Genomic DNA, 230,686 nt, shown 5'->3' on the forward strand with positions numbered 1-230,686 from the left:
ACATCGCAGCAGGGATCTCCGGCGCCATTCAGCACCTTGCGGGCATGAAAGACTCCAAGATCATCGTTGCGATCAACAAAGACGAAGAAGCGCCCATCTTCCAGGTGGCCGACTACGGTCTGGTGGCAGACCTCTTTGAAGCCGTCCCTGCCCTGACCGAGAAACTCGGCTGAGCCACAGCGCTTGCTTCAAACCACAAAAAACAAAAGGCCCGCCACATCGGCGGGCCTTTTTGCATGACTTAAGCAGTGTAGAGCGACCTTCAGGCGCCGCTCACCACAGCCTCAAGACTTTTGGACAGGGCCTGCGCCGCCTCGACATGGGCCTGCACCCCGAGCATCCGTTGCGCCGCCACCCGCTCCAGATCCGTAAACTGCATGCCCTCCACCCCTTGGGAAAGCGCCGTCTGACTGGCCACCACTTCCACCACATCGGCCACCAACGGGCGCAGCTCTTCGATCATCAACCGATCCACAAACAGCGGATCCGGGCCAAGGCCGCTGGTCCCCAAAGCCGTGTCTGGCGCATGATCCGCCACCCAGAGCAGCACAATCTTGCCACCAATTGTGTTCAACAACAGCTTCATGCGCGCACTCCACGCCATGCGCAGCTCGTCACGTACCATCGCATAACGATCCGGTGTGCGCGCGCATAACGTGCCCAGCATATGGCGTGTAAAATGGAATTCGCTAAAGTCGACCTCATTGAAAACCATCTGCATCATATTGGACGCCCCGATGAAGCGGTCATTGCGCCGAGGATGCACTTTGTAATAGCGATTGGACATATTCTGCGCGCCCATGATCTGAACGACCGTCACCTCAGCCTGCTGCGCAATTTCCAATATCGCCGGCTCAGACAGAAACGCGTCGATCCCGGCATTCAGATACCCCAGGTTAACACAGGTTTGTTCCATTGCCTCATCGAGAATTTCCACAAACGGTTGCGGGACAAATTTCCCGTAAGTTTCCGTGCCACCCAGAAACGCGATATATGGCGCCTCGAGACTTTTCTGAGGGCCGCGGAATGTCAGCCGCGACTCTCCGTATTGGCAGGGCTCGTAATTGAGCTCCTCGCCAACCATCTTTTCGTAAGACATTTTCTCACCCTAATTTTCTCACCCACTAGAGAGAGTCGCGCAAAGCCGTTGCGAAAAGGCTAATGCGGGCTTTTGAGCTAATTTTTAGCCTCTCCCCCCTCTTGCAGCTCAACCACCCCCGGGCATAAGGTCACCTCAAACGTCTGAGAGGGTTATAAAGATGGACATCAACACAATTGGCGTCGTCGGCGCGGGCCAGATGGGAAATGGCATTGCCCATGTGATGGCACTGGCCGGATATGATGTGCTTTTGAATGATATCAACCAAGACGCCCTTGATGCCGCTGTTGGCCGAATCGACAAAAACTTGGAACGCCAGGTGAGCCGTGAAAAGATTTCTGCTGAGGCGAAGGCAGAGGCAATGGCCCGCATCAACACCACGTTGAAACTCCCGGATCTGGGAACCACAGATTTGGTGATCGAGGCCGCAACCGAGCGCGAAGAAATCAAACATCAGATCTTTGACACGCTCAAACCCCATCTCGGCCCAGACACGATCCTCACGTCCAATACATCTTCCATCTCCATCACCCGTCTGGCAAGCCGCACCGACCGTCCCGAGCGCTTCATGGGCTTTCACTTCATGAACCCGGTGCCCATGATGAAACTGGTTGAACTGATCCGCGGCATTGCCACGGATGAACCAACCTATCAGACCTGCCTGAACATTGTGGAACGCCTCGGTAAAACCGCGGCCAGCGCCGAGGACTTCCCAGCCTTTATCGTGAACCGCATTCTGATCCCGATGATCAACGAAGCTTGCTACACGCTCTATGAAGGGGTCGGTAACGTGGCCTCCATCGACAACGCCATGAAACTGGGTGCGAACCATCCGATGGGGCCGCTGGAACTGGCAGATTTCATCGGGCTGGACACCTGTCTGGCAATCATGAACGTCCTGCATGACGGTCTGGCAGATACCAAATATCGCCCTTGCCCGCTGTTGACCAAATATGTCGAGGCTGGCTGGCTGGGCCGCAAAACCAAACGTGGTTTCTATGACTATCGCGGCGAGGAGCCTGTTCCGACCCGCTAAACATACATGGCGAAGGCGGGGGCTTACTCCGCCTTTCACCTCTCAAAATCCGCGAAACACACTCAAAAAAGCAAGCTCCATTAAGGTGTGTGAAGCTTAATTCTCTTTGCCCAGATCCAGCGTATGCTGGCGCAGCCAAGCCATAAAGCCTCGTGGATCGGTCTGCAGACGCGCCATCTGCTCATCCGTCAAAGGAGCGCCCACCACAGGTTTCTGAGGCTTGTGACAAGAGCGCACGATTTCATGCAGCAAAAGCCCCTGACGCAGAATAGGGGACAGCTTATTGGCAATCTGATAGGCACGGCTGTTCTGTCCGGGATAGAAGATCGGCACCACGCGCGCACCAGACCGGCGGATCATCTGTGCAGTAAACACATTCCACTCCTGCTCAATGGCAGGGCCGAACCATGTTTCAGAGCTCATCACAACACCTGACGGGAACAGTGCAACAACGCCCCCCTCTTTCAGATGAGCCATCGCCTTGCCACGCATCTCGACCATTTTACGCTGTGCATCCGGGTCATGTGGGAAGGGCACCGGGATCATGAAACTGGAAGCAGCTTCATCCAACCCGGTCAAAACAGAGCGTGTCAGAATACGATAATCCTGACGACGGCGGCCAATGAGATCGGCAAAGATCATGCCGTCCACCATGCCATGTGGGTGGTTTGCCACCACCACAACTGGCCCTTCGGTCGGAATGTTCTTCAGTTGTTCAACCGGGGTCTGCAACTCGATCCCCATGACATTGAGCGCCCCACGCCAGAACTTCTGACCACGGTATTGCTCATTGTCGCGCTCAAACTTGTTGACCATACGCAGCACGGTCAACTTACCAGTGCACCATTCGATTGCGCGAATTGCCAACGCGGTCCAGCGGTCGTCAAAGGAGTTGGCATAGGTCAGCGTACGGCGGTCATAGATCTGACCATCCGTCTCATTTGCAGGCTCTGCCACCTGCGCCTCTGGCACCGTATCTACCAACTGTTCTTTCCTGTCCCGCTCAAGCCGAACTCAAAAGCCTTCGCCGAACTTGTCTGAAACAAGTGCCTCAATGGCATCGGCCAAGGCTGGCGCATCCGGCCCGCTGGTTGCAACGTCAATGCTGGTGCCTTTGGAAGCGGCCAACATCAGCAAACCCATAATACTGTCACCGCCCGCACTCAAGCCATCCTTTGACACTTCTGCAGAGGCGTCAAAACCCTCAACCACTTCAACCAGCTTGGCAGAAGCTCTTGCGTGCAGTCCCTTTTCATTCACGATCTGCAGCGTACGGTGGACGATGTCGCTCATATGTCTACCCTGTTTGAATATTTTGACTGTCAATGTATTTGCGCCCAGCGTCCAGCGCAGCGCTCACCGCATCGGCCACCGGCAAATGCCGGCTCTTGGCCAATTTGATCAACATCGGCAAATTGGCGCCATACAGAATACGGCGGTTGACCGGCGCACAGGCCCGCAGGCTTAAATTCGAGGGAGATCCACCAAACATATCTGTCACGATGACAACGCCATCACCCTGATCCACCTGATCGGCGGCCTCACAAATCTCGCGTTGTTTCTGAGGACGGTCATGTTCGGCCTCAATCGTGATGGCCTGTACGCTGCCCTGCGCCCCCACAACATGCTCCATGGCGGCCAGGTATTCCTTGGCCAACCCGCCATGTGCCACGATCACTATCCCGATCAAGCTGACTGTTCCCCATCCTCTGCGCTGGCCGGCCGTTGCCCCGACAAAGAGGCAAACCGGTTGAGCTCGCGGTGTCTTATAGACACCTGCCAGCCCCTATTTGCAAGGGATTCGGCCAAGGTCTCAGTCACAAAGACAGAGCGATGCTTGCCCCCGGTACAACCAAAAGCAATCAAAAGGTGGCTACGCCCTTCCCGGATATAGCCCGGCAAAAGATGCGTCAGCATGGTTTCCAGCCCCGAGATAAAAGGCGCATAGCCCGGATCCCGCGCCACATAGGCGCCTACCGGCGCATCCCCACCGTCCATATCCCGCAACTCCGGCTGCCAGTGCGGATTATGCAAAAAGCGGCAATCCATCACAATATCCGCCCCCTGCGGCAGCCCCCGCTTGTAGCTGAAAGACTGCACCGTCAGCCCAATCGCCTGATCCTGCGACGGAGCAAATCGGGTGGACACCGCCTGACGCAGCTCATGCGGGCTCAATTCAGAGGTATCAATCAGCACATCCGCATGCCCACGCACCCCCTGCAACAGGGACAGCTCGCGCTGGATGCCTTCGGTGGGATCCTCCTGACGCGCCATCGGGTGGTTGCGCCGCGTCTCATTGTAGCGCCGACGCAGCACATCCGCACGACAATCCAGATACAGCAACTCCGCTGCGGTATCCGGCAACGCATTGGCCAGTTTCATCGCCGCCAAAAGCGCCTGAGGAGAAAAGTCCCGGTTCCGCACATCCAGTCCAAGAGCCATGGGCTGCTTGAGCGGCTGGCCAGACAATAACCGCTGCAATAGTCCCAGCGGAAGATTGTCTATGGTCTCATACCCAACATCTTCGAGCGCCTTGATCGCCGTGGTACGCCCTGCGCCGGATGGGCCGGTCAGGAGAACCAGAGGGGTCTTTGGGGAGGCGGATGTAGACGTAGACATCTATGCATTCCTTCCATGGCGCAGAAACTGCAATATCGCTGCTGCGAAATATGCGGCATCCACGCCCAGAAGCAAAGGCACGACACAGCCCAAAATGCGGGTTTCACGCGGATGTGGCAGGCGATCCTCTTCGCGCCCATCCAAATCCACCACCAGATGCAGCTGCGCCTCACCCACCGGACTGGCTTTCAGAATGCCCACACCGCGCGCTTCGATCAATCCGCGCGTGGTGTCTGGCGCACGCACATAAAGCGCTGCGCCCTTGCGGCGCACGATGGTTTGATCATCCGCAACCAGATCCGCACCATATCCCATCATCTGAAGCGCCAGCGAAGACTTGCCCCGCCCCGAAGCCCCCCGGATCAGAACCGCGCGCCCGTTTTCTGCCACACAGGAGGCATGCAGAAACAGCGCATCGTCATCAGCGGGCACCGCGTTAGCGGCAGGCGCAGAGGAGAAAAGATCCCTTGCGCCTGTCATAGGTCACACCGGCAAGCCAACAACGAAGCGGGCACCCAACGGCTCAGACGTAACATCCGCATCCGTCGGGCGGATATTCTCGGCCCAGATCACGCCACCATGCGCCTCGACAATCTGCTTGGAAATCGCCAGCCCCAGACCGGAGTTATTGCCGAACTGAGATTCAGGCCGGTGTGAATAGAAACGATTGAAGATCTTGTTAAGCGACTGCTCCGGAATACCGGGGCCCGTATCTTCAACAACAACCAACACCCGGTTTTCCCGCTTGCGCGCCCAAACCCGGATCGCATCCCCTTCTTCACAGAAGCTGATCGCATTGGTGATCAGATTGACAAACACCTGCGCCAGCCGCGCTTCCAGCCCACTGATTTCGATGGGATCATCCGGAAGGTCAGAAATGAAATCAATGCCTTTGCCCTGTGCATCCTCGCCCAGATACTGCGCCAGATTACCAATCATGGACAACAGATCGAAGTTCTCTTCTTCTTCCTTCACCAACTCACTGTCGAGCCGCGACGCATTGGAAATGTCACTCACCAAACGATCCAACCGCCGCACGTCATGCTCGATCACATCCAGCAGCTTGGTGCGATGCTCTTCCTTTTTGACCATCCGCAAAGAGCCCACCGCAGAGCGCAGCGACGCCAATGGGTTCTTGATCTCATGAGCCACATCTGCAGCGAATTGCTCGTTGCTGTCGATGCGCTCATAAAGTGCGGACACCATGCCGCGTAACGCCCCTGACAGCCGCCCAATCTCATCTGGCCGCGCCGTCAGATCAGGAATGCGCACGCGCCCCGGGTTTACCTTGCGGCTGTCGCTGTCCCGGCCCAGTTCTGCCGCTGCGGCCAAATCAGACAGTGGATTGGAAATCGTCGAGGCCAGCACCATGGACAGGCCAACAGAAACCACAGTGGCAATCAGGAACATCTGCAAGACCCGCTCCCGCTCAGATCGGACCATCTGATCAAGTTCGCCCGCCGCGCTAGTCAACACCACTGCCCCAATCACCCGCGCGCCCTGCTGAATCGGCACTGCCATGGCGAAAACCCGATCCCCGGAGGCATCGGTCAGCGTATCGAGCGTCTCCATGCCTGATACGGCATCTGCGGCCAGATCCGCCAGTTGGTCCGCCAAATCGGGGACCGCCAATTGCGCGTCCCCTCCAGAACCGGCAATGGCATCCCAGACCCGGTTGAGACTAGAGGTCAAGGGCGTGCCTTCCGGCCTCTCTGCTAGAATTTCAGCCGCTTCCGCAGAAGCCACACCTTCTTTTGCGCCCACCACAGTGGGGGAGCCGTCAAAAACCGAAACGCTGGTGCCAATCTGAAGCGGCAGTTTTTCCAACGTGGCAGCCACATCAATGCCGTCACCAGTTGCCAGATTGACAGGCGCCCCAGCAGGCAACTGCGCTTCAAACGCCCCGGCGATCAGCCGAGCCTCGGTCACGAGCCCTGCGGCGCGCTGCACCGCAAAACTGTCGCGGGCGCTGTTGAGAAACAGAATACCCGTGACCAGCACGAGAAGCGCGATCAAATTGAAAGTGATGATTTTTCGGGTCAGCGGGGACTTCGAAAGCGGCAAAAGCCGGCGTCGTTCACGCCGGCCCCTGAGCTCTTTCTGGACGTTGGCTTCCGGTGCGACCCAATCATCGCCCAAAACAACGTCCCCATCCCTCCCTTGGGCCATGTCCTGCACGTTGGTCCTTCCGGCCTGATGTGACTATGCGTCGTTATTCTTCGTTGTATCTATAGCCGATGCCATAGAGCGTCTCAATCGCAGAGAACTCCGGGTCTGCACTACGCATCTTTTTCCGCAGGCGTTTGATATGGCTGTCAATGGTGCGATCATCGACATAGACCTGATCATCATAAGCCACGTCCATCAACTGATCGCGCGATTTCACGAATCCGGGGCGCTGCGCAAGTGCCTGCAACAGAAGGAACTCTGTGACGGTCAGCGTCACATCCTGCCCCTTCCAGCTCACCGAATGGCGCAGCGGATCCATGGTCAGCTCACCGCGTTCCATGATCTTCGTATCTTCGGTTTCTCCAACGATATCACTGTCCACCGCCTCTTGACGGCGCAGGAGCGCACGAATGCGTTCTACCAGAAGACGTTGGGAAAACGGTTTCTTAACATAATCATCGGCCCCCATGCGCAGGCCGAGCACTTCGTCGATCTCATCGTCCTTGGAGGTCAGGAAGATCACAGGCATGCTGGTTTTCTGGCGCAGACGCTGCAACAAGTCCATGCCATCCATGCGGGGCATCTTGATGTCCAGCACAGCCATATCCGGGAGTTTCTTATTAAATGCGTCCAGCGCTTGCTGGCCGTCGTTGTAGGTCTCGACTTCAAACCCTTCAGCCTCAAGGGTAATGGAAACCGACGTCAGGATATTCCTGTCGTCATCCACGAGGGCGATTTTCGACATCGGACGGTTCCTTATTCTGCTCTTATTATGTGCCTGTTTTTTTGAAGCATTATGCGCATTCAAAACCCAGGCAATCAATGTAAAAGTGCGATTCGGGTCTCAAACCGGACATATTTAGCCACAATTTCACTAAGCAATGGCTAAATTGCCTCACTTTCGCCTGCACAATCGGCAAGATCTTTCCCATCGGAAAACTTGATTGCGCTAACCTGCATTTGGTTGCGCTAACTGATGGAAACCCTCCTGTTCTTCTTAATAATCGGCATGTTAAGACCGCCCTGTCACCTCTCGGAATATGCCCAGGCGCAAGAAAATTTCGTTCCGAGGACAATCAAAGACCGCCGCCACAGCACACGCGGCTACAGGAGTAAGATAATGACATTTGGACGGGTCAACCCGCAGTTCCGCCTCGAAGATCAAGGGATCGAAGGTCTGGGCAATGTCTATTACAACTTTATGGAGCCCGCCCTCATTGAGTCTGCGCTGAAGCGCAACGAAGGCACGCTGGGCAACGGTGGGACTTTCCTGGTCAGCACCGGTGAATTCACCGGCCGCTCTCCCAAAGACAAGTTCACAGTCCGCACGCCGATGACCGAAGACACCATCTGGTGGGAAAACAACCATGAGATGGCCAGCGACGCTTTTGACCGCCTGCATGCCGACATGCTGGAGCATATGAAAGGTCGCGACTACTTCGTTCAGGATCTCACCGCAGGTGCCGATCCGACTCACGCCATCAACGTGCGCGTCGTGAACGAGCTTGCGTGGCACAACCTCTTCATCCGTCACCTGCTGCGCCGCCCTGACCGCGATGCGCTGGATCAGTTCGTGGCTGACTACACCATCATCAACTGCCCAAGCTTCAAGGCCGACCCGGCCAAGCACGGCTGCCGCTCTGAGACCGTGATCGCGGTCAACATCGAGAAAAAGATGATCCTGATCGGCAACACCGAATATGCCGGTGAGAACAAGAAATCCGTCTTTGGCCTGCTGAACTATCTGCTGCCGGAAAAAGGCATCATGCCAATGCACTGCTCCGCCAACCACGCCAAAGACAACCCTGTGGATGCGGCGATCTTCTTTGGCCTGTCTGGCACCGGCAAGACCACGCTCTCCGCCGACCCGAACCGCACGTTGATTGGCGATGACGAGCATGGTTGGTCTGACCGTGGCACCTTCAACTTTGAAGGCGGCTGCTACGCCAAAACCATCGGCCTGAACCCAGAAGCCGAGCCTGAGATCTACGCCACCACCAAGATGTTTGGCACCGTGATCGAAAACATGGTCTATGACGAAGAGACCAAAGAGCTCGACTTTGAGGACAAGAGCCTCACCGAAAACATGCGTTGCGCCTACCCGCTGGAGTCGATCCCGAACGCATCCGACAACGGTCTTGGCGGTCACCCCAAAAACGTGATCATGCTGACCTGCGACGCCTTCGGCATCCTGCCTCCCATCGCACGTCTGACCCCGGCGCAGGCAGAATACCACTTCCTGTCTGGCTTCACCGCCAAAATGGCAGGCACCGAGCGTGGCCTGACCGAGCCAACCCCGGCCTTCTCCACCTGCTATGGCGCGCCTTTCATGCCTCGCCGTCCAGAAGTCTACGGCGCCCTGCTGCGCAAAAAGATCGCAGAATTCGGCACCACCTGCTGGCTGGTCAACACCGGCTGGACTGGCGGCGCCTACGGCACCGGCAACCGCATGCCAATCAAAGCCACCCGCGGCCTGCTGACCGCAGCCCTCGACGGCTCCCTGAACAACGTCGAATTCCGCAAGGATCCAAACTTCGGCTTCGAAGTGCCGGTCTCTGTACCCGGCGTGGATGACAGCCTGCTCGACCCACGCGGCACCTGGGCGGACAAAGACGCCTATGACGCCCAAGCCGCCAAGCTGGTGGGCATGTTTGCCGACAACTTCGAGCAATACCTGCCTTACATCGACGCAGACGTGAAAGCCGCCGCCATCGGCTAAGCGCTTCACCCGTTTTATTGAAAAGCCCCGTGCCACCCGCGCGGGGCTTTTTTGTTGGCCGACATGCCCCTGTATCTAGAATGTCGTCCCTATAGTCTGCCCCCCGCTGAAGACGCCATCTCGCAGGAGGCAAAGCCGACCAGCCCCCGACCCTCCCCAAGGGAGGGGGCTTTACCCCCACCCAGTGTAGAGGGCTGGTCTACGTGACCGGTTCTGGCGTTGCAGATTTGTTGGATGATGCACTAGTGTGACCTGAATTGGCCCCAATCTAATCGCTTCATTCACACAAAGACGCATTTGAAAGTTTTCACATAGGGAGTTTTGCATGGCCGAGCATCACCTTGCGGCCTATACTTTCAATCAATTTGTTGCGCCTTATTTGTCTGAGACGATCTCAGGTTTCAGAAATGCTGAGCCAGATGTCTTTCAAACCATGGAAGCCGCTGCCGGATTCATTGCACGCGCGGGCTACGACGGCGAAGAACGTTTCACAACGTGGGGAGAGCAGGTCTTCCCAAGCTGCTGGGACAACTGCAATGGAGACGGCTGGGCCCCGTCAACCCTCTCCCTTTGGGACTCCCCAGAAGCCTTGATGGCAGCAACATATCGCGGCCCTCATGGTAAAATTCTGCGGTATGGAAAAGATTGGCACATAAAAGCCGATCAAATCCCGGAATATGTGCTGTGGTGGGTCGCCAAAGATCATACACCAAACTGGGCGGAAGCAGTTCTGCGCTTTGAGACGTTGATGCAACAAGGTGCCACTCCAAAGGCTTTCACCTTTAAAGCCCTATTTGATCAAAACGGCAAATCGGCCAAACCGGATCTCTCAAAGGTCAAAGCTCTTGCGCAGGCCAACGCACAAAACACATCTCCCAATGAGCTGTCCCCAGAGCGTTAATTTTATGCCAATGTAACCCCTATGTTTCCCAACCCAAAGGCCCGCACATGATCGCCTATATCACCGTCGGCGCAGACGACATCCACACCGCAGAGCGGTTCTACTCGACTTTCCTGCCCGCGCTTGGCTATCGGCTGGAGCACTATCACGGCGATCTCAGCTACATCCCACCCGACAGCCCGCCAATCTCTCCAGATTTCTACGTCAAAGCCCCGTTTAACGGCGCATCGGCTTCTGCGGGCAACGGCACCATGGTGGCCTTTCAGGCCGAGAGCCAACAACAGGTGCGCGATCTGCACGCCGCGGCCCTCTCCGCAGGCGGCACAGACGCGGGCGCCCCGGGCTTTCGCGATGCCTACAGCGACAATTTCTTCGTCGCCTATCTACGCGATCCCCAAGGCAACAAGCTCGCCCTCTTCACAACCACCCCGTAGGGTGCGCAGTCCCTGCGCACCATTGCGTCACCAACAGATTTCAGGGCGGCCAAAGCCACCACAGCCAGCTGCCCACCTAAGCAGACCGCACCCCCTTGTGCCACGCCGCCCGCAGCGACGGCACGCCCTCGGTCAGCCGGAAGCGGATCATATCCGCCTGCAACCCCACCTCGAGTCGCCCGCGATCCTGCAGGTTGGTGTAACGCGCCGGCGCGGCGGTCACCGTGTGCAGCCCCCTGGCCATATCCCCCCAGACAGTGCCCAGCATGACTGCCCCCAAAAGCAGCGATGACGGCACATAATCAGAGGAAATGATGTCCAGCAGGCCTTGGTCCGCCAGCTCCATCGCTGCCACATTACCGGAATGGCTACCGCCCCGCACAAGGTTCGGCCCGCCCATGATATTGGCGATGCCGTGCTTATGGTTGGCGCGCGCCGCCTCAACCGTGGTCGGAAACTCCGCCAGATGAATGCCATAGCCCGCCGAGGTCACCACCTGTGCCGCCGTGCTGTCATCATGGCTCGCCAGAACCGCACCAAACCTCTTGGCAGCAGCCACCGTGGCCTCTTCATGGCGCTTGCCAAATTTGTCATGCAGACCATAGAGAAACTGCACATAGGCCTCAAACGCCGCCGGATCCATCGCGTATTTTCCGCGCAGATAGCCTTCGAATTTGGAGATATCCGTGAACTGACGCTGCCCGGGTGTGTGATCCATCAGGCTCACAATGCCAATGCGATCTTCTGGCCCGAACTCAGCCAGCTCATCCACCAACGTTTCAGAACAGGTCTCCGCCCGCAGATGGATATGGTGGCTGATCCGCAGCCCTCCGCTGTCGCGCATCGACAGGATCTCATCGGCCACGGCACGGGCATATTTGCCGTAATCACGCCGCCCATCCGTCAGGATCGACCCCACCCGCAGCGCATCAAACACCGTGGTGATCCCCACACTTGCCAGTTCCGCATCATGGGCCACAATCGCCGCCTGATGCGGCCAGTTGACCTTGGGCCGTGGGCTCATATGCCGCTCTAGATTGTCGGTATGCAGCTCAATCAGCCCAGGTGCGATAAAATCACCCGCGCAATCTACCGCCCCATGAGGCACGGATCTTCCCTGATCCATCTCTGCAATCACCCCGTCGCGCACCACCACAGAGCCGGTCACGGTCTCCGTCGGCAAAACAAGGGTGGCATTTGCAAGGATCATCTCTTGTGTCATCTGTGTGTCACGCATTTTTGGCATTCGCTGTCAAAAGGTTGAAAGAGGCATCATGCAGTTCAGAAGATACGGCATTTATTACACGCCAGAGCCCGGCGCTCTGGCCGATTTTGGCGCCCAATGGCTGGGCTGGGATCCTGTGGCGGGCAAACACTGCCCCCATGCGGAGATCGCAGATCTTCCGCGCCCTGTGGAAGAGATCACCGCCATGCCGCGCAAATACGGGTTGCACGGCACCATCAAACCACCGTTTTTTCTGGCAGATGGCCATAGCCCAGAGGCTCTGCAAAAGGCGCTGGCCGGGCTCTGCGCCACGCTGCCCCCCGTCACACTGCCCAGCCTGACGCTGTCCCGCCTCGGCAGTTTTCTGGCACTGAAAATTGACGGCGACCAAACCCCGCTGGCCGCACTGGCCGCGCGCGCGGTCATCGAGCTTGATCGGTTCCGCCGCCCGCCCTCTGAGGCCGAGCTGGCACGCCGCCGTCAGGCGAATCTCTCTCCCCAACAGGAAGCGTTGCTCGCGCAATGGGGCTATCCCTATGTGATGGAAGAATTTCGCTTCCACATCACCCTCACCGGCCGCCTTGGCAAAGACGCAGAGCAAACCCAAGCCGCGCTCCAGCCCCACATCGCGCCGCTTTTGCCACAGCCCTTTGTGGTGGGCAGCCTGACCCTGATGGGCGAAGACGACAATCAGATGTTTCATGAAATCCAACGCTACGCCCTCACCGGCTGAAGCGCTTCCAGCGCGGTGGCCACCGTGGCCGCCAGCGCACCATCATTGGTCACCTCCACCACATCAGCCCCCGCGGGGCGCGATACACCGGCACGGGCCAGACGCGCGGCAATCTCCGCCTCCGTCTCTCGCCCCCGCGCCGCCAACCGCTGCGCCAGCGTCTGCACATCTGCGGTCAACGAAAGTACGGCAAAATCCTCAAACGCCGCCCGCGCCTGATCCAGCACGCCGCGCGACAGGTTCACCAGCACAATCCGCGCACCAGCCTGCTGCAACGCCTTGCGCGGCACACCATAGCGCAGCCCATGGGCCGCCCACCACAGCGCAAAAGAGCCTTCGGCCACCAGCGCATCAAACTCTGCATCCGTGGCCCCGATGGAGTTTTCCCCACCAGCGCCCGCTGCCCGCGTAATCACCCGTCGTGCCAAAACCACATCGGCGCGCGCCGCCGCCATGGCCTCCATCACCGTGTCCTTGCCGACGCCGGAAGGCCCCACGACCCCCACAACCCGCACAGGCAACGCCGTGTGTCCCATCACGCTGCTCCCTGCAGGCCAGGAGTAAAGACAGAGACATCAATCTCGCGGTCACAGACCTGATCACGCGCCGCCTCATCGTGGAAAATCCCGACAATCGCCGCCCCACGTGCCTTGGCCTCCTCAATCAGCCCCAGCACCGTGGCGCGGTTCGTGGCATCCAGTGAGGCTGTCGGCTCATCCAAAAGCATCGCCGGGTAAGTATGGGCAAAGCCGCGCGCAATGTTCACCCGCTGCTGCTCCCCACCAGAGAAGGACGTCGGGCTCAGCTGCCACAACCGCTCCGGGATGCGCAGCTGGGTCAGCAATTCCCGCGCACGCTCCCGCGCTGCTTCAGCATCCACGCCAACAGCCAGCAAAGGCTCTGCCACCACATCCAGCGTCGGCACCCGGGGCACCACCCGCAGAAACTGGCTTACATAGCCCAGCACATCACGCCGCAGCGCTAGGATCTCGCGCGGCTCAGCCTGCACCACATCCACGCCATCCACCAGGATAGAGCCGCCAGCGGCCAGGTAGTTGCCATAAATCATTCGCATCAGGGTGGATTTCCCCGCACCAGATGCCCCGGTCAGCGCCACACATTCCCCGCGCGCCACGCTCAGATTGGCCCCGTCCATCACCGGGATCACCGCGCTGCCCTGATTGTGCAGCGTGAAGGTCTTGCTCAGATCTCTAATCTCAATCATCTGATTTCTCATTCCCAAAATATCGTCGGGGGGAGTCGCTTTGCGACGGGGGGCACAGCCCCCCCTGCTCCCTATCAAACTTGCAGAACCGAACTCACCAGGAGCTGCGTATAGGCATGCTGCGGATCATCCAGCACCTGATCGGTCAGGCCGGTTTCCACCACATGGCCATCTTTCATCACCATCAGCCGATCCGCGAGCAAGCGCACCACTGCCAGATCATGGGTCACAATGATGGCGCTCAACCCCATTTCGCGCACCAACCCCCGCAACAGATCCAGAAGACGCGCCTGCACCGACACATCCAACCCACCGGTGGGTTCATCCATGAACACCAACCGCGGCCCGGTCACCAGATTGCGCGCAATCTGCAAACGCTGCTGCATGCCACCGGAAAACTGCGTCGGGCGGTCATCCACCCGGTTTTCCTGAATCTCCACCCGGCCCAGCCAGTCAATCGCCTCTGCGCGGATGTTGCCGTAATGGCGCGCGCCCACGGCCATCAGCCGCTCGCCCACATTGCCGCCCGCACTCACATTCATACGCAGACCATCACGGGCGTGCTGATGCACAAAGGCCCAGTCCGTCCGGCTCAACATGCGGCGCTCCGGCTCACTCATGGTGACCGTGTCTCGCATCGCGCCGTCGCGCATTTCAAACAGCACCTCGCCGGTTTCTGGAGACAGATGACCGGCGAGGCAGTTGAGCAGAGTCGACTTGCCTGACCCACTCTCCCCAACAATCCCCATGACCTCTCCGGGATAGAGATCAAAATTCACGTCTTTGCAGCCAATTCTCTGGCCATAGTATTTGCTGATATTCTCAACTTTCAGAAGCGGCGTCATGCGGCGGTCTCCTCAAGGGCTGCGGCCTGCGCGCCCACATGCCCGGCGGCACGGCGGCTGGCGCAATAGTCGGTGTCAGAACAGACAAACATCCGGTTGCCCGCATCATCCATGATGACCTCATCCAGATAGCTGTCCTCGGCACCACACATGTCACAGGGGTGATCGGCCTTGCTGGCCTCAAACGGGAAGTCCTCAAAATCAAGGCTCACCACCTGACAGTAAGGCGGCAGCGCGTAGATCCGCTGTTCACGCCCAGCGCCAAACAGCTGGATCGCCGCCATTTCCATCTTCGGATTGTCAAACTTCGGGATCGGGCTTGGGTCCATCACATAGCGCCCCTCCACCTTCACCGGATAGGCATAAGAGGTGGCAATCGCCCCGTGTTTGGCAATGTCCTCATAGAGTTTCACATGCATGAGGCCATATTCCTCAAGGCTGTGCATCTTGCGGGTTTCCACCTCTGAGGGCTCCAGAAAGCGCAACGGCTCCGGGATCGGCACCTGATAGACAAGGATCTGATCCTCGCGCAGCGACTCTTCGGGAATGCGGTGGCGGGTCTGAATGACACTGGCCTGCGCGGTTTCCTCTGTGGTATCCACACCGGCGGTCTTCTCAAAGAACTTTCGGATCGACACGGCATTTGTCGTGTCATCCGCGCCCTGGTCGATCACCTTCAGCGTATCCTCGGGCGTCAGCGTGGCGGCAGAGACCTGCACGCCCCCCGTGCCCCAACCATAAGGCATCGGCATTTCGCGGCTGGCAAAAGGCACCTGATAGCCCGGAATGGCAAGCCCCTTCAGGATAGCACGGCGGATCATCCGCTTGGTCTGCTCATCCAGATAGGCGAAATTATAGTCAGACATGTTCTGGCCCTCTCAAGGTAAGCCCTAAATTGCGCGCATGTGGTTTGCCGAGAATAGGATAGTGCACCCGGAGTACGTGCCGCAGGCACGGACCGCGCCCGACCCTCCCCACGGGAGGGCGCATTGCGCCGTTTTGCACGTCACCTGCTTTGGCGCGCATGGCGGCTGAAGTGTCACCAGCACAACGTGTCAATGCGCCCACCCAGGCTCGGGCGCGGTCCTCTCGGTTTACGCCTCGAAGCTTCATTCCGCCGCCTCCTGCACCGGTGCCACATTTTCCATCGCCTCGCGGCGCAGCTTACGGATCAGCTCCAGCTCAGACTGGAAATCCACGTAATGCGGCAGTTTGATGTGCTCAAGGAACCCCGTCGCCTGAATGTTGTCAGAATGATAGAGCACAAACTCCTCATCCTGCGCCGGCGCGCCGAGGTTGTCTTCGCCCAGCTCCTGCCAACGCAATGCGCGGTCCACCAGCGCCATGGAAATCGCCTTGCGCTCGGACTGGCCAAACACCAACCCATAGCCGCGTGTGAACTGCGGCGGCTCGGTTTTGGAGCCCTGAAACTGGTTCACCGTCTCACATTCGGTCAGCTCGATCTCGCCGATCTCAATGGCAAAGCCCAGCTCCGGGATTTCCATCTCCACCGCGACCTTGCCAATGCGCAGCTCCCCCACAAAGGCGTGGTTGCGCGCATAACCCCGTTGCGTGGAGTAAGCCATCGACAGCACAAACCCCTCATCGCCCCGCGTCAGCGCCTGCAGGCGCAGCGGGCGATTTGCGGGCAACTCCAGCGGTTCACGCGTCAAATCACCGGGTGTTTCCTCCGAGCTGACCTCTGTCTGGATCAGCCCCTCTTTGTTAAGAAACTCGGTGATATGCGGCGTCGGTTCCGCCCGTGCTTCGCCACGCTCAACCACAGGCGTCTCGCCCTCTGCGGCCAGCGCAAAATCCAGCAGACGGTGGGTATAATCAAACGTCGGCCCCAAGACCTGTCCACCGGGCGCATCCTTGAAGGTGGCCGAAATCCGGCGGTCACAGGCCATCTCTTCGGTCAACACCGGCTCCGACGCTCCAAAGCGCGGCAATGTGGTGCGATAGGCGCGAATGAGGAAAATCGCCTCAATCATATCGCCGCGCGCCTGCTTGATCGCCAGCGCCGCCAGATCCGGATCATAAAGCGAGCCCTCCGCCATCACCCGGTTCACCGCCAATGCCAACTGCTCGCGGATCTGCGCCACCGACAGCTCCGCCACAGTCTGATCGCCCCGACGTTCTTCGGCCAGCCACGCATGCGCATTGTCAATCGCGCGCTCGCCGCCTTTCACTGCAACATACATCAGGCCGCCTCCACTTTCGTTGTTCTCGGCAAGGCGGAAACCTGATCCCCGCAGGTGAAGAAGAAATCGAGCCCCAGAGGGAACAACAGTGCATTCCTCTGAAACGCCTCTGTTTCCGGCAGTGCCATCTCAGCCGTTTCCTTGATGCCCGGGCCACGCAGGGTTACACCCTCTTGCCCAAGCGCCACGCGCTCCACAATCAATGTGGCGGAACGGTCCGGGTATTCCGGCGTGCCAATGGCAAATTGGCTGAGCGGCGCAAGCGCCTCCCAAGTGCCCACCGCAAACATCGCCTCAGACGCCGCCACAATCGGCGCGCCCACATGAAACGCCACCCAGTCGCGCACCTCTTTGCAGTCCCAGTCACCCGCCAGATGCAGCGGCGTGTCCGGATCACACAGCGTCAGGATCAATGTACCCGCCGCCGTGGACATCGGTGCTGGCGGCACTGCACCCGCCAAAGTCTCTATAGTGCCCGGTCGCGCCATCACAGTCAGAAGCCCGCGAAACGCCCGCGCTGCCTCAACAGGCGCATTGGCAAACCCACCTTTCAGAACATCTGCGTTCATCAATCCTCTCCCCGCACCATGGTGAAGAAATCCACCTTTGTGGCCGCAGCCTTTTCCGCCCGCGCGGCTTTGGCCTCCGCAAGCTCATCACCCAGCGGCGTCAGGATGGCGGCGTCCACCGCCGCCGCCTCCGGCCCCTGCATCAGCGCATCCACCAACGCGGCAATCTCTGCCTTCTGCTTGTCACGCCCCTGCACATAGCCATGGCCCACCGCTCCACTCTCCAGCTGCAAGGCACAACGGGTCAGCGTCATTTCTCCGAGGTTGAAGGGCGCACCGGTGCCGCCAAGGCGCCCACGCACCATGGTTGCGCCAATTTCTGGCGCGCGCAGCCAGTGAAATGCGGGATCCGCGCCATACGCCTGCCAAAGCGCTTTAAGCCGCTCTGCCGGCGCCTTGGCCAACAGCGACATCCATGCGCGCCTGTTATTCTCTGCGGTCATCTAGACACCTTGTCGATTTGTCTATTATCCTATACAACTAGACAAATGTTAGCTTTGCGACGCGAGTCGCGCAATCCATCACCTCATGAAGTTTTCATGACACAGGCCCATCCATGACCCGCAAACGCACTCCGATCTGGCACTCCATCGCTAGCACCCTGACCGAAGACATTGCCGAAGGCCGCTATGGCCCGGGGGACAAGCTCCCTACAGAGGCCGAGCTCTCCGCACGCTTTGGCGTCAATCGTCACACAGTGCGCCATGCCCTGAAGTCTCTCGCCGAGAACGGCCTCGTGCATGCGCGCCGCGGTGCCGGCGTGTTTGTGGCACAGGTGCCCACCGACTACGCCATCGGCAAACGTGTCCGCTTTCATCGCAACATCACACAGGCGGGCCGCCTGCCCGGCAAAGCCGTCCTGCATTTAGAAACCCGCAGCGCTGATGCGGAAGAATGCCGTGCGCTCGACCTGCCTCCCGGTTCACAGGTGCATGTTTACGACGGGCTTTCGCTGGTGGATGACAACCCCATTGCCCTGTTTCGCAGCACCTTCCCCGCTCTGCGCTTTCCCAGTCTGCTTCAAGACCTCGATCGGCTGCGCTCTGTCACCGAAGCGCTCAAGGAACACGGCGTTGCAGACTACACCCGCGCTTCCACCCGCATGAGCGCAAAAAGGGCCAGCGCAACACAGGCTCTGCATTTAAAAATTGCCGAAGGTGATCCCATCCTGCGCACTGTTGCCGTGAATGTGGACACAGAACAGACACCCGTGGAATTTGGCACCACATGGTTTGCCGGCGATCGCGTCACCCTGACCATGGCCGAATAGTCCAACCTCCGGTTTTCCAGAGCAAGGACCGTCACGCAGACGACATAAAACACCCCTAGAAGAGGCTCAAAATCAGATTGAGCATCCCTATGTCCAGCTTCGAACTCTCCCTGCGCCTGACCGGTGCAAAAGTCTTGTGTGACGGCGCATTGCAAGAGCGTCCACTGGCCTTTCACGCCGGAAAAATCACAGATGCGGCCCTGCCGGAGGTGGATCTCTCTGGATATCTATTGCTGCCGGGCATCATCGATCTGCATGGGGACGCGTTTGAAAGACATATTGCTCCACGCCCCTCCGCCCCGTTCCCCATGGAAATGGGGTTGCGGGCCACAGATCGCGACGCTGCTGCCAATGGTGTGACAACCGCCTGGCTGGCCCAAAGCTGGAGCTGGGAAGGCGGCCATCGCGGGCCAGAGGCCGCCGAAAGCCTGATGGCAGCATTGGATCACTACCGCACGCACGCCCATACGGACCTGCGCATTCAAATTCGCTGTGAAACCCACACAACAGAAACCCATGACCGGCTTTTGACTGCCATTAAAGCGTATGAGATCGACTATGTGGTTTTCAACAACCACCTCGAAGAAGCTCTGATGCTGGCGCGCGAAAAACCCGAAGAAATCGCGCTCTGGGCCAAAAAGGCCGGGCGCACAGCAGAGGAACATATGGCACTGGTCCGGGCTGCCTTTGATGAAAGCCCACGGGTGCCGCGCTATCTCTGCTCGCTGGCAGAACAGTTTGACCGGATCGGCGTGCACTATGGCAGCCATGATGACCCGGATGGAGATACGCGTGAGCGCTATTCGGTGCTGGGGGCCCGGATTTGCGAATTTCCCACGACCCGCGGTCCGGCCGCCGTTGCTAAGGCCGTGGGCGATCACGTGATCATGGGCGCCCCCAACATCGTGCGCGGCGGCAGTCAGGCTGGCAATATCCAGGCCGCACGCCTGGTGGCCGATGGCCTCTGTGATGCTCTTGTGTCAGACTACCACTACCCAGCGCTGTCAAAAGCCGCGTTTCGTCTGGTGGAAGACGGGCTCTGTGATCTGCCACAGGCATGGGCGATGATCTCATCCAATCCTGCGGCCATCATGGATTTGGAGGATCGGGGGACGCTGGACCTTGGTAAACGCGCAGATATTGCCATCGTGCACCCTGTCACCCACGCCATCGAAGGCACCATCGTCGCCGGCCATATCACACATCTGACAGGCACGGCGGCACGGCGGTTTTTCTCAGCCCTGCAAGGCGCGCAACTCGCTGCGGAGTGATCCGCCGCGAGCTTTGCTCCCTCAAGATCCATATGGTCTTCAACAGGCCTCGACTGTCAAAGCGGATCACCCGTTGTATTTTTCCAGAAAGGCTTCGGCAGATAGCGCACGAAAATCCGTCAGCGCTGCGTGCAAATCCTCATGGGGCCAGTCCCACCAAGCCAGTGCCATAAGACGATCCGCCACTTCCGGGCTAAATCTGGCACGCAACGGTGTCGCAGGCATGCCCGCCACAATCATATAAGGCGGTACATCTTTGGTCACCACGGCCCCACTCGCCACGATGCTGCCATGGCCCAAAGTGACCTCGGGCTTGATCATAGCCCCATGACCAACCCAGGTATCATGGCCAATTGTGGCCACGCGTTGTCTGCGCTGCTCAAAGAAGGCGTGATCCGGTTCTGCCCCCTCAAAATAATCATCAGATCGGTATAGAAAATGGTGCAGCGAGGCCGTCTCCATCGGATGATCCGTGGCACCAATCCGTGTGAAGGCCGCGATATTGGCAAATTTGCCAATCTTGGCATTGGCCACTTCGGCCATGCGGTCACAATAGGAATAGTCGTCAAAATGCGCTGAAATGATCCGGCTGCCCTGCCCGATCTCCACATACCGCCCAAACGTCGCCTCATGCAGAATACAATCTGCGTGGATGGTGGGGTGCTCTGCCGAAAGTCTGGGCATAGGCGGCTCCTGTTGTCTTTGAACTTTTTGCCTCCGGCGGGAGTATTTTTAGGTCAGAAGAAGCACGCCGGCGCCCGCTTCTTCTGACTGGAAATACTCTCGCCGAAGGCGTCTTTAAAAACCGGGCAGATCAATGTCCGCTCTCGTCTCCTGTGATGAGCTTGCGGCGCAACCAGCCAGAGAACCAATCCATCACCATAACCATCAGGATGATCAGCACGATGTAATAGGTCACCTCTTCCCAGTCCTTCTGGGTGATCATCGCCTGTGTCAGCATCAGGCCAATGCCGCCGCCGGTGATCGCGCCAATGATGGTCGCGCTGCGGGTGTTGGATTCCAGGAAATACAGCACCTGGCTCATCAAAACCGGCGTCACCTGAGGGATCACCCCAAAGCGATAGCGCTGGACCGGTTTTGCCCCGGTAGACTGCACCCCTTCGATCTGTTTCTGATCCACATTCTCCAGAGCTTCAGAGAACATTTTGCCAAAGGAGCCCGTATCCGTGATCAGGATGGCCAAAGCGCCTGTCAGAGGGCCGGGGCCAAAAGCACGCGCCAGAACAATGGTCCAGATCAGAGCATCCACACCGCGGAAAAAGTCAAAAAAGCGGCGGGTGATTTGGCGTACAACCACAAATGGCGTGAAGTTTTTGGCCGCCAGAAAGGCCAGCGGCAGCGCGACGATGGCCGCGCCCATCGTGCCAAGGAAGGCCATCAGAATGGTCTCAAAGATCGCCCAAGCCACATCCTGATGGCGCCACATCTTATTGGTCCAGAAATCCTGCCAGATCGCAGAGGCCTCACCGCCCAGCGCGCGCGCCATCACCTCTCCCACAGGCAGGCCGTGATAGGGGCTATCGAGCGTGAAGAAGAAGAGTTCCCAACCGGTGAAATACCGGAACACCTCGGTGCGGTTGCGAGTGATGGTCAGCCGCCCGGCTTCGGTGGTGATGGTCATGCGGTTCTTGGAGGCATTGATCCATTCCGGCGTCTCGCCTTCCGGCAAAACCGCCTGTACCCCTTTGGCGCGGCTTGGCTGCGCCGTGATCACGCCATACTCCGGCACATCATAGCTGACGAAATTATCCGCCCCAAATGTCACCACATGGCCATCACCCAGATCAATCACCGTATCGGTGTCCCCAAGCGTGACCCACTCAGGAGAGGTGCCCTGCGGATAGGTGCCCTTGCGCTCCCCCTCGATGGCCACGGAGACATCCCCTGACCGGTTGTCGCGTGTCACATGGGTTTTGTAGCTGTAGCTGTCTGCTACCAGCGCGCGGGCATTGTCAGCATCAAAGCGCTGCGCCAACCCCAAAATATCGAACGCAAAGAAGATATAGGCCAGATAGGCCACCACCAACACAGGCAGCCCAAAACTCATCAGCTTTTTCTTGGCAAAGTGACGATCCGCCTGGATCTTCAGAAAGTCGGTTTCATTGGCTGTGATACTCATGCCGAGGCCTTCTCAAGTTTGCGCTCAGTTTTGCCGTGTGTCAGGCGCTCGCGCACCAGAGAGGAGAGCTGATCCACCACCACAATGGTGGCAAACAGCAGAATGAAGATCGCCGCAGCCTCATCATATTGGCCTTTGCCCCAGCTCATTGCGTTGCGCAGCTCATAGCCGATGCCGCCTGCGCCCACGAAGCCAAGGATGGCAGAGGCGCGAATGTTCACCTCAAAGCGCAGCAGGGCGTAGCTGAAGTAGTTTGGTGCCACCTGTGGGATTACCCCCAGCCACATACGCTGGGTCCAGCTTGCACCGACGGATTGCAACCCCTCCACGGGCTTGAGAGACGCGTTTTCATTGACCTCCGAGAACAGCTTGCCCATCGCGCCCGCGGTGTGGAAAGCAATCGCCACCATGGCCGGCACCGGCCCGCCCCCCATCACAAAGATCAGAACCAGCGCAATCACGATTTCCGGCATGGCACGCATGATGTCCATGATCCGGCGGAACAGCGGAATGAGCCGCGGCCATTTGGCCATGCCCCGTGTGGACAGCAGTGACAGCACCATACCCAGCATCGTGCCAATCAGCGTGGAGGCCGCCGCGATATTGATCGTTTCAATCAGAGAAGGCAGGAATTTCCAGAGATGCGCTGGCAGCTCTCCCGCTTTCTCAAAAGCCTCCCCAAGAACTTCCTTGGGGAAATCAAACAACCTGTGCAGACCCTCCCAGAATCCACCGGCATTGCGGTCATCCGCAACCATAAACCCCGTCACCATCAAAGTGACAAAGACAATCAGGATGATGCCATCCATCATGCGTTTGCGTCGCACCTGCGCCATGTAGTCTGCACGAATGCCGCCCGCATCGCGGGACATGCCGGTCATATCTGTCATGAGAGCCCCTCAGTCAGGAAACAGGCCCTGCGGATACGCAGGGCCTGCTCAAAATGGTGAAGTCGCTTTAGTTGGACTTCAGTTTACGTGCTTCGATGATCACTTCGTAAGCATCGTGACCAATCGGCTGAACACCTTTGGCCTCACCGGACAGCACGCCATAGGCGCAGTCTGGGTCGATGGATGGCAGGGAGGCCATCAGCGCGGTGAACTTCACTTTTACGTCTTCAGGAAGCGCTTTACGCAGAACGATTGGACCTTCTGGGATCGGTTTGGACTGCCAGATTTTGACCAGTTCGTTCATGTCCACGAGACCCGCGTCAACCGCACGACGCAGCGCGCCGGAGTTGTAGCCGTCTTCCCACTCGCCCAGACCGTCGGCCCAGGTCACACCGCCGTCAAAGTCGCCGTTGTTCACGCCAACGATGGTCTGCTCGTGGCCACCGGAGAATTTCACTTCGCCGAAGTAGTCACCAGAGGTCATGGTGGAGCCGGTCACTTCTGGGATTTCGATGGATGGGATCAGGAAGCCGGAGGTGGAGTTCGGATCGCCAAAGCCAAAGGTCTTGCCCTTCATGTCTTCCAGAGAGGTAATGCCGCTGTCCTTGCGAGCAAAACCGATGGAGTAGTAGCCATAGCCGCCATCCACGTTCACTTTCACGAGGATCGGCTCAACCGCTTCCGGGTCAGACAGATAGGTCTTTGCGTAGCCGGATGCGCCCAGCCAAGCCATGTCGATGGTGCCGCCCAGCAGGCCCTGGATCACACCGTTGTAGTCGGCAGGAGCGAAGAGTTTGGTGGGCACGCCCAGCACTTCTTCGGTTTTGGCGCGCAGGCACTCGTTGTTGTTCAGACGGTCCTGAGCGTTTTCGCCACCGAGTAGACCAATGCGGAATTCGCTAATCTCTTCAGCGAAAATAGGTGTGGTCAGAGCGGTGGTCGCCAGAACGGCAGCAAGCAGTTTTTTCATCGTTTTCTCTCCAGTTGGTAAAAACCCCACGCATCCGTCGCGTGGGGTGTGATGAAAGTCAGGCAAGTTCGGGGGAAGCGGCGGCGGCAGGCTTAAAGCCTTCCGGACGGTCCAGCGTCTCGATCTCGGTCGAGGTGGCCGCTTCGCTAAAGGAGGCATCGGCACCATAGATGTCGCGCGCCACACCGGTGGTCAGCTGCGCGGGGGTGCCGTCAAACACGATGCGCCCATCGCGCATGCCGATCACACGGTCACAATAGCGCCGTGCGGTGTCCAAAGTGTGCAGGTTGGCAATGACCATACGGCCATCTTCTTCGTGGATCTGACGCAGGGATTGCATCACCACCTGTGCGTTCATCGGATCCAGCGAGGCAATCGGCTCATCCGCGAGAATGATCTTGGGGTCTTGCATCAGCGCACGGGCAATCGCCACACGCTGCTGTTGCCCACCGGAAAGCGCTTCGGCGCGTTTGGCGGCATGTTCGGCAATGCCCAGACGGTCCAGAATGTCGATCGCGCAATGGATATCCGCATTGGGATAAAGATTGAACATCGTTGCCAGCGTATTGCGGCGGTTCAACGTGCCATGCAGCACATTGGACACCACATCCAGACGCGGCACGAGGTTGAACTGCTGAAAGATCATCGCGCATTCGCTTTGCCAACGGCGCTTGGCAGCGCCTTGTAGCGCGGTCACATCACTGCCCTCAAAAGCAATGCGGCCACTGGTGGCATCGGACAGGCGATTGAGCATCCGCAACAATGTGGACTTCCCTGCGCCGGAGCGCCCGATGATCCCAATCATGGCTGGCTTGTCCACGGTGATGTTGGCTGCATCCACCGCCACATTCGGGCCAAAGGCCTTGGTCAGATTCTCGATATTCAGCACGGTTTGTCCCCACGTCTAATGCGGGGCGAGAGCTACAGGCCGAATCCAAACGTTAAATGTCGGTTCAATGAAGGTTGTGTAACGAAGTAAGACTCCCTCAATCGCTTTGCCAAAAACCTGTCATGCCTCGATTTGGGCCAAATACCGCACCCCCAAGAATCTCTGTCCACCATATAGGCTGGCGCAAACCGCCCAGCGCATCACGCAGGGCTTCTTGGCGACGTCCGCATCCGCCCAATATACGGATAAAATCAAGCAATCGAAAAAACCCGCCCCATGATGTCGATTTCTCTCTTGACCCTGCTGCGCGAACACCCTAAATCGCACCCCACTTACGGCGGTATAGCTCAGTTGGTTAGAGCAGCGGAATCATAATCCGCGTGTCCGGGGTTCAAGTCCCTGTACCGCCACCAAGAATTCCAAAAGCCCGGATGGATCGCCATCCGGGCTTCGCTTTTTAAGATCCTTCAGGGATCTTCAGACTCAATTTATGCTGCTGTTTGCTCTGCAACGACCTCCGCAAACTGCGTGAAGAACTTTGCTGAAAGTTTCTTCGCCGTCCCTTGAATGAGACGACTGCCCAGCTGCGCAATTTTGCCACCAACCTCGGCTTTCGCTTCATAGGTCAGCACCGTCTCTGCGCCATCCTCGAGCAAAGTGACTTCCGCACCACCTTTGGCAAATCCAGCCGCGCCGCCTTTGCCTTCTCCTGTCAACGTGAACCCATCCGGCGCGCCGCTGGTGTCCAGAAAGACTTCTCCGGCAAACTTTGCCTTTACCGGGCCGATTTTAAGCACCACCTTGGCCTCCAGATGCTCAGGCGCATGCTGCTCCAGCTCTTCACATCCGGGAATGCACTGTTTCAGCACCTCCGGATCATTGAGCGCCCGGTACACCACGTCGCGCGGTGCCGAAATACGAATTTCGTCTTTTAGTTCCATCTGGTCTCTGCCTTTCTTGGTCTCAACAACACTTCGGGAACACCCGCAGCGCCTCTTCCGCCGCCTCCCCAGGTGTCATTCCCTCTCGCGGCGCCCAAAACGCCCGCCATTTTTCACGCAGTTTTTTCATCGCGGTCCTCCCGTTCTGCTGTACGCGCATCCTGATGACGCCACTGTATGATCTCAGCCAATATCGAGAGCGCGATCTCATGCGGATCCACCCCGCCAATATCGAGCCCAGCCGGGCTCTTCAGGCGCGCCACCTGCGCCTCCGCCATGCCCGCAGCCACCAGCTTGTCACAAAGCACCCGCGCTTTCTTGCGGCTGGCCACCATGGAGACCCGCCGCGCAGACGTTTCCAAAGCAGATCGCAGCGCCGCACTGTCCCCCTGCCCCTGACTGGCAACCAGCACAAAATCACGCGCTTCAACCTGCCCGATGCCTTCGCCGCCATGACACACCCGAAACCCCGCGAGGGTCGCATGCGCCGCCACGGCCTGCGCAATTGGCGTGTCACCAAAAATCACAAGCCTCTGCGGCTGCCGGTAAGGCTCCAGCAAAAGATCCACCGTGCCGCCTGAGGGACAGCCGCTCTTGAAAGTTTGCACCCCATCCGGATCAAGCAAGGTAACCACCTTATCAGACGGCTTCACGCGGATCATGCGGGGGGTGCCCTGTGTCAGCGCCTCTTCCGCCGCCGCCTTAACCGCCCGCTTGACACAGGCCCCTCCCAGATGGCCGATGATCTCGCCCTCACTGCTCACAGCCGCCTTGGCACCGGCTTTGGCAGAGGTCACATCCGCCGTGCGCACCACTGTCGCGACACAAAACGGCGCCCCCTGCGCCCGCAACTGCGCCACCGTGTCAAAAATATCAAATTCCGCCATGCGGCCCTCCCTCACAGTTTCGCAAATTCCTGCTCCAGCGCGCCCAGCGCCTCCAACGTGTTTGCCGGCAGATGCGCATCCAGATAGGGCAGCGCCGCCTGCATGCTTGCCGCCACTGGCGCATAATCCCGCCAGCCTTTTAGCGGGTTCAACCAGACAATCCGCCGCGCCTTTTTCCTCAGTTTGGCCAAAGCCGCGCCCAGCGCCTCCGGATCAGAGGTGCAATAGCCATCCGACAGAATGATCACGACCGTCCGCCCATTCAGAGCCCGCGCGCCATAACCATTCAGGAAACGCTCCAGCGATCCGGAAATATCCGTGCCCCCGCCAAAGCCTTCCGCCATCAGCGACAGCCGCGAGGCCGCCCGCAGCGTGTCATGATCGCGCATCGCATCCGTCACCCGCATCAGCCGGGTGTGAAACAGATAGGCATCGGTGCGCGTCTCACTGCTCACCAGTCCTTTGAGAAAGGCCAGAAACACCCGTGCATAAACCGTCATCGAGCCACTCACATCACAGAGCGCTACAATCTGCATCGGTCTTGGTGGCCGCGCCCGCCGGTGAAGCTCCAACGCCTCACCACCACGTGCCAGCGAAGCCCTCTGAATACGGCGCATGTCGAGCTGCTGGCCGCGCAGCGCCTGCTTGCGCCGCCGTGAGCGCCGATCCCGTATCACGCGCGCAATCCGCACCGCCGCCGCTTCGGCGCGACGCAGGCTGTCCTCATCCATCAACTCCCGCAGATTCCGCTGGGTCAGGTTATCCGTCCGGGTCGCAATCAGCCGCCCATCGGTGCCTTCTGCCTCACCGTCCCCGCCATCCGGGGCCAAGGCCTCTTCAGCACTCTCTACGCCACCTTCAGCACTCTCGCCAAAATGCATCTGCCACAACAAGGGCCGCGCCGCCTGCACCTTCACATGATCGCTTTTTGCCGCCCCTTGCTTCTGTTTGCCTGCGTTGAACCAATAGGCATCAAACAGGTCATCAAACTTGCGCCAGCTCTCAGCGTCCCCAGACAACAGAACACAAAGCGCTTCACGCGCCTGCGCCACATCCGTCGCCTCCACCGCCGCCAAAGCCGCCAGCGCATCACCGGTTTCTGCCACGCCCACAGACAGGCCATTCATACGCAAATGTGCCATGAACCCCGCCATGCGGTCGGCCAAACCTTCGGCACGGGAGGGAAACCGCGTCACCTGCATCAGGCGACCTTTCCAATCAGCCGGTCCATCACCTCACGTGGGGCCGCATCATAATCTGCCGCAGTCTTCAGCAGACACACCAGTGTCGCTTGCACCGCCTCCGGGTTCTGCGCCAAATCATTGACCCCCAGCCCAGCCAACGCCGCCGCCCAGTCCAGCATCTCCGCCACCCCCGGCGCCTTCTCAAGCTCCTCGCGACGCAGATCCTGCACCACGCCCACAATCTGACGCGCCAACAAGCCTTCCATCTCCGGCATCCGCGTGCGCAGGATCGCCAGCTCGGTCTCCAGATCCGGATACTCCACATAGGCATAAAGACAGCGCCGCCGCAGCGCGTCTGATAATTCCCGCGTGCCATTGGCGGTCAAAATCACCATCGGGCGTGTCACCGCCTCAACGGTTCCCACCTCCGGAATGGTGATCTGAAAATCAGACAGCACCTCCAAGAGGTAAGCTTCGAATTCCTCATCAGCCCGGTCGATCTCATCAATCAGCAGCACGGGGGGCTGCTCCTGTGTGATCGCTTCTAGCAGCGGACGTTTTAACAGATAATCTTCCCCAAACAGCGCCGCCTCCGCCATTCCGCCCTGCGCCTCAGACGCGCGGATCGCCAGCAGCTGGCGCTGATAGTTCCACTCATAGATCGCGTGGCTTGCGTCTAACCCCTCATAACACTGCAACCGGATCAGCTTGGTCTCATGCACCGCCGCCATCGCCTTGGCGACCTCGGTTTTGCCAACCCCCGCAGGCCCCTCCAGCAGCAGGGGCCGCCCCAGGGTTTCCGCCAGATGCAACGCCATCGCAAGGCGCGTATCCGCCACATAGCCCTCTTCTGCCAGCGCAGATTGCACATCGTTCACGCTCATCGCGCGCCCCTCACCTTCTCATTCTCAAAATATCCCCGCCGGAGGTCCCCGCCCGCAACGCGGGCGAGGGCATAAGCGGATCAGCCATGCAGGCCCAGATCGTTGGCGGTCTTCCAGATCCGCCAGTGATCATGCGGCATATTGGTCTGGGTCAGACCAAAGGCGCGGAAGGCATCATGCACCGCATTGGAAAAACAGGGCACACCGCCCACATGCGGGCTCTCGCCTACGCCTTTGGCACCAATCGGATGATGCGGGCTTGGGGTTACGGTGTAGTCTGTCTCATAGTTAGGCACTTCCCAGGAGGTCGGCAGGAAGAAATCCATCAGCGTGCCGGTCTTCACATTGCCCATCTCATCATAAGCAATCTCCTGCCCCAGCGCCACGGCCAGCGCCTCGGTCAGACCACCATGAATCTGCCCTTCGATGATCATCGGGTTGATCCGCGTGCCACAGTCATCCAGCGCATAGAAACGGCGGATCTCCGGCACACCGGTGTCCACATCAATGTCCATGACACAGACATAAGCGCCAAACGGATAGGTCATATTGGGCGGATCATAATAGCTCACCGCCTCAAGCCCCGGCTCAATCCCCGGAATGGCCTGATTATAGGCGGCAAAGGCGATCTCTTTCATCGTCTTGAACCGCTCCGGCGCGCCTTTGACCACAAACCGATCCACGTCAAATTCGACGTCATCGTCATGCACCTCAAGCAAATAGGCCGCAATCATCTGCGCCTTCGCACGGATCTTGCGCCCAGCCATCGCTGTCGCGGCCCCCGCCACCGGGGTAGAGCGTGACCCATAGGTGCCAAGCCCATAGGGTGCCGTGTCCGTGTCGCCTTCCTCAATGGTGATGCTGTCCGCAGGCAGGCCTATCTCGGTTGCAAGGATCTGCGCAAATGTGGTCGCATGCCCCTGCCCCTGACTGATCGTGCCCAGCCGCGCAATCGCAGAGCCTGTCGGGTGAATGCGGATCTCACAGCTGTCAAACATGCCCAGCCCAAGGATATCGCAATTCTTCACAGGCCCCGCGCCGACAATCTCGGTAAAGAAGGTCAAGCCAATGCCCATCAAGCTGCGGGTCTTGCCGGCTTTGAAATCCTCAATCCGCTGCGCCTGCTCGGCGCGTAGCCCTTGGTAATCCACAGCCTCCATCGCCTTGTCCCAGGCGGTGTGGTAATCGCCGCTGTCATATTCCCAGCCAAGGGCCGACTGATAGGGGAACTGCTCTTTCTTGATGAAGTTGATCCGGCGCAGCTCTGCTGCATCCATATTGAGCTTGATCGCCAGAACCTCAATCATCCGCTCGATGAAGTAGACCGCCTCCGTCACGCGGAAGGAACAGCGATAGCTCACCCCACCCGGCGCTTTGTTGGTATAAACCCCATCCACAGCCAGATAGGCTGTCGGAATGTCATAAGAGCCGGTGCAGATGTTCATGAACCCAGCCGGGAACTTGGTCGGGTCGGCGCAGGCGTCAAAACCACCGTGATCAGCGGTCACATGACAATGCAGCCCGGTGATCTTGCCCTCTTTGGTGGCCGAAATCTTGCCGCTCATCCAATAGTCCCGCGCGAAAGCCGTGGTCATCAGATTTTCCATGCGGTCTTCGACCCATTTCACCGGCCGCCCGGTGACAATGGAGGCAACAACCGAACAGACATAGCCCGAATACGCGCCCACTTTGTTGCCAAAGCCGCCGCCGATATCGGGGCTGATCACCCGGATATTGTGCTCCTCAATGCCCGAAATCAGTGACACAACGGTGCGGATCGCATGGGGCGCCTGAAACGTGCCCCAAAGTGTGAGCTTGCCTGTGACTTTGTCCATCGAGGCCACAGAGCCGCAGGTTTCCAGCGGGCACGGATGCGTGCGGTGGTAGTACATGGTCTCTTCCGCGACCACCTCGGCCTCCGCCATCACCGCGTCTGTTGCCGCCTCATCGCCCTGTTCCCAGGTGAAGATGTGGTTGGGGTGATTGCGCGGCCCATGCGCGCCGTCGGTGGCTTTGCCGTTTTCATCCACGGTGTCTTCGCGCAACACCACGTCGGATTTCAGCGCCTCAAACGGATCCACGATGACAGGAAGCTCTTCGTACTCGACTTCCACCAGTTCCACCGCATCAGCCGCCGCATAGCGATCTTCGGCCACCACAAAGGCCACCTCTTGGCCCTGAAACAGCACTTTGCCATCCGCCAGCACCATCTGCTTGTCACCGGCCAAAGTTGGCATCCAGTGCAAACCAAGCGGTTCCAGATCCGCCGCAGTGATCACAGCCACCACGCCGGGCACCTTCATGGCCTCTTCCGCGTTGATGCTCACCACCCGCGCATGGGCATAGGGCGAGCGCACAAAGTCGCCAAACAGCATGCCATCAAGCTTGATGTCATCCACATAGTTGCCGCGCCCTTGGGTAAAGCGCACATCTTCCACGCGTTTGCGGGCACAGCCCATGCCTTTGAGATTGGCGGCGCGTTCTTCGGGGGTCGGTGTCATGTCATTCATTCTGCCGCCTCCTTCTGAGCGTTCAGCGTGTCCGCCGCAGCGGCAATCGACTTCACAATGTTCTGATATCCGGTGCAGCGGCAGATATTGCCCGCCATACCAAAGCGGATCTCTTCTTCGGTTGGGTTCGGATTTTCCTGCAACAGGCGGTGCGCGCGGGTAATCATCCCCGGCGTGCAGAAGCCGCATTGCAGCCCGTGATGCTCACGGAACATCTCCTGCAGCACCCCAAGGCTGCCGTCCTCATTCACCAGACCTTCCACAGTGGTCAGCTTTTTGCCCTGCGCCTGAGCCACAAACACGGTGCAGCTTTTGACCGATTTGCCGTCCAGATCCACCGTGCAGGCCCCACAATGAGAGGTCTCACAGCCGATATGCGGCCCGGTGATGTTCAGGTTTTCACGCAGAAAATGGATCAAAAGCGTGCGCGGCTCCGCAAGCCCTTCCACCTCTTTGCCATTCACGGTCATCTTTACATGCATCTTAGACATGATTTCCCCCCCTCAGCTCGCACGGCTCTGCGCGCGGTCAATCGCGCGGCGCAGGATCACACCCGCCACATGTTTCTTGAATTCCACCGGCCCGCGGTTGTCCGCAACCGGATCAATCGCGCCAATCATCGCGCTGACACAGCCGTCAACGTCCCCCGCCACCAGCGCCGCGCCAGCCGCGTCAGACCAGATCGGCGTGTCCGCGAGGTTGGTCATCGCCACCGACGCCGTGCCGCCGCCAATCATCACAGCCGCTGCCGCCGTGGCATAATCGCCAATCTTGCGCTTCTGCTTTTCATAGGCATAGCCGGTACCGCTTGCCGGTACAGGAATGGTGATCCGCGTGAGAATCTCTTCGTCGTCGCGCGCCGTAAAATAGGCCGCCTCGTAAAACTCACGGGCCGCGACCGTCCGCGTGCCATCTGGCCCACTGAGCTCATAGCTGGCATTCAGACATTGCATCAGCCCGGGCATATCATTGCCCGGATCACCATTGGCCACATTGCCGCCCACGGTGCCCACATACCGGACCTGCGGATCGGCAATCAGCAGCGCCGCCTCTTTGATCAGCGGCACAGTCTGTGACAACCCCTCATGGGTGATCAACTCATGCTGTGTCACCATCGCCCCGATGGCCACCGCATCGCTACCGATCTCAATACCCTTGAGCACCTCAATATCCTGCAGATCGATCAAATGGCCCATCTCGGCCATACGCAACTTCATCATCGGGATCAGGCTGTGCCCACCCGCGATCACCCGCGCCTCATCTCCGTGTTTCTCTAATATCGACACTGCACCGGCAATGTCAGACGGCCGGTGGTATTCGAACCCCGCTGGTATCATCTGGCTTGTCCTCCCTCGCCCGCACAGTGCAGGCCTCAGCCACAACTTCGCCCGCGATCCGGCACCTGAAGCGAGCCTTTAAAAACAGACCGCGCGGTTCGTTGCACGAAATGCGAATGAGCTGCACGAGTTGCGAAAATGCCCTCAGCAAGGTGTTTCTGCTGCAGTCGGGCATAGGTCGTCGTGCCTGCTGTGGCCGTGCCGCTATGTCTCGCGTCCTTCATTCACATGAAAACCAAAACGCCTCCGGCTTTGAACAGGTTGCACGACGACTTACCTGCTCATAAGTGAACCAGACAATCTCTGTTCCCGGTTCATGAGACATAGGCATATGGCTTGGCACATGCTCACGGCGGAAAACGCCCCCTATCTGGCAAACGCTCGTCTGGATTTCAGTACATGGCTTGAAACCACAGGCGCGCCACCGCCCGTCGCCTTCACCTCACAGGCTGATCTTGAAACCTGGGCCAGCACAATCGGCACCATGCAGCTTGTGCCGCATGGGCGCAGTGGTAGGGCATTCCGTATACATGGCATGTTAAAGGCGGGTTGGTACTATGATCAGATCTGGGCCGCCAAAGGGTATCGCGGGTATCGAAATCTCATGCTGCGACAGGCCAGAGACGGATTTGGTGTTGCCCCGGAAGCGCTCCGCGGCATCGACGCAGATCACGTCATTGCCCGCACGATACTCAGAAAACTCCCACACGCATGGGTGGCCATCTTTCCGGTGCCTGCCATTTCCAACCGGCCTTTTGGCAGAATCGAAAAACGCCTGCCCAAAGCCTATCCAAACACAAGCGCCATTGAACTCTCTCCAATTGCGGCACTCAAATTATATTGTGGCTGCTACCCTAAAACACTGGCAGAATTGGATGCCGCCATGACAGACATCCGTGGCCAGATCATGCCAGATACGTCCAGTATGCACCACTTTCTGGACGACATGCAGCGTGGCTTTGCGCCCTTTATTTCACCTTCATAGGTCCACACACGCTCCACTGTCCCTCTCCCAGACAGAAGGCGGCAGTCTCAAAGCCCCAACGCCTCGCGCAAAGCCCCCATGCGCGAGCGGCTGACCGGCACTTTGGGCAGGCTGTTCACCTCCTCAAAATACAGCGTGCCATTGTCTTTCTTGCGCTCAAAACTGCTCACATGCGCCGGGTTGACCAAATAGCTGCGATGCGCCCGCAAGAACCCGGCGCCCTCCAGTCGGTTGTCTGCCTCGGTGATGGACCACGGGCAGAAGAGTTTCTCCGCCTCAAGGTAGAGCACACAGTAGTGCCCCTCCGCCCGGATCGCGGCAATCTGACCGGGATCTGCGAAAAACGTCTGCCCCTCGCGCTCAAACGGCACCCCCGCCGCGCCGCCGACGGGTGGCGTTGACGCGACCATCGCCTCATGCGCAGGCGCGTCAGATTCAGATACAGGGGCTTCAGAAATCGCGCCGTTTTCCTCAGCGGTGCCAACAAAAGTGATCCCGGTCAGGAGAAATGCGCCGCAAATCAGGAACACGGCCACGGTCACGCCCATTGCCAAAACCTGATTGTCCAGCGCCGGCCCCGCCACATTGGCCACATCACTGACGGTAAAACCCGTCAGGGCAATGGCCACAAAATGCATGGAAAACACCGCTAGACCAAAACACACGGTACCCAGCAAAATATTGCGCTGAGTGCGCGCGCCATAAGCCACCCAGATCGCAAGCACCGACAACAGCAGAGAGGCCAGCGTCGACAGAGCAATGTCAGCCACGCCGTTGATGGGTCGACACAGCTGCATGCCCGCCATGCCCACAAAGTGCATCACCACAATGCCCAGCCCCACGATTCCGCCCGCGCCGACGACCACCTGCGGCGTACGCGGTCGAAAATGCAGCAGCAAAAGCGCCAGCCCCACCATCAAGATGGCCACAAGCGCAGAAATCAGCGTGATCAAAGCATCATAGAAAAACAGAATCGGCAGCTGAAGCCCAAGCATGGCCACAAAATGCATCGACCATATGCCGCCACCCAGCACCACAGCGGCCAGCGCCACCACCACTTTACGTCGCCCATCGGGCAACGCATTGGCCCCGCGCGTCAGCGTCAGCCCAGTAAAGCCAGCCATCAAAGCCACAGCCAGAGATGTGGCCACAAGCCACGGGTTGTGCGAAAAGTCCAACACCCGCTGCAATCCTCCCCAATCGCTGCCGTTTTGGTCGCTGCCGCAACGCTAGCAAACCCTCGGGGAGCACGCAATTTATGCCTGCACTTTTATACTGTTACCTTAGCCAAACTGCAGTGACCTCCACCGTACAGCTGCGACAACTTCGGCACAGGGCCATCAGATCACATGTACTCACACCCGCCAAACCTTGCTCCTGTCCCGCTTTTGCGGCTACGTGAAGGCACGCAGCAAAGACGAGCGCCAGCAATGAGCACCACGATCTATATCCTGAATGGACCCAACCTGAACCTTCTGGGTAAGCGGGAGCCGGAGATTTACGGCCATGACACGCTGGCCGATGTTGAGGCGCAATGCGCAGAGGTCGGCGCGAAACTTGGCCTGTCAGTCAAGCTGCTGCAATCCAATCATGAAGGCGAACTGGTCGACTGGATACATGAGGCGCGCACGCAAGGCGCCGGGATCATCATCAATCCGGCCGCCTACAGCCATACCTCAGTGGCCATTCTCGATGCGCTCAACACATTTGAGGGCCCGGTTCTGGAGGTGCATATCTCCAACATCCACAAACGTGAGGCCTTCCGGCACCACTCCTATATATCGGCCCGCGCCGAGGGCGTGATTGCAGGTTTCGGCGTGGAAGGCTACGCGCTGGCCATGCGCCGCATGGGCACGCTACTGGGCTGAACCTGCTCTCCCGCATGCCATGCAAGGTCTCGGCGCACGTCCCAAAGATCACGTGCGACTCTCTGACCTACCCTCATCACTTCTTCCGCATCGCATCCATCAGCGCAGCGCCCAATGCGCCATTGCCGCTGTCCTGCTGCTTGGGCTTGGCACTGTAGTTGCCTCCGCCGCCGCCACCGCGCGGTCCTTTCCCACGCGGTCCGCCAGCAGGCCCACCGCGCCCTTTGCCGCCAAACCCAGCGCGTGCATTGCGGTCTTCCTTGGCTGAGGCCCCGCCATCTTTGCGCATGGAAAGTCCAATGCGTTTGCGCGGCACATCCACTTCGGTCACAGTCACCTTCACCACATCCCCGGCTTTCACCACCTCATGCGGGTCTTTCACAAAACGATCCGCCAACTGGCTCACATGCACCAGACCATCCTGATGCACGCCCACATCCACAAAAGCCCCAAAAGCCGCCACATTGGTCACGGTCCCTTCCAGTACCATGCCGGGCTTGAGATCTGAAATCTCCTCAACCCCATCCGCAAAGGTCGCGGTCTTAAACGTCGGGCGCGGGTCACGCCCAGGCTTTTCCAACTCGCTCAGAATATCGCGCACCGTTGGCAGACCAAACTTCTCGGAGACAAACTCCTCCGCCCGCAGGCGTTTCAGCGCCGCACCATCGCCCATCAGGCTACGCACATCCCGCCCACAGGCCGAGACAATTTTGCGCGCCACATCATAGGCTTCCGGATGCACCGCGCTGGCATCAAGCGGTTCATCACCTTCGGTGATCCGCAAAAAACCCGCGCATTGCTCAAAGGCCACAGGCCCCAAGCGCGCCACTTTCAACAGCTCTTTGCGCGAGCCAAAGGCGCCGTTCTCATCCCGATGCGCCACAATCGCCTCTGCCAGCCCGGGTCCAAGGCCCGACACATGCGCCAGCAAGGGGGCCGACGCCATGTTCAGATCCACACCTACCGCGTTCACCGCATCTTCCACCACCGCTTCCAGAGATTTGCCCAGACGATGCTGATCCACATCATGCTGATACTGGCCAACCCCGATGGACTTCGGCTCAATCTTCACCAGCTCCGCCAGCGGGTCCTGCAAACGCCGCGCAATCGACACAGCCCCGCGCAAGGATACATCCAGCCCCGGGAACTCCCGCGCTGCCAGCTCACTTGCGGAATAGACCGAGGCACCCGCTTCGCTCACCACCACTTTGGTCGGCGCTTTCACATCTTTGGGCAAAAGCTTCAGAACCTCGCCCACCAGCTTCTCACTCTCCCGGCTCGCCGTGCCGTTGCCAATCGCAATCAGCTCCACGCCGTGTTTGGCAATCAACGCCAGCAAGGTCGCCTCAGCACCCCGTACATCGTTCTTAGGCTGAAACGGATAAATCGTGGCCGTATCCAGCAGCTTGCCGGTGGCATCCACCACCGCCACTTTACATCCCGTGCGAATGCCCGGATCCAGCCCCAAGGTGGCCTTTGCCCCCGCCGGTGCCGCCAGCAGCAGATCTTTCAGGTTGCGTGCAAACACGGCAATCGCCTCTTCCTGCGCCCGCGCGCGCAACTCCCCCATCAAATCCACTGTCATGCTCAGGCTCAGCTTCACCCGCCAGGTCCAGCCCGCCACTTTGCGCAGCCACAGATCACCGGGCGCCTCACTGCGGGTGTCGAGATAGCTCGCCACCATCGCCTCGGCGCGCTCTTTACCGCCTTCCGCATCCGGACCGATGTCCAGCGTGATCACGCCTTCCTTGGAGGCCCGCATCATTGCCAGCGCCCGGTGGCTTGGCACTTTGGACCACGGCTCGGAATGCGCGAAGTAATCCGAAAACTTCGCCCCCGCCTGTTCCTGACCGGGGATCACCTTGGCGGCCACAATCGCTTCTTTCTGCAAGAAGCTGCGCAGCTCGCCCAATAGCGTGGCGTTCTCTGTCAGCCCTTCGGCGACGATATCGCGCGCGCCATCCAGCGCCGCTTTCACATCGGCCACGTTTTCGGTGAGGTATCCTGCCGCCAGCGCCTCCGGATCCGCCGCGCGATCCGCCAAAATCGCCTCTGCCAATGGGGCCAGCCCGTTCTCGCGTGCGATCATCGCCTTGGTGCGGCGCTTGGGTTTGTAAGGCAGATAAATATCTTCCAGCGCGGCTTTGGTCTCAGCCCCCACAATGGCTTTGGCCAGCGCATCGGTCATCTTGCCCTGCTCGGTGATCGAAGCCGCCACGGTCTCGCGCCGCGCTTCCAGCTCCCGCAGATAGGCCAGCCGATCCGCCAATGTCCGCAGTTGACTGTCGTCCAAGCCCCCGGTCACCTCTTTGCGGTAGCGCGCCACGAAAGGCACCGTCGCGCCTTCATCCAAAAGCTTCACAGCCGCGCCAACCTGATCTTGTTTGGCAGCGATCTCGCCTGCAATGGTGCGGAAAATGCGGGTGCTTGTGTCCACGGGTGGGGTCTCCTCAAAACCTTGGGAGACCCTTCTTAGCATTGCCCGCGTCAGGGCCAAGTGCGGATTGCCGTGCTGAGAAGAAATGCGCCGAAAACACCGCCGCAAAACCGCCCCACCCATCATCGACTGAGGCTCTTAGGGTTCAGAGGCTCAGTCGTCCAGACCAAGCTTGACCAGAAGCCCGGCCATCACCTTGCGTTCCTCGTCATCCATGGCCGTCTTGCGGCTTCTGAACAATGTGGCCTGCGATTTCAGAACCAAAGCGTCATCCAGAATTTTCAGATGGTTGGCCCGCAGCGTATCCCCCGTTGAGGTGATGTCGGCCACGCCCTCCGCCGTCATATTCTTAATCGTGCCTTCGGTGGCGCCTTGGCTGTCCACAAGCTGATAATCCGCCACACCATTGTCGCGCAGGAACTCCCGCACCAACCGATGGTATTTCGTGGCAATCCGCATGCGGAACCCATGTGTGGCCCGAAAGGCCGCCGCCGCTGCATCCAGATCTTCCAGCGTGTTCACATCCACCCAGCAACCCGGCACAGCAATGATCAGATCCGCATGGCCAAAGCCAAGCTCCGCCATCTCCTGCACCTGCTGCTCCCATTGGCCCAGCTTTTCGCGCACCAGATCGGTGCCCGTCACGCCAAGGTGGATCCGTCCAGCCGCCAGCTCACGGGGGATTTCTCCTGCGGAGAGCAACACCAGTTCAACACCCTCCACGCCCTCAACCGCTCCGGCATATTCCCGGTCCGACCCCGTCCGGCTCAATTGCACGCCGCGCGCACCAAACCAGTCAAAGGTTTTCTCCATCAGACGCCCTTTGGAGGGCACACCCAATTTGATGGTCATGCCGCCTCCTCCAGATCCACCAGAATGCCGGGGCGGATCACGCCGCCCACCGCTGGAATTTCACGTCCCTGTCCCAACACTTGGGTAAGCGCATCATAGCGTCCGCCCGTGGCCACTGGCGGCAGATCGGCCCGACCGGGCACATAGAAGCCAAAGACAAACCCGTCGTAATATTCCATCGAGGTGCGGCCATAGCTGGCTTCAAACTCAAGGTTCTCCACATCCACGCCCCGCGCCGCAAGCGCATCAATCCGGTCGCGCAACCGAAACGCCGCTTCTGTGATCGCCGGCAGATCCACCGCCAGATCCCGCACCTGCTCCAACGCATTGGGCAGGGTTTCACGAATGTTCAGAAGCGCCTCAATCAGCTCCACCTGCAAAGGCGAAATCGGTGCAGCCTCTGCATCTTCGCGCAGAGCTGCAACCCGCGCAGCCACCTCAGCTTGAGAGCGCAGACCAATATCAGGAAAACCATGCGCCATCGGATCTTCTTGCGCCAGCAAAGCCGCGCGCCGCGCAGGCATCTCGCTGCGCCCTGCAAACCGATCCAGCAACGCCTTGAATTTACGAGGTCGCCAAATGTGACGTGCCAGCGCCGCTTTGCGCGCCTCAGTGGTATCCAGCCCCGCCACTGCGGCTGCCAGAATGCCCATATCCCCGGTGGCCGCACGCAGCTCGACACCCTTGAGAGCACGTTCAATCACCGCAAACACCTCGGCATCGCTCGCCGCTGGATTCTCTCGGTCAAACACCTCATAACCGACCTGCATATATTCATTGGCCCGCGCAGGATCATCTTCCTGCCGCCGGAACACCTCGCCCGCATAGGTATAGCGCGCCGGTTCCGCCCCATGCGCCATATGCATCTGCACCACAGGGACGGTGAAGTCAGGGCGCAGCATCTGCTCACCGCGCAGCGCATCAGAGGTCACATAGGCGCGGCCCCGAATGTCTTCGCCGTAAAGGTCAAGCAAAGCCTCTGCGGGCAAAAGCACAGGTGTCTCCACCGGCACTGCTCCCGCCGCTTCAAAGCCTGCGGCCAGCGCCGCCGCCCGCGCGCGGATTTTGGATTTCTGTGCCATCAGCCTACCTGCTCTTCGCTCTGGGATGCGAGGATCTCGCGCACTTTCGCCACCAGATCGCCCCGTGGCACTTCAAACTGGCTCGGGCGCTCTTTCCACTCTTCCAATGTGGCGCTTTCAGCGATTTTGGCGCCCAAAATCAGGTCTTTGAGCTGCACCACACCATTGGCTTTCTCATCGCCACCTTCGATCACCGCGACGGGGCTGTTGCGCTTATCCGCGTATTTCAGCTGGTTGCCGAAGTTCTTCGGATTGCCAAGGTAAACCTCGGCGCGAATGCCCGCATTGCGCAGCTCCGCCACCATGGCCTGATAATCCGACATCCGGTCGCGATCCATCACAGTCACCACCACCGGCCCCGTGGCCACGCCACCCATCCGGCCCTTCTCACGCAGCGCGGCAAGCAGGCGATCCACCCCGATAGAAACCCCAACCGCAGGCACTTCCTGCCCGGTGAACCGCTTTACCAAACCATCATAACGCCCGCCGCCAGAGACAGAGCCAAACTGCCGTTTGCGGCCTTTCTCATCGAGAATTTCAAAGGTCAGTTCCGCCTCAAACACCGGCCCGGTGTAATAGCCCAAACCGCGCACAATGGAGGGGTCGATCTCAATCCGGTCACTGCCATAGCCACCAGCGGCCAAAAGCTCACCAATCTGTTCCAGCTCGGCAATGCCCTCAGCCCCCACTTTGGAGGTGCCAACCGCCCCGCGCAGGTTGTCAAAGGTCTTGGCGACATCATCCGCTTTGGAGGTCAGGAAGGCAATCACCGGCTCGATCTGGTCGTCAGACAGGCCCACACCGTCGATATAGGCGCCAGAGGCGTCCAGACGGCCTTTGCCGAGCAACTCGCGCACGCCGCTTTCGCCCACCTTGTCGAATTTGTCGATGGTGCGCAGCACGTTGTCACGAGCAACCGGGTCTTCACCAAGCCCCATCACTTCCAGCACACCGTTCATGACCTTGCGGTTGTTCACCCGCACAAGGAAATCCCCGCGCGGAATGCCCACGGTCTCCAGCGTGTCAGACAGCATCGCGCAGATTTCCGCATCTGCCGCCATGCTCGCCGTGCCCACAGTGTCCGCATCACATTGATAAAACTGACGATAGCGCCCCGGCCCCGGCTTTTCATTGCGCCACACAGGCCCCATCGCATAGCGGCGATAAGGGTTGGGCAGATCATTGCGGTGCTGTGCATAGACCCGCGCCAGCGGCGCGGTCAGATCATAGCGCAACGCCATCCAGTCACCCTGATCTTTCTCGTCAAATTCCTGCCAGGCGAACACACCTTCGTTGGGGCGGTCCACATCCGGCAGAAACTTCCCAAGCGCCTCCACGGTTTCCACTGCGCTGCTTTCCAGCGCCTCAAACCCATAGCGATGATAGACCCCGGCGATCTGATGCAGCATCTCGGTGCGCTCGGTCACCTCCACACCAAAATAGTCGCGGAAGCCCTTTGGCGTGACTGCCTTGGGGCGGGGGGCTTTCTTCTGCTTGGCCATCGCTATGGTCCCTGTGAAATAATTACGCCTGTGCCTTTACCGAAAGGGGTGCAAAGGAGCAAGGAAAGGCTTTGTAACAGCCAGACGCCGTAGGGTGCGCAGTGCCTGCGCACCGCCCCAAACGCCGGCAACCGCCCGCAAACAAAAACCCCCGGCCAAAGACCGGGGGCAATAGGTTTCTTTCAGAGAGCCGCTTACTGAAGCGCTTCGGGTTCCGCTGCCTCCGCGCCGCCTTCCGCGGGCCCCTCCACCGCAGGTTGGCTGGCTTTGGGCGCAACCAAACCATTGGTCACCCCGGCAAGGCCGTCTTCCAAACTGATGCCCAGCTCCTTGCCCAGCGCTTGCATGGCCGGCATCTGCAACGCCATGCCCAACACGGAGTCGAGCGCCTGATTGACGGGCGTGCCCGCCTCACCGGTGCCACCGCCCTGCGCGCCATTCATGCCTGTGACCTGATGAATCTTAATGCTGTCGATCTTCTCGGCAGGTTTCACCATCTGCTCCACAATCTGTGGCATCGCTTCCAGCATCGCCAGACGCAGCTTCATCTCAATGATGTCGCGGCTCAGTTCGTTTTCTGAGTTGGCAATCGCGGTCTGACCTTCGGCTGTTGCCAGCAGATCCGCCTTCTTCGCCGCTGCCCGGATGGTCAGCGCATCCGCATCCGCCTGCGCTTCTTCCATACGTGCTGCGGCCCGGTCGCTTGCCGCGTCTTTCTCAGCTTCTGCCGCCAGACGGATCGCGGTGGCCTGACGCTCCGCCTCTTTCTTGGCTTCGATGATGGCAATCTGCTTCTGACGCTCTGCCTCGGCCACCGCACGGGCCGTTTCAATGGCCTCGCTGGCTTTCTTGGCTTCTGCCCGCGCCGCATCCGCCGATGCACGCGCCTGGCTCTCTTCCTCAGATTTGCGCGCCACGATGATCTGACGCTCCTGATCGGCCACTTCAAGCTCACGCTCTTTGGCGATCTCGCTTTCGCGGATGGTCCGCTCCCGCTCAATCTCCGCCGCACGCACCGCGCGCTCACGCTCAATCCGCGCTTCTTCTTTGGAGCGATCCGCCTCTTCCTGTTTGCGCGCAATCTCTGCTTCCTGCGCCGCCTGCATCATCTGAATTTCCCGCTCCTGATTGATCGAGGCTTCTTTCTGCTCCCGCTCAATCTCATATTTGCGCTTCTCCGCCTCCATCTCAGAGCGCGCCACAGAGACATCCGCCTCTGCCACGATCTCCGCACGGGTCTTGCGCGAGGTGGCAATCACCGCCGCCAGCTTCTGCATCCCCACCGCATTAAAGGCATTGTTCTCATCCAGACTTTCAAACGGCGTCTGATCCAGCGCGGTCAAAGACACAGCTTCCAGCTCCAGACCGTTTTTGAGCAGATCCTCAGAAATGGCGTTTTGCACTTCCTGCACAAAACTTGCGCGGTTTTCATGCAGCTCATCCATGGTCATCTGCGCCGCGACCGCCCGCAGACCATCAACCAGCTTCCCTTCGATCATCTCACGCAGCTGCTCCACATTGAACGTACGATCCCCAAGCGTCTGCGCCGCGCGCGAAATCCCATCTTCGGTGGCATTCACCGACACATAGAATTCGACGCCAACATCCACACGCATGCGGTCTTTGGTGATCAGGGACTGATCATTCACACGGCTCACTTCCAGCCGCAGGGTCTTCATATTAACCTCGGAAATCTCATGCAGGAATGGCACAACCACCGTGCCCCCATCCATCACAACCTTGCGCCCACCGGATCCGGTTTTCACAAGCGAGGTCTCGCGTGTGGCGCGCTTATAAAGCCGCGCCATGATCAGGCCAATAAACAGCAGCAGACAGACAATAATCACAGCAATGGTCAAAATGGGCATAATCGCTGAAGGCATATTTCAACTCCTAAAAGTGTTTGTTTTTTGATTGGCACGGCGCTCAGATCACAAAGAACTTGTCGCCGCGCTTACGAATGATGGTGACGTCACTGCCTTGGGCAAAGCTTGCGTCCTCCTCCAGAGGCTCCACGCGCAGGTAATGCGTGTTGCCATGGCGATCTTTGATCTTGGCCTCCGCCGGGCGCCCCCGCGCTGCCACCCCTTGGGTGATCACACCGCTATAGCCCCCCAGATGTCGCGCCCGCAGCGCCGTGGTTTCCGTCTTGGGCATCAACAAAGCCACCCAGTTAGAGAGAACACGCGTGCCTGCCAACGCAGGAAGCAGCGCCAAGGCCGAGGCCGCAAGCGGAGACACACCCTTGCCAAACAGCGCTGCAAGTGTGCCCTGCAAGATCAATCCGCTCAGGCCAAACAGGGTCAGCAGAGAGACAAACCAGATCAGAAATGGCACGCCACGCATGCCCAGCCACCCAAGCATAGCCGAAGGCCCAACCTCTGCGGCATCCCCCGCTTCAAGATCGGCCGCCATATCTACATCCGGCGCATCCAGATCAATATCGACCCCGGTGGTCAGATCAAAATCTGCATCCACATCGAAGTCCATATCCGCCCCCTCTGCGCCCGCCCCCATAAAGGACAAACCGATCAAAGAGCTGATCAACTCCAAAGCAAACAGAGCTGCAACAACCGTCAACGCCACCGAGAAGGGCAAAGATCCGGGATCCAAAAACACGCTAAACATGTTTATCTCTCACTAAGATTCCCTCATTTCTTTATTTTTGTTAATTTATATATGTGCATATATCACAGGATTTTCAATGTTAAGATGTGATATTTTTATGAAACCCATATTGAAAATTTGGCTTTCCAGTCCCATCATGGGGCAACCATGATCATGAGGTCCTACGCATGGGCGATTTCATACGCCGCCGCAAACTGTCTCGCCTATTGGATCAGGCCGCCGCGCAGACGGAAGACTGGCCTATGCCGGAAGGCGGCTGGATTGCTACGATGCGCCACGCGCTTGGCATGTCCGCAGATCAGGTGGCCCAACGCAAAGGCGTGAGCCGCAACGCGGTCTATCAGGCGGAACGCAACGAAGTGGACGGCGCGGTCTCACTTAAGCAGATGCAGCGCCTTGCAGAGGCCATGGGCGGCCGCTTTGTCTATGCCATTGTCCCCAAGGAACCGGTGGAACGCCTGAAGTATCATCAGGCCTGCGCCACGGCACAGATGCTGGCCTTGCAGGAGCCCGATTTTGCCACATGGCCTGCCGATGAACAGCAAGACTGGGTGGATGACAAAACCGCAGAGCTTTTGCACGACATGCCCTCCGACTTCTGGAAACACCGCCCCCAAGACCCAAACCAAGCCCCAGCCTCGGCAAAACCAACCAAGGAGTGAGCGGCGCGGAGCGCTTGACCTCACGCCCCCTTCACGCCTATGCCGCCTTATGGAACAGCTTGAAGAACAGATTGCCCATTTGACCCGCACCGTGGAAGAGCTCAGCGATGTGGTGGCCCGTCAGGACAGTGAAATCGCCCTACTGACCCGCCGCGTACAAATGCTCATGGAGCGCGAAGCCAGCCGTGAAAGCGACGGTGGGGGCGGTGTGGTTTTGGGCGATGAGCGCCCACCGCACTACTGAGAGAGGCCGCGCCTTTCGGTGGCTCAGCTGCGCTGAGCCTGAAGGGGCGCTGCCCCTGCCACATCTGTGATGTGGCCAGCGCGGGATATTTTTGGCCAAATGAAGCCTCTGCGGTTTCCTCGCCCTGCGCGCTAAGATAGCTTGGCGCAATGACCACAGATCCTCGATTCATTCACCTGCGCGTGCACACTGAATACTCCCTGCTGGAAGGGGCCGTGCGCGCTAAGAAGCTGCCCGGTCTTTGCACCGATATGGGCATGCCAGCGGTGGCCATCACTGACACCAACAGTCTTTTTGCGGCACTGGAATTCTCGGTGACCGCCCAAGGCGCGGGCATTCAGCCCATCGTGGGCTGTCAGGTGGATCTGCATATGCCCCATGACGACCCGAGCGGGCGCACACAAGCGCCAAAACCGGCGCCCATCGTGCTGCTGAGTCAGACTGAGCAGGGCTATGAAAACCTCATGAAGCTCTCCTCCTGTCTCTATGTGGACAAAGGAGGCCAGCTGCCGCAAGTCACGCTTGAGGAGCTGGCGGAGCGCTCAGAGGGGTTGATCTGTCTCACTGGTGGGCCGGATGGCCCCATGGGACGGATGATGCGCGACGGGCAACGCGCCGCAGCAGAAACCATGATGGCGCGCTTCAAGGAGATCTTTGCCGACCGGCTGTATGTGGAGTTGCAACGCCACCCCGGTGAGGATGGCAAACCCGAAGCTGAGCGGCTGACAGAGCGGGGCTTTGTGGAGATGGCCTATGCCATGGGGATCCCACTGGTGGCCACCAATGATGTCTACTTCCCCACCACCAATATGTATGAGGCGCATGATGCGCTGATCTGTATTTCAGAAGGCGCCTATGTGGATCAACAGGACGGCCGCCGCCGCCTGACTCCACAGCATTATTTCAAGTCTCAGGAAGAGATGATCACGCTTTTTGCCGATCTCCCTGAGGCGATTGAAAACACGGTGGAAATCGCCAAACGCTGTGCCTTTGCCACTTATCGCCGTGATCCGATTCTGCCGAAATTTGCCGATGACGAGGTGGCAGAGCTTCGCCGCATCGCCAACGAAGGCCTGCAGAAACGGCTGGCGGTGATCCCCCATGCGGTCAGCGTGGAGGAATATCAGGAACGGCTCGACTTTGAGCTGGGTATCATCGAAGGCATGGGCTTTCCCGGCTACTTCCTGATTGTTGCAGATTTTATTCAATGGGGCAAAGACCACAATATTCCGGTGGGGCCCGGGCGGGGCTCTGGTGCGGGATCCCTTGTGGCCTATGCGCTGACCATCACCGACCTTGACCCGCTGCGTTATTCCCTGCTGTTTGAGCGCTTCCTCAACCCGGAACGGGTGTCGATGCCCGACTTTGACATCGACTTCTGCATGGACCGCCGCGAGGAGGTCATCAAATATGTGCAACAAAAATACGGCCGCGACAAAGTGGGGCAAATCATCACCTTTGGTGCGCTCCTGTCCAAAGCCGCTGTGCGCGACATCGGGCGCGTGCTGCAAATGCCCTATGGGCAGGTGGATCGCCTCTCCAAACTGATACCGGTGGAAGGCGTGAAGCCCATGTCCATCGCCGACAGCCTGAAAGAAGAGCCGCGTCTGCGTGAAGAGGCGCAGAAAGAAGAGGTGGTGAACCGGCTTTTGACCTATGGTCAGCAGGTTGAAGGGCTGTTGCGCAACGCCTCAACCCACGCCGCCGGTGTGGTGATTGGCGACCGACCACTGGACGCGCTGGTGCCGCTCTATCAGGATCCGCGTTCTGACATGCCCGCCACCCAGTTCAATATGAAATGGGTCGAACAGGCCGGACTGGTGAAATTCGACTTTCTGGGCCTGAAAACCCTGACCGTCATTCAAAACGCCATTGAGCAGATCCACAGCTCAAACCGCCCGCTGCATGTGGCCGCCGATGGCACCCAGCTTTATGAGCCTGCCGAGGGTGCCGAAAACCAGATCAACGCCATCCCGCTGGATGACAAACCCACCTATGCTCTTTATTCCGCCGCCAAAACCGTGGCCGTGTTTCAGGTAGAATCCACCGGCATGATGGATGCGCTCAAGCGCATGAAACCCACCTGTATCGAGGACATCGTTGCGCTTGTGGCGCTCTACCGCCCTGGCCCGATGGAAAACATTCCGGTCTATTGTGAAGTCAAAAACGGGCTGCGCGAGATTCAATCGGTCCACCCGCTGATCGACCACATCCTTGAGGAAACACAGGGTATCATCGTTTATCAGGAACAGGTGATGCAGATCGCGCAGGTCATGGCCGGCTACTCTCTTGGCGGAGCGGACCTGTTGCGCCGCGCCATGGGTAAAAAGATCAAAGAGGCGATGGACGCCGAGCGGCCCAAGTTCGAAAAAGGCGCGGCCGAAAACGGGGTTCCCGCCAAGAAAGCCTCTGAGGTTTTCGACCTTCTGGAAAAATTCGCCAACTACGGCTTTAACAAATCCCACGCCGCCGCCTATGCGGTGGTGAGCTATCAGACTGCCTGGCTGAAGGCCAACCACCCGGTGGAATTTATGGCCGGGGTGATGAACTGCGATATCCACCTCACAGACAAACTTGCCATCTATTTTGAAGAAGTCAAAAAGGCGCTGAAACTGCCCTATGTGCCGCCCTGCGTGAACCGCTCTGATGCGACATTCAAGGTGGTCGATGGTGCGCTGGTCTATGCGCTTGGGGCACTGAAGAACGTCGGTTTGGAAGCCATGAAATTGGTGACCGAGGGGCGCAAGGTTGATGGCATCGACAAGCCTTTTGCCACGCTGTTTGATTTTGCCCGCCGGGTGGATCTCAAGAAAGTGGGCAAGCGCCCTCTGGAAATGCTAGCACGCTCCGGCGCCTTTGATCAGCTCGATGGCAACCGCCGCCGGGTGATGGAAAGCCTCGACGGGCTGGTGAACTACTCCGCCGCCATCCATGAGCAGAAAAGTTCCAATCAGGTCTCGCTCTTCGGGGAAGCGGGCGACGACCTGCCAGAACCCCGGCTCTCCCCTGCCGGCGACTGGCTGCAGGCAGAGCGGCTGGATGAGGAGGCCAAAGCGATTGGCTTCTTCCTGTCAGGCCATCCGCTCGAAGATTATATGGCCCCACTGAAGCGCAAACAGGTGATGACGCTGGACGAGCTCACCGATAAAGCGCGCGGCGGCCCCTGTATTGCTAAACTGGCCGGACGGGTTTCTGGCCGCCAAGAACGCAAATCTGCACGCGGCAACCGATTTGCCTTTGCGCAGCTGTCTGATCCCACAGGGGCCTACGAGGTCACCATCTTCTCTGACACCTTGGAGAAGTGCCGCGAATATCTGGAAGTGGGCTCTAAAGTTGTTGTGACGGTGAAAGCGGAAATGGAGAGCGATCAGCTCAAGCTGCTGGCGCAATCCATGACCCCCGTGGAAACCATTGTGGCAGATGCAGGTAATTCTGGTCTCAAGATCTATCTGGATGACGCCAGCGCCGTGGGACCGGTGGCCAATATTCTGGAAGGCGCCAAGGAGACCATGCAAAATATGCCAAAGGGACCGATCTGGTTCTGCCTCACCAATATGGAGCTGCCCGGTGAAGTGGAAATTGACGCGGGCGCGGGCTTCCCGGTGAACCCTCAAATCAAAAGCGCGCTGAAATCCGTGGAAGGGGTGATGGCCGTCGAGGAGGTCTGAGCGGCGGAGGCTCTCCCGCCCCCAATCCTGAGCGGCCATGGCCGCTTGTTTGGCCTTGGGCCGGGCTCAAGGCTGCGCCTTGAGCCTGACGGGCGCGCAAGCCCCCATGGCCTCCGCTTGGCAACACGGCGCGCGCGCCGCCCCAAGGTTTTTGCACGGCCAGAAAATCCACCTCCACGATACCGACGCACTACAGACGCGATACCGACGGGTCATTTTGTGGTTAACGCCCCCTTCAAAGGCGCAACGCCCCCGGATACTCCTCAACGGTCTGACGCGGCGTCGGGGGGTGACAGCAGCCCCGCTTTACGTTTTGGTCAAGCGCAAATATGAGGAGGCACCCTGGAGGCACCTATGACAACTTACCCGCATATGCTCGCCCCGTTGGATCTGGGCTTTACCACTTTGAAAAACCGCGTCCTGATGGGCTCCATGCACACGGGTCTTGAAGAAACCAAGGACTGGAACCGCGTAGCGGAGTTCTACGCCGAACGCGCCCGTGGCGGCGTGGCGCTGATCGTGACAGGCGGCATGGCCCCCTCGATAGAAGGCGGCGTTTTCCCCGGTGCTGCGGGCCTGTTTACAGAGCAGGACATCGCCAATCACAAAGTCGTCACAGGCCGCGTGCATGAAGCTGGCGGCAAGATCGCAATGCAGATCCTGCACGCGGGCCGCTATGCCTACGGACCCAACTGCGTATCCGCCTCTGCCATCAAATCCCCGATCTCTCCCTTCCCACCCAAGGAGCTGGATGAAGAGGGTATTGAGAAGCAAATTCAAGACTTTGTCACCGCAACAGTGCGCGCCCGAGAAGCCGGATATGACGGTGTGGAGATCATGGGCAGCGAGGGCTACTTCCTCAATCAGTTCATTGTCAGCCATGTGAATAAGCGCACCGACCGCTGGGGCGGCTCTTATGAAAACCGCATCCGCCTGCCCATCGAAGTGGTGCGCCGTTGTCGTGAGGCTGTGGGCGAAGATTTCATCATCATCTACCGCCTGTCGATGATTGATCTGGTGCCCAATGGCTCCACCCATGAAGAAGTGGTGCAGCTGGCGCAAGAGATTGAAAAAGCAGGTGCCACCATCATCAACACCGGCATCGGCTGGCACGAAGCACGCATTCCAACCATCGCCACCTCCGTGCCCCGCCGCGCCTTTGCCTGGGTCACCAAAAAGCTGATGGGCAAGGTCGGCATCCCTGTGATCACGTCCAACCGCATCAACACGCCCGAGGTGGCCGAGGAAGTGCTGGCCGAAGGCTGCGCCGACATGATTTCCATGGCCCGTCCTTTCCTTGCAGATGCGGATTTCGTGAACAAAGCCGCCGACGGCAAAGCCGCCCATATCGCTCCCTGTATCGGTTGCAATCAGGCCTGCCTGGATCACACGTTTGGTGGAAAACTCACATCTTGTCTCGTGAATCCAAGAGCTTGCCATGAGACTGAGCTGCCCATTCTCGCGACCTCTGATATAAAGTCGATTGCCATCGTCGGCGCAGGCCCAGCTGGCCTTGCAACCGCAATGACCGCAGCGCAGCGCGGCCACAAGGTCACATTGATCGACCGGTCAGACAAGTTGGGCGGCCAACTGAATGTGGCCAAGCAGATCCCCGGCAAGGAAGAGTTCTGGGGGCTTGTGGACTGGTATGAAGCCATGATTGCCGAGCTCGAAATTGACGTCAAACTCGACACGGAAGCAACCGCAGACCTACTAGCAGGCTACGATGAAGTGGTGATCGCGACCGGTATCGTCCCACGTGATCCAGGCATTCCAGGGCAGGATCGCCCCGAAGTCCTGTCCTATCTGGATGTGCTACGCGATAAAAAGCCAGTTGGTAAACGGGTTGCCGTAATCGGTGCAGGCGGCATCGGCTTTGATGTTTCCGAGTTTCTTGTGCACGAAGGTGAGAGCCTCACAGAGAACCTGCCCGAATGGATGGTAGAATGGGGTGTCTCTGACCCTGCAGAGCACCGCGGCGGTCTTGCCCCAGAAGGCCCACAACCCCACGCGCCAGCCCGACAAGTCACCCTGATGCAGCGCAAAGCCAAAGCACTTGGAAAAGGCCTCGGAAAAACAACAGGATGGATTCACCGCGCCGCATTGAAAATGAAGAACGTCGAAATGATCGGAGGCGTCAACTACGAGCGCATCGACGATAACGGCCTGCACATTTCCTTTGGCGAAGCGCGAGAAAATCCACGCGTGATCGAGGTCGACAATGTGGTGATCTGCGCAGGCCAACTGCCTGATCGCACGCTTGCTGACGCGCTGGAAGCGGAAGGCGTGCCCTGCCATGTGATCGGAGGTGCCGATGTGGCCGCAGAGCTTGATGCGAAGCGTGCCATCAATCAGGGCACACGTCTGGCCGCCACGTTCTGAGCGGTAAAATATGGAATGAGAAAAGGAGCGTCTTGGCGCTCCTTTTTTTGTTGTGTTCACCGAGGCAAAAAAGAGACCCGGACACTTCCATGCCGGGTCAAGGTGCTTTCAAGGAAAGCTAGGGAAAATTCAGGAATCCATCACCAGTTGGTAGGGCCTTTCTCAGCAAAGGCATGTACGAGAAAATCTATAAATGCCCGCACCTTAGGTTGCGTAAACCGTCCAGGAGGATAAACCGCATAGATGCCCTGCGTCTCAACTGGAAGATCAGGAATCGCTTCTTCCACCAGACCCTCTTCCAACGCATCCGCATAAAGAAAACTTGGCAGGTAAGCGATGCCAAGGCCAGCTTGCGCCGCGTTCAAAAGCGACTGCCCATCGTTTACAGAAAGCCATCCCGCAGTGCGCACCTGCCGCTTTTCACCGGAAGGGGCGGTCAGCTTCCACACGGCGCCGTTGGACTGGCTGGAGTAATGTAAGAGCTTGTGATGATTGAGATCATCAATCTTCTCAGGGCGACCGTATTTTTCAAAGTAGGCCGGACTGGCAATCATACGTCGCGTTGTCGCTGTCAGCTTGCGAGCGCGCAATGTACTGTCTTCAAGCTCTCCGATCCGAATGGCCATGTCAAAGCCTTCGGAAATCAGCTCCACATAGCGATTATTCAGCTCCATATTCACTGTGATTTCAGGGAACTCACTGAGAAACTCTCCCAATACGGGTGAGAGGTGATTCACACCAAAATCCGTCGCCACCGAAATACGCAGAAGGCCAGAGGGCGCGGATTGCATGGATGTGACCAGCGCATCGGCTTCGCCGGCATCGTTCAGCACACGCCGCGCCCGATCATAATAAGCCAGCCCAATTTCAGTAGGCGAAACTCGGCGCGTTGTCCGGTTGAGAAGTCGCGCACCAAGACGCGCTTCAAGAGAGGATACATGCTTGGATACCGCCGACTTGGAGATGCCCATCTTCTTAGCGGCATCCGTAAATCCGCCCTGATCCACGACGGTGGCAAAAGCTTCCATTTCGGTCAGGCGATCCATCTTGATGTCCTCTAATGTCTTCCTTGGACACAAGAGATGCCCCCGAAATCGGGCAGGATATGGGCAGAGGCCGGACAATATCGGGGTTTTGCTTAGATCGTTTGCGACGCGGAAACACAGAAACGATCGGTTTCCAAAGGCAAAGGAAGCCCACCATCTCTTAAATCGGGCACGTAACGAAGAGGCCCCGGCTGCGACGCTTTGGAAGTGCAGCGCCCCAAAAGAGTGCGCCGTTAATCTCCCAGCTTTGCGTGCACCTCATCCAAATCGATCTCTCCCACGGGCATTTTGTTCCCCGGGTTCTCAAAATCGTATTTGAAAAGCTGGAAGTCGCGTTTGTAGATTTCATAGACGAGATGCATGGACAGATCGTCGAAGTAGTCCTCTACAGGGTGTGCACGCTTAGGGCCATGCCCCTCCGATTCGTTAAAACGGGGAATCGCATTCAGGTCGACGCAGTGTGGCGTTTGAATACTATCAAGCACTTGCTGCATGCCATCATTGAACTGTTCAGTCCAAAAGATCTTGTTGTAGGTACCACCGTTCACAATAAACGTAGAAATGTGTCCAGACATCGCAGACCAGTGAATGTCGGGATCCATCGGCCGGCGCCAACGGATGGTGTCACGTGCAAACAACAAAAACCGTCTGAAACTCTGAATCTGGTCGAACTCCTGCTTGCCGTCGTCGCCGCCGACCTCAATGCCGTACTTCTGAATCAGCATCGGCACAAGGTTTCCGCGATAGCGCTTCCCATTGCGCTGAATGCCGCAGATTTTATCGAAGAAGGAAGAAAGGATACGCGTGTAGGGGTTTCTCACACATGTGAAAGCATAAGAGCGGTGTTCTCGCACGTTATCGGTAATCGGCTGATGGCTGCCCTCCAGCGCCCACTTGTGCATACCCCCTTGTGCATCATGGATATCCCCATCGAAAAATTCACCATGATCCGAATAGAACATGATTTGCCCAATGGTCGAACAGGCGCATTTCGGAACAACCCGATACACAACGCTTTCGCTTTCAGTCATCCAAGTGCCGGGAAAACCCATAGTCTGCCTCCGTAGTCACCATGGCTCGTTTCTCTGCCACAGTCTTGATGCGTATCGAAAATTTCCGAACAAAGCCTGTTTATTCAATGCCGTTTCCTCTTTAAATGGATAACGTCAAAACGTCAAAGTGGGGATCAAGGACACCAGATGGCAAGAATTGCGTATATTCTTCTGTGCCACAAAGATCCCGAAGCGATCATTATGCAGGCAGAGCGCCTGACAGCGACTGGCGACTATATTTCCATTCACTTTGACGCACGCGCAAAGCCGGAACATTTTCGCATGCTTCGAGAGGCTTTGGATAGCAACCCAAACGTTGCCTTTGCGGAAAAGCGAATCAAATGTGGCTGGGGCGAGTGGTCTCTCGTAGAAGCGACACTGTATGCCGTTGAGACAGCCGTAAAACGCTTCCCGCGCGCGTCACACTTCTACATGCTCTCCGGCGACTGTATGGTGATCAAATCGTCAGAGTACATCCATAACTTTCTGGATGACAACGATGTGGACTTCATCGAAAGCTTCGACTTTTTTGAAAGCGACTGGATCAAAACCGGCATGAAAGCCGAGCGCCTGATCTATCGGCACTGGTTCAACGAGCGCACGCAAAAACGCCGCTTCTACGCGACTTTTAATCTTCAAAAGAAGCTCGGCTTCACCCGTGAAATTCCTGCTGACATCCAAGTGATGATTGGTAGCCAATGGTGGTGCCTGCGTCGCCAAACCATTGAGGCTGTTCTGGACTTCACAAGAACGCGGCGCGATGTGATGAGGTTTTTCCGCACCACATGGATTCCAGACGAGACATTTTTTCAAACCTTGGTGAGACATCTTGTACCCACGCCGGAAATCCGTTCGCGCACTCTGACATTCCTTATGTTTACAGACTATGGAATGCCGCTCACATTCTACAACGATCACTATGACCTGCTATTGAGTCAGGACTTTCTCTTCGCGCGAAAAATCAGCCCGGACGCAATCGAGCTAAAAGAACGCCTCGGTCAGCTTTACGCTGAAAAGGGAGTTTCATTTCAGATCTCCGCAGAGGGGCCAAGCCTTTTCAAATTCCTCACAGGTCGTGGGCGCATCGGCAAACGTTTTGCAAGTCGCTTCTGGGAAGCAGAAAGTACCTTGGGGCGGGACCGTGAATTGATGCTGCTTGTCTGTAAGAAATGGCATGTTGCCAAACGCCTATTGGACAAGATTGGCGAGGTCACTGACATTCCCACCATCGCTTACCTCTTCAATGAAGAAGGCACGGCATTGCCTGATTTGGGCGGCATTCAGTCGACGCTTGGCAAACGTACCCGCCACCGCAGGGCGTTGATGCGTATGTTGTTTGACTATTACAACACGGATCGGCTGGTGATCTGTCTGGACCCGAGCGCGCTGGAGTTTATGCAGGACTTCTTCAGTGATCGATCCATGACTCGCATGTTGGAAATTCAATGCGACTTCACTGACGAATACCTGACCGGACATGCCATTCGCATCGGTCTTGCAGGAGATCAAACGCCCAAGGACACATTGGAGCGCCTGCTGCCTACCATTCGGCGCGATATATTCAATGAAAGTGATCGCATCAGAGACGCTGGATTTGAAAACCTTGGCCGAATGAGCCAAAGCGCTCCAGAAGCTGAGCATGTAGCTTCGATCATGACCTTTTTGAGCATCAATGAAGAAAAAGCCCGTGAAATCGCACAGACCAACTATCTCTTCAGCGATTAAAGCCTTTAGCGGTCTACTTAATGCCTCACAGTTGCCTCGAAACGCTTTGAAACCAACTGGCGCGACTTAGCGCGCCTTGGTCAGTTCGAGGAATACGTCTTCGAGATCAGCTTGCTCGGTTTTAACATCTTGTATTGTGATGCCCGCAGCGCGGACTGCATTAAGAACATCTTCTGCAGAGGTGGTCTTGGTCTGATATGATATGGCCAGAGCCCCATCCGCACGGTGCTCCACAGAGAGCCCTTCTGCCGCAGGCAGCGCCTGCACATCGCCAGCAGACTGTATCACCATGCATTTTCCATCAATTTGGCCCAGCAAATTTGCAGTGCTGTCCTGCGCTACAAGACTGCCTTGATTGATGATCGCGATCTCGTCACACATTTCCTCGGCCTCCTCGAGGTAATGTGTCGTCAGAATGATAGTCGTGCCATGCTCTTCATTCAATCGACGCACATTGCGCCACAGCATCTGACGCAACTCAATATCCACACCTGCAGTCGGCTCATCCAGAACCAAGACCTGCGGGCTATGAACAAGGGCCTTGCCGAGCAAGAGCCGGCGCCGCATGCCGCCTGACAGCGTACGCGCATAGGCCTCCGCTTTATCCTCCAGCCCAATGAGTTCAAGGATTTCATCGCTGCGTCTTTGCGCTTTGGGAACACCGTAAAGCCCTGCCTGCACCTCCAATGCCCCACGTGGCGTGAAAAAAGGATCTAGGTTCAACTCTTGGGGCATAACACCAATTGCCGCGCGCGACTGTCTGGGGTTCTCGTCTTGATCAAATCCCCAAATTTTTACAGAACCCGCCGATTTGGTCACAAGCCCCGCCATAATATTGATCATAGTGGATTTTCCGGCCCCATTAGGACCCAGCAGCCCAAATATGCGCCCGGCTGGGATCGCGAGATCAACCCCTTTCAGCGCCTTTTTCTGTGGTTCACCACGGCCGCCCTTGTAGGTCTTCTGCAACCCTCGGATTTCGATCGCATTCTGGGTCATGGCCACTCTTGCTCCCTGCTGCGCAATGCCTATTATTTGGCCCTAACCAATATGGACGCGTACTACAACCGCGCCCTACTATAGCCAACCGTCAGATACCGCCTGACTAAGCCGAAGGAACATCGCGCATGACCATCGCAGCGCCTGAAACCAAAGTTGTCGACAGCTACCGCGTCTCTTGTGACGGCGGTGAAGGTCCCCTTGGTCACCCGCGTGTTTGGCTACAGATTCCCAATGAACTTGGCTGGGTAGAATGCCCCTATTGTGACTGTAAGTTTGTCCATAAGGATTTCGAAACGGCGCAAGCCTAAAGCTGCCATCGAGACACAAAACAGCAAGCTCCGCTATTAGCGGCGCTTTTTCATCCTGCGTTCAAAGATGTGTTTGGGCGTGGTGTCGCTCAGGTGCTTCTAGGTGCGCGACCGAGTTGAACTGCACCAAAAGCGGTTTGCCCAGCACCATCTGCCACCGATGCACAGAAGTGTTTTGAATTGCCAGACACATCTGCGCCCAACCGGCGACATCGAGATTGAGTGTTTGCCGCAACACGGCGCCAATCAATCCCCCAGATGTGACGACCAGCGCACGCCCCTCGCCGGCGGCAATGTCTTCCATCGCAGCCCTGACTCGCGCCTCAAAAGTGTCAAATGTCTCCGGAGCCCCTTGAATGGCTCCGTTTTTCCAAGCGTCTAGAACCTGCGGCATGTGGCGCACAAATCCTTCGCGATCCGTCGGAACCTCCAGCCCAAATTGCGTCTCCATCAACCGAGATAGATCAAAGTAAGCAAACTCATTCAGCCTTGGGTCTTCCACGATATCTGCAAAGCGATCGGCTCTCATGCTGATGGCGGTTTCTCGATGCCGCCGCATACTGCCTGTGAAGACACGTTGAAAGTGTTCGCCACTATCGCGCATGTGATCTCCAAGCCATGCGGCCTGTTGGTGTCCGAGATCGGAAAGCCTATCATAGCTGACTTCATCTCTGGCCTCGGTATTGGCCTGCCCGTGGCGTACAAGAGAAATATGCGGCATTGGGGTTCGCTCACTCAAATATTCATAAGATGCCTAACCAAGCTTGCATCACAGGAAAAGCAAAAATGCTAAGGGGTACGCAACGCTATAGGTCGCCCCTCTTGTGACGTGGAAACAGGCTACTCAACCGCGCGCATATCCACGGCGCAACGCCCGCCTGCGGTACCCATCAGCAGCCAAGGAGGCTTCGCGCAAATTGCCGAAAATACGGATCATGGTGCGCCCTTTTCCGCCAGAGACCCCCCATTCACGCATAACCGACACTTCCTCAAAGAGATTCATCGCAAGCTCGACACGATAGTAGCGCGGGCCCGTGGTGCGCGAAGGTTTATATAAAATGCAGGTCGCCATGCATTGATTCTATTGCAGGGTGATTCGGGGTGCAACAGTCCTATGAATTGAAGGGGACTTGAGGCAACGACGCCACGAGCGGAACATTTGTATGCTACTAACTGCCGCCACCTAGCAAAACAGCCTCAACACGGCGATTTTCCATCCGTCCGGCTTCAGTAGCATTAGACGCTATCGGAGAAAGATAGCCTGCGCCATGCGCCTCCAGCTGCGTTGCCGCAACGCCATAAGTTTCAATCAACACGCGCCTCACGGCAGAGGCACGACGCAGCGAAACACTTACGTTGGCCGACAAGCTGCCTTCTGTATCGGTGTGCCCAACCAATGCAACACGCCTTCCAGCGTCCCCATTCAAGAATGAGGCCAGAGCCTTCAAGGACGCGACGGATGTATCCGATAATCTAGAGGCTCCTGTGGCAAAGGCCAAATCATCAAGCACCACATGGCCATATTCGTCTAAGTGCGAGACGTATCCAACACGAGGCATAGTTTGATCCGTTGAATTTGGAGTGTGATCCTGCGCGCGTTTAGAAGAAACAATAGCTGCATCCGATGCTGCTGCCGCCTGGTCTTGCAGCACGCTTTGGGAAACAGTGTCAATTTGAACCATTCCGGCCTGTACCGTGCGACTTACAAGAATCGTTACACCTTCTGGGCCCTTATTTGTTTCCCGCTTCGCAGAAACAAAATAGTAGTCAGAGAGATCCACAAACATGTTGGGCGGCAACAAGACATCAAGACTGAATCTGAAGTCAAATCCTCCGCAACCCACATCATCGCAGGACAAAAGAACTTCATAGCCCTGCGCCGTCGCCTGTTTCGCCAATGTCTCCGCGAGCGCAGCGGTGCCGACAAAGCCGCTCGACACACGCCACGTCTGCTGCTTCACGAGCCCCGTGACCGGCATCGTCGGAACACCGCCTTCTTCAAATCTCCCTGTGGGTAGCGCAAGGACTGTTTGTGGCTTGCTCGCACCATAAACCATCTGAGCAGCATCACTCAAATCAGGCTCAAAGGCCCAAGCTGCCCCGGGCAATACCGCGACAAAGCCTATGATGCGCGCAAAGTTCATCTGTGGAGCGCGTGATACTCTTCATTGGGCGCCATCTTTGTCGCCGAAGCTACGCGGTTGGACATGTTGTAAAAGCCTGCCACATTGGCAATATCCCAAATATCGCGATCTGAGAAGCCGACATCGCGCAAAGCCTGTCTATCCTGCTCCTCAATGGTGCTGGAGGCCACAGTCATCTTCTCAGAGAACGCAAGCATCGCATACTGTCGCTCATCCAGATCTGCGACACGCCAGTTCATGACCATTTTCTCACCAAGTGCAGGATCACCTGAAAGCTCCCGCACTGCAGCACCATGTGCGACGAGGCAATAGAAGCATTTGTTGATCGAACTGACCGTAACTGCAATCATTTCGCGTTCCAGTTTGGACAGGCCGCTCTCCGCCAGCATCAAATCATTGTAGAGGGCAGTAAAGGCATTCAGTTTGGCGGCATCAATCGCGTAGGCCTTCAGCACATTGGGCACCAAGCCCAATTTGTCCTGACAGATTTCAAAATAGCGCTGGGTTTCAGCTGGCAGAGGATCCATCATAGGAATATCCAGAGCCGTAGGTTCTTTAACTGTCGTCATACTTACCTCCCTCAAGTCTTGATTTTTTGCCTGTAATGATAGGCGCCCACCGCGGTCATTCCGAAACCTGAATATAGCGCATTCGCGGCCTCGTTAGCGCGGGTACAAACAACGGCCAGATGGGTACCACCCTGCTGAGCAGTCCATATTGCAGCCCTCTGAATCAAAAACCGAGCAACGCCCTGGCGGCGTTGAAACGGTAGGATTTCCAAAGCGTGCACCATGCCCACACCTTTATGCAGCCCAAGAAAAGCAGCGCCGGCGGGTTTATCCTGCCATCGCGAAATCAGCCCTGTTTTAGGGCCAAGAACACGTTTCATCACCTCGACACGTTCAGGACCGATGCCACCATGTGCCCAAATTTCTTCCATGATGCGCAGTGGCTCCCATGCAGGGATCGCAGCCGTGCGCGGAGGAATAGGTTCAAGCAAATCTGTGACGGGAATCGCGTACATCACCACTGGATCGACAATAGTGTATCCCCGTGCCTCAAGCGCTTGATCGAGTTGGTCTTCCTCATCACGCAGTTGGAAAAGAGGCGTTTGTCCCAGCCGCACCATCGCAGCTTCCGCCAGATCAACCTTAGAGACGCAATTGCGTGTCTTACTAGTCGCTGCGGATGCTCTTTTTCCACCGCCCTGACCATCCCGAATAACAAATTCCGCCACTTCAAACTTTTCGGCGGCAGGCCATGTTGCATCAAGAACATCAAACAACTCTGAGGAGCTAGGCAACGCCATCACGCAAATAACTCAGCCAGACGCGCCATGGCTTCATCAACCCGTTGCCCATCCGTGCCCCGAATGACCACATTGGCACCATAGGCCCCATTCCTTTGATAGGGATAGGATCCAATAGAAAGATCCGAGTAGCTCGCTGCAATTTCAGCGAGCGGTCCGGCGATCTCACCTTCCCCCCGTTCAATCCGAAGAGTTTGGCTCAAAACCGGGTCACCGCCTGTCAGCGTCGGCATGATGCTGGCAACCATGGCTTGAAACACCGAAGGGACGCCCGCCATCACATAGACGTTTTCCAAAACGAAACCCGGAGCAACGGACACAGGGTTCTCGATCAGTGTAGCGCCCTCTGGAATGCGCGCCATGCGTTGACGGGCTTCGTTAAATTCTTGTCCGGATTTATCATAATGGGCCTGCAGCAAAGCTCTTGCATCATCACGCACGCCGATGGTCTTATCAAAGGCCTCTGCAATGCAGTCCGCGGTAATATCATCATGTGTTGGGCCAATACCGCCAGAGGTAAAAACACTGCCATATTCGCGAGAAAGACTTTGTATGGTCTCGACAATTTTTGAAGCGACATCAGGAACAATACGGACCTCTGCCAGTGAGATCCCATGTTTGGTCAATTCACCGGCCAAATAGTGCATATTCGCATCACGCGTTCTGCCAGATAGGATTTCATCGCCAATCACGAGCATTGCAGCGGTTGGATTTGCCATAAGTGCTTTCCTTGTCAGACGTCTACCGCAGGTATAGGGGTGAGGGATGCGCTTTCAAACCCCTCTTATCCCCGCTGAGCTCAAACGTCGCTACAAACGTTTTCTGGCCGATGCCATCCTAACAGACGGCACCGAAATCACCGCCCATTGTGCCAACCCTGGCTCCATGATGGGATTGGCCATTCCCGGGAACCGCATATGGCTTGAGCCCAACGATGATCCAAAGAAAAAGCTCAAGTTCGGCTGGCGGCTTGTTGAACATACTGGAGGCCATTTCACAGGCGTGGACACATCCGTGCCAAATCGCGCGCTGAAAGCCGCTCTTCAAAACAAAGAGATTGCGGAGTTTTCTGCATATGACGGCATCCGCCCTGAGGTGAAGTACGGCACCAATAGCCGGATCGACTTTCTACTGACCGCGCCGGACAAACCGGATCACTACGTTGAGGTGAAATCTGTCACTCTGTCGCGCAAGAATGGTTTGGCGGAGTTTCCCGACAGTGTGACCGCAAGAGGTGCCAAACATCTAGCCGAACTCTCGGAAATGAAAGCACAGGGGCATGATGCCACCATGTTTTATCTTGTTCAGCGCACCGATGCAGAGCGCGTATCTCTGGCTGCGGACATAGACCCGACCTATGTGGCCGCCTTTCATGCAGCGCGCAAAGCCGGAGTAGAGGTGCTTGCCTACAGTTGCGTGATATCTCCTCAAGCCATCACAATTGGCGCACGTCTACCATTCGAAGAATAGTCGCAACACACACCGGCACTGAGGTGCCTCTAGTACTTCGATGCAAATTCTCCTACATAGCTTCGGACACAATGCGATGGAGCAGTTCTCATGATCGGCAGAGGCCGCAAAACACGCGATGACATTCGCATCTATTCTCCGGAAGATCACGCTGGCATGCACAAAGCTGGTGCACTTGCGGCGCAGATTCTGGATGAGATTGCTGAACATGTGTTTCCTGGGCAGACCACAGCAGAGCTCGATCGACTGATTGAGGGCAAAGTGCGGGCCGCAGGCGCAGAATCTGCAACGATCGGGTATCGCGGCTATCAGCATGCGAGCTGTATCAGCGTGAACCACGTGGTGTGCCATGGCATTCCTGGGAGTCCTATTCCGAAATGGAAGAAGGAAACCAGCGCACAAAAAGAAGATCCAATGCGCGCAAATGATACGCTTCAGGACGGTGATATTCTCAATATTGATGTGACTGTCATCGTAGATGGCTGGTTTGGGGATACAAGCCGGATGTATGTGGCAGGCAAACCCAAAGCCTTTGCAAAGAAGCTCATTCAGGTCACACATGACGCCCTGATGATCGGGATTGAAACCGTAAAGCCAGGCAACACCTTTGGCGATATCGGCAATGCCATCCAGACCTATGTTGAGCGCCAACGAATGTCCGTGGTGCGCGATTTTTGTGGCCACGGTCTTGGACTGGTGTTTCACGCGCCTCCCAACGTGTTGCACTACGGGCGCGCAGGCAGCGGCCCCGTTCTTGAAGAAGGAATGTTCTTCACCATCGAGCCGATGGTGAACCTTGGCAGACCTGAGACAAAAGTTCTTGCCGATGATTGGACGGCCGTCACGCGAGATAAGTCACTCTCTGCTCAGTTTGAGCACTCTGTGGGGGTCACCTCAAATGGGGTGGACATCTTCACCTTATCGGAAAAGGGCCTCTTCCACCCGACATGGGGCTAACTTAGGGTAAAGACACAAGGCGCAGGAAAGTGACATGCGTGTCACCATATCTGCGCGCATCCAGCTGCTGAAACCCTGGCGGCGCCAATTGGGGCGCTGCTTCTTCCCATATGATGAGTGCATCTGGAGCCAACCATCCTTTGGCCTGCGCACTTTGCAATGCGCGCGCACCTAGAGTCTTGCCATAGGGCGGATCCAGAAACACCAGATCACATGCCACGCCCGGATTATCCCGCAAACGGGTGGCATCGCACTTTACCAAGCTGGCGTCAGATTTTGCACCCAAGCGCTTGATGTTGTCGCCAATCAATCGGCCAGCAACGCGCCCCTCATCGACAAATGTGACGGATTGAGCCCCCCGAGAGAGAGCCTCCAACCCGAGTGCGCCGGTACCAGCAAACAGGTCAAGCACATGCGCGCCTGTGATTGGATTGCCAAATTTGCCCCCAACCAAAACATTAAAAAGGCTTTCACGTACACGATCCGTGGTGGGCCGCAGGTGCATACCAGCGTCCCCATTGCCCACGGCGGTGAGCGCCGTACCACGCCATTTGCCTGCAATAATCCTCACGCGCGCAACAGATCTTTGATGTCTACAGTCAGATCCTGAACCAAATCAGAACTTGGGGATTTGCCGCTTTCAATCAAGCGCTTACCCACCATGTAATCGCGTGGAGCATTGGCCGCATCCACCGCCACTAGGGTTTCTCCCTGATAGTACCAAAAAGACTTTACGTTATCTGACGTGCTCCGCGTTACAACGCGATCATAACCCGCGTTCCAGCCCGCAATCTGCAATTTCACATCGTATTGATCCGACCAAAACCACGGCTTGGCGATATAGGATATTTCAGCCCCAAGAATATTTTCGGCAACCACTTCCGATTGTTCAATCGCATTTGGCACGCTTTCCAAGCGGATTTGCATGCCTTTGTAAGGAAAGGAGGCGCAGTCGCCAGCAGACCAAACATGTGCAACGGAGGTTCGACCGAAGGCGTCAGTTTGAATGCCATTTTCCAATTCAGCACCAATCGCACTCGCCAGCCCCACGTTCGGCTGCACCCCTACGCCAACAATTACAAAGTCCACTGCCAGTGTTTCGCCGTTGGTCAGTCTGGCGGCTTCCACGCGGCCAGTTCCGTCAAGCTGTTGCAAGCCAACGCTCTCAACAATCCTCACTCCGTGCTTGCGATGCAAATCCCGGAAAAAATCACTGGTCTCAGGCGCTGCAACCCTCTGCAAAATGCGATCGGACATTTCCACAAGTGTCACCTCCAGACCTTTCGAAGCAGCCACCGCTGCGGCTTCGAGCCCGATGTAACCACCTCCGACAATCAGCACACGCTTGCCTTCAGAAAATTCCGGGGCCATCGCATCTACATCGTCTAGGTCCCGCACCACATAGACGCCCGCTAGATTGCCGCCGATGCTGTCAGGCAAGCGGTTGGGAGAAGCACCAGTTGCAAGCACCAGTTCGTCATACGCCAACACATCCTCGCCAATCGACAGGGACTTTGCCGCGGGATCAATTGAGGTGACTTCAGAATTCAGTCTCAGATCAATGTTCTGTTCTGCGTAGAAACTCTCCGGACGCAGGAACAAGCGCTCCACATCCATCTCACCAAGAAGATATTTCTTGGACAACGGTGGGCGCTGATATGGCGGCACAGCCTCGGCACCAACCAAAGTGATCTGGCCTTCAAAACCAAGGGCCCGAAGTTTCGCCACACAGGCGGCTCCGGCCTGACCTGCACCAACCACGACGACATGTGTCATCTTCATTCCCCCAACTGCCATTGCCTCAATCGCCGCGGAGCCTATATCGTCAATTCAGGGAAACGCAATGAAGAGAATAGAACAATGACAATTTCTGTTGGAGATACACTGCCCGCTGGCACTTTGATGAAGGTCGGCGCAAACGGCCCCGAACCGGTTAGCCTCGAGAGCCTGTCAAAAGGGAAAAAAATCGTGCTGTTCGGCTTGCCGGGCGCGTTTACGTCCACATGTTCGAGCGCCCATTTACCAAGTTTTATGCGCACGGCCGCAGCCTTCAAAGAAAAAGGTGTGGAAGAAATTATCTGCCTGTCCGTCAATGACCCATTTGTGATGGATGCTTGGGATAAAGACACCAAAGCCTCTGAGGCCGGTGTATCTCTGCTGGCGGATCCAAATGGCGACGTGACTGTTGCAATGGGGTTGGCGTTCAATGTGCCAGAAATCGGCTTCAACAATCGCTCTCAACGGTACTCGGCGCTGATCGAAGATGGTGTCGTCAAAGTGCTGAACCTGGAAGAGTCTCCTGGCGCCTGCGAAATCAGCGCGGGCGAGACACTTCTCAACGCCATGTAACACCTCGGGTCGCACACTGGGTTTTCGCCGATGTGCGGCCTGTCTTTCAAGTTTCGCGCTTTAAAGCGTGTCCAATTTGCGGGCCAGTTTCGCATCAAGCGCTGAAAGCCCTCCGACGTCATGCGTGGTTAAGACCACATCTACGCGGTTGTAGATATTGAACCATTCAGGGTGATGGTTCCACTTTTCTGCCCAGATTGCAGCGCGGGTCATCCAGCCAAAAGCCTCCACGAAGCTTTCAAAGTGAAATGTCTTCACCAAGGCATCTCGACTAGCATCCAAGTGCCAATCGCTTTCCAACAAAGGCGTAAGCACAGCATCCCGCGCAGCAGCGCTAAGTTTTTCGGTCATTCATGATCCTCCCCCTGTGACTGTTTGAACGGGCCCCAGGATGTCAGAACTTCGATGTCTTGCGACACCGCCTCACGCTCTGACTGCAAATAGGTTCCCACAGCCTCTCTAAAACCCGCATCCCGGATCCAATGCAGCGAATAAGTTGTGACAGGTAGATAGCCGCGCGCGAGCTTATGCTCCCCTTGTGCCCCCGCTTCGACCGCCAGCAAACCATGTGCAATGGCCCAGTCCATAGCCTGATAATAGCACAACTCGAAATGCAAACACGGGTGATCCTCTACACATCCCCAATAGCGGCCAAACAAAACATCTTGACCGATGAAATTCATCGCGCCAGCAATCGGCTCCCCGTTGCGCAATGCGAACGCCAGCAGAACATCCTCCCGCATCGTCTCATGCATGAGATCAAAGAAGCGGCGTGTCAGGTAAGGTGTCCCCCATTTGCGCGCGCCCGTGTCCTGATAAAAGCGCCACATGGCGTCCCAGTGAGAGGGCTCTATTTCTCGTCCAGTCAACAGCACAATATCGCCGCCAAAGGACTGCGCTTTCGCGCGCTCCTTCTTGATGTTTTTTCGCTTTCGGGAAGACAGACGTGACAGGAACCCCTCAAAATCCTGATAGGCTTCGTTGGTCCAATGAAACTGTTGTCCGGTGCGCTGAAGTAAGCCCATTTGGGCACCAGCCTCGGCCTCCTCCGGCGTACAAAATGTAATGTGGAGACTGCTCAGTTCATTGTCAGAAGCGATTTGCACCATAGCCTGCGTCAACGCCTGAACCCCGGTCTGTTGCCACCCCGGCTTTGCCAAAAACCGCGGACCTGTGACTGGTGTAAAAGGAACCGCCACCTGAAGCTTGGGATAATACTCACCACCGGCGCGCTCATAGGCATGCGCCCAGTTGTGATCAAAGACGTATTCTCCCTGACTGTGCTCTTTGACATAGGTCGGCGCGACAGCCACCAGCTCCCCTTCTGAATAGACGGCGAGATAGCGAGGGTGCCACCCTGTCCCATATCCAACAGAACCACTTTTTTCAAGCGCCGACAAAAAGCGGTGAGTGACAAATGGATTGACGCTTCTACCTGATACAGTGCCCCCCGCGCAGGCATCCCATTCTTTTTCTGACAGCACATCCAACGTGCTGTGCACTTCGACTGTCAGCTGACTTCCGTCCATTCACATCCCTCCTGAAGGGGTTCATGTATGGTACGTTAAAAAGATAATCGAGGATCAAAAGCGCAATTCATCACCGGCGCCATCACCTTTCTGTGCAGATTGCCAATACGATCAACAGCTTGGCAATCTGCTTATTCTGCGGTGCTTAAGCGATCTGGAAAATCGCCTCGATCTCAACCGCTACACCCAGCGGCAGCGCACCGGCAGAGACCGCCGAGCGCGCATGACGCCCTTTGTCTCCCAAGGCCTCAACGAAGAAATCAGAGGCCCCATTAATCACCTTCGGCTGCTCTGTGTACTCCGGTGTAGAATTCACAAAGCCCACCAGTTTGACCACACGGACAAGGCGATCAATGTCCCCTCCGCAGGCGGATTTCAAGGCCGCCAACAGGCTGATCGCGCAGGTCTTGGCCGCGGCAGCTCCCTCTTCGGTGGACAGGTCTTGGCCAACTTTACCCAGAATGAGGCCATCCTCGTTCATGGATATCTGCCCAGACACATAAACCATGTCCCCAACCACAACATAGGGGACATAGTTTGCCGCTGGCGTGGCAACGTCTGGCAGGGTGACGCCAAGCTCTTTCAAACGGGTTTCAATTGCACTCATTCTTTTGCTCCCATGAGAGATGTGTCGCGCGACGCTAGCCCCGCACGAAACATTTGAAAAGTCCCCCAAGGCCGCTTTGATGTCAGCTTTCGCGGAAGGCTTTGACAAAATAATCGGTCAAAGGACGCGTCAAGTAAGCAAGAGGGCTTTGATCCTGCGTGCGCAGATACGCATCAACTGGCATCCCGGGTAGCAACGATACGTTGGAAGGCAGCTTTTCAACCTCCCCCTCTGCCAGCTCGATCTCTGCTTTATAAAACGTCTCACCGGTCTGGTCGTTCTGGAACGCATCCGCCGACAGATGCACCACATGCCCCCGTAATTCTGGCGTCACGCGTTGGTCAAAAGCGGAGAACCGTAGCGAAACATCCTGCCCCGGGAAAACCTGATCAACGTGAATTGTCGGCACCTGAACCGCAGCCACCAAAGGCCGATCCTGAGGCACAATAAACAAGAGCGGCTCAGCAGGGCGAATAACGGACTGCAACGTATAAACACTCAGCCCATAAACAACGCCAGAAACCGGAGCACGGATCGTGAGCCGATCCAGTTTCTGAAGCAGTTGTCTGCGCCGCTCGGCAAGCTCCAACTCTCGATAACGTAGATCGCGCAGGGTGGTGATCGCTTCTTCGCGGCGCGTTGTTTCCAGTTTCAGAAGCTCAATTTCTATTTCGGTAATACGGCCCTCAGCCTGCGCGCGACTGGCCAAAAGTTCGCCGACCTGCCCCGACAACGAGGCTTCTTCGCGCTGCAAACCAAGCACGCGCGCCGCTTGCGCAAGCCCTTTCTCCAGAAGCTGTTGTTGATCGGCCAGTTCATCTTGGATGAGTTCAAGCTGACGCTGCAACGCCGCGCTCTGTGCGTCGACCCCTTCCACCTGGCTCTCGATCTGAGCAATGCGCTTGCGCAGCTGATCGACATTCTTTTCGAGACTGTCATTGCGAGCATGGAACAAGCGCACCTGCCCATCCATGAACCCCACAACACTTTCGTTTTCTTCGGAGATGGCGACCAGTTCAGGATCAAATACAACGCCATTCGCACCGTCACGCTCAGCCTCCAAGCGACCCCTACGCGCCATCAGCTCCCAGAGTTGCCCTTCAGTGACAATCAGCTCAGATAGGAGATCAGAGTCGTCCAGCCGCAAAAGCAACTGCCCCTGAGAAACGCTATCTCCTTCATCCACAGAAATTTCGGTAACAACACCGCCATCAATGTGCTGCACAACTTGACGATTGCGATCCACTTCGACCCGACCACTCGCCACAATCGCACCAGCAATTTGTGTACCAACGGCCCAAATTCCAAAGCCAAGCACCAAAATCAATAGCGCCCCAAGTCCGACACCCAGCGCGGTACCTGCGCCCCAACGTTGTTTCTCACTCATTGCACACCTCCCGGAGCATTGGAGCCTTTCACTTCGGAATAGTTCTGCAACACTTCTTTCAAAACCGCGTCACGCGGGCCAAAGGCGCGACGAGCCCCTTGGTCCAGCACCAAGAGTTTATCGCATTCTTGAATAGCTGCTGGCCGATGGGCCATGATCAACACACTGCGCCCTTTGGACTTCATAACACGGATCGCAGAATTGAGAGCCATTGACCCTTCATTGTCGAGGTTAGAATTCGGTTCATCCAACACCAGAATTACAGGATCACCATACATGGCCCGTGCCAAACCAATCCTTTGAATTTGGCCACCGGACAAACGCCCGCCTTGCGATGTAACCCGTGTGTCATAGCCTTCCGGCAGCTTCAGGATCATATCATGAGCATCTGCGGCCTGAGCAGCTGCGACGACTTTTTCCGCATCCGGCGTCGCCGCCAATCGCGAGATATTCTCCGCAATGGTCCCGTCGAAGAGCTCCACGCGCTGTGGTAGATACCCGATATAATTTCCCAGATCTGTCGGATCATATTGCTCCAATGCGGCGCCATCCAAACGGACCTTGCCACCAGCCGTGCGCCACACCCCTGTGATCGCCTTCGCCAGCGTCGACTTTCCGGCCCCGGAAGACCCGATGACACCCACAGCCTCTCCCGGTTCGACTTCAAATGAAATCATACGCAAAGAGGCTTGAGATTCGCCCGGAGGAACAATCGTGGCCTGCTGAACCTGCAAACGCGCGGCAGGCTCTGGCAACTTTGTCCGGCGTCCCTCGGGCGGCACCTCACCGAGAAGTTCCGCCAAACTGTGCCAACCGCGCCGCGCGCGCTGCACAACCGCCCATTGGTTCACTGCCATTTCCACCGGGGCCAGCGCACGTCCGAGCAAAATGGACCCTGCGATCATGGCACCGGGCGTAATCTCTCCTTTGAGAGCAAGATAGGCCCCTAAACCCAGCATGGCCGATTGCAAGAACAAGCGGAACGTCTTTGTACCCGTCGTGAATATCCCCCCGACATCGGAAGCCGTCACGGTTGCCTCTAGCGATTTCCCGCGCGCCTGCCGCCAACGCAAAAAGGCCGCTTCACGCATACCAAGCGCACTTACCATTTCGGCCTCCGCCTGCAGCTGTGATGACAACTGATTGGCCGAGTACGACGCCAGAGTCATTTGCTCCAAAGGTTTCTTGGAAACAACTTGGTTGAGTACAGCCGCGATGATCAGAATACCGCCACCGACAATCGCCAGAAGCCCCAACCATGGGTGAAACAACGCAATGCCCATCAGAAAAAGCGGTGTCCAAGGAGCGTCAAAAAAAGCGGTCAACACAGGTGACGTCATAAATCTCTGAACAGACTCCAAATCAGACAAAGCCGTCTGTGTCGTGGACGTGCGCCCAACCGTTGCACGTCTCAAAGCCGCTTCAAAGACGCGATAGTCGAGACCGTCCTGAAACCGAGCCCCTACCCGCGCCATCACGCGACCGCGGGTAAAATCGAGAATGCCCATCAAGGTAAACAGAAAAACAACCAACAAAGACAGAGCGACAAGAGTTTCTTCGGACCCGCTCCCCAACACACGATCATAGACTTGAAGCATATAAAGAGGGCCTGTGAGCATCAGGAGGTTCACAAACACACTGAACAGACCGACCGCCCAATAAAGACCTCTGCTCGCGCGTCGCGCGCGTCTCAGTTCTTCGTAACCCTTGTCTGTCGCAGTTTGCGGCATGGAACCATCTCTTCTGTTACTATTGTGATCCCACTGGATCATTTACCGGTATACACTTAAGTATCGAAAATGCCTTAATCGCGCACTTCAAGGTCTTATAGTATCTATGGCTGGCATTGGGCCAGCTTATCTATCAATCCAAATGCGCCAAAGTTGCTGAGTATAAAGAGAAACACCACGTGCCCCCACCGCTTAACCTTTTCCACCGTCTAAAAGCCGTACTCCTGTTGAGCTTGGCTGTAGCTGCATTGGCGGCATGCACAGGCAAAGCTCCAAACCCTGCCTCAGGCATCAATGACCCCAACGAGGCAGCAAACCGCCGAATTCATGCCTTCAACAAATCTGTTGATAAAGCACTTTTGTCACCTGCATCGACCGGTTACGGCACCGTTATCCCAAAGAGCGTACGGGGAGGTGTCTCAAACTTTGCAGATCATCTGTCTCTGCCAAACGACATCATTAACAACACACTTCAGGGGAACTTCCATGAAGCATCCTCAACTATCGCCCGCTTCATGATCAACACCTTCTTTGGTGTCGCCGGTATCTTTGATGTTGCAGGCAATACCGGCATGGAACGTTTTGATACTGATTTTGGAGAGACACTCCATGTTTGGGGGGCAGGCGAAGGGGCGTATACTGAAATTCCCTTCTTTGGCCCATCCACCACCCGAGATGCCTATGGGCTGGCCGTCGACATTGTCCTAGACCCGTTTTTCGTCGTGACACGCGAACCCACAAAATACATCGGCGGTGTGGCCTATGTGATCAACGCCATGGGGAATCGCTACGACTTTGATGAAACCATCGATTCCATTTTGTACGACAGCGCCGACAGCTACGCTCAAGCGCGACTTATTTACCTACAGAACCGCCGGTTCGACCTTGGAATGACCGACGGCAACGCCTATGTCGATCCAGAATTTGACCCCTATGAGGATCCTTATGCCGATTTCTAATGTGAACAGACGGAAATTTATCTCTCTGACTGCTGCGACCTCGCTGGCCGCGATCCTGGCGGCTCCTGGACTCGCGCTCAATGATGCACAAGCAAAAAGCCTCATCGACAAAGCCGTTGCGGACATCAACAAGGTGATCTCATCGGGCAAATCTCTAGATGCGATGATCAAAGATTTTGAGCGCATCTTCGTCAAGTATGGCGACGTCGAAATCATCGCACGCTCTGCCCTTGGCCCTGACGCGCGCGCCTTGTCCAAAAGCCAGCTGAAAGCCTACACCAAGGCTTTCCAAGGGTATATTTCTCGCAAATACGGCAAGAGGTTCAACGAGTTTGAGGGAGGTAAAGTTGAAGTGGTTGGCGCACGTCCAGTCAAAAGCTTCTATGAAGTGAACTCGACAGTGACCTTGCGCGGCCAAGCGCCATTTCAAGTAAACTTCTTGGTGTCCGATAAATCAGGAAGGGACAAATTTTTCGACATGATCATCGAAGGCATCAGCCTGCGCCTGTCTGAAAAGGCAGAAATCGGTGCCATGCTTGATCGGCGCAAAGGCGACATCAACTTGCTCATCCAAGATCTAAAATCAGCAGGCTAAGCCAAGAGATCTCAAAGTCCTTGGGGGGCGGCGCATATCGCGCCGCCATTTTTAGATGTCATCGCTCTAATTTCGACCAAAGATATCATTCAGAATACCATTCACAACGTCATCAATCCCCTTACCTCTCTGCCGCTGTGGTCTTGGGGCTGGTTTGCTTTTTGGTGGGGGAACAAAGGCTGGCAATGGCTTGGGATTTAGCCCTTCATGCACACGCACCATGGTTTCGCGCCAGATCTCCGCGGGCAGCCCGCCGCCGGTGACACCTGTCAAAGGCGTGTTATCATCATATCCCATCCAGACACCGGCCACATAGTCACTTGTGAAACCGATGAACCAAGCGTCGCGTGCCGCCTGTGTCGTGCCTGTCTTTCCCGCCACCTGCCATCCGGGCAACTGCGCCCGCGCACCAGTCCCTTCACTGACCACTTTCTCCATCATCCAGATGAGCTCCCGGGCAGCGGCATCAGAAATGACACGTTCACCAATACCACCGCCAGTGCCCATAAGAGGGGCATCATCCCCAAGCAAACGCAACTCGATCAGCCCATAAGGCGTTACGGACGAGCCGCCATTCAGAATACCCGCATAGGCGCCGGTCATTTCCAAAAGGCTGCTCTCTGAGGCTCCAAGCGCCAGGGCAGGCCCTGCCGCCAAATCACTTTCAATTCCAAACATACCGGCAACCGTGCGCACATTTTCACGCCCTGCCTTCTCAGAAACTTTAACGGCGGGCACATTCAGCGAATTCTGTAAGGCAAAGGTGAGAGACACATTGCCGTAGTGTTTGCCAGTGTAATTCTTAGGGCACCAGTTTCCGGACCCCGGCACATTCAAACAGTAGGGCTCATCCAAAACCATATCGTCATAGTGCCCGCCACGCTCCAACGCCGTTGCATAAACAAAAGGTTTGAACGCACTGCCTGTTTGCCGCTTTGCTTGGGTTGCTCGGTTAAATGCGCCCGACACTTTGGTTTGACGCCCCCCAACCATGGCCCGCACAGCACCATCAGCTGACATGACAACGATAGCCGCCTGCGCTTTTGAACCTTCACGCACCTTGTTTTCGAACACCCACCGAAGCCCCTCCTCAGCTGCACTTTGGATGCGAGGGTCGAGGGTTGTTTTGAGGATCACATCTTCTGTGGTGTTGCGCGTAAAAAACTCTGGACCTGACGACATAACCCAATCGGCAAAATACCCGCCGGACTTAGCTTCTGCCGCCTCAGACAACGTGGCCGGGTTATTCTGATAAAAGCGCGTATCTTCATCTGACAAATACCCCTGCTCATTCATCAACCGCAGAACCGTTGCCGCTCGGTCCTGAGACCGTTGCAAATTGGCTGTTGGGGCCATTGAGGAAGGCGCTGTGAGCAGCCCCGCAATCATTGCACCTTCGGCAGGCGACAAATTGGCGGAGGGCTTGGAAAAATATCTTTGCGCGGCAGCTTCTGCGCCATACGCACCGCCTCCCATGTAGGCTCGATTCAAATAGACGGATAGGATCTCATCCTTGCTGTATTTGACCTCCATCGCCATGGCATAGACGGCTTCTTTAACCTTCCGGCCCAGCGACCCACGCCTACAATCTTGCACATAAGCGCTTTCACTTTCCCAATCCTCCGGCACATATTCAACGCCGAGGCAAAGCAGTTTTGCCGTCTGCTGGGTCAGCGTGGAGCCGCCGTGCCCGGACAGCGGACCGCGCCCTTCGCTCAAATTGATGCGTATGGCACTGGCGACACCACGCGGGCTCACCCCAAAGTGCCGGTAAAACCTTTTGTCTTCCGTGGCGATCACTGCATTTTTGAGATGTTTGGAGACCGTTTCAGCTGTGACCACGCCACCGAACTGATCTCCACGCCAGGCAAATACCTGATCACCACGATCCAAAAGCGTGACAGAGCCACGCGCCCGACCGTCCAGCAACTCATCCACGTCTGGCAGTGTTAGATACACATAGCCAACGGCGAGCCCGACCAGCAACCCCACAACGACAGATGTGCGCCAAACAATCGACCAGATGAGGCGCAACACCCAACTGAGTATCGATAGGAAGAAAGCAGAAATAGGATTACGCTTGGCTGCAGCCTTTTTTCTTGGCCGCTGTGCAGAGGCCTTGCGAGGCTTTGGCTTTTTGGAAACGGGCTTTCGCGTTGGCTTGGACGTCGCCCGCCCATAGCGCTTGTCTGCCACAAGCGGCGGCTTTCTCCGACCTGAATCACTCATCTCTGCTCAACTGCCTTGGATTTCTTTTCGGCCATTTTAGCGCGCCTCAGCGCGCTTGTTGAGCCATCGCCCCCTCAGATTTAGTTCTTATTAAGCTGAAATAATACGCATACGCGATTTTTTGCACATATTTTAGACGCGCCACCTTGAAAGATGCCGCTTTCACAGGCTCCAGCCTTCGTTTTCGGCGCTCTGCTGCGTTTTTCTGCAGACGCAAATTAGCGGGCAGACCCCGCACCGCCAAAAGGGGAACAAGGTGAAACTCATTATTGCAACGATCAAACCGTTCAAGCTGGAGGAGGTCCGCGAGGCGCTGACCGATATTGGCGTGCGCGGCATGATGGTCACAGAAATCAAAGGCTTCGGTTCTCAGTCTGGGCACACAGAAATCTATCGCGGCGCAGAGTACGCCGTGAACTTCGTACCCAAAGTTAAGCTGGAACTCGTGGTTGCTGCCAATATGGCAGATCAGGTTGTGGAGACCATCACCAAGACAGCCCAGACCGGAAAAATCGGCGACGGCAAAATCTTTGTGCTGGACGTGCAGCAAGCCATTCGCGTGCGCACTGGCGAAACAGACGCAGACGCCATCTAAGGCGCACAAGGGAAGGAATACACTTATGAAAACCATGACGAAAATTGCCCTAGCTGGTGCGCTGACTGCGTTGCCAACACTGGGCTTTGCCGAGGATGCTGTTCCCGGTGTCGATGCGTCTTCCGACGCGATCTTCATCTTTAACTCGCTGCTTTTCCTGATTGGCGGCTTCCTTGTCTTCTGGATGGCAGCTGGTTTTGCCATGCTGGAAGCCGGCTTGGTGCGTTCCAAGAACGTGACCATGCAGCTCATCAAGAACATCTCTTTGTTCTCACTCGCGGCGATCTTCTACTATCTGATCGGCTACAACTTGATGTACCCGCTGGGCACATGGTCCGTTGACGGCATCCTGTCAGGCGTTTGGGGCCCAGGTGTTCTGGAAGCTGTGGGCGTTGGCCGTGATGGTGCAGATGACTACGGTTATGCTTCTACTGGTTCCGATTTCTTCTTCCAGCTGATGTTCTGTGCGACCACCGCGTCTATTGTCTCCGGCACACTGGCTGAGCGCATCAAACTGTGGCCCTTCCTGATCTTCACGATCGTTCTGACCGCAGTGATTTATCCGCTGCAAGCCTCCTGGAAATGGGGTGGTGGTTTCTTGGATGCAGCTGGCTTCCTAGACTTCGCCGGTTCGACAGTTGTGCACTCCGTAGGTGGCTGGGCCGCTCTGACGGGCGCTATCATCCTTGGCCCACGTATCGGCAAATACAACAAAGACGGAAAAACCGTTCCAATCCCGGGCTCCAACCTGACCCTCGCCACTTTGGGGACATTCATCCTGTGGCTCGGCTGGTTCGGCTTCAACGGCGGCTCTCAGCTGGCGATGGGCACCGTGGGTGACGTGGCCGATGTGTCCCGCATCTTTGCCAACACCAACACCGCAGCCGCTGGTGGCGCCATTGCAGCACTGATCCTGACCCAGATCATGTATAAAAAGCCAGACCTGACAATGGTTCTGAATGGTGCGCTTGCTGGCCTCGTTTCGATCACTGCGGAGCCACTGACCCCAACACTGGGCGCAGCAACTCTCATTGGCGCCGTGGGCGGTGTGATTGTCGTCTTCGCGGTTCCATTCCTGGACAAGCTGAAAATCGACGACGTGGTTGGTGCCATCCCTGTTCACCTGATCGCAGGCATCTGGGGCACAATCGCAGTGGTCTTCACCAACAGCGATGCAAGCTTTGGTACACAGCTTTATGCAATCGCAGTGGTGGGCATCTTCACAGTGGTTGTGTCGGCAGTCGTGTGGTTTGTTCTGAAAGTTACAATGGGCCTGCGTGTCGACGAAGAAACTGAGATCAACGGTCTGGACATGTCCGAATTGGGCATGGAAGCCTATCCAGAGTTCTCCAAGGGCTAATCGGAATACGCATCAAACAAAAGTTAAGCCCGGACCTATTGGTCCGGGCTTTTTTGCATTCGATATTCTCGCGACAAATGCCTGACATGTTGCTAGTCTCGCGTCATGAAAAACTATGTCTTCGCACTCGCCCTGATCTGTTCTGCAGCCAACGCAGACCCGGCAGACATCCTGCGTGTCTCAACAACCCAAAGCGCAGACGGATGGCGCTTTGATGTCACCTTGTCTCATCCTGACACCGGCTGGGACCACTATGCTGATGGATGGCGCGTTGAAACTGAGGATGGGCAAGTGCTCGCCACACGCGTACTGGCACACCCACATGTCCATGAACAGCCCTTCACCAGAAGCCTATCACGCATCTGGATCCCGCCTGAAATCACCCGTGTGTTTGTTAGAAGCAAATGCAGTGTCGACAGCTGGTCAGAAGACACAATCAAAGTCGATTTGAAACAATAAAGGCGCCACTGGCGCCTTCTGCGAGGTCAATGCCTCAAAATTCAATGCACAGTGACGGGCGCATAATTGTTCTGTCTTGCCAAGACAAACGCCAGCTTGCGCTCTTTCACCAAAGCCAAACGCTCGCCATCTACCGCGTGCACAGCAAAGAGTGTTTCTGCACCTTCCGCTTGATCTTGAACTTCTTCTGGCAAATCCGAAACAGCGACCTCGCGCACGTATACGGTGCGCTCATCAATTGGATGTGCATCAAAGTCGGTCTGCATGACGTTATCCTTTCTTGATCTGAATGGTCTGAACAATGGCTTCTGGCTTGGCTTGCGTCAGATCCACATGAAGAAGGCCATTCTCCATTATCGCTTCACCCACTTCGACGCCGTCAGCCAGAACAAAGCTTCTCTGGAATTGGCGAGCGGCGATACCGCGATGCAAAAAGACGCGCTCCCCCAAGTCATCGGCTTGACGCCCACGGATCACAAGCTGTCTATCCTCAACCGTGATACTCAGATCACCGTCACGGAAGCCTGCAACTGCCAGTGTTATCCGATATGAATAATCCGAAGTCTGCTCGATATTAAATGGAGGGTAGCCTTCAGCACCAGTTTTGGCAGTGCGTTCCAGCAGACGCTCCAGCTGCTCAAAGCCGAGAAGATGGGGATATGACCCCAAGGTAAGTTTGGTCATCGACACGTCCTTCAGTAAGCGACAGTCCAGCGGCTGGCCCCTTTCTGGCGACCAGCTCTGATTTCAATATGGTGAAGGTATTGACCCTGCGCAAGGGTTCTGACCGCTCTCATATACGTGGAATTCACCTTGTATCGACGCAGACGCTTTCCACTACGCAACAATGACTGTATTGTAAGTTCTCGCAGCTAACCGAGGATGCAGCGATGAATGCCACCACCGACCTGTCAATGAAAACTGACGACGTTTTGCGGGTTGAGCTAGCCGTTTTCAAACAAGAGCACAGGGACCTAGATCAGGCAATCACTGCGCTTGTACAGAGCGGCACCGGAGATCAGTTGACCATTCAGCGTTTGAAAAAGCAAAAGCTGCGCCTCAAAGACACAATTGCACGCATCGAAGATCGTCTCACCCCCGACATCATCGCTTAGATCTACGCCTCTGAAAACCTTCAGCGCGATCGCTTACCGACTTCGGTGTCGATATCAAAGAGTGTACGTGGAAAACTCATACCCGTTTCCACATCCTTCAAGCGGATAGTCGTTTGCGCACCTGTTGCGTCCTGAATCACCCACTCTTTGAGCATAACGGGGTTTGCCGAGAACTTCATTTGCAACTGGCCAGTATCCGGCTCTTTCGGGTCCTGAGCCGTGACGATTGTATGCTTACCATCAAAGCTGTGCCTCACAACCATATTGGCAGCGCCCAAGTTAACCTTCCTAGCCAAGATCAAAGACAGAGGCGTGCGGCGCAGGGGATATGTTTCAGGTCGCCCAATGGTACGCCCATCAAAAATGGCCACGGCATTATTGCTTGCCAGAACTAGCGCTTTTTGCGGTGGGTCATATTCAAATCGCATCTTGCCCGGGCGCTGAATGAAAAGCGTACCGGTTTGCACCGAGCCATCATCAGACACCTGAACAAACTCAGCCTCCACTGTTTTGAGACTGTTTAAATAGTCGCTCAAAGCCTCAAGGGAGGATTTCTGCGCGGAAGCGGGAAAAGCGACCACAAGGGCGGCTACGGTAGCGAGGAAGATAGATCTAAAACTGGTCATGCACTTGATATAGGTGTGAATGGTTAAATTGCGGCAGCGCGCACAAAAACTTTATGCATTGGCACCTAAACCTATTGCTCAGGTACCAAAATTTCGCGCTTACCAACGTGGTTGGCCGGGCTCACCAGCCCTTCCTCTTCCATTTGCTCAACCAAACGCGCGGCCTTGTTGTACCCAATCGCCAGCTTACGCTGAATGTAGGATGTTGAGCACTTGCGATCCTGAATGACAATCGCAACGGCAGAGTCATAGAGCGCATCCTCACCATTGGTGTTGCCGCCGGTACTCAAGCCCAAAACAGCGTCAATACCCTCAGATTTGCCCTCATCTGGCCCTTCCACGACACCTCCTATGTATTCAGGTGGCCCATAGCTCTTGAGATGGTTCACAATCTCTTCGACCTCTTCGTCGCTGACAAAGGGGCCGTGGCAACGGGTAATTTTTGCACCCCCAGCCATATAGAGCATATCCCCCATCCCCAAAAGTTGTTCCGCCCCCATTTCACCAAGAATGGTGCGGCTGTCGACTTTGGAGGTTACCTGAAATGAGATGCGCGTCGGGAAGTTGGCTTTGATTGTACCTGTGATCACATCCACAGAAGGCCGTTGTGTGGCCATGATAAGGTGGATACCCGAAGCACGTGCCATTTGCGCAAGGCGTTGAATGCAGGCTTCGATTTCTTTACCTGCCACCATCATAAGGTCTGCCATTTCGTCGACGATCACGACGATATAGGGCATTTTCTCAGGCAAAATTTCTTCGGTTTCGAAAACGGGCTCGCCCGTCTCCTCATCAAAACCGGTCTGCACTGTCCGACTGAAAGTCTCCCCTTTAGAAAGCGCATCCGTCACGCGGCTATTATAGCCGTCGATGTTACGTACGCCCATCTTGGACATTTTACGATAGCGATCCTCCATCTCGCCCACGACCCACTTGAGCGCAACAACCGCCTTCTTCGGGTCTGTCACTACGGGCGAAAGCAGATGCGGGATGCCGTCATAGACCGACAGTTCCAACATCTTGGGGTCGATCATGATCAAGCGGCAGTCTTCTGGCGTAAGGCGATACAGCAGCGACAAGATCATGGTGTTGATCGCAACGGATTTGCCCGACCCTGTCGTACCGGCGATCAACAAATGCGGCATCTTTGCCAGATTGGCCACAATGGGATCGCCACCGATATCTTTGCCCAACGCAAGTGGGAGCTTCATGTTGCTGTCGCCAAAATCACGGGCAGCAAGAATTTCACGCAACACCACTTTTTCACGATGCTCATTGGGCAATTCGATACCAATCACGCTCCGCCCCGGCACCGTCGAAACGCGAGCAGACAAAGCAGACATGGAGCGGGCGATGTCATCGGCCAAACCAATCACACGGCTGGCTTTGAGACCCGGTGCTGGCTCGAGTTCATACATGGTCACCACGGGGCCCGGACGAACGCTGACAATCTCTCCCTTGACGCCATAATCATCCAGAACAGTCTCTAGCATTCTGGCGTTTTCTTCCAACGCTTCATCACTGAGGTGATGGCGGCTGATATCAAGTGGATTTTCCAAGAGACCAAGAGGTGGCAGCTCATACTCCGTGCCGCTCTCCTCAAACGCCAATGAAGGCTGTGCTTCAGCCTTTGCTCGCGCGGAGGGTGCCACAGCTTTGTGCACCCGTGGTTGGACAACTTTTTTGGGCGCAGCAACTGGAATTGGTGCTGAAACGTAGGCATCACTTGGAATTGCTTGCATAGGAACGGATTCGTTCACAGGTGCATGCTGATCCACCACCGGCGTCCCCACCTCAATTTCCTGAGGTTGCCCAAAGGTTTCGACCTCTGGCAGCTCACTAACCATCATTGGATCAGCCGACAACGGCGGCTCCTGACGAGCGCCAACCACCACTGGCATAGCACTGGCTGGAGCATGGGTAGCTTCTTGCGGTCCGGTCATGTCGAGCAGAAGAGGATCAGGGCCTCGCCCCCGCCCCTTCGTCAAAGGTTTGTCCGGGTGGAGCTCTGGTGGCGAAACCGCTTCGCCCCTACGCGCTCGTGTGCGCATCACATCTGCAATTTTAGCGCTAATACGGTCCGCTTCCGGGGCATCATTCCACTCGCTCGTAAAGAGATTATCGACCAGTTCCGGCTCGGGAAGTGTCTCAGGTTCCGGCTCCGCGCGCTTGATAAGCGCAGGCATTCTCAAACGCGGCTTGGGTTTCTCAATCGTCTCGGGCGCTGGGTAGCTGTCTTCTTCGTCAAAAACATTCTCATCCCAATGCTCTTCAGTAACATAGGCGTAGGCCGCCTCATCATGGGACACCGCGCGCCGTTCAACACGACGCTCTTGCGCAGCCTTTGCCGCCTGCACCGCTCCCGTCGCCCCTTTTCCCAAAAGCCTCATCAAGAAATCATAGCTGAGCACCAACCCAACAACGAATGTACGCGCCAAACGCGAGAGCTCCAATTTCGTGAAGCCCAGCACAAAAGCTGAGATCCCAATAAATGCGATGCCAGCAAACAGTGACATGACCTTTACCCCGGATTGAGCACCGATCGGCAAAATGGTCAGCAAAGCCCCTGTCACAGTGTCACCGAAAAGCCCACCCATACCAAAAGCATGGCTCCAATCGGTACTCGGCGTCAGAGTTGAGGCATAGATTGCCCCCATAGCCAGCATTATCGGCGCGAAAATCACCCGACTTTGCGCCCGCTCTTCTCCAATGTGGAACGCAAAACGCCCCCCCCAGATGCCCAGCAACAGCGCCACACCAAGACTGCCCCACCCAATGATGATGAACAGCGGCGCAGCAATAGAAGCACCAAACCGACCCAAAACGTTTTGCACTGGCGCATCCGTTACGGAAATCCAGCTCGGGTCATTCGGTGAGTAGGACAAAATCATGGCCGCAGACATGACAGCCAAAACAATCAGCACTATGCCGATGAGTTCCTTGCCACGCTTTTCTACAGCCGCCTGTGTGCTGCTGTCCAACAATGGTCCACGTCCTCGTGCTTGATACGCCATGTTTACCTCAACCCGATTGTCCGTAGATACAGTCGCGCAGCTTCACCAACGCGCCTGCGACCTCATCCGCAGGAGCCACCAACGCGACCCGGATGTATCCTTTGCCAGGGTTACTGCCATCTGCATCACGGCTGAGATACGCGCCCGGCAAAACCCGCACTCCCGTTTCCGTCCAAAGCTTTACTGCGGCCTCTTCACCATCTGGGACAGGCAACCAAAGAAAGAACCCTGCATCCGGGCTTTTATACCCCGGCACATCTGCGAAAATTTCATCCGCCACGTCGAATTTCTCACTATAGAGGCGTCGGTTCTCAATCACGTGCTCTTCGTCTTGCCACACTTTGATCGCAGCCCTCTGCAAAGGCAGTGGCAAAGGCGCACCTGAATAGGCGCGCAGCTGTTTTATGCGACGCAGGTTCTCCGGACCACTGGCAACGAAACCAGACCGAAGCCCCGCGAGATTGCTGCGCTTACTCAAGGAATGGAAAATCAAAACCCGTTCAGGGTCCACTCCCATTTCCTTTGCAACCTGCAAAGCTCCGACTGGCGGATCCTTCCGATAGATTTCGGAATAACACTCGTCGGCAAAAATCTTGAAATCATACGTCTCAGCCAACTGGATCAGACGCTGCCAATAGTCGCGATCAGCGATCGCACCCTGTGGATTGGCCGGAGAGCAAACATAGGCAATAGCAACACGTGCCAGATCTTGCTCAGACAGCGCCTCAAAGTCCGGAAGATGGCCCGATTCCGCCGTCGCCGGGACAAAGCGGGCTTCTGCGCCAACCGATGCAGCGGCAACCGCATAGACTTGGTAAAATGGGTTTGGCGTGAGGATCAGAGGCTGCTCGCCATTTTTTTCCTCAGGGCAAAGCGCCATAGCGGCGTTGTAAAGCCCCTCGCGTGTGCCATTCAAGGCCATAACCTGCGTCGCGGCATCCACCTCGACGCCGTAGCGCGTAGATATCCACCCTGCGATTGCCTCTTGCAATTCAGGCGCACCATCATTGGGAGGATAGCTTTTAAAGCCGTCCGCATGCGCGACGATCTCGTCGGTCACCCAACTTGGAAATGCATGCTTTGGCTCACCAATGGTCATATGCACCACTGGGCCACCCGGCTCCAAATGATCCAAAAGGGTGCGAAGACGCGGAAATGCGTACGCCGGTAGGTTCGAGAACCGCTCGGGAAAATTCATATTCAACTGCCTCAGGTTCGGGATCATTGCGCCCCGTTTGAAACCAAACTAGCCAAAGGCACGAAGGGCGTCCACTAAAATGCCGCGCTTCTATGGGCTTGTGTCCTTCGCGCCACCCTGCCAATGCCCACCAGCATCAGGCAGGATGGACACTTTGACATCCGCACGCTATCCACTGCCACTATGGCCAAAAAACAAAAAAATGCAGACCCAAATTACAAAGTGATCGCCGAAAATCGGCGCGCGCGCTTTGACTATGCCATCGAGGAAGAAATCGAGGTTGGCATTGTTCTGCACGGCTCAGAGGTCAAATCTCTGCGCGAAAAATCGGCCAATATTGCTGAGAGCTATGCTGCGGTTGAAGAGGGAGAGCTCTGGCTCGTCAACTCCTATATCGCACCATACGAGCGTGCCATGTTCAAGCATTTGGAACGCCGCAAACGTAAACTGCTGGTCAGTAAAAAGCAGCTATCAGACTTCTGGTCCGCAACACAGCGCAAAGGCATGACCCTTGTTCCTATGGTGATGTATTTCAACCATAAAGGCTTGGTGAAAATGAAAATTGGCGTCGCTAAAGGTAAAAAGCTACACGACAAGCGGGCCAGTGATGCCAAGAGAGACTGGGGGCGCCAGAAACAACGCCTGCTGCGTCACGGCGAATAAGTCTGCTCCCACAACGCAAGCCACTGCGCGTCAATCGCAGCCAATTTGCTTGACTCGATACGATCAACAATCTCCCAATAACGTCCACTCGGGGCATCATAACCCAAAGCGTTTTCTGCCCTGCGCAAAGCGTACACCTCCTCCACCGGACAAGGAGCGCGCGGCGCGGCAGCTTCGATTGTATCAATTGTTGCTCTGGGGAACACAAGGCGGCTCTCTTCGACCGAGAGGTTGACAACACGACAGTCACTTTGGGCGGCAATCAGCCCTAACCGTGCCGCTTTACCTTCCAAGCTTTGCAACGAGACATCCGCCCGCAAAGGGTCTGCTACGCCATTTCCATAAAAATGGGTTTGCCCGGATTTCGGGTAGACCATATCACAGCCAATAAAAGCCATGACCTTGGGCTTTAGCGCGCCAAGAGCCCAATATCCTGCCGTAAAGGCCATTGTCCCTCCAGCAAAAAGCACCCCTCCAAACGCGTTGTTTTGAGGTACGTATTCAGTATGTTGCACACGCTTCTGCGTGGGTTGCAAATCATTGGGCTGGCGATCTTCGGGAAAGTCCTCCGGGTGAATGAGATGTGTCCAATCCTTCCGTATGCGCCATGCGTTGTTGATTGAGACGACCGCGTCAAAAACGCTCCGTGGCCAGTCTTTTGCGCTCACAGCATTTGGGCCGCTGCCCAATATTAAAACCACATCTGCCACATTACCCCCTTCAACACGATTGTGCTTACCTGCCTCAATACGCCAACAGTGTCCTTTCAGATCTTTCAGGATAGACGCTTTATACAACCCACAGCGCTTGCCTCTTTTAAGTACGGGATGTAGGCAGTATTTCGAGCTTTCTAAGTGAGGGTTACATGGCTGACGATCCGAAGACACTGGTTTCCACTGATTGGCTGGCAGCTCATCTTAAAGATCCGGATCTACGCATTCTGGATGCTTCCATGTCCCCTGCGGGCACGGAAAACACCGCTGGTCTCGAATACCAAGAACGCCACATACCCGGTGCGCGTTACTTTGACATCGATGATGTGTCAGACGGTCGAAGCGATCTTCCTCACATGGTGCCCCCTGTCGAGAAATTTATGTCGCGCCTGCGCGCAATGGGTGTCGGTGACGGCCATCAAGTCGTGATATACGACAGCGCTGGATTGTTCTCGGCGGCGCGTGTGTGGTGGCTCTTCAAATTGATGGGCCAGAACAATGTCGCCGTTTTGGATGGTGGGTTGCCCAAATGGATACAGGATGGCCATCCAACCGACGACCTTTCGCCGATCATTCGTGACCGGCATATGACCGTGCGCCGGCAAAATCAGATGGTGCGTGATGTGACGCAGGTTTCGCATGCGGCAAAGCTTGGAGATCATGAAATCATCGACGCCCGCGCCGCCGCCCGTTTTCGTGGCGAAGCAGATGAACCGCGCGCCGGGCTACGCGCAGGACATATTCCAGGGTCCAAGAACGTGCCCTATACCAGCGCGCTGAATAAAGACGGCACCATGAAATCACCCGACGCCTTGCGCCAAGTTTTTGAGGCCGCCGGCGTGGATCTCTCCAAGCCAGCCATCACCTCCTGCGGATCCGGTGTGACCGCAGCAGTGCTGTGCCTCGCCATGGAACGGTTCGGCAAGACCGACCACTCCCTTTATGATGGATCATGGGCAGAATGGGGGGCCTTTCCCACATTGCCCGTAGCAACCGGAGAAGCTTGATGCTCACCAATCTCAAAGAGCAGCCTAAAGACAAAATCCTCGGCCTCATGGCCATGTATCGCGAGGATCCCCGCCAGACCAAAGTGGACCTTGGCGTGGGCGTATACAAGAATGCGGAAGGCGTTACCCCCGTGATGCGGGCTGTGAAAGCTGCGGAACGCAAGATTGTCGAAGAGCAAATCAGCAAGGCCTATACAGGGCTGGCCGGTGATCCGGTTTATTCTGAAGCCATGATCGACATGCTTTTGGCTCAAAGCGTGGACAAGGCACGCCTCGCAGCTGTGGCAACTCCGGGCGGCACTGGGGCCATTCGGCAAGCATTTGAGCTGATCAAAACAGCCAATCCCAAAGCCCGTGTGTTTGTCTCTGATCCAACCTGGCCCAACCACGTCAGCATCCTGAACCACCTCGGAATTGAAATGGTGAAATACCGCTATTTTGATGCAGAAACCCGTGGCGTGAACTTTGACGGCATGATGGAAGATCTTGCCGAAGTGACCAGCGACGACGTGGTGTTGCTGCACGGCTGCTGTCACAACCCCACCGGTGCCAACCTGAACTTGACCCAGTGGCAGAGCGTGATTGACCTGATCAACGATAAAGCCTGCCTGCCTATGATCGACATCGCCTACCAAGGCTTTGGTGACGGTCTTGAAGAAGATGCCGCGGCAACCCGCCTCGTCGCATCCTCCGTTCCTGAACTCCTGATCGCGGCGTCTTGCTCCAAGAACTTTGGCATCTACCGGGAGCGCACAGGGCTGCTGATTGCGATGAGCGAAAAAGCGGAAAACACCGCCATCGCGCAGGGCAACCTGAACCACCTGAACCGTCAGAACTTTTCTTTCCCGCCTGATCATGGCGCACGTGTTGTCGCCACGATCCTGACAGATGACACGCTGAAAGCGGATTGGATGGCAGAACTGGAAGAAACCCGTTTGGGCATGCTCGCCCTGCGTGAGCAGCTCGCAAGCGAACTTCAACGGCTTTCTGGATCAGATCGGTTTGGATTCCTTGCACAGCACCGCGGCATGTTCAGCCAGCTCGGCACCACGCCAGACATGGTTGAAAAACTGCGCGTGGACAATGCGATCTACATGGTAGGTGACAGCCGCATGAACATTGCAGGCCTCAACAAAAACTCGGTTCCAGTACTGGCACAAGCCATCGTTGACGCTGGTATCTGATCAACAACCAAAGCCGCGCCTTACCTCGGTACAGGCGCGGTTTCTCTTTTAGGATCCCCGATGTCTTTGGACTATAAAACGCTCGCAACCACCGTCGCCTCCCTGACAAAAGGTGAGACGGATACGGTCTCACTTATGGCAACACTCGCCTGCGAGGTTCACCATGCTGACGCGCGCTTCGATTGGACAGGTTTCTACCGGGTGGTCGGCCCGGAGCTTTTGAAAATCGGCCCGTACCAGGGAGGGCATGGATGCCTTGTGATCCCATTTGCGCGCGGTGTATGCGGTGCAGCTGCCCGCACTGGTGAAACACAACTCGTCGCCGATGTGGATGCTTTCCCCGGCCACATCGCCTGTGCCAGCAGCACACGTTCAGAGCTCGTCCTGCCTGTCTGGAACGGCAAAGGGGAGCTGCTTGGCGTTTTTGACATCGATAGCGACCAACCCAATGCCTTCACCCAAGAGGACGCTGATCAACTGGGCGCTATTCTGGCCGTGACCTTCAAAGACGCGGCCTGACCTTCAGAAAGGGGCTTTGGCCCGAAAAGCCATGCCTTTACCGCTTTCCGGATGGCTGATGCGCAATTCCTCTGAATGCAGCATCAGCCGAGGGAATGCTAAGGCTGCGCCTTCTGCATATAACGGATCCCCCAAAATCACGTGACCCAGCGCCAGCATATGCACGCGCAATTGGTGACTTCGGCCCGTTTTGGGAAAGAGCCGGACCCGTGTTTCATTCTCCCCAACCTTCAAAGCGCGCCAATCCGTAACCGCCGGTTTGCCATTTTCATGATCTACCATCTGGCGTGGGCGATTGGGCCAATCTACCATCAAGGGAAGATCCACAGTCCCTGTTTTCTCAGATACTTTCCCCCAAACCCGCGCGACATAGGTCTTTTTGGTTTTCCGCTTTTCAAACTGCATGGAAAGGTTGCGCTGCGCATGGGGGGTCAATGCAAACACCATCACCCCTGAAGTATCCCGATCCAGACGGTGCACAAGAAGTGCCGTAGGAAAAGCAGCCTGCACCCGATACAGCAAGCAGTCTGCAAGATGGGCGCCACGTCCGGGAACAGAGAGAAGCCCCGAAGGCTTATCCACCACGACAATATCACTGTCCTCATGCAGAATTACGAGAGGATCATTGGGCGGGTCATAGGGCGTGATTTCTGTCATGCCTCGCACATAAGCCCTCTGTGCCTGCCGAGCAACCCAACGTCAGCCTTGAGTCAGGCGCTCAAATGCGCAGGCTACACACCAATTTTGAGGGAGGACACACCACATGCACGCAACCATTGAGAGAATGCAGGAAGTCGTTGCCAAGGGCAATGAAGACGATATCAAATCCCTTCTGGCAGAAGACGTTACCTTTCAGCCGCCGACGTATTGGGCCACATGGACCGGGCGTGAACCCGTGGCAGCCGTGCTGGGGCATGTTGGTCAAATCTTCACGGATTTTCGCTACCGCCGCATCATGGGTGACGGCAAGGACTGGGCTCTGGAATTTCAATGCAAGATCGGAGATCTCGATTGCGTCGGCGTTGATTTGATCACCTTGAACGACGCGGATGAAATTCAGCATTTCGAAGTGGTCATGCGCCCCTATAAAACCGTGGGAGCGCTGCGCGATGCCATTATGCAGCGCGTGATGACCGATGCACGCTTCCTCAAATTCAAAGACGCCATGAGCTGACACGCCTATGCCCTACGGAATTGATCAGCTCTTACGTATCCCGCTTGCACCATTGCTCTTGGTGCAAGCTCTTGGAGTGCGCAAAAGGGCCAATCAACTCCCGGAACCTCCAGGAAACCGCTCCGGGACTTGTGGTACAGGGCCAAAGCTCAACCTTCTGATTATCGGTGACAGCTCTGCAGCTGGCGTCGGAGCGGGCACACAATCACAGGCGCTATCAGGCCAGTTGACTGCAAGACTTTCTGAACACTTTCAAGTGCACTGGCGTCTGATTGCGGAAACTGGGGCAACCACCAAAACCATCCTACAAAAGCTGGAACACATCGACACACAGCCTGCAGACATCGTCGTGTCTGCGCTTGGTGTGAATGATGTCACGCGTGGGTTCAGCCGCGTGAGATGGATGCACAATCAAAACCGCCTAGCACAGGCGCTTGTAAGCCGCTTCAATGCCCATCTGATTGTTGCCTCCGGCCTTCCGCCTATGGGCATGTACCCGAAGTTACCACAGCCCCTGCGCTGGATCCTGGGACAACAGGCCAACCGCCTGGATCAGGGGCTTGCCGTACTTTGCGCCGACCACCCTATTTTGACGCATATGCCGCTCGATGTCCCGTTTGAGCCCCGCTATCAGGCCTCCGATGGCTATCACCCATCAGAAGAAGCTTACGCTCTTTGGGCAACTCTGCTTACAGAGCACATACGCAAACATCTATAAAATACGCTTATTTCCGCGCATTTCGAACGTCTTGGATCATGGGAATTGAATAGACAATCAAGGCCGACCAAATCATCGGGAAGGCGATCATACGCGCCTTGCCGAAAGGTTCATCAAACACCAACACCGCCATAAGGAAAATCAAAGTTGGCGCAATGTATTGCATGATACCGATTGTCGACAGACGCATAAGCTTGGCGCCATTGGCATAAAACAGCAAAGGCACGGCTGTCACGATCCCACATCCCAACAGAAGCAGGGTATCACTCACCTCACCTCCAAAGTGAGATCCTCCGTTGGCGGTTTGCCAGATCAGAAAGCCGGTGGCGGGGATGGTCAGGATCAGCACTTCAAGGAGAAACCCCTGATTGGGCCCAACCGGCAGGGATTTCTTGAAGAACGCATAAAACCCCCAAGAGATCGTAAGCGTCAACGCGGGCCATGGTAGTGCCCCAGTATCAAACCAGAGAACCCCAACCGCAGCGGCAGCGAGACCGACAGCAACCCATTGTAGCTTTGACAGCTTTTCGCCCAACAAAACAGCGGCCAAGGCAATGCTAAACAGCGGATTGATATAGTACCCCAAAGCCGCATCAAGTGCACGGTCTGCGGCAATCGACCAGACATAGACACCCCAGTTTATAGTGATCAGCGCCGCCGTAAGACATCCCATCAACAGTGTACGCGGGCTGCGCAATGCGGCAAACAGGTCGCCCGTGCGACCGAGGTACATCAAAACCACTCCCGCAACCGGCACAGACCAGATCACGCGATGCGCAACCACCTCAAGTGCTGGCATATGAGACACAGCTTTCATGTAAAGCGGCAAAAACCCCCACAGGAGATAGGCGGTCATTGCGAAGGCAAGCCCCTTTGGCGTGTCTACATTTTCTGCTGTGCGTGCCGCATCTGCCATCTGTCTCTCCTCCACCACGACGCTTCTTGTTAGCGGTGGGACCCATGGAAGGAAACACAGTAAATCGTGCGGTCAGCCATCAAAATTTGTGATGGCTGACCGCATTGAATGGATCACACTTTAACGCGTTCCGACTTAGGGTCGTACAGGGGACGCAAAGATGCTTCTGCGAGAACGCGTGTTCCCATCACATCAATCTCATAGGTTGAGTTTAGCACATCCGCCGCGCTCTCATTGGCACAGGGTACATAGCCCATGCCGATGGCAGCCCCCAGAGTGTGCCCATAGTTTCCTGAACACAGATACCCGACATACTCACCGTCTCGCAGGATCGGTTCATTGTGAAACAAAAGCGGCTCTGGATCTGTCAGCTTGAATTGCAGCAACCGACTTTGCGGGCCTGTTTCTTTCCGCTTCAAAACCGCTTCTTTGCCGATGAAGTCGTCCTTCTGGGTTTTCACAGCAAAGCCAAGCCCTGCATCCACAACGTGATCTTCGCTGGTAATGTCATGCCCGAAGTGGCGGAAGCCTTTTTCAATCCGGCAACTGTCCATCATATGCATGCCACAAAGCTTCAGCCCCATGTCCTGACCTGCATCCCAGAGAGTTTCAAAGGCATGCCCTGCCATGTCCGAGGACACATAGATTTCCCAGCCAAGCTCCCCCACATAGGTCACACGATGTGCCCGCGCGAGGCCCATGCCCAACTCAATCTCCTGCGCCGTACCAAACGGGTTGACCGCATTGGAGAAATCCGCCGGAGACACTTTTTCAAGAAGCTTGCGCGCGTTTGGCCCCATGATGGCCAGAACACCCTCACCCGCGGTGACATCGGTGATCACCACATTGAAATCACCTTTATGGCGCTGCATCCACGTCTGATCCGCAAGCCGCGTCGCAGCAGGGGTAACCACGAGATATGCGGTTTCTGTCAGCCGCGTCACGGTCACATCAGCCTCAATCCCACCATTGCGGTTAAGGAATTGCGTGTAGACGATCTTGCCATTTGGCACCGAATAATCGCCGCCGCCCACATAGTTCATAAAGGCTTCGGCATCCGGCCCTTCCACACGGATTTTGCCGAAAGACGACATGTCATACATGCCAACATTTTCGCGCACGGCCCGGTGCTCGGCGGCGGAATTCTCAAACCAGTTCTGACGTTTCCAAGTGTACTGGTACTCGCGCTCTTGGCCTTCATTGGCAAACCAGTTGGCCCGCTCCCAGCCTGCAAGTTCCCCAAAGACTGCGCCTTGTTCTTTCAGGTGATGATGGAACGGTGTGCGACGAACGCCGCGCGCGGTTGCCTTCTGACGATAAGGGAAGTGATCCGCATAAAGCAGGCCCAGCGTTTCCTTGGAGCGCTCAAACAGATAGGTTTTGTTACCCTGAAAAGGTTGCATGCGGCTGATGTCCACATCGCCCAGATCAAACGGTCTTTCCCCATCCGTCATCCATTGCGCCAGCGCCATACCGGCCCCGCCCGCGGACTGAATACCAATCGAGTTGAAGCCTGCCGCCACCCAGACATTGTCCATCTCTGGGGCCAATCCCAGATGGTAGGCGTCGTCCGGAGTGAAACTTTCCGGCCCGTTGAAGAAGGTATGAATGCCCGCCTCCGCGAGCATAGGCACGCGGTTGCACGCCGCCTCCAAAATCGGCTCAAAGTGATCAAAATCCTCAGGCAGCTGATCAAACTCAAAGCTGTCCGGAATGCCGTTCATCGCCCATGGCTTGGCGTTGGGCTCAAAGGCGCCCAGCAGGATTTTTCCTGCGTCTTCCTTATAGTAGGCGCATTCGTCCGGCACGCGCAGCACCGGCATCTGTGTCAGGCCCTGAATGCCCTCTGTTACGATGTAGAAGTGCTCGCAGGCATGCAGCGGCACATTCACGCCCGCCATGCGCCCCACTTCATGGCCCCACATCCCCGCACAGTTGACGATCATATCACAGGCAATGTGACCTTGTGAGTTGCCATCATCAGAGACCCAATCCACCCCCGTCACCTTGCGGCCGGATTTGGCGATATTGGTGACTTTGATCCGCTCTTTAACGATCGCACCGCCCTGTCGCGCGCCTTTGGCCAAGGCCAGCGCGATATTGGCCGGATCGCCCTGACCATCCAGCGGCAACCAGACGCCCGCTTTCACGTCTTCGATGTTGAGGTGCTCATAGCGCGCTTTTACCTCGGAAGGCGAAATCTCTTCGACCTCAACCCCAAAGGCCCGTGCCATGGCCGCCTGACGATAGATCTCTTCTTTGCGCTCTTCGGTCAAAGCCACCGTGATTGAGCCGCACCGCTTAAAGCCTGTGGCCACACCGGTTTCCGCTTCAAGATTGCCATAAAGCTCTTGGGAATATTTGGCGAGCTTAGTCATGTTTGCGGTTGCGCGTAGCTGTGCAATCAGGCCAGCGGCGTGCCATGTGGTGCCTGATGTGAGCTGTTTGCGCTCCAGCAGAACAACGTCTTTCCAGCCAAGTTTGGTCAGGTGATAAGCAACAGAGCATCCCACCACGCCGCCGCCAATGATCACCACGCGTGCTTTGTTTGGAAGATCAGCCATCATGATGTCCTTTCAGGTGTTGCGCAGACACAGCCTGCGACCGTCAGGAGGGCTTGTCTCTGCCCCCAAAGAATAGTGAAACGCAGGCCTCAGGCCCCCACCAGGCTGTGACCAGCCTCTTTCAGACGCGCTGCAAGTTCGGCGATATGGGCAGGGCCAACCTCACAGCAGCCGCCAACAAAACTTGCCCCATCCGCAACCCATTGCATTGCAAAATCAGCGTAATTTCTGGGTGTGACATCGGTGCGTGCCCGCAGCCCATCAACGGTGCCGCCAATATCCAACGCATCAATACCCTCAAACCCGTTTGCATAGGCTCCGGTCGGGCGGCCCGTTGACTGAAGCATCGGGAAACAGCGGGACACAATTTCTGGTTTGGAACAATTCAATCCGATACCTGCAACCTCAAAATCTGCAAGCGCTTCAAGCGCAGCGGAGAGAGGCTCCCCAGAACGCAGCTCTGCGCTGTTGTCATCCTTCAACGTGACAAACACCCAAGTTGGCTTGCCCGTTTCAATGCCTGCCTGAGCTGCGGCTGTGACTTCTGCCACACTGGAGAGTGTCTCACACAGGATCACATCACAGGCCGCAGCCTGCGCCTGCGCAATCTCCTGATAGGCTGACAACAGATCCGCATGGCTACGCGACATGTCCGGGCGATAAGAGCCGTGCAGCGGCGGCAGGCAGGCGGCCAGCTTGACGCCCTCTTCACCCACCTCATCCCGCGCAGCATTAGCAAGATCAATCGCCCGCTGCTGGAGGGGTTGAAACATGTCTCCGACACCTTCTCGCGCAAGCCGCTCTGGCGTGGCGGAATAGGTATTGAGGGTGATCAGACGCGCGCCAGCCAGAATAAAATCCGCATGCACTGCCTGCACAATTTCAGGCTCCTCCATCATCACTTTGGCGGACCAAAGCGGATGCGCAGGCATGGACGACCGGGCCAGCAATTCCTGCCCCGATCCACCGTCTTTCAAGATAATCTTCGTCATGCGCGCAGACGTTCGTTGGCTGGATCCCAGAGAGGCTGATCCTCTTGCACCACGGCGCGGTATTTCTCGCCGTAGATCTCAACCTCAAGCTCCGTGCCGGGTTTCGCGAGATCCGCCTGCACCATGCCCAGCGCGATAGAAGCATTCACCCGATGCCCCCAGCCGCCAGATGTGGTTTCGCCCACGATCTGATCGCCGTGCCAGATGCAAGACATGTAAGGCGCATCTGCCTCAGCTGCCTCTACAACCAAGGTAACAAAGGATTTTTTGACACCCTGCTGCAACTCGCTCTGGATCGCGGCCTTACCGGGGAACGCCTGCGGTTTGTCGAGTTTCACAAAGCGGCCAAGGCCACCTTCTAGCAAAGAGTAGTCCGTGGAGAGATCACCTTTCCACGCGCGGTAGCCTTTTTCCAGACGCAGGGAATTCAGCGCATACATGCCAAATGGCGTCGCGCCAGCGGCGATAATCGCGTCATAAATGGGTGGCATATCCGCATTCAGCGCGTGCACTTCCCAACCCAGTTCACCCGCAAAGGACACCCGGATCAGATGCGCCGGTTGCCCTGCGACGGTAGCACTCTGGTGGGTGAGCCAACCGCTCTCCAGATCCGCCTCTGTCAGGCCAGACAGGATCTCACGCGATTTCGGCCCTGTGACAATCAACGTGTCGCAGGTGGTGGTGACATCTTCAACGGTCACACCTGTTGGCATGACTTGCATCAGAATATCGCGATCATGCCATTGTGCGGTGGCCGCGGTGATCATCACAAATTCATCCTCACCCAAACGGATACAGGACATCTCTGTCAGGATGCGGCCCCGGTCATCAGACACATAAACAAGGTTCATTCTGCCAACTTTTGGAAGGCCACCTGTTACGAGACCGCGCAGCGCCTCTGCCGCGCCCGTGCCTTTGACCATGAAGCGAGAAAAGCCAGGCAAATCCAGCACACCACAGTGATCACGCACAGCTTCGCACTCTTCTTTGATGCGCTGCTCCCAAGGGCCGGAGCGCCCCCAGGTGTGGGTGGCCTCCAGCGAGGTGTCATCGCCGTCTTTGGCGAACCAGTTGGCGCGTTCCCAGCCGTTGTAGGCCCCCATAACACCGCCTTGTGCGACCACCCGGTCATGGACGGGGGAGAGCTTTTTGTCGCGCGCGGCGGGCCATTCGTGATGCGGAAAATGCATGGCGTATTCGTTGCCGTAGACTTCCATGCCTTTCTTCACGCAGTAATCATGATCAGTGTAATCAGTGTAGCGACGAGGATCGACGGCCCACATATCCCACTCGGTGTGGCCGTCCACAATCCATTCTGCGAGCACCTTGCCTGCGCCGCCGCCCTGGGCGATGCCGAAGGTGAACACACAGTTTTCAAAGGCATTTTCCACACCCGGCATCGGGCCGATCAGCGGCAAACCGTCTGGTGCATAGGGGATTGGGCCGTTGATCACGCGGCTGATGCCGGAGGTGGCCATCAGAGGCACCCGCTCCATGGCGTCGGTCACGATGTCCTCGATCCGGTCCAGATCGTCAGACCAGAGCTGGAAGGAGAAATCATCGGGCATCGGGTCGGCGTCTGTGTCCCAATGGGCCTTACAGTTGGGCTCATAAGGGCCGAGGTTGTAGCCGTGTTTCTCTTGGCGCAGGTAGTAGGAGATATCCACGTCGCGCAGCAGCGGCAGCTTCACACCACCGTTGGCTTTGGACCATTCTTCCACCTCTGGGATTTCTTCCGTCAGCAGATACTGGTGACTCATCACCATCATCGGCACGGAACGACCGCCATATGGCTTGAACCATTCGCCCACACGCTGGGCGTAGTAACCCGCTGCATTCACGACATAATCACAGGCGATGTCGCCTTTGTCCGTGTGTACAATCCAGCTTTTGTCTTCCAGCTGAGTCACGCCAGTGGCTGGGCAGAAGCGGATGATTTTCTGGCCCATGTCCCGTGCGCCTTTGGCCAAAGCCTGGGTGAGCTGGGCCGGGTCGATGTCGCCATCGGTGGGGTCATAGAGCACGCCCATGAGTTCATGGGTCTCTAGGAAAGGATAGCGCTCCTTGGCCTCCTCCGGGGTCCACATCTCCATGGGGATGCCCTGATAGCGGGCCATGGACATGGCGCGTTCAAACTCCTGAACGCGCTCCTTGGTGTGCGCCAGCCGGATTGAACCAGACTGGTGATAGTTCATCGGATAATCTACCTCTTCACCCAAACGGGCGTACAGCTCGGTGGAGTAGCGCTGCATATTCATGATTGCCCAAGAGTTTGAAAATGTGGGAACATTTCCGGCCGCGTGCCAAGTGGATCCTGCGGTCAACTCATTCTTTTCCAGCAGAACGCAGTCGGTCCAGCCCTTCTTGGCAAGGTGGTACAGGCTGGAGGCGCCAACAACACCGCCGCCGATAATGACCACGCGGGCCTTGGTTGGAAAGTCAGACATCAGCGTCTCCCTCAGTCGAGTACAAGTTTGGCTGCCAGTCCCCCAAAGAGTATAGCAGCGATTTTGTTGAGAATACCCGTGGCCTGTGCCAGCTTTGCGCCAACGACGCCGGCTGAAATGCCGATCACTGAAACCACCACAAATCCGCCGGAAGCAAACATCGCTCCCAATATGGCAATCTGCTGCCAAATCGGGCCGACCTCCGGGGTGGTGAATTGTGGCAAGAAGGCCAGGATAAACAGAATAATTTTGGGGTTGAGCATATTGGTGAGAAACCCCCGTCGAACCGCACGCAGCACGTCGGAACGCCCCTCAGCATTCTCTGACATCGGTTTGGCTGTCCAAGCTTGATAAGCAAGCACAGCAAGATAGGCTGCCCCTGCATATCGGATCACCATAAGCGCTGTGGGCGACGCGGCGACCAAAACAGCCAGCCCTGCAGCTGCCAAGGTTATGTGAACTACCAGTCCAAGCGTTACGCCCACAGTCGCCGCGAATCCTGCTTTAGGACCTCCGGAAATACCACTGGCGATCGTGAACATCATGTCCGCACCAGGCGTGAGGTACATCACCAATGATGCAGCCATAAAAGCCCAGAGCGTGACGCTGTCCATCTGAATAAAAGTCTCCAACATCATCAGTCCCTCTGCGGCAAACCGTCGGCGATAGCGTAATAATCACCTTTGTCCGCTACGAAGATGTGCTTTTCGATCATGAGGTCCGTAGGACCATCCAAAGCACCTAATGCAAAGCTCGTGGAGGACTCATCATGGGCTTTCCAAAAAAGGAATGAGCCACATGTGGCACATATCCCGCGCTTGGCCACTGGGCTGGCTTCAAACCAGTGAACAGCCCCTGAGATGTGAAGCGCATGATCGTCGACATAGGCAGAGGCCCATATTCCACCAGATTGCTTGCGGCATTGAGTGCAATGGCACATCGAAGCTCCTTGAGGTGCTGCCGACGTTTGAAATGTAATATCTCCGCAGAGACATGATCCTTCAAGCATGTCCATCTCCTCAATAAACCGGCGGGGCAATCACCCAGATTGCCACACAAGGTTCATCATAAGGGTTGGCCCAATAATGCGCCTCTCCGCGAATACGAAAGCTGTCACCTGGTCCTACAGAAAACGCCTGCTCTCCAATCCGCAGATCCAATCGCCCCGACACAATATAAGCGACCTCTTGTGTTGGTCGCGTGGTGATTTCTTGGATAGTTGCGCCGGGCGCGAAGGTAGAATGCACGACCTCAAAATCATCTGTGAGATCTGGAGACAGCAGCTCTTCAATCAATCCCCCTTCGCTCGCACCGATCTGGCGGCGGGCGCCTGCGCGCACGATGTACCCCTGCTCATCCTCCGGCGCCGCAGAATGCCCAAACAGCATCGACATGGGCACTTCCAACACTTTGGCGATCCGGCGCAGATCAGAAATCGTGGGCTCTGATTTGTCGCGTTCCACTTGGCTCAACCACCCGACAGAACGTTCCAGTGCTTCGGCCATATCTGTCAACGTCAACCCGCGCGCCTTACGCAAAGCGCGCAGATCCGCACCAAGCGTCTGAGGGTTCTGGGGCACGTCGTGCAGCATAAAGCGTGATTCCTGTCGTGAAATTTTTCTTTCTAATTTCACGCTGCCTCAAGTTCGTGAAATTTCAAAGGACTTTTTCACGCGATCTTCATTTTTGTTGCCGCTGCGTCAGCGGAAATTAACCATAAAACCCAACGTCGGTATCGCATCTGTATTGCGGCAATATCGCGTAGGTGCAGAATTTTGCTCCGCCAAAAGGTTACTCAAGCGGGCGTTGCGTGGATCTCACAGGACAAAATCCGCGCAAGCCCTCCGCGAGGAGGCGGGCATCTTCGGCCCACTGCGACCAGCAAAAAGCCAGAACACATTCCCGCCTGTGCGCTGAGTGGACCTGAGCCTAGGGCACCTCACAGGTGTAAAGCTGCACCTTCAGCCCGCCGTGCGCCACGGTGGCAAAGGGGGTTTCCAGCGGCAAGCCCGTGGCGCGGGCGAGCCCTGTGTCGGTCGTGACAATCCCCACGGTCCAGCCGGAGAAATGCTGCGAGAGCGCTTTGCCAAAACTTGCATAGAGCGCAAACAACCCCTTTTTGTCACCTATCCGCGCGCCGTACGGTGGATTGACCACCACGATGCCCGGTACGTCAGAAGGCGGGATGATCTCACCTGCGCTTTTCTGGCTGAAGCTGGCCCAATCCGCCACCCCTGCGCGGCTGGCGTTTTCACCTGCCATGCGAATCGCACCGGCGTCTTTGTCAGAACCATAATAAAGCGCGCTGGGAGCTGTTGCCTCCGCAGCGCGCAGCGCATCAAACGCGGCGGCATCAAAATTGGCGAACTGCTCAAACGCAAAGCTGCGCGAGCGCCCCGGCAAAAGCCCAGCGCCGATCTCGGCCGCTTCGATCACAAAGGTGCCGGAGCCACACATGGGATCATAAACCGGTTGACTGCCATCAAAACCAAGCTGGCGCAGGAACATGGCAGCCATGTTTTCGCGCATGGGGGCCTTGGCGACGGCGGATTTGTGGCCCCGCTTGTGCAGGCTTTCTCCCGAAGTGTCGAGCGACAGCGTCACCATGTTGTTGTCGATCCGCGCCTTCACCACCACATAGGCCTCTGCCGAAATGGGCGCACCGACAGCGGTGCTCAAACCACGTTCAATACGCTCTTTGGCGGCCCCAGCGTGGTAGATCTTGGATTTTTGGGTGGTCACATCCACCTTCAGCGGCACATCCGTGCGCAGATACCCCCGCCATGGCATATCGGCGATCAGACGTTCCAGTTGATCGAGATGCATGGCCTGAAAACTGTCGACCCGCGCCAACACACGCACCGCGCCCCGCAGGCTTAGGTTGGCACGCCAGACATCCTGCCAATTGCCGCGAAAGCGCACGCCGCCTGGCATCATCTTAGGCTTTTTGAAGCCCGCCTCTGTCATTTCAGCGGCCAGAGGCTTTTCCAGCCCCGGCGCGGTGACCACGAAGATCTCAAACTTTTTTGCGCTGTGTTCCATGTGGGCTGTTTAGACTGTCTGATCAACAGCGACGAGAGGCAATCGCACGCCAACAATGCCCGGGGCACACAACGCGCCCCGGATTGTGCATATGGGCACAACGCAGATCAGGGCAGAAGAAACTCTGCCGCCGCTGCCAGACGCAACAGGCGCTCTTCACTGCCCGCCTGCCCCAACATCATCAACCCACAGGACGGCACCCCGGTGGGCAGGGTGATCGCAGCGCTGCCCATGAGGTTGCCAATACGCGTGTTGCGCAAACCCAGAAGGTTTTCGGTGACGTAATACTCCTGATCCGTCATCAAACGCTCCAGATTGGGCGGCAGGATTGGGGTTGTGGGCATCAGCACCGCATCATAGCCCGCAATCCGAGCCTCCCAGGTTGCGCGCAGCGCGTGCAATTTGGTCCAGGCCTGTGTAAACTGCGGGCCCGTGACGCCTGCACCTGCGCGGAAACGCTCCAGAATCTGATCAAACATTTTGTCAGGCGCGGCCTCAATCGTGGCCTCCCATTCTCCATAAGCTTCGACCGTGTAAAGCGGCCCGGCGAGGTCCATTGCCTCCACCACCTCATCCGCGCGCAGAAACTCCAGCGTGGCCCCCGCATCCTGCAAACGGTGCAACGCACGCTCAAATGCCGCCATGGGCGCTTCACGCACCTGATCCAGCGCCATTGTTTCCAGCACCGCAAACCGCGCCCCCTTGAGAGACGCGCCGCGCAAATCCACCGGGCGCCCCCCTTCCAGAACCGCCAGAAACAGCGCCGCATCCTCCACCGTTCGGGTCAGCGGACCGACCGTATCAAAACTGCGGCACAGCGGCACCACACCTTTGGTGGAGATGCGCCCCGCGGTGGTTTTCAAACCTACAAGGTCATTCCACGCGGCTGGGATGCGCACGGACCCGCCGGTGTCAGAGCCAATCCCTGCGGCCGCAAGGCCGAAGGCCACCGAAGCGCCTGCGCCCGACGACGACCCGCCCGGCACGGCATCCGGGTCATTGACACAGGGCGGCGTGGCCGTGATCGGGTTTAGCCCCAACCCAGAAAACGCCAGCTCGCTCATGTGGGTCTTGCCCAGACAGACCAGCCCCAGCGCAGTTGCATTGGACAGCACCTCTGCATCCTGAGTGGGCACACGCCCCTTCAAAAGTTCTGAGCCCGCTTCAGTGGCCACATGCGCGCTGTCAAACAGGTCTTTCCAGCTGATTGGCACCCCATCCAACAACGACAGGCGCTGATCAGCTCGGGCACGCTCTGCTGCAGCCTGCGCCTCTGCAAGGGCACGCTCTTTGGTGACCGCCGAATAGATACGATCTTTGGCGTCGTGGCTCTCAATCGCCCCCAGATAGGCCTGCGTCAGCGCCACGGGATCAATTTCCCCACGCTCGATGCCCCGCCCCAGCGCCGCCGCGCTCATTTCCTGCCAATTCAGCATCTTGGTCTCCGCTTTTACTTTCGCCAGACGGTAGCGGCGCAATCGCGCATGGACAATCCCGAAGCACACCCCATATTGGCGCTATGACCTATGACACCGATATTCTGATTGCAGGCGGCGGGCTCAACGGGCCTGCTCTGGCCTTGGCACTGGCACATTCCGGCTTTTCCGTGACCGTGGTGGATGCCCGCCCCGCCCCTGCACGCGCCGCAGGCAACTTCGACGGGCGTGGCTATGCGCTTGCGCTGGCTTCCAAACGGCTGCTGGACAATATCGGCATCTGGGAGAGCGTGGCCGAACATGCCGAACCCATGCGGGAAATCAAAGTGTCCGATGGGCGCGTAGGCGAAGGGCCTGCGCCATTTTTCCTGCATTTTGATCATCGTGAGATCGAAGAAGGCCCGATGGGCTTCATGCTTGAAGATCGTTTTTTGTACCGTGCCTTTTTGTCTGCGATGGAAGACGCGCCCAATGTCACATTGATCTCAGGCACTGAAGTACGTGATCAGACCATCTATGGCGGCGGTGTCACAGCCACGCTCAGCACCGGTGACACCTGCCGCGCACGGCTTTTGGTGGGCTGTGACGGGCGCCAAAGTGGGGTGGCCAAACGGGCTGGTATTTCACGTACAGGCTGGGGTTATGGGCAAACTGCGCTGGTCTGCGCGATTGCACATGAACATCCCCACAATGGCATTGCCCATCAGTTTTTCATGCCTCCGGGTCCGCTGGCCATCCTACCGCTGCCCGGCAATATGTGTTCGATTGTCTGGTCAGAAAAAGACGATACAGCGGCAGCCATTCAGGCGCTTTCTGATGAGGATTACATGGCTGTGTTGCGCCCACGCTTCGGGGACTTCCTTGGCGAGATCCGCCTTGCAGGCAACCGCTTCACCTATCCGCTGAGCCTCTCGGTAGCCAATGATTTTGTCGCGGAGCGCGTGGCGCTGGTGGGGGATGCCGCCCATGGCATGCACCCAATTGCAGGTCAGGGGCTGAACGCCGGGCTGCGCGATGTTGCCGCCCTCACGCAGGTGCTACAGAATGCGCGGCAACGTGGCGAAGACATTGCCTCCCCTCTGGTGCTCGGGCGCTATCAAGAGTGGCGGCGCTTTGACACGGCCACGCTGGTGGCGGCGACAGACCTGACAAACAAGCTCTTTTCCAACGACAACCCTCTGCTGCGCGCCGCGCGCGATCTGGGCATGGGGCTGGTGGGCAGCATGCCGGCCCTGCGCCGGGGCTTCATGCGCGAAGCGGCTGGCCTCAACGGGGAATTGCCGCAGTTGATGAAATAGCGCTAGAGCACGCGCGCCGAAGCTTTAACAGCGCGCAGCTCCGCTTCATTTGACTGAAAATTTCCCAGCGTGAATTGGCCGACAGGCCAAGAGGGGCTGGCCCCTCCCCTTCGATTTCCGAACCAGAGGTCAGTCCAGACTGCGTGCCTCGTCAATCAGCATCACAGGGATCCCGGCGCGGATTGGAAAGGCCAGATTGGCCGCGCGTGAAATCAGCTCCTGCGCCGCGGCGTCATACTCCAAACGCCCGCGGGTCTGTGGACAAATCAGCGCTTCCAACATGCGCCGATCAAACACCGGGCCCGCTGCGCCCGTTTCTGGTGTGGCTTGCGTCATTGAATCAAATCCTCTCCTGTGCCGCCGCGCAGCGCAAATTCCAGCAATGTGATCAAGGTCTCCCGGCGTGTGCTGAGCGACGGGGCCTCCAGCAGGGCTTGCTTGTCTTCGGCGGTAAAGTCCAGCAGCATCGACAGAGAATTGATCAACAGCTCATCATCCGCTTCTTTCAGCGTCTCCCAATCGGTGGAGAGTTCCAGCTGTTCAAAGTAGCGGCGCAGCAGATCCATAAATGCCGGGCGCTGGAAGGCGCTGTCTTTTTCTCCGCGCCCCAGATCCCGGTCAAACCCGTCCCAGCTCACATGACAGCGCCGGTAGGGGGTAAACCCCTCCACTTCGCTCAGGATGCGAAAGCGCGACACGCCGGACAAGGTGATCAGATAGCGGTTGTCATCGGTTTCAGAAAACTGCGTGATCCGCCCCGCGCAGCCAATCATATGCAGCCCCGGCCCCTCGCGGCCGGGCACCTCATTGGGCGCCACCATGCCAATCAATCGCTCCGGTGTCTTGAGCGCATCATCCAGCATCGCCAGATAGCGCGGCTCAAAAATATGCAGAGGCAGGCGCGCACGGGGCAGCAAGAGCGCCCCGGGCAAAGGAAACACCGAAAGGGTCTCCGGCAAGTCAGCAGCTTTGATCATGGCCACCAGCCTACTCTGCTTTCCATGTCGGGCAAAGCCAGATCAGGCCCCAATCAGGCAAAGATCATCGAGCTGAGCTTGCGCCGCCCATTGAGCACCACCGGATCATTGGGCTTGAGGGCCTCAAAGATGGTGAAGAGCTGGGTTTTGGCCGCGCCCTCGTTCCATTCGCGATCGCGACGGAACAGCTCCAACAGCTCATTGACCGCCTCTTCAAGCTGATCCGCCCCATGCAGGGCCTGCGCCAGATCAAGACGCGCCTGATGATTGTCAGGGTCTGCCTCAACGGCGGCGCGCAGCTCCGCCACCGGCCCGGCGTTTTCGGCCTGACGCGCCAGTTCAATCTGCGCGCGCACGGCCTCAATCTCTGCCGCTGCCGAAATCGCCTCCGGCACGCCATTGATCACCGCTTCAGCCTGATCCACCTGCGCCAGTGCCAGATAAGAGCGTGCCAGCCCACCAAAGGCTTCGGCATTCTCTGGATCCTGCTCTGCGATGGCGGCAAAAGTCTCAACAGCGGAGGCCGCATCCCCTTCCGCCAGCATCTCTTCCGCAGCAATCAGCGCATCGGCGAGCCCACCATCGGGCATGACACCGCCCCCGGCTTCCACCACACGGGCCACAAAAGCCTCGATTTCACTTGGCGGCAGCGCGCCCTGGAAGCCATCCACTGGCTGCCCCTGCCAGAAGGCATAGACCGTCGGGATGGATTGCACACGCATCTGGCCGGCAATCATCTGGTTTTCATCAACATTGACCTTGGCCATTTTCACGGCACCGCCAGCGGCGGTCACTGCCGCCTCAAGCGCCGGGCCCAGAGTTTTGCAGGGGCCACACCAGGGGGCCCAGAAATCCACAATCACCGGCACAGTCATGGAAGCATCCACAACATCGGCCATGAAAGTGGCTTCTGACACGTCTTTGATCACATCATCTGCTGTCGGCGCAGAGGTGGCGCCTTGGCCAAGAATATCCATCATTTTGGTCTCCGTCTGGACGTTGCCCTCTATATGGCGGGGCCGGGCTCAGAAACCAAGGGGTATCGCACAGCGCCTGCGTGATCCGCCACCGCGCCGCGCATCGCGCGGCGCCGGGCCCAACCGCAAAGCCGCATCTTTGATGGGGTCTTTGGGGACGGGAGCCTTTGTTTTTGCTCAGAGATCGAAACTGGCAAAAACAGGGGCGTGATCTGACGGCTTCTCCCAGCCCCGCGCCGCGCGCAACACCCGGCTGGAATGGCCCGCATTGGAAATATCTGCGGTGGCCCAGATATGATCCAGCCGGCGCCCTTTGTCCGCCGCGTCCCAATCGCGGGCGCGATAAGACCACCAGCTGTAGAGATTGCCTTCGGGAATGTCCTGACGGGTGATATCCACCCAGTTGCCTGCATCCTGCGTTTCGGCCAGTTTTTCCACTTCAATCGGTGTGTGGCTCACCACTTTCAGAAGTTTCTTGTGATCCCAGACGTCATCTTCGCGTGGCGCAATGTTGAGATCCCCCACCATGATGGATTTCGTGAGCGCCTCGCGGCGGAAGAAATCCCGCATATCAGCCAGATAGTCGAGTTTCTGACCGAATTTTTCGTTTTTCTCACGATCCGGCACATCCCCCCCGGCGGGCACATAGAAATTGTGAATGGTCACGCCATTTTCCAATCTGCCTGCGATATGGCGGGCATGGCCGAGATCGGCAAAATCTTCACTGCCCGCTTCGACCATCGGTATTTTGGAGAAAATCGCGACACCGTTGTAGCCCTTCTGACCGCGCGCCACCATGTGGGTATAGCCAAGCGCAGCAAACCCCTCGGTTGGGATTTTATCCACAGGGCTTTTACATTCCTGCAGGCACAGTACATCGGGGGCTTCTTCCTGCATGAGCTGTTGCACAATCGGCTCACGCAAACGCACGGAGTTGATATTCCAGGTGGCGAGGGTGAAGGACATGAGATGCTCCCGATTTGGCCCAAAGTGGTCTGGGGGCGACCCTACCTTTGGGCTCCGCCCCTGCCAATGCGAAAACCCGCGATTTGGCCAAAGAGGCAGCTTGAGCAGCAACGCCAGAACTGAGGCGGTCATGAAAGGGCATGAAAAAAGGCCCGAGCCGAAGCCCGGGCCAGTCCAACAGGGAGGTTCATGTCATAACCCGGACATGCACGGGAACACTTAGATCTTTGCAAATGGTGTGTGTCTGAAAGACTTTCAATCACACAGCCTTATCACATTTCTTATCCACAATCTGTTTCAGAAGTGTTTCTGCGACAGATCGGCGAAATCATGCCACCAGCCGATAGCCGCCACTTTCGGTGATCAGCAGGCGCGCATTGGAAGGATCAGGCTCAATTTTCTGCCGCAGACGGTAGATATGCGTCTCCAGCGTATGGGTGGTGACGCCCGCGTTGTACCCCCAGACCTCGTGGAGCAGCACATCGCGCGCCACAACACCTTCGGTGGCGCGATAGAGGAACTTCAGAATGTTGGTTTCTTTCTCCGTCAGGCGGATCTTGCGGTCATCTTCCGTGGTCAGAAGTTTCATCGAGGGTTTGAACGTATATGGCCCAAGCTGGAACACTGCGTCCTCAGACTGCTCATGCTGGCGCAGCTGCGCACGAATCCGCGCAAGCAGCACCGGGAACTTAAACGGCTTGGTCACATAGTCATTTGCGCCCGAATCAAGGCCCAGAATGGTGTCCGCGTCGCTGTCATGACCGGTCAGCATCAGGATCGGGCTCTTCACCCCCTGTTTGCGCATCAATCGGCACAGCTCGCGGCCATCCGTGTCTGGCAGGCCCACATCAAGGATGATGATGTCGTAGAGCCCCTCTTTGACCCGTGCCATGGCCTCAGAGCCGTTACCCGCCTCAAAGACGTCGAAGTCTTCGGTCATGACCAATTGTTCAGACAAAGCCTCACGCAGGTCTTCGTCGTCATCTACCAGCAAGATTTTCTTCAATTGTGCCATTCGTCCTCTCCGCGTCTTGGTTGCTTGTCACCCATTTGAGGTGGTCTCGCGTCTGCGACAAGATTTGCTGCAAAAGTCTCACGCCCTCGTGTTTCAGCATGGTCAAATGTTTCATATTGCTGCAATCGAGGCTACATGTGAGCAGCCCAATGGTTGAGGATCGACTAAAATCTCATGAGTTTTGCGCCAGATATCCTGGAACGTCTTGCCCGCGCCCGTGCCGATCTGCGCATGGGGGTGCCAATTGTGCTGACCGCAGAGGGTATGGCACCGCTGTTGGTGCTGGCCGTGGAGACCCTCACTCAGAGCCGGTTGAGCGCGCTGCGCAAGCAACAGGACACGCCGATTCTGGTGATCACCGGGCGGCGGGCGGAAACGCTGAAGGCGCGGGCCTATGATGGCGATGTCGCTCGTGTACGCCTGCCCCAAGACGCTGGGCTGCGCTGGATCCATGGCATTGCCGCCCCCGAGGACGATCTGCGCAATCCGATGAAAGGTCCCCTGTCCACGGAACGTGATGGCGATGCCCGCCTGCACCGTATGGCCACGCAGATTGTGAAATCTGCGCAACTGCTGCCCGCTGCGCTCATAGCCACCCCCACGGACGCAGCGGCATTTGCGCTGGAGCATGGGTTGACTGTTATTCCCGCAGAGCTGGCTGCGCCGCATCTGAGCGCCACAAGCCCGCTGCATTCCGTGGTGCATGCCCGCCTGCCCATGGCGGCAGCGGATGCTGGTCGCCTGCATATCTTCCGCCCCGAAGATGGCGGCGCGGAACATTACGCGATCGAAATCGGCCGCCCGTCGCGCGATGTGCCGGTGCTGACACGTCTGCATTCCGCCTGTTTCACCGGGGATGTGCTGGGCAGCCTGAAATGTGACTGCGGCCCGCAGCTACACGCGGCTTTGGGGCAGATGGGTACAGAGGGCGAAGGCATCCTGCTCTATCTCAATCAGGAAGGGCGGGGCATCGGACTGGCCAATAAAATGCGCGCCTATGCGCTTCAGGATCAGGGCTTTGACACGGTGGAGGCCAATCACCGGCTGGGCTTTGAGGATGATGAGCGGGATTTCCGCATCGGTGCCAAGATCCTTCAGGAAATGGGATTCTCGCAGGTGCGCCTGCTAACAAATAATCCCCGCAAGATTGACATGATGGAAAACGCAGGGATTTCTGTGTCTGAACGGGTTGCCCTGAAAGTTGGGGAAAACGCCCACAATCAGGCCTATCTGGCAACCAAGGCCCGCAAATCCGGCCATATGCTATGAGTGCGGCAACGCCTTTTGATCTTGTGCTGACACCGCGGGGCCTGCGCTTTGGGGGGCGCTGCCTGCCCTGCAGTATCGGCAAGGGCGGCCTCATCCATGACAAACACGAAGGGGATGGCGCTACACCTTATGGGGTGCATCACATCGTTGGCACGCTTTATCGCGCAGACCGCATGGCACAGCCTGCGCCATGGGCCGTGCCTATCGGCAAAGATGATCTATGGTCTGATGACAGTGCAGATGCAGACTATAATCAATGGGTCAAAGCGCCCTATGCGCCCAGCCATGAAAAGCTGCGCCGCGCGGATCCGCTTTATGATCTGATTCTGCTGACCGACTGGAATTGGCCAAAGGCACAGGCCGGCGCCGGATCTGCCATTTTTCTGCATCAATGGCGTCGACGCGGCTACCCGACAGAGGGCTGCATCGCTTTTGCACGGCAAGACCTGCTTTGGCTCGCCGCACGTGCCACTCCGGGCACACGGCTGATTGTCAGGTAGGCTTTTCAGACAGCTGCTATAGCGTTTTGGGCTTAAATTGAGACACGAATACTCTGCCATGCCTACGGCATTCTCGGGACATTCGTGTCACGTGATGTCTCAGGTAAAACCCGAAACGCTTTAGCTGGCGCGCGCGCCAAAGATGGCGGAGCCGACGCGCACATGGGTCGCGCCCAAAGCCACGGCACGCTCATAATCGCCACTCATTCCCATGGAGAGACCTTCCAGCCCATTACGTGCGGCGATTTTGGCCAGCAATGCAAAATGCAGGCTGGGCTCTTCATCAACAGGGGGAATGCACATCAGCCCCACAATTGGCAGATCAAGCGCGCGGCACTCCGCCACAAAAGCATCGGCGTCTGTAGGCAAGATGCCGGATTTCTGCTCTTCTTCGCCGGTGTTCACTTGCACAAAGAGATCGGGGCAATGGCCCTCTTCCTGTGCCAGACGGGCCAGTGTTTTGGCAAGCTTTGGGCGATCCAGCGAATGAATGGCGTCAAACAGGCCCATGGCTTGCCGGGCTTTGTTAGTTTGGAGTGGTCCTAGGAGGTGGACCTTGGCCTCTGGATAGCGCGCGCGAAACGCAGGCCATTTACCCGCAGCTTCCTGTACCTGATTCTCCCCAAAAAGCAGATGTCCCTGCTCCAAAACCTCCAGAACACGATCATCTGGTTGGCGCTTGCTGACGGCGATCAACTGCGTGGCCCCGGCAGGGCGGCCTGCGGCGGCTTCAGCTTTGGCGATGCGGCTTTGAATCTCGGAGAGCGACATGTGCAGACCTTCTTTTGGAACTGCCCCGCAGAAACCATGGATTTGCACAAAAAGAAAGGGGCAGGCTTTTGCAAGCCCGCCCCAAAAGACATGATGTCTTTCAACTATTAGAAGCTGAAGGATACACCCAAGTCAGCAACAGTGTTGCCTGCGTTGTTGGAGCCAACACCGGCACCCAGAGTCACGCCGCCACCCAGAGAGTGGTTTACACCAAGACCATAGGAAGTGTCGTTATCAGCGTCACCACCGGTGGACACAACGGCAACCAGAGTGGTCGCTGCGGAGATTGCATAGGTGCCGGAAGCACCGAACAGCAGGTCGTCCTGAGCGTCGTTGTCACCAATGATCGCGCTGTAGCCGAAGTCACCGAAGGAACCGCCAGCACCGATCACCCACTGATCGTTGTCGTCTGCGCTACCGTAGGTCGCACCGATTTTGTGGGCGCCGAGGTTGTAGCTTGCACCGATCTGGTAGTTGTCGCCGGCTGCATCGACAGCGCCGCCGTCAATCTGATCGTTTTCTTCAGTGTAAGATGCGCTTACCGCGAAATCACCTGCAGTGTAGAGCACTTTAACAGTGTTGGCGTCTTCGTCATCAGCACCGGCGAAGCCGTTAGCAATGAAGCCTTCATTGTTGCTGTTCTGCTCCAGGAAACCGGTGAAACCGATGCCTGTGCCACCCCAGCTGAAGTGATCGCCGGAGTCCAGAACGTCGGATACGGAACCTACGTCAACACGCAGACCGCCAGTGGATACTGCGAAGCCAACGCCGCCTGGGCCTTTACCGGAGGAACCGTTCACGGTGGTGGTATCGTCTTCGTCATCTGTGAAGCCTTCGTTGGCTTCAAGACGGATACGTGCTTCGAACTTAACACCTGCGTCGGTTTCTGCGATGCCGGTGAAATTGATACGGATACGCTGTTCCAGACGTGTCTCTTGGTCGTTACCTTCGTCGTATACAACACCAAAACGCGCGGAGCCGGAAGTTGCCAGTTCAGCTGCTGCGATGGAGGAGGTTGCCACCAGTGCAGTTGTCGCGATGAGAATCTTTTTCATGATTTTTCCCTCGGATTTCCAATTCATGCGCCCAATCCGGAGAATCCGAAATTGGGTATGCCGTAGTCTCTCGCTCTTTTGGGGGTGTTTTGGCAAGCGCAGCGAAAAGCTTTAAGAGAAAGTGACCCGGACGTGGTGCAGACATGCCACAGTTTGATTTCGGCGGCAGATTACTGCCGATCCGCTGGGCACAAAGCGCCTTTTATTGCAACGGAGGCAGCGTTCACCTTTCATCACGCAGCTTTGCAAGGGCCTTGCTCAACAGGCCCGGCTTGGCTAGGACGGTTACAAACCACGTCTTGAGGCAGTTTTTATGGAACTTGTACGTCGCCCTGTCATGCTGGCCGCTCTCTTGGCTGCGCTCACGCTAACAGCCTGCAGTAACCGGGATAAAAATCCGACCGGATTGCTGCTGGACGGACGCACAACGGAATACAGTCAGGAAAGAGAGACGATCTGGGATGCGTTCGGCCCTGACAATTCCGATGAGACCGTGCGAGTGAACAAATATCTTTGGGCCGCATCTCTTGAAGTTCTCGACTTCCTACCTGTTCAGACCGTGGATCCGTTCAGCGGGGTGATTTCAACTGGATATGGCACACCGCCGGGCGGTGGCCGATCTTATCGCGCAACGATTTACATCCGTGACACGGCACTGGACGCGCGCTCTTTGAATGTGGCGCTGCAATCAAATGGCGGACGCGCCGTCCCGGAGGGCACAGCCCGTGCTGTGGAAGACGCCATTATGACACGCGCGCGTCAATTGCGGATTGAAGACCGCAAATTCTGATCTAAACAGGTTTTGACTTTGCTTAAGCCGCGCCAGAAATGTCGCGGCTTTTCTTTTGCGCTGTCTCTGCATGCTGGCGAAAGTGGACCTAACTGCGCAGGGCCCCCGGTGCAATGTCAAACAGCCGGTCAATCCATTCGAGTTGTTTGGGCAGGCAGACGGTTTCCAGATCATAATGCGTGATCGCAAAATTACGGGAGGCGGTGGCCATGTCTTCACGCATCTTTGGCGACTCAAGCACGGTGCAGATTTCCTCCACCATGCGCGCGCCATCAAAGAAGGGAAACAGACGGCCGGTCTCGCCATGCGTGATCACCTCTTTTACAGGGGCGGTATCGCTGGCGATGATCGGCGCGCCAATGGCCATGGCTTCAAGCAGGGACCAGCTGAGCACGAAGGGATAGGTCAGATAGACATGAGCGCGACTGATCTGCAGCATTGAGAGGAACTGATCATACGGCACTTTGCCGAGGAAATGCACACGCTCCCAGTTGGGGGTCGGGATTTTGCCGCGCACTTCGTCGATGTATATCTGTTTCCAGGTTTTGCCCTGTGGCGGCGGCGCGCCATAGCTCACGTCATCGCCGCCGACCATGAGCACACGTGCATTGGGCCGCGCCTTTAACAAATCCGGCAGCGCGCGCATGAACACATGATAGCCGCGATAGGGCTCCAGATTGCGATTCACAAATGTGATGACTTCATCCTCACGTGTAAGAATCGTACCGTCAGGCAGTGTCAGGTTGGCGTCTGCATTGGGCGCGACCTGCGCGGTATCGATACCATCGTGAATCACGCTGATGATGTCTTGATAATCATCGGGAAACGTCTCCGCCTGAAAGCGGGTCGGGCTGATCGCCAGATCCGCGCTCTGCCGGTGCATCATATTGTTGATGTTCTTCAGGCGCAGCCGGATGGATTCGGTATCTGCGTTGGGCTTGGGAAACTCCGGATCAAAACCGGTATCCGTGTCATTGAGCGTGTAATAAAGTTCCGCATAAAGGCCGATGCGCGCCGTTGGCCAGAGATCGCGCAGGAACATCGACTCACCCCAGCCCGGATGCGCGACAATCACATCTGGCGTGTAGTCTTCTTGATCACGTAGCTGGCGCGCCGCCGCATAACAGGATTCGGCCCGCAGCATCTTGGTCTCAAAATCCACCAGCCAAGGATGCAGCCCCTGCGCCGGCTTGCGCTTGATCGCATAGGGGTAGAGCTTCACTCCCTTCCAGTCACCAGCCTCTTTGACGCGCAGCGTGATGGAGCGCACATCATGGCCACGCGCGACCAAAGCGGGGGCAAGATGTTTGAACTGACCGGGGAAATTCTGGTGTATGAATAGGATCTTCACGCCAATGCACCTGTAAAAACTGCTCTTTTGATCTGTATAGCGCAGAAATTGGCCGTGTTAAGCCAGTGCATAGGTCAAATTGAGACGCTTCTCACTGGACCACAGGGGCCTGTCGGCCTATCACCTTGCGCAAACTGCGCCACGCATTGGGTGGCCGAGACCAGCAACAAAAAGGTGCCAGAGCATGTCGCGCTATAGCCCCGCAGAGATTGAAGCCCGCTGGCAGGATGCCTGGGCCAAGACCGAAACCTTCAAGGCCGTTCGGGACACCAGCAAGCCCAAGTACTATGTGCTTGAGATGTTCCCCTACCCGTCGGGCAAGCTGCATATGGGGCATGTGCGCAACTACACCATGGGGGATGTGATCGCACGCTACAAAATCTCCACCGGGCACAATGTGTTGCACCCGATGGGATTTGACGCCTTTGGCATGCCTGCAGAAAACGCGGCGATGGCGAGTGGTGGCCACCCCAAGGACTGGACCTATGCCAACATCGACACGATGGTCGAGCAGATGAAGCCACTGGGCCTGTCGCTGGATTGGTCGCGCATGTTTGCCACCTGTGATGAGGATTATTACGGCCAGCAACAGGCGCTGTTCTTGGATTTCCTTGAGAAAGGTCTCGTCTACCGTAAGAACGCTGTGGTGAACTGGGATCCGGTCGACATGACCGTTCTGGCCAATGAACAGGTTGAAAACGGCCGTGGCTGGCGCTCTGGTGCGCTGGTGGAGCGGCGTGAGCTGACCCAGTGGTTCTTCAAGATTTCGGACTATTCCGATGAGCTGCTGACCGCGCTGGACGATCTGGAGAACTGGCCTGCGAAAGTGCGCCTGATGCAGGAAAACTGGATCGGCAAGTCACGCGGTCTGGAATTTGGTTTTGAGCGTGTGGATGGCGGCGAGGCGATCACCGTATACACCACCCGCCCCGACACGCTGATGGGCGCGTCTTTTGTTGGCATTTCCCCGGATCACCCGATTGCCAAAGAGCTGGAAGCCTCAAACCCCGAGGTTGCAGCCTTTGTGGCGGAGTGCCGTAAGGGCGGCACTACCGAAGAAGCGATTGAAACCGGCGAAAAGCTTGGCTTTGACACTGGTATCAAGGTGAAACATCCGCTTAACCCGGAGTGGGAGCTGCCGGTCTGGATCGCGAACTTCATTCTGATGGATTACGGCACCGGCGCGATTTTTGCCTGCCCGGCGCATGACCAGCGTGATCTGGATTTCTGCCGCAAGTACGACCTGCCAGTCACGGATACCTTCTTTGCGATTGGCAATGAGGTGCCGGTGGAAAACACCGCCTTTGTGCCCGGCAAAGAGGAAAAGGTGAAATGGGTGAACCATTTTGCCGGTCTGGATGAGGCCACCGGCCAAGAAGCCATCGACGTGACCATCGACTTTGCCGAAAAGGCGGGCTGGGGCAAAGGCGTGACCAACTTCCGTCTGCGTGACTGGGGCCTGTCCCGTCAGCGCTATTGGGGTTGCCCGATCCCGGTTGTGCATTGCGAAAGCTGTGGCGTGGTGCCGGAGAAGAAAGAGAACCTGCCAATTGCCCTGCCTTATGATGAGGACGGCAAGGCAATTGATTTCTCTGTGCCCGGCAACCCACTGGACCGTCACCCAAGCTGGCGCGACTGTGCTTGCCCGAATTGCGGAGCACCTGCGCAGCGGGAAACAGACACCATGGACACCTTTGTGGACAGTTCGTGGTATTTTGCACGCTTCACCGCACCTCAGGCGGAGACGCCGACCTCCATGGAGGATGCGGCCTATTGGATGAACGTCGATCAGTATATCGGCGGCATTGAGCACGCGATTCTGCACCTGCTCTATTCCCGCTTCTTTGCGCGTGCGATGCACATCTGTGGCCATCTGCCAGAAAGCGCCAAAGAGCCGTTTGATGCCCTGTTCACCCAAGGCATGGTGACCCACGCGATCTATAAGAACGCCGAGCGCACCGATGACAATGGCCGCACGATCTACCACTACCCTGCGGAAGTGGAAGAGCGCGACGGTGGCACATTTGTGAAAGAGACCGGCGAAGCGGTGGAGGTGATCCCCTCCGCCAAGATGTCGAAATCCAAAAACAACGTGGTGGATCCGGTGGATATCATCACGTCCTTTGGCGCCGACACAGCGCGTTGGTTTGTGCTGTCAGACAGCCCACCCGAGCGCGATGTAGAATGGACAGCGTCGGGCGCGGAAGCGGCTTATAAGCACCTGAGCCGCGTGCACCGTATTGCGAGCGAAGTGGCAGAGATGCCTGCGGGCGCGGGCAAGGATGATGAGACCCTGCTGCGCGAGATGCACAAGGCAATCCGTGATGTGACATTGGGTGTGGAAAGCTTTGGCTTTAACGCCTCCATCGCAAAACTCTATGCTTTCACCAACACATTGGCGAAATCCAAAGCCGGTGGCGATGCCAAACGTGAAGCCACCAAAGCGCTGGCACAGTTGATGTCCCCAATGACACCACACCTCGCAGAAGACATCTGGCAGATGCTGGGCGGCGAGGGCATGATTGTGGACGCCGCCTGGCCGCAAGCGGATGAGGCGATGCTGGTTGAGGCCAATGTGACCCTGCCGATCCAGATCAACGGCAAACGGCGTGGCGAAATCACCGTGGCCAAAGACCTCGCGAAAGAAGAGGTTGAAAAACTGGCGCTGGCCCACGAAGCTGTGGAGCGTGCGCTGGATGGGGCCCAGCCCAAGAAACTGATTGTTGTCCCCGGTCGGATCGTGAATGTCGTCGTATAACCGCCGCTTGTTTCTCTTGTCTGCTGCGGCCCTCGGGGTTCCCCTGAGTGGCTGCGGCTTTGAGCCTGTCTATGGCCCCACTGGCGCGGCCAGCGGCCTGCTCAACAAGGTTTTGGTCGATGAACCCAAGGCCCGCGAGAGCTTTCTTCTGGTGCGTGAACTCGAAGATCGTCTAGGACGGCCCACAGCGGGCGCAGACTACGGCCTCTCGCTGGCTCTGCAGCTGAACGAGCGCAGCATTGGGCGAACGGTTGCGCAGGTGACCAACCGCTTTGATGTGATCGGCTCGGCGACCTATGCGCTGCGCGATCTTGACACCAAAGAGGTGCGCAGTTCCGGCAAAGTCTCCAGCTTCACCAGCTATTCCGCCAGTGGCAGCACTGTGTCTGAGCTGGCAGCCCAACAGGACGCCTATGAGCGGCTGATGGTGATTCTGGCAGATCGCATCGTGGCTGAGCTGCAGGCGGCAGAGGTCGCCCAGGCGTCATGAAACTGAGCGCGCGAGACGCCAATCGCTACTTTGGCCATCCGGAAGCAGATCGCACTGGCATGTTGATCTATGGGCCAGATGCCATGCGGGTGGCCCTTAAACGTCAGGAGCTGATTGCGGCCCTGATCGGGCCACAGGGCGAAGAGGAAATGCGCCTGACCCGTATTCCCGGCGCTGAGCTGCGCAAAGACAAAGCCCGACTGCACGATGCAATCAAAGAGGTGAGTTTCTTTCCCGGACCGCGTGTCGCCTTTGTGGAAGACGCCAATGACACGGCCGCCCCTGCGGTGCTCGCCGCGCTGGAGGATTGGGCTCCCGGAGATGCGCAGATTGTGGTCACCGCCGGACAGCTCAAGGCCAGTTCCAAGATTCGCAAAGTCTTTGAAACCCACAACAATGCCTATGCCGTGGGGATCTACAATGATCCGCCCAGCCGCGAAGAGATTGAGGCGGATCTGAAGGCCGCCGGTCTGAAAGAGATTGAGCATGAGGCCATGACCGACCTTGCCAATCTGGCGCGCGAACTGGATCCGGGCGATTTCCGTCAAACCTGTGAAAAGCTGGCACTCTACAAATTCAAAGATGATCTGCCGGTGACCTCTGGGGATGTGACCGCCTGTGCGCCGGCCTCCACCGAGGCGGCGCTGGATGATGTGCTCAATATTGTAGCAGAAGGGCGCGCGCAGGAGCTGGGACCAGTCTTGCGCAAACTTGAGGCACAGGGGGTCAACCCGGTGCTGCTCCTGATCTCGGCGACCCGCCATTTCCGCGCGCTTTATGCGGCGGCGGCGGATCCCGGCGGGGCCTCTGCCGGGATTGCACGCATGCGCCCGCCGATCTTTGGCCCAAGACGTGACCGGATGGTGCGGCAGGCCTCTGGCTGGGGGGCGGCCAAACTGGAACAAGCCCTGAGCGGGCTAACGGATACCGATCTGCAACTACGCTCTGCCGGGCAGCGCGCGCCGGAAATGGCGCTGGTGGAGCGGTTGTTTCTGCGTCTGGCCATGCTGGCGCGACGCGGCGGCTAGCCCCTCAGGCTCAGCTTCGCTGAGCCGGGCCCAAGGGTCTGTGTGGCAGCTTGCTGCGCTACAGAAGCGCGGGAGCCCTTGGTGGGAGTCCTGCGACGGCGCGTCATGACCTGCACGGATCTGTTGTTTATCGTTTCAACTGCAGGCAGGCTTGGCCAAAGCCTCCTTACCCCCGCATCAAAGAGCGCATCATGTATGAAATCATCGGAAACCCCAGCACCCGCGCGTTTCGCGTGTTATGGGCCTTAGAAGAACTGGGACAGCCCTACAAACTGCACGCGGACATGCCGCAATCCGAAAAAGCGCGTGCGCTAAATCCCACCGGCAAAGTGCCGATTCTGCTGGAGGGGAAACAGACGATCACCGATAGCGTTGCGATCATGACCTATCTGGCGGACAAACACGGTGCGCTCAGCTTTGCCCCCGGCACGTTGGAGCGCGCAGAACAGGACAGTTTCACCCAGCAAATACTGGATGAGGTCGAAGCCCCACTCTGGAGCGCAAATCGCCATACATTTGTGCTACCGCAAGAGCTGCGCGTCCCGGCGCTGAAAGACACGCTGATCTGGGAGTATAATCGCGGCATTCACAACGTCATGTCCCGGCGCAAGGGTCCCTATCTGATGGGAGAGCGGTTCACCCTTCCTGATATCCTCTTGACCCATTGTGCCGCCTGGGCGCGGTTTATCAGCTTTGACAGCGACAACACGGAGCTGGTGCCCTACATCAAGATCACCCGCGCCAGAGAGGCTTTTCAACGTCTTGCGCCCAAGAAGGGCTGACCTATCTGCCTCTCAAGACCCGCGATGATCTGAGAGCCACTGGGCTGCATGCTGACCTGCCCAGCGTCCGGTGGCCAGACATCCGGTCAGCAGATAGCCCCCTGTGGGTGCTTCCCAATCCAGCATTTCGCCAGCGGCAAACACCCCCGGCTGGCCGCGCAGCATCAGCCCCGGAGTCATCGCCGCAAAAGGGATGCCCCCCGCGGTGCTGATCGCTTCGTCCATGGGGCGTGGCCCCAGATGTGTCACAGGCAAGGCCTTCAGCAGGGGGGCAATATCCTCTGGCAGCGGGGCTGCGAACTCCATAAGAAGCGCCTGTTTCTGCGGGCTCAGCTTCAAGGTTTTGCGCAAAAAATTGGCGCGGCTCATTTTGCCACGTGGGCGCGCAAGACGGCGACGCAGCTCTTCCAAAGGCACATCCGGCAGCAGATCCAGCTTCAACCCATGACCTTCGCGCATGGCACGGGAGACCGCATAAATACCGCCGCCCTCCAGCCCTCTCTCAGAGACAACAAATTCCGCCCGCACGGTCTGATCGCCAGCGTTCAGAGTGACATTCTTGATCGGGGTGCCAAAGTGGCGCGTCATATGGGGAGACCAATCCACAACAAACCCCATATTGGCCGGTTGAAACGGCACCACGGGTGCGTCTAGCCAATCCGCCCAGGCACCATCAGATCCAAGACGCGCCCAGCTTGCGCCGCCACAGGCCAAGACGCAGACCTTGGGCGCAAGGTTTTGCCGCCCCTCTGGCGTCTCAAAGTCAAAAGCTCCGCCTGTCCAGCGCCAGCGCGTTTGGATCTCCACTCCCTGAGCGGACAGGCGCTGCAGCCAGACCCGTAACAGCGGGGACGCCTTCATGACTTTGGGAAAGACACGCCCGGAAGATCCGGTGAAGACATCCTGCCCAAGGTCTTGCGCCCAAGCGATGGCCTCTTGCGGGCCAAAGGCTTCCAGCATTGGGCGCAACATCGGACCGGCGGTGCCATATTGGCTCAGGAAGGGCTCAAAGGGCTCGTTCTTTGTCAGGTTCAGGCCGGATTTTCCGGCCATCAGAAATTTGCGTGCTACCGAAGGTTTCGCCTCCGCCACCACCACACTGTGCCCAAGGGCAGATAGCACCTCTGCCGCCATCAGCCCCGCAGGGCCGGCGCCTATGATCAATGCATCGCTCATGTGACGGGCAGCGGGGTTTTAAGCTCCACAACACGCTGCGGGTAGGGAATGGTGATGCCTTCGGCTTTCAACGCGTTCCAGATCAGGAAAAGCACATCAGACGTGAATTTATTTTTGCCATCATCAATGCCTTCGACCCAGAATTCCACGGCAAACTCCACGCCGCTGTCGCCAAAGCCACGCAATTCGCAATCAGGCGGAAACGGGGTGGTGAGCACGCCCGGATGTTTGGACACGGCGGCCTCGATGATATCGGGGACTTTGTTGATATCGGTGTCGTAGCTGACAGAAAAGGGGGCCTCATAGCGGTTCGCTGAGCCGCTGTCGGAATAGTTGACGACGCGGGTTGTGATGAAATCCTCATTGGGCACCACAATCCAGCGGCCATCATAGGTTTCCAGAATCGTGGCGCGCGCAGTCATCTTGATGATGGTGCCCGCCTCGCCTCCGTCCAGCTCCACGTAGTCACCCACAGTGGCCTGCCCTTCCAAAAGCAGGATCACACCTGAGATGAAGTTGGAGGCAATTTTTTGCAGGCCAAAGCCGAGCCCCACACCAATCACACCGGTCAGCACCGCCAGAGAGGTGAGCGAGATGCCCATGATGTTCATCACCAGCAGGAAGGCGATGCCAAAAATGCCTATCTCAAGCGTTTTGGCGACCAACTCACGCATGGCGGGGCGCATGTCTTCCTGTTTCTTGATGAACTGGCTGGACTGATCATTGGACCAGCGCCCAAGCCAGAAAATCGCCCCGGCCACCAATACAAAGCGGATCGCAAAGAGCACCGAAAACGACAGGTTGCCCAATGGCACAACGGTGGCATCCAGATAGCCCATCACCGCTTCGAGCAGACCAAAGGCATAGAGCGCGGCCACAGGCACGAGGATATAGCGCCCAAGCACCTTCATGATGGGATCAGAAAGGATCTCTTTCACCAGAATGCGCACCGCAAGGAACAAGAACAGGCGCTTGCCAAAGGCGATCACGGCCCCGGACCCGAAAATAGAGCGCGTGACGCTTTCGCCAACACCGGTAAACACATAGGCCAGCAGCGGCAGCAGCAGTGGCAGAAACAGCGCCACAAAACGGCGCATTCGGGCGACATAACTGTCCTGTGCCGCAGGCGGTGTCAGCAGCCGATCCAGAAGCGGGCGCAATTTACGACTGGTATAGACGGCAGCAAAATACGCGATGATCAGCAGAGCAAACTGTGACCACGCCGCCGGGCTGAGCAGCCAGCCAGCAGCAAGACCCCATAGGCGTTCGCCCTGCACCAGTGCATCATCCAGAAATGTGTTGGGGTCCATGGTGCCGTCCGCTTGCAGTCTTGATGTGGTGTCGTATCCTCTTGCAACGCAGACACAGCCAACTCAATCAAAATCGCGCTTCCGGGAGGGGGAAAACCATGCAAGATGGCGCATCCATGGCAGAGGGACATCCGCTCTGCCCGCTGTGTCACCGCCCCATTCCACCGAAGGCCCGCCAGTCACGTCACCACCTGATCCCCCGCCTGCGCGGCGGCAAAGGTGGGCCAACAGTCCTATTGCACCAGATCTGTCACAACGAAATTCATGCAACGCTGAGCGAAACGGAACTCGCACAGCATTTCAACACCGTAGAGACCTTGCGCGCCCATCCCAGACTGGCCAAGTTCATCAAGTGGGTGGCAAAGCGCCCTCCGGCGTTTCATTCCAAAACACCGGGGGCCCGACGCAAGCGCTAAGGCCTACTCATAATGTTTGTTGCGGGACATTTTGCCGATGCCCGGGTTCATGCTGTTGGTGGGATCCATAGCCTTATAGAATTGCGCAAGGCTGGGCTTGGCAGGATAGAGATGGCCCACATTGTGCTCCGCCGGGTATTCCGCCCCGCGCTGATCCAGAATTTTCAGCATCGCGGCTTTCAACGCCTTTGGGTCACAGCCTTTTTTGACAATATAGTCCTGATGCAGCACGTGGCACATGAAGTGGCCATAGTAGAGTTTGCTGACCAGTTGATCGCTGATCTCGGGTGGCAGGGTTTCAAACCAATCTTCATCATTGCGGCGCAGGGCAATATCGAGCGCGATGATATCTTCCACCTCTTGGCTATGGACATTCATGTAACGCACCGCAGCCCCAGCGGCCGCAAAGCGCAGAAGTCCCGCCATTTTGGCTTCGCGTGCATCACATTCAAAGAAGTCCAGCGCACCATCCGCTTGTAGATCAGAGAGCAGGCGGCGCGCCTCTTCAATGCCGCCATCCCGCATCTTCAGAATCAGGTGGTGCGGATAGGCCTCTCGGAAGGCACGCATGCGTTTGGGCACCACATTGGGCCAGAGGCGGGCGGCAAATTGCATGAATTTATCAGTGAAATTGGCGAGCCCCGGCAGATTTTCCAGACGGGCATCCACCGCGCCTTTCAGCGCAAAGAAGGTCGGCAGGCGATCCGTGCCCAGTTTATCGATCATCACCATTGTGTCTTTGCCATAGACGTCCGAGATGTCGAACACCTCTTCATGCAGATATTCGGCCGAAACTGGCAGCGTGGCGAAATCTTTCAGGATGCGGCGGCGCAGATTGCCCAGCGCGGCAGTGCCGGAGGCGCCAACGTAAAAGGTCTTCTCCGCATCGTTTTTGGCGTAGGTGTCCAGACGCACTGCAAAAACACCCAGCTTTCCTGCGCAGCCTGCGGCCTCATAGAGCCGGGATTTTTCTGCGTTGAAACGCGCCGGACTTGGCGCATCCACATCCCGCACCCGCTGTGCATAATCCGTAGCAGAGGCGCGACGGTTGTCATCCACGATGTCTTCGGGCCGGTAGGAGCCGTTCTGCAGATTGGTCAAAATCTCTTCGGGGGTTTCACCAAGCGCGATGCCCAAGTGATTCACCAGTTCCAGATGTCCTTCTTTGGTGATCTGAGCGAAAAGAGAGAGCTCCGTATAGCTGGGCCCGCGTTCCACCAATGAGCCGCCGGAATTGTTACACACGCCGCCCACCACAGAGGCCCCGATACAAGAGGAGCCGATCAGGGAGTGCGGCTGACGGCCAATGGGATCGAGCAATTTTTCCAGCTTGAACAGGGTGGACCCGGGAAAAGAGACAACCTGCGTGCCATCTTTGATCAGCTGAATGTCATCCATGCGACGGGTGTTGATCAGCACCACATCCCGGTCATACCGCCCCTTGGGCGTGGACCCCTCTGTCAGCCCAGTATTGGCGGCCTGCATGATGACAATCATATCGGCGGCCACACAGGCCTGCAACACCTTCCACTGCTCCAGCAGCGTGCCGGGCTGCACAACGGCGAGCGCCTCGCCTTCACCAGATCGGAACCCTTTTCGAAAACGTTTGGTGCGGCGCTCTCCGGTGAGGACGTTGCGCTTACCAACAATTTCGCAGAGCTGGGTGATCAAAGTGCCTTCGGCCATGACATGCCTCTCAAGAATTCCATTTACGCCACAGGGCTGGCGCGTAACTGCCCTGCGTGCGTTGGTATTGGTACGGCTGAGCGTGAAGGGTCAAGACGTTACGTCACTTTATGCTGCACAGCAGCGATCATAACGTGCACAACCTCACCCCACACAACCCTAGCGTTTTCTCATGCACAGAAGTGCCTCATTTAAACGCACATTGCCTTGATGCCCTGCGCGATCTCAGGCTTAGCCGCCAAAGTATCAACGGCAATCTCCCGCGCCACATCAAGCAAATCTTCGGCAGGCACAATACGCTCTATCAGACCAAAGGTCAGCGCCTCTTCTGCGGTGAGTTTCTGCCCGCCCATCAGCATCAATTTGGCACGTGCCGGGCCGATCAGAGCCGCAAGCCGCGCCGGATCAGAGGGTTGCGGCAGGAAGCCAAGCTTCATAACCGGATAGAAGAACTTGGCATGCGGCGCGGCAAGACGCAGATCACAGGCCAGCGCCATCCCATTGGCCCCGCCTGCCAATGTGCCGTTCAGCGCGGCAATGGTCAGCCCTGGCAGCGCTGCAACAGCCGCAGATAAACGCTCCCAGACGTCGCTCGTCGCCAGACCCGCGCGGGCTTCCTCAAGGTCCGCGCCTGCGGAAAACACCTTGCCCGCGCCGGTGAGCACAAGCGCGCGTGCCTCCTGCGCTCCCTCAGCAATCTCTGCCAGCTCTGTCAGCATGGCCTCGGTCAGGGAATTTGCCTTATCCGTGCGATTGATGGTGACAACCCAGAGACCGCTTTCTTCTTTCGTCAAATCAATCATATCAGCCCCACCTTGCGCCGAATGTCTTCGTCTCTGAGGGAAATTTCATCCCCAAGCCAAGCGTCCGCCGCCTCTGTGCACATCCACATCAAGCATTTGGCCGGCCATTCCGGCGGGATGTGATCACTCCAGTCAAGCTGGCTGACCGGGTTGATGCCGCTGGCCTTGATCTCGCGCTGCATCTGCGTGGCCACGGTGCCCGGGCTGAGGCCAATGGCACGAATGCCTTTGTCGCCTGCTTCTTTGTGCACACAGCGGGTCAGCATGTTGGCAGCCGCTTTGGAGGCGCAATAGTGGCTCCAGGCTTCTACCGGACCATGCGCCGCACCGGAAGAAATGGTGAGAATGGTGCCACCCCCTGCGGCCTCCATCACCGGCATCACCGCACGCATGCCATGAAAGACACCTTTGAGATTGATGTCGATCACATATCCCCAGTCTTGCGGGTCGGCTTCTGCCATATGCGCGATGGGCTCAACGACGCCTGCGTTATTGATCAGAACATCGACACCGCCGAATGTCTGCACAGTCGTGTCGATGGCCTGCGCAACCTCTGCGTAGTTGGCCACATCACAGCTCAGCGCCAGGGCATTTGGGCCAAGATCTTCGGCCAAAGCCGTGATCGCCTCTGCGCTGCGCGCCAGCAGGACAACATTGGCCCCCGCCTCGGCAAAAACCCGCGCAGCAGATTCTCCGATCCCGCGGCTTGCGCCGGTGATGACTACGGTTTTTGACTGCCAATTCTCCATCAGATCCTCACTATTTGCGCCTTTGGTACAGGTTTCAGTCATTGGGGTAACCTGCGCCATACTGCTCGTCCAGCCTCTTGCATTTGACAAGCTCCGGGCCTTGACCCTGCCCAAGGTTCAGCGGAAGTTAGGGCAACGTTTTTGAAAAGGTAAGCTTCCACATGCAGATAGCATCCTCCCGTATTTTTACGAGTACCGCTCTTGCCACCGTATTTTGCGCACAGAGCGCCTTTGCCGATGTGAGCGCCAGCGATGTCTGGGAAAACTGGCAGAGCTACATGAGCTCTTACGGCTATGAAATCTCTGCAAGTGAAGCCCAATCTGGTGACACGCTGACCATTTCCGATCTGGTTATGAATATCCAGATGCCGGAAGAAGCTGGCAAGATTGATATGGAGTGGGGCACGCTGACCTTTGTGGAAAACGGCGACGGCACGGTCACGATCTCCCTGCCCGCCTCCCAGCCGATGGTCTTCCGCTCTGACAGCCCGGCAGAAAAAGTATCTGCGACCATGGATGTCGCTACGGATCTGACCATGGTGGCCTCTGGCGACAAAGACGCGCTGAAATATACGCACACAGCCGATGCTCTGAAGATCGCCGTCACCGAACTGGTGGTGAATGACGAAAAGATCGAGAATGTGGACATTGCCATGGCTGTTGCCGGCATGTCAGGTGAATCCGAGTTGTTGGTTGGCGAACTGACAAAGAGCCGCGGCACCTCGACCATCGAGACAACCGATATTACCGTGAAAGGTACAGATCCTGAAAGCGGTGCGGCATTTGATTTTGCCGCGACGCTCAGCGGTTTGAAAGCCGATGTGGATTCAGCCTTTCCAGAAGGGGCCTACAGCGCGGATCCCATGGCGTTTTTTGCGCCGGGTATGATGCTGGTTGGGGGGTACACCTTTGACGGCATGACCGTGGCGGGCAATTTTGAGGAAGATGGCGCGCCGGGCTCCGTCGCTGTGGAAAGCGGCGGTGGCAGCTTCAACATCGACATGAGCGACAGCAAGATGGCCTATGACGGGCGTCTGGGCAATATGACCATCAACGTCGCCGGGGCCGACATCCCTGTGCCGATCGATGTGAGCTTTGGCGAATTTGGCTATGGGTTCTCCCTGCCGATTGCTGCGGCCGAGGCGGCGCAAGACTTTGCCTTCAACCTGACACTGGCGGATCTGGAAATTTCCGAATTGCTTTGGGGCATGTTTGACCCGGCACAGGTACTGCCGCGCGATCCGGCCACTCTGGTGGTGGATCTGGTGGGCAAGGGCACCGTCCTGCAAGATCTCATGACGCTGGATGAAACCACAGATGAGATGCCCGGAGAGCTTAATGCGCTGACCATTCGTGATCTGCGCCTGAATGCCGCTGGTGCCAGCGTGGAAGGCAGCGGGGACTTCGTGTTTGACAATACGGACCTTGAGAGCTTTGACGGCCTGCCACGCCCAGAAGGTGCGATTGACATCAAGATCGACGGTGTGAATGGGCTGATGGACAAGCTGATCCAGATGGGGCTTCTGCCGGAAGAGCAGGCCATGGGCGCACGCATGATGATGTCCATGTTCACTCAGCCTGGCGAAGGCGACGACAGCCTGACCTCCAAGATCGAAGTCAACGAACAGGGCCATGTGCTGGCCAATGGCCAGCGTCTGAAATAAGTGCTGCGACATCCAAAATCTGGGCCCTGCCAGTCCCTGGCGGGGCCTTTTCTTTGACCTGCGGCCAAGCGTTTCAAGGAGCGCCCCCAAAAGGTCAGCTTTTTTGCCCTTCCCCTACTGGACCTTGTGGAAGGGCCCGCCTAGTCTTCGCGTGAGTTCAAGAGGGGGAAGGCACCATGGCCACCGGCACCAATATCCGCACGTATTTTAACGGCAGCTGGCATGAGGGCGACGCCCCTATCATTCGGGCGGCAGATCACGGGGCGTGGCTGGGCTCTGCGGTGTTTGACGGTGCGCGTCTGGTCAATGGGCTGACCCCGGATCTCGACAAACACTGTGCGCGCACCAATCGCTCCGCTGAGGCCTTGATGCTGACGCCGACAGTTTCCACCGCGGACATGGTGGAGATCGTAAAAGAGGGGCTGAAAGCTTATGCGCCCGGCGCCGCAGTGTATATTCGCCCGATGTATTGGGGCATTGATGGCGATGTGACCGCGATCATGCCCAGTGCGGAAACCACTGGTTTTGCAATCTGTCTGGAAGAGATCCCTATGGCCGCGCCGGAAGCTGCCGCCACGCTGACCAAGACACAGTTCCGCCGCCCGGTTCTGGAAAGCGCGGTGGTGAACGCCAAAGCCGGCTGTCTTTACCCCAACAACGCGCGCATGCTGCGAGAGGCCCGGATGAAAGGCTTCTCCAACACGCTGACCTGCGATGTGATGGGCAATGTGGCAGAAACCGCCACGGCAAATATCTTTATGGTGCGGGATGGCGAAGTGTTCACGCCTGTGCCCAATGGCACCTTTCTGTCGGGCATCACCCGCGCACGCCATATTGAGAACCTGCGCGCAGATGGTGTCACTGTGCATGAAACCGTTCTGAACTATGCTGATTTTGAAGCGGCGGATGAGGTGTTCATGTCTGGCAATATGAACAAGGTCACCCCGGTCAGCGCCTTTGATACGCGTCAATATCAGACCGGTCCAATCACCCGCCGGGTGCGCGAGCTCTATTGGGACTGGGCTGCGTCAAACGCCTAAGGCACTGCGCCAAGACCTCCGATCAAACAGTCGCAAAAAGCCGCAACCGTAACAAGAGCGGTTGCGCGCCTCTTGGTCACGCGGCATGATCCGAGCAAAGGGAGTGCCGAAATGCGCAAGTTTCTCGTGGTGTTGGATGAAAGTCGTGAATGCCTGAACGCAATGCGGTTTGCCGCGATGCGCGCCGCCCATACGGGGGGCGGTGTGAAGATCCTGTCTGTGATCCCTCCTGAGGAATTCAATCACTGGATCGGCGTCAGCGATTTGATGCGTGAAGAAGCGCGCGAACGGATCGAGGTGCACTATGAGGTTTTTGCCAAATGGATGCGGGACCGGCAGGGCGTGGACCCGGAATTGAAAATTCGTGAAGGCGAACCCGTGGGAGAAATCCTGTCGGAAATCAAAGAGGATGCCGAGATCGGCGTGCTTGTGCTTGGCGCGGGCAATGATCGCAAAGGCCCCGGACCGCTGGTCTCTCAATTGTCACGCAATTCGGGCAGTCTGCCTGTGCCCATCACCGTGGTGCCCGGAGATTTGACCAAGGAACAGCTCGAAGCGATCACCTGAGGCGATCCTTGGGTTTTGAGGCCTTGATCTATTTTAGAATGACTCTAAACCTTGACTAATGCCCGGTGTGGGCGCATATCCAGAGCGATAGGAAAGGTCTGCCCATGTTCATTCAAACGGAATCCACCCCGAACCCTGCAACGCTGAAGTTTCTCCCCGGCCAGACCGTTCTGGAAACCGGCACGGCGGATTTTCCGTCTGCTGAAGGGGCCGCGGCCTCCCCGCTTGCCACGCGGATCTTTGCGGTAAATGGCGTGAGCGGCGTGTTTTTTGGCAATGATTTCGTGACGGTGACCAAAGCCGAAGGTGTTGAGTGGGACCATGTGAAGCCCTCCATTCTGGGCGCCATCATGGAGCACTATCAATCGGGCCAACCGGTCCTGGCAGGCGACAGTACCGCGCCGTCCGGACATGCTGAACATACCGGTGAAGACGGCGAAATTGTCGGACAGATCAAAGAGCTTCTGGATACTCGCGTGCGTCCAGCCGTGGCGCAGGATGGCGGCGACATCACCTTCCACGGGTTCGATCGCGGTGTGGTCTACCTGCACATGCAGGGTGCCTGCGCGGGCTGCCCCTCTTCCACACTGACCCTGAAAATGGGCATTGAAAACCTGCTGCGTCACTACATTCCGGAAGTGACCGAAGTGCGTCCTGTGGCGGTGTAATCCCCCCTCATGTCTGCACCTCTGATTTTGAGCTTTGACACATCGGCCGCGCATGTCGCGGCCGCTTTGCTGTCTGGAGAAACCCTCGTCGCCCTCAAAGTTGAGGAGATGAAACGCGGGCAAGCAGAGCGTTTGATGCCCATGCTGGAGGAGGTTCTGGCGGAAGCCGGTAAGCAGTTTGCGGATCTGGATGCGATTGGCGTTGGCATTGGCCCCGGCAATTTCACCGGCATTCGGATTTCTGTGAGCGCGGCCCGTGGGCTGGCCCTGGGGCTCGGCATACCAGCGGTGGGCGTAAACAGTTTTGATGCAATAGAAGCCTCACTAGAGTATCCGGCAGCACCCGTCATTCCGGGACCGCGTGGGCAAGGGTACATCTGGCCTAAAGGTGAGACCCCTTATCTGGCGACGCAGGACGAATTGATCGACATGATGGAAGATGGCGCCCTGGCCACGCCAAAAGCGGACAGTCTGGTGGAGCAGATCGCAAGACTTGCCGCGCAGCGCTATCAAAACAATCCTGCGCGTCCAGCCCCCCTTTACATCAAGCCTGCAGATGCAGCGCCGCCCAAAGACCCCGCGCCGGTGATTTTGCCGTGACACCGGAAACCATGGCGCGGATCTACGCCGCCGCATTCCCCGACAGCCGTGCTTGGAATGCCGATGAAATAGGCGACCTGCTCAGCAGCAATCTGGTGTTTGCGACCCACAATTCCGTGGGTTTTGCCCTTGGACGGGTGGTGGCCGGGGAGGCTGAATTGCTGACCATCGCGGTTCAGCCAGATCAGCAAGGTCTTGGAAACGGACAGAAATTGCTCACAGCATTTGAAACCGAAGCGCGCAGGCGCGCGGCCGACTGCTGCTTTCTTGAAGTGGCTGAGGACAATACGATTGCACAGCGTCTCTACCTACGCGCTGGCTACGAAGTTTGTGGCACCCGACCCGGCTATTATACACGCGCTGATGGGCAGCAAATCGCTGCAAGCCTCCTGAGAAAGACGTTAAACTGAGCACAGGTCTGATTCGGAAGATCGCCCACTTGGCCAAATGGTCAAAATTTGGTTGACCCTTTCGACATCAAACGCCTTAGATAGACGATGATCTGGCGGGATCTGAAAAACAATCAGACGGGACGGCGTCTAGCCACAACACCCCACCCGCTCAACACTGGGAGACATTTATGAGCCTGATGCACAAATTCCTCGGCGCCGCGGCAGCCGCAGCCCTCTCTGCAGGTGCAGCCCTCGCTGAACCCGCGCTGATCTTTGACCTCGGCGGCAAATTCGACAAATCCTTCAACGAAGCGGCTTTCTCTGGCGCGACACGTTGGGCTGAGGAAACCGGTGGCTCTTTCCGTGAAATCGAACTGCAATCCGAGGCACAGCGCGAGCAGGCGCTGCGCCGTTTCGCAGAAGCCGGTGCAAACCCGATTGTGATGACCGGCTTTGCCTTTGGCAACGTGCTGAGCGAAGTGGCACCTGATTACCCTGATACAAAATTTGCAATCATCGACATGGTTGTAGATGCGCCAAACGTGCGCTCTGTGGTGTTCAATGAGCACGAAGGCTCCTATCTGGTGGGCATGATGGCGGCACAGGCCTCCAAATCTGGCACCGTGGGTTTCATCGGCGGTATGGATATCCCACTGATCCGCAAGTTCGCCTGTGGCTACGTACAGGGCGTGAAAGCAGTGAACCCAGACGCCACCGTGATCCAGAACATGACCGGCACCACCCCTGCCGCATGGAATGACCCGGTAAAAGGCTCTGAACTGACCAAAGCGCAGATCAGCCAAGGCGCCGACGTTGTCTATGCAGCGGCAGGCGGCACCGGTGTGGGCGTGCTGCAGACCGCAGCGGATGAAGGCATCCTGTCTGTTGGCGTGGACAGCAACCAGAACCACCTGCACTCCGGCAAGGTCCTGACCTCCATGATGAAGCGTGTGGACAACGCTGTTTATGAAGCCATGACCGCAGGCGTGGACATGGAAACCGGCTTCAACGTGATGGGCGTGGCCAATGGCGGCATCGACTACGCGATGGACGAGCACAATGCGGCGCTGGTCTCTGCTGATATGAAAGCGACTGTTGACGCGGCCAAAGACCAAATCGCTTCCGGCGAACTGGCTGTGCACGACTACATGTCCGACAACAGCTGCCCGGTCGAATAAGATACATCCGGGAGATACCCGGAGCTCTATTGAAGGGGCCGTGCCATTGCGGTACGGCCCCTCCTGCATAAAAGGGGGACCAGTAATGCTATCTTCCATGACCGCGTTTTTCGCCGCCTGGAGCGAGACGGATGCGGCCAAACGGGCCGATGTGCTCCAGAGCACCATAGCAGAGACTTTCTCCTATTGTGACCCCAATACCGCCGAGAGCATCGGCGACCTTGAGACATTGAACAGCTATATTGGCCTGTTCATCCAATATGCCCCCGGCGCTATCGCGGCGGTGGTCAACTGCAGCGCAACACAAAGCCACCATCGAGTGACAGTTGCGTTTCGCATGGCTGACGGCAGTGAAAAGCTGGGCCAATATTTTGTCGAACTTGATGCCGAAGGGCGCGCCACGCGCATGGTCGGCTTCGCAGGACTGGGAGAGCCTGAATGACGGCGCCAGCCATTGAACTCAAAGGCATATCCAAAGCCTTCGGCCCTGTTCAGGCCAACAAAGACATCTCGATTTCGGTGCAACCGGGCACCATTCACGGCATCATCGGCGAAAATGGCGCGGGGAAATCCACGCTGATGTCGATCCTTTATGGATTTTACAAAGCCGATGCCGGGGAGATTTTCATCAAAGGGAAAAAGACCCTGATCCCGGATAGCCAGGCCGCGATTGCTGCGGGCATTGGGATGGTGTTTCAGCACTTCAAACTGGTAGAGAACTTCACGGTTCTAGAAAACATCATTCTGGGGGCCGAAGATGGGACCATGCTCAGCACGTCATTGAGTAATGCGCGCCGCGAGCTGAAACATCTGGCTGAGGAATATGGGCTGAATGTGGATCCCGATGCGGTGATCGAAAACCTCTCCGTGGGCCATCAGCAGCGTGTGGAAATCCTCAAAGCGCTGTATCGCAAAGCCGAAATTCTCATTCTGGATGAGCCTACTGGCGTGTTGACCCCCGCAGAGGCAGATCAACTGTTCCGCATTCTGGACCGGCTGCGCGCTGAGGGCAAAACAATCATCCTGATCACCCACAAACTGCGGGAGATCATGGAATACACCAACACCGTTTCGGTGATGCGGCGGGGGCAAATGACCACAACCGTCAAAACCGAAGAGACTTCACCTGAGCACCTGGCGGAACTGATGGTGGGGCGCAAGGTTTTGCTGCGCGTGGATAAAGCGCCTGCGGAACCGGGTGCAACCGTGTTGGACATCACAGGTCTGCGCGTGGTGGACGACAAAGGCGTGGAACGGGTCAAAGGCATCGATCTTGCGGTGCGCGCCGGAGAAATTGTCGGGATCGCAGGCGTTGCAGGGAACGGGCAGTCAGAATTACTGGAAGTTCTGGGCGGATTTGCCGAAGGGACTGGCACGATCCTGATGAATGGGTCGGAAATACCGCTGAGTGGTCACGATGCCGATGGACAGACCCGGCGTGCTGTGGGCATCAGCCATGTGCCGGAAGACCGCCAGCGCGAGGGGTTGATTATGGAGTTTTCCGCCTGGGAAAACACCGTGTTTGGCTATCACCACGCGCCGGAAATTCAAAATGGCCTCTTGATGGACAACAAGGGCATTTTTGCCGAAGCCGAAGCCAAGATGGAGCGGTTCGATGTCCGCCCGCCAGATCCCAAACTGGCTGCAAAGAATTTCTCCGGGGGGAACCAGCAGAAGATCGTTCTGGCCCGTGAGATCGAACGCAACCCTGATCTCCTGCTGATTGGTCAGCCGACGCGCGGTGTGGATATCGGCGCAATTGAATTCATTCACCAGCAGATTGTGAATCTGCGCGATCAGGGCAAAGCCATCTTGCTGGTCTCTGTAGAGCTCGATGAAATCATGTCACTTTCAGATCGGATCGTGGTCATGTTTGACGGTCATATCACCGGTGAACGTGACCCTGGACAGACCAATGAAAAAGAGCTGGGCCTGTTGATGGCCGGGATCACCGATACCTCCGCTGTTGCAGGCAACGGCAATACCACCACCCCTGAACAGGAGGTCCACGCCGATGGATAAGATGCCAAAATGGGCTGACATCGTCCTGATCCCCCTTATCTCGCTTCTATTGGCAGCCTTTTTCTCCGCGCTTGTGATCTTGGCCATCGGCGAAAATCCGATTGAAGCGTTGAAACTGATGATTGACGGCGCGCTGATGCGTTCGGCTGGCTGGGGCTACACGCTTTACTATGCCACCAACTTCATCTTCACGGGCCTTGCGGTCTCGGTCGCGTTCCACGCGCGCCTGTTCAACATCGGCGGCGAAGGCCAGGCGATGCTGGGTGGCCTCGGCGTGGCGCTGGTGTGTCTCTACATCCCTTGGCCCCATTGGTCTTTGTCGATCCTCGGCGCCTCTGTAGGTGCGGCGCTGTTTGGCGCGCTTTGGGCGCTGATCCCGGCCTATCTGCAGGCCAAACGTGGCAGCCACATCGTGATCACCACCATCATGTTCAACTTCATTGCTGCGGCACTGTTGAACTATGTGCTGGTGGAAATGCTGCGGCCTGTGGGCGCGATGGATCCGGCTTCCGCCAAATTCCCAGAGGCCACCCACCTGCCATCGTTTCAGGATATGTTCTCCACCGCAGAAACACCCATGTTCCGTGGTGCCCCGGCAAACGTAACCTTCTTCCTCGCCCTGATTGCCTGCTTTGTGGTCTGGGCTCTGATCTGGCGCACCCGGCTTGGCTATGAAATCCGGGCCTTTGGCCAGTCTGAAACCGCTGCAAAATATGCAGGCATCAGCCCGGTGCGCATCACGGTGATCGCCATGCTGATCTCCGGTGCGCTGGCAGGCATGATGTCGGTCAACACCACTATGGGGGAAAGCGAGCGTCTGATCCTCAACAGCACCGAAGGCGCAGGCTTCATCGGCATCGCTGTGGCGTTGATGGGCCGCAACCACCCCTTTGGCGTGTTGCTCGCCGCGATCTTGTTCGGCTTCCTCTACCAGGGCGGTGCAGAACTGGCGCTCTGGACCAGCATCCCGCGCGAGCTGATCGTGGTGATCCAGGCTCTGGTGATCCTCTTTACCGGGGCGCTGGACAATATGGTGCGTCACCCGCTTGAGAAACTCTTTATCGCGCTGCGCCGGAGGAACGCCTGATGGATTTTCTGACACTGCTTCAGGTGCTGGACACATCTGTGCGTCTGGCCACCCCTCTGCTGCTGGCCTGTCTTGCGGGCCTCTATTCTGAACGCTCCGGCGTTGTGGACATTGGGCTTGAGGGAAAAATGCTGGCCGCTGCCTTCTTTGCCGCTGCATTCGCTTTCTATTCCGGCAATGCCTGGGTGGGGCTGCTTGCGGGTGTGGGTGCCTCTATTGTGCTCTCCATCATTCACGGGCTGGCCTCGGTGACGTTCCGGGGCAATCAGTTGATCTCTGGTGTGGCGATCAACTTTCTTGCGGCTGGGCTGACCGTTCTAGCGGCGCAGAGCTGGTTCCGGCAAGGCGGGCGCACGCCGCCGCTTGAAGGCGCGGCGCGTTTCAATCCCATAGAGCTCCCTTTTGCAATCGGTCCAAGCGACGCTGCCGCAGCCGAGCGCCCGCTGAGCCAGTTGATTGCAGAGGCTGGCCCGCTTGAGCAGTTTTACTCCGAGCTGATCTCTGGCCATTCCATTCTTGTGTATCTGGCGTTGCTGACTGTTCCGGCGACATGGTGGCTGCTCTTTCGCACCCGCTTTGGATTGCGTTTGCGCGCCGTGGGGGAAAACCCTGCGGCGGTCGATACGGCCGGGGTCTCTGTTGTGTGGCTGCGCTATGGGGCGATTCTGATCTGCGGGATCCTATGCGGTGTGGCAGGGGCCTATCTCTCTTCGGCCCTGCAGGCTAGCTTCGTGAAAGATATGACTGCTGGGCGCGGTTTTATCGCGCTGGCCGCGTTGATCTTTGCAAAATGGCGTCCGGTCTATGCGCTCTGGGCCTGTTTGTTGTTTGGTTTGTTTCAAGCGCTGGAACTGCGCCCAGACATCATTGAAAACCTCACGGGTGTGAAGGTGCAGGTCCAGCTACTTGGTGCCTTGCCCTATATCCTGACCGTGGTGATCCTTGCCGGGTTTGTCGGCAAGGCGATCCCGCCAAGGGCCAGTGGCGAACCCTATATCAAGGAACGCTGACATAAGGCCGGACAAATAAGTCCAGTTTCTTGTCAATGATCTGTCCTGCCAGCGTTTTATCGACGCTGGCAGGTTGCTTTTGAGGTCTGTGTGGCGCTATCAAAAATTATGCAGATCTATCTCCCCATTGCCGAAGTCTCCGTAAACGCCTTTTTGCTGCTCGGCCTGGGCGGGATGGTGGGCATCTTGTCCGGCATGTTTGGCGTGGGTGGCGGTTTCTTGATGACGCCGCTGCTGTTTTTTATCGGCATCCCCCCCGCCGTTGCCGTGGCAACAGAGGCCAATCAAATTGTGGCTTCCTCCTTCAGTGGCGTGCTCGCCCATCTGAAGCGCAAAACCGTTGATCTGAAGATGGGCACGGTGCTGCTGACCGGGGGGCTGATCGGGGCCGCGCTTGGTGTGGTTGTGTTCAACTACCTGAAATCACAGGGGCAAGTCGATCTGTTGGTACGGCTCTGCTATGTGGTTTTCCTTGGGGTCATCGGCTCTTTGATGTTTGTTGAAAGTCTGAATGCGATCCGCAAATCCCGCAATAATGCAGCCCCATCCAAACGCAAGAAGCACAATTGGGTGCATGGGCTGCCGCTGAAGATGCGCTTTCGGGTGTCTGGGCTTTATATCTCTGTGATCCCGCCTGTGATGGTGGGGATCCTTGTGGGGATTCTGTCTGCGATCATGGGTGTGGGCGGGGGCTTTATCATGGTGCCCGCAATGATCTACCTGCTGGGCATGCCCACCAAAGTGGTGGTGGGCACCTCACTGTTTCAGATCATTTTTGTCACTGGGTTCACCACGCTTTTGCATGCCACGACAAACTACACAGTGGATATCGCGCTGGCCGTGCTTTTGCTGGTTGGGGGCGTGATCGGGGCACAGATTGGCACCCGGCTTGGCACCTATCTGAAGGCTGAGCAGCTGCGCATTTTGCTAGCACTTCTGGTGATGCTTGTTTGTGGAAAACTGGCGCTGGACCTCTTGATCGAACCAAGCGAGCTGTTTTCCATTGGCGCGGCAGGGGGGCATTGAAAATGCGGTTTCTAGCGCTCTGTCTCAGCCTGATCGCCACGTCTGTGGCCAGTGAAGAGGTTGTACTTGGCTTAAGCCAGGATCAGGTTGCCATCACCACCAATTTTGACGGATCAGAGATCCTGCTGTTTGGCGCGGTCAAGCGAGAGGCCCCTATCCCCGAAGAGCCACTTGACGTGGTAATCGCGGTTTCCGGCCCTTCAGGCCCGCTGACCGTGCGCCGGAAGGAACGCAAATTCGGCATATGGGTGAACACGGATGCGGTAGAAATTGACGCCGCGCCCAGCTTTTACGCCGTTGCCACATCGGCCCCTTTCGAAGAGGCGATCTCCAATGTGGAAGACCAACGCCACAAAGTGTCCATCCCCCGCGCAATCCGCTCGGTTGGCGCGCCGATGGATGTGGAAGATGCACAGGCGTTCAGTGAGGCGGTGATCCGCATCCGCACAGCTGAGGGGGCCTATCAGCTGCATGAAAACGCGGTGCAGGTGGATCAGCAGACACTGTTTCGCACTTCGATCAAAATGCCCGCCAATCTGACCGAAGGGGATTACCCAACACGGATTTTTCTGACCCGAAATGGTCAGGTGGTGTCGCAGTTTGAAACCATGATCAACGTCAACAAGGTGGGTTTGGAGCGTTGGCTCTTTGACCTGTCACGCAATCAACCGTTGATTTACGGACTTATGTCATTGGCGATTGCCATTGCTGCAGGCTGGCTCGCCTCGGCGGCCTTTCAGGTGTTGCGCCGCAATTGAGGCGCAGACACCGGACTTGCACTGGCCCCTGGCTCCGACTACCTGAAAGCAAACACATAAAGAGGCAGATAAGATGGCACAGACACCAGAGTCTTTGACAGAGCAGATGCTTGATGCCGCCCGCAAGGCGGGGGCCGATGCCGCAGACGCCATGGTGGCAGGGGGCACGTCTGTTTCCATCGAGGTGCGTGACGGCAAGCTGGAACAGGCAGAGCGATCCGAAGGGGTGGATCTGGGTCTGAGGGTATTGATTGGCAAGCGGCAGGCCAATGTGTCGATCTCTGATGCACGCCCGGAAAGCATCGCGATGATGGCGGAACGGGCGGTTGCGATGGCCAAGGAAGCGCCGGAAGATCCCTATGCAGGCCTGGCAGAGCCCGCTCAACTAGCGCCAGCGCCCGATATTGCCGCGCTGGAGCTGTGTGATCCGACAGCAGAACCCAGCCCAAGTGCGCTGCAAGACGATGCGTGGGCCGCTGAGGCCGCGGCCATGGCGGTAGAGGGTGTCACGCAAGTGCAATCTGCAACCGGTGCCTATAGCCATTCGACCGTCCATCTGGCGGCGAGCAATGGGTTCTCCGGCGGCTATGCCCGCAGCAGCCGCGCGATCTATGCCACCGCCATCGCAGGCACGGGTGAGGCCATGGAGCGTGACTATGAGGGCGACAGCCGCATTTTTCAGAGCGATCTGCGCGGAGCCACAGAGATTGGCACAATTGCGGGTCAACGCGCCGTAGAACGACTGCATGCGCGCAAGCCAGAAACCGGCGCCTTTCCGGTGCTGTTTGACGAGCGTATTTCCTCATCCCTGATTGGACATCTGCTGGCCGCCTGCAACGGGGCCTTGGTGGCGCGCGGCTCCAGCTGGTTACGAGAGAAACTGGGGCAGCAGGTGTTGCCTGAAACTCTATCGCTCATCGAAGATCCCCTGCGCCCCCGCGTATCAGGCTCTCGGCCCTTTGATGCAGAAGGGCTGGCCACGGCCAAACGTGCGGTGGTGGACAGGGGCTTGCTGACTGGCTGGACACTGGATCTTGCCAACGCGCGCAAGCTGGGCATGGCCTCTACCGGCAATGCGGCCCGTGGCATTTCAAGCCCGCCATCGCCAAGCAGTTGGAATATCAGCCTGACACAAGGCAGCCAATCCCGTGACGCATTGATCAAGGACATGGGGCGTGGCCTTGTTGTGACATCGCTGATCGGGTCGACGATCAATCCAAACACCGGTGATTATTCACGCGGGGCTTCTGGCTTCTGGGTGGAGAACGGTGAAATTGCCTATCCGGTGAATGAATGCACCATTGCGGGCAATCTGCATGACATGCTGCGCCATATCGTGCCTGCAAATGACGCGCGCGCCTATCTCTCTCGCGTGGTGCCATCGTTGTTGGTGGAAGGGATGACCCTTGCCGGAAACTGATCTTGAGCTGCTGATCGCGGCTGCACAGGCAGCCGGGGAGATCGCAACGCAATATGATGGCAAAAGCGCTAAGACCTGGCACAAACCGAATGATGCTGGCCCGGTGACCGAGGCCGATCTCGCGGTCAACGACATGCTGGAAGACCGTCTGCGTAAAGCCCGACCGGAGTATGGCTGGCTCAGCGAAGAGTCTCTTGATGAGGGAGACCGCGTACATGCGGAGAAAGTCTTCATCATTGATCCGATAGATGGCACACGTAGTTTCACCGAGGGGTCTGACACATGGGCCCATGCATTGGCGATTGCAGAGAGGGGTGTTGTCACAGCGGCCGTGATTTACCTGCCAAGGCGCAACAAGCTCTACAGCGCGGCGCAGGGGGCCGGAGCAAAGCTCAATGGTGTGCCCGTCGGCACTGCGGCGCGCACCGATATGGCAGGGGCCAAAGTTCTGGTGGCGCGCCCGGTGATGGATCCGGCCCTTTGGAAAGCCCAGCCTCCGGCATTTGAGCGCGGCTATCGCCCCTCGCTGGCCTATCGCACGGCGCTGGTAGCGCAGGGGCGATTTGATGCGATGGTCACGCTGCGCCCCACATGGGAGTGGGATGTGGCAGCCGGTGATCTGATCCTGCGAGAGGCTGGCGCGGCGACGCTGGACCGCAACGGCGCGCCACTGCGCTTTAACAACGCAGACCCGCGCCTTTCAGGTATGATTGCGGCCAACCCAGCGCTGGCCGCACAGATTACCGAGGCTTTAGCCCCACATCCTCCGCATCACGCAGCGCGATAACGGGCCACAAAATTTTTGACGATCTGAGGCGGGGCCGCGGCATCTGCCGCACGGCAGAGCGCCATCAAACGCTCCACCTCCTCTGGCGGGAAATAGCCTTTGTTGCGATACATGTTGATGCGCGTGGAGAATTCCTCACCGTCTGCCTCCGGATGAAACTGTGTGGCATAGATGTTGCTGCGGTAGCGGATCATCTGAAAAGGACAATGATCTGACTGCACAAGATGCACACAGCCTTCTGGCAGGTATTGCAGTGCTTCTTTGTGCCCCACGAAAGCGTCAAAGGCGTGCGGCATCCCCTTGAGCAGAGGATCGGCTATACCATCAGGGGTGACCTGACACTGTGCCAGCCCCGCTTCTTCACCATATCGGTCTTTGGAAACTGCGCGGTCCAAGTAGTGTCCAAGCACACCGATGCCCAGACAACAGCCCAGGAAGGGGATATCTTCCGCGATAATTTGGGGCATGAGAGACAGGAGCTGCGCCTCCATGCGGGCTTCCAGCGGGTTGCGGGTCTGCGGACAGTCGCTGACACAGCCGGGGCCACCGCCAACGATCACTCCGGCATAGTCTGACAGCGTCAAATCCCGCGGCAGAGGCACTTGGTTCAGAGGCAAGCGATGCACGTCAGAGGCCGCAAGCCCCCCGGTTTTCAGGAAAGCCCGAAACTCCCCATCAGAGGCTTCAACTTCCGGGCGCAATTGGAGGATCAAAAATCGTTTCATTGCACCTCTCCTAGCCGCTAGTCGCCCAGAAAATCAATGCGTCAGCAGAGCGCAAGCTTCTGGAAACCATCGTCCACAACAGAGGCGCAATCCCCTTGAGGACGCGCGCCAAGCGGCTTAGGTTGCCCCCATTCCCGCACCACAAGGAGTGGCCCATGGCACAGCGACTGCATCTCGTCTTTGGCGGCGAGTTGATCGACCCGACAAAAACCGCATTCAAGGATGTAGACGACATCCATGTGGTTGGTATTTTCCCCAACTACGAAGCGGCCTATGACGCGTGGAAAGCTGAGGCACAGCGCACGGTCGACAATGCGCATATGCGCTATTTCATTGCCCATCTGCACCGTCTGAGGGACGAAGGCCTCCCAGCATCTGCAACCGAAGAGCTGGGTTAAGTACCGGATGGCGCGCTCTCTTGGCCTGGCGACTTACCTTGCATTTGCGCGCCGTCAGCCGCCTCAGCTTCGCGGGATCGACTGCCCGCGCCCGGATGGCGAAGTGATCTGGGTGCATTGCGCCGAACCTTCGCGCGCCCGCACCTTGGCCAAGCTGGGCCTGCGACTGGCTCATCAGCGGGCCAACGCACACCTGCTTTTGACGACGCCCGCTGGCGCATCGCTTACGCAAACACTGCCAGAGGGGGCAATCTGGCAGCCCTGTCCTTCTGAAAACCCGTCCGACATTGCGGTGTTCTTGGCGCATTGGGCACCGGATCTTGCGCTCTGGATCGGGCCTGCGTTACGCCCAGCCCTGATTGACGCCATCCGCACGCGAGAGATTCCCTCGATCTTGCTTGAAGCACAGAAACCCAAGCTGGAGCAGCGGCGCAGACGCTGGGGACCGGAACCCATTCGCGGGACGCTCGCACGGTTTACATCGGTTTTTGCTCAAACCGAAGAGGCGCAGCTGCGGTTTCGCAAGCTGCTCGGCGATGCGGCAGATGTGCAGTTCAATGGCACTCTCATGGAAGAGGCTCCGGCCCTGCCTGTGCAGGACAGCGATCTTGAGGAGGTCCGGGCCAGTCTCGCAGGCCGGCCGGTGTGGCTGGCTGCGCGACTGCAACCTCGGGAGCTGGATATCGTGCTGAATGCCTATCGGTCGGTTCTGCGCCTGTCCTACCGCATGTTGCTTGTGGTGGTGCCGGACAATCCGGCGGATGCCGCAGCCATGAAAGAAACGATTTCTAAAGATGGCTGGCGCGTGGCGGATTGGGATGATGGAGACTTCCCTGAAGAAAACACGCAGGTGCTTTTCACCCATACGCCAGATGAGCTGGGACTGTGGTATCGCGTGGCGCCGGTGAGCCTTGTGGGATCATCGCTGAAATCAGGGGCCGGAGGGCGCGATCCTCTAGAGCCTGCGGCTCTGGGCAGTGCCATTCTCTATGGGCCCTCTGTGCGGCGATATCTGAGCAGTTATACGCGTTTGGCCAATGCGGGGGCGGCACGGATTGTCAAAGATGCCAACAGCCTGACAGCTGCGTTGATGGTGCTGGCGGCACCGGATCAGGTGGCAGCCATGGCCCATGCGGGCTGGCAGGTGGTGTCTGACAGTGCTGCGGTGTCCGATCAGGTGATCAATCACGCCCATGCTTTGTTGGACACGCGGAGTGAAACATCATGAAAGAACCCGGCTTCTGGTCCAACCCGCCTGCTCGCCCCGGATGGCAAGCGCACCTGCTCGCGCCTCTGGGCGCGATTTATGGCAAAGCGACGGCCCGCCGTGTGGCGCAGAGCACAGAAGGATTTCGGGCCTCTGTGCCCGTGCTCTGTATCGGCAATCTGAACGCAGGCGGCACCGGGAAAACCCCCACAACCATCGCGCTGATACAGCATCTGCAGGCGCGCGGCGTAGCTGCCCATGTGGTGTCGCGCGGCTATGGGGGCGCGTTGGAAGGGCCGATTCAGGTCGATGAGCGCAGCCACCGCGCAGAGCAGACCGGAGATGAACCCCTGCTTCTGGCCGCTTTTGGCCCCACATGGGTGGCCAAAGACCGGGCCCAAGGCGTGGCAGCGGCGCAAGAGGCCGGTGCGGAGATTATTCTACTGGATGACGGATTTCAGAACCCGACCGTTCAAAAGGACGCCTCCATCATTGTTGTGGATGCGCTGCGCGGTTTTGGCAATGGGCGCTGCATTCCCGCCGGGCCACTGCGTGAAACCGTAGATGTTGGATTGCCCCGGGGCGACCTTCTGCTCTCAATTGGCAATGAAACCGCACAGGGGCAGTTCACCGCGCGCTGGGGAGACAAGATCACCCTTCCCCATGTCACCGGGGCCTTGCAGCCCCTTCAAACCGGTATGGACTGGCGCGAAACACCCTTTATGGCCTTTGCTGGCATTGGCCACCCTGAGAAGTTTTTTGACACGCTGCGCGATCTTGGCGCCAATCTTGTGCACGCGGAAGCGCTGGATGACCATCAGGCTTTGCCGCCTGCCCTGCTGACGCGGCTGGCAACAGAAGCACATATGCGCGGGGCACAATTGGTCACAACAGAGAAAGATGCCGTGCGCCTGCCGATGGAGCTGCGCTCTCAGGTTCTGACGCTCCCTGTGCGCCTTGCGGTGTCGGATTGGGCGCCGGTTGATGCGCTCCTGACACGCATCGGAGTGCCTGAGCAGCGCTGAACTGCTCAGGCGAATGCTATTTTAGAGCTGTGCGTCGAGAATTTCGCGCAGGTCTTTGTAGCTCATGTTGGAGTGTTTCTCGCCATTGATGATCAGGGTTGGCGTTGCCGAGATGTCATCAGCGGCCGCGTTTTCCTGAAACCATGCCACGAGCGCCTTGGCTTTGTCTTCGTCCTGCAAGCAGGCCTGAAGCGTGTCGTCTTCCAATCCGGCCAGACGACCCGCCTTGCGCAGGGCGTCAGAGATGGCCACGGGATCGCCAGCGCGAGTCCATTCGCTCTGCGTTTCCATCAGATAGTCTGCCATGCCAAAGAAACGCTCCTGTCCACCACAGCGCGCAACCATGGAGGCCCAGAGGCCGAAACGGTCAAAATATACATCGCGGAAGATAAACTTCACCTTGCCGGTATCGACATAGTCAGCTTTGAGCGGCTTCAGGACAGATTCGTGAAATGTCGCACAATGAGGGCAGGTGAAAGACGCGTATTCAATAATGGTGATTGGCGCATCGTCAGAGCCCATCACCATTTCCACGATTTCTGACGCTTCTGCCCCTTCTGAGGACACCTGCTGCACGTTGCTGACCGCAGGCAGAGTGGTCACGGCGGTGGAGTTGGTCGCGGTCTGGGTGCTGCTCATCCAGTATGCGCCCCCTGCCACAGCAACCGCAGCGGCGGCAATCACGGGGATCAAACGGTTCATTTAAAAACCTTTCTTGGTGTGTTTGTTTTTCATCAAGACATTGCCAGCGAGCTGTTCAAGAGCTTGGCGCAAGTCTGCATTTTCAAAGGTCGCCGTGACACGGGCGGCCTCCTGTTGGGTTTTGGCATCTGGCTTAACCCGTTCTTTTTTGGGCGCTGCGCCAAACTGAGCCTGCCCGTCGGCAAAACCGGTTGGGGCCGTCTGAGTGATGCGCAGGTGGGCAATCGCATTGTAGCCATAAGCGGCATTGATCCGGGTCCGCAGCGTTTCTTTTTGCATTTCCAAGATCGGAGCCTGTGCGCCCGTCGTAAGAATGGTGAGCGTGGCGCCAAAACTCTGGCGTCCATATTTCACATCCACAGGACGGCAGATGCGCGCCATATCTTCTCCAACGATCTCAGCCCAATGGGTGAGCACGCGGGTTTCCGCAAAACCCCGTGTCTCGCTGGCTTTGCGAATGCGATCCCTCAAAAGGGAGGAGGTTCGTGCAAACCCTTTGGTGGTCGGACGGCGCATCTTGATCTTGCATCCTCTGGTCGGGGGCTATTTTAGTGACCCCGCCCAGCTGTGCCAGCGAAACCGTTCTTGAGCGAGGATAAAACTTGCGTGATTTGCCCCAAAACTCCGACCTGTTGGAGTGGTATGACCACAATGCGCGCAAGATGCCGTGGCGCATCAGCCCGGCAGACCGCAAAGCAGGCGTGAGGCCCGATCCCTATCGGGTCTGGATGTCAGAGATCATGCTGCAACAGACCACCGTGGCCGCTGTCAAAGACTATTTTCTGCGATTCACCGAACGCTGGCCGAGTGTCACTGATCTTGCAGCCGCGCAGGATGCGGATGTTATGGCGGAATGGGCCGGGCTTGGGTACTACGCCCGCGCGCGCAATCTGTTGAAATGTGCACGCGTTGTGACCGATGATCTCAATGGGGTGTTTCCCGGAACCGTTGAAGAGCTTTTGAAACTGCCCGGCGTCGGCCCCTATACCGCAGCGGCTGTGGCCTCGATCGCGTTTGATGAACCGGCAACAGTGGTGGACGGAAATGTGGAACGGGTCATGGCGCGGTTGTTTGATGTGCATACACCGCTGCCAACCGCGAAACCCGAACTGACCGATCTGGCGGAAAGCCTGACCCCACAGGAACGGCCCGGCGACTATGCACAGGCCGTGATGGATCTGGGTGCCACGATATGTTCCCCCCGCAACCCCGCCTGTGGTCTGTGCCCATGGCGCACGCCATGTCAGGCGCGCCTGGCCGGCACAGCGGTGGATCTGCCTAAGAAGATCAAAAAGAAACCCAAACCGATCCGTCATGGCGTGGTGTATCTGGCACGGCGCGTGGATGGAGCGATGTTGCTGGAACGCCGACCCGATACGGGATTGCTTGGCGGCATGCTGGGCTGGCCCGGTTCAGACTGGCAAGAAAACGATGCCCCTGTACATGACGCGCCCATCAAGGCGGAGTGGAAAACCCTCAATACCGAAGCGCGCCATACCTTTACGCATTTTCATCTGCGTCTGAAAATTTGCACCGCGCTTGTACCGATGGACCGCACCCCCACAGTCGGCAGCTTTGTGGAAGCCGAGGATTTTGATCCCGGCGATCTGCCTACTGCGATGCGCAAAGCTTATGATCTGTATCGCGGCACCTGAGCACATTGCACCGCAGGCAACTTCGACGCATAGTTTGCCCAAGCGAACGTGAGGGGCTAAGTCATGGTGTCGTCTGCACAATTGGCAAAATTTTCCAGTGCACTGCCGTTTTGGTGTTCATTGCTTCTTGTGCCCCTTGTCTGGACAACAGCGATGTTTGGCGGATGGTGGGTGCTTCTGGTCCCCATAACCACATGGTATCTTTTTGCCGCGCTGGATGCTGTCACGGGTTTGAATCTTGAAAATGCGGATCTCAACAGCTCCGATGCGGATCTCAAATGGTACCGACTGGTGACCTTGATCTGGCCGTGGCTGCAATTTGTGACGCTGTTTGGTCTGATCTGGTACGCCACACGGGTCGATCATCTGAGCACGGGCGCGTTGATTGGACTGTTTTTTGGCGTCGGTGTGATCACCGGCACCATTGGCATTAACTACAGCCACGAGTTGATGCATCAAAAGCCCAAGTATGAGCGCTGGCTAGGGGATATCTTGTTGGCGATGGTGCTGTATTCCCATTTTCGCAGCGAACACCTTCTGGTGCATCATCGCTATGTGGGCACGCCCCGTGACCCGGTCACCGCACGTTACAATGAGGGGTTTCACCGCTTCTTCCCAAGGGTTCTGATTGGCTCTCTCAAGTCCTCTTTCAAAGCGGAGAAAGCCATGTTGGCGCGCAAGAGCCTGCCATGGACAGATCTGAGCAACCCGTTTTTCCGCTATTGGGCCCTGCAAGGCGGCATGTTGCTGCTGGCCTGTATCATTGGCGGCTGGCTGGGCGGCCTGCTTTTCATCTGGCAGGCCTATATCGCGATCTGGCAACTGGAACTGGTGAACTATGTCGAACATTATGGGCTGACCCGCAAGCATCTCGGTGATGGCAAATACGAACATGTTCGCCCCCATCACAGTTGGAATGCGGCGCACAAGGCCTCCAACTGGCTGCTGATCAATCTGCAACGCCATTCAGATCATCACTATAAGCCGGATCGACGCTTTCCATTGCTGCAGAACTATACTGACCAAGAGGCGCCGCAACTGCCCTTTGGCTATCCCGTGATGACGGTGGCTGCGATGATTCCACCGCTCTGGAAAAAGGTGATGAACCCCCGCGTGCGTGCGTGGCGGGCGCAGTATTATCCGGAGATTGCGGACTGGCATGCCTATAACAAAGGCAAGACCCCGATGCCGCGCTAAATACCGTGGTTCTCAGGGCGGGCGAAGGCCCATACCGTGAGCTTTTCGGCCACACCACGCACATCCTGATCTGAGAACTTCTGCAGCCCAGTCAAACATGCGTCGCCGCCCTCTTTCAGCACTTCGGCCCGCATCGCATCGCTGATCACCAGACGGGCATTCAGACCGCGCGTCATGCTTTCCAGACGGGAGGCCACATTCACGGTATTGCCGACAACGGCAAACTCCAGTCGGTTGGCCCCGATATCCGCCAGAACCGCAGGTCCGTAGTGGGCGCCAAAGCCAACCCGTAGGGGCGGTTGCCCCCGCGCGATGCGCGCATCGTTCCACACATCCACATCCCGCATCATCTGACGCACACAACGCAATGCGTTCTGCGCATCGTGATCTGACGGGCTGGGCGTGCCAAAGGTCACCATCAGCCCATCCCCCAAGTATTTATCCAACGTGCCCTCATGGGCAAAGACCGCCTGCTCCATAAGCCCATGAAAGTCGCGCAGGGTTTCAATCACCTCTTCAGGGCGGCGCAGGGCGGCAAATTCGGTAAAGCCGACAATATCCACAAACAGCACAGCGATGTCATGATTGCGGATTTGCTTGAGCGGCTCATCGTTCTGGCTGAGCTCTTCCACCACATTGGGTGAAAAATAGCGCGACAGATTGGTGCGCTCCCGCTCAAGCGCCGCGTTGGAGCGCAATAAGAGATTGAAGCGCCGGGCATTCAGACCAAGTGTGACAGCCACAAGGACGAACACCACCATTTCCTGCAAGCGGAGTTGAATGTTGAATTCGTTGGGATCAATCAGCCGGAACAGATCCGGCCACCCCGGCAAAGCGGCCTTCACCGCTTCGCTCATGCCCGGGACTGGCTCCGTCAGCCTCAGAGACAGGCCAAGTGCAGCCGCCCACATCATCGCCGTCCATACGCCGATGGCGACCACCGTGCGCCAAGAATAGGCCAGTGTCCCGACCGCCAGAATGAGGAACATGTAGTTGAAATTGCCAAAGCGATACTGCATCGCCTGCGGCCAGTCATCCAGACCAATCGGATTGGGGCCAATGATCCCCACCACCATCAACAGCAGATCCACAAAGATCAGAAACAGTTCTGTACGTGAGCGCCCAACCCGCCCCATGCGGCGGATCCACCAGCCATTCACACAGAGCAAAAACAGAATGAACTCATAATAGAACACTTCTGGCCAAGGCGCGACAAAGAGCAGGAAAACCCCGATCACCGACATGGCAACCCAGCGGACCTTTACAGAGAGGTCCAGCCCTTGCCGCTTATGAAATTCCAGCGCCGCCTCGGTATAGGCGTCTTCCTGTACTGCCCCCTCGGCACCCGCAGGTAAGGCTGCGACAAGATCAGACGCGCGCGATGGCTGCGATGGTGTCAGATGATTGGCCATGACCTGGGCCCTCCATAGTCTGAGCCTGAGATAAGCGCTGGGAACGTGCTGACATCCCTTATCCACCAAAAAACCCCGCCAGAAAACCGGCGGGGCAAGTATAGGTGCCTGTCTAGTCAGTTCGGCAACAGGCACCGGCGGTATTCTTCCGGCTTATTGCTTTGTTGCTGTGACTGACAGATCAGTTTGGGCGTGTCGCCATTTCCGCGCGGATCTGCTGACGGAGCAGATCAATCGGCACTTTTTTACCTTCCCGCTTGTAAGACCAATAGGTCCAACCGTTGCAGCTTGGCGCGCCTTCCAGGTGGGCTCCAACCTGATGGATCGACCCTTTGATGTCGCCGCCAATCAGAGTGCCATCTGCACGCACCTTGGCTTTGTAGCGGCCGTTGAGCGAATAAAGCTCTTCACCCGGACGCAGCATGCCACGTTCCACCAACTGGCCAAAGGGCACGCGCGGCTCGGCGCGTTTGGAGGTGGAGACCTGAAGCGCCTCACGGTCAAACTTGCGTACATTTGCGATGCGCTTTTCCGCAACCTTGCGATAGGCTGCTTCGCGCTCGATGCCGATGAACTCACGGCCGAGCATTTTGGCCACTGCGCCGGTTGTGCCGGTGCCAAAGAACGGATCAAGCACAACGTCGCCCGGATTGGTCGCTCCGACCAGCACGCGATGCAGCAGGCTTTCCGGCTTCTGCGTTGGGTGGGCTTTGTCGCCGTTTTCGTCTTTCAGGCGCTCATGGCCGGTGCAGATCGGCAGCACCCAATCAGAGCGCATCTGAACACCTTCGTTCAGGGATTTCAGCGCTTCGTAGTTGAAGGTGTATTTGGCACCTTCAGATTTGGAGGCCCAGATCATGGTCTCATGTGCGTTGGTGAAACGCTTGCCACGGAAGTTGGGCATAGGGTTGGATTTGCGCCAAACCACATCGTTCAGAATCCAGAAACCCTGATTTTGGAGTTCCGCGCCCATGCGGAATACGTTGTGGTAAGAGCCAATCACCCAGATCGCGCCGTTGGGCTTGAGCAGGCGGCGGGCCGCCTTGAGCCACGCGCGGGTGAATTTATCATAGGCGGCGAAGCTGGAAAATTGATCCCACTCATCATCCACCGCGTCGACTTTAGAGTTGTCCGGACGGTGCAGCTCACCCTTCAACTGAAGGTTATAGGGCGGGTCTGCAAAGATCAGATCGACGGAATTCTCCGGCAGACTGTTCATCACTTCGATGCAGTCTCCGGACAAAATACTATTGATCGGGAGCGCGGATGCGCCCTTCGCTTTTGTCATGGTTTTCATACTCTGCCTCATTACGGCGCGGTTTTTTTAGTGCGCTCGTTGATGTGGATAAGTTTGAGTCAAACCGGAATCTTCGTCAATTTGTTTTTTTGAATCAGCGCGTTAGTTTTTGCCTTGATACAAGATATTGTGGACGGGCTTAAACGAACGCCTATGATGTGGGGTAACCCCCAATTCAATCAACGCTGCTTTGTGTTTTGGCGAGGGATAACCGGCATTTGTTTCCCATCCATAGCCCGGAAACTGTTGCGCCAAATCCATCATCAAAGCGTCGCGTGATGTCTTTGCAACAATGGAAGCCGCCGCAATTGAGAGGGATTTGGCATCCCCTTTGACCACCGCTTGAGACTGTATTGTAAGCCCTTTGGGGATCATATTGCCATCAATCAACAGATGGTCCGGCGCCTTTGAAAGCCCCGCAACGGCCCGCTCCATGGCGATGTGACTGGCACGCAATATGTTGTGCTCGTCAATTTCTGCGACCGAGACGTGCACAATTGAGACCTCTGCGAGCCTGTGGATATCTTTTGCTAAAACATCGCGCTTTTTGGCCGAAAGCTTCTTGCTGTCATTGAGGCCTTCGGGGATGTTTTCAGGGTCAAGCACGACGGCGGCGGCGGTTACAGGGCCAGCCAAGGGCCCCCGTCCAACCTCGTCCACTCCGGCGATACGGGTTGCGCCAAGAGCACGGGCGGCGGCTTCGAAAGAATAGTCAGGATGTGTCATGGGACGTGACAAACACGTCCCCTCCTGTCCGCGCAAGAAAAAAGACCGAAGCGCATGGGGGACGCTCCGGCCTTGGCGGGTCTTGCGCCCGCCTTCCCTGCTCGATGGGGATCTGATCAGCGGTAGGTGACTTTGTAGCCGTGGCGGCTCAGGCATTGGGTGCGGTAGCCCGCGATCCGGCCTTTCGCGCCCTTGCGCTGCACGTAGCATTTCTCAGGCAAGTTGTAGGCCGGGTATTGCGCCCGGAACAGGCAACGCTGACCATAGGCCTGAATGATACGCCCCTTGCGGGTTTCAAAGCGCTTGGAGCAATGGCTTGGCAACCACGCCTTCTTGTTGGGCTTGCTTGGCTTGACCGGCTTGGGCGTGGGCTTGGGATCAGGGCGGCGGTCCTTCTTATCGTCCGCCACGGCGGCCCCAATAACGGCCAGTGCCGTCACCCCAAAGAGCAGCGCGGCAATGCCATCTTCATCCAGTGCCTGCGCACGTGGAGCGGAAATGCCCGTGACCAAAATGGCGAGGCTGAGCACGGAAGCAATGAAAGTCTTGGAAGTCATGAGAGGCATCCTTGTGAGTGTGTGTATGAAAACCCGGCGCTTTGTCCGGAAGACACGACCTGTTTCGCCCACCCACTGAAAATCTCACAATATCAGCGCCTTGTTATGGGATATCCACGCCTCAAAAGGCTTTGGTTATTGAATATCAATCCGGTTCAGCGCAGGGTAACCCCATGAAAAACATGCTCACATACGCCCTGTGTGCGGTGGCCCTCTCATTGACGCTCTCGCTGCCAACAGCAGCCAGCGCAGCAGAGTGCTATGCCGACTACAAAGCCAAAAAAGACAGCCCCCTGCGGCTGCATTATGGTGTGGTCGCCTTGCAAAACGGCTGCGACAAAGCTTCGGCACAGCAGGAAGTCGCCGCGCGCATTGGGCAAGACGGCTGGACATTGCTAAATGTACTCTCCGTGTTTGACAGCTCTCAACTTGCCGGAAAGGAAGCCAGTGCAGGACAGTTCTACCTCCGTTATTGAGACGCGGCGCAGCGGCGGGCGAATTGTAGCAATTGGCATTGGCGTGATTGTCGCCATCCTGCTGGCGGGGGCGGCATTGTTGTTGCTGACCTTGCCGGATGCCAATGCTTTCAACGCCCGTGTTGAGCAGCTCTTTCTCGAAAATGACGCGCTGACCGGGCCCGCGGAAATCAAGCTGCTGGAAATTCTGGCCCAATCCGGCACAGCCTTTGCTGACACGCTGGCAAGCTATCGCATGGTGATCACCGTGCTGCTGGTATTTGCCACGGCGATGATGATTGCCGCATTGGTGTTTCTGGTGGCTCTGGTGATGATGAACCGGCGCATGGCGCAGATTGAGCGTGCAGGCATACAGGTGACGTCCCTGATCGTGAGCCGGGAGGAAAAAACCGTCTATCTGAACGAAATGGGCTTCAAGCTCACCGATGCGGCTATGGAAACCCTTTCGGTGCTGGCAGAGGCGCGTATGGATGATGAGGTGCTTTCAGGTGTTGCGCTGGAAAGCGTGATTTCCGGCAAGCCTTCTGTGGATTGCGATGAGGCCGCCGGGGCCACGCGCATCAAACGTCTGAGGGACTCTCTGGGCAATCAGATGGTCAGCCAGCTGCTGGTGAAAAACATTGCGCGCAAGGGCTATGTCCTATCCATCGACAAGGACGTCATCGAAGTGCTCTAAAGGATGTGATGAGGGGAGACTTGCTTGTCGGTGCCTCTCTCCCCACATTTGAGCGGGCACAGCTGCGACCGGAAGGAGCCTGCTATGGAAGGGTCACATTTGGGAAGCAACGCCGGCTACGGCATTGACATCCAGCCCATTGAAGCGACGGTGACGATCTCACGTCGTGGCGTTGTCCTGGCGCAGAGCACGCGGGCAAAAGTCATGTATGAGACCCGCCTGCCCCCCCAGGTCTATGTGCCACGGGCCGACATAGTGGTGCCCCTTTCAGAGCATACGGCGCTCAAGACTTTCTGCCCCTTCAAAGGCACGGCCCGCTATCATGATATCCAGCTTCCAGATGACGTGATTGAAAATGGGGTCTGGTGTTATGATGACGCTCTACCAGAAAGCAGCGCCATCAATGGGCACATTGGCTTTATGCCCAATGCTGAAGCAGAGATTGATTTTGGCGGTGCGCAGCTGGATCCAGTTGCGGACGGCAATATCACCGGCCCTCTGGTGGATTGGTTGATGCGGGGTGCCGCCAGCGAGACCACACCGGAAGACTTCTTGGCCGCGTTGGGGCGGAAGATGGAAGACAGCGGCATCGCCGTCAAAAGGATGGCGGCCATGATTTGGTCTTTGCATCCGATGATCGCCGGGAAAAACTACATTTGGTCCCGCGACACAAATGAAATCACCACCTTCGCCCCCTCCTATGAGGTGCATGACCACCCCAGCTTTGTAAATTCCCCACTGCGCCATGTGTCACAGGGGCTCGGCGGCATTCGACAGCGCCTCGATGTGCCCGAAGAGGACATGCAATTTCCCATCATGCGGGATCTGAAGGCCGAAGGGGCCACCGATTATGTCGCCATGCCGCTGTTCTTCTCCAATGGGCAAATCAACGTGCTGACCTTGACGAGCGATCATCCCAAAGGCTTCACAACCGCCAACCTTGGCCTGATCTTCGAAGTCTCCAGCGTGATCAGCCGCTTTTTTGAGGTCTTCACGCAGAAGGAAAACGCCCAGTCGCTGCTGGAAACCTACGTGGGCGCGCGGACCGGCGCGCGGGTTTTGGGCGGAGAGATCCGACGCGGCGACGGGGATGACATCAACGCGGCAATCATGTTCTGTGATCTGCGCGGCTCCACCAAACTGGAAGAAGATCTGGGACGCGCGGCCTATATTGACCTGCTGAATACGTTCTTTGATACAACCTCTGCCATTGTTGATGCGCACGGCGGGGAAGTTCTGAAGTTCATTGGCGATGCTGTTCTGGCTGTGTTTCCGGACACGGAAACCGGCTCTGATGCGGGGGCAGACGCATTGCAGGCCGCGCGAGAAATTGTGCAACAGCTGGAAACCATGCGCCAAAACGATCCAAGCCACTGCTGCGAGTGTTCCATTGGCATTTCCTACGGGCAGGTGACCTATGGCAATGTGGGCTCCAGAGAGCGACTGGATTTCACCGTGATCGGGCGCCCCGCTAATGTGGCTGCACGACTCGGAGATTACGGCAAGAAAGTCGGCCACAGGATTGTTGTGACACAGCAGGTGGCACGCCATGAAAGGGGTTGCAAAGCACTCGGCGCGGTCTCGCTGCACAATGTGAAAGAGCCTGTGGAGTGCTTCGCTTTTTCCGCCGATGGTTGAAGCTATGCGTATTGTAACGAAGCTGGCGCTTGAACCTGTGTGACAGTTCGCGATAACATTCCAAAAGACCTTATTGGGATGATGCTCTGTGACACAAAAGAACCGTTCTTTGACCCTCCGCGACGTATCCGAAGCATCGGGGGTGTCTGAAATGACGGTCAGCCGCGTATTGCGCAATCGCGGAGATGTGTCAGCCGCCACACGCGACAAAGTGCTCACTGCTGCCAAAGAACTGGGGTATGTACCGAATAAAATCGCCGGCGCCTTGGCCAGCCAGCGCGTGAACCTTGTGGCGGTGATCATTCCCTCTCTGTCCAACATGGTCTTCCCGGAAGTGTTGAGCGGGATCAGTCAGGTTCTCGAAGATACAGAGCTTCAGCCGGTTGTTGGCGTAACCGATTACCTTCCTGAAAAGGAAGAAAAAGTGCTTTATGAGATGCTCTCATGGCGGCCATCCGGCGTGATCATCGCCGGGCTTGAACACACCGAAGCATCGCGCGCCATGCTCAACGCCAGCGGCATTCCTGTTGTGGAGATCATGGACACCGATGGCGAGCCTGTCGATGCGATGGTGGGGATTTCGCACCGTCGCGCAGGCCGGGAAATGGCCGCATCCATCCTTGAGGCGGGCTACAAGAAAATTGCGTTCCTCGGCACCAAGATGCCGCTGGACCACCGCGCGCGCAAACGCTTTGAAGGCTTCACCGAAGTGCTGGCCAAATCCGGCGTTGAGGTGGTTGACCGCGAGTTTTACTCTGGCGGCTCTGCGCTGGCCAAAGGGCGTGAGATGACAGAAGCCGTTTTAGAGCGCAGCCCGGATGTGGATTTCATCTACTACAGCAATGATATGATCGGCGCTGGTGGCCTGCTCTACCTTTTGGAGAAAGGCATTGATGTGCCCGGACAAGTGGGGCTGGCCGGATTTAACGGTGTCGAACTGCTTCAGGGCCTGCCACGCCAACTGGCAACGATGGATGCCTGTCGCCGGGAGATTGGCACCAAAGCCGCTGAGATCATTGCAGCGCGCGTTGAGGGCAAAGAGCGCGACACCTCTGTCACGCTGGCCCCCACCATCAGCTTCGGCGACACGCTGCGCCGCTCCTGATCAGCCGCCTTTCAATTGCGCCCGCGCCGCGCGCAGCGCCTTACGGAAGTTAGGCCCGCGTCGCCGGGCCAAAACAGCTGCGCAATAGTTTGCGATGAGCCAAGGCCGCCCGTCATCCAACACGGTGCGCAGCATTTCTTTCTGATAGCGGGTCACCTCACGGCGCGTCCGCATCATGGTGTAAAACACATCCGCTGTCATTTCACCCGCGACGCATTTTTCAATGACGGGTTTGAGTTGCCCCATCAAAATCCACAGGGAGGCAATGCGGTGCCCCATGTAGCGACAGCGATACTTGCGGATATTGTCTCCTCGAAACAGCGCCGCATGCATGGCATCGGTCCCCATGCGTGGATCGTAGAAAATGCTGACTTCCTTGGCGGCTGTCAGCATGTCTGGTGCATAGCCATAACGCCCATTGAAATCTCGACGCCATGCTTTGCGGTAGCGCGTCTCCCAACTGGCAACCTCACGATCCAACGTGGCTTGCGGCGAAATACAGATGACCGTTGCACCGGGAGCGGCAGAAGAGAACACAGCCGCCGCATAGGCCCCCATGGACGCCCCGTAGAAAACCACCTTGTCAAACTGTTCAAAAAAACCATCCGCACGCAGCCGATCGAAGAAATCAAAAACCGCTTCATCGCGATACCACGTCCAGTCATGGGCCATGAGCCCCAGCATCGACCAGCCGCGTGATGTGACAAAACCATGCCCCCACGGCATGCGCTCTGCGCCGCCCTCATAGACGTGATCAAGGTTTTCAAAGGTGACAATCAGCGTGCCGCCCTGTTTGATGTAGAGCGCGGAGTGTTGCTCCCCCAGCTCCTCAAAAAAACCCTGCTCGGCCCCGATGGCTTTGAGATTGCTTTTCCATTCTGCCTGACTGGGCGCAGCGTCGGTTGTGATATCCCCGTCAGCCACACTCAGCCCTCCTGAAAAAGGCTTGGCGCCCCTTCAATCAACTGGGTCCGCCACTTCTTGATCAGGCCGGTTTCCACCAGATAGTCGCGTGACAATTTTTCCACAGAAGCTTCGCCCTTCAGCGATTCAATCGCCACCTCCGCCTGAAACGCGGGATCTTCGACGGGCGCCTTATGGATGGTCTTCTTCGCTGGGATCAGCGCCGCATCCGGATCAATGTCGTGCTTCAACATGACCTGGTGCATGAAGGACCCACGGCGCGGACGGTTATTTTCTTTTTCCTGCAGGCGCGGCTTCATCCGGCGTGCCCAAAAGTGCACCCCGCGCGTCTCTTCCGTGAGCCAGTCTTTTTCGATGTCAAAGCGGCTTTGGATCATCTTATTGCGGTCTTTGAAGGACACCGGATAAAACGCCGCCTCTGGCTCCGCATATTTGATTTCACCCGATTGCTGCAGAAAGTACGTCACCGCTGCGGGGCCGGTAAAGCCCCAGTTCTGCGCCGTCATATGGACCGGGCAGCCAGCGTCTTTTTCTGCCTGCAATTCCTTTTGCTGCCAAGGCTTCAGCCAAGGGCCAATGGCATATTCATCCTCAAAAAATTCCAGCATTGCATTGAGCGCACGCGAGGTTTTCGGCAGGCCCAGAACTGCATTACATACCAGCCCATCTTTTTCCCAACCAAAGACGGATTGGCGGGTGTAGTTGAACGGGCGATAGCAATAGACATCGGCATCCACCCAGATTTTATCCGTCTGCTTTAGCAGATTGAGCCGCCAAAGATCGGCGTGAATGGCTGGGCTGCCGGTGCGCACATGGCGATGCATCGGCTCGCCCGGAAAGATCTCTGCGGCGTCTGCCGTATGCACGCCCTCTGGGACGTTGGGGATCTCTTCATAGCTGTACAGCGTGGTGTGGTGCCCCGCATCGGCAAACGACTTGAGACAAAGCTGCTCTAACCATGACAGCTGCCCGCCAATCCAGAGCGATGCAATCTCGGGAAGCTTCACCATTGTACCTGTACCTTTTGTTCTCTATTTGGAAACAGTTTACGTGGAAACCCTGACCTTGTCTTCTGTAATTCCACGAAAATTTGCCTTAGTGGGCTGTATCTTGCTTGTCCACCGTGAAGAAAAAATCCTCCGGCAGATCACGCTCCACCACCCAATCCGGGATCACCTCTGGCCCAGCAAGAAAGACGTTTGCACCAAAATGTGGATGCAAACGCGCCAAACGCTCCTGACGGGGGCTGGTGAGATCTTCATAAAACTTGGCATAGTTTGACGTAGCCTTAAGCGCGTCAATTTTTGCGCGATGGCGATCCACCGAAAAGGCATGTGCCTCGGCAATTTCGGGATCTGATAGCAGACGATCCATTTCGGCTTGCATCAAGGGGATCATGCGCTGAATGGAGGTCTCTTCTTCGGTGTTGTTGTTCATGCGAAACCAATAGGCCATGCCTTGATCGCGATCGACGTGGTTCACCCGCCCCCGATCGCGTTTCACCAAAAAACTCTCCGCAGAGCGCACGGCATAGTGGTTGAGCTGCACCAGATCATAACCCACTGTTGTGACAGTGGAACGCCAGGCATTGCGATACATGTCTTTGGGCAACGGTTTGCCGGAGCCGTTCACCCAATTGATATGGGACCAGAGCTGCGGGTTCAGCCCTTTGGGACGATGCACCCCAAGTTTTTTAAACAAGCCGATGTTGCGATAGAGCGTTTTAAACCCCCAGGCCTGATGCGGTTTGCGGGTCTGTTCCAACGCGCAGCGCGTAAACTGTGCCATAAGCGGCGCATCCGCATATTCATGCACATCTGAATTGCCAAAAAGCCGCCAAGTGCAGGAGATCAGATTGGCATCCCCCACGGCTTCAAACAAGGCGGCTAGAGTGCCATTGCCGGTTTTGACGTTGATGAATTCATCCACATCCATGGAGATCACCCAGTCGGCATTCCGAATGACCGGCTCACTTTCACCGGCTTGCAAGGCCGCATGCTGAGGTTTGAGGTTCGTGCCTTTGAAGGGGTTCTCGCGGTGTTGCACATACCCTTTTTCTTGCAGCAAATCCAAAAAGCTATCCGTGCCGTCGTTACAATCGTTGGTATAGACCAGCACATCCTTCACCCCGATGGCGCGGTGATAGGCCAACCACTCAAGGATAAAGGGGCCCTCGTTTTTCATACAAGTGATGATGGCCACATCATTGTCGGCGGGATTGACCTTGGGCGCGGCAATTTCGGGCGTGCGCAGTGGTTTGTGATTGAAACGTTTCTTGGCGAGTTTCACCAGATCCGCGTCTTCAATCAGAGAGGTTTTGGGCACGATGGCCCATTCGCTGGCATCGTGACGCAGCCCCATGCAGCGATAGAATTTTACCCATTCGTCCTCTTTGGGTTGAACTCCAACCACCCGGATCAGCCGCCAGACCACCTCCGCTGGTGTTTTTGTCGGCGCAACCACCCAACGGCGCCGCATTTTGACAGCATCAAATTGCACACAGATGTGGTCTCCATGGCTAACCGCCTCCCCATTGCGCACGCGCCACGGGTAGCAATGCTGCCCGACCAAGGTGACCACCCCAGAAGAGGATTTCACGGCCATATCAAAGAGGTTCCCCCCCTTGACGCCCGGACCATTGATCGCGCCCACCAGATCGGAAATATCCAGCTGAGCGACGGCACGAGCCGTATTGAGCCAGCGGTGACGGATCAATTCATAGAGCTGCAACTCCCCCAAAGGCGCATCCCATGGCGACGCGGATGGCACCTCCATCCGGTCCTTGCCCGGCGCGTCAGGCGCATTGATCGGATGGGGCTCCGGCGGCAACCCCGCCTGCCCCAAAGGAACATCCATTCGCAAGACCAACACTTGTTTGAGACCATTGATCTCATCAACAGCCTCCCTGAGTTGAGACACAAAACTCTGATCGGTTTCCGGCTGGGCCCGATCAATGATGACCGCCGCTTGCAGTTTATGATGTTTGACGTGGTAGCGCAGCCAGTCCAGCGTCCGCTCCGTTGTTTCGCTATTGCGCACAGCCAACGCCACATTCAACCCGGAAAAACGCTCAAAATCCGGTACAATCGGGGGCAACTCGCAGGCTTCGCCCCCAACAAGCACAGAGGGCGTTCCGTTGTGCGCGAGGCGCAAGATCAGCCCATTGCCCACACTTCTGGCGGAGAGGATCTCCGTATCCGGCCCAGCCTTGACCTGATCTAAGTCTGTGCCTGTCTTAAAGAAAACCTGCGCCTGCGGGCTGTCTGCCGTCTGATCCGCCAGACAGGCCAAAATTGCCGCGTCCGCCACGGACACATGGGTCATGGTACACAGTTCAAAGGCAACTTTGCCCATCTGATGGTCCCTGCTCGTCTTTTGCGTGCCCGGCGGTCTGCAAGGCATCATTTTTTGTTTGTTGTAGTGTCCTGATACCACTGAATCAGCTGTAGCTGCAAATGGCGGGGTAGCACCTGGCTGCTGCCCGCGCAAAGAACCTGCACCATCAACTCCTGAACACCCGGTTGGCGCACAAGATGTTCAAAACGGGCCTGATGCCAGTGCAGGCCCGCCTCATGCAACGCCCGCACCCCGGGCAACGATACAAGACGGTCGTATTCCACCTGCGTGGCAGGGCGCATCTGCGCGATGGAGGTGTTGGGCTCGGTGTTAAAATTGCGCTCCACCCAATAGGCAAGATCAATCGGCTTGGAAGCACGATTGGGCAATCCCCGCTCCGCCTTGAGCGCAAAAGCCGCTGCAGAGCGCACAGAATAATGATTGAGCTCTACCAGATCGCGACCGCCCCCCAGACCAAAGAGTGACAGGCGGCTTGGGGTTTGCGCCAAAAACGGATGTGCAGGAGCGCCGGATCCATCAACGATCTTAGGCAGGCGGGCTTTATCTGGATCTTTTTGTTTTGGACGATGCACGCCAAGCTGATTGAATGGGCCTTTGGTCGAAAAGAGCGTTTTAAAGAGCCCTGCTGCGACAGGATATTGTGCATCAGCTGGGATGCAGCGCGTGAACTGTTCCGTCACCGGATGATCCACGATACTGACCTGATCATTGTGACCATAGAGCCGCCACGGCAGCAAAACGGCGTCGGTGTCTTCTGGCACCGCAGCCAAGAGATCCGAGATGCCGTGATTACCGACATGGATATTGAGAAACTCATCGACATCGCTCACCAATATCCAATCGGCGGTCTTACGCAACGGATGCCTCCAAGCTTGGCGAAGCGCCTGCCACTGAATGCTTTTGCCCGCAACAGGCACATGGGTAACATGGGTCACCTCGCCGGCCTGCGCCAAAGCCTGGAGCAGCGCATCCGTGCCATCGTCACAGTCATTGGAGAATATCAGAAAGTCTGTCACTCCCGCCGCACGGTGGTGCGCCACCCACTCCAGAAGATAGGGGGCTTCGTTTCGCATGGTTGTGACGCTGAGAATGCGCAAGTCTGTGATCTCTGCTTTTTGTTTGTGCTGTCCTAACACACCGACAAGCGACATGCAGGCCACGTGAGCAAAGTTTTGTGCGCTGAGGTCTGCGGGAAACACAGCGTCTGCAGGGAATGTGAATTGCGATACGTCTCTGCAGGGCTATGATCATAGGGATCCGTTGTCCGCCACTGGCCCTATGATGTTTGATATTTCTTTCACATCCAAAGGTCAAAATCAGACGCAGATCAACACCACAGCCAGTGATGAGAGCCAGATGCCCTTTGTAACCCGCACCGGAAAGCCCCTGCCACAAACCTTGATTGATCAGGCCCCTACCGCGCATGAGGACAGGACCAGCCGACGGGAATTTCTTGCTCTGGCCAGCGCTTTTGGCGCGTCGACAGCAACCGCGTACAGCCTGCTGGGCATGAGCGCGCCAGCCAGGGCCGCAGCCTCCGCAAAACAGGGCGGCACCGTGCGCATTCAACAAGATGTGCGTGCGCTCAAGGACCCGCGTTTGTTTGACTGGCCGCAAATGGCAAACATCACGCGAGGATGGCTGGAATATCTGGTGACCTACGAAAACGATGGCACGTTCCGGCCTGCCCTGCTGAAAAGCTGGGACATTTCTGAGGATGCCAAAACCTATCATCTGCATTTGCGCAAAGGCGTGACTTGGAACAATGGCGATGCTTTCACAGCGCAGGATGTGGCGCGCAACATAGCTGGTTGGTGTGACCGCCGCATCGCGGGTAACTCCATGGCTGGGCGCTTTGCCGTATTGATTGATCCAGAGACAGATATGGCCCTGGCAGACGCCATTGAAATTGTAGACAATTACACCGTCATATTGCATCTGCCGCGTCCAGATGTGACCCTGATCCCGAGCATGTCAGACTATCCTGCGGCTATTGTGCACGAGAGTTTTGACGTAGACCGCATGATCGCAAACCCAATCGGCACGGGACCGTATGTGCCAGAGTCTTTTGAGGTCGGCCAAAAAGCGGTTTTGACACGCAATCCGGATCATATCTGGTGGGGGGCTGCGCAGGGCGCTTGGGTGGATCGGATAGAGTTCCTCGATCTGGGGACGGACCCGGCCGCATGGGCCAAAGCGGCGGCGCAGGGCGAGATCGACATGACCTACTCGGTGGACGGGGAGTACGCGGATGTCATTAGCGCCATGGAGGGCTGGAGCAAGAACGAGCTTCTGTCCATGGCCACCGTCGTGGTGCGCCCAAACCAATCCGCAGAGATAGCTGGCCACAAACCTTATGCGAACAAGCGCTTGCGACAGGCCATCCTCAAAGCCGTGGACAATGGCGTCTTGCTGGAGCTTGGCAACGCTGGACGGGGTGCCGTGGCGCAGAACCATCATATCGGGCCTGCCCATCCAGAATACAGTGACGTCGGATCACCAGAACACGATCCGGGTGCCGCTCTTGCGGCGCTCAAAGAGCTGAGGATGGAAAATTTCGAGATCGAAGTCCACACCATTGATGACGCTTGGCGCAAGAACACCACCGACGCGGTTGTGGCCCAACTGCGCGATGCAGGCTTTAGCGCAAAGACCACAATCGTGCCCGGCATGGTGTATTGGGACAACTGGAACCGCTTCCCTTTCAGCACAACCGATTGGAACCACCGTCCGCTGGGGGTGCAGATCTGGGCACTCGCCTATCGCAGCGGTGAAGCCTGGAATGAGTTTGGGTATAGCAATCCGGAATTTGACGTGATTGTGGATGCCGCTGTCGGCACCATTGACATCGCAAAGCGCCGCGACATTGTCGCCAAAGGTGCGCGTTTGTTGCAGGAAGATGCGGTCACGATTCAGCCCTATTGGCGGGCGCTGACCAATCATACGGTATCTGGTCTAGAGGGCGGGGCGCATCATATTTCCTTCGAAATACGCCCCGACGAATTGTATTGGACCTAGTAAGCCGACCGATCAGGAATGTGACAGGCAGGCCTCAAACTGGTTGGCCAACTGCTGGATCAGCACGAGATAATCTGGCGCCTCCAAAGCCGCGCCCAAAGGGTCAAGCTCTTCGGAATGCAGCGACAGACCGTCACTGATCGCGCGCACCACTTTGTCATTGAACTGCGGCTCGATGAAAACGCAGCTGATGTTGTTTTCCATCAGGGTGGTCCGCACGCTTTGTAGACGCGCCGCGCTTGGGGCTGCGCCGTCGCCACTCAGAATGGCACCAGATGCATTCAGGCCGAAACGGGTTTCAAAATACTGATAGGCATCGTGAAACACGACAAACCCATGGTCGCCATAGGGCGCCAACTGCTTGCTGATTGCCGCAATGGCTGTGTTCAGCTCAGCCTGTGCGGCTTGAGCATTTGCGCGATATGTGTCTGCATTTTCGGGGTCCGCAACAGCCAGTTTCTCAGCGACAGCTTCAAGCCAGAAGTGAGCATTTTGCGGGTCGAGCCAAGCGTGAGGGTCCACGCCGTCATGGTCATGCCCATCGTGACTGTCATGCGCATGATCGTCATGATCGTCATGATCCTCGTCCGCATGCGCGTCGTCATGGGCGTGATCATCATGTGTGTCGTCCGCATGATCATCGTGGCCATGCTCTTCATGATCGCCGTCTTCATGGTCATGATCATCATGGCCTTCTTTGGCATGATCATCATGGTCGTCATCGCCATGACCGTGGTCGTCATGATCATCGCCACCTTCAGACAGAGACAGCTTCAGGAAAGTTTCGCTTTCGCGGAACTCCAATTCACGTGTGCCGTTGAGATGCAGCAAGGACACCGCCTCGCCTTTACTCACAAGGCTTTCAATCGCCTCTTCCATCGCAGGCGAGAGCTCTGCGCCAATCCAAAACACCAGATCGGCATTTTGCAGGGCCCGCGCCTCTGACGGGCGCATGGCATAAGAATGTGGCGACTGGTTTGCTGGCAGGAGCTGAGTTGGTGTACCAACGCCCTGCATCACTTTTGCCACGAGGGCTTGCACCGGGAGAATATCTGTCACAACGTTGGGCACTTCGGCGCGGGCGGGCAGAGCCAGCATCGCAGCGCCAACAACAAAGGGAGCAAATCGCATGTCGTCGATCCTTTTTTGCGCTTCAGGGGCTGGCTCTAGACGAAATGTTATACTATATCAAGGGTCGAAATGATGATCGGCCCAATGCCAGTCACGGAGGCTGCATGCATACAGTTGGATTTAACAAACACGACCACGCGGCCTGTGTGGGTGGTGGCCTGCGCGCTGCAGAGGAAACATGTGCGAAACAGGGCCTGCGCCTGACTAAAGGCCGTCGTCGTGTTTTAGAAATTCTGCTGCAGGAACACCGGGCCATGGGGGCCTATGATATCCTGAGTATTTTGGCAGAAGAGGGTTATGCCTCTCAGCCTCCGGTGGTCTACCGGGCGCTGGACTTTTTGGTTGGAAATGGTTTTGTCCATAAAATTCAGAAACTTAATGCCTATGTGGCCTGTGCTCATCCTGGGGACAGCCACACCCCTGTGTTTCTGATCTGTCGTGGATGTGAAGCTGTGGCCGAGACAGCCGCCACGTTGAAAACCACGTTGGGCGAAGCCGCGAAAAAGGTTGGCTTCACCATTGAAACCACCATTGTGGAAGCAGAAGGCCTATGCCCGGTTTGCACGCAGACAAACGCGGCAGGTGCCCCGGCATGAGGCTTGTCACCGTTGACAGAATGTCGGTCAAACGCGGCAGCCATCAAGCGCTTTCCAATGTCGATCTGACCATCGACAAGGGCGAGATTGTCACAATTGTCGGCCCAAACGGCAGCGGAAAATCCACCCTGCTGCGGTGCATCATTGGGGCGCTAAAGCCTGACAGTGGCACGGTTTTGCGCGAAGCGGGACTGCGCATTGGCTATGTTCCGCAGCGGCTATCGATTGATGCAACGATGCCACTGACGGCAGCGCGGTTTCTTTCCCTGCCCACAAAGCGCAGCAAGCGAGAAATCCAAGAGGCCCTCGCGCAGGTGGGGGCTGAAGGACTTGGCAATCGTCCCATGGCGGGTCTGTCGGGCGGCCAGTTTCAGCGGGTGCTTTTGGCGCGCGCGATCATGGACAAGCCAGACTTGCTGATTCTGGATGAGCCCACCACGGGCCTTGATCAACCTGGCTCTGCTGATCTTTACACCCAGATCGAGCAGGTGCGGCGCGATACGGGTGCGGCGATCCTAATGGTCAGCCACGAGTTGCACGTGGTGATGAGCGCTTCTGATCGGGTGGTCTGCCTGAACGGGCATGTCTGCTGTCATGGCACCCCGGAAATTGTAGCCTCCGCACCGGAGTATCGCGCCCTCTTTGGCACGGGCACCCATGGGGCTCTGGCGCTGTACCGCCACGAGCACGATCATCACCACCATGAGCACGGGCATGATCATGCCCCTGACACCTGCGGATCCCACTGATATGTTTGACGATTTTCTAATTCGCGCGCTTTTTGCGGGCGTTGGTGTGGCTTTGGCTGCGGCACCTCTGGGCTGTTTCGTGGTCTGGCGGCGGATGGCCTATTTTGGCGATGCCACAGCGCATGCGGCAATCCTTGGGGTAGCTCTCTCGTTGGCTTTGGGGGTTTCGGTGTTTGCCGGGGCCTTGGCGATTGCGCTCGCCATGGCACTAACCGTTTCAAATCTTTCGGAAAAAGGCTTTGGCGTTGACACGCTACTGGGCGTTCTGGCGCATTCGGCTTTGGCCTTTGGGCTGGTGGCTGTGTCCTTCCTTCAGGGGGTGCGGCTGGACCTGATGTCCTATCTGTTTGGTGACATTCTGGCCGTCAGCAAGGGCGATCTGATCGTGATTTGGGCCGGGGCGGCGCTGGTTGTGGCCTTGATGGCCTGGCGCTGGCAGGCGCTTCTGACCAGCACGCTCAACCGTGATCTTGCCTATGCCAATGGAATAAATCCTCAACGAGAACAACAGATTATGACGCTTGCGCTGGCCATCGTGGTAGCTGTGGCGATCAAGGTTGTCGGGGCGCTTTTGATTGTGGCCATGCTGATCATTCCGGCAGCAGGCGCGCGGGCCATGGCACGCTCTCCTGAGATCATGGCCGTCGGTGCAGCGGCGCTTGGGGCGCTGGCGGCGGTGGGCGGATTGATGGCATCCTACCATCTGGACACCCCGGCAGGCCCCTCGATTGTCTGTGTGGCGGCAGGGTTGTTTGTGGTGATGACCCTCGCGGCGCGACTGCGCTCAAAATGAGCGCCAGAGGGGGGCATTAACCTTTTCTGGGCGTATCGGTATTGCGTCTGTATCGCGTCAATATCCCGTCAGCGCCAGTTTTAGCCTACCAATGTCCGTTAACTCTTCTCACGACGTCTGAAACATCGCAGAATTTTGTGTCAGCCAGTGGCGCATCACCCGGTGAGCGCCGCATGTACCAGCGCCTTGAGCTGAGGCCGGGTCGGGTAGGAGCTGGACGGGGACAGCTGCGTGAAGAAGACCACGGAGAGCGCTTCGACCGGGTCCACCCAGAAAAACGTTGAGGCCATGCCGCCCCAGCTGAAATCCCCCACGCTGCCGGGGCAACGGGCGCGGGCTGGATCCAGCACCACAGCCCCGCCAAGACCAAAACCCATACCCTCCATCGGTTGTTCGGCAAAACTCTGTGGCCCCATGGAGGCGATATCGCCGGAGAGGTGATTGCGCATCATGAAAGCGACGCTTCGGGGGGACAACAGACGTTGATCCCCCAGTGCGCCTCCCCGACGCAGCATTTCCGCAAAACGCAGGTAATCATCCATGGTGCCCACAAGCCCACCGCCGCCAGAATAGGTTTCGGCATTCAGGAAGGGTGACTGCAGATTGTCATCCACCCTGCGCAGGCTATTGGCCCCCACCCGCGCCTCATTGAGCGCCATGGCATCCCCTTCAAGCGGCGAGTAAAGATCCGCAAAGCGCGACGCGGTGCCTGCCACCACCGAAAAGCCGGTCTCTGTCATCCCCAAGGGGCCGAGGATCTCGCGGTCAAAGAACTCTGCGAGGCTTTGCCCGCTGACCACTTCGATGACACGGCCGAGAATGTCGATGCTGACCGAATATTCCCAGCGCGCGCCCGGTGTGAAGGCCAAGGGCAGCGCGGCGACCTGATCCACCACCTGTGCAAGCGGCCCCTGATTGGCGCGGAAGATCAGATCCTGCGCGTCCATTTCCGCCGCCAGAATACCGGGGTTAAACGGGTAGCTGAGCCCGCTGGTGTGGGTGGCCAGCTGATGCAGGGTGGGCGTAGCACAGGGCTGGGTCTGGCCCAGATCCGTGGCGCCCTCGAGGAGGGCATGGCAGGTGTCAAAGGCCGGAATGAACTCAGAGACAGGGGCGTCCAGATGCAGCAGGCCGCGCTCCACCAGCATCATAAGGGCCACGGTGGTCACTGGCTTGGTCATCGAATAAATGCGCGCCACAGTGTCCCTTTGAAAAGGGGTTTCATTTTCCAAACTGCGCAGACCGGTGGTATGATCAAAAACCACATCGCCCGCACGTGCAATCAGCAGCCCGCATCCGGCATATTTGCGATCAGCGACCAACCGGTCCATCCAACCTGACACAACCGACAACCGTTCAGGGTCCATGCCGCGCGCCTGCGCCTGTGCCTCTCCGATCAATGGGCCGCTCATTTGGTTCCCCCCCGTCTTACGCCTTTGATACAGACTGCCTGCATGGGGCGGGGCCGGGCAAGCTGGTAAGACTACGTAGTTTCTGTGCAGCGCCCGTCAAAGGTGCCATTTAAGGTGGCAATGCTCTTTGAGACACATGGGAATTGCCGCATAGTGACAGGCAACGGATATCCGCAAGTCCAAAGGACACGGCCACAGGAGAGAGGATGACGGATTTGACCAAGAGACTGAGCACTGTGCCATTTGTCCTGCGCCGGGCGGGACGCGGCCTGCTCTGCGCGCTGATCGCTGTGATCATGATGGCCGGGCTGAACACCGCGCAGGCGCAAGGCACGGATGACACGGCCTCTCAGCCAGGCGCGCAGACGGTCTATGTCTATGGCAACAGCCTTGTGCATCACCTGACGGAGACGGATGAGACCGCCGCGCCGCATTGGATGGCGCTGTTGGCGCAGGCCGCAGGCACGGAATTTGCACTGGATGGGCAATGGGGTTTCTTGCGGGATTTTGCCAACAGCGGCACGCCGGAGGCCAATTGGCGGTTTGCGCAGGTGCCGCGTGCATGGGGGCGGACGTATCGCAATTTTGCCGATGTGCCTTGGGATACGGTGATGATCACACCGGCCAATTTCATTCAGTATCAGGCACCGGAGCGCCCCTATGACGGGGACAACCCGGATCAGGCCAGCCCGGTGAGTGCCACGCTCGCCGTGATGGACAGGATGCAGGCCGAACTGGGGCCTGTGCGCATTGCGATCTATGAGGGCTGGGCCGATATGGGCAGCCAGGTGCGCCGGTTTCCGCCCAGCGCACGGCAGCTGCGCAAGTACCATCGCTTCAATGCTGGGGAGTATCACGATTGGTATGACACCTATGTCGCGGCCCTGCGCCGCGCGCGGCCCGAGGCACAGGTGGATCTGATCCCGGTGGCCAGCGTCATGGCAGAACTGCTGGACGGTGGGGTTTTGGATGGGCTGGCGGCAGAGGTGCTTTACAGTGATGACGCGCCGCATGGGACCCCCACAACCTATCTGCTGGCGGGGGCAATCACCTATGTTGCGCTGTTTCAATCGGAGCTTCCGCTGGAGGTGGATCTGCCCGCGAGCATTCATGCAGATGTGCGGACTTATTGGGAGGCGGTGCGGGATGAAATTCATCGACTGGTGTTGAAACCGGCACAGGCGGCGGCGCGGGAGGTGCCGCCCAATACGCCCTTTCGCACGCCCCCACGAGACACGTCCCAGCTGAGCCAGCAGGGATTGGCAGGCGTGGAGCTGGCTGGTTTGGGATTGGCCGATCCGGCGCTGGCCATGGGATTAAGCGGCATCAGCGACTGGTCCACACAGCAGCCCTTTATTGACCGGATGAAAACCGCACGCCCCTGGGTGGGGCATGTGGAGGGGCAATGGGGCGCCTTGAGCTTTGAGGATCTGCAGGACCGGGGGCTGGTGGATGAGACCGGCTGGATCTGGGGTCTGCCGGAAGACATCGACGCGGTGGAGAGCCTGCTGCTGACCAATCAGCCCGAAGCGGCCACCGGCATATCCGGATTGTACCGGGTGAGCTGGGAGGGCGCGGGCGCGGTGGAACTGACCGGGCGCGCGCGGGTGACACAGCGCGGCCCCAATACGCTCTGGTTTGACTTCACGCCGGGAGAGGGCCACGTGGGGCTTAAGATCCGGGAGCCGGACCCGGAGCGTGTGGGTGACTATGTGCGCAATATCACGGTGATTGCCCTGCCCCATATTCCGCTGTGGGAGGCGGGCGCGGTGTTCAACCCGGATTGGCTGAATGTGGTGGATGATCTGCGGGTGGTGCGGTTCATGGATTGGATGGATACCAACCATTCCACCCAGTCCCGCTGGGAAGACCGCCCGCTTAAGAGCGATTTCACCTATGGCTGGCGCGGGGTCCCGGTGGAGATCATGGTGCGGCTGGCCAATGAGATTGGTGCGGATGCCTGGTTCTCGCTGCCCCATCTGGCGGAGGCGGCCTATATCACCGCATTTGCCAGCTATGTGCGCGACCATCTGGACCCAGAGCTGCTGACCTATGCGGAATATTCCAACGAGCTTTGGAACTGGGGCTTTGAACAGGCGCAATGGGCGCTGCGAGAGGGCGAGGCGCGCTGGGGCAAGGGCAGCGATGTGCAGATGCAATTTGCCGGCATGAAAGCTGCAGAGATGGCGCAGCTCTGGGGGGAGGCCTATGGCGATCAGGCGGCGGCGCGGCTAGTGCGGGTGATTGCAACGCACACCGGCTGGCCCGGCTATGAACGCGGCCTGCTGGAGGCGCCTCTGTGGCAGGCAGAAGGAAACCCGACACCGGTGACGCAGTTTGATGCCTATGCGGTGACCGGGTATTTTGGTGTCTCGCTTGGGCTAGAGGAAGGCGCGGCACAGCTGCGGGCGTGGCTGGCGCAGGCCCGCACCGTGGCAGAAGCGGAGGGCGCGGCGCAGGGGCTACAGCGGGCGGCGCTGGCGGCCTATGTGGAGGCACATCAGTATGACGGGGTCTTTGCCAAAGCGGCAGAGGCGCTGCGGCAGGGGGATGTGGCCGAAATGCTGACAGAGTTCATGCCCTATCATGCAAAGAAAGCGCGGGAGCTGGATCTGGCGCTGGTGATGTATGAAGGGGGCAGCCATGTGGCGGGTGTGGGCGTGCAAGCCAATGACGACACCCTCACGGCATTTTACACCGCGTTCAGTGCCAGTGCGGAGCTGGCAGAGGTTTACAAAGACATGCTGGCAGCATGGCGCAGTCTTGGTGGGCGCAGTTTCAACGCCTTCACCGATGTGGGACGGCCCAGTAAATGGGGCAGCTGGGGCCATCTGCGCCACCTGTGGGACAAGACGCCGCGTCATGATGTGCTGACGGCCTATAACACCGCCGGGCCGCATTGGAGCACGGCCCGCGCAGAGCATGCGTTTCTGCACGGCGGACTTTACCTTGGCAGCGAAGACGCGGATCGTCTGGAGGGCACCGGCAAGCGGGATATCCTGCTGGGGGCAGGCGGCAATGACGTGCTGGTTGCGCGGGGGCGGGGCGATCTCTTGCATGGCGGCGCGGGCACGGACCGGGCGGTCTTGCCGGGCGCGCAGACAGATTATGCCTTCAGCCGCGATGGCGCGCGCATTCGGGCCACAGCTGCCGGGCGCAGCTACCTGTTGACCAGCATTGAAGCGGTGGCGTTTGAGAGTGCCCCTGCGCTTGTGCTGCCGATTGGTGGGCTTTTGTGACACAGCTGGCGCAGTTGGGGAGAAATCCCCTGCCCTGCTTCCGGTTGATCTGATATTTTTATCCACACCAACAGACAGAAGGCCCCCTGCACGGTGCTGAGCATCCTCATTCCCGCCAACAATGAAGGCGCGCATATTGGCGCCTGCCTGTCGGCTGTGCTGGCCTCAGAGGGGCTGGAGCAGGCACAGATTGTGGTGGCAGCCAATGGCTGTGTGGATGAGACAGCCACACTGGCGCGGGGCTTTGCCGAGACCGCGCGACAAAAAGGCTGGACACTGGAGGTGCTGGAGCTGCCTGCTTTGGGCAAAATGGGCGCGCTCAACGCCGCCGAGGCCTCCGCCACCTATGACACACGGGCCTATCTGGATGCGGATGTGATCGTGGATGCCGCCCTGCTAGGCCAAATTGCAACCGCGCTCTCCTCAGAAACGCCCCGCTATGCCAGCGGCCAACTGCGGCTCGCGGCGGCGCAAAGCTGGGCCACACGCGCTTACGCGCGCATTTATGCACAAGTGCCCTTCATCACCCACGGTGTGCCCGGCGCCGGGCTTTTTGCGGTCAACGCCGCAGGCCGCGCGCGCTGGGGTGCCTTTCCCGGCATTATTTCCGATGACACCTTTGTGCGCCTCCAGTTCTCCCCAACAGAACGGATTGGCGTGCGCGCCGGGTATGACTGGCCGCTGGTGGAGGGGTTTGGCGCGCTGGTGAAAGTACGGCGGCGTCAGAATGCCGGGGTGGCAGAGGTGGCCGCGACCTATCCCGATCTGTTGCAGAACGACGATAAGGTCACGCTCTCGCCACTGAAAAAACTGACCATGGCCCTGCGCGATCCTTTGGGCTTTGCCGTCTATGCAGGCGTGGCAGTGGCCGTGAAGCTGCGCCCGCAGCAGAGCACCGACTGGGAGCGGGGCAGATGAGCCGCCTTCGTCAGGTGAGGTCAGGCAATTCACTGGCCGCGCGGGCGCTGCGCAGTGGCGGGCTCACCATATTGGGATATGGCGGATCACAGGCCTTGCGGCTGGCCTCCAATCTGATCCTCACGCGGTTGCTTTTCCCCGAAGCCTTTGGGGTGATGAGCCTTGTATGGGTGTTTTTGCAGGGGCTCAACAATCTGAGCGATATGGGCGTGAGCCAATCCATCCTGCAAAGCAAACGGGGCGAAGAGCAGGATTTTCTCAACACGGCCTGGACCATTCAGGTCATACGCGGCGCGCTTTTGATGCTGTTGACCTGTGCGCTCGCAACGCCGGCAGCGGCCTTCTATGACGCTCCGGACCTGGCACAGATTTTGCCGGTGGTTGGGGTGACGCTGTTGGTGATGGGGCTGTTTCCCACCAAACATGATCTGGCAAACCGGCATCTGGCGCTTGGCCGGGTGACAGCGATTGATCTGATCGCGCAGAGCATTGGCCTTTTTGTGGGCGTGCTTGTGGCCTGGACCACTGGATCGGTCTGGGCGCTGGTGGCCAACGCGGTGACAGCGGTGGTGCTGCAACTGCTGCTGTATCAGCTGTTTCTACCCGGTGCGTCCAACAGGCTGCGCTGGGAGGGCACTGCCGCGCGTGAGCTGATCCATTTTGGCAAATGGATTTTCCTCTCCACTGCGGCGGGGTTCTTGCTGTCGCAGGGCGATAAGATCGTGCTGGGCAAACATCTGAGCCTTGAGGCCCTTGGGGTGTATAACATCGGCTATTTTCTGGCATCTTTCCCGCTGCTTCTGGGGGGAATGATGGTGCGGCGGCTGCTCATTCCGGTCTATCGGGAAAAGCCCCCCGGCGAGAGTGAGGCACATCGCGCAGCGCTGCATAAAATGCGCCTTCTGCTGAGCGCGGGGCTGTTTGTGCTTCTGTCTGCTGCCGCGCTTTTGGGGGTATGGCTTGTTGAGATGTTGTATGATCCCCGCTACGCGCTCGCAGGTGGCGTGGTTGTTTTACTGGCTCTGATGCAGATCCCGCAGATGGTGGCGATCACCTATGATCAGGCCGCGCTTGCTGCGGGCGACAGCCGGGGGTTTTTCATCCTGACCACAATCCGCGCCGCGCTGATGATGGGGGGCCTGATCTGGGGGGCGATGCAGTTTGGCCTGATTGGTGCGCTTGTGGGGCAAGGGATCGCCATGGGGCTGGCCTATCCGGCGGTGGTCTGGCTGGCGCGGCGACATGCGGCATGGGATGCGCGCCATGACGCGACATTCTGGTTGGCAGGGCTTATGCTGGCAGGCCTCGCCTTTTGGCTACATTTCGACGCCATAGAGAGGCTTTCTGCCCTTAATTTGCCCTGATTTGACCTTCCTCGCGGACCTTTGGGATTTTATCCTTAAGACAGGTGAAAGACTCCCCGATCCATTCAGGGGAACAGTGTATAGTGAAAAAACAGGTAGATGTGGTGAGTGAGCCGTTGAATCAGCAGATCAGTGAAACCGATATTGCGATTGTAGGCATGGCCGCCCATTTGCCGGGCGCGTCCGGGATTGAACAGTATTGGCACAATCTGAGGCAGGGCATCAGATCCATCCGCCACCTCACCGAAGAGGAGCTGCTTGCCCAGGGCGAAAGCCGCGCCAAGATGGCCCATCGCAACTATGTGCCTGCCGCCGCCATGCTGGATGGGTTTGCCGATTTTGATGCGGAGTTTTTTGGGCTCTCGCCCAAAGAGGCGGCAATCATGGATCCGCAGCATCGTCAGTTTCTTGAAGTGAGCTGGGAGGCACTGGAAAATGCGGGCCATATGCCGGAGCGTTTTGAGGGCCCGATTGGGGTTTTCGGCGGCTGTGGCATGGGCAGCTATTTTTACTTCAACATTTGTTCAAACCGCGATCTTGTGGATAGCACCGGCATGTTCCTGTTGCGCCACACCGGCAATGACAAGGATTTCCTGACCACCCGTCTGAGCCATATTCTGGATCTCAAGGGACCGAGCCTTGGGGTGCAGACCGCCTGTTCTACCTCTCTGGTGGCTGTGCATTATGGGGCGCAGGCGTTGTTGAATGGCGAATGTGACATGGCGCTTGCGGGCGGCGTGACCATCGAATTGCCGCATGGGCGAGGCTATGTGTTTGAAGACGGTGAAATCCTGTCTCCTGATGGTGCCTGTCACGCGTTTGACCACCGCGCGCAGGGCACGGTGTTTGGCTCTGGTGCGGGCGTGGTGGTGCTGCGCCGGCTGGCGGATGCAGTGGCGGATGGCGATCATATCTGGGCGGTGATCAAGGGATCGGCGGTCAACAATGATGGCGCGGACAAAGCCGGGTATCTCGCCCCTTCGGTGGGGGGGCAGGCTGCGGCGGTGGCGGATGCGCTGGCCCTCGCAGAGGCGCGCGCGGACACGGTGGACTATGTGGAGTGCCATGGCACCGGCACCTATCTGGGCGATCCGATTGAGGTGGCGGCCCTGACCGAAGCCTATCGCGAAACCACGCAGGAGACGGGGTTTTGCCGGATTGGCTCGGTGAAAACCAACATCGGCCATCTGGACACTGCCGCAGGAGCGGCGAGCCTGATCAAGACCGCGCTGGCGCTGCATCACAAAGAAATGCCGCCCTCATTGGGCTTTGAAAAACCCAATCCGGCAATCGATTTTGCCGCCAGCCCTTTTGCGGTGAACGCGGCGCTGCGCCCTTGGGAGGCGCGCAAAGGGCCGCGCCGGGCTGGCGTCAACAGCCTTGGGGTGGGCGGCACCAATGCGCATGTGATCGTGGATGAGGCCCCGCAACGGGCGGCCAGCCAGGCCAGCGACTGGCCGTTTCAACTGATTGCCGTCTCAGGGCGGACGCAAAAGGCGCTGGAGGCCAATGCGAACAATCTGGCAGCACATTTGAGGGCCCACCCGGAGCAACCCCTGGCGGATGTGGCGCATACGCTACTGACCGGTCGGCGCGCCTTTGAAAAGCGGCGTGTGGTGGTGGCGGACAGCCATGCGGCGGCGGCGGAGTATCTGGAGAGCGGCCATGCGCGGCGTGTCTTCACCCATACGGCAGAAGCCGCAGCGCCCGAGGTGATCTTCATGTTCCCTGGTGGCGGCGCGCAATATGTCGGCATGGGGCGGGATCTGTTTGAAACCGAACCGGTGTTTGAAGAGTGGATGGAGCGCGGTTTTGCCCATCTGGCGGGCAAAGGCGGCGAAGAGCTGCGCGCGCTCTGGCTGGCGGAAGGGGAGGCTGTTGCGCAGGCGCAGGAGCGTCTGAAACAGCCAAGTTTGCAGCTGCCACTGATCATGATGGTGGAATATGCACTGGCGCAGCTCTGGATGAGCTGGGGGGTGACCCCTGCGGCGCTGGTGGGGCATTCTATGGGAGAAAACACCGCCGCCTGTCTGGCGGGGGTGATGTCCTTTGAGGAGTGTCTGGGGCTGGTGCAGCTGCGCGGGCAGCTGTTTGACACGGTGCCGGCAGGCGGGATGCTCTCCATTCCTTTGCCGCTGAGCGAGGTGACACCCCATCTGGATGAGACGCTGGACATTGCCTCGGTGAATGCGCCTGCGCTGACGGTGGTGTCGGGGCCGGATGCGGCGCTTGAGGCTCTGGCGACGACGCTGGCCGCGCAGGAGATCGAGACCCAGCGTGTGCCGATCAATATCGCCGCGCATTCGCGCATGCTGGAGCCAATTTTAGGCCGCTTTGGCGACTATCTGCGCAGCATAGACCTGCACCCGCCGCGCCTGCCGATCCTCTCCAACCGCTCTGGGGCCATGTTGCTGGATAGTGAGGCGACGGATCCTGAGTATTGGGTGGCCCATCTGCGCAATACGGTGCTGTTTGCCGACAACATCACCACGCTCGCGCAGGAAAGCGGGCGGGTTTACCTCGAAGTGGGGCCAGGCAAAGCGCTGTCCTCATTGGTCAAAATGCATGGGCAGGTGAAAGCAGACAAGGTGCTCTCTGCCCTGCGTCACAGCGACGATGACATCGCAGATGATGCCTATTTTCTCACCGTTCTGGGGCAGCTCTGGGCCTGCGGTGTGGCGGTGGATTTTGACCAATATTGGGGGGATGTGCCGCGACAGAAGGTTGTTCTGCCCTCTTATGCCTTTCAGCGCAGCCGGTATTTCATCGAACCCGGCCAAGACAGGGTTGACCGCCCTGATGACCTGTTGATGCGGCTGCCGGACACGGCCGACTGGAGTTATGCCCCGGTCTGGACCCCAAAATTGGCCGCCTGTGAGATCGATGTGGAGACCGATCTGGCCACGGCGGATCCACACAGCTGGCTGATTTTTCTTGATCCCTGGGGCACGGGTGCGGCGCTGGCCGCGCGCCTGCGCGAGGCTGGTCAGGATGTGGTGACTGTCACCACATCAGATGCCTTTGCGGAACTTGGGCCTGACAGCTATGCGCTGGCACCAGAGCGGGGGCGGGACGGCTATGACGCCCTGATCCAGAGTCTGATGCGCCAGGGCCGCGTTCCCGATCGCATCCTGCATCTGTGGCTTCTGACCGAAGACGAACGCCATCGCCCCGGATCCAGTTTTTTCCACCGCAATCAGGAACAGGGGCTTATGAGCCTCTTTTTCCTCGCCCAAGCGGTGAGCAGTGAAAACCTGCCCACGCCGCTGCACATCACCACGGTCACATCCGGTGCGGTTCAGACCCGCAAAGAGCCGCTGCCCTATCCGGAGAAGGCGACTGTTTTGGGGGCGGTACAGGTGATTGGGCGCGAATTGCCCGGGGTGCGCTGTTCCCTGCTGGATGTGGAGCCGCCCACACGCAAATCGCGCGATGCGCTGGTGGTCAAACTTCTTGAAGAGGTTTTTGCCCGCCCCGAAACGCCCGCCCAAGCACCCCTCGCAGCATGGCGCGGCGAGAAGCGGTTTGAGCGGGGCTATCGCAAGGTGACGCTGGAGGCGCCTGCCCCAGACACCGCACAAGACACCGCACAGATGCCCGTCTGGAAAGAGGGGGGGACCTATCTGATCACAGGGGGATTTGGCGGCATTGGTCTGACGCTGGCAGAGCGGATGATCCGGGACGCCGGGGCCAATGTGGTATTGCTGGCGCGGGAGGCATTGCCGCCGCGCGCAGATTGGGCGCGCCATCTGCAGAGCCACGCGCCACAGGACCGGATCGCACAGCGTATCCGCGCCATAGAACGGCTGGAAAGCCTTGGGGGGCAGGTGCTCCCGCTGGCAGCAGACGTCTGCAACCTTGATGAGATGACAGAGGCTGTGGCACAGGCCCGCGCCACTTTTGGCCGCGTGGATGGCGTGGTGCATGCCGCAGGTGTGATTGAGGATGGTCCGCTTCTGAGCAAGACCTCCGCCACAATTGATGACGTTCTGGCCCCCAAGTTACATGGCACAGAGGTGCTGGCGCAGCTGTTCCCGGATGGGGCGCTGGATTGGCTGGTGCTGTTTGCCTCCTCCTCCACGGCGACGGCCCCGGCGGGGCAGATCGACTATGTGGCGGCCAATGCCTATCTGAACGCCTACGCGCAGGCGCGGCAGGGTGGCAAGACCCGCGTCTGTGCCATCAATTGGGGCCTGTGGGCAGAGGTTGGCATGGCGGCCGAGGCTGTGGCAGCGCGGCAGGGCCATGGGCAGGACACTGCGACCACAGAGATTGATGCGCCCCTCTTGCAGGAGGCCGGGTTTGATGGCGCAGGCAATCGCATCTTCCTCAGTCGTCTGACGGCGACGGATTGGCTTTTGAATGAGCATCGCACCCGGGATGGGGATGCAGTGATGCCCGGCACGGGCTATATTGCGCTGGCCTATGAGGCGCTCAAAGCTCAAGGGGAAACCGCACCTTTTGCCCTCCAGGATCTGGTATTTTTGCGCCCCCTGCATGTGGCAGAGCACGCGGAGGCGCGGCTGAGGCTGCGCATGATCCGCTCTGAGGAGGGCTATCATCTGCAGGTGCAGAGCGCGGTGCCGTTTGAGGGTCAGGCGGGATGGCAGACTCATGCAGAGGCGCGGATGTGCCCCGCGCCACAGATGCCTGCCGCGCCTTTGAGGCTGGCAGAGATCAAGGACCGCTGCCCGATACAGCAAAACGGTTTTGGCAGCGCATTGGCCGCCCCGCAGGAGGCGCATATGCGGTTTGGGCCACGCTGGCAGGTATTGCGTGAAACGGCGCTTGGCACCGGCGAGGGGCTCGCACGGCTGTCATTGGACAGCGCCGCGCAAGCCGATGGGCTGCAGCTGCATCCGGGCCTATTGGACATTGCCACCGGCTGGGCGATGGATCTGATCCCCGGCTATGCGCAGGGGCATCTTTGGGTGCCTGTGGGCTATGGTCGTATGACCCGTCATCATGCTCTGCCAGAGGAGGTGTTCAGCCATGTGCGCCTCATCGCAGGCAGCAGTGCCGAGGGAACGGCACGGTTTGACGTTTGGCTGAGTGGGGCGGATGGGCAGATTTGCGTCACGGTGGAAGGTCTGTCGCTGCGGCAGGTGACAAGCGCAGCGGGTTTTACCAGAGCGCAACCGCTGAGCCGGTCCGAAGTGACCTTTGAGGGGGGCGGAGCACAGGTCCCGCTGTCGGCCGCTGAAACGCGACTGGCGCATAATCTGTCACAGGGGATCCCACCATCGGAGGGTGCGGCCTTGTTTGAGGCGGCGTTGCGCACAGAGCGACCTGTGGTGGTGATTTCCTCGCTGAATCTGCCCGCGCTGATCACCCAGAGCGCGGTGGGACCGGAAACACAGGCCGGCCCCTCTCAGAGCTTTGAGCGGCCCGAGCTTGAGACGGATTATGTTGCGCCGGAAACGGATATTCAGCGTGTGCTGGCGGGCTTCTGGCAGGAGCTTCTGGGTGTGGCGCAAGTGGGCATCCGCGACAGTTTCTTTGATCTGGGAGGCCACAGTCTGATTGCGGTGCGCCTGTTTGCCATGGTCAAAAAAGCCTGGGCGGTGGAGTTCCCGATTTCGGTGCTGTTTGAAGCGCCCACCATTGAAAGCTGCGCGGCCCTGATCGCGGATCGGGTGGGGGATGCCCCGTCTGGCCAAGGCCAGACCGCGCCGGGTGAAGGCGTCGCGCCGGACGGCGGGGCGTCTGAAACAGGCGCGCTCGCCCCTGCTGCGCGGGGCAGCCGGTTCACCCATCTGGTGCCGATGCACCAAGGCGAAGGCGGCGCGCGCAGGCCGTTTTTCCTTGTGGCGGGCATGTTTGGCAATGTGCTCAACCTGCGCCATCTGGCCCATCTGATTGGGGCGGACCGGCCCTTTTATGGCCTGCAGGCACGCGGGCTTTTTGGCGATGCCACGCCGCATGACGATCTGGTGCAGGCCGCAACAGACTATATCGCAGAGATCAAACAGGTGCAGCCAGAAGGGCCTTATCTGCTTGGCGGCTTCTCCGGAGGCGGCATCACCGCCTATGAGATCGCTCATCAGTTGGAGGCACAGGGCGATGTGGTGGCCTTGGTGGCCCTGCTGGACACGCCGCTGCCGGTGCGCCGCCCGCTGTCACGGCAGGACCGGATGCGCATTCAGATGCAGGAGCTCAAATCCAAAGGTGTGGCCTATCCGCTGATCTGGGCGAAGAACCGCATGGCCTGGGAGATCCAGAAGCGGCGGCCTGCGGCGGCCACAGAGGGTGCGGCGCAGGGGCAGCAGTTCCATGACGCCGAGATCGAAGCGGCGTTTTTGCGCGCTGTGGCGCGCTATCCGATGCGGCCCTGGCAGGGCAATCTGGTACTCTTCCGCCCGCCGCTGCAAGGCAAATGGGATATGGGAGATGGCCGTCTGGTGGATGCGGATCGGGCCTATGTGTTTCACGACAACGACTGGCGGCAATGGGTGCCTGATGTGGCGGTCTTTGAGGTGCCCGGCGATCATGACAGCATGGTTTTGGAGCCCAATGTGCGGGTGCTGGCCACGCGGATGAAAAAGGCGATTGTCGCGGCGGAGGCCAAGTCCGCACAGCCCCCGCATCAGGAGGCCGCAGAATGAGCGCCCCCACTCTTCTCACCGTGATTTTGAACTGGCGCACGCCACAGATGACCCTGAAAGCGGCGGAGGCGGCCGCGCGGGAAATGGCCGGGATCGACGGGCAGATCGTCATTGTCGATAATGACAGCGGGGATGGCTCCTTTGAGCAGATGACGGCCGCCATAGCTGAGACTGACTGGGCAGGCACGCCTGTGGAGGTTGTGCAATCCGGCCACAATGGCGGCTTTGGCGCGGGCAATAATTTTGGCATCCGTCACGGGCTGGCGCAGCGGGATTTTGACTTTGTCTATATCCTCAACTCTGATGCCTTCCCCGATGCGGGCAGTCTGCGCGCCCTGATGGATCACCTGACCCATACCCCCACCTGTGGCTTTGCGGGATCTTATATTCATGGCGAAGACGGCACACCGCATCTGACCGCCTTTCGCTTTCCCTCGATCTGGGGAGCGCTGGAAGGCGCGGCGCGGATCGGGTTGATCAGCCGACTGCTGCATCGTCATATCGTGCCTCTGCCCATCCCTGCGGAAACCACGCGGGTGGATTGGCTGGCCGGGGCCTCGATGATGATACGGCGCGCGGTGCTCGAAGAGATCGGCCTGTTTGATGAGCGCTTCTTCCTGTATTTTGAGGAAACCGATCTCTGCCTGCGCGCCCAGCGCGCCGGATGGCACACCGATTATGTGCGCAGCAGCGCAGTGACCCACATTGGCTCTGTCTCCACCGGCATGAAACAGTGGCGGCGTATTCCCCAGTATTGGCTGGACAGCCGCCTCTATTACTTCCGCAAAAACCATGGGCGTCTCACCGCTGCGCTGGCAACGCTGGCGCATCTTGTCGGGCATCTGCTCTGGCAGTTGCGGCGTCTCATCGGGCGCAAACCGGCGCAGGATCCGCATCTGTTTGGCTGGGACATGACACGCCATTATCTGAGCGTGCTGGTGCAGCGGACACCCCCTGCATCCCCCCAAACACCGACAGTGCCCCTACGCAAGGAGGCAAAATCATGAGCCTTGATACCTTCAGCCAAACCGCGCCGATGTCTGCGGTGATGATCGGCAATGAAAGCCTGCTGATCCAATGCGCCACCCTGTGGCAGGACATGGGGCATGAGTTGATCGCCGTGGTGACTCGCGCGCCTGAGCTGACCCTCTGGGCGCAGGATCAGGGCCTGCGGGTGATTTCATCAGATGCCGATATTGCAGGAGAATTGCTGGGCGCGCGGTTTGACTGGCTGTTGAGTGTGGCCAATCTTGACATGCTCCCGGATGCCTTGCTGAAACTGCCTGCCAAAGGTGCGGTGAATTTTCATGATGGCCCACTGCCGCGCTATGCGGGCGTCAATGCCCCGGTCTGGGCGCGGCTTCATCAGGAACCCCGCCACGGCATCACCTGGCATAAGATGGAAAGTGGCGCGGACACCGGCGAGATTGTCGTGCAGCGTATGTTTGATGTCAGCCAGAATGATACCGCTCTGACGCTGAACACCAAATGTTATGCCGCCGCTATCGACAGTTTTCCGGAGGTGATCCGCGCGCTTGGCGAGGGCTTGCCAGACTGTCGGGCGCAAGATTTCAGTCAACGCAGTTACTACAGCCGCGCCCAACGCCCTGCCGGGGCCGCACGGCTGGACTTTCGCCATGATGCACAGGAGGTGGTGGCGCTGATCCGGGCGCTGGATCATGGCAGCTATTTCAACCCGCTTTGGGCCCCCAAATTTGTCGCCGCCGGGCGGGTTCTGCTGACAAACACCGCAGCTGTGGCGGAGAGTGCTGGGCATGGGGAGCCCGGTGCGGTTCTGCAGGTGTCCGATCAGCAGGTCACCGTGGCCTGTGGCCGGGGTGCTGTGGTGCTGGGTGGATTGACCGATGCCAACGGTGTGGCCGTGACGGCGGATCAGGTGATCCGCGCCGGTGAACGCCTGCCCTTGCTGGACAAAGCCGCCACGGAGAGCCTCAGCGCCACCATGACAGGTATTGCCAAGGCCGAGGCCCACTGGCGGGCGCGGCTGGCAGAGTATGTGCCCGCCAGCCTGCCGTTGATCCGGGACGGTGGCGAGCTTACAGACATGCAGCAGGTACCGCTGAAGATTTCCGAAACCCCCTCCAAGCGTATCCTGACCGCGGTGGCCCTCTGGGCGCTGCGGTCGGGCCTTCCGGAGGTGTGTGACGTCGCCTATCGTGGTGCGACACATCCGCAGGCTGCGGGCCTTCTGTCGCCCTGGGTGCCTTTGCGCCTTGGGGCAGAGCTGTTGCAGGGCACGGTGGCAGACGCCCATGCGGCCATGTCTGCGCGCTGTGATGATGTTGAGCGCCAAGGCAGTTTTGCCAGCGATCTGATTGCCCGGGATCCAAATCTGACGCCACTGACCATACCGGATCTGGCCGTCAGCATGGGCGCCATCGCCGCCCCTATCGAGGGCGCGGCCCTGACCGTTGCCATTGGGGTCTCTGGTGCGGTGCTGCATTATGATGCGGCGCGGATTACGCCGGATCATGCAGATCGTCTGGCTGCGCGTCTGACGCTTGTCTGTGAGGAGATCACCACCAAAACCCATGTGAAAGACATTGCGGTTTTGCCGGAGGCAGAGCGCACAGAGGTGCTCACCCACTGGAATGCCACAGAAGCGCCTTTTGAAGCGGATGCCACCATGGCGGCGCAGTTTGAGGCGCAGGTTGTTAAAACGCCGGACGCGCCTGCTCTGATCTTTGGGCATGATAGCCTGAGCTATGCTGAACTCAATGCGCGCGCCAATCGCACCGCGCATGTGCTGCGCGATATGGGCGTGACGCGGGGCGCGCTTGTGGGTCTTTGCCTGCGGCGCTCTCCCGATCTGGTGGTGGCGGCGCTCGCGATCCTGAAAGCCGGGGGGGCTTATGTGCCGATGGACCCGAGCTACCCTGCGGAGCGTCTGGCGCATTACCTAAGCGACAGCGGCTGTGCCGTGATCGTGACACAGGCGGCTTTGGCAGGAGAGCTGCCCGCGCATGACGCGCAGCTGCTTGAACTGGACCGGGACGCGCGACTTGGCTCAGCGCCCAGTGCCGCGCCAGATCCCCTCACCACCGGCGCGGATCTCGCCTATCTGATCTACACCTCCGGCTCTACCGGCACGCCCAAGGGTGTGATGGTCACCCATGGCAATGTGGCCAATTTCTTTGCAGGGATGGATACCCGCGTGCCGCATCAGGCCGGGGACACATGGATGGCGATCACCTCGCTGTCGTTTGATATTTCAGTGCTCGAACTCTTCTGGACCCTGTCGCGGGGTTTCAAGCTGGTGCTGTCAGGCGATGAGACCAGCACGCAGATTTCCAATGGGCGGTTGCCTGCGGCGGCTGGTGGTATGGATTTCTCGCTCTATTACTGGGGCAATGATGATGGGCAGGGCAGCAAGAAATATGAGCTTCTGCTGGAGGGGGCCAAATTTGCCGATGCGCATGGGTTCTGCGCGGTCTGGACGCCAGAGCGGCATTTCCACGCCTTTGGCGGGCCCTATCCCAACCCTTCGGTGACCGGGGCCGCCGTGGCGGCGGTGACCAAGCAGATTGGGGTGCGGGCCGGCTCCTGTGTCTCACCGCTGCATCACACCGCGCGCATTGCCGAAGAATGGGCGGTGATTGACAATCTGACCAATGGGCGGGCTGGCCTGGCGATTGCCAGCGGCTGGCAACCGGATGATTTTATCCTGCGACCGGAAAACACGCCGCCTGCGAATAAAACGGCGATGTTTGCGCAGATGGAAGATCTGCGCCGTCTGTGGCGTGGAGAGGAGGTGCCTTTCCCCAAGAAAGACGGCAGCCTGCATCCGGTGCTGACACAGCCACGCCCGGTGTCCAAAGAGCTGCCGCTGTGGGTGACCACGGCGGGTAATCCGGAGACCTGGAAAGAGGCGGGGCGCAATGGCTGCCATGTGCTGACACATTTGTTGGGGCAAAGCGTGGAAGAGGTCGGCGAGAAGATCGCACTTTATCACGATGCGCTGCGCGCAGCCGGGCATGACCCCAAGGATTTCACTGTCACGCTGATGCTGCATTCCTTTCTGGCAGAGGATCGCGACACTGCGCGTGAGATCGCGCGGGAGCCGATGAAAGATTACCTGCGCTCTGCGGCCGGGTTGATCAAAAGCTACGCCTGGGCCTTTCCGGCGTTCAAGAAGCCCGAAGGGGTGAACAACGCCTTTGAGCTGGATCTGGGCAGCCTGAGCGAAGAGGAGCTTGAAGGCATTCTGGATTTTGCCTTTCAGCGCTATTTTGAGGACAGCGGCCTGTTTGGCACGGTGGAGGATGCGCTGGACCGGGTGGAGCAGGTCAAGCGCATTGGGGTGACAGAGATTGCCTGTCTGATTGATTACGGCATCGACAGCGCCACGGTGCTTGACGGGCTGAAACCGCTGGCAGAGGTTCTGCGGCGGGCCAATGAGGGCGGGGAGCTGGACCCCGAGGATGTATCAATCGCGGCGCAGATGATCCGCCACGGGGTGAGCCATCTGCAATGCACCCCGTCGATGGCGCGGCTGTTGAGCGACAATGAAGAAGCGCGGTTTGCGCTTGGCGCGGTCAAGCAGCTTATGGTGGGAGGCGAGGCGCTTTCGGGAACCTTGGTGGCGGATCTGAACGCCGCCACGGATGCGCAGGTGCAGAATATGTACGGCCCGACAGAGACCACGATCTGGTCCACCACGGCGCTGGCGGATGCGCGCGAGGGCGTGGTCCAGATCGGTACGCCCATTGCCAATACGCAGGTCTATGTTGTGGATGACGCGCTGGAGCCGGTGCCGGTGGGGGTGGCCGGAGAGCTGTTGATTGGCGGCGCAGGTGTGACGCGCGGCTATTGGCGGCGCGATGCCTTGACGGCTGAGCGGTTCATTGAGGCACCCTTTGGCACGGGGCGGCTCTATCGCACCGGAGATCTGGTGCGTTGGCGCGATGATGGTGCGCTGGATTTTCTGGGGCGTGTGGACCATCAGGTAAAGCTGCGCGGCTACCGGATTGAACTGGGCGAGATTGAAACCCGTCTGGAAGAGATCGGGGGAGTGGCGCAGGCCGTGGTGATGGCGCGTGAAGACAGCCCCGGTGATGTGCGGCTGGTGGCCTATCTGCGCGGGGATGTGCCCGCCGAAGCGGAGCTGCGGGCCGCCCTGCGTGCGCAGCTGCCTGCCTTCATGCGGCCCCAGCACTATGTCACGCTGAACAGTTTCCCGCTGACCCCCAATAAAAAGGTCGACCGCAAGGCCCTGCCTGCGCCGGAAGAAAGCCGCAAGCTCTCCACGCCCAAAGCCGCGCCACAGGAGGTTGCGCCGGTTGCCAGCGGCGGGGATATGACCAGACTGATCGCCGAAGTCTGGGCCGAGGTGCTGGGCGTGCGGGATGTCTCATTGGGGGACAATTTCTTTGATCTGGGCGGGCACAGTCTTTTGGCGGTGCAGGCCCATCGCGATATCCGCAGGCGCAGCGGGGCAGAGAAGCTGTCGATCACCGATGTGTTCCGCTTCCCCACTTTGGGCGCGCTGGCCGGGCGTGTTGAGGCGCTGGTGGGCCCTCCGAAGCCTGACGATGCCCCGGAGGCGCGCGCCGCCGAAGAGGTCAGCGCACAGGCCACAAACCGTGCGGAAACCATCAGCAAACGGCGCGCCATGCGCGCAAGGCGGCGGACGCGGAGCACGTGAGCCGAGAAGCCGACCATTTGACCGCACTGAAGGCACAGACCGAAGCCTGTCTGCCCGAAGGGGTTGCTGTTGCAGTGGCGGATCCCACCACGAAAGATGCGCCGCTTTGGCCACAAGAAGCGGCGGCAGTGGCCAAAGCCGTGCCCAAGCGGCGTCTGGAATTTGCCGCTGGGCGGCTGGCCGCGCGCCAAGCCATGGCAGAGCTGGGCTGGGGCGCACAGCCCCTGCCCGCACAAGCGGATCGCACGCCGCTCTGGCCCGAAGGGCTCACCGGGTCGATCAGCCATGACGCCAGCAGCTGTCTTGCCGTTGTTGGCCTTCTTGAGGTCGTGCATGCGTTGGGGGTGGACGTAGAACCGAATACGCCGCTGCCCGAAGACTTGATCCCGGAAATCTGTCGGCCCGAAGAATTGGCGTGGTTGTCAGAGCACCCGGCCTCGCAACGGGGCCTGCTGGCACGACAGATTTTTTGTGCCAAAGAGGCCGTATTTAAGGCGCAGTTTCCGCTGACCGGGGCCCTGTTTGGCTTTGATGTGTTGCAGATCACGTTGCGCCCCCACGATGGCAGATTTTCAGCGCGTTTCACTGAGCCTGTGCAGGCGATCTCTGCGGACACTGAGATCCATGGACACTGCCAAACCACCGCAACGCATGTGGTGGCCACTGTGGCGCTTGGGGCGCGGGCGGGTATGGAAAACGCCAATTTCCCCGTTTGCGCCACGCGATGACCACATTGTCTGGCGATAGTCCCATGATAAGAGCGTGGGTGTGAGTCGCGCCGTAGCAGTGTTTGAGGACGGGTATGGATAAAATCCAGACGATTGGCGAAGTGCTGAGCATGCTGCGCAGGAGGTTTTTCCTGTGGGCCAGCGTTATTGCCGCCGGCCTCCTGCTTTCGCTTGCCTATGTGCTGAGCCTGCCGCGTGAATATGAAACCTCCGCCACCATACAGATCGAACAGCCCTCCATTCAGACCGGCACAACTTCGCCAGGGTCTCTGAATGCAGACATGCTGCAAAAGCTTCAGATTGTGGAGCAGCGCGTCATGGCGCGTGACAATCTGCTAACGATTATCGAGAAATTCGGCCTCTACAGCGATGCGCCGCTCAGCGACATGCAAAAGGTTGATCTGCTGCGCCGTGCCGCGCGGGTGGTGCATATCACCAACCCGGAATTCCGCTGGCGTCAGGACATCAGCCCCTCGGCACTTTTGGTGACCGTGCGCACAACCGATCCGGTGCTGGCGGCGAATGTGGCCAATGAACTGGTCAACAATGTGCTGGAACAGGAAGAGAAACGGCGCACAGCGCGGGTTGCGGAAACCCTGAGTTTCTTTGATGGCGAAGAGCGCCGCATTGAAGGCGCGATTGCGGCACTGGAACAACAGATTGCAAATTACAAACGCGAGAATGCTGTGCTGTTGCCCGGCGGCGTTGAAGCGCTGCGCACCCGGTTGGTGGATCTGCAGCAGATCGAACTGGAGGTGCAGCGTCAGATTTTGGACAATGCAGGCACCCCAACCAGCGGCACTTCCATACGGGCGCAACGGCTGCGGCGGCTGCAAGAAGAAAGCGAACTCTATCAGATCGAGATTGCGGAAATCGAAAGCGCAATCGCCGACATGCCGCGCATCGAACAACAGGCCAATCGTCTGCAACGCCAATTGGTGAAACTGGAAGAACAATATCAGGCCATCACCGTCGGCAAGGCGGAGGCGGAGATGTTACAGATGCTGGAGGCCAACCAGCAATCTGACAGTTTCACGGTATTGGAAAAAGCGCTGCCGCCGGATTGGCCCATTGCCCCTTCCCGCAAGCGCACGCTGGCGATGGGAGGTCTGCTCAGCGTGGTGGCCGCATTGAGCCTTGTGTTCCTGATGGAGCTGCGCAGCCCGGTGATTTACACCCGCAGCCAGCTGGAACGGCAACTGCGTCTGCGCGCGGTGGCAGCGATCCCGGTTCTTGAAACCCCCACAAAACGCCGCGCGCGTATTGTGCGCCGCATCCTTAAGGTCGGCGCGCTTGTGGCGGTTTTCGGCGGGCTGGCCGCAGCCATATTGAACCTCAGCCGCTAGGTTCAGTCCCAGACAGAAAACTGCCTATTTTTCGACGAAACAAGCCAAAACCAGCGCGTTTTCGCCGAATCACTCCTGCCCTTTGGCAGGAAATCGACTCACTGTGGAAAACCCGACTTGCGGCTTTGCGGAAACAATGAATTCAGAGGGCTAAAATCGTTTCCAAAAGACTAGTTTGCCCCTATCCGAATAGACACAATCTTAACCAAGACAAAACATTTCTAATTTTCAAAATTCACAAAAATCATTCAATTTCAAAACCTTATCAAAACCTATCCAAAAGTTAATGTGGATTTCTGAAAAATTGTGACTAAAGTGTGTTCTTGGGTGGGCGCTTCTTTGTAAGGAGCATCAAAGGACTACATCGCAAAGATCACTGAGATCGGCCCCTGCTGCCGGGGTGCTTTTCCGTCAGGACGATCACGAGAGCAACATCGCGGTTTTGAGCGACCACGATGACAGTGACTTTGCGCGTTCGATGATGCCCATCTGAGTAGGGTAATGGGGATTTGTAATGGCGATGTTTTCGCGCGACAATTTTGCACAGGGCTTTGAGGTTTCGCCTCCGCGCCGTGGTTTGTACCGCAGTGTGTTCAAGCGGGTCTTTGATGTGCTTTTTGTGATGACCATCGCGCTGCCGGTGACGCTTATCGTGACTGTTTTGGCGATTTTGATCGCAACAGATGGGCATTCCCCTTTCTACAGCCAAGAACGCGTGGGCAAGAACGGGAAGCGTTTCAAGATGTTCAAGCTGCGCTCAATGGTGCCCGATGCGGAGCGTAAGCTGGAGGCGTATCTGCGCGCCAATCCAGCGGCGCGGCTGGAATGGAATGAGAAGCAGAAGCTGACCCATGACCCACGGATCACACGGATCGGGCGCGTCATTCGCAAGACCTCGCTGGATGAGTTGCCGCAGTTCCTGAACGTGTTGCTTGGAACCATGTCTGTGGTCGGCCCGCGCCCGATGATGCCACAGCAGGTCGCACTCTATCCCGGCACAGCCTATTTTGAGATGCGTCCCGGTATCACTGGCTTTTGGCAGATTTCCGAGCGCAACGAATGCAGCTTTGCCGAACGGGCCATTCATGACAGCAATTATGACCGCGCGCTGTCTCTGCGCACCGATGCAAGCATCGTGCTGCGCACGGTTGCTGTGGTCACCGCTGGCACCGGCATGTGAGCCGGGTTTTGAGACGCGGCCATAGCTGACAGATTTGGACTCGCGCGCTATAATTGCAGCGCGCGTGTAGGGTTTTCGCCCTTTCAACGTCGCCCAATGCGGCAGACAACCCAGGAAGACAGCTCTCAAAATGCCCAATGCGCTTGCCACTTTGATGCTGCTGCTTTGGCCCGTGGTGATCTGGCGCCTTTTTATCAGCCTGCCACCCGGGCGCGCATTGATCTGGTCCTTGCTGGGGGCCTATCTACTGTTGCCCCCGCCACCTGCGGAATTTGACTTTCCGCTGATGCCTGCGCTGGACAAGACCAGCCTGCCCAATGTTGCCATATTGATCGCGGTTTTCTTTGTGCTGCCACAGCGCCCCAAACTTTTGCCCGATCACACATTGGCGCGGGTATTGCTGGCGGTTTTTGTGCTCTGTCCGATTGCCACGGTATTCACCAATGGCGAGCCTCTGATTTTCACCGAGACCTATATTCGCGGGCTCTATCTACAAGATGCCATAGCCCAGCCCATCAATCGGTTCATCCTTGTGATCGGCTTTCTGATGGCGCGGGCCTTGTTGACCACGGCACAGGACCAGCGTGATCTTCTGGTGGCGCTGATGATTGCGGGGCTGGCCTATTCTGTGCCAATCCTGCTTGAGGTCCGGCTCAGTCCGCAATTGAACAATTGGGTCTATGGCTATTATCAGCACCTGTTTTCCCAGACCATTCGCGGGGGTGGCTATCGCCCGATGGTGTTCCTCTATCATGGGATCTGGCTGGCGTATTTTGTACTCACGGCGCTCTTGGCCACATTGGCGTTGTGGCGGGGTGACAGCGGCACAAGCCGGGCCAAATACTTACTGGCGGCGCTTTATTTTGCTGTTGTGCTCGTGCTGTGCAAAACGCTGGCGACGCTGATTTATGCCACGCTTGCAGGTGTGGTGATTCTGCTGCTGTCCAGTCGCGCACAGGTACGTATTGCTGCCCTGCTCGCGCTTGTGACACTCAGCTATCCGGTGCTGAAATCCGCCGATCTCGTGCCAACAGAGCTTATTCTATCCCGCGCAGAAGCGGTGAGTGCGGATCGGGCGCAATCGCTGAATTTCCGACTGGAGAATGAGGATGTCCTGCTGGAGCGCGCCCTGCGCAAGCCGCTGTTTGGTTGGGGCATATGGGGGCGCAACCACCTGCATGACCCAACCACGGGCCTGATCACAACGGTGACCGATGGGTTCTGGATCATTGTGATGGGGGTCTGGGGCTGGTTTGGATACATCGCACAGTTTGGCCTGATGTCGCTGCCGATTTTCCTCGTGGCGCGCGAATTGCGGCTGCGCCATCAGGCGGATCAGGACAGCTTCCACAAGGGCACCTCCTTTGCCTTCACCGAGGGCACGCAGGCACAGGAGATGCCGCACAGAACGCTGTCGCCTTACCTTGGGCCTCTGGCGGTGATGCTGGGCTTCAATCTGGTCGACATGCTGCCCAACGCCACGCTGACACCGACCACATGGCTGATTGCTGGCACGCTTCTGGGTCATGCGGAACTGATGGCGCGGCTGCGCAAGGGGGAAGACACGGTGCCACCCTCCGAGAGTGCGCATGCCGATGTCACACAGCCCCCCGCAGAGGCGGACCCGCGCAACCGCCACGTGTTATAAGACCTGCTGTAGGGCGGCTCAGAGGGTGGGATATCCCGGTTTCATCTTCAGAATGCGTGCCGGCACGCCGCCCATCACGGCCCCGGCGGGCACATCGGCGGTGACAACAGCATTGGCGCCGATCTCTGCATCCTGACCCACAATGAGTGGCCCAATCAGCTTGGCACCTGCACCGACGTCCACATGCCCTTCAAGCACCACGGCACCCGCCAGCGTCACTTGATGCATCAGTTGGCAATTCACACCGATACGCGCCGCAGGGTGCACGATGATGCCGGTGGGATGGGGCAGCCGCAGGCCGCCTGCAATCTCCATATTGAGATGTAGCTCCGATTGAGTGACCAACGACCAGAAGCGATGCACCAGAACCCAGTATTTTGACGCAAGCGTGCCCCAAAGCCCGCCCTTGGCCTGTGCCGCCTGGTAGCGGCGCAGCGCCCGCAACAGCTTGGGGCCCGCGTCCCAGAATCGCTGAGGCACTTCCCGTGTCCAATCCGGGATGGTGGCAGAAACACTGGCTTCTTTTTGCACGGTAAGACACCTCCAAACAGTCACAGAACGGGCACCTGCGCTTTCAAAACGTTGTCGCAAAACCTCTGTGTTAAAGCAACTTTATCATCCGATGGTGCAAAACTTGCCCAAGCCAAAGGAGATGTGTTTGTTGTGATGCAACGACAGAATGACGCGAGGATCAGCACGCGTATGACCCGTGCCCTGCCAGAGGATGACCCAGAGACTGCGGATGTCACACCGCCAGAGGCCAGCGGCATGGCCTCTGACGGGATGACGCCCGGTGGTGCGGCCCATCGCGCAGAGATTGACGGGCTGCGCGCCATCGCGGTTCTGGCCGTGGTGTTCTATCATTTTGGCGTGCCCGGCTTTGGCGGTGGTTTTGTCGGGGTGGACATCTTCTTTGTCATTTCCGGCTTTCTGATTGGCGGAATTTTGTGGCGGGAGCATCAGGCCACCGGCAGGCTTGCGCTTGGTGCATTTTACATGCGCCGCATACGGCGGCTGGCCCCGGCGTATTTTGTCATGGCCTTTGCGGTTCTGGCCATTGGGTCGCTGATCCTGCTGCCCAGTGATTTCCGCGAGACGGCAAAAGGCGTGATTGCTGCCACGGTCTATCTCTCCAATATCCTGTTCTTTCGGCAGGCGGGCTATTTTGATGGCGCGGCAGAAGAAAAGATCATGCTGCACAGCTGGTCTTTGTCGGTGGAGGAACAGTTTTACATCTTCCTGCCGCTGGTGTTCTTGCTGTTTGCCCGCAATCGCACGGTGTTGATGGCGGCGCTTGGCAGTTGCTTTGCCCTGTCGCTGATCAGCAGTGTTGCGATGACATTTCAGGCGCATACGGCGGCATTTTACCTGTTTCCCTTTCGCGCCTGGGAGCTCTTGGCGGGGGTGGGCCTTGCGATCCTGACCATCGAGAAGCCAGAGCTGTGGCGCCCACATCAGGCGCTGAGCTGGGCCGGGCTGGCGCTGGTTCTGGCCTCTGTGGTGTTGGTGCAGCCGGGTGCGGCTTTTCCCGGCGTGCAGGTGATTTTGCCGGTGCTGGGCACGGTGCTGCTGATTGGCAATGGCACGCAGGACAATCTGGTCAACAGCGCGCTGTCCCAGCGGGTGCCTGTGCTGATTGGGTTGATGTCTTATTCGCTCTATCTGTGGCACTGGCCGGTGTTCACGCTCACCACCTATTTGCAGGAACGCTATGCCGGGCCTGCGGAAACCGCGCTTTGGATTGCCATTTCATTTGTGCTTGCCGGTCTGTCATGGCGTTTTGTGGAACAACCCGTTCGGCGCGCAACCGGGCTGTCAAACTGGGCGTTGCTCGCGGCGGTTGTGGCGGCCTCCGCTTCGGCGCTGATGCTGTCATGGGCGGTTTATAAAACCGACGGCCTGCCACAGCGTTTTGACAGGCAGGCGCAGGTGCATATCGCCGCGACCGGTGATTTCATACAGGATTTCTCTCGCTGTGCGGTGGCTGATAAGGGACCGTTTGCAGGGTTGGAGCTTTGCCGCATTGGGCCGGACTATGGCGCGCCGAACCTGCTGATTTGGGGCGACAGCCATGTGCGCGCCTATTTTGAAGGGCTGGATCAGGCCGCTCATGAGGCCAATCGCGCGGGGCTGGTGATCTGGCGAGCGGGCTGTGCGCCGCTGTTTGACATCCGCAAACAGGAAAGCGCCGCCACGCGGGCACAGGATGCGGCCTGTGGCGCAGCCAATGCACAAATCCGCCAGGCGCTGGCCATGAGCCCTGATCTAAGGGATGTGCTATTGATTGGGAGGTGGTCTTATTATGCCAGTGGCAAAGGGGTGGGCAGCGACGCACATAACAGCATCCGACTGAGCAGTGAGCGCTTTGGCGTGATGACGCAGGATGCGCTTTTGGCGAAGGCCCTTCAGGCCACAGTCACGGAAATCGCGCTTCAGGATCGGGCGGTTTATGTGTTGCGACAGCCCCCTGAGATTGCGCATTACAATGCGCCCAAAGTGGCGCGGGCGCTGGCACATGGACGCCTGTCTGAGCAGCTGGCACGGCGGATCGGGCAAATCACGGTCACCGATGCGACGCGCCGCGCCGCCGGGGGCGAAATGGCGCTGGCCCGCAGTGGCGCGCGGATTTTGGACAGCTGGCGCTGGTTCTGCGATCCGTTCCTCTGTGATGCGGTGCAAAATGGCGTGGGCCAGTTTTTTGACAACAACCATGTGACCAATGCGGCCGCCCGGCGGATGCGCGAAGTGTTTTACCCCGCGATGCTGCGGCAGGTGCCATGACGGCGCAGGTGCTGACCCTGACGCAGGCACAGAAACAATCGCAAGCGGGCGGTTGGGATGTGATCGTGGTCGGCACCGGTATGGGGGGCGGCACCATTGGGCGGCGTCTGGCGGAACAGGGCCATTCGGTGCTGTTTGTGGAGCGGGGTGGTGCCGGTCAGAGGGCCGAAGAACATGGGCTGAACCCACATATCTGGGATGAGGAGGCCCGTCTGGTACGCGGCTATTGGCCCAAGCCGATGCAGGCCACCGTGAATGGCACAACCACCCTGTTTCACGCGCCGCTTGGGGCCGGTGTCGGGGGCAGCTCGGTGTTTTATGCTGCTGCGCTTGAGCGCCCTGCGCCCCATGATCTGGACGACAGCCCGGACATCCCCCACCCGACCGGCGGCTGGCCGGTGTCCTATGCGGAGATGGCGCCCTATTTTGCACAGGCCGAGGCCCTCTATCATGTCTGTGGCGGCGTGGATCCTTTGGCGGCAGAGGTTGCGACCCTGCCAGATGGGCCAGAGATGTCAGAGGCGGATGTGGCGCTTTCGGCCCAAATGCAGGCGGCGGGGCTGCATCCCTATCAGGGGCATCTGGCCCTGCGCCGGTTTGAAGGCAGCGACGGTTATCTGGGGCGCAAATGCCCCAATAACGCCAAGCTTGATGGGCGCTCTGCCGGTGTGGAACCGGCGCTTGCCACAGGCCGTGCGGCGCTTTTGCTGCGCGCGCCGGTGACAGAGATCCAGCATGATCAGGGCCGGGTCAGCGGCGTAAAGATCCGCGTGAACGGAGAACATGCCATATTGCAAGCCAAGACCTATGTGCTCGCAGCCGGCGCGTTGCACACACCGCGGCTTTTGCTGACCTCCGCGGCCTTGGGCAATGGCAGCGGGATGGTCGGGCGCAATCTGATGTTTCATCTCAATGAGATGTTTGCCCTCTGGCCGCCACGCCAGCCCCGCCCTGCGCCTTCAGGCGGCGTGAGCCGTGCGCTGGCGTTTCGCGATCTTTATCACAGCGGTGCAGACCGGTTTGGCATGGTGCAGGCCATGGGTATTGAAGCGCGCTATGGGGAAATCGTGCATTATCTGAACATGGCGTTTGACCGGTCTCTGCTGCGCCACCTGCAGTGGCTGCGCGCCTTCACACGCCTGCCTGCACTGGTCGCGGTCAAGCTTCTGGGCAGTGCAAAGATCTTTGTCGGCATTCTCGAAGACCTGCCTTATGCGCAGAACCGGGTGATATTTGATCCAGACAACCCGGACCATCTGGCGATCCAATATGAGATGGCCCCGGAGCTTCTGGCGCGGCGGCGGGCCTTTCGGCGGGCCCTCAACACGCGCCTGCGCGGGCTGCGCAAGATGTTTGTCAGCACGGGGCCGGAGCTGAACTTTGGCCATCCCTGCGGGACGGTGCGGTTTGGATTGGATCCGGCGACCTCAGTACTCAACCGGGATTGCCGCTTGCATGAGGCCGATAATCTCTATGTGGTGGATGCCGGGTTCATGCCGACCTCCATGGGGGTCAATCCCAGCCTGACCATTGCGGCCAATGCGCTGCGGGTGGGCGATGTGGTGAGCAAGGCGCTGCGCAAAGGAGAGCTGTGATGGCACAGGAGATCGCCGTGGTGACGGGGGCGGGGGGCGGTCTGGGCCGGGCGCTGGCGGTTGCGCTGTGTCAGCGGGGGTGCCGCGTGGCCGGGTTTGGCCGCACGGCAGAGACGCTAGAGGGCACCCGCGCGCAGGCCGGAGAGGGCTTTGTGCCGGTGGTGGCGGATGTCTCTGATCCCGTGGCGGTGGCACAGGGGTTTGCACAGGTGCGGACATATGGGCCGGTATCGCGACTGATCAACAATGCCGCCGTCTATCCGCATCGGGATCTGCTGGATGAGACCCCAGAGAGCTTTCAACAGACCATGGCGACCAATCTTGGCGGCACCGTGGCCTGCACGCTTGAGGCGCTGCAGGATATGACCAAAGCGGGACGGGGGCGGATTGTGAATGTCTCAAGCTTTGCCGACCTGCACCCCCTGCCCTGCAGCGCGGCCTATGCGGTGTCCAAAGGGGCGGTGACCACATTTTCACGCGCGCTGGTGGCGGATTTGGGCGATCGGCTGCCCAATATCATCGTCACCACATGGATGCCGGGCATGTTGAACACCCAGATGGGGCTGGCCGAGGGGCTGGATCCGGCTGTGGCCGCAGACTGGGGCGCGCGGCTGGCGCTTTGGCAGGAGCCGAGCCTCAATGGGGCGGTGTTTGAACGCGATCGCGAAGTGCTGCCTGCGCGTGGCCTGAAGACCCGGTTGAAAGACGCGTTGCGCCTCAGACGGCCCAAAGTGCGTCAGATCCCCGAACGCTGACGCAAAGCCTCCCGCAGGAGGCGCGGCAAAATACCGATGCACCGCAGATAACGCAGGGCCAGACGGGCCGGATTGCTGAGCGCGCGCCAGAGCCATTCCAGCGCAAGACGGCGCACCCAACGCGGCGCGCGTTTCTGCGTGCCTGCCAGAAAATCCAGCCCTGCGCCAATGCTGGCAAAACCCACGTTGGGCACAAGCTGGCGCCCGCGCGCCGCCAGTGCCTCCTGTTTGGGGGCGCCCAGCGCCAGAAAGGCCAGACCCGCCCCGGAGGCGGCAACCTCCTGCAAGAGTGTTTCCGCCGCCGCGCTTTGGGGATCAAACCCCATGGGCGGGGCCACACAGGCCGCCACCTCCAGCCCTGTTACATAACCGCGCAACGCCGTACTTGCCGCCGCCAAGGCCTCTTCGGTGCTGCCAATCAAGGCCACAGGCACCCCCGCCGCGGCGCACCATTCTGCCAGAGGGACCACCAGATCCGCCCCCGGCAAAAGCGCCACCGGCCGGCGGGCCAGCCGCGACAGCCAGACAATGGGGTTGCCATCAGCCACGACAAAATCCTGCGCCAGATAGGCCTGCGCAAAAGCCCCATCAGAAGACAGTTTCACGAGGTGATCGAGGTTGAGTGTGGCCAGCGCAAAGCCCTCTTTCGCCGCCAACCGCTGCCCCACAGCCTGCTTTAACGCCCCGTGATCAGGCACATTGACCGTGACCGGCCCCTCAATGGTTGAAAACTGCACGGCGCAAGCCCCTGCTTTTGCGATTGTCGCAGCTTAACACCCCTTTGGCACCCCTTTGACCCCCAATGCGCGCAGCCAGAGAGTGCCACATAAGGATTTGTCCCAAGTGGTTCAATTCCGCCACATTTCCCGCGCAGAATAAGGCGCAAATACTGGCATCAGCGCGCGCAGCCCCTATAGTTGAGGGCAATTGATTGAAAAGGATTCCGCCATGAGTGCCCGCAAGACGCGCAGCGTTTCGATTATTGGCTGTGGTTTTGTTGCAGATCTTTACATGCGCTCCTTTGCGGCCCATCCCGACATCGCCGTCACGCAGGTCTATGATCACGATCCGGAACGGCTTAGGGCCTTTGCCGATCATTGGCATCTGCACAGCGTGGAGAGCCTCGCGCGGTTTCTGGGCAATCTTCCGGAAGGGTCGCTGATCCTCAACCTGACCAACCCTGACGCACATTACGAGATCAGCCGGTCCTGTCTTGAGGCCGGGCATCATGTCTATTCGGAAAAACCGCTGGCTATGGAAATGTCTGATGCCATCGCATTGCATGAGCTGGCCGCCCAGAAAGGGGTGATGCTTGCCTCTGCGCCCTGCTCTGTATTGGGGGAAACCGCACAGACGCTGGCCAAAGCCGTGCGGGAAGATGTGGCAGGGCCGGTGCGGCTGATCTATGCGGAGCTGGATGATGGTTTTATCCCGCAGGCCCCCTATGCAGACTGGCGCAGTGAAAGCGGCGCGCCCTGGCCCGCGCAGGATGAATTTGCCGTGGGCTGCACGCTGGAACATGCCGGATATTATCTGACCTGGCTGATTGCCATGTTTGGCGCGGTGCGCCGCGTGGTGGCCGCCTCTGCCGAATGCCTGCCTGACAAAGGCCTAAGCGGTGGCACCGCCACGCCCGATTATGCAAGCGCCACATTGTTTTTTGAAAATGGGCTGACGGCGCGGCTGACCTGTTCCATTGTCGCCAGCCATGACCACAGCCTGCGCCTGTTTGGGGATCGCGGGGTGCTGAAAATCAAACAGGCCTGGGACAATGAGGCCGCGGTGCGGTTTCACCGACGCTTCACCCTGCGGCGGCGCCTGATAGAGCATCCGATTGGCAAACGCGTGAGCCTGAGCGGCGACACCCATCCCAAAGTGGATCGTTGGGGCGCGGCAGCGATGAATTTTGCTCTGGGCCCTGCGGAAATGCTGGATGCTTTGGCCGAAGGACGCCCCTGTCGCCTATCGGCGGATTTTGCGCTGCATCTCAATGAGGTCACACTGGCGATCCAGAATGCAGAGGCGGATGGCTGTGCGCAGGAGATGTCCACACGCTGTGATCCTCTGCCGCCCATGCCATGGGCCATATGACCACGGCGCCGATTGTCATCACCGGAGCCAATGGCTTTGTCGGGCGGGCCTGCGTTGCAGAGGCGCGCAGACAGGGGGTGCCGGTGCGGGCTTTGATCCGTGACCCTTTGAAGGCTCCCAACAACTGGGCGGATGATCCAGAGATTGAGATTGTGATCCGCGATCTGGCGGAGGCGGATGAAACGCTGTCTGAGGTTTTGGAGGGCGCGGGAGCGGTGATCCACTGTGCGGCCACGCTGGCGGGCGATCATGCGCGGGACACGCTGGCGGCAAGCACCTATCTGATTGAGGCTCTGGTGGGGGCGAAAGTGCCGCATCTTATCTTGGCGGGCTCTCTGTCGGTCTATGACGTAGCAGGCGTGCCGGATGGCGGCACCCTGCGGGAAGACAGCCCTGTTGGCACCAAAGGCCGTGATCTTTATGCGCAGGCCAAAGCGGCCCAGGAACAGCAGTTTTTTGATGGTGCGGCGCTTTATGGTTTTGCGCTGTCTGTGCTGCGACTTGGAGCAGTCTGGGGCGCGGGACAGCTTTTCAATGCGCATATTGGGCCAGCCTTGGGGCCACTTGTGCTGCGCATTGATGGGGGTGGCAGCGTGCCACTCTGCCGGAGAGATCTGGCCGCTGAGACGCTGGTGCGCGCCGCCACCCGTTCGGAAACGGATTTTGGCACGGGGCTGGGCGTGATCAATGTACTGGATGACGATCTGCCAGATCGCCGCCGGTTTGTTGCCGCGCTGAAAGCCTGCGGCTGGCCGCGCTATCAGATGCCTGTGCCGTTGCGGCTGATGCGGCTGATTGCAGCGGCGACGCCCAATAACAATGCATTACCCGGGCTGTTGCACCCCGCCATTCTCGAAGCGCGCCACCGCCCATTGCACTATGACAATGCCATGATGCACAAACGCCTTGGCCCGGTCACAATGATGCCCTTTGAAAGGGCTATGCAGGGCGCCATTGACCATCCCCAAGACGATCAGCCCCAAAAAGAACAGGCCAACCCGTTGTGAGTGACACTTTTGACCATCCAATCGCCTATCTGACAGGGGAATACCCCCGCGCCACGGATACTTTCATCCAGCGTGAAGTGGCAGAATTGCGGGCACGGGGCCATCAGGTGGAAACCTGTTCGGTGCGCCGCACAGGTGCGGAGCATCTAGTAGGGGAAGAACAAAAGGCCGAAGCCAAAAGCACCTTCTATATTCTAGCGGCGGCGAAAGCTCCGGTCACATTGATAAGCGCCATTTTGGGCGCATTGCTGCGACGTCCGGGTGGTTTTTTGCGCGCGCTGCTGCTGGCGCTGCGCGCGGCACCGCCGGGGCTGCGCAACCATCTGTATCAACTGTTTTACTTTGCCGAAGCAGCGGTGCTGGCGGCGCATCTGCGCAAGAGGGGCGTGCGTCATCTGCACAATCACATCGCAAAATCCTCCTGTACGGTGGCGATGCTGACCAGTGAGCTTTCCGGCATTCCCTTTAGTTTTACGTTGCATGGGCCGGACATCTTCTTTGCGCCGGACCATTGGCGGCTCGATGAGAAGATCGCACGGGCCAGATTTGTGGCCTGTATCAGCCAGTTCTGCCGCTCGCAGGCGATGGCGTTCTGTGATCCCAAACACTGGGGCAAGCTGCATATCGTGCACTGTGGTGTGGATCCTCTGCGTTATGATGGGGGGGATGATCCGGTGGACACCAACCTTCTGTTCGTTGGACGGCTGGCACCGGTAAAAGGTCTGCCGATTTTGCTGCGGGCGCTGGAACCTCTAACCGGCCAATTCCCCAACATCCATTTGACGGTTGTGGGGGATGGGCCCGGGCGCACAGCGCTGGAACATCAGGTGGAGACTTCGGGGCTTGCGGAACATGTGCGCTTTGTAGGTTATAAATCCCAAACCGAAGTGGCAGAGGCGCTGAAAGCGGCGGATCTGTTTGTCTTGCCAAGCTTTGCCGAAGGCGTGCCAGTGGTGCTGATGGAGGCGATGGCGGCGCGTCGCCCGGTGGTGGCAACACAGATTGCGGGCATTCCCGAGCTGGTGGCGGATGGCGGCGCGGGCCTGCTGGTGCCCCCCGGCGATGTTGCGGCCCTCAGCGCAGCGATTGGCAAAATCCTTGCCAACCCGGCGCGGGCCACAGCCATGGGCATCGCGGGCCGAGCCAAAGTGGAAGCGGCCTTTGACATCACCAAGGAAGCGGCGCGTCTTTCAGATCTGTTTCAAGGTCAGCGCCCATGAGCCCGGAAAGCCGCGCCGTGACCGCCATTGTGATTGGCCGCAACGAAGGCAAGCGGCTGGTGGCCTGTCTGGCGTCGCTGCAAAAGCAGGGCGTGGAGATGGTCTATGTGGACAGTGGCAGCTGGGACAACTCTGTGGCGGAAGCGCGCAAGGTTGGCGCGCTGGTGGTGGAGCTGGACAACAGCGCACCCTTCACCGCCGCCCGCGCACGACAGGCCGGGTTTGACGCCTTGGCACAGACCGACGATCTGCCGGAATTTGTGCAGTTTGTGGATGGCGATTGTGTGGTGGTGGACGGCTGGATTGCAGCCGGGCTGGCCGCGCTTCAGGCCACGCCGCGCCTTGGGTTGATCACCGGCTGGCGCGCGGAGCTCTATCCTGAGCGCAGTGTTTACAATGCCCTGTGTGATTTTGAATGGCATCGCCCCGCCGGGGAGATCGTCACATGTGGCGGTGACATGATGGTGCGCAGTGCCGCTTTTCAGCAGGCGGGCGGGTTTGATGCCACCGTCATCGCCGCAGAGGATGACGAATTCTGTGTACGTCTGGCCAAAGCAGGCTGGCAGCTGCGCCGCCTGCCACAGGAAATGACCCGCCATGACGCGGCCATGCTGCGCTTTGGTCAATGGTGGCAACGGGCCTTGCGCACCGGACATGGCTTTGCGCAGGTTGGCTGGATGCACCCGCCCTATTTTCGCAAGGAACAACTGCGGGGGCTGATCTACGGGGGGATCCTGCCGCTGCTGGCGCTTTATGGGCTGTGTGACAATATTTTGATCCTGATCGCGGTGATGGCGGCCTATGCCATCAATTACAGCCGCACCAAATCCGGCCTTATCACCGAAGGTCTGCCGCATTGGGAAGCGCGCCGCCATGCGCGGCTGTTAACCCTTTCCAAACTGCCAAATGTGATGGGTATGTTTCTGTTTCACTGGCGTCGTCTGCGTGGCCGGGCGATGCGTATTATCGAGTATAAATGACCATGACAGCCTTTGCCCAAGACCGCCCGATCCGCGCTGCCCTTCTGGGGGCTGGCTATATTGCCGACTGGCATGCCGCTGCAATCTCCGCCACACCCGGCGTAGAGCTGGTTGCGGTCTGTGATCAATCCGCAGCGGCGGCAGAAGCGCTTTCGCAGAGCTACGGGATCACCGCTTATCGTGATCTGGAGAAGATGCTGGCCGCTGGTGTGGCGGATGCGGTGCATATCGTGACGCCGCCCGGCACCCACCGCGCGCTGGCGGAGACTTGTCTGCGGGCTGGGCATCATGTGCTGGTGGAAAAACCTGTGGCTTTGTCAGGAGACGAGACTGCCGAGATCAACCAGATCGCCACAGAGACGGGGCGGGTGTTTGCCGCCGGGCATAACTTCATGGGCACGCCGGGGTATCAGCGCCTGAAGACCCGTCTGGAAGCCGGCGAAATCGGCCGGATCGCCGCCGCAGAGATCAACTGGCATTTCCCGATGATGCCGCTGCGCTCCGGGCCCTTTGGGCTCTGGCTGCTGGCGGAGCCCAAGAACATGCTTCTGGAGCTGGGCCCACATCTTTTTGCCTTTGCGGTGGATCTGTTTGGCCCCCTGACGGTGGAACATGTGAGCCTGTCCAAACCCATTGCCCTTCCCGGAGATACCACACGACCGCAGGGCTGGCACATTCTGGTCACTGCGGGGGATGTCTCTGTCACGCTCAATCTGTCGCTGGTGGAAACCATGGATGATCGATCGGTGACGCTGCATGGGTCCACCGCGACGGCGCGGTATGACTACGCCCATGACGTGTTGACGGTGGACGGTGAGAACGCCGCCGATATTGTCGCCAACCCCTTCCTGCGCCAGATGAGCCTTGCGGGGCAGCATCTGCGCGAAGGCGTGGTGAACGGCGCGCGTCAGCTTGTGTCGCTCAATCGCAAATCGCCTTATGGTCTGTCTTTTGCCGGGCTGAGCGGGGCCTTTTACAGCGCGATCCGCTCTGGGCGCCCGCTGGATGCCCGGTTTTCCGGCGACGCCGCGACAGAGGTCATGCGCGCCATTGATGCGGCCATTGCGCTCATGCCGAAAGCCGCCAAAAAGCCCAAACCCGCCAGCCGCGCCAAACCCAAGCCCAGCGTTCTGATCATCGGCGGTACGGGATTTATCGGGCGTACATTAACCCGCGCATGGGTGGCCAAAGGCCGCGACGTGCGGGTGCTGTCACGCGGCACCAGCGGGCCCTTTGATGACATTGCCGATCACGTGCAACTGACCAGTGCCAACCTGCGGGACCCTGATCAGTTGGCTCATGCGCTGGAGGGCATTGAGATTGTCTACCACCTTGGCAAATCCATGGATGCCACATGGGAGGCCGCGCTCAAAAACGATGTGGCGGTGACAGAGACCATTGCCCGCGCCGCCAATGCCGCCGGTGTCAAACGTTTCATCTATACAGGCACCATCGCCAGCTACGACATGTCCGACCCGCATGTGACGATTTCCGAAGCCACCGGCTTTGACGCCGATATGAGCGCGCGCAACATCTATGCACGCTCTAAGGCCGAATGTGAGGCGCGTCTGCTGGAGATGTACCGCCAGGACGATCTCCCATTGGTGATTGCCCGCCCCGGCATCGTAGTGGGCCATGGCGGGCCGTTGCAGCATTGGGGCATCGGGCGCTGGCATGGCGCAGGGGCTGTGCGGATCTGGGGCAAGGGGCATCACGGACTGCCCTTTGTGCTTAATGAGGATGTGGCAGAAGCCTTGATCCTGATGGCAGAAAATGACGCCGCGCTGGGGGAAAGCTTCAACCTTGTTGGCGGCCCAAAGCTATCTGCCCGAGATTATTTTGACGCCATCCACGCGCGCCTTGGGGCGCGCATCAAGGTCAAACCCGGCAATCTGGTCGCCTTTTATGCCGCTGCCAGCGTCAAATACCTGCTGAAAAAACATGTGTTGCGGCGCGGTGGGTTGAGCAACCCGTCTCTGTCGGATTGGAAAAGCCGCGCGCATTTCTCGCCGTTTGACAACAGGCTGCCCAAAGAACTGCTTGGCTGGCAGCCGGAAACCCGCCGGGATGCCTTTCTGACCAAAGCGATTGATGAGGCCAATCTGCTGGGCTTTTGAGGCCAGCCGCCCTATCTCCGCAATGGTGCCTTTCTTTTGTCGGCATTCCCTTGTTTACTTGTGTCAAACAGCCCCAGAGCAGAACAACAGACATCCGCCATGAGCACAGACACCCCGCAGGATATGGATCTTTCCGAGCCACAGGCCGAGCAGGAGGCGCGCCTGCCTGCGCTGCATGACCCGGAGGTGTTCTGGGAGAATCTCAAACCTGCCGCCATCAGCGAGGCGGCTTTGGTGGACAATCATCTGATCAGCGTGACCCGCGCGCATCCTGCACATACCGCGTTTGATATGCTGCGCACACGTCTGTTGCAGGCCCTGAATGAAAAGGGCTGGACTCGCGTGGCGGTCACCGCCCCCACACGCGGCTGTGGCAGCAGCTTTGTCACCGCCAATCTGGCGCTGGCCGTGGCGCGGCTGGAAACTGTGCGCACCGTGATGCTGGATATGGATCTGCGCGCGCCCAGTCTGCATGACATGCTGGGGGTGCCTGCGACGGACAGTATGGCCGACTATCTCAGTGGAATGATCGCGCCGGAAAATTTTGTTCAGAAGGTGCGCCCAAATCTTGCCCTCGCCCTCAATGATACAGCCAGCGACACCTCAGCAGAGCTGTTTCAGAATGACATCACCGCAGAGGTTCTGGAAGAACTCGAAGAGGCGCTTTGTCCGGAGCTGATGCTGTTTGACATGCCTCCGGCGCTGGAATTTGACGATGTGCTTGGATTTCTGCCCAATGTGGATGCGGTGCTGGTGGTGGCCGGTGGAGGTGTTTCCACTGCGGAAGACATCACCAAGGTGGAGCAGATCCTGTCTGAGGTGAAGCCCATACTGGGTGTGATGCTCAATAAAGCTGACGGGCCTGTCTCTTACTGAGGGTTTCCCCTATCGGAAGGTACCAGACACAGATCACACGCTGTTCTGTTGGTTACTGGCCCATCAAGAGACGACGCCAGCGCCGATCCAACTCACGCTTTTCCGCGCCGGTTTTGGGGCCCAACACAAATAGGGTCTCTCGCTGGTCCATCGGCAAGGCCAAGCGCATGATTTTCTCCTGAACGTCACCCCGGCTGTTGTCCAGATTCTGCGCGGCCAAATTGGCCAAAGCGTAAGAGGCAATTTCGGGGGCCACGCTCTTGGACATGAAATAGGCCATTACATCTTCTGCGTTTTTACGCGCCGTCTTGCCAGCCGGAGCAACAACCGTATCCGCCCACATGACCCCGCCTTCTTTCGGAACCGTGTAGCGATAGGGGACGTCAAAACCGTATATTTCTGGCGCAATCCCCGTGCTGCTCCAGGTGAGCGCCATACAGATTTGCCCACGTTTGAACTGTGCGTATTGATTGCCCGTGACCGTGGTCACATAGGGCATAATCGCGGACAAGGTCTCAAAAGCCGCGTCGAGATCTGCGCTGGACATGGAATTGGGATCCCGCCCCAGATAGTGTAGCGCCGTCGCCACCACCTCCTGCACCGAATCCACGATGGAAATGCCGCACTCGCTGAGTACCTCCGCATTTTGCGGATCAAACAATAGTTCCCAGCTGTCCATAGGCGTATCGGGCAGACGTTTTTCTATCTCAGCTTTGTCCAGAGCCAGGCCCGTGGAGCCCCACATGACAGGCAGGGCATAATCCAGCACCCCCGGCGCCGCCGTACGGATCTTCTCAGTCAGCCACGTATTGGCCGCGTAGGATGAGGTAAAATTAAACACAGACAAGTCCTGCAAAGCGCCCATTTTTGCCATCCGCGGAACGGCCTCTACAGGTAAGATCGCCAGATCATACCCCGTCCAACCGGATGCCAGACGCGCCTCAGCTTCGTCGGCGACAGAAAAGCTGTCTACGATCAGTTTGATCCCGCGTTCGCGCTCAAAGCCGACAATCACCTCTGGTGGGATCGTGGCCTGCCACGTGTAAAACCAGACGTCAGCGTCCTCTGTCTGCGCACGTAGAGCGGTCGAGAAGACCCCACATAATCCAAGAAGCAACATCAAGGTGGGCCGTTTGATCATACGCATCGCCGCACCTGTTCACCATCTTGTGTATCTTCCGGCCAATGCCGTAGAAGTTCCCGAACCAGAGTTTTGCGATTGATCGGTTTTTGCAAATATCCGTTCATGCCAGCAGCCACACAATGGCCTTCATATTCGCTAAGAGCATTGGCGGATAACCCAATAATCGGCAGGCCAGCTGTATCCGCACAGTCAGGCTCATCTCGAATGGCGCGCGTGGCCTGCACCCCGTCCATCTTGGGCATCCGCACATCCATGAGAATGAGATCTGGCCCCCAACTGCGTGCCTCTGCAACAGCTTCAACGCCATTGGAGACCGTTTTGACCTCACACCCGAGGTTTTGCAGCAACTTCTGCGCCACCAGCTGATTGACCCTGTTGTCATCAGCGACCAAAACTCGCTTTTCAAAGTGACAGGGCCGTAGGTTGAGTGGGCGCTCTGGCGCAGATTTCGCCGTCTCAACCGGGAAAGTAATACTGAAAACCGACCCTTCGTTCTGCATGCTGTCCACATGCACACGCCCTTGCATAGCTTCTGTCAGACGCTTCACGATGGCAAGGCCAAGACCAGTTCCGCCAAACTGTGTCGTGGTAGACGCGTCCGCCTGTTCAAACTGCCCAAAGATGCGCCCCAAAGCCTCCGGTGCGATGCCGATGCCCTGATCTTTGACGGAGAGCCGGACAAGGCGCTGTGCACCTGCGCGATCCTCGACATTTTCCAGACAAATCGAAACCGTCCCATTTTCGGTAAATTTGACGGCATTTCCCACCAGATTGGTCAACACCTGACGCACCGCATTGGGCGCTCCATGCACATGCCAGTCGGCACCTGACTGCTGCGGAAAGACCTGCAACACAACATCGCGTTTCACCGCCTGTCCTGAAAACAGTTCCGCCACTTCAGTGCACATCTCGTGTAGATTGAAGTCTTTGTATTCGAGCACCATTTTGCCGGCCTCAAACTTGGCGAGGTCCAATACATCGTTGATCAGCTGCAGCAGGGACTGCCCACTGGTGGAGATCATGGACACCATCCGTTCCTGTTCATCGTCCAGCTTGGTCTCTGCAAGCACGTCGGCAAGCCCTAGCACCCCGTTCAAAGGGGTGCGGATTTCATGGCTCATGGTAGCCAAAAACATCGATTTGGACTCAGAAGCCGCCTCGGCGGCCTTTCGACTGCGGTGAATTTCACTCTGCGCCCCAATCACGTAGCGCTCCATCGGGAGGAAGACAAACCGCGCCGCAACGCCCACCCCCAACAAGGTGATCAAAAGCGCGCCAACACCATACAGCAACTGGCGATCTGCAGCCTGCTCGCCCGCGTCCATTTCGACCTGACGGATCCGATTGAAAATTGGCAAAAGCCGCACAGACAAATCCGCCGCCAGACTGGCCGCACGTTCAATATTCAGATCCGAATTGCGTGGATCCACAACGATCTCGGCCATAAACAGAATTTCTTCGAGCTCTAGAAGCGGATTGAGCGTTTCCTGCGTCAGAATTTTCTGCGCATTTGGGGAAAAGCCAATTAACGCATCGGGCGCCGAAATCTGATCCAAAGCCACCTGTGCGGAATGAGCCGCACGCCGCACCTGCCCGCGTGAGGATACCACGCGCCTGTTGCCTTCGGTTTCCTTGAGTTCATAGAACGCCAGAGACAATTCAGACAGAGACAGTAGGACCATATCAATGCTGGAGGTGTTCTCTGTTCGGGTGGCCACGTTTTCACGCCCAATAAAGGCCACCGACATCGCCGTGATGGATGCCAGAAGAACAATCCCAAGAGCAATGCCGCTGCGCAGGCGGAGATATTTTCGAGTGATGCGCAATTCTGCCATAGGCGTTGGGGTCACGTGCCAAGAAATATGAATACCCATTTGCTTGGCAGTAGGTGGTTAAAGATGTCTTAACCAAAAGCGGCAGACGTCATCACAAAGCGAAAAAAATACATTTGTATCGAAAAAATTCACTTTGTGATGACAATTTCCCCAATGACTGCGCGAGGAAGATTTCACAAAACAATCAGGAGTTTATTCCTGTATGCAATGCTGCGTGGGCCGGCAAGCGCGCGATCAGGTTTCGCGATCCCCCAGTCTGCGCGTTAGTTTTGCCGCCGCCAGATAGAGCAGAACAGAGAGCACACCCAGCGTCAGCATGGCCGCAAACATCAGATCGGTTTTGGCGCGCCCATTGGACATGATCATCAGCGCCCCGAGCCCGCGCGACGCCCCGACCCACTCGCCGATGACCGCCCCAATCGGTGCATAAACTGCTGCCAATCGCACACCTGCTCCCAGATTGGGCAAGGCCGCTGGCACCCGGATCTGCCACAGGATCCGGTTGGGGTTGGCCTGCATGGTTTTCGCCAGATCCAGATAGCCCGGTGGGGTGCGCATCAAGCCGTCAAAAAAGGCAGAGGTCACCGGGAAATAGATGATCAGAACGGCCATGGCGATTTTCGACCATAGGCCAAAGCCCAGCCAAAGCGTCAGGATGGGGGCCAGAGCAAACACAGGCAAAGCCTGTGTGAAGACCAGAATGGGCTGTATCAAGGTGCGGGCGGTCTTGGAGGTGGCCAGTTGCAATGCAGTGGCAATGCCCAGCGTTGTGCCAATGGCCATGCCCAGCAAAATTTCCTGCAAGGTCACCAACGTGTGCTCGGCAATCACCAGCCGGTTGGTCCACCACGCCTCGGCCACGAGCGCGGGCCCCGGCAGGATGAACTTCTGCACGCCTGTTGCGGTGACGATGCTCTGCCAGACGACAAGCGCAAAGATTGTGGCGGCAAAGGGAGGCCAGACCTTCATGCAACCTGCTCCATCAGAAGTTTCAGCAAGGCCGACTGACAGGTCAGCGTGTCAAGCGCATCCACTGCTCGGGGCACGGGCGATTGGGGCGGGGTCACGGCCTGCAGCTGTGTCGCGGTCATGACGTGGATGGCGTGGCCCAATCGTGCCGCCTCTCCGGGATCATGGGTCACCATCATCACGGTGCGCCCCTCTAACAGTTCGACCGCCAGATCCTGCATCGCGGCACGGGTTTGCGCATCCAGCGCAGAAAAGGGTTCATCCAACAGAATGATCGGCTTGCCTTCCATCAGGGTGCGCGCCAGGGCCACGCGCTGACGCTGACCGCCGGAGAGTTCTGTCGGTTTCTTGTGGCGGTGATCCTGAAGACCACAGCGGTCAAGCAAGTGTTCGAGCCGCGACACATCGCCAGGCTGGCCACGCAGCCGCGCGCCCAGCGTGATGTTTTTTTCCACCGACGCCCAGGGCAGCAACAGATCACTTTGCGCCATATAGGCGATACGCTCTGCCACAGGCAGCTCATCGGTGGCGGCAATGGTGCCGTCGAACGCCGCACCCGTTGGCAGATCGGCCAGAAGGCGCAGCACCGTTGTTTTGCCCACACCGGAACCGCCCAACAGGCAGGTCCAGCGCCCGGCATCCAATGTCAGCGACAGCGGCGCAAAGAGCTGCCGTCCCTCAATTGTGGCGGATCCAGCCAAGGTGATGCCGGGCGCCATGCTCATGGGGTCAGACCCATCTGCCAGAAGCTGACTTCCAGTTCCGTGGCCTTACGGAACTTGTCACAGAGGGTCGCAAACCGCGGGCTGTTGGCATAGTCTTTGCCCAGTCGACGCTCCAGCGCGCTGTCGAGCAATTGACCAACGGCGGCGCAATCGCCCTGAAAGCCCTCACCGGCGTAGGTGCCAATCCAATCCGCGTAGGTCTCAGAGGATTTCTCTTCGCCCAGACGTGCGCCGATCTCGCCATAGCCCATCACACAGGGGGCCAGCGCCGCCAGCAGATCCAGCAGATCGCCAGAATAGCCCGCTTCGAGCACAAAACGTGTGTAGGCCAGATTTTCAGGCCGCTCCGGTGTGGCGAACAAGTCTTCCTGCGGGATGCCTGCCGCCTCACAGATACCAACATGAAGTTGCATCTCTTCGGCCACCAGTGCGTTGACCGTGGCGACAGCGGCGAGCATTTCCTCATGGGTTTCCGATTTCACCACCGCCAGCGCCCAAGCGCGGGAGAAATGGATCAGAAACACATAGTCCTGACGCAGGTAGTGCAGGAAAGACTCCCGGGGCAGTGACCCATCTTTCAGCCCTTCGACAAAGGCATGGCGGGTGTAAGCCCCCCATGCCTCTCCGGCAGCTTCGCGCATCAGCGCGAAGGCCCGGCCATAGTCTGGCGTGCTCATTGTGCGGTCACATCGATGGTGATATCAGACACGGGTTTGATGCTGTCGGTCATGCCGCTGTCTTTGAGGAATTCCTCAAACCGTGCGTAGCGACCCGCGTCAAAGCCGGCAGGGCGCAGCGCGAAACGCGGCAGCGTGTCGACCCAAGCGCGTTTGTTCAACTCGTCCTGAAGCTCCGAAGAGGTGGCAGAGAAGATTTCCCAGCTTTTGACCGGATTGTTCACAATGTACTGCGTGGCTTTCTCTGTGGCGGCAAGGAAACGCGCCACTTTGTCGGCATCCATCGTGTCTGGATTGGCCACATAGATCAGCTCATCATAAGAGGGCACGCCCTCTTCTTCGATGTAAAAGCAGGTGCCCGGTGCGCCTTCGATATCCATCTGGTTGAGTTCAAAGTTGCGATAGGCGCCAATCACGGCAGAGACCTGACCGGACATGACTGATGGGCCAAGCGAGAAGTTGACATTCACCAGCTCAACATCGGCCAAATCCACGCCATATTTGCCCAGCACCGCGCCCAGCACAGCCTCTTCCACACCGGCCACGGAATAGCCGATCTTCTTGCCCTTGAGATCCGCAGGGGTTTTGATTGGGCCGTCTTTCATCACCAGAAGACAGTTGAGCGGGGTGGCCACCAATGTGCCCACGCGCTTGAGCGGCAAACCTTCATGCACCTGCAGGTGCAGGCTCGGCTGATACGACACGGCCAGATCGGCCTGACCAGCGGCCACAAGGCGCGGCGGCATGGACGGATCCGCAGGTGGTACAATTTCCACCTCAAGGCCCTGCTCCTCAAAGTAACCATTCTCTTCTGCCACGATGATCGGGCCGTGGTCGGGGTTGACGAACCAGTCCAGCAGAAGGGTCATCTTGTCTGCGGCCATGGCCGGGGCGGCGGCAAAAATGGCCGCGGCGGTGATCAGGTGCTTCATGTGGTGTCCTCTCATCCTAAGAAGCGGAAGCCGCGACGAGGACAATCTCGCCGGGCCAGATATCATGGGTGTTTTCTGCGGCACGCCAGGCCCGCAGGCCCGTTGCACAGCACAGCGCCAGCCGCCCCTCGGCCACTGACAACATGTCTTTGAGATCGGCAGGCGCAATCCGCAGCGCCGACGGGTGGGCCGGGATCGGTGCCTCCTGCGTATCGCGCAACTCAACAATCGTGTCGCTGGCCCCCAGCATCTGCGGGGCCACAAAAGCAAAAGCCTGTTCAGGCTCTGGTGCGGCGTCAAAGCGGAAGGCTGCGCTGCGCATGGTTTTGGCGTCAAACTGCACCATCTGTCCCAGCGGGCTTGGGGTCTGCCCCATCAAGCAAGCCAATGCCATCTGCGCCTGCATGGCCCCCATGATGGCCACCACAGGGCCCATCACACCCGCGGTTGCGCAGCTTGCGGCATTCTGCGGAGCCTCCGGAAACAGGGCGCGCAACGAAGGAGCCCCACCACAAACGCCCGCCACATAGCCAGACAATCCCAGCGCGGAGGCGGTGATCAAAGGGATGGCCTTTGCCAGACAGAGGTCACTCAGGCTGTAGCTGACGGCATAGCTGTCTGCGCAATCCATCACCAATGTGACGCCCTCCACGAGGTCCGGTGCCGACGCTGGAGTCAGCCGCGCAAACACAGGCTCCACCGTGATCTCACTGTTGAGGGCGCGGCAGCGCGCGGCGGCAACATCGGCTTTGGGCTGGCCCTGATCGGCCTCTGAAAACAGAGTTTGGCGGTGCAGATTGGAAAGCTCTACCCGATCCCCGTCCACGATGGTGATGCGGCCCACACCTGCCCCAGCCAGAAGCGGCAAGGCAGGGGCCGCAAGCCCCCCAGCGCCAATCACCAGCACATGGGCGTCGGCCAGTTGGGCCTGACCATGGCTGCCCACTTCGGGCAGGATCATCTGGCGGGCATAGCGGCTCACGCAGAGACCTCCAGCCACTGACGCACGCGCGCCTCAGGGTCTGCATTTAAGGTGATGTCGGTGACCGCAGAGACGATATCTGCGCCCGCCTCATAGACACCGGGCGCACGTTCAACGGACATGCCACCGATGCCCACCAGAGGCATCTCCCCCACGCGGGCTTTCCATTCGGTGACACGCGGCAGGCCCTGTTGGTGCCATTTCATCTTCTTCAGAATGGTGGGGTAGACTGGCCCCAGCGCGACGTAATCCGGCGCCATTGCCAGAACGCGCTCCAACTCGTCATCATCATGGGTGGAGACCCCCATCTTGAGCCCCGCCGCACGAATGGCCTTGAGATCGGCGATGTCCAAATCTTCCTGCCCGAGGTGAATCCAGTCACAGCCCAGGTCAATCGCGGCCTGCCAGTAATCGTTGATCACCAGCACACAATCATGAGCGCGGCACAGCGCCTGCGCTTCGGCAATCTGCGCGCGCACATGCGCGTCGGTGGCGTCTTTGATGCGCAGCTGCACAAGTTTGATACCCAGCGGCAACATGCGCTTGAGCCAGCTGACATCATCAAAAATCGGGTAGAATTTATGCAGGCTCATGACAGAAAGGCCTTTCCGATCACCGGGGTGGAAGCTTCGGCCATGTCGCGGGCTTCAATGGGATCTGCTTCATGGGCGGCCTGTCCGGCCTCCACGGCGGCCATCATGGCGCGCGCCATCTGCACAGGATCGCCCGCACGCGCCACTGCGGTGTTGAGCAGGACCGCATCAAAGCCCAGCTCCATCGCCGCCGCCGCATGGCTTGGCAGGCCAATGCCGGCATCCACCACCAGCGGCACGTCGGGAAATTCCGCCCGCATGGCCCGCAGGGCATAGATGTTGTTCAGCCCGCGGCCGGAGCCGATGGGCGCCCCCCATGGCATCAGCACTTCACAGCCTGCTTCCAGCAGACGCTCCCCCACGATCAGATCCTCGGTGGTGTAGGGGAAAACTTCAAAACCGTCCTCTGAGAGGATGCGCGCGGCCTCCACCAGCTGGAACACATCGGGTTGCAAGCTGTCTGTGTGGCCGATCAGTTCCAGCTTGATCCATTTGGTGTCAAAGACCTCGCGCGCCATATGGGCCGTGGTCACCGCTTCCTTGACGGTGTGGCAACCTGCGGTGTTGGGCAGCACATGCACGCCCAGATCCTCGATCATCTTCCAGAAGGTCTGTCCGGTGCCGCCCGCGCCTTCCCGGCGCAGCGAAACCGTAGCCACCGAAGCCCCAGAGGCCCGGAACGCTTCTTCGAGAATAGCGGGGCTTGGATATTGCGCGGTGCCCAGCATCAGTGGATTGGGCAGGGTGACGCCATAAAACTCTTTGGACATGTCAGCCTCCCTGCATGGGCGCCACAACCTCGATGCGGTCGCCCTCTGTCACTGGGGTTGTGGCCCGCAAGGTGGCCGGCACAAAGACTTCGTTGCATGAGGTCGCCACGCGGCCAGAAAAGCCACACTCCTCCAGCAGCGCGGCCAGCGTGGCAGAGGCCACCTCGCGCGGGGTTCCGTTAAGCACGATCTTCATCGACCATCTCCGAATGTGTGTTGTGAAGGGCCAGCTCCGCCACGCCGCGCGCCAAGGCAGGTGCCAGCAGATAGCCATGACGGTAAAGCCCATTGGCATAAATGGTGTGTCCAAGGCGGCGAATGCGCGGCAGGTTGTCCGGAAAGGCAGGCCGCAGATCCACGCCGATTTCCAGCACTTCCGCCTCGCCAAAAGCCGGGTTCAGCGCATAGGCCGCGCTCAGAAGTTCCAGCATGGAGCGGGCGGTGATGCGGCTGCTGTCTTCGCTTTCGATCATCGTGGCCCCCAGCATGTAGATGCCCTCGCCACGCGGCACGATATAGAGCGGCATACGCGGATGCAGAAGCCGCACCGGCCGGGTGATCTCCACATCCGGGCAGCGGATCACCAGCATTTCGCCTTTCACGCCACGCAGATCATAGAGATACTCGCGCGCGGACAGGCCCCGGCAATCAATCGCATTCTGAAGCCCAGCGGGCGCGATGCGCTTGTGGATGGTCACGCCTTTGTCTTTCAGACCCCGATAGAGATCCTGCAGAGCTTTGCGTGGATCCAGATGCGCCTCTTCTTCAAAGAACAGGCCCTGACCAAAGCCATGCAGATCCGGCTCCAGTGCGGCCACGCGCGCCCGATCCACTTCAACAAACCCTTCGGTGCGGCGGGCAAAGCGGCGCATATCCGGCAGGTCACGTTTGTTGGCCAGCACCAGCGTGCCGGCGCGGGTAACCTCCGTATGGGCCGCCCACCAGCCGATGGCCTCTTGTCCCAGCCGCAGCACCGGCTCTTCGGCGTTTTCATACTCACACCAAGGTGCCAGCATGCCACCTGCCCACCAGCTACAGCCATGTGGCCCCGGTGGCCCGGCAGGATCATAGATCTCCACCGTCGCGCCGCGCTCGGTCAGTTCCGTGGCCACGGCCAACCCGGCCACGCCCGCCCCTATGACAGAGTAAACCGTCATGCAGGCCAGACCCGGTGGAAATGGTGCAAAGGTCCATGACCCTGGCCGATATTGAGATCATCCGCCGCCGCGATGGCCCCCTGCAGATAGGCATGCGCCTCGCGCACGGCCTCTGACAAGGTCATCCCTTTCGCCAGACCGGCAGCGACGGAGGAAGACAGGGTACACCCGGTGCCATGGGTGTTTTTGGTGGCGCGGCGCGGCGCGGTGAGCTCCAACGCAACGCCTTCAGCGGTGATGAGGTAATCATGACAGATGTCGCCTGCGGCATGGCCGCCTTTCATCAGAACCGCCTGCGCGCCCAGATCACACAGCGCGCGGCCCTGTGCGATCACCTCTGCTTCGTCTTTGGCAAACTCTGTCTCCAGCAGGCGCGCGGCCTCGGGAAGATTTGGGGTGATCACCGTGGCGCGGGGCAGAAGCACCTCTCGCAGGGTGGCCACCGCCGCATCCGCCAGCAAAGCATCGCCGGATTTGGCAATCATCACCGTGTCCAGCACGATCGGGCCTGTGAAGCCCGCCAGTGCATCGGCGACTTCATGGATGATCTCTGGTGTGGCCAGCATGCCAATCTTGATCGCATCAGCACCGATATCAGACAGCACCGCCTCAATTTGTGCCCGCACCACATCCAGCGGCACCGGATGGACCGCCGTCACGGCCTCTGTGTTCTGTGCGGTGATGGCGGTGATCACGCTGGTTCCGAATGTGCCCAATGCGCTGAAGGCTTTCAGATCTGCCTGAATGCCCGCGCCGCCGCCACTGTCGGATCCTGCGATTGTCAAAGCGATATGTGCCAAGGCGATGCCTCCCAGTCAAAGACGGGATTCCGCGCGGCCTAAACGTCATCATTTTACGACACCGTTCCCTCCGCCGGAATTGCCCGGATCAGGTTCGATGGGTTTACGCAACAGCGCCTCTCAGCCCCCTCAAGTGGGACACCCCAACGGTTTGGCCAAGTGATAGACAAGCGCAACCGTAACGTCAATCACAGGGGACCGTGCGTTAGGATCAGAACAAAAAACCCCCGCCATTTCTGGCGAGGGCAGTCGACCATTGGAGTGGTGGTCTTAAAATCAGCGATGCAGATTACTGCTGCAGCTCTTCTGGGGATTTGCTTTCGATGTTCACCCAGTTGTCATCCGCACGGGCGATCAGACCTGGAACATCTTCTTCCCAGCGCTGCTGGATGTCTTTGGACAGGTTCAGGAAGAGTTCGCCATCAACGATTTTCCAGTACTCAGGGTCGCCGTCGAATTTGAAGCCCATGGCCGCGCCGAAGGCGCAGTAACCGCCATACTGAGGCAGGTAAGCTTCTGGATCTGCGTCAAAAGCCGCTTTATGCTCTTCAGAAGCAAAACGATAGGTCGCATCGTTGTATACAGAGCTGATCCGGTAGTCGCCTTTGGTTGGGGCACCTTCTGTGAAGTACGCTACTGGGTCATAGCCCTGCATCGCGAGACCTGTGGAGCTTGCGTTCAGCTCAACGCCAGCTGCGATGGAAGAGGTGGCAACAGCAAGGGAAAGTGCGGCACCGGTGATCAAAGACTTGAAGACAGACATGGGAGTTCCTTCTCGGTTTTAAATCTCGTTAGGAACCGCTTGGTCCCTAATGAAAATACAATTAGTGTTAGGAACCGAATGGTACAAATCAAATGGATGTGAACTTCATGACAAAGGAAAGCGAGCGGTCTCATGGCCCGACCCAGAGAGTTTGACATTGACCAGGCCATTGACGGTGCCATGGAGATTTTCTGGCGTCAGGGCTTCAAGGCCACCAATATGCCTTATCTGCTGATGGCGATGGGGCTGACGCGCGGCAGCTTCTACAAAGCTTTTGAGGACAAGGAGTCTGTCTACTTCAAAACACTGGAGCATTATGACGAGAAAGTGGTCACCACCACGGTGGCCATGCTGGAGGGCTGTACTGCGGCCAAGGCCAGTGACTGTCTTATGCCCTTGTTCACGCAAAGTCCGAAATCAGGCTATGGCTGTTTTATCTGCAACGCCATGGTCGAAGTGGCCCCCGAGAATCCCAAGGTGGCCGAAAAGACCCAGGACATGGCGCAGCGCCTGAAAGCGGCAATCAAAACCGTTCTGGACAAGCGCGACGTGGGAAGCTCCTCAGCGCAACGCGCCGATCTGGCCGACATGATCCTGCACCTCTATTTTGGATTTCAGGCGATGGGCAAATCCGGCTGGCCACATGAAGACTGGTCCGAGCGGCTCAAACGCCTTCTGGAAGAAACAGAACCGGCCTGAGCCTCTTCTGGCAAGCTCAAAAGCCTAGGCAATCACAGGCACACAAGAAAGTGGCGACCCCGGCAGGATTCGAACCTGCAACCTGCCCCTTAGGAGGGGGCTGCTCTATCCAGTTGAGCCACGGGGCCATGTCGGTGTGTTCTAAACGCGACCTGTGAGATTGTCATGCAGGTTTTCTGCGGTGCGACATCCCAAAGTGATGCCAATGGGCACTGTAGTCAGCCCGTTGCTTGAATCGGCTCCGCGCCTTCAACAGGAGAGATATCCGTGTCATGCCCCACATCAAACCGCGACACGATACTTGCGAGGTTTTGTGCTTCGCCTTGCAACATCTGGCTAGAGGCAGCCGCCTCTTCTGCCATGGCCGTGTTCTGTTGCGTCATGGCATCCAGATCTCTCATGGCAGTATTGATGTTATCCAAACCAGAGGATTGGGCGCGCACGCTATCTGAAATTTCGCTGACCAGATCAGAAACAAAACTGACCTCGGTGATGATTTTACTGAGCGCATCGCCCGCGCGCGCCACCATCCCGACGCCATTGGCCACCTGATCTTCACTGGCAGCCGTCAACTCCTGAATTTTGCCAGCCGCCGCTGCAGCGCGCTGTGCCAAGGCCCGAACTTCGCTGGCCACTACGGCAAAACCGCTGCCTGCGCTGCCCGCCCGTGCCGCTTCGACCCCAGCATTGAGTGCCAGCAAATTGGTTTGAAAGGCGATATCCTCAATCACGGAAATAGTCTGCGCAATTTCATCTGAAGCTTTTTGAATTTCATCCATCGCGGCCACTGCCGACCCCACCACATCGCGACTATTCTCAGCCTCTGTGCGGGCATGGCGCATGGCATCATCCACGCGATTGGCCCGATCCGCTGTGGTTTTCACGCCATCGGACAAATCATGAAGCGCTTTAGCTGTGTCTTCCAAGGTGGCGGCGGCACTTTCGGTGCGTTTCTCCATCACCGTGGCCGCAGACTTCTGCTCGTTGGAATATTGCCCCACATTCTGGGACGCTTCGACAATGCTGGACATCAGATCACGCAGATTGGACAGGCTGTGATTGAACGTCTCCCGCAGCGCTTCATAATCCGCCACAAAGGCTTCCTTGATATCACAGGCCAGATTGCCGCGTTCAAGTTCGGCGAGCGCTTCGCTCATCCTATCGACCACCGCTGCTGTTTTACGTGCAGTGACGGCCTCACGAGCAGACGCCTCGTCCGCCATTTTGAGCCGATCCCGAAAAGCGCCGATCGTCTTTGCCAGATCACCCAGCTCATCTCGTCGCGTTGTGCCAGATATATCGACGTCATAGTCGCCTTCGGAGAGCGCTGTCGTGACCTGATGCAGAGCTTCAATCGGTCGGGTCACCCGCCGTGCCGCCATCCAAGATACGAGTGCCGCCAGTATCACCGCAGAGGCAATCATCAAAAGCGCCAGAAGGCGAATGCGATGAACCGCCGCAAATGCGGCAATTCGATCTGTCTCCATGATGAGCGACCAATCAAACCCAGCGATACTAAGCGGCATCACTCGTGCAATCACATCAAGGCCAGCAAGCGTTTGGGCGTGTTCCAGCACATCCGCAGTGCCAGACATGGCAGATTGGATGTGAGGCAAAGCGCTCAGATTGGCGAACTCCTCAAACTGGTTCGGCAACAGAGACGGGCTGCGAGCAACGCCATCGGCGCTGACCAGATAGAGATTCTGATCCCCCTCAGGCGAAACACTTGCCGCCAGCACCTCCGCCACGCGTGCGCTTGAGAGTTGCACCGCTAAAACACCCGCCACCACTTTCTTTTTGCTCAGAACCGGAATGGCCAAGAAGGCACCGGGCGTATCGCCGTGGGGGGCATAGGGCGCAAAATCCGCAGTTACAATATCGCCTGGAGCTGCGCTCAAGGCCCCCTGATAGGCCTGTCCTAACCCTGTCTCAGACAGAGGTCCCCTGGAAAAATCCTGAGCAAAATCATCCTGTTTTCGTACCGAATAGAGAAGTCGTCCCTCCAGATTGAAGAGGTAGATGTCCTCATATCTGTTCAGCCGCAGTGACCGCAGGAAGGTGGGGTGATAGCTGGCGTGCGATTGACTGTAATATTCGCCATCGCCCGGATCCACCAAAGCCGCACGCTCCTCTGCGGAATTGGGATTTTCGGTGATGTAGGTGCGTGTCAGATAGGTGACCGGATCTTCTTCGATCATCTTGTAGACACGATCAAAGTTGCTGATGGCGCGGAAGGTAGTGGGTTGGTCGGCGGTCATCACAAGATCACGCCGCACCGCCTCAATCAGGGAGGTCAACGCCTGCTGACCGGCGTTGGCCGTGGCAGCATTGGACAGATACACATCATGCTCAATCTTGTCTTCCGCCATGCGGTACACAAGAAAAGACACCGTCACCAAAAAAGTGGTGGTGACTGCGACCATGATCATGGGCAGCTTCAATTTGAGCGACACACGGCGGCTGGCGAACATCATCCTTCACTCCCGGCCGCCCAAGGCGGCTCTTGGATTTGCGTATGACGTTAAGGAATATAGCCAAACTCCCTGCCATTTCTTTAAGGCCCTGCGGTGACCTCAGGACATGCTCGTAAAACTGAGCCGCAACAGGCGCCGCTAAGCCCGTTCAAACCTTGTTACCAAAGGCCGCGACAACCTCTTCATAGACGGCGCGTTTGAAGGGGACGATATTGTCCACAAGCTGGTCCACTGGAAGCCAGCGCCATTTGGAAAACTCTTGGTGCTCCACCTCGATGGTGACCTGATCATCGGTGCCGTGAAAGCGCATCAGATACCATTTCTGCTTTTGACCGCGATATTTGCCTTTCCAGATCTTGGCCTGAATTTCGCGTGGAAGATCATAGGCAATCCAGCCCTCTGTCTCTGCCTCAATGGTGACCAGATCTGCGGAAACGCCGGTTTCCTCTTCCAACTCACGCAAGGCCGCCACGCGGGGCTCTTCGCCTTTGTCGATACCGCCCTGCGGCATCTGCCAAGCGGGCGTCTGACTGTCGATGCGCTGACCGACAAAGACATGGCCCGCGCCATTCACAAGCATCACACCCACGTTTTTGCGATAGGGCAGTTGTTCGATCTCTTGCTCGGTCATGCTTCAGACTCCTCTCAAAGGCGATGTTTCTGTCCTATAGCAGTTTGCGTCTGAGCTGAATCGCTTATTTGCTGCCGCTCTCATAGGTCTACCGCCAAAGCGCCTCCCAACAAAAAAGGCGCCCCGTAGGGCGCCTTTGCAGAACACTGATCTAAGAGGCTTACTCTTTGGGGCCCAATGCGGAGAGACCTTTGAGAATATCCAGCGCATAGGCGAGCTGATAATCCTCTTCGCGCAGTTTTGCAGCCTCTTCTGCTTTGGTGCGGTCTTCCTCAATCTGGCGGATTTCATCCTCTGTCAGACTGTCATTGTTGAGACTGCCACGCAGATCCGCTTCAGAACGGGAGAAGCGGTTGGTTTCTTCCTCCGCGGCTTCCTCTTCAGGCTGACGGCGCGGTTGTTCCACAACGATGTCCGGGCTGACGCCCAGCGCCTGAATGGAGCGCCCAGATGGCGTGTAATAGCGCGCCGTGGTCAGGCGCATCGCCCCATCGCCCCGCAATGGCATCACGGTCTGTACAGACCCTTTGCCAAAGCTCTTGGTGCCCACGACAATTGCGCGGCGGTGATCCTGAAGCGCGCCGGCCACAATCTCGGAGGCAGAGGCGGAGCCACCGTTGATCAGCACAACAATCGGCTTGCCTTCGGCCAGATCGCCCGGCGTGGCGTTATAACGCTCGCCGTCCTGCGGGTTGCGGCCACGTGTGGAGACGATCTCGCCTTTCTCAAGGAAACTGTCAGACACGGTTATCGCCTGTGTCAGCAGACCGCCGGGGTTGTTGCGCAGGTCAAGGACGATGCCATTCACATTGTCCAGACCGCCCAGCGCCTCGACCTGTTCGGCAAAGCCTGCTTCGAGGTTTGGCGTGGTCTGATCGTTGAAGGTGGTCACACGCAGCACGACGCTGTCGCCTTCGGTGCGGGAGCGCACGGCGGTCAGCTTGATGGTGTCGCGGATGATGGTGACGTCAAACGGCTCTGGCTCGCCTTCGCGCACCACGGTGATCACGATCTCGCTGCCCACAGGGCCGCGCATCTTTTCCACCGCTTCATCAAGATTAAGCCCCAGCACGCTTTCGCCATCCACATGGGTGATGTAATCGCCCGCTTCGATCCCTGCGGCATCGGCCGGCGTATCATCAATCGGGGAGACAACTTTCACGAAGCCCTCTTCCTGAGTGACCTCAATCCCAAGCCCGCCAAATTCGCCCCGCGTCTGCACCCGCATGTCATCCGCATCATCCGGCGACAGATAGCTGGAGTGCGGATCCAACGAGGTCAGCATGCCGTTGATGGCCGCCTCGATCAGGTCACCCTCATCAACTTCTTCGACATATTGAATGCGGATCCGCTCAAAGATGTCGCCAAACAGATCAAGCTGTTCATAGACATTGGTCTTGCGCTCGCTTTCCTGAGCCAAAAGCGGCCCGGCCACCTGGGTGGTGACCAAAAGCCCGGCCACGATGCCTCCCGCAGCGGCGGCGACGAATTTCTTCATTGCTTATCCATCCTCATTCACTTGGAACCACGTTGCCGGGTCCACGGGCGATTTGCCCTCTCTGATCTCTATATAGAGCGTTTCTGTGCGCCCATTGCCAGAGCCTTCACCAGACTGTGAGAGAATAGCGCCGCTTTCCAGCGCATTTCCTCCCATCAACCCCACGGGCGCGCCTTCGGCAAGCACTTCACCGACATCGCCATAGACCTGCGCCAACCCGGCCAATATGAACAATACACCCGGTTGCGGCTCAAGGATCATCACATTGCCGAAATCCAGCAAAGGTCCGCGATAGCGAATGGTTGCCGGTGTCGGGGTGACGACCAGCGCATTGGGACGTGTGGCCAGCACAATGCCCGGGCGCCGGATGCCTGCGGCATCTGCTTCGCCTGCGGCACGCAGCACGGTTGCCGCCACTGGCAGCGGCAATGTGCCCTTGCGCGTGGTCACATCCGGCAAGGCGATATCTTCAAGGCCTTCGACCTGAAGATCGACCAGCGCACTGGCGAACCCTTCTAGGGTTTCGGTGGAGGCAATCAGCAAGGCGGTTTGCACCGGATCCTCAGAAAAACGACGCGGCGGGTCCACCCGATCAGCGATGGCCTTGCTGAGCGCAGTGCGCGCATCCTGTGCCCCGGCCAACCCCTGCTGCAATGTCTCTGCCGCGCCTTCCTGCAGGCTGCGCAGGATGGTGACCTCTTCAAGATCCCGGCGCAGCTGTGCCGCCTTGCGTTCCAGTGCAGGGGTGACATCGGCCAAGATCATCCCCGAACGCGCCGTTCCCATCGGGCCGCCGGGGTGCACCATGATCACTTCGGCGGGGCCGGTGCTCATATTCTGCAACACGCCCAAAAGCCGTGCGATTTCGGCCTCTTGCGCCTTGAGTTGTTTGGACAGCTGCGCTTCGCGGATCGAGGCCCGGCGCAGCCCGGCGCGCAGCGCGGTCAGCCCTTCCTCATAGGCATGTACCACCCCGGTCAGAGACTTCACCTGATCGCGGCTGCTGGAGGCCCGCGCCAATGCAACAGACGCCGCTTCCAATTGATCGGCCGCAAGCCGCGCGGCCTCGGCCGGGTCGGTCTGCGCCATGGCAGGACCGCTGAGGGTGCAGGCCATCAGCAGCGCCAGAATATGGCCGCGCACCCTGTTCAAGCGATCAGGCTCTCACCGGTCATTTCGGCAGGCTGCGCCAGCCCCATGAGCTGCAATAATGTCGGAGCCAAATCCGCCAGACGCCCGGCGCGCAGGGTGGCGCCTTCTGGGCCATTCACCAGCACCACAGGCACCAGATTGGTGGTGTGAGCCGTATGTGGCCCGCCGGTTTGCGGATCCACCATCACTTCGCAATTGCCGTGATCTGCGGTGACAATCATGGTGCCGCCCACCTTCTCAAGCGCGGTGCGCACCTGCCCCAGCCCGCGATCCACCGCCTCACAGGCGGCCATTGCGGCCTCAAGACTACCGGTGTGACCGACCATGTCGGGGTTGGCATAGTTGGTCACGATCAGATCATAGCCCTGCTCAATCGCGGCCACGAATTTCTCGGTGACCTCATCGGCGCTCATTTCAGGCTGAAGGTCATAGGTCGCCACTTTGGGCGAGAGAGGCATAAAGCGGTCTTCGCCTTGTGAAGGCGTCTCTTCTCCACCGTTCAGAAAGAAAGTGACATGCGGATATTTTTCTGTTTCGGCCAGACGGAACTGGGTCTTGCCCTGTTTGGCGACCCATTCGCCCAGCGTGTTGACGATCTCCTGCTTCGGATAGGCCGTGGTCATATACTGATTATGCGCATCGGAGTAATCGACCATGCCCAGAACGGCGGCCCAAGCCGGACGTCCGGTGACGTCAAACGCGTCAAAACCCGGCTGCGCCAATGCAGCGAGGATTTCGCGGGCCCGGTCGGCACGGAAGTTCAGACAGAAAAACCCGTCTCCGTCATTGGCCCCAGCATAATCGCCGATCACAGTGGCCGCGATGAACTCATCGCTTTCCTCACGCGCATAAGCCGCTTCAATCGCCGCTGTGGCGTTTGTGGCGCGCTGCACACCATCGGCTTTGGTCCAGGCCGTGTAGGCTTGCGACACACGCTCCCACCGATTGTCCCGGTCCATGGCGTAATATCGTCCGGTCACCGTACCAACAGAGGCCCCCTCGGGGATCTGAGACAGCAGTGTTTCAAAATAGCCAAGCGCGGATTTGGGGGCCACGTCACGCCCATCTGTGATGGCATGTAGCACGACCGGCACACCGGCATCCGCGATGGCCTTGATCGCGGCGAGCACATGGGTGATGTGCCCATGCACGCCCCCATCGGAAACAACCCCCATCAGATGGGCGGTGCCGCCGGTTTCCTTCAGCTTGGAAATGAAGGCGACAAGTGTCTCATTGTCAAAAAACGATCCGTCTTCGATGGCCAGATCAATCTGCCCCAGATCCATCGCCACAACCCGGCCCGCGCCGATATTGGTATGGCCCACTTCCGAGTTGCCCATCTGCCCGCTTGGCAGGCCGACATCCGGGCCATGGGTGATCAGCGTGGCATTGGGACCATCAGCCATCATGGCATCAAAATGCGGAGTCTTGGCAAGGTAAGGCGCATTGGCCTCGGTGGCATCAGACAGGCCCCAGCCGTCCAGAATACACAAAACAACGGGCTTGGAAGGAAGGGGGGATGCCATAATCTGTCTGCTCCAACTGTCACTCTCGTGCGTTCTACATGGGCCGTGGCGGCGAAGGAACCGGTTTTGTGAAACTTTGCTCAGAGGACTGGGAAGTGGTGAACGATGTGCTGCCCGCCGAAGCAGAAAGCAAATCAGCGCCGCCCTTCGCGCAGCCACCCCGTGAGCAGGAACCCGGTCGCCAGCAACAGAACCAGCCAGCCCGGCAGCAAGGGCATCCGTGCCACATCCAATGTTTCATAGGCCTCTCTGGGGGTCAGACCAATCCAGCTCCGCCCCGCCGCCGGGCGCCCGGCGCGCACGTTGCGCAGCCCCGGCACGCCCTCTTCGAGACGCAGCACCCCGCCGCGTGTGACTTCCTGCAATGGTGCAAGCGGCTCGGCACTGGCCACGGTCTGTTCAAATTCACGCGGCGCGGCGGGACCCAGCCCCACCACCGTTTCCTGATCCCCTTGACGCAAACGATAGAGACCGATCTCCGCACCGTCATAGACAGCCTCAAAATGTCCCGGATGCTGTTCCTGAAGGGGCACCTCCACCGTTTCGCCAGAGGGGGTGGTCACCGTCACCGCGCCGACCTCCGCCGCAAGGCTGCGCCGGATAATGCGCAGGCGCTGCCCCGTTGGCTCTGCCCAGAGCGCCTCTTCTTCCAGCTCAGGTTCTCCCATCATCCAATGGGCCAGCCGCCGCAGCAATTCCAACTGAGGGCCTCCGCCTTCAAAACCGCGCGCCCAGAGCCAAGCGTGATCAGAGGCCAGCAAAGCCACCCGGCCTTCCTCGACCCGGTTCAAAACCAGAAGTGGACGTCCCTCCGCCCCTGTCATCAGAACATCACCCGCATCCGGGGTCACTTCGATCTGGCGCAGCCAACGACCCCATGTGTCCTGTTGCGGCAACCCGGCAGTGACCGGGTGGCGTGCGCCAAGCGGGCTGACCTCCGGCACAAAAGCCTCATCCACCACCCGCGCGGTTGGACTGGCAGGAAGGACCTCGGCCAAGGGGCTGCGATAAATACTGTCGGCGCCGGCATAATCCGGCCCCGCCGCCACCAGCACAGCCCCGCCTTTACGCACATAATTTGCAACGTTTTCCAGATAGAGCGAGGGCAGAATGCCGCGCCGTTGGTAGCGATCAAAAATGATCAGATCAAAATCGTCGATCTTCTCCAGAAACAGCTCCCGGGTGGGGAAAGCGATCAGCGACAGCTCACTCACCGGCACGCCATCCTGTTTTTCTGGCGGGCGCAGGATGGTGAAATGCACCAGATCCACCGAGGCGTCAGATTTGAGCAGATTGCGCCATGTCCGCCCGCCCGGATGCGGCTCCCCAGAAACCAGAAGTACGCGCAGGCGATCGCGCACACCGTTGATCTGCACCAGCGCGGCGTTGTTGCGGTCGGTCAATTCTCCTTCGGCCTCTGGCACGGAAAACTGGATCACGTTGCGCCCGCCATGGGGCAGCGTCACCGGCAGCTCAATGTCACGCCCCACCGGCACGGCAAAGCGCTGTGGTTCCTGCCCGTCAATGGCAATATCCAGCGCCACACGATCCACATCCGCGGGGGCCGCGCCGCTGTCTTCAATGCGCAGGGTCAGGGTGACCGGCTCTCCGAGAATGGCAAAAGCGGGCGCATTGCGAATGGTGAGACGACGATCCCAATCTCCCTCGCGCCCGGTGAGCAACAGATGGAAGGGCGCAGGCAGATCCGGTACGCGTTCGGCATCATGCACCTGCCCGTCACTGAGCGCGACAATGCCCGCAATCCGGCCGCGTGGCTCCTGCGCCAAAGCCTCTGAAAGCGCGGCCATCATTTCTGTGCCACCATCATCGGCCACGCTGCCGCCGGTGCCGTCACGGACCACAATGCGGCGCAGTTCGGTATTGGGGCGCGCCGCCAGCCGCGCGGCCAGCGTCTCTGCCGCCACCGTGGTCTGTGCGCCACGATCAGAGAGCGACTGGCTGGCGGAGCGATCCTCCAGCATCAGCACAATGTCATTGAGGGCAGCGCGGTTTTCCGTCTGCCACACCGGCCCCGCCAACGCGACAAGCACCACACATGCGGCCAGCCCACGCCAGACCCAGCCGGTCAGCCCCCGCCAAAGCGCCACAGACATGGCCAACAGGGACAACGCCGCCAGCGCAATCAACAGCCAAAGCGGCACAATCGGATCAAACACCACAGATGCGATCATTGCCCCAACCGATCCAGCAAAGCAGGCACATGCACCTGATCGCTTTTGTAGTTTCCTGTCAGCACATGCATGATCAGATTCACCCCAAACCGGTAGGCCAGCTCTCTCTGTCGTTCTCCGGCACGGCCGCGCCCAACGGGAAACAGCGTATTGCCGCGACGATCCACCGCCCATGCTGCCGCCCAGTCATTGCCGCCGATCACCACCGGGGTGACCCCATCATTGAGATTGCGAAATGGCATGCCTTCGACCTGCTCCGCATCTGGCGGGGCCGCTTCAACCCAGACATCCCGGCTCATGTAGCGGCCCGGAAAATCCTGCAACAGGTAGAAGGTACGTGTCAGCACATGATCCTGCGGCAAGGGTTCCAGCGCCGGGATATCCAGCCCGGCCGCCAGCCGCTGCAATTTACGCCCAGTCGGACTCGAGGCACCAAAGCCCGCCACATCCGCATCTCTTGTGTCAAACAGGATCATGCCACCGGAGCGCAGATAGGCGTTGAGCTTCGCATAGGCCTCGCGCGACGGGCTTGGCTGATCTGGCGTGATCGGCCAGTAGAGCAACGGATAAAAGGCCAACTCATCAGTTTCAAGATCCACGGACTCCGGCGCGGCGGGCTCAATGGAGGTGCGAAAATAGAGCACATTGCTAAGTCCGCGCAGGCCCGCTTGAGCAATGTCATCTACCGCTGAATTGCCGGTGCGTATATGCCCCAAGACCACCTCGCGGCTGTTGCCCGCCTTCGCTGGGGCCTGTTGTGGCGCGCGCGCCTCTGGCGTTGGCAGACTGCTCTGTGCCTGTAGCTCAGGCGACATCAGCATCATGGAGAGCACCGCTGCCCCCGCCAGCGCCACCACGCGTGTCGACCACAGGCGGCCAGACACCCAGAGAGAGGCCAGCACATCCAAAGCCAAAAGGCAGAGCGCGCCGGCCAGAAAATATCCCGAAAGATCGGTGGTCACCGCCCCGCGCAGCCCTTCTACCGGAACCGAAGCGGGCCAGCGGGCGGGCGTAAGCGCGGTGTCTTCGTCCACCACCGGCAGCGCCAGCGCCTTATCTGCGGTCTGATAAAGCCCCGGTGGCATTTGCGGCCCCACATTCCCTGTTGCCAGACGCTCTCCGGCAACGCCCGGCAATGTCTGTGCATCCTGCAAGCGCCCAAACCCATCAAGCACCTTTACTGGTTGCCAAGTGGTGCCCGCCAGCTGTGCGGCCGCTTCCGGCCCGCTGCCCTGCCCGGCCGCACTCAGCACAGCCAGCCGGTCCAGCATCTGAACAAACAGCCCTGACAGCGGCAGGCCAGACCATTGCGCATTGGCGGTGACATGCATCAAGACCACCTGCCCGTCTCCGACCGCTTTGCGTGTCACCAGAGGCGTACCATCGCTCAGGCTGGCGATCACCCGATCCGCCAGGGTGGGATCCGGCTGGGCCATCACCTGTGCGGTAACGGTCACATCTTCGGGCACTGTGAGGCCAAAGAATGGGCTGTCCTGTGGGAAGGGCGCAAGTGCTTTGGGCTCCCCCCAGCTCATCGCGCCGCCCACGCTGCGCCCACCGGCACGCAGTCGCACCGGCAAGAGCGGGTCTTCGGTGGTGCGGCTCACCTCACTGGCGGCAAGTGCGGGCCCGGCAAAGCGCAACAGCACGCCGCCCCCTTCAAGCCACGCCAGAACCGCAGCGCTCTCACCCTCTGAAAGCACCGCCACATCAGCAAGCACAATCACATCCGGATTGGCGGGAAGAATGTCCATCAACGCGCCTTCAATCACATCCGCCGTCGGTACAAGCGCCTGACGCAGGTAGTGCAGCGGGGACAATAATTGCAGACCTTCACGGTCCTCGCGCCCCGCAATCAGCGCCACTTCCCGCCGCCGCAGCCGATCATCGCTCAGCGCCACCGCACCCGCCGATCGCAGGCCCGCAACCTCGAACCGCGTCAGCCGCGCGCGCAGCTCGCTAGGCAAGACAAGGGCATTTTCGGCTGACTGCGCGCCTTGCTCAAAGCGCAGCGGCACCGTGGCCAGCACCCGCTCGGCACCGCCCGGATCGCTGCCAATCGCTTGCACGGTGACCTCCTGATCAATGCCCGCAACGCTACGCCGTGCGCGCAAGGTCAAACGCCCCTCCGCATAGCTTGGCGGCATCAAAGCCACAGTGCCAAGACCGGTTTCCACCACCCGCACAGAACCACGTGCCTGCAAGGCCTCCAGAAGCGCCGCGCGCCCGTCGCTGGCCAGCCCATCGGAGAGCCAGACCGTGTCAAACATCTCCTCTCCAAGCGCTTGTGCGAAGGCCGCTGTCATCTCTGTATCGGCGCGCCATGCCATGGGCAGCACACCTGCAAGCCGGGACTGCACCGCATCCGCCGGCGCGAACTGCAAAGGCCGCAAAGGATCAGGCGCGCTCAAACGCTGCACCGCAGCCAAACGCCCCTCTCGTGCGGCTTCCTCAAGCAGGGCTGTCACCATCTCCTGACGGGCGCGCCAGTCCGGCGCTGAGGCCCAGCCCGCATCCAGCACAATCAACAAGGGGGCATCGCTTGCCGTGCGCGTCTGAGGATTGAGCAGAGGCCCCGCCAGCCCTACGATCACCGCGGCCAGAGCAAGGCTGCGCAGCAGCAGCAACCACCAGGGGGTGCGATCTGTCACCGTGTCTTCGTCAGACAGCCCCAAAAGCAAAACCACGCCGGGAAACCGGCGCCGGATGGGCGCAGGGGGGATTGCGCGCAAGATCAGCCACAGCAGCGGCAGGCCCACCAGCGCGGCCAACACCCAAGGCGCGGCAAACCCTATGGGAATCCCCGCAATCATGCGCTCTGGCCCAGCGCGCGATGCGCCCAAAGCAGCGCGGATTGGGCGGATTGCGATGTGCTATGGTGCCCAAACAGCCAGCCCGTTGCACGGCAGAGATCTTTGAGCTGCGCCCGGCGCTCCGCCAACCGCTCCAGATAGCGGGTTTTCAGATCGTCTGCCTTTTTGGTGTCATGGCGCAGCGTGCCCCCCATGCTTTCAAAAATGGCCCGTCCCTTGAACGGGAAAGCTTCCTCTACAGGGTCCAACACCTGAAGGCACAGCCCGCGCACACCGCGATCCGCCGCTTTGGTCAAGGCGGCGGTCACCGCCTCAAAATCCCCCATGAAGTCAGACAGGAACACCGCCCGCGCATGAGGCAACATGGCCCGCGCCTCTGGCACGCCATAGTCCGGAGTGCCATCATCCAGCGCCGCACCTGCAGGATCATCGCGCAGAAACATTTCCGCAAGACGCAGGATCTGCGCCTCGCCGCGGCGCGGGGGCAAATCCGTGCCGGTCAGACCAACACGTTCACCGCTGCGGATCAGCAGAATGGCCAGCGCCATGGCCAGCACCCGGGCGCGATCCGCCTTGCTGGGCAAGGCAGCGTCTCCGGAGAAATGCATCGACGAGGCCGTGTCTACCCACATCATGACCGACTGGGCGACCTGCCATTCCCGCTGACGCACAAATTGCGCATCCGATTTGGCCGAACGCCGCCAGTCAATCATGCGCAGGCTGTCCCCGGGCATCACCGGGCGGTATTGCCAGAAATCATCGCCCATGCCCGCGCGTCTGCGGCCATGTTCGCCCAAAAGGACCGTACCCGCCAGATGCTCTGCCTGTGCCAGCAGGGGCGGCAGGCGCGCCGCTTCCGCCTCCGCACGGCTGCGCAGATGCAGCGCAGCGCTGCTCACGCGGCGGCCCCCATGGGATCAAACCGCGCCACCGTCTGTGCAATCAGCGCGGCCAGAGATTCGCCACGCGCCCGCGCCGCGAAGGTCAAAGCCATGCGGTGGCTCAACACAGGCCCGGCCATGTCGATCACATCCTGTGCGTTCGGGGCAAGGCGCCCCTGCAGCAGCGCTTGCGCGCGCACGGTCATCATGAGCGCCTGCGCCGCACGCGGCCCCGGCCCCCAAGCGATGTTTTCGCGCACCGCCTCGCTGGCGCTTTCATCATCCGGGCGACAGGCCCGCACGAGATCCAGTATCAGCTCCATCACGCTTTCCCCAACCGGCATACGCCGCAACAGGGTCTGCGCCGCAATCAGCGCCTCGGCATCAAACACTTCATGGGCCTCTTCTTCGGCAACGCCGGTGGTGGCCAGAAGAATATCCCGTTCGGTGTCACGATCCGGGTAGGGCACATCAATCTGCACCAGAAACCGGTCCAACTGCGCCTCTGGCAACGGGTAGGTGCCCTCTTGTTCAATCGGGTTCTGCGTGGCCAACACATGAAAGGGCGCATCCAGCGGGCGGTCAGCGCCGGCCACAGTCACCTGTTTTTCCTGCATCGCCTGCAAAAGCGCCGATTGGGTCCGCGGGCTGGCACGGTTGATCTCATCCGCCATCAGCAACTGACAAAAAATCGGACCGGGCACGAATCGAAATTCCCGCGTGCCGCCTTTGCCTTTCTCCAACACTTCGGAGCCCAGAATATCAGCAGGCATCAGATCCGGGGTGAACTGCACGCGGTTACCATTGAGCCCCATCACGGTGGACAGCGTGTCCACCAGCCGCGTTTTGCCCAGCCCCGGCAGGCCAATCAAAAGCGCGTGCCCCCCGCAGAGCAAGGCCGAAAGCGTCAGCTCCACCACACGTTCCTGCCCTATGAACCGGCGCGTGATGGCGGATTTGGCCTCGGCCAGCTTCTGGCCCAGCGCTTCCACTTCTGCGACAAGATTGGCCTCATCTGACATCGGTTCACTCCCGTACCTCTTTATGCTTACTTTGACAGTAACGCGCTCAGAGAAAATGGCAAAAGCAATGAGGGAACAATTTCCTGTGAAAGTTGATGCAGACAATATCGCCGCCTCCGCTAAGGCCGCCACCAAAGGCCAAGGCCCGGCGCCTGTGCATCTATGGAACCCGCCCCATTGCGGGGATCTGGACATGCGCATCGCGCGCGATGGCACATGGTTTTATCAGGGTAGTCCAATCAATCGCCCCGCATTGGTGCGCCTGTTTTCCAACATCCTGCGCAAGGACGGGGACAGCTATGTGCTTGTCACCCCTGTGGAAAAAGTGGGCATCACTGTGGAAGATGCGCCTTTTGTGGCCGAAGATTTTGACGTTACAACCGCAGAGCCCGCCAGTGGCAAAAATCAGATGATCAGCTTTGTCACCCATGTGGGCGACCGCGTCACCGCTGGGGCCGACACGCCCATCCGCGTAGAGTTCGACCCGACCACCCAAGAGCCAGCGCCCTATGTGACCGTGCGTGCCAATCTTGAAGCCCGCATCAGCCGCAAGGCCTTTTACCGACTTGTGGATCTGGGCACGCATCAGGATGTGGCGGGCACCAGCATGTTTGGCGTCACCTCAGCCGGCACTTTCTTTCCGTTTTTGCCCTCTGAGGCTCTCGACTGAAAACGAGGGAGCGGCGGAGCCATGCCGATCTGTCAAAATGGTGTGATTCCAGCCTGTTCGCAGGGCGTGAAAGCTGGGATACCTGTGTCGAGGAGAGCCATATGCCACGATTTGCCGCCAATCTGACACTGTTGTTTGCCGAATTCCCGGAACTGGACCGCTATGATGCGGCTGCCGAAGCCGGATTTGAAGCGGTGGAAGTGCTCTTCCCCTATGATACGCCGGGGCCGGAAACCCAGCGCGCTCTGCTGCGCAACGGGCTGTCGCTGGAGCTGATCAACTGCCCGCCCCCCAATTACACCGGGGGGGAAAGGGGCTTTGCCGCAGTGCCGGGGCTCTCAGAGCGGTTTCAACGCGATTTTCGCCGCACGTTGCGCTATGCGCAAATGCTACGCGCGCGTCTTGTGCACATCATGGCTGGGGCGGCGAGTGGGGCGGAGGCCCGGCAGACCTTCGTGGAGAATTTGAAATGGGCCTGTGACTTTGCCCCCAAACAGCAGCTCACGATTGAGCCCATCAATGATGTGGATATGCCCGGCTATTTCCTCAATGATTTTGATCTGGCCGCCGAGATATTGGATGAGGTCAACGCACCCAATCTTGCCCTGCAATTTGACACCTATCATGCCTTTCGCATCCATGGCGATGTGATCGCCTGCTGGGAAAGGCACAAATCCCGTGTGCGCCATGTGCAGATCGGCGGGCTGCCGGACCGTCATGAACCCGTTGCCAGCAAGCACCTCGACTACCCGGCATTTTTCAAAATGCTCGATGAAAGCGGCTACAGTGGCGTGGTGAGCGCCGAATACACACCCAAGAAACGCACCGAACAGGGGTTGGGCTGGCTCAAGTGATATGTGCCTGAACCTGCGCTACGCCCGACATGTGCAGCGCAGTGAATATTCAAGGCCAAATGACGCCGGTAGGTTTAATGCGCCTCCGCCCAATTGGCACCGCGCCCCGCATCCACAATCAGTGGCACGTCAAGCTTGATCGCCGGTTCCGTGGCCCCTTGCATCACCTCCCGCGCGGCGGCGATTGTGGCATCGACGGCGCTGTCTTCCACCTCAAAGATCAATTCGTCGTGTACCTGCAACAGCATTTTGGCCGGCAGATCCTTGATCGCCTCAGGCATACGGATCATGGCGCGACGGATGATATCGGCCGCAGTGCCCTGAATCGGCGCATTGATGGCCGCACGATAGGCAAAGCTCGCGCGCGGGCCTTTGGCGTTGATTTCAGGCGTGTGGATTTTACGGCCAAAGAGTGTCTGCACGTAACCATGAGTTTTGGCGAATTCCTTGGTGTCATCCATATAGGTCCGGATGCCGGGGAAACGCTCAAAATAGCGGTTGATGAAATCCTGCGCTTCTCCGCGAGGAATACGCAGATTGCGCGCCAGTCCAAAGCCTGAGACACCGTAGATCACCCCAAAGTTGATGGCCTTTGCGCGACGGCGGATTTCGCTTGTCATCTCGTCCAGCGGCACCCCAAAAACCTCAGAGGCGGTCATGGCGTGAATGTCGCGGCCATCGCGGAAGGCTTCCTTGAGGGCATCAATATCCGCAATATGGGCCAGAATGCGCAGTTCCACCTGAGAGTAGTCAAGGCTGATCAGGGTTTTGCCTTCTTCGGCCACAAAGGCTTCGCGGATGCGCCGCCCCTCTTCAGAGCGCACGGGAATATTCTGCAGGTTGGGATCAGTGGAGGACAATCGCCCGGTGTTGGCCCCGGTCTGCACATAAGAGGTGTGCACACGCCCTGTCTCGGCATTGATATGGGTCTGCAGCGCATCGGTGTAGGTGGACTTCAGCTTGCTGAGCTGACGCCAATCCAGCACAAGACCAGGCAGCGCATGTTCGGTGGCCAGATCTTCGAGAATATCCACACCGGTGGCATAGGCGCCGGTTTTACCTTTCTTGCCGCCGGGCAGTTCCAGCTTGTCAAACAGGATCTCTCCCAGCTGTTTGGGAGACCCGACGTTGAACTCCTGACCGGCGAGTTCATGGATTTCTGCCTCAAGCCCAGCCATTTTCTGGGCAAAGGCGTTGGACATGCGGCTCAATGTGTCACGATCTACCTTGATACCGTGGCGCTCCATCTGAGCCAGCACAGGCACCAGCGGCCGTTCGAGGGTTTCATAAACCGTGCTGACCTGACGGCGGTGCAGCTTAGGTTTGAAGAGTTGCCAGAGGCGCAGCGTGATATCCGCATCCTCCGCCGCATAGGGCAGCGCATCGGCGATGGCGACCTTGTCAAAGGTGATCATGCTCTTGCCACTGCCAATCAGGGTTTTGATCGGGATCGGCTGGTGGTTGAGATACCGCTCACTGAGAGCATCCATGCCATGATTGTGCTCTCCCGCGTGCAGCGCATACGACAACAGCATGGTGTCATCCACCGGGGTGACGGCGATTTTGTAATTGGCAAAGACCTTGCAGTCATATTTTGCATTCTGGAAGATTTTCAGGATTGCCGGATCTTCCAGCATCGGCTGCAACGCATCCAGCACCTCCGTCAGGGGCAACTGATCCTCTTGCAGTTCTTCGCCGCCAAACAGATCGTCGCTTGCGCCCTTTTTGTGGCCAACCGGGATATAGCAGGCTTCCCCTGGCTCCACACTCAGGCAGATGCCGGCAAGTTCGGCGACCATCTCATCCAATGAGTTGGTTTCCGTGTCCACCGCCACATAGCCGCGCTTGTAGATGGCAGCAATCCAGCGATCCAGCGCGGCGCGGTCTTTGACCCATTCGTATTTAGCCGCATCAAAGGGGATGTCTTCTGCCGCAGGGCTGTCTTCCGTTGCCGCCATAGTGGGCTCGGGCACAGAGGGGGCCTCTACGCCCAGCTTGTCCGCGGCGCGTTTGGTCAGGGTGCGCAATTCCATCTCTGCCAGAAAGCCCAGAAGCGTTTCCGGATCCGCATCCTGCACTTCTAGATCATCCAGCGTAAAGTCCAGCGCCATGTCGCAATCCAGCTGCACAAGCTGCTTGGACAGCTCAATCTGATCCCGTTTTTCGATCAGGGTCTGGCGCCGCTTGGGCTGTTTGATTTCTTCGGCCCGATCCAGAAGATCTTCAAGGGAGCCATATTCATTGATCAGCAAGGCCGCGGTCTTAATGCCGATCCCCGGCGCACCGGGAACGTTGTCCACGCTATCGCCCGCCAGCGCCTGAACATCCACCACACGTTCCGGCACGACGCCGAATTTCTCCAACACCCCATCGCGATCGATACGCTTGTTTTTCATGGCATCGAGCATTTCCACCCCATCGCCCACCAACTGCATCAGATCTTTGTCTGAACTGATGATGGTGCAACGCCCACCTGCGGCGCGCGCCTGACAGGCCAGTGTGGCGATGATGTCATCGGCTTCAAAGCCTTCGATTTCCTTGCAGGCGATGTTGAAAGCACGGGTGGCGTCGCGCGTCAGCGGGAACTGCGGCTTGAGATCTTCGGGCGCAGGCGGGCGATTGGCCTTATATTGATCATACAGGTCATTGCGGAAGCTTTTGCCGGAATGGTCAAAGATCACCGCGACATGGGTGGGGGCATCCGGGCCAGCGTTGTCCTCGATATAGCGCTGCAACATGTTGCAAAAGCCAGACACCGCGCCGATGGGCAGCCCGTCAGATTTGCGCGTCAGCGGGGGCAATGCGTGATAGGCCCGAAAAATGAAGGCCGATCCGTCGATCAGATGCAGGTGACATCCTTTGCCAAAACCCATGGTGCGCTCCTGTTGTGCTTGCGTGGCTCCGTTGTGCCATGCCCCCCGCTTTGGCACCAGTCGAAAACCTGTCAGAAAATCGTGTTCGGGGGCGATGCCACCGTCATCACGGGCGCTGGCTCCCCCGAGATATATTTCTCAAGAGGAAGCCTGCGGGCGCGACAGGCTCAGCGAAAGCTGAGCCGGGCCCAACGGGAGGAAGCTTGGCTGTGCCAAGCAGACGACGGGCGGGAGCCTCTTGCTTTCGGCGCAGTGGGCTGGTCTATGGAGCCGCAACTATGAGGGGAGCCGAGATGACTCATCTGTGGGTACGGGCCGAACAGCGGCCAAATGAAGAGCGGGTGGGGCTGACACCCGAAGGCGCAAAGGCGCTGATGGACAAAGGCATCCGGGTGACCGTTGAGGAAAGCTCCGTGCGCGCGATCCCAATCGCAGGCTACAAAGCCGTGGGCTGTGACATTGCTGCAGAGAACAGCTGGCCCGACGCGCCCAAGGATGCGATCATCTTTGGCCTGAAGGAATTGCCGGAAGATGGCACACCGCTGCCGCATCGCCACATCATGTTTGGCCATGCCTTCAAAGGGCAGCATTCCGGCGTGGCCTTGCTCAAGCGCTTCAAGGCAGGCGGCGGCACATTGTATGACCTGGAATATCTGGTGGATGACAGCGGTCGCCGTGTGGCCGCCTTTGGCTATTGGGCGGGCTATGCCGGGGCGGCTGTGACCCTGAAATCCTGGGCCGCACAACACCGCGGCGCCATTTGTGCGCCGGTGGGAGTCTATAAAGGGAAAGATGCGCTTTTGGCGGATCTTAGCGCAGAGTTGGACGCGCTGGCCACAGACCGGCCTTCTGCCATTGTGATCGGTGCGCTGGGGCGCGTGGGCACTGGTGCGGCGGATCTTTTGGAAGCGATGGGCTGTTCCGTCACAAAGTGGGACATGGCAGAAACCGCCTCCGGCGGGCCGTTTCCAGAAATTCTGGCGCATGATCTGTTCCTGAACTGTATCTTTGCGCGCCCCGGCACGCCGGTTTTTGTGCCCCAAGAGGCTTTGACCACAGAGCGTCAGCTCACCGCCATTGGCGATGTGGCCTGTGATCCGGACAGCGATTACAATCCCGTGCCGGTCTATAATCGCGCCACCACATGGGACGCACCAGCGTTGCGCGTGGCCGATGCGCCAGTGCTGGACGTGATGGCGATTGACAACCTGCCCTCCATGCTGCCCGTCGAAAGCTCTGAGGATTACGCCGCGCAATTGCTGGACACGCTGCTGACACTTGATGACCTCAGCGGCGGTGTCTGGACCCGCGCTGAGGCCGATTTCAAAACCCATTCCAAAGATCTCTGAGGGGAGTTAGAGACATGACAATTCACT

Annotated in this window: 210 protein-coding genes, 2 tRNA genes, 2 pseudogenes and 1 riboswitch (1 of these 215 cut by a window edge); of the genes and pseudogenes, 94 read left to right on the top strand and 120 right to left on the bottom strand. The window is 58.3% G+C overall.

Annotated elements, in window-relative coordinates; all coding sequences use genetic code 11:
• Window positions 1-173, top strand: a pseudogene (locus tag J7382_RS13315) (FAD-binding protein); the annotation flags it as partial.
• Between the two features lie 89 nt (window positions 174-262).
• On the opposite strand, the gene J7382_RS13320 reads toward J7382_RS13315, so the two are convergent.
• Window positions 263-1,099, bottom strand: coding sequence for a DUF6473 family protein (locus tag J7382_RS13320; protein ID WP_209069490.1), 837 nt, complete (start codon window positions 1,097-1,099; stop codon window positions 263-265).
• Between the two features lie 160 nt (window positions 1,100-1,259).
• Here J7382_RS13320 and J7382_RS13325 point away from each other — a divergent pair, with 160 nt between their 5' ends.
• Window positions 1,260-2,135, top strand: a complete 876-nt coding sequence (locus J7382_RS13325; protein WP_209069491.1) for a 3-hydroxybutyryl-CoA dehydrogenase — start codon at window positions 1,260-1,262, stop codon at window positions 2,133-2,135.
• A 96-nt stretch (window positions 2,136-2,231) separates the two neighbouring features.
• On the opposite strand, the gene J7382_RS13330 is transcribed toward J7382_RS13325, so the two are convergent.
• The 7 genes from J7382_RS13330 to J7382_RS13360 are packed head-to-tail and all read right to left on the bottom strand — an operon-like array spanning window position 2,232 to window position 7,668.
• Window positions 2,232-3,119, bottom strand: a complete 888-nt coding sequence (locus J7382_RS13330) for a lysophospholipid acyltransferase family protein (RefSeq protein ID WP_209069492.1) — start codon at window positions 3,117-3,119, stop codon at window positions 2,232-2,234.
• 30 nt (window positions 3,120-3,149) lie between these two features.
• On the bottom strand, window positions 3,150-3,419 hold the full coding sequence (locus tag J7382_RS13335) for an HPr family phosphocarrier protein (protein ID WP_144432495.1): 270 nt from the start codon (window positions 3,417-3,419) through the stop codon (window positions 3,150-3,152).
• Window positions 3,420-3,432: 13 nt separating this feature from the next.
• Window positions 3,433-3,825, bottom strand: a complete 393-nt coding sequence (locus J7382_RS13340; RefSeq protein ID WP_209069493.1) for a PTS fructose transporter subunit IIA — start codon at window positions 3,823-3,825, stop codon at window positions 3,433-3,435.
• Window positions 3,822-4,754 (bottom strand): RNase adapter RapZ, encoded by a 933-nt coding sequence (gene rapZ / locus J7382_RS13345; RefSeq protein ID WP_209069494.1) that lies wholly within the window; start codon window positions 4,752-4,754, stop codon window positions 3,822-3,824. Before rapZ ends, J7382_RS13340 begins: the two co-directional genes overlap by 4 nt.
• The gene (locus tag J7382_RS13350) at window positions 4,755-5,234 is read right to left on the bottom strand and encodes an HPr kinase/phosphatase C-terminal domain-containing protein (protein WP_209069495.1); all 480 of its coding nucleotides are present in this window, start codon (window positions 5,232-5,234) and stop codon (window positions 4,755-4,757) included.
• A gap of 3 nt (window positions 5,235-5,237) precedes the next feature.
• Entirely contained in the window at window positions 5,238-6,923 is a 1,686-nt protein-coding gene (locus tag J7382_RS13355; RefSeq protein ID WP_209069497.1) for a sensor histidine kinase, read from the bottom strand.
• Between the two features lie 43 nt (window positions 6,924-6,966).
• Entirely contained in the window at window positions 6,967-7,668 is a 702-nt protein-coding gene (locus J7382_RS13360; RefSeq protein ID WP_058238349.1) for a response regulator transcription factor, read from the bottom strand.
• A 375-nt stretch (window positions 7,669-8,043) separates the two neighbouring features.
• Between J7382_RS13360 and J7382_RS13365 the strand changes: the two genes are divergently transcribed.
• From J7382_RS13365 to J7382_RS13375, 3 genes are all read left to right on the top strand, one after another.
• On the top strand, window positions 8,044-9,642 hold the full coding sequence (locus J7382_RS13365; protein ID WP_209069499.1) for a phosphoenolpyruvate carboxykinase: 1,599 nt from the start codon (window positions 8,044-8,046) through the stop codon (window positions 9,640-9,642).
• A 325-nt stretch (window positions 9,643-9,967) separates the two neighbouring features.
• Complete coding sequence (locus J7382_RS13370; RefSeq protein WP_209069501.1) at window positions 9,968-10,543, top strand: DUF3291 domain-containing protein; 576 nt, start codon at window positions 9,968-9,970, stop codon at window positions 10,541-10,543.
• A 47-nt stretch (window positions 10,544-10,590) separates the two neighbouring features.
• The gene (locus tag J7382_RS13375) at window positions 10,591-10,977 is read left to right on the top strand and encodes a VOC family protein (protein ID WP_209069503.1); all 387 of its coding nucleotides are present in this window, start codon (window positions 10,591-10,593) and stop codon (window positions 10,975-10,977) included.
• Between the two features lie 76 nt (window positions 10,978-11,053).
• Here the strand turns inward: J7382_RS13375 and J7382_RS13380 are convergent, their stop codons facing one another.
• Window positions 11,054-12,199 carry an alpha-D-ribose 1-methylphosphonate 5-triphosphate diphosphatase gene (locus J7382_RS13380; protein ID WP_209069505.1) on the bottom strand — a complete coding sequence of 382 codons (1,146 nt, stop codon included), beginning with the start codon at window positions 12,197-12,199 and terminating at the stop codon, window positions 11,054-11,056.
• Between the two features lie 52 nt (window positions 12,200-12,251).
• On the opposite strand from J7382_RS13380, the gene J7382_RS13385 reads away from it, so the two are divergent.
• Window positions 12,252-12,935 (top strand): DUF1045 domain-containing protein, encoded by a 684-nt coding sequence (locus J7382_RS13385; RefSeq protein ID WP_209069507.1) that lies wholly within the window; start codon window positions 12,252-12,254, stop codon window positions 12,933-12,935.
• On the opposite strand, the gene phnN is transcribed toward J7382_RS13385, so the two are convergent.
• The 7 genes from phnN to phnG all read right to left on the bottom strand — a co-directional run bounded on the left by phnN (window position 12,917) and on the right by phnG (window position 18,221).
• A complete protein-coding gene (phnN, locus tag J7382_RS13390; RefSeq protein ID WP_209069509.1) occupies window positions 12,917-13,471 on the bottom strand; it encodes a phosphonate metabolism protein/1,5-bisphosphokinase (PRPP-forming) PhnN in 555 nt (184 codons plus the stop codon). The genes J7382_RS13385 and phnN overlap by 19 nt on opposite strands.
• On the bottom strand, window positions 13,471-14,160 hold the full coding sequence (phnL, locus tag J7382_RS13395) for a phosphonate C-P lyase system protein PhnL (RefSeq protein ID WP_209069511.1): 690 nt from the start codon (window positions 14,158-14,160) through the stop codon (window positions 13,471-13,473). Before phnL ends, phnN begins: the two co-directional genes overlap by 1 nt.
• 74 nt (window positions 14,161-14,234) lie before the next feature.
• Window positions 14,235-15,005 (bottom strand): phosphonate C-P lyase system protein PhnK, encoded by a 771-nt coding sequence (phnK, locus tag J7382_RS13400; RefSeq protein WP_209069512.1) that lies wholly within the window; start codon window positions 15,003-15,005, stop codon window positions 14,235-14,237.
• Entirely contained in the window at window positions 15,002-15,871 is an 870-nt protein-coding gene (locus J7382_RS13405; protein WP_209069515.1) for an alpha-D-ribose 1-methylphosphonate 5-phosphate C-P-lyase PhnJ, read from the bottom strand. The genes phnK and J7382_RS13405 overlap by 4 nt, the downstream gene beginning before the upstream one ends.
• A gap of 243 nt (window positions 15,872-16,114) precedes the next feature.
• Window positions 16,115-17,209: a carbon-phosphorus lyase complex subunit PhnI gene (locus J7382_RS13410; protein ID WP_209069517.1), complete on the bottom strand. Its 1,095-nt coding sequence runs from the start codon at window positions 17,207-17,209 to the stop codon at window positions 16,115-16,117.
• The gene (phnH, locus tag J7382_RS13415; RefSeq protein ID WP_209069519.1) at window positions 17,209-17,778 is read right to left on the bottom strand and encodes a phosphonate C-P lyase system protein PhnH; all 570 of its coding nucleotides are present in this window, start codon (window positions 17,776-17,778) and stop codon (window positions 17,209-17,211) included. Before phnH ends, J7382_RS13410 begins: the two co-directional genes overlap by 1 nt.
• Window positions 17,778-18,221, bottom strand: a complete 444-nt coding sequence (gene phnG, locus J7382_RS13420) for a phosphonate C-P lyase system protein PhnG (protein WP_209069521.1) — start codon at window positions 18,219-18,221, stop codon at window positions 17,778-17,780. Before phnG ends, phnH begins: the two co-directional genes overlap by 1 nt.
• Window positions 18,222-18,334: 113 nt before the next feature.
• On the opposite strand from phnG, the gene phnF reads away from it, so the two are divergent.
• Window positions 18,335-19,048 (top strand): phosphonate metabolism transcriptional regulator PhnF, encoded by a 714-nt coding sequence (gene phnF / locus J7382_RS13425; protein ID WP_209069523.1) that lies wholly within the window; start codon window positions 18,335-18,337, stop codon window positions 19,046-19,048.
• 89 nt (window positions 19,049-19,137) lie between these two features.
• A complete protein-coding gene (locus J7382_RS13430) occupies window positions 19,138-20,319 on the top strand; it encodes an alpha-D-ribose 1-methylphosphonate 5-triphosphate diphosphatase (protein WP_209069525.1) in 1,182 nt (393 codons plus the stop codon).
• Window positions 20,320-20,385: 66 nt separating this feature from the next.
• Here the strand turns inward: J7382_RS13430 and J7382_RS13435 are convergent, their stop codons facing one another.
• The 5 genes from J7382_RS13435 to phnC form a co-directional block, all read right to left on the bottom strand.
• Window positions 20,386-21,003 (bottom strand): chloramphenicol acetyltransferase, encoded by a 618-nt coding sequence (locus J7382_RS13435; RefSeq protein ID WP_209069526.1) that lies wholly within the window; start codon window positions 21,001-21,003, stop codon window positions 20,386-20,388.
• A 130-nt stretch (window positions 21,004-21,133) separates the two neighbouring features.
• Window positions 21,134-22,459 (bottom strand): phosphonate ABC transporter, permease protein PhnE, encoded by a 1,326-nt coding sequence (phnE, locus tag J7382_RS13440; protein WP_209069528.1) that lies wholly within the window; start codon window positions 22,457-22,459, stop codon window positions 21,134-21,136.
• Window positions 22,456-23,340 (bottom strand): phosphonate ABC transporter, permease protein PhnE, encoded by an 885-nt coding sequence (phnE, locus tag J7382_RS13445; protein WP_209069728.1) that lies wholly within the window; start codon window positions 23,338-23,340, stop codon window positions 22,456-22,458. Before phnE (J7382_RS13445) ends, phnE (J7382_RS13440) begins: the two co-directional genes overlap by 4 nt.
• A 76-nt stretch (window positions 23,341-23,416) precedes the next feature.
• Window positions 23,417-24,319, bottom strand: coding sequence for a phosphonate ABC transporter substrate-binding protein (gene phnD / locus J7382_RS13450; protein WP_209069530.1), 903 nt, complete (start codon window positions 24,317-24,319; stop codon window positions 23,417-23,419).
• 58 nt (window positions 24,320-24,377) lie between these two features.
• Window positions 24,378-25,208 carry a phosphonate ABC transporter ATP-binding protein gene (gene phnC / locus J7382_RS13455; protein ID WP_209069532.1) on the bottom strand — a complete coding sequence of 277 codons (831 nt, stop codon included), beginning with the start codon at window positions 25,206-25,208 and terminating at the stop codon, window positions 24,378-24,380.
• 336 nt (window positions 25,209-25,544) lie between these two features.
• On the opposite strand from phnC, the gene J7382_RS13460 reads away from it, so the two are divergent.
• Window positions 25,545-25,621: transfer RNA gene (locus J7382_RS13460), tRNA-Met, on the top strand.
• 75 nt (window positions 25,622-25,696) lie between these two features.
• On the opposite strand, the gene J7382_RS13465 is transcribed toward J7382_RS13460, so the two are convergent.
• The 7 genes from J7382_RS13465 to J7382_RS13495 all read right to left on the bottom strand — a co-directional run bounded on the left by J7382_RS13465 (window position 25,697) and on the right by J7382_RS13495 (window position 32,951).
• Window positions 25,697-26,149 (bottom strand): carbon monoxide dehydrogenase subunit G, encoded by a 453-nt coding sequence (locus J7382_RS13465; RefSeq protein WP_209069534.1) that lies wholly within the window; start codon window positions 26,147-26,149, stop codon window positions 25,697-25,699.
• A gap of 113 nt (window positions 26,150-26,262) precedes the next feature.
• A complete protein-coding gene (locus tag J7382_RS13470) occupies window positions 26,263-27,036 on the bottom strand; it encodes an XdhC family protein (RefSeq protein WP_209069536.1) in 774 nt (257 codons plus the stop codon).
• Between the two features lie 11 nt (window positions 27,037-27,047).
• A complete protein-coding gene (locus tag J7382_RS13475) occupies window positions 27,048-28,238 on the bottom strand; it encodes a VWA domain-containing protein (protein WP_209069538.1) in 1,191 nt (396 codons plus the stop codon).
• Window positions 28,238-29,104 carry a MoxR family ATPase gene (locus J7382_RS13480; protein WP_209069540.1) on the bottom strand — a complete coding sequence of 289 codons (867 nt, stop codon included), beginning with the start codon at window positions 29,102-29,104 and terminating at the stop codon, window positions 28,238-28,240. The genes J7382_RS13475 and J7382_RS13480 overlap by 1 nt, the downstream gene beginning before the upstream one ends.
• Before the next feature lie 80 nt (window positions 29,105-29,184).
• Window positions 29,185-31,614: an aerobic carbon-monoxide dehydrogenase large subunit gene (locus tag J7382_RS13485; protein ID WP_209069542.1), complete on the bottom strand. Its 2,430-nt coding sequence runs from the start codon at window positions 31,612-31,614 to the stop codon at window positions 29,185-29,187.
• Entirely contained in the window at window positions 31,611-32,105 is a 495-nt protein-coding gene (locus J7382_RS13490) for a (2Fe-2S)-binding protein (RefSeq protein WP_209069544.1), read from the bottom strand. Before J7382_RS13490 ends, J7382_RS13485 begins: the two co-directional genes overlap by 4 nt.
• Window positions 32,106-32,117: 12 nt before the next feature.
• Window positions 32,118-32,951 carry an FAD binding domain-containing protein gene (locus J7382_RS13495; RefSeq protein WP_209069546.1) on the bottom strand — a complete coding sequence of 278 codons (834 nt, stop codon included), beginning with the start codon at window positions 32,949-32,951 and terminating at the stop codon, window positions 32,118-32,120.
• Between the two features lie 331 nt (window positions 32,952-33,282).
• On the opposite strand from J7382_RS13495, the gene J7382_RS13500 reads away from it, so the two are divergent.
• Window positions 33,283-33,936: a hypothetical protein gene (locus tag J7382_RS13500; RefSeq protein ID WP_209069548.1), complete on the top strand. Its 654-nt coding sequence runs from the start codon at window positions 33,283-33,285 to the stop codon at window positions 33,934-33,936.
• 47 nt (window positions 33,937-33,983) lie between these two features.
• On the opposite strand, the gene J7382_RS13505 is transcribed toward J7382_RS13500, so the two are convergent.
• The gene (locus J7382_RS13505; protein WP_209069550.1) at window positions 33,984-35,117 is read right to left on the bottom strand and encodes an MHYT domain-containing protein; all 1,134 of its coding nucleotides are present in this window, start codon (window positions 35,115-35,117) and stop codon (window positions 33,984-33,986) included.
• Between the two features lie 249 nt (window positions 35,118-35,366).
• Here J7382_RS13505 and aroQ point away from each other — a divergent pair, with 249 nt between their 5' ends.
• The gene (gene aroQ, locus J7382_RS13510; RefSeq protein WP_209069552.1) at window positions 35,367-35,804 is read left to right on the top strand and encodes a type II 3-dehydroquinate dehydratase; all 438 of its coding nucleotides are present in this window, start codon (window positions 35,367-35,369) and stop codon (window positions 35,802-35,804) included.
• A 76-nt stretch (window positions 35,805-35,880) separates the two neighbouring features.
• On the opposite strand, the gene J7382_RS13515 is transcribed toward aroQ, so the two are convergent.
• The 6 genes from J7382_RS13515 to J7382_RS13540 all read right to left on the bottom strand — a co-directional run bounded on the left by J7382_RS13515 (window position 35,881) and on the right by J7382_RS13540 (window position 44,305).
• Window positions 35,881-38,241 carry a Tex family protein gene (locus tag J7382_RS13515; RefSeq protein WP_348540029.1) on the bottom strand — a complete coding sequence of 787 codons (2,361 nt, stop codon included), beginning with the start codon at window positions 38,239-38,241 and terminating at the stop codon, window positions 35,881-35,883.
• Window positions 38,242-38,394: 153 nt separating this feature from the next.
• Window positions 38,395-39,093 carry an ATP phosphoribosyltransferase gene (hisG, locus tag J7382_RS13520; protein WP_209069556.1) on the bottom strand — a complete coding sequence of 233 codons (699 nt, stop codon included), beginning with the start codon at window positions 39,091-39,093 and terminating at the stop codon, window positions 38,395-38,397.
• Window positions 39,090-40,175, bottom strand: coding sequence for an ATP phosphoribosyltransferase regulatory subunit (locus J7382_RS13525; protein ID WP_209069558.1), 1,086 nt, complete (start codon window positions 40,173-40,175; stop codon window positions 39,090-39,092). The genes hisG and J7382_RS13525 overlap by 4 nt, the downstream gene beginning before the upstream one ends.
• On the bottom strand, window positions 40,175-41,677 hold the full coding sequence (hisS, locus tag J7382_RS13530; protein WP_209069560.1) for a histidine--tRNA ligase: 1,503 nt from the start codon (window positions 41,675-41,677) through the stop codon (window positions 40,175-40,177). The genes J7382_RS13525 and hisS overlap by 1 nt, the downstream gene beginning before the upstream one ends.
• Before the next feature lie 194 nt (window positions 41,678-41,871).
• Entirely contained in the window at window positions 41,872-43,560 is a 1,689-nt protein-coding gene (locus J7382_RS13535; RefSeq protein ID WP_247745011.1) for a flotillin domain-containing protein, read from the bottom strand.
• A 43-nt stretch (window positions 43,561-43,603) separates the two neighbouring features.
• The gene (locus tag J7382_RS13540) at window positions 43,604-44,305 is read right to left on the bottom strand and encodes a YqiJ family protein (protein WP_209069562.1); all 702 of its coding nucleotides are present in this window, start codon (window positions 44,303-44,305) and stop codon (window positions 43,604-43,606) included.
• A 167-nt stretch (window positions 44,306-44,472) separates the two neighbouring features.
• Between J7382_RS13540 and J7382_RS13545 the strand changes: the two genes are divergently transcribed.
• The 4 genes from J7382_RS13545 to J7382_RS13560 all read left to right on the top strand — a co-directional run bounded on the left by J7382_RS13545 (window position 44,473) and on the right by J7382_RS13560 (window position 51,261).
• The gene (locus J7382_RS13545) at window positions 44,473-44,967 is read left to right on the top strand and encodes a helix-turn-helix domain-containing protein (RefSeq protein ID WP_209069564.1); all 495 of its coding nucleotides are present in this window, start codon (window positions 44,473-44,475) and stop codon (window positions 44,965-44,967) included.
• Window positions 44,968-45,016: 49 nt separating this feature from the next.
• Entirely contained in the window at window positions 45,017-45,211 is a 195-nt protein-coding gene (locus J7382_RS13550) for a SlyX family protein (protein ID WP_209069566.1), read from the top strand.
• Between the two features lie 149 nt (window positions 45,212-45,360).
• Window positions 45,361-48,879: a DNA polymerase III subunit alpha gene (dnaE, locus tag J7382_RS13555; protein WP_209069568.1), complete on the top strand. Its 3,519-nt coding sequence runs from the start codon at window positions 45,361-45,363 to the stop codon at window positions 48,877-48,879.
• 354 nt (window positions 48,880-49,233) lie between these two features.
• Window positions 49,234-51,261, top strand: coding sequence for an NADPH-dependent 2,4-dienoyl-CoA reductase (locus J7382_RS13560; RefSeq protein WP_209069570.1), 2,028 nt, complete (start codon window positions 49,234-49,236; stop codon window positions 51,259-51,261).
• A gap of 140 nt (window positions 51,262-51,401) precedes the next feature.
• On the opposite strand, the gene J7382_RS13565 is transcribed toward J7382_RS13560, so the two are convergent.
• Together J7382_RS13565 and J7382_RS13570 are read right to left on the bottom strand one after the other, a co-directional pair.
• Window positions 51,402-52,307 carry a LysR family transcriptional regulator gene (locus tag J7382_RS13565; protein ID WP_209069572.1) on the bottom strand — a complete coding sequence of 302 codons (906 nt, stop codon included), beginning with the start codon at window positions 52,305-52,307 and terminating at the stop codon, window positions 51,402-51,404.
• A 233-nt stretch (window positions 52,308-52,540) separates the two neighbouring features.
• Window positions 52,541-53,359, bottom strand: a complete 819-nt coding sequence (locus J7382_RS13570) for a sulfotransferase family protein (RefSeq protein WP_209069574.1) — start codon at window positions 53,357-53,359, stop codon at window positions 52,541-52,543.
• Window positions 53,360-53,506: 147 nt separating this feature from the next.
• On the opposite strand from J7382_RS13570, the gene J7382_RS13575 reads away from it, so the two are divergent.
• On the top strand, window positions 53,507-55,084 hold the full coding sequence (locus tag J7382_RS13575; protein WP_209069576.1) for a DUF5928 domain-containing protein: 1,578 nt from the start codon (window positions 53,507-53,509) through the stop codon (window positions 55,082-55,084).
• 66 nt (window positions 55,085-55,150) lie between these two features.
• Here the strand turns inward: J7382_RS13575 and J7382_RS13580 are convergent, their stop codons facing one another.
• The gene (locus tag J7382_RS13580; RefSeq protein ID WP_209069578.1) at window positions 55,151-56,083 is read right to left on the bottom strand and encodes an ABC transporter ATP-binding protein; all 933 of its coding nucleotides are present in this window, start codon (window positions 56,081-56,083) and stop codon (window positions 55,151-55,153) included.
• 128 nt (window positions 56,084-56,211) lie between these two features.
• Between J7382_RS13580 and J7382_RS13585 the strand changes: the two genes are divergently transcribed.
• Entirely contained in the window at window positions 56,212-56,394 is a 183-nt protein-coding gene (locus tag J7382_RS13585) for a zinc-finger domain-containing protein (RefSeq protein WP_209069579.1), read from the top strand.
• Window positions 56,395-56,455: 61 nt separating this feature from the next.
• On the opposite strand, the gene J7382_RS13590 is transcribed toward J7382_RS13585, so the two are convergent.
• From J7382_RS13590 to J7382_RS13615, 6 genes are all read right to left on the bottom strand, one after another.
• Window positions 56,456-57,115 (bottom strand): histidine phosphatase family protein, encoded by a 660-nt coding sequence (locus J7382_RS13590; RefSeq protein WP_058238384.1) that lies wholly within the window; start codon window positions 57,113-57,115, stop codon window positions 56,456-56,458.
• A 123-nt stretch (window positions 57,116-57,238) separates the two neighbouring features.
• The gene (locus J7382_RS13595; RefSeq protein ID WP_058238385.1) at window positions 57,239-57,466 is read right to left on the bottom strand and encodes a WGR domain-containing protein; all 228 of its coding nucleotides are present in this window, start codon (window positions 57,464-57,466) and stop codon (window positions 57,239-57,241) included.
• 97 nt (window positions 57,467-57,563) lie between these two features.
• Window positions 57,564-58,538: an OmpA family protein gene (locus tag J7382_RS13600; RefSeq protein WP_209069581.1), complete on the bottom strand. Its 975-nt coding sequence runs from the start codon at window positions 58,536-58,538 to the stop codon at window positions 57,564-57,566.
• A complete protein-coding gene (locus tag J7382_RS13605; RefSeq protein ID WP_209069583.1) occupies window positions 58,535-59,107 on the bottom strand; it encodes a peroxidase-related enzyme in 573 nt (190 codons plus the stop codon). Before J7382_RS13605 ends, J7382_RS13600 begins: the two co-directional genes overlap by 4 nt.
• 11 nt (window positions 59,108-59,118) lie before the next feature.
• Complete coding sequence (locus J7382_RS13610) at window positions 59,119-59,847, bottom strand: GNAT family N-acetyltransferase (RefSeq protein WP_209069730.1); 729 nt, start codon at window positions 59,845-59,847, stop codon at window positions 59,119-59,121.
• On the bottom strand, window positions 59,847-60,566 hold the full coding sequence (locus J7382_RS13615; RefSeq protein WP_209069585.1) for a molybdopterin-binding protein: 720 nt from the start codon (window positions 60,564-60,566) through the stop codon (window positions 59,847-59,849). The genes J7382_RS13610 and J7382_RS13615 overlap by 1 nt, the downstream gene beginning before the upstream one ends.
• Window positions 60,567-60,612: 46 nt before the next feature.
• Here J7382_RS13615 and sfsA point away from each other — a divergent pair, with 46 nt between their 5' ends.
• Window positions 60,613-61,317 carry a DNA/RNA nuclease SfsA gene (gene sfsA / locus J7382_RS13620; protein WP_209069587.1) on the top strand — a complete coding sequence of 235 codons (705 nt, stop codon included), beginning with the start codon at window positions 60,613-60,615 and terminating at the stop codon, window positions 61,315-61,317.
• Window positions 61,318-61,407: 90 nt separating this feature from the next.
• Window positions 61,408-62,274 carry a type I methionyl aminopeptidase gene (gene map / locus J7382_RS13625; protein WP_209069589.1) on the top strand — a complete coding sequence of 289 codons (867 nt, stop codon included), beginning with the start codon at window positions 61,408-61,410 and terminating at the stop codon, window positions 62,272-62,274.
• A gap of 1 nt (window position 62,275) precedes the next feature.
• On the opposite strand, the gene rsmD is transcribed toward map, so the two are convergent.
• Together rsmD and J7382_RS13635 are read right to left on the bottom strand one after the other, a co-directional pair.
• Window positions 62,276-62,845, bottom strand: coding sequence for a 16S rRNA (guanine(966)-N(2))-methyltransferase RsmD (gene rsmD, locus J7382_RS13630; protein ID WP_209069591.1), 570 nt, complete (start codon window positions 62,843-62,845; stop codon window positions 62,276-62,278).
• A complete protein-coding gene (locus tag J7382_RS13635; protein WP_209069593.1) occupies window positions 62,842-64,050 on the bottom strand; it encodes an FAD/NAD(P)-binding oxidoreductase in 1,209 nt (402 codons plus the stop codon). Before J7382_RS13635 ends, rsmD begins: the two co-directional genes overlap by 4 nt.
• Window positions 64,051-64,134: 84 nt before the next feature.
• Between J7382_RS13635 and J7382_RS13640 the strand changes: the two genes are divergently transcribed.
• A complete protein-coding gene (locus J7382_RS13640) occupies window positions 64,135-64,623 on the top strand; it encodes a peroxiredoxin (RefSeq protein ID WP_209069595.1) in 489 nt (162 codons plus the stop codon).
• A 60-nt stretch (window positions 64,624-64,683) separates the two neighbouring features.
• Here J7382_RS13640 and J7382_RS13645 read toward each other — a convergent pair whose 3' ends face one another.
• From J7382_RS13645 to J7382_RS13665, 5 genes are all read right to left on the bottom strand, one after another.
• A complete protein-coding gene (locus J7382_RS13645) occupies window positions 64,684-64,974 on the bottom strand; it encodes a 4a-hydroxytetrahydrobiopterin dehydratase (protein WP_209069596.1) in 291 nt (96 codons plus the stop codon).
• The gene (locus J7382_RS13650) at window positions 64,971-66,152 is read right to left on the bottom strand and encodes a GNAT family N-acetyltransferase (protein WP_209069597.1); all 1,182 of its coding nucleotides are present in this window, start codon (window positions 66,150-66,152) and stop codon (window positions 64,971-64,973) included. Before J7382_RS13650 ends, J7382_RS13645 begins: the two co-directional genes overlap by 4 nt.
• A gap of 145 nt (window positions 66,153-66,297) precedes the next feature.
• Window positions 66,298-66,759: a RidA family protein gene (locus J7382_RS13655; RefSeq protein ID WP_209069598.1), complete on the bottom strand. Its 462-nt coding sequence runs from the start codon at window positions 66,757-66,759 to the stop codon at window positions 66,298-66,300.
• 82 nt (window positions 66,760-66,841) lie between these two features.
• On the bottom strand, window positions 66,842-68,146 hold the full coding sequence (locus J7382_RS13660; protein ID WP_209069600.1) for an HlyD family type I secretion periplasmic adaptor subunit: 1,305 nt from the start codon (window positions 68,144-68,146) through the stop codon (window positions 66,842-66,844).
• Window positions 68,143-69,876, bottom strand: coding sequence for a type I secretion system permease/ATPase (locus J7382_RS13665; RefSeq protein WP_209069602.1), 1,734 nt, complete (start codon window positions 69,874-69,876; stop codon window positions 68,143-68,145). Before J7382_RS13665 ends, J7382_RS13660 begins: the two co-directional genes overlap by 4 nt.
• Before the next feature lie 116 nt (window positions 69,877-69,992).
• Here J7382_RS13665 and J7382_RS13670 point away from each other — a divergent pair, with 116 nt between their 5' ends.
• Window positions 69,993-70,835: a VacJ family lipoprotein gene (locus J7382_RS13670; RefSeq protein WP_247745012.1), complete on the top strand. Its 843-nt coding sequence runs from the start codon at window positions 69,993-69,995 to the stop codon at window positions 70,833-70,835.
• The gene (locus J7382_RS13675) at window positions 70,822-71,430 is read left to right on the top strand and encodes an ABC transporter substrate-binding protein (RefSeq protein ID WP_209069731.1); all 609 of its coding nucleotides are present in this window, start codon (window positions 70,822-70,824) and stop codon (window positions 71,428-71,430) included. Before J7382_RS13670 ends, J7382_RS13675 begins: the two co-directional genes overlap by 14 nt.
• Before the next feature lie 66 nt (window positions 71,431-71,496).
• Here the strand turns inward: J7382_RS13675 and J7382_RS13680 are convergent, their stop codons facing one another.
• On the bottom strand, window positions 71,497-73,659 hold the full coding sequence (locus tag J7382_RS13680; protein ID WP_209069603.1) for a transglycosylase domain-containing protein: 2,163 nt from the start codon (window positions 73,657-73,659) through the stop codon (window positions 71,497-71,499).
• Between the two features lie 256 nt (window positions 73,660-73,915).
• On the opposite strand from J7382_RS13680, the gene J7382_RS13685 reads away from it, so the two are divergent.
• From J7382_RS13685 to J7382_RS13695, 3 genes are all read left to right on the top strand, one after another.
• Entirely contained in the window at window positions 73,916-74,254 is a 339-nt protein-coding gene (locus J7382_RS13685; RefSeq protein ID WP_058238401.1) for a P-II family nitrogen regulator, read from the top strand.
• 25 nt (window positions 74,255-74,279) lie between these two features.
• Window positions 74,280-75,614, top strand: coding sequence for an ammonium transporter (locus J7382_RS13690; RefSeq protein WP_209069604.1), 1,335 nt, complete (start codon window positions 74,280-74,282; stop codon window positions 75,612-75,614).
• Between the two features lie 105 nt (window positions 75,615-75,719).
• Window positions 75,720-76,073, top strand: coding sequence for a hypothetical protein (locus tag J7382_RS13695; protein WP_209069605.1), 354 nt, complete (start codon window positions 75,720-75,722; stop codon window positions 76,071-76,073).
• A 41-nt stretch (window positions 76,074-76,114) separates the two neighbouring features.
• On the opposite strand, the gene J7382_RS13700 is transcribed toward J7382_RS13695, so the two are convergent.
• Together J7382_RS13700 and J7382_RS13705 are read right to left on the bottom strand one after the other, a co-directional pair.
• On the bottom strand, window positions 76,115-76,339 hold the full coding sequence (locus J7382_RS13700) for a DUF1150 family protein (protein WP_209069606.1): 225 nt from the start codon (window positions 76,337-76,339) through the stop codon (window positions 76,115-76,117).
• A 4-nt stretch (window positions 76,340-76,343) separates the two neighbouring features.
• Window positions 76,344-76,757 carry an Hsp20 family protein gene (locus J7382_RS13705; RefSeq protein WP_058238405.1) on the bottom strand — a complete coding sequence of 138 codons (414 nt, stop codon included), beginning with the start codon at window positions 76,755-76,757 and terminating at the stop codon, window positions 76,344-76,346.
• Window positions 76,758-76,963: 206 nt separating this feature from the next.
• Here J7382_RS13705 and J7382_RS13710 point away from each other — a divergent pair, with 206 nt between their 5' ends.
• Window positions 76,964-77,188: a DUF465 domain-containing protein gene (locus tag J7382_RS13710; protein ID WP_209069607.1), complete on the top strand. Its 225-nt coding sequence runs from the start codon at window positions 76,964-76,966 to the stop codon at window positions 77,186-77,188.
• A gap of 20 nt (window positions 77,189-77,208) precedes the next feature.
• On the opposite strand, the gene J7382_RS13715 is transcribed toward J7382_RS13710, so the two are convergent.
• The 3 genes from J7382_RS13715 to J7382_RS13725 all read right to left on the bottom strand — a co-directional run bounded on the left by J7382_RS13715 (window position 77,209) and on the right by J7382_RS13725 (window position 82,026).
• Entirely contained in the window at window positions 77,209-77,814 is a 606-nt protein-coding gene (locus J7382_RS13715) for an outer membrane lipoprotein carrier protein LolA (protein WP_209069608.1), read from the bottom strand.
• 71 nt (window positions 77,815-77,885) lie between these two features.
• Entirely contained in the window at window positions 77,886-80,828 is a 2,943-nt protein-coding gene (locus J7382_RS13720) for a DNA translocase FtsK (protein WP_209069609.1), read from the bottom strand.
• A 7-nt stretch (window positions 80,829-80,835) separates the two neighbouring features.
• On the bottom strand, window positions 80,836-82,026 hold the full coding sequence (locus tag J7382_RS13725) for an aminotransferase class I/II-fold pyridoxal phosphate-dependent enzyme (RefSeq protein WP_209069610.1): 1,191 nt from the start codon (window positions 82,024-82,026) through the stop codon (window positions 80,836-80,838).
• 183 nt (window positions 82,027-82,209) lie between these two features.
• Here J7382_RS13725 and smpB point away from each other — a divergent pair, with 183 nt between their 5' ends.
• Window positions 82,210-82,689, top strand: coding sequence for an SsrA-binding protein SmpB (gene smpB, locus J7382_RS13730; protein ID WP_209069611.1), 480 nt, complete (start codon window positions 82,210-82,212; stop codon window positions 82,687-82,689).
• On the opposite strand, the gene J7382_RS13735 is transcribed toward smpB, so the two are convergent.
• Window positions 82,677-83,576, bottom strand: coding sequence for a hypothetical protein (locus tag J7382_RS13735; RefSeq protein ID WP_348540030.1), 900 nt, complete (start codon window positions 83,574-83,576; stop codon window positions 82,677-82,679). The two genes, smpB and J7382_RS13735, sit on opposite strands and share 13 nt — an antisense overlap.
• Between J7382_RS13735 and sseA the strand changes: the two genes are divergently transcribed.
• Genes sseA through J7382_RS13750 form a run of 3 tightly spaced genes read left to right on the top strand, consistent with a single transcriptional unit; the run spans window position 83,555 to window position 86,112 of the window.
• On the top strand, window positions 83,555-84,409 hold the full coding sequence (gene sseA, locus J7382_RS13740; protein WP_209069612.1) for a 3-mercaptopyruvate sulfurtransferase: 855 nt from the start codon (window positions 83,555-83,557) through the stop codon (window positions 84,407-84,409). The genes J7382_RS13735 and sseA overlap by 22 nt on opposite strands.
• The gene (locus J7382_RS13745; RefSeq protein WP_209069613.1) at window positions 84,409-85,593 is read left to right on the top strand and encodes an amino acid aminotransferase; all 1,185 of its coding nucleotides are present in this window, start codon (window positions 84,409-84,411) and stop codon (window positions 85,591-85,593) included. Before sseA ends, J7382_RS13745 begins: the two co-directional genes overlap by 1 nt.
• 60 nt (window positions 85,594-85,653) lie before the next feature.
• Window positions 85,654-86,112: a GAF domain-containing protein gene (locus J7382_RS13750; RefSeq protein WP_209069614.1), complete on the top strand. Its 459-nt coding sequence runs from the start codon at window positions 85,654-85,656 to the stop codon at window positions 86,110-86,112.
• Between the two features lie 3 nt (window positions 86,113-86,115).
• Here J7382_RS13750 and J7382_RS13755 read toward each other — a convergent pair whose 3' ends face one another.
• Window positions 86,116-86,769 carry an RluA family pseudouridine synthase gene (locus tag J7382_RS13755; RefSeq protein WP_209069615.1) on the bottom strand — a complete coding sequence of 218 codons (654 nt, stop codon included), beginning with the start codon at window positions 86,767-86,769 and terminating at the stop codon, window positions 86,116-86,118.
• A gap of 106 nt (window positions 86,770-86,875) precedes the next feature.
• Between J7382_RS13755 and J7382_RS13760 the strand changes: the two genes are divergently transcribed.
• Together J7382_RS13760 and J7382_RS13765 are read left to right on the top strand one after the other, a co-directional pair.
• Window positions 86,876-87,286, top strand: a complete 411-nt coding sequence (locus J7382_RS13760) for a nuclear transport factor 2 family protein (RefSeq protein WP_209069616.1) — start codon at window positions 86,876-86,878, stop codon at window positions 87,284-87,286.
• Window positions 87,287-87,293: 7 nt separating this feature from the next.
• The gene (locus J7382_RS13765; protein ID WP_209069617.1) at window positions 87,294-88,004 is read left to right on the top strand and encodes an SGNH/GDSL hydrolase family protein; all 711 of its coding nucleotides are present in this window, start codon (window positions 87,294-87,296) and stop codon (window positions 88,002-88,004) included.
• Between the two features lie 7 nt (window positions 88,005-88,011).
• On the opposite strand, the gene rarD is transcribed toward J7382_RS13765, so the two are convergent.
• From rarD to J7382_RS13810, 9 genes are all read right to left on the bottom strand, one after another.
• Entirely contained in the window at window positions 88,012-88,920 is a 909-nt protein-coding gene (rarD, locus tag J7382_RS13770) for an EamA family transporter RarD (protein WP_209069618.1), read from the bottom strand.
• 113 nt (window positions 88,921-89,033) lie between these two features.
• Entirely contained in the window at window positions 89,034-91,484 is a 2,451-nt protein-coding gene (locus tag J7382_RS13775) for an FAD-dependent oxidoreductase (protein WP_209069619.1), read from the bottom strand.
• 89 nt (window positions 91,485-91,573) lie between these two features.
• Complete coding sequence (locus J7382_RS13780; protein ID WP_209069620.1) at window positions 91,574-92,476, bottom strand: homocysteine S-methyltransferase family protein; 903 nt, start codon at window positions 92,474-92,476, stop codon at window positions 91,574-91,576.
• Window positions 92,473-94,923 (bottom strand): FAD-dependent oxidoreductase, encoded by a 2,451-nt coding sequence (locus tag J7382_RS13785; protein WP_209069621.1) that lies wholly within the window; start codon window positions 94,921-94,923, stop codon window positions 92,473-92,475. Before J7382_RS13785 ends, J7382_RS13780 begins: the two co-directional genes overlap by 4 nt.
• Before the next feature lie 11 nt (window positions 94,924-94,934).
• Window positions 94,935-95,558 carry a LysE family translocator gene (locus J7382_RS13790; protein WP_209069622.1) on the bottom strand — a complete coding sequence of 208 codons (624 nt, stop codon included), beginning with the start codon at window positions 95,556-95,558 and terminating at the stop codon, window positions 94,935-94,937.
• A 2-nt stretch (window positions 95,559-95,560) separates the two neighbouring features.
• Window positions 95,561-95,932: a GFA family protein gene (locus tag J7382_RS13795; protein ID WP_209069623.1), complete on the bottom strand. Its 372-nt coding sequence runs from the start codon at window positions 95,930-95,932 to the stop codon at window positions 95,561-95,563.
• Window positions 95,933-95,942: 10 nt separating this feature from the next.
• A complete protein-coding gene (locus J7382_RS13800) occupies window positions 95,943-96,515 on the bottom strand; it encodes a helix-turn-helix domain-containing protein (RefSeq protein ID WP_209069624.1) in 573 nt (190 codons plus the stop codon).
• Window positions 96,516-96,852: 337 nt separating this feature from the next.
• Entirely contained in the window at window positions 96,853-97,965 is a 1,113-nt protein-coding gene (locus J7382_RS13805) for a class I SAM-dependent RNA methyltransferase (protein ID WP_209069625.1), read from the bottom strand.
• 107 nt (window positions 97,966-98,072) lie between these two features.
• Complete coding sequence (locus J7382_RS13810) at window positions 98,073-99,401, bottom strand: amidase (protein WP_209069626.1); 1,329 nt, start codon at window positions 99,399-99,401, stop codon at window positions 98,073-98,075.
• An 83-nt stretch (window positions 99,402-99,484) separates the two neighbouring features.
• Between J7382_RS13810 and J7382_RS13815 the strand changes: the two genes are divergently transcribed.
• Entirely contained in the window at window positions 99,485-100,699 is a 1,215-nt protein-coding gene (locus tag J7382_RS13815) for a UbiH/UbiF/VisC/COQ6 family ubiquinone biosynthesis hydroxylase (protein WP_209069627.1), read from the top strand.
• A 129-nt stretch (window positions 100,700-100,828) separates the two neighbouring features.
• On the opposite strand, the gene J7382_RS13820 is transcribed toward J7382_RS13815, so the two are convergent.
• The 5 genes from J7382_RS13820 to J7382_RS13840 form a co-directional block, all read right to left on the bottom strand.
• Window positions 100,829-101,035 carry a Trm112 family protein gene (locus tag J7382_RS13820; protein WP_058238421.1) on the bottom strand — a complete coding sequence of 69 codons (207 nt, stop codon included), beginning with the start codon at window positions 101,033-101,035 and terminating at the stop codon, window positions 100,829-100,831.
• Complete coding sequence (locus J7382_RS13825; RefSeq protein WP_209069628.1) at window positions 101,032-101,676, bottom strand: LON peptidase substrate-binding domain-containing protein; 645 nt, start codon at window positions 101,674-101,676, stop codon at window positions 101,032-101,034. Before J7382_RS13825 ends, J7382_RS13820 begins: the two co-directional genes overlap by 4 nt.
• A gap of 53 nt (window positions 101,677-101,729) precedes the next feature.
• On the bottom strand, window positions 101,730-102,656 hold the full coding sequence (locus J7382_RS13830; protein ID WP_209069629.1) for a co-chaperone YbbN: 927 nt from the start codon (window positions 102,654-102,656) through the stop codon (window positions 101,730-101,732).
• A 174-nt stretch (window positions 102,657-102,830) separates the two neighbouring features.
• On the bottom strand, window positions 102,831-103,619 hold the full coding sequence (locus J7382_RS13835; RefSeq protein ID WP_209069630.1) for an exodeoxyribonuclease III: 789 nt from the start codon (window positions 103,617-103,619) through the stop codon (window positions 102,831-102,833).
• A 328-nt stretch (window positions 103,620-103,947) separates the two neighbouring features.
• Window positions 103,948-104,634: a response regulator transcription factor gene (locus tag J7382_RS13840; RefSeq protein ID WP_058238425.1), complete on the bottom strand. Its 687-nt coding sequence runs from the start codon at window positions 104,632-104,634 to the stop codon at window positions 103,948-103,950.
• Between the two features lie 174 nt (window positions 104,635-104,808).
• Between J7382_RS13840 and ribA the strand changes: the two genes are divergently transcribed.
• Together ribA and J7382_RS13850 are read left to right on the top strand one after the other, a co-directional pair.
• Window positions 104,809-105,903 carry a GTP cyclohydrolase II gene (ribA, locus tag J7382_RS13845; protein WP_209069631.1) on the top strand — a complete coding sequence of 365 codons (1,095 nt, stop codon included), beginning with the start codon at window positions 104,809-104,811 and terminating at the stop codon, window positions 105,901-105,903.
• A complete protein-coding gene (locus J7382_RS13850; RefSeq protein ID WP_209069632.1) occupies window positions 105,900-106,403 on the top strand; it encodes a L,D-transpeptidase family protein in 504 nt (167 codons plus the stop codon). The genes ribA and J7382_RS13850 overlap by 4 nt, the downstream gene beginning before the upstream one ends.
• A gap of 120 nt (window positions 106,404-106,523) precedes the next feature.
• Here the strand turns inward: J7382_RS13850 and J7382_RS13855 are convergent, their stop codons facing one another.
• Together J7382_RS13855 and J7382_RS13860 are read right to left on the bottom strand one after the other, a co-directional pair.
• Window positions 106,524-107,174 carry a YggS family pyridoxal phosphate-dependent enzyme gene (locus J7382_RS13855; protein ID WP_209069633.1) on the bottom strand — a complete coding sequence of 217 codons (651 nt, stop codon included), beginning with the start codon at window positions 107,172-107,174 and terminating at the stop codon, window positions 106,524-106,526.
• 107 nt (window positions 107,175-107,281) lie between these two features.
• A complete protein-coding gene (locus J7382_RS13860; protein ID WP_348540031.1) occupies window positions 107,282-108,256 on the bottom strand; it encodes a porin in 975 nt (324 codons plus the stop codon).
• A 310-nt stretch (window positions 108,257-108,566) separates the two neighbouring features.
• Between J7382_RS13860 and J7382_RS13865 the strand changes: the two genes are divergently transcribed.
• Window positions 108,567-109,019, top strand: a complete 453-nt coding sequence (locus J7382_RS13865; RefSeq protein WP_247745024.1) for a DUF3576 domain-containing protein — start codon at window positions 108,567-108,569, stop codon at window positions 109,017-109,019.
• Between the two features lie 88 nt (window positions 109,020-109,107).
• Here the strand turns inward: J7382_RS13865 and J7382_RS13870 are convergent, their stop codons facing one another.
• Window positions 109,108-110,370, bottom strand: coding sequence for a glycosyltransferase family 4 protein (locus J7382_RS13870; protein ID WP_209069635.1), 1,263 nt, complete (start codon window positions 110,368-110,370; stop codon window positions 109,108-109,110).
• 184 nt (window positions 110,371-110,554) lie between these two features.
• Between J7382_RS13870 and leuS the strand changes: the two genes are divergently transcribed.
• From leuS to J7382_RS13890, 4 genes are all read left to right on the top strand, one after another.
• Window positions 110,555-113,128 carry a leucine--tRNA ligase gene (leuS, locus tag J7382_RS13875; protein WP_209069636.1) on the top strand — a complete coding sequence of 858 codons (2,574 nt, stop codon included), beginning with the start codon at window positions 110,555-110,557 and terminating at the stop codon, window positions 113,126-113,128.
• Window positions 113,115-113,618, top strand: a complete 504-nt coding sequence (lptE, locus tag J7382_RS13880; protein ID WP_209069637.1) for an LPS assembly lipoprotein LptE — start codon at window positions 113,115-113,117, stop codon at window positions 113,616-113,618. The genes leuS and lptE overlap by 14 nt, the downstream gene beginning before the upstream one ends.
• The gene (holA, locus tag J7382_RS13885) at window positions 113,615-114,646 is read left to right on the top strand and encodes a DNA polymerase III subunit delta (protein WP_209069638.1); all 1,032 of its coding nucleotides are present in this window, start codon (window positions 113,615-113,617) and stop codon (window positions 114,644-114,646) included. Before lptE ends, holA begins: the two co-directional genes overlap by 4 nt.
• 191 nt (window positions 114,647-114,837) lie before the next feature.
• Window positions 114,838-115,428 carry a glutathione S-transferase gene (locus tag J7382_RS13890; protein ID WP_209069639.1) on the top strand — a complete coding sequence of 197 codons (591 nt, stop codon included), beginning with the start codon at window positions 114,838-114,840 and terminating at the stop codon, window positions 115,426-115,428.
• A gap of 12 nt (window positions 115,429-115,440) precedes the next feature.
• Here J7382_RS13890 and J7382_RS13895 read toward each other — a convergent pair whose 3' ends face one another.
• Window positions 115,441-116,604, bottom strand: coding sequence for a TIGR03862 family flavoprotein (locus J7382_RS13895; RefSeq protein WP_209069640.1), 1,164 nt, complete (start codon window positions 116,602-116,604; stop codon window positions 115,441-115,443).
• A complete protein-coding gene (locus J7382_RS13900) occupies window positions 116,601-117,914 on the bottom strand; it encodes a mechanosensitive ion channel domain-containing protein (RefSeq protein WP_209069641.1) in 1,314 nt (437 codons plus the stop codon). Before J7382_RS13900 ends, J7382_RS13895 begins: the two co-directional genes overlap by 4 nt.
• Window positions 117,915-118,012: 98 nt before the next feature.
• On the opposite strand from J7382_RS13900, the gene J7382_RS13905 reads away from it, so the two are divergent.
• Window positions 118,013-118,330 carry an HNH endonuclease gene (locus J7382_RS13905; protein WP_247745013.1) on the top strand — a complete coding sequence of 106 codons (318 nt, stop codon included), beginning with the start codon at window positions 118,013-118,015 and terminating at the stop codon, window positions 118,328-118,330.
• Window positions 118,331-118,333: 3 nt separating this feature from the next.
• Here J7382_RS13905 and dld read toward each other — a convergent pair whose 3' ends face one another.
• From dld to J7382_RS13920, 3 genes are all read right to left on the bottom strand, one after another.
• A complete protein-coding gene (gene dld, locus J7382_RS13910) occupies window positions 118,334-120,016 on the bottom strand; it encodes a D-lactate dehydrogenase (protein ID WP_209069642.1) in 1,683 nt (560 codons plus the stop codon).
• Window positions 120,017-120,207: 191 nt separating this feature from the next.
• Window positions 120,208-120,819, bottom strand: a complete 612-nt coding sequence (locus tag J7382_RS13915) for an enoyl-CoA hydratase/isomerase family protein (protein WP_209069643.1) — start codon at window positions 120,817-120,819, stop codon at window positions 120,208-120,210.
• A complete protein-coding gene (locus J7382_RS13920; RefSeq protein ID WP_209069736.1) occupies window positions 120,816-121,568 on the bottom strand; it encodes an SDR family oxidoreductase in 753 nt (250 codons plus the stop codon). Before J7382_RS13920 ends, J7382_RS13915 begins: the two co-directional genes overlap by 4 nt.
• 161 nt (window positions 121,569-121,729) lie before the next feature.
• Between J7382_RS13920 and J7382_RS13925 the strand changes: the two genes are divergently transcribed.
• The 15 genes from J7382_RS13925 (at window position 121,730) to J7382_RS13995 (ending at window position 135,787) form a co-directional block, all read left to right on the top strand.
• Window positions 121,730-123,232: a DUF2125 domain-containing protein gene (locus J7382_RS13925; protein ID WP_209069644.1), complete on the top strand. Its 1,503-nt coding sequence runs from the start codon at window positions 121,730-121,732 to the stop codon at window positions 123,230-123,232.
• A gap of 176 nt (window positions 123,233-123,408) precedes the next feature.
• Window positions 123,409-124,272: a branched-chain amino acid aminotransferase gene (locus J7382_RS13930; RefSeq protein WP_209069645.1), complete on the top strand. Its 864-nt coding sequence runs from the start codon at window positions 123,409-123,411 to the stop codon at window positions 124,270-124,272.
• Window positions 124,273-124,383: 111 nt separating this feature from the next.
• Window positions 124,384-124,839, top strand: a complete 456-nt coding sequence (locus tag J7382_RS13935; protein WP_058238442.1) for a universal stress protein — start codon at window positions 124,384-124,386, stop codon at window positions 124,837-124,839.
• A 104-nt stretch (window positions 124,840-124,943) separates the two neighbouring features.
• Window positions 124,944-125,507 carry a NifU family protein gene (locus J7382_RS13940; protein ID WP_209069646.1) on the top strand — a complete coding sequence of 188 codons (564 nt, stop codon included), beginning with the start codon at window positions 124,944-124,946 and terminating at the stop codon, window positions 125,505-125,507.
• Window positions 125,508-125,516: 9 nt separating this feature from the next.
• Window positions 125,517-126,107: a tRNA (adenosine(37)-N6)-threonylcarbamoyltransferase complex dimerization subunit type 1 TsaB gene (gene tsaB, locus J7382_RS13945; protein ID WP_209069647.1), complete on the top strand. Its 591-nt coding sequence runs from the start codon at window positions 125,517-125,519 to the stop codon at window positions 126,105-126,107.
• Entirely contained in the window at window positions 126,104-126,517 is a 414-nt protein-coding gene (gene rimI / locus J7382_RS13950; protein WP_348540032.1) for a ribosomal protein S18-alanine N-acetyltransferase, read from the top strand. Before tsaB ends, rimI begins: the two co-directional genes overlap by 4 nt.
• Window positions 126,518-126,687: 170 nt before the next feature.
• Window positions 126,688-127,677, top strand: coding sequence for a BMP family ABC transporter substrate-binding protein (locus J7382_RS13955; protein WP_209069648.1), 990 nt, complete (start codon window positions 126,688-126,690; stop codon window positions 127,675-127,677).
• Window positions 127,678-127,762: 85 nt separating this feature from the next.
• Window positions 127,763-128,119, top strand: a complete 357-nt coding sequence (locus J7382_RS13960) for a molecular chaperone GroEL (protein ID WP_209069649.1) — start codon at window positions 127,763-127,765, stop codon at window positions 128,117-128,119.
• On the top strand, window positions 128,116-129,699 hold the full coding sequence (locus tag J7382_RS13965; protein WP_209069650.1) for an ABC transporter ATP-binding protein: 1,584 nt from the start codon (window positions 128,116-128,118) through the stop codon (window positions 129,697-129,699). The genes J7382_RS13960 and J7382_RS13965 overlap by 4 nt, the downstream gene beginning before the upstream one ends.
• The gene (locus J7382_RS13970; protein WP_209069651.1) at window positions 129,692-130,786 is read left to right on the top strand and encodes an ABC transporter permease; all 1,095 of its coding nucleotides are present in this window, start codon (window positions 129,692-129,694) and stop codon (window positions 130,784-130,786) included. The genes J7382_RS13965 and J7382_RS13970 overlap by 8 nt, the downstream gene beginning before the upstream one ends.
• On the top strand, window positions 130,786-131,796 hold the full coding sequence (locus J7382_RS13975; RefSeq protein WP_209069652.1) for an ABC transporter permease: 1,011 nt from the start codon (window positions 130,786-130,788) through the stop codon (window positions 131,794-131,796). The genes J7382_RS13970 and J7382_RS13975 overlap by 1 nt, the downstream gene beginning before the upstream one ends.
• Before the next feature lie 108 nt (window positions 131,797-131,904).
• Entirely contained in the window at window positions 131,905-132,822 is a 918-nt protein-coding gene (locus tag J7382_RS13980; protein WP_209069653.1) for a sulfite exporter TauE/SafE family protein, read from the top strand.
• Window positions 132,823-132,824: 2 nt separating this feature from the next.
• Window positions 132,825-133,580 carry a TIGR02186 family protein gene (locus tag J7382_RS13985; RefSeq protein ID WP_209069654.1) on the top strand — a complete coding sequence of 252 codons (756 nt, stop codon included), beginning with the start codon at window positions 132,825-132,827 and terminating at the stop codon, window positions 133,578-133,580.
• Window positions 133,581-133,653: 73 nt separating this feature from the next.
• Complete coding sequence (locus J7382_RS13990; RefSeq protein WP_209069655.1) at window positions 133,654-135,000, top strand: TldD/PmbA family protein; 1,347 nt, start codon at window positions 133,654-133,656, stop codon at window positions 134,998-135,000.
• Window positions 134,987-135,787 (top strand): 3'(2'),5'-bisphosphate nucleotidase CysQ, encoded by an 801-nt coding sequence (locus J7382_RS13995; protein WP_209069656.1) that lies wholly within the window; start codon window positions 134,987-134,989, stop codon window positions 135,785-135,787. Before J7382_RS13990 ends, J7382_RS13995 begins: the two co-directional genes overlap by 14 nt.
• Here J7382_RS13995 and J7382_RS14000 read toward each other — a convergent pair.
• Window positions 135,772-136,512, bottom strand: coding sequence for a glutamine amidotransferase (locus tag J7382_RS14000; protein WP_209069657.1), 741 nt, complete (start codon window positions 136,510-136,512; stop codon window positions 135,772-135,774). The two genes, J7382_RS13995 and J7382_RS14000, sit on opposite strands and share 16 nt — an antisense overlap.
• A gap of 155 nt (window positions 136,513-136,667) precedes the next feature.
• Here J7382_RS14000 and J7382_RS14005 point away from each other — a divergent pair, with 155 nt between their 5' ends.
• From J7382_RS14005 to lpxK, 3 genes are read left to right on the top strand one after another with little or no spacing between them, the layout of a single operon-like run.
• The gene (locus J7382_RS14005) at window positions 136,668-136,910 is read left to right on the top strand and encodes a DUF4170 domain-containing protein (RefSeq protein ID WP_058238455.1); all 243 of its coding nucleotides are present in this window, start codon (window positions 136,668-136,670) and stop codon (window positions 136,908-136,910) included.
• A gap of 7 nt (window positions 136,911-136,917) precedes the next feature.
• On the top strand, window positions 136,918-138,138 hold the full coding sequence (locus J7382_RS14010; RefSeq protein WP_209069658.1) for a glycosyltransferase N-terminal domain-containing protein: 1,221 nt from the start codon (window positions 136,918-136,920) through the stop codon (window positions 138,136-138,138).
• Window positions 138,135-139,142 carry a tetraacyldisaccharide 4'-kinase gene (gene lpxK, locus J7382_RS14015; RefSeq protein ID WP_209069659.1) on the top strand — a complete coding sequence of 336 codons (1,008 nt, stop codon included), beginning with the start codon at window positions 138,135-138,137 and terminating at the stop codon, window positions 139,140-139,142. Before J7382_RS14010 ends, lpxK begins: the two co-directional genes overlap by 4 nt.
• A 21-nt stretch (window positions 139,143-139,163) precedes the next feature.
• Here the strand turns inward: lpxK and J7382_RS14020 are convergent, their stop codons facing one another.
• Together J7382_RS14020 and J7382_RS14025 are read right to left on the bottom strand one after the other, a co-directional pair.
• A complete protein-coding gene (locus J7382_RS14020; RefSeq protein WP_209069660.1) occupies window positions 139,164-139,844 on the bottom strand; it encodes a DsbA family protein in 681 nt (226 codons plus the stop codon).
• On the bottom strand, window positions 139,845-140,366 hold the full coding sequence (locus tag J7382_RS14025) for a DUF721 domain-containing protein (protein ID WP_209069738.1): 522 nt from the start codon (window positions 140,364-140,366) through the stop codon (window positions 139,845-139,847).
• Window positions 140,367-140,446: 80 nt separating this feature from the next.
• On the opposite strand from J7382_RS14025, the gene mutY reads away from it, so the two are divergent.
• Window positions 140,447-141,499, top strand: coding sequence for an A/G-specific adenine glycosylase (mutY, locus tag J7382_RS14030; RefSeq protein ID WP_209069661.1), 1,053 nt, complete (start codon window positions 140,447-140,449; stop codon window positions 141,497-141,499).
• A 63-nt stretch (window positions 141,500-141,562) separates the two neighbouring features.
• On the top strand, window positions 141,563-142,696 hold the full coding sequence (locus J7382_RS14035; RefSeq protein ID WP_209069662.1) for an alkane 1-monooxygenase: 1,134 nt from the start codon (window positions 141,563-141,565) through the stop codon (window positions 142,694-142,696).
• Here the strand turns inward: J7382_RS14035 and J7382_RS14040 are convergent.
• From J7382_RS14040 to J7382_RS14055, 4 genes are all read right to left on the bottom strand, one after another.
• A complete protein-coding gene (locus tag J7382_RS14040; protein ID WP_209069663.1) occupies window positions 142,693-144,108 on the bottom strand; it encodes an adenylate/guanylate cyclase domain-containing protein in 1,416 nt (471 codons plus the stop codon). The genes J7382_RS14035 and J7382_RS14040 overlap by 4 nt on opposite strands.
• 181 nt (window positions 144,109-144,289) lie before the next feature.
• Window positions 144,290-145,405: a site-specific DNA-methyltransferase gene (locus J7382_RS14045; protein ID WP_058238462.1), complete on the bottom strand. Its 1,116-nt coding sequence runs from the start codon at window positions 145,403-145,405 to the stop codon at window positions 144,290-144,292.
• Window positions 145,406-145,507: 102 nt separating this feature from the next.
• Complete coding sequence (locus J7382_RS14050; RefSeq protein ID WP_209069739.1) at window positions 145,508-146,131, bottom strand: ribonuclease HII; 624 nt, start codon at window positions 146,129-146,131, stop codon at window positions 145,508-145,510.
• A gap of 116 nt (window positions 146,132-146,247) precedes the next feature.
• Window positions 146,248-146,688, bottom strand: a complete 441-nt coding sequence (locus J7382_RS14055; RefSeq protein WP_209069664.1) for a hypothetical protein — start codon at window positions 146,686-146,688, stop codon at window positions 146,248-146,250.
• 173 nt (window positions 146,689-146,861) lie between these two features.
• Here J7382_RS14055 and J7382_RS14060 point away from each other — a divergent pair, with 173 nt between their 5' ends.
• The 4 genes from J7382_RS14060 (at window position 146,862) to J7382_RS14075 (ending at window position 150,583) form a co-directional block, all read left to right on the top strand.
• Window positions 146,862-147,164, top strand: a complete 303-nt coding sequence (locus tag J7382_RS14060; RefSeq protein ID WP_209069665.1) for a hypothetical protein — start codon at window positions 146,862-146,864, stop codon at window positions 147,162-147,164.
• A complete protein-coding gene (locus tag J7382_RS14065) occupies window positions 147,136-147,840 on the top strand; it encodes a hypothetical protein (protein WP_209069666.1) in 705 nt (234 codons plus the stop codon). Before J7382_RS14060 ends, J7382_RS14065 begins: the two co-directional genes overlap by 29 nt.
• 84 nt (window positions 147,841-147,924) lie before the next feature.
• Window positions 147,925-149,478, top strand: a complete 1,554-nt coding sequence (locus J7382_RS14070; protein WP_209069667.1) for a DUF427 domain-containing protein — start codon at window positions 147,925-147,927, stop codon at window positions 149,476-149,478.
• Between the two features lie 88 nt (window positions 149,479-149,566).
• Window positions 149,567-150,583, top strand: a complete 1,017-nt coding sequence (locus tag J7382_RS14075) for a LacI family DNA-binding transcriptional regulator (protein ID WP_348540033.1) — start codon at window positions 149,567-149,569, stop codon at window positions 150,581-150,583.
• Here the strand turns inward: J7382_RS14075 and J7382_RS14080 are convergent, their stop codons facing one another.
• The 4 genes from J7382_RS14080 to J7382_RS14095 all read right to left on the bottom strand — a co-directional run bounded on the left by J7382_RS14080 (window position 150,584) and on the right by J7382_RS14095 (window position 156,015).
• The gene (locus J7382_RS14080) at window positions 150,584-151,507 is read right to left on the bottom strand and encodes a phosphoadenosine phosphosulfate reductase (RefSeq protein ID WP_209069668.1); all 924 of its coding nucleotides are present in this window, start codon (window positions 151,505-151,507) and stop codon (window positions 150,584-150,586) included.
• Between the two features lie 2 nt (window positions 151,508-151,509).
• Window positions 151,510-152,517, bottom strand: a complete 1,008-nt coding sequence (locus J7382_RS14085; protein WP_209069669.1) for a hypothetical protein — start codon at window positions 152,515-152,517, stop codon at window positions 151,510-151,512.
• Window positions 152,518-152,602: 85 nt separating this feature from the next.
• The gene (locus J7382_RS14090) at window positions 152,603-154,861 is read right to left on the bottom strand and encodes a glycosyltransferase family 2 protein (RefSeq protein WP_209069670.1); all 2,259 of its coding nucleotides are present in this window, start codon (window positions 154,859-154,861) and stop codon (window positions 152,603-152,605) included.
• Between the two features lie 47 nt (window positions 154,862-154,908).
• Window positions 154,909-156,015, bottom strand: a complete 1,107-nt coding sequence (locus tag J7382_RS14095; protein WP_209069671.1) for a glycosyltransferase family 2 protein — start codon at window positions 156,013-156,015, stop codon at window positions 154,909-154,911.
• A gap of 130 nt (window positions 156,016-156,145) precedes the next feature.
• Here J7382_RS14095 and J7382_RS14100 point away from each other — a divergent pair, with 130 nt between their 5' ends.
• On the top strand, window positions 156,146-157,882 hold the full coding sequence (locus J7382_RS14100) for an ABC transporter substrate-binding protein (RefSeq protein ID WP_348540034.1): 1,737 nt from the start codon (window positions 156,146-156,148) through the stop codon (window positions 157,880-157,882).
• 12 nt (window positions 157,883-157,894) lie between these two features.
• Here J7382_RS14100 and J7382_RS14105 read toward each other — a convergent pair whose 3' ends face one another.
• Window positions 157,895-159,013, bottom strand: coding sequence for a zinc ABC transporter substrate-binding protein (locus J7382_RS14105; protein WP_209069672.1), 1,119 nt, complete (start codon window positions 159,011-159,013; stop codon window positions 157,895-157,897).
• Between the two features lie 104 nt (window positions 159,014-159,117).
• On the opposite strand from J7382_RS14105, the gene J7382_RS14110 reads away from it, so the two are divergent.
• From J7382_RS14110 to J7382_RS14120, 3 genes are read left to right on the top strand one after another with little or no spacing between them, the layout of a single operon-like run.
• Window positions 159,118-159,609: a transcriptional repressor gene (locus J7382_RS14110; protein WP_209069673.1), complete on the top strand. Its 492-nt coding sequence runs from the start codon at window positions 159,118-159,120 to the stop codon at window positions 159,607-159,609.
• Complete coding sequence (locus J7382_RS14115; RefSeq protein ID WP_209069674.1) at window positions 159,606-160,358, top strand: metal ABC transporter ATP-binding protein; 753 nt, start codon at window positions 159,606-159,608, stop codon at window positions 160,356-160,358. The genes J7382_RS14110 and J7382_RS14115 overlap by 4 nt, the downstream gene beginning before the upstream one ends.
• Window position 160,359: 1 nt before the next feature.
• Window positions 160,360-161,151, top strand: a complete 792-nt coding sequence (locus J7382_RS14120) for a metal ABC transporter permease (protein WP_209069742.1) — start codon at window positions 160,360-160,362, stop codon at window positions 161,149-161,151.
• 155 nt (window positions 161,152-161,306) lie between these two features.
• On the opposite strand, the gene J7382_RS14125 is transcribed toward J7382_RS14120, so the two are convergent.
• Window positions 161,307-162,518 carry a serine hydrolase domain-containing protein gene (locus J7382_RS14125; protein ID WP_209069743.1) on the bottom strand — a complete coding sequence of 404 codons (1,212 nt, stop codon included), beginning with the start codon at window positions 162,516-162,518 and terminating at the stop codon, window positions 161,307-161,309.
• Window positions 162,519-162,769: 251 nt separating this feature from the next.
• Here J7382_RS14125 and J7382_RS14130 point away from each other — a divergent pair, with 251 nt between their 5' ends.
• From J7382_RS14130 to J7382_RS14175, 10 genes are all read left to right on the top strand, one after another.
• On the top strand, window positions 162,770-165,802 hold the full coding sequence (locus J7382_RS14130) for a calcium-binding protein (protein ID WP_209069675.1): 3,033 nt from the start codon (window positions 162,770-162,772) through the stop codon (window positions 165,800-165,802).
• A gap of 93 nt (window positions 165,803-165,895) precedes the next feature.
• The gene (locus J7382_RS14135) at window positions 165,896-166,720 is read left to right on the top strand and encodes a glycosyltransferase (RefSeq protein ID WP_209069676.1); all 825 of its coding nucleotides are present in this window, start codon (window positions 165,896-165,898) and stop codon (window positions 166,718-166,720) included.
• Window positions 166,717-168,084, top strand: a complete 1,368-nt coding sequence (locus J7382_RS14140; RefSeq protein WP_209069677.1) for an oligosaccharide flippase family protein — start codon at window positions 166,717-166,719, stop codon at window positions 168,082-168,084. The genes J7382_RS14135 and J7382_RS14140 overlap by 4 nt, the downstream gene beginning before the upstream one ends.
• A gap of 83 nt (window positions 168,085-168,167) precedes the next feature.
• On the top strand, window positions 168,168-174,689 hold the full coding sequence (locus J7382_RS14145) for an SDR family NAD(P)-dependent oxidoreductase (protein WP_348540035.1): 6,522 nt from the start codon (window positions 168,168-168,170) through the stop codon (window positions 174,687-174,689).
• Window positions 174,686-175,696 (top strand): glycosyltransferase family 2 protein, encoded by a 1,011-nt coding sequence (locus J7382_RS14150; RefSeq protein ID WP_209069678.1) that lies wholly within the window; start codon window positions 174,686-174,688, stop codon window positions 175,694-175,696. The genes J7382_RS14145 and J7382_RS14150 overlap by 4 nt, the downstream gene beginning before the upstream one ends.
• Window positions 175,693-180,354 (top strand): MupA/Atu3671 family FMN-dependent luciferase-like monooxygenase, encoded by a 4,662-nt coding sequence (locus J7382_RS14155; RefSeq protein ID WP_247745016.1) that lies wholly within the window; start codon window positions 175,693-175,695, stop codon window positions 180,352-180,354. The genes J7382_RS14150 and J7382_RS14155 overlap by 4 nt, the downstream gene beginning before the upstream one ends.
• Window positions 180,351-181,082 carry a 4'-phosphopantetheinyl transferase superfamily protein gene (locus tag J7382_RS14160; RefSeq protein ID WP_209069679.1) on the top strand — a complete coding sequence of 244 codons (732 nt, stop codon included), beginning with the start codon at window positions 180,351-180,353 and terminating at the stop codon, window positions 181,080-181,082. Before J7382_RS14155 ends, J7382_RS14160 begins: the two co-directional genes overlap by 4 nt.
• Before the next feature lie 74 nt (window positions 181,083-181,156).
• Complete coding sequence (locus tag J7382_RS14165; protein WP_209069680.1) at window positions 181,157-182,428, top strand: Wzz/FepE/Etk N-terminal domain-containing protein; 1,272 nt, start codon at window positions 181,157-181,159, stop codon at window positions 182,426-182,428.
• A gap of 520 nt (window positions 182,429-182,948) precedes the next feature.
• Entirely contained in the window at window positions 182,949-183,608 is a 660-nt protein-coding gene (locus J7382_RS14170) for a sugar transferase (RefSeq protein WP_247745030.1), read from the top strand.
• A 130-nt stretch (window positions 183,609-183,738) separates the two neighbouring features.
• Window positions 183,739-185,256 (top strand): hypothetical protein, encoded by a 1,518-nt coding sequence (locus tag J7382_RS14175; RefSeq protein ID WP_209069682.1) that lies wholly within the window; start codon window positions 183,739-183,741, stop codon window positions 185,254-185,256.
• Between the two features lie 18 nt (window positions 185,257-185,274).
• Here the strand turns inward: J7382_RS14175 and J7382_RS14180 are convergent, their stop codons facing one another.
• Window positions 185,275-185,787 (bottom strand): serine acetyltransferase, encoded by a 513-nt coding sequence (locus tag J7382_RS14180; protein ID WP_209069683.1) that lies wholly within the window; start codon window positions 185,785-185,787, stop codon window positions 185,275-185,277.
• Between the two features lie 171 nt (window positions 185,788-185,958).
• On the opposite strand from J7382_RS14180, the gene J7382_RS14185 reads away from it, so the two are divergent.
• From J7382_RS14185 to J7382_RS14195, 3 genes are read left to right on the top strand one after another with little or no spacing between them, the layout of a single operon-like run.
• Entirely contained in the window at window positions 185,959-188,037 is a 2,079-nt protein-coding gene (locus tag J7382_RS14185; protein ID WP_247745017.1) for an acyltransferase family protein, read from the top strand.
• Entirely contained in the window at window positions 188,034-189,632 is a 1,599-nt protein-coding gene (locus J7382_RS14190) for a GMC family oxidoreductase (protein ID WP_209069684.1), read from the top strand. Before J7382_RS14185 ends, J7382_RS14190 begins: the two co-directional genes overlap by 4 nt.
• On the top strand, window positions 189,632-190,387 hold the full coding sequence (locus J7382_RS14195) for an SDR family oxidoreductase (RefSeq protein ID WP_209069685.1): 756 nt from the start codon (window positions 189,632-189,634) through the stop codon (window positions 190,385-190,387). Before J7382_RS14190 ends, J7382_RS14195 begins: the two co-directional genes overlap by 1 nt.
• Here J7382_RS14195 and J7382_RS14200 read toward each other — a convergent pair.
• Window positions 190,369-191,124 (bottom strand): WecB/TagA/CpsF family glycosyltransferase, encoded by a 756-nt coding sequence (locus tag J7382_RS14200; protein ID WP_209069686.1) that lies wholly within the window; start codon window positions 191,122-191,124, stop codon window positions 190,369-190,371. The genes J7382_RS14195 and J7382_RS14200 overlap by 19 nt on opposite strands.
• 211 nt (window positions 191,125-191,335) lie before the next feature.
• Here J7382_RS14200 and J7382_RS14205 point away from each other — a divergent pair, with 211 nt between their 5' ends.
• From J7382_RS14205 to J7382_RS14230, 7 genes and pseudogenes are all read left to right on the top strand, one after another.
• Window positions 191,336-192,478 carry a Gfo/Idh/MocA family oxidoreductase gene (locus J7382_RS14205; protein WP_209069687.1) on the top strand — a complete coding sequence of 381 codons (1,143 nt, stop codon included), beginning with the start codon at window positions 191,336-191,338 and terminating at the stop codon, window positions 192,476-192,478.
• Window positions 192,475-193,485, top strand: a complete 1,011-nt coding sequence (locus tag J7382_RS14210; RefSeq protein WP_209069688.1) for an NAD(P)-dependent oxidoreductase — start codon at window positions 192,475-192,477, stop codon at window positions 193,483-193,485. Before J7382_RS14205 ends, J7382_RS14210 begins: the two co-directional genes overlap by 4 nt.
• Complete coding sequence (locus tag J7382_RS14215) at window positions 193,482-194,705, top strand: glycosyltransferase family 4 protein (protein ID WP_209069689.1); 1,224 nt, start codon at window positions 193,482-193,484, stop codon at window positions 194,703-194,705. Before J7382_RS14210 ends, J7382_RS14215 begins: the two co-directional genes overlap by 4 nt.
• Window positions 194,702-195,685 (top strand): glycosyltransferase family 2 protein, encoded by a 984-nt coding sequence (locus tag J7382_RS14220; RefSeq protein ID WP_209069690.1) that lies wholly within the window; start codon window positions 194,702-194,704, stop codon window positions 195,683-195,685. The genes J7382_RS14215 and J7382_RS14220 overlap by 4 nt, the downstream gene beginning before the upstream one ends.
• A 2-nt stretch (window positions 195,686-195,687) precedes the next feature.
• Window positions 195,688-196,059: pseudogene (locus tag J7382_RS19970) on the top strand (Gfo/Idh/MocA family oxidoreductase); the annotation flags it as partial.
• Between the two features lie 168 nt (window positions 196,060-196,227).
• Window positions 196,228-197,802 carry an NAD-dependent epimerase/dehydratase family protein gene (locus J7382_RS19975; RefSeq protein ID WP_348540037.1) on the top strand — a complete coding sequence of 525 codons (1,575 nt, stop codon included), beginning with the start codon at window positions 196,228-196,230 and terminating at the stop codon, window positions 197,800-197,802.
• 99 nt (window positions 197,803-197,901) lie between these two features.
• The gene (locus J7382_RS14230; RefSeq protein ID WP_209069691.1) at window positions 197,902-198,678 is read left to right on the top strand and encodes a CpsD/CapB family tyrosine-protein kinase; all 777 of its coding nucleotides are present in this window, start codon (window positions 197,902-197,904) and stop codon (window positions 198,676-198,678) included.
• A 52-nt stretch (window positions 198,679-198,730) separates the two neighbouring features.
• Here J7382_RS14230 and J7382_RS14235 read toward each other — a convergent pair whose 3' ends face one another.
• The 13 genes from J7382_RS14235 to J7382_RS14295 all read right to left on the bottom strand — a co-directional run bounded on the left by J7382_RS14235 (window position 198,731) and on the right by J7382_RS14295 (window position 210,025).
• Window positions 198,731-199,825, bottom strand: a complete 1,095-nt coding sequence (locus J7382_RS14235) for an extracellular solute-binding protein (RefSeq protein WP_209069692.1) — start codon at window positions 199,823-199,825, stop codon at window positions 198,731-198,733.
• Entirely contained in the window at window positions 199,816-201,657 is a 1,842-nt protein-coding gene (locus J7382_RS14240; RefSeq protein ID WP_209069693.1) for an ATP-binding protein, read from the bottom strand. The genes J7382_RS14235 and J7382_RS14240 overlap by 10 nt, the downstream gene beginning before the upstream one ends.
• Window positions 201,658-201,891: 234 nt before the next feature.
• On the bottom strand, window positions 201,892-202,626 hold the full coding sequence (locus J7382_RS14245; RefSeq protein WP_209069694.1) for an ABC transporter permease: 735 nt from the start codon (window positions 202,624-202,626) through the stop codon (window positions 201,892-201,894).
• Window positions 202,623-203,351 (bottom strand): ABC transporter ATP-binding protein, encoded by a 729-nt coding sequence (locus J7382_RS14250; RefSeq protein ID WP_209069695.1) that lies wholly within the window; start codon window positions 203,349-203,351, stop codon window positions 202,623-202,625. Before J7382_RS14250 ends, J7382_RS14245 begins: the two co-directional genes overlap by 4 nt.
• Window positions 203,348-204,028 carry a thiaminase II gene (tenA, locus tag J7382_RS14255; RefSeq protein WP_209069696.1) on the bottom strand — a complete coding sequence of 227 codons (681 nt, stop codon included), beginning with the start codon at window positions 204,026-204,028 and terminating at the stop codon, window positions 203,348-203,350. Before tenA ends, J7382_RS14250 begins: the two co-directional genes overlap by 4 nt.
• Window positions 204,025-204,960 (bottom strand): ABC transporter substrate-binding protein, encoded by a 936-nt coding sequence (locus J7382_RS14260; protein WP_209069697.1) that lies wholly within the window; start codon window positions 204,958-204,960, stop codon window positions 204,025-204,027. Before J7382_RS14260 ends, tenA begins: the two co-directional genes overlap by 4 nt.
• A 16-nt stretch (window positions 204,961-204,976) precedes the next feature.
• Complete coding sequence (locus J7382_RS14265; RefSeq protein ID WP_209069698.1) at window positions 204,977-205,942, bottom strand: HesA/MoeB/ThiF family protein; 966 nt, start codon at window positions 205,940-205,942, stop codon at window positions 204,977-204,979.
• On the bottom strand, window positions 205,939-206,535 hold the full coding sequence (locus J7382_RS14270) for a thiamine phosphate synthase (RefSeq protein WP_209069699.1): 597 nt from the start codon (window positions 206,533-206,535) through the stop codon (window positions 205,939-205,941). The genes J7382_RS14265 and J7382_RS14270 overlap by 4 nt, the downstream gene beginning before the upstream one ends.
• Complete coding sequence (locus J7382_RS14275; protein ID WP_058238499.1) at window positions 206,532-207,305, bottom strand: thiazole synthase; 774 nt, start codon at window positions 207,303-207,305, stop codon at window positions 206,532-206,534. The genes J7382_RS14270 and J7382_RS14275 overlap by 4 nt, the downstream gene beginning before the upstream one ends.
• Before the next feature lies 1 nt (window position 207,306).
• Window positions 207,307-207,501, bottom strand: coding sequence for a sulfur carrier protein ThiS (gene thiS, locus J7382_RS14280; protein WP_058238500.1), 195 nt, complete (start codon window positions 207,499-207,501; stop codon window positions 207,307-207,309).
• On the bottom strand, window positions 207,485-208,462 hold the full coding sequence (locus J7382_RS14285; RefSeq protein ID WP_209069700.1) for an FAD-dependent oxidoreductase: 978 nt from the start codon (window positions 208,460-208,462) through the stop codon (window positions 207,485-207,487). The genes thiS and J7382_RS14285 overlap by 17 nt, the downstream gene beginning before the upstream one ends.
• Window positions 208,459-209,262: a bifunctional hydroxymethylpyrimidine kinase/phosphomethylpyrimidine kinase gene (thiD, locus tag J7382_RS14290; RefSeq protein ID WP_209069701.1), complete on the bottom strand. Its 804-nt coding sequence runs from the start codon at window positions 209,260-209,262 to the stop codon at window positions 208,459-208,461. Before thiD ends, J7382_RS14285 begins: the two co-directional genes overlap by 4 nt.
• Before the next feature lie 48 nt (window positions 209,263-209,310).
• A riboswitch (TPP riboswitch) is annotated at window positions 209,311-209,418 on the bottom strand.
• Window positions 209,419-209,551: 133 nt separating this feature from the next.
• Window positions 209,552-210,025 carry a YHS domain-containing (seleno)protein gene (locus J7382_RS14295; RefSeq protein ID WP_209069702.1) on the bottom strand — a complete coding sequence of 158 codons (474 nt, stop codon included), beginning with the start codon at window positions 210,023-210,025 and terminating at the stop codon, window positions 209,552-209,554.
• Between the two features lie 132 nt (window positions 210,026-210,157).
• Between J7382_RS14295 and J7382_RS14300 the strand changes: the two genes are divergently transcribed.
• A complete protein-coding gene (locus J7382_RS14300; protein ID WP_209069703.1) occupies window positions 210,158-210,724 on the top strand; it encodes a TetR/AcrR family transcriptional regulator in 567 nt (188 codons plus the stop codon).
• Window positions 210,725-210,775: 51 nt separating this feature from the next.
• Here J7382_RS14300 and J7382_RS14305 read toward each other — a convergent pair.
• From J7382_RS14305 to J7382_RS14350, 10 genes are all read right to left on the bottom strand, one after another.
• A tRNA-Arg gene (locus J7382_RS14305) sits at window positions 210,776-210,852 on the bottom strand.
• 90 nt (window positions 210,853-210,942) lie between these two features.
• Entirely contained in the window at window positions 210,943-213,198 is a 2,256-nt protein-coding gene (locus tag J7382_RS14310; protein ID WP_247745018.1) for a methyl-accepting chemotaxis protein, read from the bottom strand.
• A gap of 148 nt (window positions 213,199-213,346) precedes the next feature.
• On the bottom strand, window positions 213,347-213,829 hold the full coding sequence (locus tag J7382_RS14315; RefSeq protein ID WP_058238523.1) for an RNA pyrophosphohydrolase: 483 nt from the start codon (window positions 213,827-213,829) through the stop codon (window positions 213,347-213,349).
• A gap of 160 nt (window positions 213,830-213,989) precedes the next feature.
• Window positions 213,990-215,327 carry a S41 family peptidase gene (locus J7382_RS14320; protein ID WP_058238524.1) on the bottom strand — a complete coding sequence of 446 codons (1,338 nt, stop codon included), beginning with the start codon at window positions 215,325-215,327 and terminating at the stop codon, window positions 213,990-213,992.
• A gap of 3 nt (window positions 215,328-215,330) precedes the next feature.
• Window positions 215,331-216,443 (bottom strand): peptidase M23, encoded by a 1,113-nt coding sequence (locus J7382_RS14325; RefSeq protein ID WP_209069749.1) that lies wholly within the window; start codon window positions 216,441-216,443, stop codon window positions 215,331-215,333.
• A 32-nt stretch (window positions 216,444-216,475) separates the two neighbouring features.
• Window positions 216,476-218,005 carry a 2,3-bisphosphoglycerate-independent phosphoglycerate mutase gene (gpmI, locus tag J7382_RS14330; RefSeq protein ID WP_209069704.1) on the bottom strand — a complete coding sequence of 510 codons (1,530 nt, stop codon included), beginning with the start codon at window positions 218,003-218,005 and terminating at the stop codon, window positions 216,476-216,478.
• Window positions 218,006-218,139: 134 nt separating this feature from the next.
• Complete coding sequence (locus J7382_RS14335) at window positions 218,140-220,197, bottom strand: hypothetical protein (RefSeq protein ID WP_209069705.1); 2,058 nt, start codon at window positions 220,195-220,197, stop codon at window positions 218,140-218,142.
• A complete protein-coding gene (locus tag J7382_RS14340) occupies window positions 220,194-223,010 on the bottom strand; it encodes a DUF4159 domain-containing protein (protein ID WP_209069706.1) in 2,817 nt (938 codons plus the stop codon). Before J7382_RS14340 ends, J7382_RS14335 begins: the two co-directional genes overlap by 4 nt.
• Complete coding sequence (locus tag J7382_RS14345; protein ID WP_209069707.1) at window positions 223,007-223,909, bottom strand: DUF58 domain-containing protein; 903 nt, start codon at window positions 223,907-223,909, stop codon at window positions 223,007-223,009. The genes J7382_RS14340 and J7382_RS14345 overlap by 4 nt, the downstream gene beginning before the upstream one ends.
• On the bottom strand, window positions 223,906-224,913 hold the full coding sequence (locus tag J7382_RS14350; protein WP_209069708.1) for a MoxR family ATPase: 1,008 nt from the start codon (window positions 224,911-224,913) through the stop codon (window positions 223,906-223,908). Before J7382_RS14350 ends, J7382_RS14345 begins: the two co-directional genes overlap by 4 nt.
• 67 nt (window positions 224,914-224,980) lie before the next feature.
• Between J7382_RS14350 and J7382_RS14355 the strand changes: the two genes are divergently transcribed.
• The gene (locus tag J7382_RS14355; protein WP_209069709.1) at window positions 224,981-225,583 is read left to right on the top strand and encodes a DUF1285 domain-containing protein; all 603 of its coding nucleotides are present in this window, start codon (window positions 224,981-224,983) and stop codon (window positions 225,581-225,583) included.
• A gap of 101 nt (window positions 225,584-225,684) precedes the next feature.
• The gene (locus J7382_RS14360) at window positions 225,685-226,437 is read left to right on the top strand and encodes a TIM barrel protein (RefSeq protein WP_209069710.1); all 753 of its coding nucleotides are present in this window, start codon (window positions 225,685-225,687) and stop codon (window positions 226,435-226,437) included.
• 74 nt (window positions 226,438-226,511) lie between these two features.
• Here the strand turns inward: J7382_RS14360 and polA are convergent, their stop codons facing one another.
• Window positions 226,512-229,310 carry a DNA polymerase I gene (polA, locus tag J7382_RS14365; protein WP_209069711.1) on the bottom strand — a complete coding sequence of 933 codons (2,799 nt, stop codon included), beginning with the start codon at window positions 229,308-229,310 and terminating at the stop codon, window positions 226,512-226,514.
• Between the two features lie 293 nt (window positions 229,311-229,603).
• On the opposite strand from polA, the gene J7382_RS14370 reads away from it, so the two are divergent.
• Both J7382_RS14370 and J7382_RS14375 read left to right on the top strand, forming a co-directional pair.
• Window positions 229,604-230,659: a saccharopine dehydrogenase gene (locus J7382_RS14370; RefSeq protein WP_209069712.1), complete on the top strand. Its 1,056-nt coding sequence runs from the start codon at window positions 229,604-229,606 to the stop codon at window positions 230,657-230,659.
• 14 nt (window positions 230,660-230,673) lie between these two features.
• Window positions 230,674-230,686, top strand: the 5' end (the start) of a protein-coding gene (locus tag J7382_RS14375) for a saccharopine dehydrogenase C-terminal domain-containing protein (RefSeq protein WP_209069713.1). 1,130 nt of this gene lie beyond the right edge of the window; 13 of the gene's 1,143 nt are visible here — the first part of the coding sequence; its start codon is at window positions 230,674-230,676; its stop codon lies beyond the right edge, outside the window.

Origin of the sequence: Shimia sp. R11_0 (assembly GCF_017744035.1) — a bacterium.
Taxonomy (GTDB): Bacteria; Pseudomonadota; Alphaproteobacteria; order Rhodobacterales; family Rhodobacteraceae; genus Shimia; species Shimia marina.

Excerpts from the sequence above, each read along its gene's own strand:
- J7382_RS13320 (WP_209069490.1), bottom strand. The coding sequence starts at position 1,099 with ATGTCTTACGAAAAGATGGTTGGCGAGGAGCTCAATTACGAGCCCTGC.
- J7382_RS13325 (WP_209069491.1), top strand. The coding sequence starts at position 1,260 with ATGGACATCAACACAATTGGCGTCGTCGGCGCGGGCCAGATGGGAAAT.
- rapZ (WP_209069494.1), bottom strand. The coding sequence starts at position 4,754 with ATGTCTACGTCTACATCCGCCTCCCCAAAGACCCCTCTGGTTCTCCTG.
- J7382_RS13350 (WP_209069495.1), bottom strand. The coding sequence starts at position 5,234 with ATGACAGGCGCAAGGGATCTTTTCTCCTCTGCGCCTGCCGCTAACGCG.
- J7382_RS13355 (WP_209069497.1), bottom strand. The coding sequence starts at position 6,923 with ATGGCCCAAGGGAGGGATGGGGACGTTGTTTTGGGCGATGATTGGGTC.
- J7382_RS13360 (WP_058238349.1), bottom strand. The coding sequence starts at position 7,668 with ATGTCGAAAATCGCCCTCGTGGATGACGACAGGAATATCCTGACGTCG.
- J7382_RS13365 (WP_209069499.1), top strand. The coding sequence starts at position 8,044 with ATGACATTTGGACGGGTCAACCCGCAGTTCCGCCTCGAAGATCAAGGG.
- J7382_RS13370 (WP_209069501.1), top strand. The coding sequence starts at position 9,968 with ATGGCCGAGCATCACCTTGCGGCCTATACTTTCAATCAATTTGTTGCG.
- J7382_RS13375 (WP_209069503.1), top strand. The coding sequence starts at position 10,591 with ATGATCGCCTATATCACCGTCGGCGCAGACGACATCCACACCGCAGAG.
- J7382_RS13380 (WP_209069505.1), bottom strand. The coding sequence starts at position 12,199 with ATGACACAAGAGATGATCCTTGCAAATGCCACCCTTGTTTTGCCGACG.
- J7382_RS13385 (WP_209069507.1), top strand. The coding sequence starts at position 12,252 with ATGCAGTTCAGAAGATACGGCATTTATTACACGCCAGAGCCCGGCGCT.
- phnN (WP_209069509.1), bottom strand. The coding sequence starts at position 13,471 with ATGGGACACACGGCGTTGCCTGTGCGGGTTGTGGGGGTCGTGGGGCCT.
- phnL (WP_209069511.1), bottom strand. The coding sequence starts at position 14,160 with ATGATTGAGATTAGAGATCTGAGCAAGACCTTCACGCTGCACAATCAG.
- phnK (WP_209069512.1), bottom strand. The coding sequence starts at position 15,005 with ATGACGCCGCTTCTGAAAGTTGAGAATATCAGCAAATACTATGGCCAG.
- J7382_RS13405 (WP_209069515.1), bottom strand. The coding sequence starts at position 15,871 with ATGTCTGACTATAATTTCGCCTATCTGGATGAGCAGACCAAGCGGATG.
- J7382_RS13410 (WP_209069517.1), bottom strand. The coding sequence starts at position 17,209 with ATGTATGTTGCAGTGAAAGGCGGCGAGCGCGCGATTGACAATGCGCAT.
- phnH (WP_209069519.1), bottom strand. The coding sequence starts at position 17,778 with ATGAACGCAGATGTTCTGAAAGGTGGGTTTGCCAATGCGCCTGTTGAG.
- phnG (WP_209069521.1), bottom strand. The coding sequence starts at position 18,221 with ATGACCGCAGAGAATAACAGGCGCGCATGGATGTCGCTGTTGGCCAAG.
- phnF (WP_209069523.1), top strand. The coding sequence starts at position 18,335 with ATGACCCGCAAACGCACTCCGATCTGGCACTCCATCGCTAGCACCCTG.
- J7382_RS13430 (WP_209069525.1), top strand. The coding sequence starts at position 19,138 with ATGTCCAGCTTCGAACTCTCCCTGCGCCTGACCGGTGCAAAAGTCTTG.
- J7382_RS13435 (WP_209069526.1), bottom strand. The coding sequence starts at position 21,003 with ATGCCCAGACTTTCGGCAGAGCACCCCACCATCCACGCAGATTGTATT.
- phnE (WP_209069528.1), bottom strand. The coding sequence starts at position 22,459 with ATGAGTATCACAGCCAATGAAACCGACTTTCTGAAGATCCAGGCGGAT.
- phnE (WP_209069728.1), bottom strand. The coding sequence starts at position 23,340 with ATGACCGGCATGTCCCGCGATGCGGGCGGCATTCGTGCAGACTACATG.
- phnD (WP_209069530.1), bottom strand. The coding sequence starts at position 24,319 with ATGAAAAAACTGCTTGCTGCCGTTCTGGCGACCACCGCTCTGACCACA.
- J7382_RS13465 (WP_209069534.1), bottom strand. The coding sequence starts at position 26,149 with ATGGAACTAAAAGACGAAATTCGTATTTCGGCACCGCGCGACGTGGTG.
- J7382_RS13470 (WP_209069536.1), bottom strand. The coding sequence starts at position 27,036 with ATGGCGGAATTTGATATTTTTGACACGGTGGCGCAGTTGCGGGCGCAG.
- J7382_RS13475 (WP_209069538.1), bottom strand. The coding sequence starts at position 28,238 with ATGCAGGTGACGCGGTTTCCCTCCCGTGCCGAAGGTTTGGCCGACCGC.
- J7382_RS13480 (WP_209069540.1), bottom strand. The coding sequence starts at position 29,104 with ATGAGCGTGAACGATGTGCAATCTGCGCTGGCAGAAGAGGGCTATGTG.
- J7382_RS13485 (WP_209069542.1), bottom strand. The coding sequence starts at position 31,614 with ATGAATGACATGACACCGACCCCCGAAGAACGCGCCGCCAATCTCAAA.
- J7382_RS13490 (WP_209069544.1), bottom strand. The coding sequence starts at position 32,105 with ATGTCTAAGATGCATGTAAAGATGACCGTGAATGGCAAAGAGGTGGAA.
- J7382_RS13495 (WP_209069546.1), bottom strand. The coding sequence starts at position 32,951 with ATGATACCAGCGGGGTTCGAATACCACCGGCCGTCTGACATTGCCGGT.
- J7382_RS13500 (WP_209069548.1), top strand. The coding sequence starts at position 33,283 with ATGGCTTGGCACATGCTCACGGCGGAAAACGCCCCCTATCTGGCAAAC.
- aroQ (WP_209069552.1), top strand. The coding sequence starts at position 35,367 with ATGAGCACCACGATCTATATCCTGAATGGACCCAACCTGAACCTTCTG.
- hisG (WP_209069556.1), bottom strand. The coding sequence starts at position 39,093 with ATGACCATCAAATTGGGTGTGCCCTCCAAAGGGCGTCTGATGGAGAAA.
- J7382_RS13525 (WP_209069558.1), bottom strand. The coding sequence starts at position 40,175 with ATGGCACAGAAATCCAAAATCCGCGCGCGGGCGGCGGCGCTGGCCGCA.
- hisS (WP_209069560.1), bottom strand. The coding sequence starts at position 41,677 with ATGGCCAAGCAGAAGAAAGCCCCCCGCCCCAAGGCAGTCACGCCAAAG.
- J7382_RS13535 (WP_247745011.1), bottom strand. The coding sequence starts at position 43,560 with ATGCCTTCAGCGATTATGCCCATTTTGACCATTGCTGTGATTATTGTC.
- J7382_RS13540 (WP_209069562.1), bottom strand. The coding sequence starts at position 44,305 with ATGTTTAGCGTGTTTTTGGATCCCGGATCTTTGCCCTTCTCGGTGGCG.
- J7382_RS13545 (WP_209069564.1), top strand. The coding sequence starts at position 44,473 with ATGGGCGATTTCATACGCCGCCGCAAACTGTCTCGCCTATTGGATCAG.
- J7382_RS13550 (WP_209069566.1), top strand. The coding sequence starts at position 45,017 with ATGGAACAGCTTGAAGAACAGATTGCCCATTTGACCCGCACCGTGGAA.
- dnaE (WP_209069568.1), top strand. The coding sequence starts at position 45,361 with ATGACCACAGATCCTCGATTCATTCACCTGCGCGTGCACACTGAATAC.
- J7382_RS13560 (WP_209069570.1), top strand. The coding sequence starts at position 49,234 with ATGACAACTTACCCGCATATGCTCGCCCCGTTGGATCTGGGCTTTACC.
- J7382_RS13565 (WP_209069572.1), bottom strand. The coding sequence starts at position 52,307 with ATGGATCGCCTGACCGAAATGGAAGCTTTTGCCACCGTCGTGGATCAG.
- J7382_RS13570 (WP_209069574.1), bottom strand. The coding sequence starts at position 53,359 with ATGGGTTTTCCCGGCACTTGGATGACTGAAAGCGAAAGCGTTGTGTAT.
- J7382_RS13575 (WP_209069576.1), top strand. The coding sequence starts at position 53,507 with ATGGCAAGAATTGCGTATATTCTTCTGTGCCACAAAGATCCCGAAGCG.
- J7382_RS13580 (WP_209069578.1), bottom strand. The coding sequence starts at position 56,083 with ATGACCCAGAATGCGATCGAAATCCGAGGGTTGCAGAAGACCTACAAG.
- J7382_RS13585 (WP_209069579.1), top strand. The coding sequence starts at position 56,212 with ATGACCATCGCAGCGCCTGAAACCAAAGTTGTCGACAGCTACCGCGTC.
- J7382_RS13590 (WP_058238384.1), bottom strand. The coding sequence starts at position 57,115 with ATGCCGCATATTTCTCTTGTACGCCACGGGCAGGCCAATACCGAGGCC.
- J7382_RS13595 (WP_058238385.1), bottom strand. The coding sequence starts at position 57,466 with ATGGCGACCTGCATTTTATATAAACCTTCGCGCACCACGGGCCCGCGC.
- J7382_RS13600 (WP_209069581.1), bottom strand. The coding sequence starts at position 58,538 with ATGAACTTTGCGCGCATCATAGGCTTTGTCGCGGTATTGCCCGGGGCA.
- J7382_RS13605 (WP_209069583.1), bottom strand. The coding sequence starts at position 59,107 with ATGACGACAGTTAAAGAACCTACGGCTCTGGATATTCCTATGATGGAT.
- J7382_RS13610 (WP_209069730.1), bottom strand. The coding sequence starts at position 59,847 with ATGGCGTTGCCTAGCTCCTCAGAGTTGTTTGATGTTCTTGATGCAACA.
- J7382_RS13615 (WP_209069585.1), bottom strand. The coding sequence starts at position 60,566 with ATGGCAAATCCAACCGCTGCAATGCTCGTGATTGGCGATGAAATCCTA.
- sfsA (WP_209069587.1), top strand. The coding sequence starts at position 60,613 with ATGCGCTTTCAAACCCCTCTTATCCCCGCTGAGCTCAAACGTCGCTAC.
- map (WP_209069589.1), top strand. The coding sequence starts at position 61,408 with ATGATCGGCAGAGGCCGCAAAACACGCGATGACATTCGCATCTATTCT.
- J7382_RS13635 (WP_209069593.1), bottom strand. The coding sequence starts at position 64,050 with ATGACACATGTCGTCGTGGTTGGTGCAGGTCAGGCCGGAGCCGCCTGT.
- J7382_RS13640 (WP_209069595.1), top strand. The coding sequence starts at position 64,135 with ATGACAATTTCTGTTGGAGATACACTGCCCGCTGGCACTTTGATGAAG.
- J7382_RS13645 (WP_209069596.1), bottom strand. The coding sequence starts at position 64,974 with ATGACCGAAAAACTTAGCGCTGCTGCGCGGGATGCTGTGCTTACGCCT.
- J7382_RS13650 (WP_209069597.1), bottom strand. The coding sequence starts at position 66,152 with ATGGACGGAAGTCAGCTGACAGTCGAAGTGCACAGCACGTTGGATGTG.
- J7382_RS13655 (WP_209069598.1), bottom strand. The coding sequence starts at position 66,759 with ATGAGTGCAATTGAAACCCGTTTGAAAGAGCTTGGCGTCACCCTGCCA.
- J7382_RS13660 (WP_209069600.1), bottom strand. The coding sequence starts at position 68,146 with ATGAGTGAGAAACAACGTTGGGGCGCAGGTACCGCGCTGGGTGTCGGA.
- J7382_RS13665 (WP_209069602.1), bottom strand. The coding sequence starts at position 69,876 with ATGCCGCAAACTGCGACAGACAAGGGTTACGAAGAACTGAGACGCGCG.
- J7382_RS13675 (WP_209069731.1), top strand. The coding sequence starts at position 70,822 with ATGCCGATTTCTAATGTGAACAGACGGAAATTTATCTCTCTGACTGCT.
- J7382_RS13680 (WP_209069603.1), bottom strand. The coding sequence starts at position 73,659 with ATGAGTGATTCAGGTCGGAGAAAGCCGCCGCTTGTGGCAGACAAGCGC.
- J7382_RS13690 (WP_209069604.1), top strand. The coding sequence starts at position 74,280 with ATGAAAACCATGACGAAAATTGCCCTAGCTGGTGCGCTGACTGCGTTG.
- J7382_RS13695 (WP_209069605.1), top strand. The coding sequence starts at position 75,720 with ATGAAAAACTATGTCTTCGCACTCGCCCTGATCTGTTCTGCAGCCAAC.
- J7382_RS13700 (WP_209069606.1), bottom strand. The coding sequence starts at position 76,339 with ATGCAGACCGACTTTGATGCACATCCAATTGATGAGCGCACCGTATAC.
- J7382_RS13705 (WP_058238405.1), bottom strand. The coding sequence starts at position 76,757 with ATGACCAAACTTACCTTGGGGTCATATCCCCATCTTCTCGGCTTTGAG.
- J7382_RS13710 (WP_209069607.1), top strand. The coding sequence starts at position 76,964 with ATGAATGCCACCACCGACCTGTCAATGAAAACTGACGACGTTTTGCGG.
- J7382_RS13715 (WP_209069608.1), bottom strand. The coding sequence starts at position 77,814 with ATGACCAGTTTTAGATCTATCTTCCTCGCTACCGTAGCCGCCCTTGTG.
- J7382_RS13720 (WP_209069609.1), bottom strand. The coding sequence starts at position 80,828 with ATGGCGTATCAAGCACGAGGACGTGGACCATTGTTGGACAGCAGCACA.
- J7382_RS13725 (WP_209069610.1), bottom strand. The coding sequence starts at position 82,026 with ATGAATTTTCCCGAGCGGTTCTCGAACCTACCGGCGTACGCATTTCCG.
- smpB (WP_209069611.1), top strand. The coding sequence starts at position 82,210 with ATGGCCAAAAAACAAAAAAATGCAGACCCAAATTACAAAGTGATCGCC.
- sseA (WP_209069612.1), top strand. The coding sequence starts at position 83,555 with ATGGCTGACGATCCGAAGACACTGGTTTCCACTGATTGGCTGGCAGCT.
- J7382_RS13745 (WP_209069613.1), top strand. The coding sequence starts at position 84,409 with ATGCTCACCAATCTCAAAGAGCAGCCTAAAGACAAAATCCTCGGCCTC.
- J7382_RS13750 (WP_209069614.1), top strand. The coding sequence starts at position 85,654 with ATGTCTTTGGACTATAAAACGCTCGCAACCACCGTCGCCTCCCTGACA.
- J7382_RS13755 (WP_209069615.1), bottom strand. The coding sequence starts at position 86,769 with ATGACAGAAATCACGCCCTATGACCCGCCCAATGATCCTCTCGTAATT.
- J7382_RS13760 (WP_209069616.1), top strand. The coding sequence starts at position 86,876 with ATGCACGCAACCATTGAGAGAATGCAGGAAGTCGTTGCCAAGGGCAAT.
- J7382_RS13765 (WP_209069617.1), top strand. The coding sequence starts at position 87,294 with ATGCCCTACGGAATTGATCAGCTCTTACGTATCCCGCTTGCACCATTG.
- rarD (WP_209069618.1), bottom strand. The coding sequence starts at position 88,920 with ATGGCAGATGCGGCACGCACAGCAGAAAATGTAGACACGCCAAAGGGG.
- J7382_RS13775 (WP_209069619.1), bottom strand. The coding sequence starts at position 91,484 with ATGGCTGATCTTCCAAACAAAGCACGCGTGGTGATCATTGGCGGCGGC.
- J7382_RS13780 (WP_209069620.1), bottom strand. The coding sequence starts at position 92,476 with ATGACGAAGATTATCTTGAAAGACGGTGGATCGGGGCAGGAATTGCTG.
- J7382_RS13785 (WP_209069621.1), bottom strand. The coding sequence starts at position 94,923 with ATGTCTGACTTTCCAACCAAGGCCCGCGTGGTCATTATCGGCGGCGGT.
- J7382_RS13790 (WP_209069622.1), bottom strand. The coding sequence starts at position 95,558 with ATGTTGGAGACTTTTATTCAGATGGACAGCGTCACGCTCTGGGCTTTT.
- J7382_RS13795 (WP_209069623.1), bottom strand. The coding sequence starts at position 95,932 with ATGCTTGAAGGATCATGTCTCTGCGGAGATATTACATTTCAAACGTCG.
- J7382_RS13800 (WP_209069624.1), bottom strand. The coding sequence starts at position 96,515 with ATGCTGCACGACGTGCCCCAGAACCCTCAGACGCTTGGTGCGGATCTG.
- J7382_RS13805 (WP_209069625.1), bottom strand. The coding sequence starts at position 97,965 with ATGGAACACAGCGCAAAAAAGTTTGAGATCTTCGTGGTCACCGCGCCG.
- J7382_RS13810 (WP_209069626.1), bottom strand. The coding sequence starts at position 99,401 with ATGCTGAATTGGCAGGAAATGAGCGCGGCGGCGCTGGGGCGGGGCATC.
- J7382_RS13815 (WP_209069627.1), top strand. The coding sequence starts at position 99,485 with ATGACCTATGACACCGATATTCTGATTGCAGGCGGCGGGCTCAACGGG.
- J7382_RS13820 (WP_058238421.1), bottom strand. The coding sequence starts at position 101,035 with ATGACGCAAGCCACACCAGAAACGGGCGCAGCGGGCCCGGTGTTTGAT.
- J7382_RS13825 (WP_209069628.1), bottom strand. The coding sequence starts at position 101,676 with ATGATCAAAGCTGCTGACTTGCCGGAGACCCTTTCGGTGTTTCCTTTG.
- J7382_RS13830 (WP_209069629.1), bottom strand. The coding sequence starts at position 102,656 with ATGATGGATATTCTTGGCCAAGGCGCCACCTCTGCGCCGACAGCAGAT.
- J7382_RS13835 (WP_209069630.1), bottom strand. The coding sequence starts at position 103,619 with ATGTCCTTCACCCTCGCCACCTGGAATATCAACTCCGTGCGTTTGCGT.
- J7382_RS13840 (WP_058238425.1), bottom strand. The coding sequence starts at position 104,634 with ATGGCACAATTGAAGAAAATCTTGCTGGTAGATGACGACGAAGACCTG.
- ribA (WP_209069631.1), top strand. The coding sequence starts at position 104,809 with ATGAGTTTTGCGCCAGATATCCTGGAACGTCTTGCCCGCGCCCGTGCC.
- J7382_RS13850 (WP_209069632.1), top strand. The coding sequence starts at position 105,900 with ATGAGTGCGGCAACGCCTTTTGATCTTGTGCTGACACCGCGGGGCCTG.
- J7382_RS13855 (WP_209069633.1), bottom strand. The coding sequence starts at position 107,174 with ATGTCGCTCTCCGAGATTCAAAGCCGCATCGCCAAAGCTGAAGCCGCC.
- J7382_RS13860 (WP_348540031.1), bottom strand. The coding sequence starts at position 108,256 with ATGAATTGGAAATCCGAGGGAAAAATCATGAAAAAGATTCTCATCGCG.
- J7382_RS13865 (WP_247745024.1), top strand. The coding sequence starts at position 108,567 with ATGCTGGCCGCTCTCTTGGCTGCGCTCACGCTAACAGCCTGCAGTAAC.
- leuS (WP_209069636.1), top strand. The coding sequence starts at position 110,555 with ATGTCGCGCTATAGCCCCGCAGAGATTGAAGCCCGCTGGCAGGATGCC.
- lptE (WP_209069637.1), top strand. The coding sequence starts at position 113,115 with ATGTCGTCGTATAACCGCCGCTTGTTTCTCTTGTCTGCTGCGGCCCTC.
- holA (WP_209069638.1), top strand. The coding sequence starts at position 113,615 with ATGAAACTGAGCGCGCGAGACGCCAATCGCTACTTTGGCCATCCGGAA.
- J7382_RS13890 (WP_209069639.1), top strand. The coding sequence starts at position 114,838 with ATGTATGAAATCATCGGAAACCCCAGCACCCGCGCGTTTCGCGTGTTA.
- J7382_RS13895 (WP_209069640.1), bottom strand. The coding sequence starts at position 116,604 with ATGAGCGATGCATTGATCATAGGCGCCGGCCCTGCGGGGCTGATGGCG.
- J7382_RS13900 (WP_209069641.1), bottom strand. The coding sequence starts at position 117,914 with ATGGACCCCAACACATTTCTGGATGATGCACTGGTGCAGGGCGAACGC.
- J7382_RS13905 (WP_247745013.1), top strand. The coding sequence starts at position 118,013 with ATGCAAGATGGCGCATCCATGGCAGAGGGACATCCGCTCTGCCCGCTG.
- dld (WP_209069642.1), bottom strand. The coding sequence starts at position 120,016 with ATGGCCGAAGGCACTTTGATCACCCAGCTCTGCGAAATTGTTGGTAAG.
- J7382_RS13915 (WP_209069643.1), bottom strand. The coding sequence starts at position 120,819 with ATGATTGATTTGACGAAAGAAGAAAGCGGTCTCTGGGTTGTCACCATC.
- J7382_RS13920 (WP_209069736.1), bottom strand. The coding sequence starts at position 121,568 with ATGGAGAATTGGCAGTCAAAAACCGTAGTCATCACCGGCGCAAGCCGC.
- J7382_RS13925 (WP_209069644.1), top strand. The coding sequence starts at position 121,730 with ATGCAGATAGCATCCTCCCGTATTTTTACGAGTACCGCTCTTGCCACC.
- J7382_RS13930 (WP_209069645.1), top strand. The coding sequence starts at position 123,409 with ATGGCCACCGGCACCAATATCCGCACGTATTTTAACGGCAGCTGGCAT.
- J7382_RS13935 (WP_058238442.1), top strand. The coding sequence starts at position 124,384 with ATGCGCAAGTTTCTCGTGGTGTTGGATGAAAGTCGTGAATGCCTGAAC.
- J7382_RS13940 (WP_209069646.1), top strand. The coding sequence starts at position 124,944 with ATGTTCATTCAAACGGAATCCACCCCGAACCCTGCAACGCTGAAGTTT.
- tsaB (WP_209069647.1), top strand. The coding sequence starts at position 125,517 with ATGTCTGCACCTCTGATTTTGAGCTTTGACACATCGGCCGCGCATGTC.
- J7382_RS13955 (WP_209069648.1), top strand. The coding sequence starts at position 126,688 with ATGAGCCTGATGCACAAATTCCTCGGCGCCGCGGCAGCCGCAGCCCTC.
- J7382_RS13960 (WP_209069649.1), top strand. The coding sequence starts at position 127,763 with ATGCTATCTTCCATGACCGCGTTTTTCGCCGCCTGGAGCGAGACGGAT.
- J7382_RS13965 (WP_209069650.1), top strand. The coding sequence starts at position 128,116 with ATGACGGCGCCAGCCATTGAACTCAAAGGCATATCCAAAGCCTTCGGC.
- J7382_RS13970 (WP_209069651.1), top strand. The coding sequence starts at position 129,692 with ATGGATAAGATGCCAAAATGGGCTGACATCGTCCTGATCCCCCTTATC.
- J7382_RS13975 (WP_209069652.1), top strand. The coding sequence starts at position 130,786 with ATGGATTTTCTGACACTGCTTCAGGTGCTGGACACATCTGTGCGTCTG.
- J7382_RS13980 (WP_209069653.1), top strand. The coding sequence starts at position 131,905 with ATGCAGATCTATCTCCCCATTGCCGAAGTCTCCGTAAACGCCTTTTTG.
- J7382_RS13985 (WP_209069654.1), top strand. The coding sequence starts at position 132,825 with ATGCGGTTTCTAGCGCTCTGTCTCAGCCTGATCGCCACGTCTGTGGCC.
- J7382_RS13990 (WP_209069655.1), top strand. The coding sequence starts at position 133,654 with ATGGCACAGACACCAGAGTCTTTGACAGAGCAGATGCTTGATGCCGCC.
- J7382_RS14000 (WP_209069657.1), bottom strand. The coding sequence starts at position 136,512 with ATGAAACGATTTTTGATCCTCCAATTGCGCCCGGAAGTTGAAGCCTCT.
- J7382_RS14005 (WP_058238455.1), top strand. The coding sequence starts at position 136,668 with ATGGCACAGCGACTGCATCTCGTCTTTGGCGGCGAGTTGATCGACCCG.
- J7382_RS14010 (WP_209069658.1), top strand. The coding sequence starts at position 136,918 with ATGGCGCGCTCTCTTGGCCTGGCGACTTACCTTGCATTTGCGCGCCGT.
- lpxK (WP_209069659.1), top strand. The coding sequence starts at position 138,135 with ATGAAAGAACCCGGCTTCTGGTCCAACCCGCCTGCTCGCCCCGGATGG.
- J7382_RS14020 (WP_209069660.1), bottom strand. The coding sequence starts at position 139,844 with ATGAACCGTTTGATCCCCGTGATTGCCGCCGCTGCGGTTGCTGTGGCA.
- J7382_RS14035 (WP_209069662.1), top strand. The coding sequence starts at position 141,563 with ATGGTGTCGTCTGCACAATTGGCAAAATTTTCCAGTGCACTGCCGTTT.
- J7382_RS14040 (WP_209069663.1), bottom strand. The coding sequence starts at position 144,108 with ATGGCCAATCATCTGACACCATCGCAGCCATCGCGCGCGTCTGATCTT.
- J7382_RS14045 (WP_058238462.1), bottom strand. The coding sequence starts at position 145,405 with ATGAAAACCATGACAAAAGCGAAGGGCGCATCCGCGCTCCCGATCAAT.
- J7382_RS14050 (WP_209069739.1), bottom strand. The coding sequence starts at position 146,131 with ATGACACATCCTGACTATTCTTTCGAAGCCGCCGCCCGTGCTCTTGGC.
- J7382_RS14055 (WP_209069664.1), bottom strand. The coding sequence starts at position 146,688 with ATGACTTCCAAGACTTTCATTGCTTCCGTGCTCAGCCTCGCCATTTTG.
- J7382_RS14060 (WP_209069665.1), top strand. The coding sequence starts at position 146,862 with ATGAAAAACATGCTCACATACGCCCTGTGTGCGGTGGCCCTCTCATTG.
- J7382_RS14070 (WP_209069667.1), top strand. The coding sequence starts at position 147,925 with ATGGAAGGGTCACATTTGGGAAGCAACGCCGGCTACGGCATTGACATC.
- J7382_RS14085 (WP_209069669.1), bottom strand. The coding sequence starts at position 152,517 with ATGGTGAAGCTTCCCGAGATTGCATCGCTCTGGATTGGCGGGCAGCTG.
- J7382_RS14090 (WP_209069670.1), bottom strand. The coding sequence starts at position 154,861 with ATGGGCAAAGTTGCCTTTGAACTGTGTACCATGACCCATGTGTCCGTG.
- J7382_RS14095 (WP_209069671.1), bottom strand. The coding sequence starts at position 156,015 with ATGTCGCTTGTCGGTGTGTTAGGACAGCACAAACAAAAAGCAGAGATC.
- J7382_RS14100 (WP_348540034.1), top strand. The coding sequence starts at position 156,146 with ATGTTTGATATTTCTTTCACATCCAAAGGTCAAAATCAGACGCAGATC.
- J7382_RS14105 (WP_209069672.1), bottom strand. The coding sequence starts at position 159,013 with ATGCGATTTGCTCCCTTTGTTGTTGGCGCTGCGATGCTGGCTCTGCCC.
- J7382_RS14110 (WP_209069673.1), top strand. The coding sequence starts at position 159,118 with ATGCATACAGTTGGATTTAACAAACACGACCACGCGGCCTGTGTGGGT.
- J7382_RS14115 (WP_209069674.1), top strand. The coding sequence starts at position 159,606 with ATGAGGCTTGTCACCGTTGACAGAATGTCGGTCAAACGCGGCAGCCAT.
- J7382_RS14120 (WP_209069742.1), top strand. The coding sequence starts at position 160,360 with ATGTTTGACGATTTTCTAATTCGCGCGCTTTTTGCGGGCGTTGGTGTG.
- J7382_RS14125 (WP_209069743.1), bottom strand. The coding sequence starts at position 162,518 with ATGGACCCTGAACGGTTGTCGGTTGTGTCAGGTTGGATGGACCGGTTG.
- J7382_RS14130 (WP_209069675.1), top strand. The coding sequence starts at position 162,770 with ATGACGGATTTGACCAAGAGACTGAGCACTGTGCCATTTGTCCTGCGC.
- J7382_RS14140 (WP_209069677.1), top strand. The coding sequence starts at position 166,717 with ATGAGCCGCCTTCGTCAGGTGAGGTCAGGCAATTCACTGGCCGCGCGG.
- J7382_RS14150 (WP_209069678.1), top strand. The coding sequence starts at position 174,686 with ATGAGCGCCCCCACTCTTCTCACCGTGATTTTGAACTGGCGCACGCCA.
- J7382_RS14155 (WP_247745016.1), top strand. The coding sequence starts at position 175,693 with ATGAGCCTTGATACCTTCAGCCAAACCGCGCCGATGTCTGCGGTGATG.
- J7382_RS14165 (WP_209069680.1), top strand. The coding sequence starts at position 181,157 with ATGGATAAAATCCAGACGATTGGCGAAGTGCTGAGCATGCTGCGCAGG.
- J7382_RS14170 (WP_247745030.1), top strand. The coding sequence starts at position 182,949 with ATGTTTTCGCGCGACAATTTTGCACAGGGCTTTGAGGTTTCGCCTCCG.
- J7382_RS14175 (WP_209069682.1), top strand. The coding sequence starts at position 183,739 with ATGCCCAATGCGCTTGCCACTTTGATGCTGCTGCTTTGGCCCGTGGTG.
- J7382_RS14185 (WP_247745017.1), top strand. The coding sequence starts at position 185,959 with ATGACCCGTGCCCTGCCAGAGGATGACCCAGAGACTGCGGATGTCACA.
- J7382_RS14190 (WP_209069684.1), top strand. The coding sequence starts at position 188,034 with ATGACGGCGCAGGTGCTGACCCTGACGCAGGCACAGAAACAATCGCAA.
- J7382_RS14195 (WP_209069685.1), top strand. The coding sequence starts at position 189,632 with ATGGCACAGGAGATCGCCGTGGTGACGGGGGCGGGGGGCGGTCTGGGC.
- J7382_RS14205 (WP_209069687.1), top strand. The coding sequence starts at position 191,336 with ATGAGTGCCCGCAAGACGCGCAGCGTTTCGATTATTGGCTGTGGTTTT.
- J7382_RS14210 (WP_209069688.1), top strand. The coding sequence starts at position 192,475 with ATGACCACGGCGCCGATTGTCATCACCGGAGCCAATGGCTTTGTCGGG.
- J7382_RS14220 (WP_209069690.1), top strand. The coding sequence starts at position 194,702 with ATGAGCCCGGAAAGCCGCGCCGTGACCGCCATTGTGATTGGCCGCAAC.
- J7382_RS19975 (WP_348540037.1), top strand. The coding sequence starts at position 196,228 with ATGCTTCTGGAGCTGGGCCCACATCTTTTTGCCTTTGCGGTGGATCTG.
- J7382_RS14230 (WP_209069691.1), top strand. The coding sequence starts at position 197,902 with ATGAGCACAGACACCCCGCAGGATATGGATCTTTCCGAGCCACAGGCC.
- J7382_RS14235 (WP_209069692.1), bottom strand. The coding sequence starts at position 199,825 with ATGCGTATGATCAAACGGCCCACCTTGATGTTGCTTCTTGGATTATGT.
- J7382_RS14240 (WP_209069693.1), bottom strand. The coding sequence starts at position 201,657 with ATGGCAGAATTGCGCATCACTCGAAAATATCTCCGCCTGCGCAGCGGC.
- J7382_RS14245 (WP_209069694.1), bottom strand. The coding sequence starts at position 202,626 with ATGAAGGTCTGGCCTCCCTTTGCCGCCACAATCTTTGCGCTTGTCGTC.
- J7382_RS14250 (WP_209069695.1), bottom strand. The coding sequence starts at position 203,351 with ATGAGCATGGCGCCCGGCATCACCTTGGCTGGATCCGCCACAATTGAG.
- tenA (WP_209069696.1), bottom strand. The coding sequence starts at position 204,028 with ATGAGCACGCCAGACTATGGCCGGGCCTTCGCGCTGATGCGCGAAGCT.
- J7382_RS14260 (WP_209069697.1), bottom strand. The coding sequence starts at position 204,960 with ATGAAGCACCTGATCACCGCCGCGGCCATTTTTGCCGCCGCCCCGGCC.
- J7382_RS14270 (WP_209069699.1), bottom strand. The coding sequence starts at position 206,535 with ATGAGCCTGCATAAATTCTACCCGATTTTTGATGATGTCAGCTGGCTC.
- J7382_RS14275 (WP_058238499.1), bottom strand. The coding sequence starts at position 207,305 with ATGTCCAAAGAGTTTTATGGCGTCACCCTGCCCAATCCACTGATGCTG.
- thiS (WP_058238500.1), bottom strand. The coding sequence starts at position 207,501 with ATGAAGATCGTGCTTAACGGAACCCCGCGCGAGGTGGCCTCTGCCACG.
- J7382_RS14285 (WP_209069700.1), bottom strand. The coding sequence starts at position 208,462 with ATGACGGTTTACTCTGTCATAGGGGCGGGCGTGGCCGGGTTGGCCGTG.
- J7382_RS14295 (WP_209069702.1), bottom strand. The coding sequence starts at position 210,025 with ATGTCTGTCTTCAAGTCTTTGATCACCGGTGCCGCACTTTCCCTTGCT.
- J7382_RS14300 (WP_209069703.1), top strand. The coding sequence starts at position 210,158 with ATGGCCCGACCCAGAGAGTTTGACATTGACCAGGCCATTGACGGTGCC.
- J7382_RS14310 (WP_247745018.1), bottom strand. The coding sequence starts at position 213,198 with ATGATGTTCGCCAGCCGCCGTGTGTCGCTCAAATTGAAGCTGCCCATG.
- J7382_RS14315 (WP_058238523.1), bottom strand. The coding sequence starts at position 213,829 with ATGACCGAGCAAGAGATCGAACAACTGCCCTATCGCAAAAACGTGGGT.
- J7382_RS14320 (WP_058238524.1), bottom strand. The coding sequence starts at position 215,327 with ATGAAGAAATTCGTCGCCGCCGCTGCGGGAGGCATCGTGGCCGGGCTT.
- J7382_RS14325 (WP_209069749.1), bottom strand. The coding sequence starts at position 216,443 with ATGGCCTGCACCCTCAGCGGTCCTGCCATGGCGCAGACCGACCCGGCC.
- gpmI (WP_209069704.1), bottom strand. The coding sequence starts at position 218,005 with ATGGCATCCCCCCTTCCTTCCAAGCCCGTTGTTTTGTGTATTCTGGAC.
- J7382_RS14335 (WP_209069705.1), bottom strand. The coding sequence starts at position 220,197 with ATGATCGCATCTGTGGTGTTTGATCCGATTGTGCCGCTTTGGCTGTTG.
- J7382_RS14340 (WP_209069706.1), bottom strand. The coding sequence starts at position 223,010 with ATGATTGCGGGGATTCCCATAGGGTTTGCCGCGCCTTGGGTGTTGGCC.
- J7382_RS14350 (WP_209069708.1), bottom strand. The coding sequence starts at position 224,913 with ATGTCAGATGAGGCCAATCTTGTCGCAGAAGTGGAAGCGCTGGGCCAG.
- J7382_RS14355 (WP_209069709.1), top strand. The coding sequence starts at position 224,981 with ATGAGGGAACAATTTCCTGTGAAAGTTGATGCAGACAATATCGCCGCC.
- J7382_RS14360 (WP_209069710.1), top strand. The coding sequence starts at position 225,685 with ATGCCACGATTTGCCGCCAATCTGACACTGTTGTTTGCCGAATTCCCG.
- polA (WP_209069711.1), bottom strand. The coding sequence starts at position 229,310 with ATGGGTTTTGGCAAAGGATGTCACCTGCATCTGATCGACGGATCGGCC.
- J7382_RS14370 (WP_209069712.1), top strand. The coding sequence starts at position 229,604 with ATGACTCATCTGTGGGTACGGGCCGAACAGCGGCCAAATGAAGAGCGG.